Consider the following 167042-nt stretch of genomic DNA (forward strand, 5'->3'; position numbering starts at 1 on the left):
ACGAAAATCTTCGATTTTCGAACCATGAGCGAGAACCGCGTCAATGCGAACGGGGAGGAACGACCCGTGAGCGAACGGAGTGAGCGAGAACCGCGGGAATGCGAACGGGGAACGCAGTGACCCGTGAGCTCGGCGACCGATGTGTACATCGGTTCAGTTGTTACGATAGTAACGACTGTTTCGTCGAAACAGATAACTGCGATCGGAAGGAGGCTCACCGCGCGTCGTCCGAAAGCACCATCACGTACCGCGTCAGCGAGCGGTGGACCCGCCGTTCGAACGTCGACTCGACGTTCCAGCCCGCGGCTCGAGCCGCCTCGGCCCACGACCGATCCGCGACGACGACGGCTCGCGAGGCGACCCGGCGAGCCTCACCGAGCGCGCCGGAGACCAGATCCTCGAGGCGGTGGCGTTCGATCTTCGACTGGCGGCCGTAGGGTGCATCGAAGACGACGCCGTCGACCGCGTCGTCGGGGAGGGGGAGCCGGGTCGCGTCGCCGCGTGCGACGGTCCAGCGACCCCGGTCGACGCCCGTCGGCGAGGGAGCGTCCGCCTCGAGGAAGTGTGTCAGATTCTCCCGGCTCCCCTCGACCATCTTCCGCTGGGCGTCGGTGCCGATCACGTCGGCGCCGACGAGGCCGGCCTCGACGAGTACGCCCCCGGTTCCACACATCGGGTCCAGAATCGTGTTCCCGGCTCGCGCGCCCGCCAGGTTCGCGACGGCCCGCGCGAGAAGCGGATCCATGCTCCCCGGCTGGAAGAAGGGCTTGTCCGTCGGCGCGCGGCTCCCGAAGTCGCGAACGCTCTCGGCCACGAGCCAGCCCAGCGAACAAACTGAGACGTCGTCCTCGGACGCGTCGCTGTCACGGGCCACACTCGAGTCGGCGCGATTCTCGCTCGTCGCGTCCGCGCCGGGGATCGCCCCTGTCGAAAAAACGGCACGCAAGAGGTGATCCGGCTCCTCGAGGTCGACCGAGAAGCCACGATCGACGAGCACCCGGCCCAGCTCGCGCTCGGCGCGGGCGGTGTCGACGCCGCTCGAGCCGTGGACGTCCGTCGCCCGCACGGCGACGGATCCCTCACGGTCGATCGATGCGGCCTCGAGCAACGCGGCCGCACTCTCGAGGTCGGCGTCGGTTCGGCCGACGAGTTCACTCGCCCGGTGGGTGTACGCCAACCCGCGGACGCGTTCGGGAACGACGCCGCGCGCGACGGCGAGACCGGGTGCGATCGGACGGACGCCGGTCGCCCCACTCGCCGCCTCGCAGGCCGCGAACGCGTCGTCCTCGCCGCCGAGTTCGAGGAGGTACACAGCGAACTGTCGCCGCGGGATGGCTATCAGCCTACCGTTTCGCGTGACAGATCGAGCGTCCAGTGACGACGGTGGCATACCGAACGAAGCGATGGAAGATGACAAATATTGGATCAAGCTGGGGAAGACATCGCGTCGGGAGTCGACACCGCTTTTCACGACGTATTGTCTCCGGCATAGATGTAGTTAAATATATTGCACCACAATATATCTGAAAACTATGGGATATCGACGGACGTTCGTTGCAACCCTCCCGCTCGTGACCATTGCCGGCTGTCTGTCGGACAGCGATAGCGGCAGTGGTGTCGGAGACGGGACGGACGAGACCGTGCCAGACGACCAACACGAGGATGGCGACGAGACGGATGGTGGAACCGATTCGAACTGGGAGGACGACCTCGAGCGGCCGGACGAAACCGTGGAGCTTTCGGACGGTATCGAAACGGACGAAACGCTCACTTCCGACGTTCTCTACCGCGTAACGGATCAGCTTACGGTCGACGCGACGGTGAGTATCGAGCCGGGGACCATCCTCGAGTTCGAGGAGGGGGCCGGGCTTCGCGTGCGTGGGCTCCAGGGCGGGCAGATCGTCGCCACAGGAACTCCGGACGAGCCGATCGTGTTCACCGGCACGCAGAAGACGCCCGGCTGGTGGAACGGCATCTACGTCTGGGGATCCGAGAGCCACGACAACCGACTCGAGCACGTCGTCGTCGAGTACGGTGGCCGTGAGAGCGACGGAACCGTACACCTCCGTGGCTCTCGCCTCCCGATCACCAACAGCACGCTCGCCCACGGCGATGGCTACGGACTGTACGTCGACGAGGAGTCGTCGATCGAGGGATCCGAGAACAACCAGTACAGCGACAACGAAGCCGGTGGCGTACGCCTGAGTGCGAACAGCGTGCATTCGCTCGATGCCGCGTCCACGTACGCAGACAACGGCGTCGACGCGGTCACCGTCGGCGGCGAGGACGTCGAAGGCGAAGACGTGACGTGGAACTCACTCGACGTCCCGTACCGACTGCGAGATCGAACGGCAGTACGCGAGGCGACGCTTACGATCGAACCGGGAACCACCCTCGAGTTCGAAGAGGGTGGGGAGTTCCGAGTTCGTGATGGTGGCGGACTCATCGCGGACGGAACCGAAGATGACGAGATCGTGTTCACCGGCACGCAGAAGACGCCCGGCTGGTGGAACGGTATCTACGTCTGGGGTTCCGACGCTCGCAACAATGCGCTGAATCACGTCGTCGTCGAGTACGGCGGCCGTGAGAGCGATGGTAACGTACACGTCCGCCACGGCCGACTACCGATTACGAACGCCACGCTTCGCCACAGCGACCGCTACGGGCTGTTTCTCGACCCGAATTCGACGATACCCGAATCGAAGGCGAACACGTACACCGAAAACGCCGCTGGCGCGGTGAAGTTAGACGCACACACGGCCCACTATCTCGATAGCAACTCCACGTACACGGGTAACGGAGAGGATGCCGTCGTCGTCGACGGGACGGACGTCGAACACGAGGACGTGACGTGGAGCGCCCTCGACGTCCCGTACCGACTCCGGGGCCGAACGCAGGTTCGCGACGTCGACCTCACGATCGAACCGGCTTCGACCGTACTGTTCGAAGAAGGGGGAGAGTTCCGTCTTCGCGACGGCAGTGGGCTCATCGCGAGAGGAACCGAAGACGAGAAGATCGTCTTTTCCGCCACCGAGGAGATTCCTGGCTGGTGGAGCGGCATCTACGTCTGGGGCTCAGAAAGCCACGACAACCGTCTCGAGCACGTCATCGTCGAGTACGGCGGCCGCGAGAGCAACGGGTCCGTTCACCTTCGAACCGGTCGGTTTACAATCACCGATTGCACGCTCCGTCACAGCGACGCGTGGGGGCTCTGGGCTGAGTCAGATGTCGCCGTCAACGACGACGTCTGTGCGGTCAATGAGTTCAGTGACAACGGCGTCGGTGACTGTACAATAGACGGATAACGCGACGAGACCACCGGAGTAGTCGGCCGTCCGTTCAGTTGATAATCGATAAACCGGATATATCAGGTGGCGGTACCAACCTTTATAAAGGTTAAATACGTCTTTTTAAGCGACTTATGACGGATCCCAAGGACACCATCAACATCGAAAACGTGGTGGCGTCGACCGGCATCGGCCAGGAACTCGACCTCCAGAGTGTCGCGATGGACCTCGAGGGGGCCGACTACGACCCCGAGCAGTTTCCCGGCCTCGTGTACCGCACCCAGAACCCAAAATCCGCCGCACTCATCTTCCGGTCGGGGAAGATCGTCTGTACCGGCGCGAAGAGTACCGACGACGTTCACGAGAGCCTGCGTATCGTCTTCGATAAGCTCCGTGAACTCCAGATTCAGGTGAACGAGGACCCCGAGATCGTCGTCCAGAACATCGTCACCTCCGCCGACCTCGGGCGTAACCTCAACCTGAACGCGATCGCGATCGGACTGGGCTTAGAGAACATCGAGTACGAACCCGAGCAGTTCCCCGGACTGGTCTACCGACTCGACGAACCCGAAGTCGTCGCCCTGCTGTTTGGCTCCGGGAAACTCGTCATTACCGGCGGCAAAAAGCCCGAAGACGCCGAACACGCCGTCGACAAGATCGTCTCCCGCCTCGAGGATCTCGGCCTGCTCGAGTAACCGCCCACCCGGTGGGTCGAACGCGAACTCGAGTGTCGACGCCAGCCCGATCGTCTCTCACCGTAACTGGGCCGGCAACATCACGTTCGTACTCTCGATTCGCCGGGATGTCGTTGACGGATTTCCGGAACGTAGGATGGAGGTATGCAACCGCTGTTTCTCGTCACCGGTATCGTGATCCTCGTGGCGGTCGTGGTGGACCTGATCTGGACGACGTTGTGGGTCGACGGCGGATCTGGGCCGCTCTCGTCCCGTCTGACGACAGCCGTCTGGAACGGACTTCGTCTCGCCAGCGACGACAATTCGCGAGTTCTCAGCCTCGCGGGCCCACTCATCCTCGTGTTCACGCTCGCGATGTGGATCGGATTGCTCTGGCTCGGCTGGACACTGCTGTTCGCCGGCGGCTCGGTCGCACTCGTTAGCGCCCACACCGGCGACCCCGCAGACTGGACAGGTCGGTTCTACTACGTCGCCTACACGATGTTCACCAACGGCAACGGCGACTACACCCCGACGGCCGGACGCTGGGAGATCGCCAGCGCGCTCACGACGGCGACCGGGATGGCGTTCGTCACGCTCGCCGTCTCGTACGTCCTCTCCGTCCTCGGTGCGGTCTCGGAGAAACGCTCGTTCGCCAGCGACGTCACCGGCCTCGGCGACCGAGGCGAGACGTTCGTTCGAACCGGCTGGACCGACCGCGACGGGGAGTCGTTCGCTGGCGGCCCCGAACTGTCCCTCGAGTCGCTCTCCTCGCAACTGTCTTTGCTCGCTGATCAACACAAGTCGTATCCGATCTTGCACTACTACCACAGCGAACAGGGGAAACGTGCCTCCGCGGTCGCCGTCCCCATTCTGGACGAAGCGTTGACGATCTACCGTCACGGTCTTCCGGATGAGGAAGGACCGAATTCCGTCGTCGTCGAGGACGCGCGCTCGAGCGCACAGAGCTACCTCGACACCCTCGACACGGCGTTCATCGAGCCGGCAGACGAGGTGCCGCCCGATCCCAACCTCGAGTTGCTTCGTGAGGACGGAATCCCGACGGTCTCCGACGAGGAGTTCGACGCGGCACTCGAGGGGTTGACCGAGCGCCGACGAAAGCTCCTCGGGGTCGTCGAGGCCGACGCCTGGCACTGGCCGCCGCTCGAGGAGTGATCGCAACGGACGCCGGTACGCCCGCTCACTCGATTGCTCAGACGGGTTCCGCGACCGGTGAGTCGTCCAGCCAGTCGTAGATAACTCCCGTCGCGAGCGAGAGATTCCCGACCTGACAGTGTTCGCCGGCACCCTCGGCGGTTTCGAACACCCGAATCGTCGTCGGACACGACAGTTTGTCGATGAACTCACCCGCCAACTCGAGTGGGACGAAGTGGTCGTCCTCGCCGGCCAACACGAGCGTCGGCGCGTCGATCTCCTCGGCGACGCCGGAGAGCGAGTACCGGCGAAGCGTCCGCTGGTAGGCGGCGGCCGAGTCGACGCCGAACACCCACTTCCCGTTCTCGAGCAACCATCGCGATTCGACGCTGAACCGTACGCCGGCCGATGCGAGTCCGTTGACGAGCGCGTCAGGTGCGACCAACAGGAGTCGAGCAAGTCGAGGCGTCTCGTACGCGGCCGCCCGCCAGAGATCGTGCATGTGATCGAACGCGACGCAGGCGCCGACGCGGTCCTCGAACGCCGCCGCTCGCGGCGCGTAGTAGCCGCCGAAACTCACCCCGATCAGCCCGACGCCTTCGGTCTCGAGTCGGCCGTCGTCCCCCAGATGGTCGAGGACTGGCCCGACGACGCGCTCCCAGTCCGGTCTCGCGGTCAGCCCCTGATATCTGAGCGGCGCGCCCTGGCCGGGACCCTCGAAGAGTACCACGGCGTATCCTCGCGCCAGTGCCTCCGGAACCCCACAGAGGAAATACAGCTCCTCGGCGAGCGAATCGAAACCGCCGAGACAGACGACCGTCGGATATGGCTCCCGGGCGCCCGCGCTGTCTGGTGGCAAAAGCAGGTAGCCGGGAAGGGTCGTCCCCTCGTACGGAATCTCGAGTGTCGTCGTCGGGCTGTCGAGCAACGCGAGACCGGCCCGAAACGCCTCCCGGCTTCGGTCGTAAGTCGAGAGTCGGCGCGGATCGGCCGGTGGGAGAAAGAATTCCGCGGTCCGGTAGTACGTGTGGGCTCTGAAGTACGCCCCGCGAGCGGTTCGTTCGTTTCCGGCCTCGGCCGCGTCGTCGGCCAGCCGTTCGACCCGGCGGGCGGTCTCGAGCCACCGGGCGTGCCAGGCATCGGTATCGCCTTCGTCGATTCGCTCGACCGTCGCGAGCACTTCGCCCGGTTCGGCGCCGCCGAAGGTCGTGTACGCCATCGCCCGAATCGTCTGGTAGTCGAAGGCGCGACTCGAGAAGTGTACGCGCATGGCCGACCAACAACGGAAGGCGACTTAACTTATCACTCGACCAGACGTTCGATCTCGGTCACCAAGATGTCACTCGCTCCGGCCTTTTTGACCTCGGTGATCGTCTCGAAGACGTCGCGTTCGTCGACGACGACGTGGACGGCGACCTTCTCTCCCCCGCCGTTCGCGATGTCCATCACCGTCGGCCCACCCATCCCCGGAATCACGTCACGAACCGCCTCGAGTCGATCCTCGGGGACGTTCATCATCAGGTAGCGCTTGCCTTCGGCCTGCTTGACCGAAGAGAGCGCCGTCCGGACCTCCTGGACTTTCGGGTCGTCGGCGACGTCCGCGCGAGCGAACAGCCGGACGGAACTCGAGAGCACCTCACAGACGACGGCCAAACGATTCATCTTTAGCGTCGTCCCCGTGCTCGTGATATCGACGATGGCGTCGGCCATCTCGACGTGGGGAGTAAGTTCCGTCGCGCCAGACACCTCGACGATGTCGGGGTCGATGGCCGTCTCGGCGAAGAAATCGCGCGTGATATTGGGAAACTCCGTCGCGATCGTCTTGCCCGCTAGATCCGAGATGGCCTCGATGTCGCCGTCCTCGGGTGCGGCGAGGACGAGTCGACAGCGGCCGAACTCGAGGTCCAGCAACTCCTCGACGTCGTCGACGCGGGCTTCTTTCACCTGGTCGAACCCCGTGATGCCCAGATCGGCCGCGCCGTCGGCGACGTACTCGGGGATGTCGGCCGCACGGGCGAACAGCACGGAGACGTCCGAATCGACGGTGTCGGCGTACAGCTTGCGGTCGGCACCGTTCTCGAGATGGAGCCCCGCCCGCTCTAAGAGGTCGATCGTCGGCTCGTGCAGGCGGCCCTTGTTGGGAACGGCGATTCGCATTTATCGCCCGTTCGTGGCCGGCAGGGAACTGTCTTTTCATCCGGGGGAGCGCTCGGTACAGAGCTCGTTCGTGCGCGGCACTCGTTTCGGATGAGCGAGTCGAAGCGACGCCCCCCTCACGGTTTCGGAGGTTTCGGTGAGACAGGTGAGTTCCCGTTCTCGAGTTCGCCTCACGTCGAGAGCTCCGCCCGGCGCAATAGTTGTGCGTTTACCGCCACGATCACGGTGCTCGCGGACATGAGCACCGCGCCGACGGCCGGCGAGAGCAGAATGCCGATCGGTGCGAGGATGCCGGCCGCCAGCGGCAGGGCGAAGACGTTGTAGCCGGCCGCCCAGGCGATGTTCTCGGCCATCTTTCGGTAGCTCTTCGCGCTCAGTCGGACGAGCCGAGCGACGTCTCGAGGGTCGTTCTCCACGAGCACCACGTCCGCCGACTCGACGGCGACGTCCGTTCCCGAGCCGATCGCGATCCCCACGTCGGCTCGCGTGAGCGCAGGCGCGTCGTTGACGCCGTCGCCGACCATGCCGACGAGGTGGCCGCGCTCTTGCAACTCGAGGATCTTCTCGTCTTTGTCCTCCGGGAGCACCTCGGCGAAGACGGTATCGATCTCGAGTTCGTCCGCGACGGCATGAGCCACGTCGGCGTCGTCGCCGGTGAGCATCGCCACGTCGACGCCCATCCCGTGGAGCGCGTCGATCGCCTCGAAACTCTCCTCGCGGATTACGTCCGCAAGCGCGATCGCACCGACGGCCGTCTCGTCCCGAAGCACGTAGACGACGCCATCGCCCCGATCGCCAGCCTCGGACGCGAAGCGCTCGAGCGCCGGGTCGGGATCGACCTCGAGGTGGCGCAACAAGTTGGGTCCGCCGACCGAGACGGTGTGGCCGTCCCGGTCGTTCCCAGCGTCGGACGGCGGTGTGTCGACGCCCGCGGACTCGTCCGCACTGGATACAGCGGACGGGGGCGCCTCTCGCTCGATCGTCGCGCGGACGCCCCGCCCCTCGAGTGCTTCGAACCCCCGAACGTCGGGGATCGGGAGGTTTCGGTCCGTCGCGGTGTCGCGAATCGCCTGGGCGATGACGTGCTCGGAGTCGCCCTCGACGGCGGCCGCGAGCGTCAGGACGTCGTCTTCGCTCCAGTCGTCGATCGTCGCGACGTCGACGACGCCCTGCTCGCCCTCCGTGAGCGTCCCCGTCTTGTCGAAGACGACGGTGTCGAGGTTCCGCGCCGATTCCATCGCGATCCGGTCGCGAATCAACATCCCGTTGCGGGCGGCCATCGAGGTGTTGATCGCGACGACGAGGGGGACGGCGAGTCCCAGCGCGTGCGGGCAGGCGATGACGAGGACGGTGACGACCCGCTCGACGACCGGCAAGCCGAAGCCGACGGCGGCCGACCACGCCACGGCGGTGACGGCCGCGACACCGAGGGCCGCGTAGAACAGCCAGCCGGCGGCGCGGTCCGCGAGCACCTGCGTTCGCGAGCGACTCTCCTGGGCATCCTCGACGAGGCGCATGATCCCCGAGAGCGTCGTCTCCTCGCCCGTCGCCGCGACGCGGACGCGCAAACTCCCGTCGCGAACCGTCGTCCCGCCGACGACGCCGTCGCCCGGTTCCTTCGAAACCGGCTTCGATTCGCCCGTAATCATCGACTCGTCGACGTTCGACTCGCCCCCCTCGACGACGCCATCGGCAGGGACGTTCGATCCGGGCCGGACGAGCACGAGGTCTCCTTCCTCGAGGTCGTCGATCGGAACCTCCTCGGGTCCGCCGTCCGTGATTCGCTCCGCGGTGGCGGGCAACAGTTCGGCGAGTTCGTCTAGCGCGCCCGACGCCCGCCGGACCGAGCGCATCTCGATCCAGTGGCCCAGCAGGAAGATGACGATCAGCGTCACGAGTTCCCAGAAGAACGGCTCGCCGATACCGAAGACGACGGCTGCGAGGCTGTAGACGAACGCAACGGAGATGGCGAGCGAGATCAACAACATCATTCCGGGCTCTCGATTGCGAGCCTCGACCGCACCCATCTGGAGGAACGGAACGCCGCCGTAAACGAAGACGACGACGCCAAGAACCGGACCGGCGAACTGGCTTCCCGGGAACGTCACCGCGGCGTACCCGAACCACTCCTGGAGCATCGGGCTGTAGTACAACACCGGAAGCGAGAGGACGAGACAGACGAAAAAGCGTCGTTTGAACAGCTCCTCGTGGTCCGAGTGGTCGACGTGTGCGCCGTGGTCGTCTCGCGCGTGCTGGTCGGGAGCACCCTCTTCGCGTGAGTCGTGGTCACCTTCGTCGGGAGCGTCGTGGGTGCCGGCCGGTTTCTCGTCGGATTCGGGTTCGTCGCGGTAGCAATCGCAAACGCGACAACACGAACAGTATTCGTCCGTCGGTTTTTCCCCGACATCACGGCTCTCGCGTTCCGACGGGGCGTGGGATCGAGACACGTCGTGATCGGCTGACGAGTCAGTCATTCGTTCGGGTTACCTCGATCGTTCGTTTGGATTACCGCGAGAGGATCGCTGGCACCCCATTTCGGGTTCCTCGTCCGAGTGGTTGTGTGGGCCTCCTGTCGGTCGCCGGAGTCGGCTGTGCATCGTCACGTGCTAGTCTGTGACGCACAATCATAATTCACCGACACTGTTGGACTGCCGTGTCACCGGGCACTGGCGGTCGTATCGGGTCTTTTCGTCGACACACCGGTTCGGCCAGCGCGGAGTGGTCTGATACGGATTCCTGCAACGATTTACTGGCCCAACCGCGATCCGAGCGGCGGTTGCGCCGGAACTGACGTACAGTAAACCGGATGGCTCGACGAAGATCCGTCAACCCTGGCACTTTATTGATCGAACGACGTTGGTCCGGGTATGACAGTGACCCACGACGGCCTCGAGATCTCCTGGCTCGGCTACGCGACGGCACGCATCGAAGCGGACGACGGAACCGTCGTCTACACCGATCCCGGCCGGTACGGCACGCTCGATGGAACCTGGGCGGAGCAGTACGGCGATGCCCCACACCCGAGCGGCGACGCCTACGACGCCCGCGACGGTGACCTCGTGGTCGTCACCCACGATCACCACTACGACAGCGACGGAGTCGAACGGGTCGCAAGCGAGGACGCGACAGTCGTCGTCTACGAAGAGGTCTCGGCAGAGAGCGTCGTCGACGGCGGGCGAGACGTCGTCGAACCCGAATCCCTTCCGTACGACGTTCGTCGGATCGGCTACGGCGACGAACTGACGGTCGACGGCGTGGGCGTGCGAGCGGTGCCGGCGTACAACCACCCCGACGGACCGAACGCCACAGACGGCGAACCGCTCCACCCCAAGGGACTGGGCTGTGGGTTCGTCCTGACCGTCGACGACGTCCCCTGCTTCTGGACGGGCGACTCCGACGTCGTAGAGGAACACGCCGACCTCGACGTCTCGCTCTTTCTGCCATCGATCTCACAGAACTACACGATGGATCGCCACGGCGCGGCCGACCTCGCCGAGGACCTCGAACCCGACCTCGTGGTTCCGATCCACTACAACACGTTCCCGAACCTCGAGGCCGACTCGAAGGCGTTCGCCGGCGACGTGGCGAGTCGCGGGATTCCGGTCGTGTTGGACGAACGGTTCCAGTGAGGGCAACTGCGGAGCCGGTCCGGGTGAGAATCGGCCGTCGAGGTCGTGACGAAGCCGGCAGGCTGGAGCGGTCACCATTATACGATAGGACGATGACGGTCGTCGTATGACGACGCCGTTACAGGTCCTGGGCGGCCCAGAACTGCTCGTCATCCTGTTCATCTTCCTGATTCCCGTCGCGATCGTCGTCGGGGTCGCCTATCTCCTTCAGCGGCGGTCGAATGCCGCCGCCGCGGACGAGCGACGGATCGACGAACTCGAGCACCAGGTCGAGGAGCTACAGTCGGAAGCAGAATCCAGAGATCACCGGGAACAGTCGGACAAGATCGACGGCGAGAGCGATTAACCGACGATCCGATCGCGCACCCAGACGAACGGCCGGAACGGCGCGAAGACGTAGTCCTCGTGGGGGTCCCACCCCACGAACGCCAGGCTGTTCGAGACGACCGAGACGCTCGAGGCGGCCATCGCGATCCCGGCGAGTGCGGGGTTGAGAAGGCCGATTGAGGCGATCGGGAGCAAGGTCGCGTTGTAGGCGAATGCCCAGAAGAGGTTCTGACGGACCTTCGAGATCGTGGCATCGGCGATCCGCATCGCCTTCAACACGTCCGCGGGATCGTCGCGCATCAGCGTCACGTCGGCGCTCTCGATGGCGACGTCCGTTCCGGAGCCGATCGCGACGCCGACGTGGGCCGACGTCAGCGCTGGCGCGTCGTTGACGCCGTCACCGACCATGATCGCGCGGCGTCCGTCACGCTGAATTTCGTCGATTTCGTTGGCTTTGTCCTCCGGCAGCACCTCGGCGTGGACGTTCCCCGGGTCGATTCCGAGTTGCTCGCCGACCGCACGGCCGGTTCGTTCGTTGTCCCCGGTGAGCATCATCACCTCGAGTCCGCGGACGTGCAACTCGTCGATCGTCTCTTTCGCGCTCTCACGAACCGTATCCGCGTTGGCGACGACACCGAGCAACTCGTAGTCGCCGTCTTCGTCGCCGCTCTCGAGTGCGACCAACATCGCCGTCTTCCCCTCGCGCTCGAGGCGTTCCATCGTCGCCTCGACGGGCGAGGGATCAACGCCGTGTTCACGCATCAGTCTACGGTTGCCCACCAGCACTTCTCCGCGCGGAATCGTCGCACGAATCCCGTGGCCGGGGACGTTCTCGAACGCCGTCGGCGCCTCCAGGTCGAAGCCGCGTTCCTCGGCGCCCTCGACGATCGCCCGGGCGAGCGGGTGCTCGGAGCCGGACTCGGCGCTCGCGGCGACCGAGAGGAGCGTTCGTTCGTCGGCCTCGAGATCCGCACCCGAATCCACGGGCGACTCGAGGACGCCGCCGTCCGGCGCGGAGGTCGGCCCGCCGTCCGTGACGGGGCCGCCGTTCGTCTCCGCGTCGCTCCCGCCGTCAGTCTCGACGGCGGCGTCGACGGGAACGACGTCGGTCAGGCGCATATCGCCGTGAGTGAGCGTCCCCGTCTTGTCGAAGACGACGACGTCGATGCCGCGGGCCTTCTCGAGGACGTCCGCGCCCTTGTAGAGGACGCCGTTTTTCGCGCTGATCGTCGAGCCGACCATGGTAGCCATCGGCGTCGCGAGCCCGAGCGCACAGGGACAAGCGATCAAGATTGCCGAGGCGAGAACGACGACGGAGAACTCGAGGACCGGAATGCCGACGTCGGTGGCCGGGACCGCGACCTCGGGGCCGCCACCGACGGGCTCGAGCAGGGGGATCCACGAGCCGAGCGTCGAGGAGACGGTGTACAGTTCGGTCGGGAACGCCGCCCACAGGATCGACCAGAGAACGGCGTTGACGATCACCGCGGGGACGAAGTAGGCGCTGACCTGGTCGACCAGCCGCTGGACGTCGGGCTGGCGCGCCTGGGCCTCCTTGACCCGCTCGACGATCTGCTGGATCGCCGTCTCCTCGCCGACGTTGGTCGCCTCGACGAGGAGCACGCCGTTCTCGTTGATCGTCGAGCCGACGACCTCGTCATCTTCGCGCTTCTCGACGGGCACCGACTCGCCGGTTACCATCGACTCGTCGACCGCGCTCTCGCCGTCGACGACGACGCCGTCGGTCGGGATCTGCTCGCCCGGCCTGACTTTCATCACGTCGCCGGGTTCGACCGCCTCGAGCGGGACGACGACCTCCTCGCCGTCTTCGAGTATCGTGGCCTCGTCGGCCTGCATTTCGAGCAGTTCCCGGAGCGCGGCGCTCGCACGAGCCTTGGATCGGGCCTCGAGCCAGACGCCGAGGTAGATAAACCAGAGGATGAACGCGACGGCCTCGAAGTAGAGCCCGCCGGTGACGACGCCGAACAGGACGGCCGTACTGTATAGGTAGCCGGCGCTGGTACCGACGGCGACCAGCGTGTCCATGTTCGCCTGCCGATTGTTCGCGAGCGCGGTGTACGCGCCGCTGATAAAGTGCCAGCCGAGCGTCCCCATCAGCGCCGTCGCGAAGACGAACTCGACCCAGTCGAACCAACCGGGGAGGAACGCGACGTCGTACAGCCACTCGGCCCCCATCTGGGCCATGACGAGGACGAACGGCGACGCCAGGAGACCGCCGACGATCGTCCACGTGCGTTTCGTCCGGAGTTCCCGCTCGACGGCGCTCTCGCGTTCTTCGGTCAGCGCTTTGCCCTCCTCGTCGACGGCGCGGTCGGGCTCGTACCCCGCTTTCTCGATCGCGTCGTAGATCGTCGGGAGCGACACGTCGTCGGGATTGAACGCAACGGTTGCCTCGTCGGTCGCGTAGTTGGCCGACGCCGAGACGACGCCGTGGACCCCCTCGAGGGCCTCCTCGACGGTCCCGGAACACGTCGCACACGACATCCCCGCGATTTCGACCGTCGCCGTCGACCGGTCGGGTTCGTAGCCCGCGCTCTCGATCGCCGCGTAAATCTCGGCGAGCGAGACGGCCTCGGGGTCGTACTCGACGGTTCCCTCGTCCGTCGCGAAGTTGACGTCGACGGACTCGACCCCCTCGAGGTCGGAGACGACGTCCTCGACGGTCCCGGAACACGTCGCACACGACATCCCCGAGATAGACAGGGTAGATTTCACGATGTGGTCACCTCGTACGATCGTAGGGGATCCTCCTTGAAGCGGTTTGTCCTTAACGAACTTCGAGTCCCACCGACTTCCTGGTTTGCTTTCGAAAGTCCATTCGAGTTGATCCCGAAGAACCCGGAGTTTACCAGTGGCTCGGAGTGCACCAGTGCAGACGAGACCAGCGCTGGATAGACAGAAAATCGGTGACCGGATCGCCGACCGATCAGTCGTCGCTCGCCGCCGCGGCCTGCTGATCTTCGACGTGGTCGACGATCTTCGCCGTCTCGTCGACGAACTCGTCGTAGTCGACCTCCGCTCCGTGGAGAACCGTCGAGAAGTACCGAACGTCACTCGAGACGCCGATCGCTTCGGATAACTCCTCTTCGGTTACCTCCTCGAGTTTGGCCTCCTCGGTGTGGAAGTGAACGCAGTACGGACACTGGATCGCCGCCGCCGCGCCGAGGCCGACCAGTGCCTTCTCGCGGCCGGTAAGTTCGGTCTCACCGAACTGCAGGTCGCGAACGATCGCCCAGCTGTGATCGGCGGACGGCTCCGGTAGCGCCTCGATCCAGCTCGGAACCATTCCCATATACTCCTCCATCTCGGATTCCATTTCTGTAGATACCATCGTGGACACGCTCCCGTGGATTTCTCGAGCGATATCGGCTCCACACCTCGGTTCCGCCCCGGCGATACCGCACGGAAATCCACGAGATCGTACGATACGACGTGACGTGAAACTAACACACAAGTATCCGACACGCACGTACAAACGATTGGGACGAAACGACGTGAACGACTCCCCGTGTGCTGTCCCCCTTGTGACCAGACATCGGGCGATAGTCGCCGCCGAAGGGCGATCCCGCCCGTTTACGAGTGCTCGGACAGAGTCGACATACTGTGCCGGCTCTGCCCCCACAGTGTGGATGCGTAACTCGTTACGGTCGGTCGGTTACGACACCGCAGGCGCGATCGAACCCGCAACGGCGTTCAGTCGTCGACGTCGGCGTCGAGTTCGGTCCGAGCCTGCCGGCGCTGTGCGCGTTCGATAAACTCCTGTGGGAGTTCGTCGATCTCGCCCGCCTGGACGCCCCAGAGATGCGAGTAGAGCCCGCCGTTCTCGAGCAGTTGTCCGTGGGTGCCGCGTTCGACGATGGAGCCGTCCTCGAGTACCAGGATCTGGTCGGCGTCTTTGATCGTCGAGAGTCGGTGGGCGATGGCGAACGTCGTCCGTTCCTCGGTCAGGTGGTCGATCGATCGCTGAATGAGCATCTCGGTTTCCGTGTCGACGTCGCTGGTCGCCTCGTCCAAAACGAGGACGTCCGGATCCTTGAGCACCGCGCGGGCGATAGCGACTCGCTGGCGCTGGCCACCCGAAAGCTTGACACCACGTTCGCCGACCATGGTATCGTATCCCTCCGGCAGGTTCTGGATGAACTCGTGGGCCTCGGCGGCTTTCGCCGCCTCGACGATCGCCTCGCGATCAGCATCGAACGTCCCGTAGGTGATGTTCTCCTCGACGGTGCCGTAGAAGAGGTACGACTCCTGGCCGACGTAGCCCATCGACCGTCGCAGACTCGACAGCGAGACGTCACGAACGTCATGGCCGTCGATCCGAATCCCCCCATCGTCGACGTCGTAGAGCCGGAGCAGAAGTTTGAGGATCGTCGACTTGCCGGCACCGGTCGGCCCGACCAGCGCGACGGTGTCGCCGCCGTCGACCTCGAAAGAGACGTCGTCGATGATCCGATCGGTCGGATGGGGCTCGTCCCGACCCCACGCCGTCGACGCTCCGTCGTCGTCAATCGGTTTCTCGTCACGGGGGCTCACCTCGGTTCCGTCGGTAGGCTCGTCCCTCGCGCTCGCTTCGTCGTCGTAGCTGAAACTCACGTGATCGTACTCGACACGGCCCTCGCCGATCTCGAGGTCGTCGGCGTCCTCGTCGCGTTCGATCCGGCCGGTCTCGTCCATCAGCCCGAAGATGCGCTCGCTCGAGGCTTCCGCGCGCTGGTACATGTTGATAACCTGACCGAACTGGGCCATGGGCCAGACGAGTTGCTGGGTGTACATGATGAAGACGACGAACGTCCCGATGGCGAGTTCGCCCGTGATCGGTCCTGGGCCGCTCCCCGTGAACACCCAGTAACCGCCGACGAGGAACGTGAGGACGAAGCCGATCCCCGAGATCAGTTGCAACCCGGGGAAGAACTTGATCCGCAGCCAGATGGCCTCCCAGTTCGTGTCGTAGTACTTTCGGGAGACGTCCTCGACGCGGCCCGACTCGAACCCCTCGGTGTTCGAGGACTTGATGACGTTGATCCCACCCAGATTGTTCTCGAGTCGCGAGTTTACCTTCCCGACCGACGAGCGGACGGCGGCGTACTTCGGCTGGATTTTCTTGACGAAGAGGTAGGTGAACATCGCGATCAACGGCACGGGTGCCAGCGAGACCAGCGCCAACTGGGGTTCGAGCCAGAACAGCAGGAACGTGATCCCGACGACCATCACGATCAGCCGCGTCGCGGAGTTCATTCCCTCGTTGAGAAACCGCTCGAGCTGGTTGACGTCGTTTGAGAGGACCGACATCATCTCGCCGGTCTGCTTGTTCGCGAAGAACTCCATGTCGAGTCGCTGCATCTTGTCGTAGGTGGCGGTTCGGACGTCGTGTTGAACGCTCTGGGAGAACGCGTTGAACCCCCAGTTGCGGATCCAGTGGAAGATCGCTCCAAAGGCGAACGAGGCCGCGATCGCGGTGACGACGAACCAGAACTGGCCGTCCTGCGTCGTCGGCAGCCACGCCGCCGGCAGCGCCGAGAGCGGCACCTGTTCGGCGAACGCGGCGTCGTAGAAGATCGCGTCGATCGCAACCGCGAGCAACAGCGCCGGCAGCAGATCCAGCGCGCGGGCGAGGACGCTCCCGACGAGCCCGACGGTCACCGCGAACCAGTAGGGACGGCCGTACTCGAAGATCAACCGCCGCATGGGACTTTCGACCTGTTCGCGTTGCTCCTCGAACGGGTCGTCTTCGTCCCAGTCGACGCCGCTCATTACGTTCGGCTCCGGGAGCGTCGCCAATAAGGGTTTGCTACGAATCGAAATATATCGCCGCCGTCGTCGGTCGACGCCGCGCTCGTCACCCGGTTTCGATCACGATTTGGTCGCCGACGTCGATCCCCGTCTCGTTCGTGTAGCCCCGGGGCACCTCGAGCACCCACTTCGCCCGCCCGGAGTGGCGCAACTCCTCGCCGTCCTCGTCGGCCTCGGGCGCGCGAGCGTGTTCGATCGCCGTGATCTCGCGATCGGCACCGACGAAGACGATATCGATGTCGAAGTCCATTTCGCGCATCACGTACGTCCGGTCGCCCTCGGTCGCGTGGACGAACAACATCCCCTCGCCGTCCTCGAGGGAATCGTGGTCGCTCAGCCCGGTGTACCGTTCGTCGACGGTGTCGGCGACCTCGACGTCGACGGTGGCTTTCGGCTCGCCGTCGTCGTCAAGGACGTGGACGACCGCCCGATCCTGAGCCCAGGGGGCGGAGACGACCCCGGCCTGGACGAGCACGAATCCGACGATCGCGAGCGCGGCGACGGCGAGAAGTCCCTTCCAGATGCGCTCGGCGGCCATGCCGGGTCATGCGATACGAGAAAGTAAAGGTTATTCGGACGGGGCGTTTCCGTTCGGGTACGGGCTCGTGGTCTAGCTGGTTATGACGCGGCCTTTACAAGGCCGAGGTCGGTGGTTCGAACCCGCCCGAGCCCATTTCTGAAACGAACGATAGTGAGTTACAGAAATGTATGCGAGGGCGGTTCAAACTACGGAACGAGCGACCGATAGCGAGCGAAGTTCAGGTGGTTCGAACCCGCCCGAGCCCATTTCTGGAACGAACGATAGTGAGTTCCAGAAATGTATGTGAGGGCGGGTTCGAAGTAGACGAGTCGCGCGCAGCGAAGCGAGCACGTCTCGGCGTAGTTCGAACCCGCCCGAGCCCCCGTATACATTCGAGCCCCTCATCCACACTCGAGCCCCCCTCGTACACACCGAGTCCACGATCATCGAACTCGAGCGAACCGCCGCCGGCTGGTCGATCGCTCGAGCACCGGACCAGACGTCGACCGACCCGGGCACCGATCTACCCCACATCGCCGAACCAGACACCTACCCCACATCGCCGAACCAGACACCTACCCCACATCGCCGAACCAGACACCTACCCCACATCGCCGAACCAGACACCTACCCCACATCGACCGAACCGGACACCGACCAACGACACACCGAGAGGGCACAGTCCGACGGGTATGCCGGCCCGTCACGTCTCAGGGCGAGGCGTATCGGTCGGCCGCTCGAGCGGCCAGCTGGGCGACCCGGATCGGTTCGGGTCGGCCGCCGGATTGGGTGAACGCCTCGACGACGTCTCGGGCCGTCGCGAACTCGCAGCCGACGGCCCTGACGTAGACGGTTTCGTCGTCGACCGAGACCGCTCGCCGATCAGGGAGTCGTCGGTACGCCTCGAGTCGGCCCTCGAGGGCCGCGCCGTCGAACGCCTCTCGGAGACCGTCCTCGAGGCCGTCGCTCGCCTCGAACGTGACGGCGATTACGGGACACTCGGTAGACTGGTGAACGCTCGAGAGATCGAGAACGTTGTACCAGGCGGGGGCAACGGCGCCGACCAGAACGTACTGGACGTCGGGTCGCTCGAGGTCGGCGACGAGCGACGTGACTGCGTCGGTCGCGTCGGTCCCGCCGACGGTACACGATTCGTAGGCGAGTCCGTCGACGATCCCGTCGGCGCGGACGACCGCTCCGGCGAGCGTGCTTCGATCCCGATCGCTCCGGTACGATTCGGCGACGCCGAGTGCCCGCGTTCCTGGCTTGATCACTCCTCGTCGTCTTTGATTTCTTTCAACCGGTCGAGTAGCTCGTCGCTGGACGCGCCGTTTTCGAACTCGATCGTTCCGTCGTGGTTGTTCTCTCCGGATTTGACTCCGTCATCTTCGTCAAAATCAGCGTCTACGTCCTGTTGCTCGGATTCGTCGTAGCTCCCGAATCCCATACGAGTTATGGTACGGGCCACTGGTTGAAAAGTTCCGCGGTGATATCTGTAGGCTCCGATATCGTGGAATAAACGCTAACGAACTGGTCGGATGATAGGCGGGGACGCCACCGTTTTAGCGCCGGCGCTCGAGCGTTCGGCCATGGAAGTCCACCACGTCACCGACGGCGCGGAGACGTTCACCTGCAACGCGTTCCTGGCGGTCGGCGAGGAGACGACGCTCGTCGACGCTGGCGCGTGGGCTGGCGTCGTCGAGGAGATCCGATCACACACAGCTGACGTCGATGCGGTCGTCCTGACGCACCAACACGGCGATCACGTCTCCGAACTAGAGACGGTCGTCGACGCGTTCGACCCCGACGTCTACGCCTACGCCGACCACCCGGCGCGGACGCACGAACTCGCAGACGGCGACGAGGTGACGATCGGCGACGAGACGTTCGACGTCGTCTACACGCCGGGCCACGCCGACGATCACGTCTCGTTCGTCTCCGAACGCTCGCTGTTTTCCGGCGACGTCGTCGTCCACGACGACGGCGCGTTCGACTACGGGAGCTTCGGTCGGACCGACATGGCCGGCCAATCTCGAGAACGGCTCATCGAGAGCATCGAGGAGCTGTTAGCACGGATGCCTGACGGCGTCACCAATATGTACGCCGGCCACGGCGACGCCTTCGAGGGCGACGTCCGCGACGTCGTGGAGACGGCTCTCGAGCGCGCGGAGAAACGCGAACCGAAGTATCCCGACGAGTAGGGCGAGCCGAAGTATTCCGGCGAACAGGCGCCGAACAAGTCGTCACTCATCATATCGACGACCACTGTGTCGAGACCGATCACCTGAACGGCGAAAGACACATCAGCTCGTCACGCCGACCGATTTCGGTGAGTAGCTCGGTCACTTCGTGACCGGTTGCTATCGACCTCGAATACGCGGAAGAAACCGGGCCGCAGGCGACCGATTACGCCGCTCGAGCTTCCTTCGCCTTCGGGCGGAGGTTCCCGTAGCCGCACTTGCGGCAGTTGTCGGCGTCTTTCGGGTTGCGTGCGTTACAGCGCATACAGATCATCTTCTCGAGCGTCCGTTTCTCTGCGGCGTCGAAGCTGGCCATATCGGGCCGTTGGGCCGACGTCCATTTAACCGCTGTGATCGTCCCGTTCGCTCCCCTCGTCGTGGTCGTCCCCGTCGTCGGCGAGATAATCGTCCTGAACGGCGACGACATCACTCGAGTCCCCACACTCGCGGTACCGGCGAAGCGGCTCCTCGTTGAGCGTCAGGAAGGTCTCGCCCCACCGGAACGGCTCGAGGATTTCGGCGGCGCGGTCGGGTTCGCCGAGGATGGAGAGCGCGCCGGCGAGCGCCTCGACGGTGGTCAACTGAAACGGACGACCGTAGTTGACCGGGTTCGCGGCGACGAGGAACGGAAGGGCGCGGTGGACGCCGTTCATCCGAAACGAGGCCGCCTCCGCGGACTCCCAGGAGCAATCGAGCGCGACGAGCGTACCGAGTCCGTCCTCGAGATCGGCCGGCGAGAGGGCTTGCTCCGCGTGCGGGTTGAGGACGATTCCGTACGGCACCTGGTCCATCCGCCGATAGAGGATCGCCTCGTCGAACTGCTCGAGGCGGCGGGCGGTGCACTTGTCGGGGTCGTCGTCGCCCTCGTAGTAGACGTGACACTCCACGGTCGAGAGAGGATCGCCGGCGAGAAAAACGGGTCGGTACTCACCGGTCAGTTCGGCGCCGTGGCACGCTTCGATCGCCGCCGCATCCGCAGGAACTCGAGACCCCCGACGACGAGCGCGAGCCCGAAGGGGACGAACCAGAACACCGCGTAGACGATCATCGGCGACGGGGAGGCACCCAGGAACGTGGTCTCCTGTACGTAGTACCACGTCCGGGCGGTCGCGAGCGCGAAGCAGAGCGCGACGACCAGCGCCGGCAAGCGCAGCCGCAAGCGGGCGAACAGTAGCGTCGGAATCGAACCGAGCGCGACGAGTCCGACGACCACGAGCACGAGCATACCGTACTCGACCGGCTGGCCCTCGGGCAGTTCGGTCGCGATGCTCAGGACGGCGTCGCCGGCGGCTTCGGCGACGAGGACCACCGCGAAGAGGTGACCGAGCCCGACCGCGAGGCTCGCGAGGAGCGCCGCTCTCGGAACCGATTCGGTCAGCCGCCGCCGGTTTCGAATCGCGTGCTCGAGTGCGATTAGCACGACGCCGCCGACGGCCGCGAACAGGAGCGCGTCGACGACCGCGGCGAACGAGACGAAGTGTGGGCCGAGCCCGAGGTCGCCGAGCCAGGGGACGAGCGCGAACACGGCGAGCGAGAGCGCCACGGCGATCCGGACGCCGGCACGGACCGCGAGCGCGGCGGCGAGGGCGAATCCGCCCGTCGAGACGACGAACGCACTCGCGGTCGACGTCGCGAACGCGGGGTCGTATCCGATCGCGACGAGGTACGCCAGGGTCGCCGGCGGAAGGAGACCGAACCCGAGAGCGAGTCGCATGTGACAGGCGTACAACCTGTGTCAGGAAAATGGCACCGGTCGCACCTCGCAGTGTCGGTCGGTTCCCCCGTGAATTGCCGACGGCTGACGATTCACGTCTTTCCGTTCACCCCTCGTGAATCGCCTCGCCGCGGTTGAGTCGCGCGGCGATCGTGAACGTCTGCTCGGCCTCGCGGCGAGTCGGGAAGTGCGCCGCCATGTAGCGGGCGCTCGCGATCAGCGCCACGCGACGACGGCGCTCGAGGTCGCCCGCTGCGTCGTCTGCACTCGCGTCGGCGAGGTCGAACTGTCGGAACGCCGCCTCGAGGTTCTGGAGCGTGTGGAAGCCGGCGTCCTCGCGAAGCAATCCGTGCCCCAGCGTCCGTTTCAGCGCCTCCGGTTCGCCGCCACAGTCGAAGAACTCGGCGACGAGTCGGCCGGCCTCGTTCACCTCGCCGTCGACGTCGAACGTCTCGAGTAGGGCCTCGAGAATGGCCTCCGGATCGCGCCCGCTGTCCTCGTCGCCGGGGTCGGGAATCGGCGCGGGCGGCGTGTTGAGAAACCGATCGAGATACACCGAGAGTGCGGCGTCGAAGACGCCCCGGTAGAGTTCGATGGCGTCGGTCCGTCGCGTCGCCACGTGGACTGCGTTGGCGTAGGTGAACGTGTGGTGGACGGTGTTCCAGTCGCTGAACTCGTTGGCGGTCCCGAACTGGGCGACCCGCGTCGCGGCGGCGTGGGCCACCTCGGCCGCGAGTTCCTCGCTCGTCGCTCCCTCACCAACCGCATCCGCGAGCGCATCGACGATGGCTTCGGGGTCGTCCTCGAGCAGGGTCGATCGGAATCCGTCGGGGCGAGACCACGACGTCCCCGCCCCTTCTTCGACTAGCTCCTCGAGCCCGCTCGTCTCGGAGACGTCGCCGCCGTAGACGTCCTCGAGCAGGGCGATCAGGTCGACCGGCTGGCGCCACGCCGAGCGCTCGTCGCTTCGCGCCGCGGTCCTGAGCGGTTCGACGACCGCGGCGAGGGCGTCGCCAGCGATCGGCTCGTTCCCTCGGCCGCTCACATCACCGGTCTCGTCGAAGCCGTCGACGTGCTCGAGCGCCTCGAAGGCCGTGTTCGCGAAGTCGAGGACGTGTCCGTCCGAGAGGTAGGGGTGATCGGTCGCCGCGGAAAAGACGAGTTCGGCGAGTTCCGCCTCGGAGCGGCCCGTCGCGACGGCGGTGCGAAGACAGCGTTCGGCGCCGTCGCGGTCCCGTACTTCGACGCAGTCGCGAAACCAAGATTTCAACCGAGTGAACGGGACCTCATCGGTCGAAAACGACGGCTGATCGAAGTTCACCGGCTCGCCCGCGCAGCCGTCGGCGACGTGGCGCACGCCGGTGTACAGCGCCCGCTTTCGATCCTCGGGCTCGAGGTCGTCGATCACGTTCGCCATGCAACCGAGGATCGTCAGGCCGGAGCCCCAGCCGGATTCGTTGTACCGGGTGCCAAACGAAAGCGCCGTCTCGACGGGGTCGCGATAGTCGACGCCCGCGTCGAGCAGTCCGATCGTCGACTTCGCGACGACCAGCCGGAGGTTCTCCTCGAGGCCGCTCTCGAGGCGGTCGGCCCAGTGCTCGTCGGGTGGCAACTCCCGAGGCGGGTTCGGGTTCACGTAGACGGTGCCGTCCCGGATCTCGACGGGGTACGTCGGCACGTCGTCGGCCCACGGGTCGAACGTATCGCCACAGGAGAGTTCGAACCGCGCGTGATGCCAGTGACAGGTGAGGATGCCGTCGTCGACGGTGCCCTCGACCAGCGGGAACCCCATGTGCGGACAGCGGTTGTTCACGGCCCTGATCTCGCCCTCGTGGGCGAAGAGCGCGATCGGCGTTCCGTCGACGCTCGTCAGTTCCCGGCCGGCCTCTTCGACGTCCTCGAGCGACGCGACCGCGTGGAAATCGTCTGCCGTTGCCATGGGTCGTCGAACGCCGCCGGGCCGTGTAAGCGTTTGCTGAATTTAGTTTGTGTTGGAAAACTGAAGGGTGTCTGAACGCCCCGAGCGCGTCGACGGAGTCGGTCGAATCCGAACTGCCACCTCGAGGGATACGGCTCATCGAGTAGCATGCTTTTCACGATCCCGACGAAACGTCCCCAGCATGGACTCGAGAACGCTCGTTCGGCGCTACTACGACGCACTCGACGACCACGAGTACGACGCCCTGGAGGATCTCCTCGCACCCGGATTCGTCCAGCGTCGCCCCGACCGGTCGTTTCCCGACCGCGAGTCGTTCGTCCGGTTCATGCGTGAGGACCGCCCGAACCCGAACACGACTCACGAACTGGTCGCCATCGTCGACGGAAACGAAACGGTCGCGGCTCGCGGTCGCGTCCTCGACGCGGACGACTCGCTGTTCGAGTTCGCCGACTTCTTCGAACTCGAGGACGAGCGAATCATCGAACTCGAGACCTACTCGCGGTGAACGTCTCGACGGTCTCACCCCTATTCTCGCGTTCCGATCCGACCCGTTCGAAACTATATCGGTTCACTGAGTAACACACCCAAACAAACCGCGCCCCACGGTAACATTCCTCTTTGAATTTGGGACACACACGCCCGCTAAGGCCGAATATCAACACACAAGTACCCGGGATACCGTAGTAGTGTAAATGAATGTGAACAGAGACGTTTTCCTCTTCGTCGCGCTCGCGGTCGCCTGGGGAACGGCGTTTACGGCGATCGAGGTCGGCCTCGAATCGCTCCCGCCGATCCTCTTTGCCGCGTTGCGCTTCGACGTCGCCGCGGTCGTCTTCGCCGCGATCGTCCTCGCGACGGGCCTCGAGTGGCGACCACGAACGAACGCGGACTGGATCGCGATCGGTGTCGGCGGCGGCTTGCTCGTCGGTGCACACTTTGCCTTCCTCTTTCTCGGCCAGTCGTACGTCTCGAGTGCCGTGTCGGCCATCGTGATGAGCCTGATCCCCATCCTGACGCCGCCGCTCGCACTCGCAGTGTTACCACGGGCCCGGGTTCGCGCGCCGGCCGTCTTCGGAGTGCTCGTCGGACTCGCGGGAATCGTCGTCATCGCCACCGCGGGTGGCTCCCTGGACGGACAAGCACTCGGCATCGGACTGTTGCTCGCGGCCGCGCTCTCGTTTGCGATCGGCTCCGTGATCATAGAGCGCACGGGGGGAACGCTCCCGATCGTCTCGCTACAGGCGTGGGCGATGGCCGTCGGTGCCGGTCTCTTGCACGCGCTGAGCCACGTCCACCCCGGCGAGCGTCTCGCGAACGTTTCGGCCGCGACGCCGGCGACGATCGGCGCGATCGCGTACCTCGGGATCGTCTCGACCGGCGGCGGCTTCCTGCTTTATTTCCTCTTACTCGAGCGGGTGGGGGCGACCGAAGTCAGCCTGATCAACTACGCGACGCCGATCGTCGCCGCCGTGGTCGGCTGGGCGGTTCTCGGGGAAGCGATCACGTTCGCGACGATCGCCGGCTTCGCGCTGATTCTCGTCGGATTCGCGCTCTGTAAGATCGACGCCCTCTGGAAAACGGCCGGACCGGTCGTCGGCTACGGCCCCTCGAGACCACCGGTCTCGGGCGTCGTAAACGGGGACCCGTGTGCCGACCACGGAGTTGCCGTCGACGGCGACGGCAACGTGTTCGTCGCGTCGACAGCCACCGAGCGTCGCTGTGGGACGCCGACCGCCGACTGACCGCAGTTCCCGCCACCGAGTTCAGTTCGGCGGCGAACGGAACGTTCACCGGCGCTCGAGTGCCGGCCATCCGAACCGGCCAAATCGGCTCGTCCGTTCTCCGGCGGGCATCAAAACTACCATACCGCCTCGCAACCCAGTACGCTGTACTCAGGTGAGCCACGTGACCGAGAAACGCGAATACAGAGACGACTATCCCGACAAGACGCTGTACATTCCGGGCCCGACGGAGGTCCGCGAGGACGTCATCGCGGAGATGAGCCAGCCGATGTTCGGCCACCGAATGGACCGGATGACCGACCTCTATACGACCATCGTCGAGGACACGAAAGAGTTCCTCGGCACCGACAACGACGTCATCGTCCTCACCGGCTCCGGCACGGAGTTCATGGAGAGTTCGATCCTGAATCTCGTCGACGAGAACCTCCTCGTGACGACCTGTGGGAGCTTCAGCGAACGCCAAGCCAATGTCGCCGAACGCCTCGGGAAGGACGTCGACACCCTCGAGTACGAGTGGGGCCAGGCGGTCAAACCCGGCGACGTCCGCGAGGTGCTCGAGCGAAGTGACACCGACTACGACGTCGTCACCTGCGTGATGAACGAGTCCTCGACCGGCGTCCGCAATCCCGTCGAGGAAATCGGCGACGTCGTCGCCGAGTATCCGGACACCTACTTCGTCGTCGACGCCGTCTCCGCGCTCGGCGGTGACTACGTCGACATCGACGAGCACAACATCGACGTCATCTTCACTTCCGTCCAGAAGGCCTTCGCGATGCCGCCGGGACTGGCGGTCTGCGTCGTCAGCGAGGACGCCTACGAACGCGAACTCGAGTCCGAGTCGGCCTCGTGGTACGGCGGTTTCCAGCGCACGCTCGACTACTACGATCGGAAGGGCCAGACCCACTCGACGCCCGCCATTCCGGTCATGCTCGCCTACCGCAAGCAGATGAAGTACATGCTCTCCGAGGGCCACGACGCCCGAAACGAACGCCACCGCGAGATGGCCGAGTACACCCGCGAGTGGGCTCGCGAGCACTTCGATATGTTCCCCGAGGAAGGGTACGAATCCCAGACCGTGAGCTGTATCGAGAACACGCAGGGGATCGACGTCGCCGAAACCATCGACGCCGTCAGCGAGGAGTACGAGATGGTCTTCTCCAATGGCTACGGCTCCGCACTCGGCGAGAAGACGTTCCGTATCGGACACATGGGCGAACACGACCTCGAGTCGATCGAGGAATTGACCGACGCCATCGAGGACGTCGCCGACCTGTAGTCACTATCGAGGACGTCACCGAATTATAGTCTCTGTCGAGGGCGTTCGGCCGCGAACGAACGAAAGTGAGTGAGCGGGCCGACGACTGATGTGGAGGGTTCACAGCACCCGAAACGGAAAGAGGAGTGCTTTTGGTCCAGATTTTGCCGAGGGGCGCCGCAGGCGGTCCGCAGCGCAAAAGGTGGGCCGACATGGGCGAACACGACCTCGAGTCGATCGAGAAACTGACCGACGCCATCGAGGACGTCGCCGGGCTATAGCCGCCGGAAACGTTCGACCATGACCGTTGCTCACGCGGTGGGTCGTTCGGCGGGGAGGTTGTGGATCTCGACCGCGCCATCGGGGAGCACGTAGAGACCGAGCGCGAGGTCGAGCGTGGTCGTCTCCGCGAGGACGATCGGATCGCGAGCCGCCTCGGAGACGTTCCACGCCGCTTGCGTTTCCGTATCGCCAATCCGTACGGTCACGTCGTAGCTGTCGGGGGTCGTTACGACGCGATTTTCACCGACTCCCGTCCGTGTCTCGACGTCGTAGGTTTCCTCGAAGACGGACGAGCCGTCGGTGGCGACGTCGATCGTGGCCCGCACCGGTTCGTCCGTGAAGTTGACGAGGAGGAATCCGCGAGTCGAGTAAGGAGCCTCGGCGCCCTCGAGACGGTCGTCGCGGTCGATCCCGGCTCGAACCACGCCGGTTTCGTCCGCGAGGAGTGCGCTCGTCGTCACCACGCCGTGGCTCGCGACTGAGTTCTGGAACGGACCGGGGTCGACGGTCGAACTGGAGACGCACTCGGACAACACGACGTGCCCGTCGCCGGTCTCGGCCTCGTAGACGCTCGAACAACCGTAGTGGAGTTCCTCGAGCGTGCCGTCGGTCTCCTCGAGCGACCGGTTGTGTTCGGCCACCTCGTGATCGCGAGCGGCGTAGGCGGCGATCGCTTCGGACGTCGGCTCCTCGGGCCAGCGCGGTCGGTCCATGGGCTCGACACCGGATCCGGGCAATATCGCAGTACAACCGGCGAGAGAGGCCCCCACAGCAGGGCCGCACGCGGCGAGGAGTCGCCTCCGAAGCATACGACATAGCACACACGGAGGCTGATAATGATTCGGACCCTCAGCTACCGCCCCAGTCCGCGAATCCACTCGAGAACGCTCGTGATCGCGTCCGAAACCCACTCGAGCGCCGATCCGGCCCGGCCGATGAGTCCATCGTCCCGTCCGCCATCCGTGAGCCCGCCGTCTTGGCCGTCGGACGCGAGTGAGTCGTCGTCCGTGGGTGAGCCGTCGCCGTCCGTCTCCGCCTCGAGCGCCGCTCGGGCGTCGACGAGCCCGTGGCCTTCCTCGCAGGTCTCGAGGACCGGCTCCGCCGTCTCGGTGAGCGTTCGCCGAACTGCCTCGTTCGGCCCGGGTCCGTCCTCGTCATGGCGCTCCCAGACCAGCGCGGCGACGCCGGCGACGAACGGACAGGCCATGCTCGTCCCGCTGGCTTCGGCGTACTCGTTGCCGACGAACGTCGAATTGACGTCCGTCCCCGGGGCCAGGAGGTCGACGGCGTCGCCGACGCTGCTGTAGGACGCCAGCCGGTCGTCTTCGTTCATCGCCGCGACCGCGAGAACGTTCTCGTGGGTCGCCGGATAGGTCATCGTCTCCGCCTCACAGGAGCCGTCTCCCGGGTTCCCCTCGTTTCCGGCCGCCGAGAGCAGCAAGTGGCCGGCGGCGTGAGCTTCCTCGATCGCTTCGGCTAGCGTCGCGCTCTCTTCGGTGCCGCCAAGGCTCATCGAGATGATCTCGATGTCGTTGGACAGACACCAGTCGATGCCGGCGATGAGTTCACTGTATCGACCCTGGCCGTCGTCGTCGAGTACTTTCACCGCGTGGAGATTCGCGTTCGGTGCCGTTCCGACCACGCCGAGGTCGTTGTCCACCGCGGCGGCGATGCCGGCGACGTGAGTCCCGTGTCCGTGGCCGTCCTCGTAATCGTCGGGCAACCCGGACGTCGTGACGTTCCGGCCGCCAGCAACCTCGAGGCTACAGTGGTCGGTCTGGATCCCCGTATCGAGAACCCCGATATTCACGCCGGCGCCGTCCGCGTCGACCTCGTCGGCACCGATCCGCTCGAGGCCCCAGGACGCCCGCTGGTCGGGATGGGTCGAACAGTCCGACCGGTCCGGCGGCAACAAGATGTCGAGAAGCGAGGGCGACCAGCCGTCGGGAATCCCCGTCTCGTCGTCGTCCTCGACGAACGCGACGGCCGGCGCGTCGACGAGGTCCTCGAGTCGGTTCGACGGCACCTCCACGACGACGAACTCGAAGTTATCGTACTCGAGGAGTGTCCGGCCGCCGGCGGCCTCGACGACACCGAGGAGGTCACCGAGCAGTCCGTTTTGCGGGTGGACGAACACCCTGCGAGTGTCCGTCGTCGACGTCGATGCCGGTGGCGACGCCGACACCGAGTTCCCGACCACACCCACCGAAACTCCGGCGCCGACACACTGGAGCAGTTGACGACGGCTGAGAGTCATGGGATCTGGACTGTAAAGCTGAGGGATAAGCCTTCTGTCTGGGCGGATTTCGTGTCGGAGACCGATCAAATACGCGTACTGGCCCGGGTGCGAACGAACGGGATACCCAGGGGAGACGCCAATCGGAAGAACACCACGGGTTCGCCGCGGGACGGTCGCGGGCGGTCACGACGCCCCGATCGCGTTCCGGGTCGAATCCCGTTCGCATCCCGCCCTCGAGAACTCGAGCGCGTCGGTGTCAGGTACTCACCCAGATCTGGTAAGCGAAGACGAGAAAGACGATTGCGGCGGCCAGTTTGAACTCGAGCGAGTGTGCGTTCGCTCACCGCTCGAAGCGCGGCGAGGCGGCCGACCAGAGCCCGATGAGTCCGAGACCGCAGGTGAGTCCACCGCCGACAACGGTCGCCCCGCTTCCCCTCGAGAGCCCGTGGAGAACCACGAACGGTCCGATCACGAGCGACAGGATCCAGGCCCGCTCGAGTGTCGATTTGCGCTCGTCGGTTCTCGGTTTGGATTCGGCGTTCGAGTGCATGTCTGTCGTAACTCCGAGAGTGACGCTGAAGGAAAGCCGTCAGTCGGCCGCCCCGGTACGGTTCGCGTACACCAGTCCCGTGAGACAGCCGATCGGAACGGTCGCCCACCACGTGAGAACGAACCCGACGACGACGGACAGGAACGCGACCTCGAGAGCGTCCCAGAGGACGATGCCGGTCGACGCCCCTTCGGCAGACGCGGCGAACGGCGCGTAGAACGCCACGGCGAGCGCCAGCAGGACGAACACTACGACGTACGTGGCGATCGTTCCGAACGCGCCGAGTGCTGCGCCGGTGAGCGTCGTCCGCGAGGGCAACACGTTCCATCCGGCGAACCCGACGAGAAACGCCGCCGGCACGACGAACACCAGACCGACTGCCACGGAGTGTACGACCCAGTGGAACTCGAGTTCGGCGAAGTAGACCGTTCGGTCGAGACCGATCGCGTCGGATCTGATAGCGGCGACCGACGCGACGTACAGCGCCGTTGCGACGACGGCCGCGAGCACCGCCGCGTAGCCCGCACCGACGTCGCGTCGATTCGTGCCGGGTCCGTATCGATCGTACGCGGTTCGGAGGACCCGCGAGTGCGAGGACTGCATACGTCGACTCGTCGGATAGCCAGCATAAAATGGTTGCGGTGTTGTTAGTTTCGGCCGGCGTCCGGCGGCGAGTTGGTCTCCGCTACGAACGCGAGCATGCCGATCGCGGCGACACAATCGGGACAGTCGATACCAGTGATCGGCCGGCACCGATCGGTGATAGTACGAAAGATCGAGGAAAAGCGCCGTCGTTGCGTGTTCGCTAGACGTAATTTAAGTGTGACTGGAAGATCCGTTTCAGCGACGACGATAACTCGGCGACATCCGATCCGAAAGCACGGAATTCGAAGGCCGACGCCTCACTATCGCTTCGATCGGCTGGATTCTGGGTCGTTCGACTCACCTGTCGACTCCGTACGGGCGCTCGAGAGGAGGGGGACGAGGAGTATCGCGACGAATGCGGCGAATAACAGCAGCGAAATCGGCCGGGCTACGAATATCGCGAACGACCCCTCAGAGATCTGTAACGACCGGACGAGGTTTTCCTCCGCGATCGGCCCGAGAATGATTCCGAGAACGAACGCGATGACGGAGTAATCGTTCCGGATCATCACGTATCCGAGCAGACCGAGGACGACGATCGTGATCACGTCGATCCAGTTGTTCCGAAAGGAGATGCCGCCGAGCATCGCGAGGACGATTACCATCGGAATTATCGTCTCGCTCGAGAGCTTCGTGATCAGGCTCGCGCGGGTGACGATCACCAGGCCGACGAAGAGAATGACCAGGTTGCCGACGAGAACCGACAGCAACATCGCGTACGTGATGTGTGCGTCCGCCCCGAACAGGCTCGGACCGGGTCTGAGACCGTGGAGCAACAAGCCTGCGAGCAAGACGGCGGTGGCCGAACTCCCGGGGATTCCGAACGCGATGGTCGGGAGAATCGACCCACCGATACTACCGTTGTTGGACGCCTCGGTCGCGACCACGCCGGTCGGGTTACCCTCACCGAACTCCGGTCCGTCCCCGTCTTTCGACGCGCGGACAGCCTCGCTGTACGCGACGAAGTTCGCGATCGTCGATCCGCCGCCGGGGATCGCACCGACGGCCATCCCGATGTACGCCGATTTGATCACCGTCACCGGTTTCGAGACGGCCGTACGAATTCCATCGAGAACGCTCCCCGACCGGGCGTCGATTCCTTCCCGTGCGATCCCGCCCGATTCCTTCGAGAGGGTTATCATCTCGGCGATGGCAAACAGTCCGATCAGCGCCGCGATGTAGCTGATCCCGTTGTCGAGCGCGAGCGTGTCGAACGTGTACCGAGACTGAAACTGCATCGGCGCGATGCCAACGGTGGCGATGAGAAGTCCGAGTGCGCCGGAGAGTAGCCCCTTGAACAACGAACCCTGCGCGACGATCGGAATCAACGCCAGTCCGACGACGGCGACCATGAAGTATTCCGGCGACTGAAACGCGAGAATTACCTCGACGAGGACAGGAAGTAACACTAAGAGCGTGAGCAATCCGACCGAGCCGCCGAGAACCGAGGCGGTCACCGAAATCGCGGTCGCATTTTTCGCGAGCCCGGCCCTGGACATCGGATAGCCGTCGAGCGTCGTCGCCGCGGACCCACCCGTCCCCGGAGTGTTGATCAAGATCGCGGAGATACTCCCACCGTACATCGCGCCGCTGTAGACGCCGATCAGAAACACGAGCCCCGAAGTTCCGTCGAGCGGTAACGTCAACGGAAGAATAATGGCCATTCCGAGACCCGCTCCGATCCCGGGGAGTGCACCGGCGACGATACCGACCAGGACACCGACGATCATCCACCAGAAAACCGGCCAGGTAAACAGCGTCGCGAGCCCCTCGAGGGCTGCGGCGAGCTGGCTCACGGAACGATCCCTTCCGTGAGTACGCCCTCGTGGATGGGGACGCCGAGAACGAGCGAAAACCCGTACGCGATTGCGAATCCAACGATCGCGAGGACGGCCGATTTCGACCAGTCGATTCGGTTCCAGTAGCCGTACGCGAGTACGAACGCCGGCGTCGCCCACAGGAACCCGACGAGATAGCCCAGTACGGCGAACCCGACGGTGAACAGTGCCGTCGTGACGGCCGGCGAAATTGGTTCGTCGTCAGCATCGGCCGGTTCGTCGTGGTCGGTGGACGGAGTGTCGTCACCGACTGCCTCCTTCTGCCGTCGACTGAACATCGTGTCGCCGTCGGATATCAGCGATCGGATGGACCGGGGGAGAACGTCCTGTAACAGGACGAGAGCCGACAGAACGATCACGACACCGGAAGTGAGTCGAGGCCACGTTCCGGCGGCAAATCCCCACGACCGAGCGTCGATGTACGCATAACAGCCGACGACGAAGAAGAGTCCGGCGAGGACGTATTCCTCGAACTGTTTCAACGCGACGAGAGCGGCAGTAAATCTACGTAGTAGCGCCATACGATGTCGTTATTCGAACCAGGTATCTCGTTCGAGGTCAGTCGAGTGCCTGTTCCCGGATCGCATCCATATCGAGGTTCGCCGGGACCTCCTCGACGACGTTGTCCAGCACGTCGTTTGCGAACTCCCTCCCCTCGTACTGGAGGTTGACACCGTTTTCCTCGGCGTACTGTTGCATTTCGTCGCTCTGGACCATTCCTTCGACTGCGGCGGTCAGTTCATCGAGGACGTCGTCCGGCGTCCCCGGCGGCGCCCAGAGACACCGCGTCAGTCCGGTCAGGAAATCGACGTTGTCGTAGCCGAGATCCGTAATCGCCGGAACGTCGGGGTACGCCGGGTCGCCGAAACTCGCAAGCGTTGCGAGCACGTCCAGGCGGTCGTCGTCGGTGAAACTCACCGTCGCCGCAGCCGAGGAGACTCCGGCCGGATTCTCGTCGGAGACCACGGACTCGGTGGCTGGACCGTTGCCGTCGTATCCGACGTACGTCTCCCACGGGACGTCCATGTTTTCGCGGAGGAACAGCGAAACGACGTGATAGAAGCTTCCTTCGACCTGTCCCGCCCACTGGCTCATCTCCCCGGCTTCGTACCGACTGATGAGATCTTCTACACCCGGTTCGACGCCGTAGTCCGGATTCGCGACCAACAGGAGCGAGGCGACTGCATACGTCCCGACTCCTTCCAGTTCCTGAATGTCGAAATCCGGTTCGTTGATCAGATACGAAGTCGGTGTGGATGGCGGATTGAACATCAACAGCGTATGACCGTCCGGATCGGCGTTGATCGCCTCCTGTGTCCCTCGGAGAGAAGCCGAACCGGGAACGTTCCGGACGCCGGCATCGACGCCCAACTGCTCGCCGATCAGCGGGACGATCTGTCTCGCGAGTACGTCCGTGCTGCTTCCTTCCCCGAACGGAACGATAACCTCGATCGACTCGTTCGGGAATTCGCCATCACTCGCGCCAGTGATACAGCCCGCGAGACCCGCGGTCGCCGCAACGCCCGTCGAGACCAAATAGTTCCGCCGACTGTACGTCCCATGCCCACCGCCATCGTTTCGGATCACGTATTTCGGCAACTCGAGAGATCGATATAGTATATTTATAATATCTGAACGGCCGTCACCGTAGCTCTCTATCCGAGTACGTTCGAATAGATACCACCATATCGTGAAAGACGGTGATCGGATGCCATCGGCCCCACCCCTGTCCGGAGACGGAACACTGGCTTCCGAACCCGAGCGACCGACGAACAACGGGACACTCCCGTCCCGGCGACTCGAGTCCGTTCGTCAGGGCGAACTCGAGTCGGCGACGTACTCACCGGGTTCCCTGACGAGACACCTCCGTCCCTGGCGGCGAGTTGGTATCCACCACGAACGCGAGCATGCCGATCGCGGCGACACAATCGGGACAGTACGTCTCGGTGGTCGGCCGGTACCGATCGGCGAGTTCGGCACACGGCTCGCTCGAGATGTGGATTACCCGATCCTCGCGAATCGGGTCGTCACACCGGTCACAGATCGCCGGCCTCGCGTGATCGGAATCCGTCGGTGCGTGATCGGAGTCCGCTGATGTGTGATCGGAATCCGTCGGTGCGTGATCGGAGTCCGTCCGTGCGTGAGTGGAATCCGTCGCGTTCGGCTGATCGCGACTCGAGGCGTCGCGCTGGAAACTCATCGAGGCTCCCCCTCGAGCGACGGCTGTCGGTCGGTGGTGATACGATTCGGTCGTGCGAGAGCTTTTTGTCTCGGTGGCAGTAATGGAAACATGGCACCCAAGTTCGCGCTTGGAAGCCACACGTCTCGGGTGTCCTACCACCCGGGGCATTTCGTACGCATGCCCCCGCGTCCAATAATTGGAGCGCGTGGCTTCCATCGTGACAGTCTCCCTGTAGAATAATATAATTACTGGTGATTGTCGGAAAAATGGCCATCGCCGAGACCGACCGAACGACGGCGACTCGAGGGAGTCGATCGATCACCCGACCGACGAGGCCCCACGCGGTTCGGAACCGGCCGAAGACGCGTCCGCCGCCCGGACTTTCGTCGTATCCGACGGGACAGATCCGTAATAAAGAGTTTTAGTCCGGTCTTCCGTAGCGACTCGCATGACGGAGTACACCATCGAGTTCGTCGGGACGGGGGAGACGATCACCTGTTCCGAAAAGGAGACGATCTTAAGCCGGTGTCTCGAGGAGGGTATCGCCCAAGAATACTCCTGTCGGGTCGGGATGTGTCTGGCCTGTTCGGCCGAGATTCTCGAGGGAGAGGTCACCCAGCCCGCCGCTCGCGGGCTCACCGAGGAGGAAGCCGAGAACTACGCGCTGACCTGCATGGCCCGCCCGCTTTCGGATCTGAAACTCGAGCGCGGCGTCTACCCGCCGAGCATCGAGGGCGACCTCGAGGCCGAAGGCGGCGAGACGGCGGCAGCCGACGACTGAGGCGCTCTGCTGTTGACTTCGAGTATCAACTTCGTCTCGAGTCTATACCAGCGTACAACCGAGATTGCTTCAAGACATATGTAATGTGATTTGTATTTTGGGATAAATGAAGGTTACTAGAGTAGTCCAAGAGACAGAACTTTAACGGCATCGGGGTGTATCCCTTCAACTCGAGGGAAGAACTTGAAAAATGAAACTACTCCACTCGATGTGACCATTCGGGGTCCGGGAGAGCCGGAGATCGTGGTTGTCAGTGGCATCCACGGCGACGAGACCGGCGGCGTCCGTGCTGTACGCCGTTTGCGGGAGGCAGACCTCGACCTCGAGCGGGGAGTCGCGTTTGTCGTCGCCAATCCAGCCGCAGTCAACGCCGGTGAACGGTATCTGGATTCGGACCTCAATCGCGCATTCCCTGGCAACCCAGCCGGAGATCGCGAGGAGCAACTTGCTGTGCACCTTCGTGAGTTGATTCAGGACCGCACAACACTCTCACTACACGGTACTCACTCACAGCCAACGCCGTTTGCACTCATCCATCGTTCTCAGCCCCGTCAGTTCGATCTTGCAGCGCAGATGCCCGTCCCACACGTCGTCGACCATTGGGGAGTAAACGAGGGAGCGATCACTTCCTGCGGGCTCTCCATCGAGATCGAGGTCGGCCCCCAGGGCACAGAGGAAGCGGCTGTAGCTGCTGAAAACCAAGCCTGTGCATTTCTCAAGCTGGTGGATGCCCTGCCTGGTGAGCCACCCACTGCAGATCCGGATTTCTTCCATATGGCCGACCCGATTCGAAAGCCTCCCGGGATATCCTACGAGATTTACGTCACGAATTTCGAATCGGTCCCAGCGGGAACGGCCTATGCAAGCGTCGACGAACAGGAACTGATCGCAGATGACCCGTTCCATCCGATCTTGATGTCAGCCGACGGGTACTCGGACATCTTCGGCTACAGGGGTGGCAAAATAGCGGAGTCACTCGAAAGAGTCCAAGAAATCTTGCTCAATTAGGAACAAAGTGAAACCACCATGAGTAATAGCCAGAAGGATAATAAATCAATGCAAAAGAGCATAGAAGTAGAATATTGGGTCGTCGATGAGGACGGCGCGCTCACGGACCCAGGGGAACTCACGGAGTATTCGGAGTACGTAGAGGAGGAGTTCGTTTATCCGCTACTCGAGGTGAAAACTCCCCCATGTGAGACGTATTCGGCACTTAGATCGACGTTCGTCGAACTACTAGATGATCTCCTCGTCAAAGCCGACGAACTCGACAAAATGCTCGTGCCGCTCGGGACTCCGATCAACAGTGGGCCAATCGAGGTTCGACCCAGCGAGCGAAGCCGGATACAAAAGCGTGTACTCGGCGACAACTTTGCCTACGCGAAGTATTGTGCCGGGACCCATCTACATTTCGAGAAGCGAAACGTCACAGACCAACTCAACGTACTTGCCAGCCTCGATCCGGCACTGTGTCTGCTCAATTCCTCTCCGTACTTCCAGGGGGACCGAGTTGCAAACAGTGCTCGTGCATATATTTACCGGAAGAAGTGTTATGAATATTTTCCCCTACACGGTCAACTTTGGGATTACGTCAATACCGTCGGACAGTGGGAGAGACAACTCGATCGGCTCTTTGACTCGTTCAAACAGGCGTCCATGAAAGAGGGCGTCACCGAAAACGATATCGATGCCAGTTTCTCCCCACAAGATATCGTTTGGACACCAGTCAGATTACGTGACGAGATGCCAACCGTCGAGTGGCGTGCACCCGACACGTCGCTTCCAAGTCAGATTCTCCGTCTGGGCGAGGAAGTCGGTGACATAATGGAGTTGCTCCATCACACGGAAGTTCGTATTGAAGGCAACACCGGTGAAGTGACAGATGAGAGAATCACGATCCCCGAGTTCGATGCCGTGCTTAACTACGTCGAGGAAGCGATACACGATGGTAGAGAATCAGCAGAGCTCTCTGCCTACCTCGAGCGAATGGGATTCGACGTTCGGGAATACGAGCCACTCACACAGAAAATTGACGGACGTGAGCACGTCACTCTGGACGAAGCCCGCGAGATTCGGCTTCAATACGGTGAACTACTGAGACGAGATGTGGACAACTTGGCTGGAAGTTGACACACTCCCCGCCCTAAACAGTAGACGCCGAACCTACTTTGCGCTGTTGCTGGTAGGGTGGCTATGGTCAAGACGACCGAAGCAAAACAAGTCTGTCGCGCCGCATCTACTGTGAAGTTGGGGGTTTAGCCTTGTAACTTCCATAACCTTCCACCAGTACAGACAAATCCCTCTCGTCTGCCCCCAGTATGGCTGATATCCAAGAAACACGAGCGACGCTGTATCCCTCCCTGCTCGCGCCTCTGGCGCTCGCTGAGGAAGGGGGCTTAGCGTCTCGATTCAGCTAAAGGTACTGGGGATCAATTTCCGTTCGAGAACAGACGGGTGTTAACGGCTTCCGGAGACATCATAAAATATAGCCGACATGGATCCGAACAATCCGCTCTCACCAGACTATCCGTCTGAGACCCCCGATCATTCAGGGAACATCCCAGATGGATAGCCGGTGTGAGAGCGATGTATCGGGAAAACTGTCCGAGATGGCTGGTACACCGAGACGACGCCACCACTCGCTGTACTCGTAGGTGGTGCTGTTCGTCTCGGCAGAAACGCCGATCCCGTAGCGGGATAATGGACTCTAAACGCGAATCTCAGTCGACGAAGTCGATGTCGTCGCCCATCTCCGGCTGGACGGCCTCGCCGTCCGGCCGGCCGTAGATCTGGGGCGACTGGACGCCGGTGACGACGATCATCGTGCGCATGCTTCCCTCGAGGGTCTCGTCGATCGAGGTCCCCCAGATGATGCGGGCGTCGGGGTCGATCCGATCGTAGATCTCCTCGACGACGCCTTCCGCCTCTTCGATGGACATGTCGTTGCCGCCGGTGACGTTGACGAGCGCGGAACTCGCACCGGAGATGTCGACGTCCAGAAGCGGCGAGCGAAGCGCGGTCTTCACCGAATCCTCGGCTTTCGCCTCGGAGTCGGATTCGCCGAGACCGATCATGGCGACGCCGCCCCGTTCCATCACGGTGCGGACGTCGGCGAAGTCTAAGTTGACGAGACCGGGTTTCGTGATGAGTTCGGTGATACCTTTCACCGACCGCATGAGCACCTCGTCGCTCACTTTGAACGCCTGGCGGACCGGCAGTTTGCCGACCGAATCGAGCAGGCGGTCGTTCGGGACGACGATCACCGTATCGGAGACGTCGCGCAAGCGCTCTAGGCCCGCTTCGGCGTTCGTCCGGCGAACCTCGCCTTCCGCCGTAAAGGGTGTGGTGACGATCGAAATCGTCAGCGCACCGGCCTCGCGGGCGGCCTTGGCGACGACGGGAGCCGAACCGGTGCCGGTTCCCCCGCCCAGCCCCGCCGTGACGAACACCATATCGGAGCCGTCGATCGCGTCGTAGATGTCCTGTTGGCTCTCGAGGGCGGCTTCCTCGCCCACTTGGGGCAGGGAGCCGGCGCCGCGGCCGCCGGTTTTCTCCTCGCCCATGAGGATCTTCGTGTCGGCCTCGATCTCGACTAAGTGCTGGACGTCGGTGTTCGCGGCGACGAGTTTCGCGCCGTGGATGCCCTCCTCGTCCATCCGATCGATCGTGTTGCCACCGGCGCCGCCACAGCCGACGACCGTGATGTCGGTCTGGAGGTCCTGGAGAACGTCCTCGAGTTCCTCGTCGGTCATCGTCCCCGATTCTCGGCCGCTCGCTGACTCGTCCGCCGACTGGCCGCCCTCGAGAGCCTCCGCCGGCTCTCCGTCCTCGGCCTCGTCGATGGCGTCGTCGATGAGTGAGTCCATTCTTGAGACCTTCTAAAAGGCGAAGCATAATTACCTTTCCCCTACACGTCAGCCACGTGTCTGACACATTATTGTACGATTACGTATTTGAAATATATCTATTCAATATCTCACTACCCCCACCCGGTATCTGACGGTTACCACCAGGTTCGTGTCATTTCACAGCTGGAAGCGACGCGTTCGATCGACGTGAACGCTCTCGGGCGTGATACGTTCGCCGTCGACGGTGACCGCCTCGCCGTTCGCGAGTTTGCCGAACGCCGGGCCCTCCGAAACGCCCGCCTCCCTGGCCAGTTTCGGATCGAACGCCGTCTCCGCTGTGACGACAGCACCGTCCTCGACAGTAACGGAATCGAACGTCGAAGCGAGGACGTCCGCGAGGGCCTCTCCGATGGCGACCCGCGAGTCGGTGTCGTCCTCGGGAACCGCCACGCGGGAGCCGACGCGACTGCCGCCGTTTTCGGTCGCAAAAGCGACGACGCGGGACGCAACGATCTCACGCACCTGTTCGGCGTCGATCCCCTCCGCAACGTCGACGAGGTCGGTCGGGAGATCGATCACCGCGATCGAGGACGCGGTTCGCTCGCCAAAGCGGGTCCCGTCCTCGATGGCGCCCAGGTGGGTTTCGACCGCCTCGACGAGCGTGAGCGGTCGATCGCCGACCTCGCGAAGCCAGGTCTCGCTGACGAGCCGGTATCCCATCCCCTCGATCGTCTCCGCGAGGACGGGTCGGTCGTCGTCGATCACCGCGAGTTCCGTCTCGCTCGCCGCGAAGACCGCCTCGAGGACGTCGACGTGTGCCGACGGGTGGCCCAGTTCCTTGAGCGCCCAGTCGGGAACGACGTGGCCAACGGCCCACGGCGTCTCGCGGACGATCCGTTCGAACCGGGGTGCGTAGTGGTTGCCGCCGAAGCCGACGACCTGCCGGCGCGAAATCGTGTCGCCATTCCCGCGGCCCGTCGGCCCGACCCCGATCGGTTCGGCGTGGGGCGAGACGCCCCGAAGCTCGAGGATCGCACGGGCGACTGCCTCCGCGCCCTCGGGGTCGTCCCACTGCTCGTCGTCGCTCCCCAGTTCGGCGAACAGCGACGGACAGCCGACGTCGGTCGGGCCGTGGTGGGTACACTCCATCCCGACCCCGTAGCCGTCGGGAGCGTGATCGTCGAACGCCTCGAGCAGGCGGACGAGGGCGTTCGGGCAGGCTTCGGCGACGGCGAAATCGTCGCCGCCGTACTCCGCCGGGCCGACGTTGCCCGTGAAGTGGCCCGTCAGGAGCGGGCCGGTGTCGCCGGCGTGGCGCGAGGCGAAGACGAGCACGTCGGGATCGCAGTCGAACGCCTCGACCGGTCGCTCGAGGTCGAGATGGCGGTCCGCAAACGAGCGAAGTTCGAACCCGTCCGTTCGGTAGTAGGTCCCACCTCCGTCGTCGTCCGGGCGGCTCTCGTCGGTTAGCTCCGTCCAGGACTCGAGGTCGCGAAGCCGATCGCATATGTGCGTCGACGCCCGATCGGCCCTGCTCTCGACGATCGCGATGGCGCTCATATCCGGTCTCCGGGGCCGACCGCGTTAAATAGCCGGATTTTCGCTGAGATGGTCCAGCGCGATTTCAACGGCGTCTCGAGGCCGCTGGATCAGGGCAATAGGAGGAAGACGAAGACGCCATAGCCGGCGAGGAGGATCGCCCCGTCGATCCGCGAAAGGCGCCGACCGTAGCCCATCATCGCGACGAGGACGAGCGTGAAGACGAGCAGGAAGGGGAATTCGAACCGGAGCGTCTCGGGCGCGATCGAAATCGGGGTGATGATCGCGACGATACCGAGGACCGCGAGGACGTTGTAGATGTTCGAGCCGACCACGTTGCCGATCGCAAACGCCGTCTCGCCGCGGGCGGCGCCGACGACGGAGGCCGCGAGTTCGGGAAGTGAGGTACCGAGCGCCAACACGGTGAGCCCGATAAACAGCTCCGAAAACCCGAGCGCCGAGAGCAGATCCGTCCCGCCGACGACGAGCCATCGCGAGCCGAGGACGAGCGCGAGTAACCCGCCGAGGACGAGCGCAACGTCCCGACTCCGGATCCCCTCCCCGCCGGCGGGTTCGTCGGTGATCGGCGCCGAGTCCGTACCGACGGAGTACACCAGATACGCCGTGAATCCGGCCAGGACGAGCAGGAAGATCACTCCCTCGAGACGGCCGATGACGCCGTCGGCGCCGAGGACGACGAGCAAGACGGCAGCGAACACCATGAACGGGACGTGGCGTCGCATGACCCGTTCGGTCACCGAGAGCGGTTTGACGAGCGCCGCGGCGCCGAGGACGAGTCCGATGTTCGCCACGTTCGAGCCCAGGACGGCACCGAGTCCGACGTCCGTCGAGACGTCGAGCGCGCCGATGGTCGCGACGAACAGCTCGGGCGCAGTCGTCGCGAACGCGATCACCGTCACGCCGACGGTCGCCGCGCGGAGCCCGATCCCCAGTGCGAGCCGCCCTGCGCCGGCGACGAGCAACTCCGCGCCCGCATAGAGGGCGATCGCTCCGACAGCGAGGAGGACGACGGCGCCGCTCGTCCCCGAGAGCATGGCGGCGACTACTCGAGAGGGACCTAAAAGCGGTCCGAAACAAGTGCCGTGGAGGGGAGCAGATCACGGCTGAGTTGCTGACTGGCGGCCAAGCCGGTAACCGGCGGCTGAGCGGACTACTGGTAGCAGAGCGGACTACTGGTAGCAGAGCGGACTACTGATTGCCAAGCCAATTTCCGGCGGCTGAACCGATTACGGGCGACTACGAGAACGAATCACGCGCTCAGATCCCGTTCGACGTCGTCATCCGGTTCGAAAAGATCTCGAGAATCGACCGTGCTCCCGCCGTATATACTCCTTGTGACCAGAAGTACTTAAAGAAAGGATCGGATCTTCGGTCGAAGACGACCGCGCACCGTCGACGGTGACCGTTTGTGTGTTCCGAGTGATGTATCCGGGACGTCTCGACACTCGAGAACGGTATCGAGAGCATCAGGTGCACCGGTGGTATCCATTATTTTCCGATAGGAACCAACCACATATATCGGTCGAGTACTCAATCAAATGGTATGGATGTCGACAGGGGTACGAAACCGGAGATACTCGATGCCGCCTACTGCGTACTCGTCGATGCAGGCTACGCCGAGTTCACGACGCAAGCCGTCGCGGACGCCGCGGGTGTGAGCCAGTCGCTGGTCCACTACTATTTCGACACGAAACAGGGACTGGTTTGCGAGCTGTGGAGGTACGGACTGGATCAGTTGACGGACAAGGTCGAACGCCGCGCAGAGGCCGACGACCCCCGCGATTGGGTGCTCGAGACGTGATCACGTACGATCACCAGGTTCGCCACGAGTACTTTGCGAACGCGATCGACGACGGGATCGAGGCGGGCCCGTTTCGATCGGTCGATTCCAACGCGTTCGCCGGGTTGATCCTCGCGGCGATCGCGTCGGTACAGGCCCAGATCGCCATCTTCGGCGAAGGCGCCGAAACCGAACCGATCGTCGCCGCCATCGAGACGGTGATAACCGAGTATCTCGTACTCGAGGACGAGTCGTCGTGAGGCGAGACGACGACGTGTTTTACGGCCGCGCCGGATCCCGTCACGACCGGGTCGCAGAACTCGCTCCCGAGCCGGGGATCGTCGTGGGCCGTGTTACTGGAAGACACACCACCAGTAACGGGATAACCCACCCGCGAGCACACGGTTGTATGTTCACGTACGATCCCCGATCGTCGGCGAGGTCAGTTCCGGTCCAGTCGACGACCGCGGGCGTATCACATCGGCCCTCCCGCGTGTTCGAGGCCGCCTCCGAACGCGAGTGATCTCGCGTGTCGGAGGGAACAACATTCGATCCGCCGGATCACGTCGACACCCCCCTGTGGTTGTTGATCCGGCGCTACGCCCGCCCCCACGCGCTCCGGTACAGCCTCGCGGCCGTCGGGACGTTCATCGCTCAGATCCCCCAGCAACTCCCGGCGCTCGTGATCGGCGTCGCACTCGACGCGATTCTCCTCCGGGAGACGCCGTACGCGATCCCGCTCGTTCCGGACGCCTGGATTCCGACGACCACGTCCGGACAGGTCCAGTTCACCGTCGCCATACTCGTCGCCGCCTACGCCGTCGACGGCGTCGTGAGCTGGCTCGCCGGCCGACTCGAGGGAACGGCTCGACTCCGGACGCTCCACGAGATCCGGGTCGACACCTTCGAGGCCGTCGCGGGTCACGAGATGGCGTTTTTCGACCGCCACCAGACGGGCGACGTCATGAGCGTGCTCAACAACGACGTCTCCAACATGAACGGGTTCGGGAGCGACGTCTATCAGGGAATTCGGCTCTCGATGCAGGTGCTGGTCGCGTTCGCGTTCATGATGACGATTCACGTCCCGCTTGCGGCGCTGCTGGCGGTCATGCCGCTTCTGTTCGTCGGCCTCTGTCGCTGGTACATGATCCGCGTCGAGCCCCGATACGAGCGGGTCCGCGAGAGCGTCGGCCGGGTAAACGCGCGCCTCGAGGACAGCATCGAGGGCATCGCGACGGTCAAAGCCTTCGCGCGTGAAGACACGGAACGGGATCGACTCCAAGCCGCCTCGCGGTCGTACCTCGATCGAAACTGGTCGGTGATCCGGCTTCGGCTCGTCTTCAGCGTCGCGAGCTGGATCGTCGCCTCGTTCGCGTTCGTCGGCCTGTTCGCGGTCGGCGCCACCCTGATCGTCGCCGGCACGCCGTCGTGGTTCGGCGGCTCGCTGACTGCGGGGGCCCTCCTCACGTTCCTGATGTACAGCAAGTCGTTCTACCAGCCGATCAGACAGCTCATGCTGGACGTCATAGACAGCTACGAGGACGCGTTGGCCTCGAGCAAGCGCATCGTCTCGGTGCTGGAGGGGGACCATCCCGAGCGGGACGAGGGCCGAGAACTGACGGTCCCCGAGGGCCGCGTCGAGTACGACGACGTCTCCTTTACCTACGCGGGGGCCGACGAAGAAACGCTGACCAACGTGAGCGTCACGGCCGAACCCGGATCACTGGTCGGCATCGTCGGCCCCACGGGAGCAGGAAAGTCGACGCTGACGAAGCTGCTCTTTCGGTTCTACGAGCCGGACCGGGGTGCGATCCGGATCGACGGCACCGACGTCCGAGACGTCTCCCGACGAAGCCTGCGCGAACATCTCGGCTACGTCTCCCAGGATCCGTTCCTCTTCTACGGGACGGTGCGGAAGAACATTTCGTATGGGGTTCACGAGGTCGACCGAAGGGAGACCTCGGATAGAGTGAGCGGAGAGGAACGATCCGCGAGCCGCGAGACCGACTATCAGGAGGTCTCGGATAGCGCGAGCGGGGAGCGCGAGGCACAGCGTGCCTCGAGACCTGTCGACCACGCAGACGTCGTCGCCGCCGCGAAACTCGCGGGCGCCCACGAGTTCATCACCGACCTCACCGAGGGCTACGATACCCAGGTCGGTGAGCGCGGCGCGAGCCTCTCGGGTGGCCAGCGCCAGCGGATCGCCATCGCGCGGGCGATTCTGAAAGAGCCCGACGTCCTCGTTCTCGACGAGGCGACGAGCCACGTCGACAACGAGACCGAACGTCAGATCCAGCAAAGTATCGACGCGACGGCGGGCGAACAGACGACGATCGCGATCGCTCACCGATTGTCGACGGTTCGCAACGCCGATCTGATCCTCGTCGTCGACGACGGCGAGATCGTCGAGCGCGGCACCCGCGACGAACTCGTCGCCCAGGACGGCCTCTACGCCGATCTCTGGCGGGTGCAGGTCGGCGACCTCGAGGCCGTCTCCGAGGCGTTCCTCGAGCGCGCCCGTGCCCGCGTGGGCGAACCCGATCGGCGGCGCGTCGCGGGAGAGGCCGAGACGACCGAGGAGGTGTCACGATGAGCGACGACTCGAGTCGTGAGGGCGAAGGCGAGATCGCGGCCGCCGCCGACGAGCGGTGGCCGCTTGCCGCCCTGGTCCGCGAACACGGCCGCGGCGACCTGAAGTGGCTCGGCCTTGGTACCGCCACCTCCGTCGGCTCGCAGTTTCTCTCGAACATCGACATGTTGATCATCGGGCTGGCGTTCGACGCGATGTTCAACGACGAGCCGTACGCACTGTTCCTGGTGCCCGACGCCTGTATTCCGGCCGATCCGGCGGGACAGCTCCTGTTCACGGTCGCGCTGCTGGCAGGGGTGAAGGTGATCGACATCGGCCTGTCCATCTTCTCGCTATGGGCCCTGTTTCTGTTCGGCCAGCGCACCTTGTACCGCATCCGGGTCGCCGCCTACGACCACGTCCAGCGCTTGGACGCCGGCTTCTTCGACGACCAGCGGACCGGCGAGGTGATGAGCGTGCTCAACAACGACGTCAACTCCGTAGAGGAGTCGCTGACCCACGGCCCGAACCTGGCCGTCTTCGCGACGACGGTCTTCGTCAGTTCGATGCTGTACATGCTGATCCTGAACTGGCGGCTGGCGTTGCTCTCGCTCGCGCTTGCACCGATCATCGCCGTCGTCAACCGCTGGTTCAGCCGTCGCCACGAGCAGCGAAACGACGAAGTGCGCGAGGAGACCGGCATCCTGAACGCCGTACTCGAGACGAACGTCAGCGGAGCCGGGACGGTCAAGGCCTTCGGCGGCGAGCGCTACGAGACCGATCGGGTCACCACCGCCTCCGATGCCCAGCGCGAGGCGTCCTGGAACGCCCACCTCGTCGGCGTCCTCCACCAGCCGTCGATGCGGTTGCTCGCGGGCGCGGCGTTCGTCCTCACGCTGTTCGTCGGCACGGAGTGGGTCCTCGACGGCCGGTTCTGGATCTTCGCCGGAACGATCACCGCCGGCGAACTCATTCCGTTTCTCTTCTACACCCAGCGGCTCAGCCAACCGATGCGAATGGTGGCGTGGGTGGTCGGCCTCTACAAGGGCGGGAAAGCGGCCGCAAAGCGCGTCCTCGGCCTCCAGCGACTCGACCCGCCCCGCGAGGACGGCGACGTCGACCTCGAGAACCCACGCGGCGCGGTCAGCTACGAGAACGTCACGTTCGCGTACGGCGAGAGTACTGACGGGACAGATGGCGAGACGGGTGGAGTGGACGGCGAGAGCGGCGAGGCGGATGGCGACGAGGCGGACAGCGGCGAGGGAGAGAGCGACGAGCCGGTCCTCGAGGACGTCTCGTTCGACGTCGAGCCCGGCGAGACGATCGGCCTGGTCGGCCAGACCGGCGCCGGCAAGTCGACGCTGCTGAAGCTCCTGCTTGCGTACTACGATCCCACCGAGGGCCGGGTTACGGTCGACGGCCACGACCTCCGGGAGTGCTCGCGGTCGTCGCTTCGCGAGTCGATCGGGTACGTCCGACAGGATCCGTTCCTGTTTTCGGGGACGGTCCGGGAGAACATCGCGTACGGTGTGAGCGAGGCCGACAAACGGTCGACCGCCGATGGCGGTTCGAACCGCGACGTCTCGGACGAGGCGATCGAGGCCGCCGCCCGCGAGGCCGGTGCCCACGAGTTCATCACCGAACTGGACGACGGCTACGACACCGAAGTCGGCCAGCGCGGCGTTCGGCTCTCGGGCGGCCAGCGCCAGCGGATTGCCATCGCGCGCGTCCTGCTGACGAATCCCTCGATGTTCGTCTTCGACGAGGCGACGAGCCACGTCGACAACCGCACCGAAGTGCTAATCCAGCGCAGTCTCGAGCGACTCACCGCCGACAAGACGACGTTCGTGGTCGCCCACCGCCTCTCGACGGTGCGAAACGCCGACCGCATCCTCGTCCTCGAGGATGGCGAGATCGTCGAACGCGGAAGTCACGACGAGTTGCTCGAGCGCGACGGCGTCTACGCCGACCTCTGGCGGGTGCAGGTCGGCGAAATTGACGTCGGGACGCGGTGATCGCGTCGATAATCGGCCGATCTTCGGGAGGGAGGACGAACGAAAACGTCGGTCGTCGGCGACTACACCGAGTGCCGCGGCTCGAGAATCGAAGACGCGAGAGAAACCGACTTCCCGTCGTATCTTCACCTTGTAACCAGAGGCACTTAAAGGAATTCGGAAACATCCACAGCAATCTCCGCCGCGGAAATATAGTGAAATACGATGTGTTGAGGTACCTTTAACTCGTTGGCTAGCAAACCAACGAGTAGAGGATGGGTCCAGATGCAGACGAGTTCGATGGATACGAGCGAGCCAATGTGTACGACGACGGGACAGTCGTCCGGATCTCGATTCGACGATCCTCGGATGATGCCTACCCGTCCGGTTGGCGCTACACGTTCCATTACGGATCGCTCGTTCCAAACGAAGAGACCCTGGAGGATGGGACTATCCGCCGGTACGACAACTCCCACGAGGACACAAAGGGACACGAACTTCATGCTGCCCCAGATCCTGATCCAGAAATTATCGAGTTTCCTGGGATCGAACCACTGTACGAACGCTTCTGGAACGAAATTCCGAAACCAAAATTCGGCCCTACCACAGAGGACTGATACCCATGACTGCAACTAACGTGCTCCTGGTGACGATCGACGGTGGCACAGACATCTACAAAGAAGGCTTCGAGGCAATCCAGTCGCTGAAAGAGGATGAACCCATCGACAAACCCGCCACGCTCACCGTTCCCGACGAGAAAGTGCTGGGAGAGATCTTTAACGAGCGTACGTACGCACTGCTTCGAGTGATCCGCGAAGAAGAACCCTCGAGTATCCGTGAAACTGCCGATCTCGTCGATCGGGATAAAAAGAACGTCCACGAAGAACTGACTCGTCTGGAAGCACTCGGCGTTATTCGATTTGATGACGATGGTTACGCCAAGCGGCCCGTCTTCCCCTATGACAATCTCTTTATCACTCCATTCCGGAAAAACTCCTCGTCGTCTGCAGTGGCGTAATTCCATTGTCAGTGTCGCGTCGCTAGCAGTAGATGGGAGCGCGATTCTTTATCCAGGATCATATCTGAAACTAAAACGCAGTAACTACGTGCGCTTACTGACCGCCCTTCAACGTGTACGTGTCCGCGAGCGAAGCGAGCGGTTCACCGCCGGAGCGGGGTGAAACCCCGCGACGGCGGCCTTTTGGCATCAACGGGTTTTGCCGGAGGTTGAGGCTGGCGTCGAAGACGCCAGCCGATTCCCCCGGTAAAAGAGGTTGCTGTGCGTATCGTTCGTCGGAACGTCGCGAAGAAGGTATTAAACCGTTCGACGACACCTCAACAGCCCCTGAAATGATTCGGAAGCCGCGTTCGCGGACGCCCGCGCCACCCCCGGCAGTCGAGACATCCGCGGGTCGACGCCGGGCGCGGCGTCGAGGTGATCGGACGGCCGAAGCCACGACGCGGCCCCTTGAGCGAACGCGACAAGGCATCCATCGACGACCGGCCGCCACGAACCGGTTTCACCCGACGGCTGGCCGCCGAACGTGTCGACGGTCTCCGGCGGAGTCACCCCTCGGAGAGACGGCTCTCCCGTGACAGATCCGTAGAACAGCGCCTCGAGACGCGCAGTTACTCGACGCACTCGGGCGGTTTCTCGTGCGGGACGTCTACACTACCCGTGACACTACACGTGACAATTCGGTCAGCCCGGAAACTCCTTATCAGAGTGTAATCGTAGCGCGATACCATTGATTAGGGCCAGTAGGAGGATCATCACCGACAGCGCTACTACTATGAATACCAGTACTTCGACGACGTGCGCCGGGTTGATCAAAATCGTAGTAGCCACAACACCGAAGAAGATCCCTGGAAGGAGTGCGGTAAGAGCGATCGATATATTGACTATGAAGCTATCCCAACTGTGGAATGCGACGGATAGTATCTTCGTCATTTTGGACTAATTAGTTCGTGTGCAGCGAATGTTCCCGCCACTCAGACTACTACCCGGACCACACCTGACGGACTCTTCACCAGTTATTCCTGCGTCTGCTGGATGATCTGGTGCAGCATCAGAGGCAACTAACTGTCTGAGTTGGTAGAGTATCGTATGGAACCTGCTTTGGAGGGACATGTGCTCACGTCAATATATAAGAAAATAGACATTTAAGGGTTTGGACACACTATCCATTTCTGCTCAGTACACCAGCTGTACGTATCGAATTAGAGAACCTGCGTGGTTGGTGCGAGGGCTGCTCTATGATCCCTGGTGGTGCAGTAGTGGTCGACACGTTGCACTCGAGAACCCACTCGTCCAGCTCGGAGCGATCACTCGAGAGTCGAACCCCGTCCTCGAGTGCGGTGGCTCGAGGATCGAAGACGTGTTAGAAGCCGACTTCCCGTCGTATCTTCACCTTGTGACCAGAAGCACGTAAAAAAACTCGAGTGGTGGTCGGTGGACCCCGCGTCTTCAGCCGAGGTTCGCCTTGAGCGCCGAACCGCGATCTCTCTGCGCGCTTCGTCGTGTTGTCCCGGTGTGGTAGTGGCGATTCGAGAACCGATCGTCGTCGGTCACTCCGAAAGCTCGTTCTTCTCGACTTCCGTGACGATCACGTCCCAGTCGGGATGTTCGGCTCCATTCCGACACTCGAATCCGCCTTCCACGTCGATTCCACCCTCGTAGGCCCTGCGAAGGAGGGTTTTCAGCTCCGCGTTCAATTCCTCCTTCGACGTAACCGAGGGCTCCTCGGAAGTCATCGTCCCGTGCCCCGTTCGTTTTTCTCCGCTGTGAGTTCGTGTTCCGGTGAGATGGAGATCACGCCGTAGCTGTGTACGGTTATCGCGTGCCCCTCGTGCGTGAATGCGACGTGAGAATCTCCGTTCGCTCCGTTTCGAACGCGGACGAGTGCATCTAATTCGTCGGGATCGAGCGTAGAATAGAGTGGGTCCAGTTCTACCGGACCAGTGTCCATTGCATCCGCCAGCGTTGCGATAACAGCCACGCTCGCGGGCGTCTTCTCCTGATCGAATTGTGTGCGAACAGTCCCAGATTCCTGAACGTACTCGACCGCTTCGACTCCAACCCCAGATACCGTTGTGTCCATTCTGCCTGATTCTAGCCGTCTGTGTCGGTTCAACGAGTGTACTGATTATACAGAGGGTTTAAATAGAACATCTGCTCGAGCGGTCACAACGAACTGGTAAGCGTCGCTCCAATGAGGCGTCGGTGGCCGCGTCGAAGACGTGACGATAGTGATTGCTGGGTGATGCCGAGTTCGTCAGCGACCTCCTCGAGTGACGTCTCGCGTGGGGTGTCGAAGTAGCCCCGTTCGTAGGCCAATATCAGCGCCTCGCGTTGGGTCTCGGTCAACTCGTAGCCCTCCCCCCGGATCGGGAGCATGGCGTGGACGGCGGTGATCGCGATCTCGATATCGGTTTCCTGACAATAATCTCGAAACTCGGCGATTTCCTCCTGACCCTCGGCGCGCACCTCGAATCGCCACTCGTCTTTCGTCCCGATTCCGGAGAGCACGACGACGTTGGCCTTGGCAAGCGCACTCAGGATACCGAAGTATTCTTGGTCCCACTCGGCACGCATGAGATACTCGTCTTCGACGCTATCGACCAGTCGGATATTGCTCACGCCAGCGTGTCGTTCGAACGATGCTTCGATGTCCTCCGCTTTCGCACCGCGGACCCAAAAATACGGGACAATCAGCGTCTCGTGTGGAATGAGTCGTTCCAGTTCGACGGTCACTCCCGGCAAGTTCTCGAAAATACTCCCCAGCGGAAACTCCTCCGTCGGACTCGTAAACTCCATTACAGTCGCCATACGAAAGCCTTCGTCTGACGGACGAATAACCGACGTGGGTGATATGCCATGGCTTCGAGACGCGCCAACCCACCGGTGATCGCCGGAATATATAGTACACGTCGAAAGTCATTGCCCACCCCGTCACGAACATCGGCGGCCAGCCTCGGTAATGAGGCCGAGGCTGGCTGCCTGGCTGTGACGGGGTGTACATCGTTTCAACGAGTACTATAGTAACAACTGAAACGATGTACACACCGCTCGCAGTCATTGCCCGGAGACCGACCCGATTGGGTAGTCTCCGGGCGGATTATCGCGAGCGGGTGTGCGATGACGTTCAGTGGCGACTATAGTGTGCGCTGCGAGCGGGGTGTACGTCTGGTATCACAGCCCCATGGTACACCAAGTCACCTCCTTTTGTACGACCGAGCAATCTAGTTTTACAAGCGAGTATGAGTGTGATAACGGAGGTTCGCATCCCATCCGATGATTTCGAACTCGGCCAAATCCTCAGTCTCGAGCAGGCGTCGGCCGTCGAACTCGAAACGCTCGTCCCGAGTGGGGACGCTACCGTGCCGCTCTTCTGGGTCTACGAACCGGTCGGAAACGGTTTTCTCGAGACCGTCGAACGCTATCCAACTGTCAACAACGTCACGGAGGTGGACGCCTTCGACGACCAGACGCTGTTCAGGATCGACTGGGATGCGACCCAGGACCACCTTTTTCAGTGTATCTTGGAACACGACGGGCAAATACTGAGTGCGACTGGGGCACCCGAAGGGTGGAATTTCGAGATCCGATTCTCAGACCGCGAGGCGTTGAGTCAGTGCCAGGACTGTTGTGAGGACGCACACATCTCCCTGAAGATAACCCGAATATACAATCCAACGACCCCCGAGGCTGGACCGTGGTACGGCTTGAGCCAGCCCCAACGAGAGGCGCTGACGCTTGCCGTCCAAATGGGATACTACGACATACCACGAGGCTGTACGACCGCGGAGCTAGCCGACGAGCTCGGGATTTCAGATCAGGCAGTGACGGAACGACTGCGTCGTGCCATTGGTACGTTCGGGAGGTACGCACTTCTCACTCCCGAGTCAGCGACGAAAGTGGACTGATCGATCCCATGACACACAATGGAGCAGAACCAGACAGTTGGGCCGACGCTAGGTGAGTATGGACGAGAATAGAGAGCTGGGGACACGTGATATGCAGTCAATTGGGGGGGTTTCCGACTCTTCAGGGCACGAGAGACCGATCTCTCCCGATACGATTCTGCCGGCAGTAGCGAACGAACACCGACGCGCCATCCTCGACGCGTTGGACAACGCATCCGAGAAGACACTGGAATACGACGTGCTCGTCGATCGCGTTGCAGACCGGGTTCGAGACGAAAACGCGAAACGGGAGTCGGACGAACACCGGCGACGTATCCGGATCGCACTCCACCATACCCACCTTCCAAAACTGAAAGACGCTCGGATAATCGACGATGAGGCTGAAACGGATACGATCCGGTTCGTTGGCGGTGAACTGGAACGAAATCTCCTGACGCTGGTCGAAGCGTACGACGGCCACGAGTGATACGGATTACTGTAACGGTTTACCGGCGCAACCGCCGCATGGATCGTGGTTGCGCCGGAAATGACTGACAGTGAACCGTATGAGGTGTGATCGAGTAGCTCCAGTTTCGAACCACTCTCCAACCCGGCGCGATCGCTCGAGAGTCGAACCCACCCTCGAGCGCCGCGACTCGAGAATCGAAGACACGAGAGAAAACTCCCCGTCGTATCTTCAGCTTGTGACCAGAGACACGTAAAGGAACCCGGCGCTCGAGGGTGTGTTACTCGTTCGCGAGGAAAGAAGACGACGGCTCTCGAGCATCCGCGCGCGAGTACCCCCGGCTCGAGTCAGCCGTCGGCGTGCGATTCGGACGATGCGAGATTCGGAAGCCGCGTTCGCGGACACCCGCGCCACCCCCGGCGGTCGAGGCGTCCGCGGGTCGACGCCGGTCGGGCGTCGCGGCGAACCGGACGGCCGGGGGCCACGACGCGGCCGCTCGAGCGAACGCGGCGAGGCGTCCGTCGACCGACCGCCGAACGCGTCGGCGGCCGCCGGCGGGTCGCCCCTCGGAGAGACGTCTCCCCCGTGACGGATCCGTAGAACGGGGCCTCGAGACGCGTCGCTCCCCGACGCAGTCGGGCGGTTTGTCGTGCGGGACGTTTATGTCCCGCGAGCGGATACGCAATCATGGCTTCGGCCGCACGGTGGAAGCCACGTCTCGGGTGCCCTTATCACCCGGGGCATTTCGGCGCATGCCCCTCGCGGCGGTTAGAGACGGTGACTTCCAGAGTTGAGTATCACGCATAGAGGCTTATATCTACTGGTGATTTCCTCGAGAAAAAGAGCGTCTCGAGCGAAACGTGGCGCGAGGGAGTCACGGAGCGCTTCCTCCGGTGTTAATTCATTCACTTCGATGGCGAATTGGTCGATTCGTAGGTATGCTGATTGAACGGTTCACTCACCGGAGTCGATGTGGCGATGAGCCGTTCTGCTATCGTGGCAACGGGGAGTAGCCACGTCCTCCCCAACCGATTCGCTCCCGCTGGTCGCTCATCCCTCACACGGGTTCGGTCGAGCATCCTCCCGTTCGGTCGGCCGCTCGACAGCGCGCGCCACCGCACGTGGTTAGCCAGGTGCGGAACGGTAACTACACAGCCTGTACTGACTGCTGTGACCGTTCGACTGTGGGAAGAACTGGACAATCGTCGCGGTTACTACAGCGTTCAAATCATAGAGATAGTCTAAGTAATTATTATCCTATTTTAAGGATATCTTTACCTACGACCTACCTAATATATCGACATGAAACGGCGAACGGCCCTTATTGGTACCGGGCTTGCAGCGACAACTGCACTCGCTGGCTGTCTCGATAGCGTTCCAGGAATCGCGCGTGATACCGAGTTCGAAGAGGTAGATGCGGAGTTGGCCATCGAGGACCCACCGAACGTGACCGTCGATGATGGGACCGTCATCGTCGAAGGCACCATCCAGTACGGTTCGAGCAGTTGCGGAACAGTCGAACTGGCTCATACAGAATATGGAGAGCGAGAACGCCGGCTCGATCTCCTTATCGTCGCTGAGACTGAACCGAGTTGGTTGCCTCGTGGCTGTACGGACGACCTCGTCGAGACAGGATACCGCGTCGAGGTTCCGGCCAGCGATAGCCTCCATTTCGTCGCCGTCACCGAACATCACGTCTTCGGTGAGGCGTACTCGACGACCCTCGATGTTACCGAGTGATGGGCAGTACACGTACTGTGATAGTTCAACTGATCTCGCCGATACGCTACGCTCACGGACTCGCTCGTCTCGTCCAGCCCGGCGCGATCGCTCGAGAGTCGAACCCACCCTCGAGTGCCGTGGCTCGAGGATCGAAGACACGAGAGAAGCCGGCTTCCCGTCGTATCTTCACCTTGTGACCAGAGATACTTAAACGAACGCGGCGCTCGAGTCCACGTCGCGAGACTCCCGTTCAGCTGAAACCCGAAAACAGGTATTTACGACTCGAGACGCATCGGCTGACGTTGGCGGTACGTAAGCGTCCGCCATACCCATTCGACCGGGCCGAACCGGAAGCGGCCCAACCACCACACCGACAGTGGAATCTGAATCGCCCAGATCAGCACGACCACTCCCAGTAACTCCAGGTATCCCAACTGACCGAACAACCCGAGTCCGTACCCGTAGAAGATCGACGTTGCGATGACGGTTTGGAGCAGATAGTTCGAGAACGCGGTCCGACCAACCGCGGCCAACGCGTGGACGGCGAGTCCGTCGCGGAGCCACCGGCAGAGCAACATAATCCCCGCGAGGTAGCCGGTTGCAAGGAACAGTGCACCCCAGTAATTGAACTGGAACGCGAGCGTAAGGACCGGGATCGTCTCCCAGGCAAACGCCTCTCGGAGCCACACCCCGACGAGGACGAGTGCAAGTCCGAAGCCACCCGCGACAACGAGGAGGTGTTTGTAAAAGCGTGTGCTCCGCTGATTGGAGATGACACCCCACTTGTAGAGTGCCATTCCGATGATCATCATTCCACCGAGCATCCAGAACGCCTCGAAGACGAACCCGAGCGTGTGAAACTCGAGGATGACGGGGATGCGATGAGCGACCTGATCGAGCCAGCCGCCTCGATAGATCTCGAGTTCCCGTTCGGGCGAGAATCCCGCGCCGAACGCAGCGAGGAGCTCTCCCTCGAGCTCGGCCCGCCCATCCTCCGAGAAGGAGAGATATCCCACTCCCGTCAAGAGGTACAGCATGGATGGAATCGAGAACATAGCGGTGCCGAGTATGAGCTGACGGCTGGGCCGCCATCGCCACACCCAGACCACGAGGAACCCACAGAGAGCGTAGAAGACGAGGATATCGCCGTACCACAGCAGGTACGCGTGGCCCAGCCCGATGACGAGCAACCAGAACGTCCTGGAGAAGTGTAACCTCCGGCCGGGCTGGCCCTTCCGCTCTTTCGATTCCAGAAAGAGGACCATCCCGGCACCGAACAGGAACGTAAACAGGGTCACGAACTTCTGTTCGAAGAACACGTGGCTGACCGCCCACGCGAGGTAGTTGGCGCCGGTAAAGTCGCCGTAGAGGGTTGGATTGAACTGCGCGATCGTCGGCATCCCGAACAACCAGATGTTGATGACCAGAATCCCGAGCAAGGCAAACCCACGGAGGGCGTCGAGGGCGACGATCCTGTCAGCGGGGGCCGTTGGACCAGATTCGTCTGAGCCCGGTGTCGTCTCCGGATTACTGGACGTATTCCTCGGCATGAAAACAGTCTATTTTCACGATAGTAAAACCCGTTTGATCTGCACCAGCGACTCTCTGGGTGTTGTACGTCGTTTTTGCCTCGCCAGTTGACGTATGGGTCAGACGGTACTGCGATAGATCGCTCACCTGCAAATATCGAAAGGGAGGGGCTTCGTAGTCGGTGTGAGGGGCGTTCTATGACTCCTTGGTGGTGCGATAGCTATGGTCCGATCGTCGTGTTGCGCTCGAAAACCCACCCGTCCAGCCCGGAGCGATCGCTCGCGGGACGAACCCCACCCTCGAGCGCTGTGGCTCGAGGATCGAAGACACGAGAGAAGCCGGCTTCCCGTCGTATCTTCACCTTGTGACCAGAAGTACTTAAAGAGGCTCGAACGACCGGGTGAAGGAGCCAGCGGTGTGCGCGGAGGGGTCGCCGCGAGCGCGAACCACGACTCCCCTCTCCGTCGAGGTGCCCCTTCCGAAAGGCCTAATCGCCCGCTGGCCCGAGTACGGCCAATGAGTCACCAGCTTCCGGACGTGCAGGCGACGTCACCCGACGTCACCGTCGGTCTGAGTCAGGTCGGCGTCACCGGCGTCGAAAAGCTCGTCAAGATCGCCCGCGAGGACAAGCGCCCGCTCGTCTTTACGGCGGAGTTCGAGGTCTTCGTCGACCTCCCCGCCTGGCGAAAGGGCGCGGACATGAGCCGCAACATGGAGGTTATCGACGAGATTTTAGAGGACGCGACCCGCGAAGAGGCCTACCGCGTCGAGGAGGTCTGTGGCGACGCCGCCGAACGCTTACTCGAGAAACACGACTACACCTCGAAGGCCCAGGTCTCGATGGAGGCGGAGTTCATGCGCCGCGAGCAGACGCCGGCAACCGACCGCGAGACTCAACACACCGTCGACATCGTCGCCGCCGCGACGGCGACCGACGCGGGTACCCGCGAGGAGATCGGCGCGAAAGTGACGGGAATGACCGTCTGTCCGTGCTCACAGGGGATGTCCGCCGCGCGGGCGAAACAGACGCTCGAGGATCTCGACGTCGACGAAGAGACGATCACCCAGTTCTTAGAGGAAGTCCCACAGCCGGGCCACTCCCAGCGTGGACACGCGACACTGACCGTCGAGGCCACCGGCGACCCGAACGTCGACTTGAACGACGTCATCGATATCGCCCGCGACGCGATGAGCGCGCGCATCTACAACCTCGCGAAACGCCCCGACGAGGATCACATGACCTTCGCGGCCCACTCGGACGCGAAATTCGTCGAAGACTGCGTGCGATCGATGGCCGAAGGCGTCGTCGACGAGTTCGACCACCTCGCGGACGACGCCGTCATCACGATGAAACAGTCGAACGACGAGTCGATCCACCAGCACAACGCCCACGCCGAGCGCGTCGTCGAGATGACGACGCTTCGCGAAGAGGTCAACGGCGACGAGTAACACGATCGTCGCCCTCTCGAGTCTCCGTCTCTGGTGATAGAATCCGACGCTCGCCGGCTACGCGCCGTGACCGTTGCCAGCACCGGGGTTCGAATTCGATCGGCAATACTCGAGTCCGGCCGCGATCAGCGCTGACAGCGCGGACAGCCAGACCGCGCTCAACGCCAGTCCAACGACCACGACGGGATAGGAGTGGATCGCAAGCGGCGCCAACAGGAGCAACGGAACGACCGCGAGATAGAACACCGGATCGAGGGCCGTCGCGAGCCACCCGGGACCGATCCCCGCCATCTCGGCCAGCGCCCAGCCGATCAGACCGACAGTCAGAACGGCGAAGACGGCGAGCGTTCGTCGATCCGGAAGGAACACCCGACCGAGCCACGAGTCCGCCGCGTTACGGTCGTGAAATCGAACCGAGACGACGACGGAAGCGAGGGCCGCAAACGCCGCCGCACCGACGAGCGCCGCGCCGAAACCGAGCGCGATCACCAGCGGCGAGGGGTCGAACGGCGGATGGTGGACGCTTGCGACGTCCCTATTGAGGTACCAAACTGCCGGAAACAACACCCCAACGAACGGAACGACCGCGCCACGAACGGAGGGTTTCATAGATACGAGTTGTTTGATGAATACAATAAACCCGACGACGAGACAGTCCGTTTCAGAACTCGAGGGGCTCCGCCGCCTCCCACCGCGGAACGAACTCCTCGCGGACGCTCGCGGCGAACTCCGGATCTTTGAGGTCGATCATCCCGAACGCGTCGCCCGACGAGAGCGGGTTCGGCACCTGGATGCAGACCTCGACGTCGTCGATGAGATTGAACGCGCCGGTCACGTCGTCGTTCGTCCGAACGTCGAAATCAACACGGTTCTGGAGGACGTTCCGATACCGCTCGCCGACCTTCTCTGAGAGCGACGACACCATCTCTCGAGTCATCAAGACGTCGATCGAGACGCCGCGATCCAGCGCGTCCTCGAGTTCCGCGGCAACGTCCTCGCTGACCGCCTGGATGTCGCGTTCTGGAACCGGATCGGCGGCGACCATTACGATCTGATTGTCGGCCGCCGCCAGCCGCTCTAACAGGAGATCGGTCGTCTCCTCCGGACCGACCGCGGCCGTCCAGAACTGGTCTTCGATCGGCTCGGCCGCGTCGAGTTCACTCGAGAGATCGTCGACGATCGACTCGTACTGGTCGGCCTTTTCGTCGAGCGCTCGTTTCTTGTCCTCGAGCAGGCGGTCGAGCGCGGTCTGTGGCTCGACGGCGACGTACTTCTTCGGTCGGCTCGCCGTCTGGCTCCGGACGAGATTGTACTGTTCGATGCTGTTTAACACGTCGTAGATGCGTCCCATCGGGACGTCGCTCGCACGGGACAACTCCTTGGCCGTTGTGGGTCCGGTCTGTAACAACGACCGATACGCCCGCGCTTCGTACTCCGAGAGTCCGAGGTCCCTGAGGCTGGCCATGTCGTGAGAGAACCCACCGAAGAAATATAAACACTGTGGTAGTTTTGTACGACCGTAAACAACTGCGAACCAGGGGCGCTATCAGTCGAGAACGTCACGGACGCGTTCACTCAACTGCTCGGGAGTTTCGACAGTCGCCGACACGCGTTCGTTCAACTCGACGCGAGCCGTCTCCGACTCGAGGTCGTCGGTCGCCCCCGGAACGACGACCTTCTCGTGATCGGCCATGCGCAACGCCGCCCGGTGGAGATCCGATCCGGGCGCGTCGCCGACGCGGATCACCAGCGGCCCCTCGAGCAGTCTCGAGACCGCCGTCGCGTAACGAGCGATCTGGACGCCGAATCGGTCGCTCGCGCCGGCGAACGACTCGAGGGCCTCTCTCGCGACGACCCGGTAGCGATCCTCACCGGTGAGGACGGCGAGATCGACCAGCGCGTCCGCGAGCGCGACGTTCGAGTCCAGCGGGCGCAGCGGACGCTCGAGCAACCCGACGCCCGCCGCCGGCGCGTCGAGAAACGAATCGCCGTCCCGAAGTCGGTCGATCGTCGCGTCCGCGACCGCCGTCGCGTCGGTGATCGAATCCGTCTCGAGGACGCTCCCGGCGGTCGTCAGGGCGGACAGCGCCCGCGCCTGGTTCGTGAGCAGACACGTCGGATCGGCGTCGACCGGAGCGCCGACGTCCGCCGCGGGTCTGCCGTGGACGTGTCGAACGGCGCCGTCGGAGAGGAGGTCGGTTCGAAGCGTCTCGAGGGCACGTTCCGCGTACCGGCGGGCGCGGTCGTCGTCGGTGTAAGCGTAATACGTCAGGAGCCCCTCGATCGCGAGCGCGTTCGAGCCGGCGAAAACGCTCTCGTCGACCGGCGGCTCGGGGGCCGCCGCGCGCTCGGTGGCGTCGAGTCCGTGGGCGGCGTCCTCGCCGGGCGCTTGGCTGTTGGCGAAGGCGTCGACCTCGTCGTTCCACAGCGTCGTCGTCAGGAACTCGATGGTGCGCTCGGCGGGGTCGCGATACTCGTCGGCCCCGGTGTGGAGGTAGGCGTTCGCGAACGCGCGGACCAACGCGGCGTTGGAGTCGAGGAGTTTCTCGTACTGGAGTCCCGACCAGTCGCGCTCGGTCGCAAAGCGATAGAAGCCGCCGTCGTACTCGTCGAGTACGTTCGCGCTCACGGCGTCGAACGACCGAAGCGCCATCTCCCGGTCGCGCTTGAGCGCGAACTCGAGCGCGTCGGGCAGGGGAAACTTCGGGCTCCCACCCCAGCCGCCGGCGACCTCGTCGTAGGTCTCGGTGAGTTGGCCGAGCATTGTGGCTTCGACGTCGGCCGTGAGGTCGCCGCCGGGCGGGTCGTCCTCGCGAAGCGACCGCGGGACGCGGGCGGCGCCGTCGCCTTTGGTTTGCCACATCGTCCGGACGCTATCCAGCACCTGACGCATGCCGTCGGGGCCGAGGTAACCCGCGCCCGTCAGCACCCGCCCGTCGGGGGCGAGAAAGACCGTCGACGGAAAGCCGCCCATGTTGTACCGATCCCGAACGCGGGGTCGGCGGTCGACGTCGACGCGGATCGGAACGAAGCTGTCGTTGACGTTCGCCGCGATCCGCGGCTCCGCGTACGTCTCCGCGTCCATCTCGTGACAGTGATCACACCACGTCGCGGTGAGCGAGAGCAAGACGGGAACGTCGGCCTCGGCCGCCTCGTCGAACGCCGCCTGGCCCCACTCGCGCCACTCGACGCGCGTCTCGTCGTTCATACCGGATCGTCCGGGCGTCCCGGGCGTAAGCCCTTCGCTCGCGTTCCGGCGACGGAGTCGCCCCTCTGCGTTCCGGTGGCGAGATCGGATCCTGACTCGAGAGTAAAGGGTTTTCACCCTCGGTCGGCTATATCGGGGCATGCTCCGGTGGATCTTCGCGCTGTTGCTCATCCCGTTTTTCGACGCGGTGATCCTCGCGATCGTCGTCAGCCAGACCGACTGGTTCGGCTGGATCGGGATGGTCCTGCTCGTCGTCCTCACTGGATTGATCGGGATGTTGCTCGTTCGTGCCGAGGGTCGACGGACGCTCCGGAAGATGCAACGAACGCTCGCCCAGGGCGAGCCGCCGACGAACGAACTACTCGACGGCGGGCTCCTGATCGCCTCCGGGGCGTTCTTGCTCACGCCCGGGCTGGTGACCGACCTCATCGGCTTCCTGCTCGTGCTTCCGCTCACCCGAATTCCCATCCGGGCGGCCCTCAAGCGGTTCGTGATCGTGCCCTACGCGGACAAGAAGACCGACGGGCTGATCAGCGGCACCGTCTGGACCTACGGCTTCCCCGAGGGCGAGGGAGTCGGACAGGCAGGCTCGAGCGCAAGCGCGAACACCGGCTCGAGCGACGCCAACACGTACGACCTCGGCGACGACGCCTACAGCGTCGACGACGGCGATTCGTACACGATCGACTTCGGCGACGACGCCTCGAGTTCCGAAGACGACCGCGACCCCCGCGCTCGCTAGCGGTTCTCACGGCATCCGCGGAAAGAAACGCTTAAACGTACCACCCAGCAACTATCCATTGCAAGCGGGCCAATAGCTCAATCAGGTTGAGCGCCACTCTGATAAGGTGGAGGCTCTCGGTTCAAATCCGAGTTGGCCCACTACTTTTGCGACGAACGGACGTACGGAGCAAATAGTGGATCCAACTCGGATTTGAATTACGCGAGTCGTACGCCCGGGAGCGAACGACGTGAGCGACCCGGAACGTCTCGAGGTGGTTCAAATCCGAGTTGACCCATATTCTGGTGGCGAGCACATTCGCGAGCCACCAGTATGGAACCCAACTCGATAGACCAGTAACAATCGACTCCCCTCTGGCGGATTAGGTAATCTCGTCAATCAGCTCGAATCCATTTTTGAACTGGACGCGATTTTCGAGTCCGTTCGCCGCAAGAGCAGCTACGACACCCTCACCCGCATCAACGTCAGTGGTCACGAGACAAATATGGCTGGCACCCTCCTCAAGGAGTTGGACTGCGACCGCTGCAAGTGCGGTATCTGCCTTCTCGATTTGGTCTTCGGTCCGGTTTGACGAGCGAGCGATGAACGTTCGGACGTCATCCATCACTCGTGAAACCGTCCCCTTCGTGTAGTCGGGTTCATCAGCGATCCGGACCCACTCGGCGTCGATCGCGCTGTTGATCGGCGTCTGTCCTGGAGTGCTACGGTCCGGTGCTCCGCCCAGTTCGTCGTAGACGCGCTGTGGAATTACGAATGTGAGATCGTTCTGTGTCGCGAATCGTTCGAGTGCCGCGTACTTGTTGTTCTGCTGTCGGCCGCAGGCAATAAACAGACCCGAATCCGCTATCCAGGCTACAGACCCCTGAAACGGGTCGAAAGACTCACTCATCGTTTCCGCCTCTCATTCATCTACAACCGGTTGATCACGTGCGTTCCGGATGTCTTCGAAGTAGGGATCTACCGCCTTCATATCCAACACGACATCTCGCAACGCATGGAGAACGGCAATAGCAAACGCATATTGGAGATCGAGTTCCCGGGCGGCGATTCGTTCAGACATTTCCCCCTCGGCGTACGGTATCGCGTATGTGAGAGCAGCTGCGAGCTTTCCGAGCCCGTGTTTTTCGATGAGGAGGTCAAGGTCCTGATCTTGGGGTGAGCGCCCGAACGCTTCAACGAGCGTTGGGGTGACCGTATATTCGTCTCCATCGAGGTTCGCGGTGAGTGTAACTGGAATCGCCGAATACGTGTGCGTTTTCTGCTCCTCATCTCGGGTCAGAACTCCGAGTTCGACGAGCGTCCCCGTGTCCGAGTACGCCGTCGTTCGTGGCATCCCTAGTTTGTCGACGATATCGTCGATAGTTACCTCTCCCTCTCGAAGGACAAACGTATAGAGGCGAGCCAGCCGCGGCTCTTCCAGAAGCTGTGCGACTGACATGAGGCCATTGATCGCTCGTTCGGGGTCACCGGCGGCCTTCGACATACAATTCATGATTTGTGTGTTGAGTAATAACGCTTGGGGGATGGGGAACCTTCTGATTGATTCACTTCAACACCAAGTGGCGCTCCGTGAGTCGACGATACAGACCCGGATCTCGAGAATGGTGACGTTGTAAGATTCGGCGGATATGAGTATCCAAGCGATGTTGATCCAACAGAAGCACACCCGTCCGAACGGGAGCCAATTTACTATTCGATTTCCCGTGAACACTGGGTAGCTGTGGAAAGTGCAAAGGATGCTCGAAGGAAAATAAACAACGAATTAGCCACAGTACGTACGCACCTCGCTGATTCAATTGATGGTATAGATACCAAAGTGGCCAGTGCCGGCATTTCACCGACGGGAAAGGAACGCTCTATTGTTGTAGAGGTGTATGACGAGGCGGTACCAAGTGGTGTATCACCGTCTCGAGTGAAAAGCGAATCGAGGATTCGCTACCTACGACAGCTACCGGTGTGGCCGGGGAAGGAATCGAAAAAGAAGAATCAGTCGAAAAGATCCGAGTTGACGTAGAATTGGTCAATGAGTCCCCGCAGTCATATTATAATCATAAATATCGTCCGGTGCCAGGCGGTTGTCGAATAGAACGCGAGCGTGAAGCTGCGTGTACGGTGGGAGCACCGGCGACAGATTCAAGTGGCAATTCATACCTGCTATCAGCAGCCCATTGTTGGGAAGGCGAAGATGCAGGCGAATCAGAAGGATATCAACCATCCTCTGGAAGAAGTAGTGTAATTGCCACACGCAACTCCTCGAAGTGGAAACTCGATAGCTCTTCAGGTGATGAATGGGATGCCTGTGCGTTAGATGTCACAGGTGTCAACACATCGCATCAGTTCGCCTCGAATAGTGGAGATAATAGCTATGAGAGAGGTATCGCAGGAGTACTATCGAAAGAATGGATCGAAGATAATGACGAATCCGACGAGATTCACAAACGAGGACGTACAACCGGTTCGAGTTCTGGAAATATCACATTAACTGGGGACGTAACTTATCGCACCGACGCAGATAGTGATGATGGCGATTCGGGTGGGCCGCATTACTACATAAATCGCCGAGGGAACGCCTTAATCACCGGAATACACAAAAGTGGAAGCAACACTGGTGCACGAGCTTGTTATGCGGAGCTCATAGAAAACGAATTCGACGTATACATCTAGCAAATCACATTCTATTCCGCTATTTTTGTTACGCTCTTAGTGTAGCTTCAACCGCTGACCTGCTAGCTTAAGCTCTCTGTGCGCGTATCTACAGGAATGGGAGCGAAGAAACACGTTCTTGCGGCTTCCCTTCGTCTATCTGCTCTTTGAACTCGTAGAGTTCCTCAAGCGTAATCTCGTCAAGCCGACCCATCACAAACTCTACCACGTCTATCGGTAAATTACCTCCTTAATCACTCTGAGCTTTTTCCCATTCTTTGTAGCATACGACCGGAAGTATCGCTGTATATTCATTTTCTTCAAAATTCAGTTGTATCTCAGCTGAACGAGGAACGGCATCGAGTAGCTCGTCGAACGTGATCTCGGGTTTGGATAGCAGCTCACCCTCTTTGGAATAGTGATACAAATAGAATACCATCACACCGAGGTCAAGGTCCCGGTTGAATTCCGACGAACGTGGTTGATCATCCATTTCGAAGTCTGGATCATCAAGGTCCACTGTCCCATTGCCAACTTCAATATTCCCTTGGAGATACCCGTTGTCATCCAATATGTTCTGAACACGTTCAGCTGCTATGCTAACGCTTTTTCTTGCTGCCCGTTCGGTATCGAAGTGAGTTTCCGATGTGGTTTCAGCTGAAATTGGCGAGGCATCACCGAGTCGTACCTGACGCTCGATGTCGGGTTCAAAATCGTCGGTAGTATCATCTTCCATGTGTTGATCGTTCCTGTCTCGATCTGGCCTGCGAATGGCTTCTGTACAACCAGATACGAAGGGGACAACGAACGCTGCTGAAACGAACCGCCGTCTATCCATGAGTCGGTCTTCGACACCGGATAATATATGTCTTATACGTGTGTGAATTTATCGACCCTCCGCGCTAGGATTTTCAACAAGAGTATCATGGAACTCTTCTCACACCGTGATTCGACGACGTTTGTGTCTACCATCATCGGTCCCTTATAGCCGTGCTTCTCCCCACAGACCGAGCATCGATCCTTCGGGCAGTGCCGTCGCGAGCCGATCGGTTCGCACCAGTGGGAGGCTTCTATCCCGTGTGAGCCGGCCTGCATGATAGGCGCGTGCTGGCCGCCATCGGTCTAGCCGACTGGTTCATGGCTGTTCATCGGGGACGGACCCCCTCATCGAAAGCGTCACACAACCCTTCGTGAATCGCATCGACGGCATCCTCGGGTTCGTGGTCGGACTCACGAACGCGCTCGGGGTCGATCGCACGTTGCGAGTATCTCTGTACCCCGTCATCGCCCTCGCGGATACCGACAAGCGCGAAGGCGATTAGATCGTACGCCTTCGTACCGTCGACGGCTGGAATCGAACGACGTCAGCTCCCGCCGCTCGAGTCAGCCTCGACCTCGATTCGGTCGTGAATGTGGCCTTTTCGCTCGCGCAGGTGGCCGGGATCGCGGTCGTTGGAGACCGCGAGGAGTTCCGCGACGATGCTGTGGGCGATCTGATACGGCGAGCCGCCACCGAGGTCGAGCCCGGTCGGGGTATACAGCGTCGAGAGGTCGTCTTCGTCGAGCCGGCGGTCGCCCTCGTCGAACGCCTCGAGCATCTCCTCGAAGCGCTCGGTGGGCCCCATCAGGCCGACGTACGGGACTGAAGCGTCGAGAAGGGTCTCGACGGTCAGCTGGTCGTCGACGAAGTTGTGGGTCATGACGACGGCGTAAGTGCGCTCGTCGAGCGTGAGATCGTCGGCGAGCGATCCCGGCGACGTGGTGAGCGTCCGGTCTGCGTCGGGGAACTGATCGGCGAGGTCGACCGCGCCGCGAAAGCCGACGACGGTCACCCGAAAGTCGTTCAGCGAGGCGAGTTCGGTCACGGGACCGACGTCGTGGCCGCTTCCGAAGACGACCAGTTCCTCCGGCGCGGCGATGCCGTCGACGAACACCTCGAGGTCGGACGACTCGAGGGAGAGGGCGTCCGCACGTCCCCGAACGGCGAGTTCGGCGGCCGGGTCGGCGAGTGCGTCCGTCGGCCACGCACCCGAGCCCACCCCATCCGCTTCCGACCGGTCGTCGTCCTCACTTTCAGGGACCGAGAATCGACCGTTTTCGGGGTCGTAGTACGCACGGTCACCGAACGCGAGCGATTCGTCGTCACGTTCGGCCGTCCCATCCTCGACGTCTCGGCCGCCGACGACCGTCAGGACGGCGACGTCGCGGCCGGCCTCGAAGGCCTCGACGGCCGGTCGGTAGCGTTCGGAGAGCGGCTCGAGCAGGACGTCGATGACGCCGTTGCAGCCGACGCCGAGCCCCCAGACGGAGTCGTCGTCGTCTTCCATCAGGTCGTAGGTGACGAGCTTCGGGCGTCCCGTCTCCCGGACGTCCTCGGCCGTCCGAAGGAGTTCGTCCTCGAGACAGCCGGCGGTGATGCTGCCGACGCCCTCGCCGCCCGCGTCGAGGAGCATCTTCGCCCCCGGCCGGCGGTAGGCGTTGCCCTCGACGTCGACGATGGTGGCGAGAACGTCCGTCTCGTCGCCGTTGCTCGCCTCGAGTCGGCGGTGAACGCGCTGTACGATTTCAGTTTCGGGTACGCTCCAGTTTCGCTGTGTCTCTGTCATGGGTTATCTGTCGATCGGAGTCGAGTTCGCACCGGTGCCGAGGTCGAGTCGGAGCCCGGACGGGTGGTCGGTCGCGGCGTACACCTTCCGGACGCCGCTGTCGTGGAGGTCGGTGCCACAGGCGTCGTCGCGGATCGCCTCGCGAACGCGTCTCGGGTCGTCCACTGCGCTACCGGCGACGACGTCGGCGCCGGCGACGACCACGGTCGCCGACGCGGGGGCGAGCTCGAGGTAGCGGCTCGCACCGCCGTAGACGAACGCCGATCCCGTCACGAAGACGACCGCTGCGCCGGCCATCGCACGCTCGGCATCGTCGGGGTCGAACGTCGAGAGCCGGACGCCAGGAGGCGTCGACACCGCGCCGACGTCGGTTCGCTCGATCACGCGAACGTCGACGTCGTCGAACTTCCGGAACGCCGGGCGAAAGAGGCCAACGGTCGCAATCGTCTCGACTGACGGCTCGAGTAGCGCCATCGGATCGCCGTCTCGCCACTCGAGAAACGGGGTCGATAGCGCGTTTAGCGTCGCGACGGCTCGGGCGAGCGACTCGGTCGCCCCGGGCCCGCCAGAGCCACTCCCGTCCAGGGGTTCGAGAAGCTCCTCGAGCGTCACGGTCGGCGCATCCGACGAACGGAGTCGGTCGCCGCCTCGCGGACGGTGAGCGAGTCCGGCGAGTTCTAGCGCCCGCGAGTCGGCCTCGTCTTCGACGCCCTCACTCCCGAACGGCGCCGATTCCGACCGCGTCGGCGCGGTCAACTCGACGAGGATCGTTCGCTCTCCCGCGGTAATCCGATCCGGCGCCACCCCACGGAGCGCGCCGGCGGCCTCGAGTCGGTCGCGAACCGTCCGGAGAATCGAATCTGTCACTGAGTCTCACCCGTCGAGTTCGATCTAGCGCCTCGGCCGGTATCACCGCTTCGGCTCGCCCCCACCCCCTCATCAGACTGGACGGCGAGCAACTGCTTGGTGTCGTTACACTCGTACAGCGCGTCCTCACCAGTCATGACGCCGACGTTCCGTTCGGGTGCTCGAGGTACGAACCCGGATTTTCCCGAAATGAGTCCGCACAGCCGGGACAACAGAAGTGGTACGTCTCCCCGTCGTGGTCGACGCTCGCCGGTGCTTCCGTCGGATCCACCGTCATGCCACAGACGGGGTCGACCGCCGACTCGGCTCCCGACGAACCGCCGTGGTCGGGAGTGTCGGGGCCGTTGGCGTGGTCGGCGTTGGCGTGGTCGTCGGAGGGGCCGTCGGCGTTGGCGTGGCCGCCGGAGGCACCGTCGGCCGTCGTGCCATCTGCGTCGATCGCCGGATCACGGGCATCGCTCGCCGATTCCTCCGTCGCTTCACAGTCGGTCGGCGTGTAGCTCCCGCTCGTAGCGCCGGCGGTTCCGCGAACGTCGACGACCTCCGCGAGCAGGCTCGCGGCAATCTCCGCCGGCGTGGAAGCGGCGACGTCGACGCCGGCGGGGTTCGTCACCGCCGTTCGGACGTCCTCGGGATCGATCTCGAGTCGCCCTGCGGCGCGGTCGAACACCGCCTCGGCGCGCGTATCGCTCGCGACGAGGCCGACGTAAAGCCCGTCCGCGAGGATGCCGGCCGCGACGCCGCGAGCGTCGAACGATCCCATCGACGCGACGACGACGATCGGCTCCCGGTCGACGGCCGCCGCGACCGTCTCGGGGTCGGTTTCACCGAGCACGGTCGTCCCTGCCGGGATCGAACCCTCGAGCCCGTCGCTCCCGCCGGCGACGAGCGTGACGTCGAACGTCAACTCGCTCGCGAGGCGGGCGAGCGAGCGGGCGACCGGCGAGTCGCCGACGATCAGCAAGTCGGGAGCGGTGTTCACCGGCTCGAGGAACACTTCGAGGACGCCCTCGCTGTGACAGCGCATCGGAAACGCCTCGAGGCCGGCGCGGTCGATCCGGTCGGGGTCGGGCGCGATCCCGATGAGTCGGGCGTCGCCGTCTTCGATCGCCGACCGGGCCTCGGCGGTGACGATCGACTGGGCGCAGGCGGCGCCGCCGATCCACCCGTGGAGTTCGCCATCGGCGGTGACGACGGCTCGGTCGCCCACGGTAGCCGAAACCGGCGGCTCCCGGCGGACGACCGTCGCCCGCGCGTACGGCTCACGGCGCCTCGAGAGCCGCCGTTCGATCGCCGAGACGGCGTCGGCGTCCGTCGGTTCGCCGCCCTCCTCGGATCGTCCCGGATCGCGCTCGTCCGACTGGGCCGAATCGCTCTCGTTGGACCGTGTCGGATTCCCCTCGTCGGACCGGGCCGCGTCGCCGTCCGCCGCGTCGTCGGGTGGTGTCGTGTCCCTGGTCATTCGTGATCGGTCAGTCGTCCGCCGCCTCCTCGCCGGAATCTGCGAGTTCGAACTCGAGGTTCGCGGCGGGCTGTTGTGCGAGTCCGGCCTCGTCGAGGGCCTCCCAGACGACGTCCGACGTCATCGGCATCTCGACGTGGGAGACGCCCGCGTGGGTCATCGCGTCGACGACGGCGTTGACGATCGCCGGCGGCGAACCCACGGTCGGCGACTCGCCGACGCCTTTCGCGCCGATCGGATGGTGGGGCGAGGGCGTGACGGTGTGGCCCGTCTCGAACTCCGGGATCTCCATCGCCGTCGGGAGCAGGTAGTTCATGAAGTCCCCGCCGGTGACGTTGCCGTTGTCGTCGTAGGTGACGTGTTCCATCATCGCGGTGCCGATCCCCTGGGCGAGGCCGCCGTGGATCTGGCCCTCGATTATCATCGGGTTGATCCGATTCCCGCAGTCGTCGACGGCCACGAACTTCTCGAACCCGACCTCACCGGTCTCGCGGTCGACCTCGACGATCACGACGTACGAACCGAACGGGTAGGTCATCTCCGGCGGGTCGTAGTAGTTGACCGCCTCGAGGCCGGGCTCCTCGCCGGCCGGGTTGTTCATGTACGCGCCCGCGGCGATCTCGGTGATCGTGATCGAGCGATCCGGGGCGCCGGCGACGTGAAACTCGCCGCTCTCACGGTCCCACTCGACGTCCGCCTCGTCGGCCTCGAGTTCGTTCGCGGCGATCGTTTTGGCCTTGTCGCGGACCTTGCGGGAGGCGACGGCGGCCGCCGCGCCGGCGACCGGCGTACTCCGGGAGCCGTACGTCCCCAGCCCGTAGGGGTCGGTGTCCGTGTCGCCGTGTTCGACGACGATGTCGTCGACGTCCATTCCCAGCTCTTCGGCGACGATCTGGGCGAACGTCGTCTCGTGGCCCTGGCCCTGGGTCTGGACGCCGACCCGGACCGTCGCTTTCCCGGTCGGGTGGACCCGGATCTCCGCGGAGTCGAACATCTCGACGCCCGCGATGTCACAGGTCTTTCCGGGGCCGGCCCCGACGACCTCCGTGAACGAGGAGATGCCAATGCCGAGCAGTTTGTCGGCGTCGTCCTCGATTCGCCGTTGTTGTTCCTCGCGGTACTCCTCGTACTCAGCCATCTCGAGGGCGAGGTCCAGCGCCGATTCGTAGTCGCCTGAATCGTAGTTCCATCCCGTCGGACTCTCGTAGGGGAACTGCTCGGGCTGGATGAAGTTCTTCCGACGGATCTCCGCTGGATCGACCTCGAGTTCGTCGGCGAGTACCTTCACCATCCGTTCGATGAGGTAGACCGCCTCGGTGACCCGGAACGAACAGCGGTAGGCGATGCCACCCGGCGCGGTGTTGGTGTACGCCGCCGACAGCGAGGCGTAGGCCGTTTCGATATCGTATGAGCCGGTGAAGATATTGAAGAACCCTGCCGGGAACTTCGAGGGTTGGGCCGCCGCGTTGTACGCGCCGTGGTTCGCGAGCACGTCGGTCCTGACCGCGAGGATCTCGCCGTCCTCGGTGGCGGCGATCTCGCCCGTCATGTCGTAGTCGCGGGCGAACCCCGTCGTCTGGATGTTCTCCGAGCGCTCCTCGACCCACTTGACGGGCCGTTCCAGGACGTACGACGCGGCCGCGGCGACGACGTAGCCGGGGTAGATCGGCACCTTGTTGCCGAAGCCGCCGCCGACGTCCGGACTCACGATCCGGATCTTGTGTTCGGGAATGCCCGAAACCATCGAGAACAGCGTTCGATGGATGTGAGGCGCCTGCGAGGTCATGTGAACCGTCAGCTTGTCCTTCCCCGGATCGTAGTCGCCGACGGCACCACAGGTCTCGATCGGCGCGGGGTGAAGACGCTGGTAGAGCATCTGCTCTTCGACCGTGACGTCGGCCTCCTCGAACGCCCGCCGGGTCGCCTCCTCGTCGCCGGTCTCCCAGTCGAAGATGTGGTTGTCCTCCTTGTCCTCGATGTCCTCGCGGATGACCGGGGCGTCCGCCTCGAGGGCCTCCTCGGCGTCGACGACCGGATCCAGAACGTCGTAGGTGACGTCGACTTTCTCCGCGCCGTCTTTCGCCGTATACCGATCCTCGGCGATCACCGCCGCGACCTCCTGGGACTGGAATTTGACCTTGTCGTTGACGAGGACGTCCTGGGTGTCGTCCATCAGCGTCGGCATCGTCGCCAGGTCGTACTCGAGGAGGTCCTCTGCGGTGAGAACGGCGACGACGCCGTCCATATCCATCGCCCGCGAGACGTCGATCTCCTCGAGGCGGGCGTGGGCGTGGGGGCTCCGGACGAGTTCGCAGTGGAGCATCCCCGATTTCTTCACGTCGTCGACGTAGTTGCCCCGGCCCGTGATGAACCGCTTATCCTCCTTGCGTTTGACCTCCTCGCCCATCCCGCCGCGGCCGTGGCCACAGTGTTTCTCCGGCTGTGGACCGCCGTCCTCGGCGTGTTGGAACTCCGTGTCGGCCGAGTTCTCGTGGTCGCTACTCATCGGCTGTCACCCCCGTCGCCGCCGGCCGCGTCGTGGCCGTTCGCTCTCCCACCGTCGGTCGGTCGCTCGCCCTCGTCGGCCTCGAGTGACGGCCCACCACAGCAGTTCTCGACGCCGCAGTCGAACGCCGAGTCGTCGGAATCACCGGCGGCCGAAGGCGTGGATTCGGCGGGCGAAGCGACGTCCATCCCGCCGTCGGCGGCCGCACGCGCCTCGAGTTCCTCGGCGGCGTACTCGATCGAGCGCACGATGTTCTGGTAGCCGGTACACCGACAGAGGTTGCCGCTGATCGCCTCGCGGATTTCGTCCTCGTCGGGATCGGGATTCTCCTCGAGCAACGCCTTCCCGGCCACGATCATCCCCGGCGTGCAGTATCCACACTGCAGGCCGTGTTCCTCGCGAAAACCTTCCTGGATGGGGTGGAGATCGCCGGTCGATTCCGGAAGCGCCGCCATCCCTTCGACGGTGAGCAGGTCGCTCCCGTCGGCCTGGACCGCGAACATGAGACAGGACTTGAGCGGCTCCCCGTCGACGAGGACGGTACAGGCGCCGCAGTTACCGGTGTCACAGCCGATGTGGGTGCCCGTCAGATCGAGATCTTCGCGAATCGCGTGGACGAGCAGTTGCCTCGGCTCGGCGTCGATCGTTCGTTCCGTTCCGTTGACCGTCAGCGTGATTTCTCGCGTCTCCGTCATTGTGGAACCCTCCGTTCGACGACGCCGGCGCGTTCGGCGGCGTCCGCAAGCGCCCGCTGGGTCAGGACGTCGACCATCCGTGCCTTGTAGGACGCGTCGCCGTGTTCGTCCGATTCGGGATTCGACTCCTCGGCGGCCAGTTCGCCGGCCGCCTCGAGGAGATCCGGACTCGGCCGCTCGCCCTCGAGGTGGGCCTCAGCGTCTTTCGCCCGGGCGTTCGTGATGTCGACCGCGGTCATCCCGATCCCGGCGTCCGCGACGCGTCCGTCGTCGTCGAAGACGAGCCGCGTGGCGACGCCGACCATCGCGTAGTCGCCGGTCTTGCGTTTTAACTTGTGATAGGCACTGCCCTCCCGCGGCTCGGGCGTCGGAACCCGCAGTTCGGTCGCGAGTTCGTCCTCCGCGAGCGTCGTGTCGTAGGGCAACAGGAAGAAGTCGTCCGCGGGGATCACCCGCTCGCCGTCGGGACCGTGGGCGACGACCTCCCCGTCGTGGGCGAGCAGGACGCTCCCCCAGTCGCCTTTCGGATCCGCCTGCGCGACGGAGCCGACGACCGTCCCGCGATTGCGGATCTGCGGATCAGCCACGAGCGGCGCGGCGTCGGCGAAACTTCCGTACCTTCGTGAGATATTCACCGAGTTCTCGACGTCGGCGTGGCGTGCGAGCGCGCCGAGTTTCAGGAATCCGTCCTCCTCACGGAGGTAGTCGAGCGAATCGATGCCGTTTATGTCGACGACCGTCTCGGGGCGAGCCAGCCGAAATCGGAGCATCGGGACGAGACTCTGGCCGCCAGCAAGGATCGTCGGCTCGTCTAAGCTCTCGAGAAGGCTGACCGCCTCGTCGACCGTCGACGGTTCGTGGTGTTCGAACTGTGCGGCTTTCATAGCATGTTCCTGAGTCTATCGGTGACGCTTTCGTCGGTCTCCGCGTCGACGTCGGTCATCTGTTGCTCGATACTCCCGAAGAAGTTGGTCACGATCTTGTTGGCGACCGGCTCGATGACCCGGGAGCCCAGTTGGGCGATCCGCCCGGTGACGTCGGCTTCCGTCCACCACTCGATGCGCGAGCCCTCCCCGTCCTCGAGGTCGTGAATCCGCATGCCGGAAGTCATGCTGAAACTGCTGGAACTCGCGTCGCCGCCGCCGGAGGCGATCATCTCGAGGTCTTCGTCGTCGCGTTCGTCGATCGTGACCGTCGTCTCGAAGCGCGGTTTCACGCTGCCGACACCGACCTGCATCAACGCGGCGTAGCGCTCCCCCTCCCGAAACGCGCGAGCGGCGACGACCTCGGGGTCTGCCTCCGGGAGCGTCTCCGCGTCCTCGTCAGGTTCGTACTCGTCGAAGCTGAAGTCGTCGTCCATCGGCGCGATATACCGACACCCTTTCAGGGAGTTCCGGACCGCGATCGGATCCGAGAGGACGATCCACGCCTTCTCAGGCGGAACCTCCTCGAGTTCGAACTCGCCGTCGAACTCCACTACGATCGACCTCCGTGCGGACGGATCGAACTGGCGTGTTGGCGCGTCATCTTTTATAACCCCTCACTATGGGCATACTATTACCACGATCGATGATGACGGTCACAACTGTGTTAAAGATTGCCCCGGGTATTGATGTCACCCCACAATCCGTCGAGTTCGACTCGTAGGGCGTTGCGATCGGTCTCTCGGCCGAGAACGTGACGGGAAGAAAAGAGGCCTACGACGGGTCGTCGGCTTGTTTCTCGACGATGATCCGCCCGTCCTCGACGTGCCACTCGACGCGATCACCGGCGCCGACGTCGAGGAAGTTGCGGACGGGTTTCGGCACTGTCGTCAGATTCTTTTCGGAGACCTTCGTGTCCGTGAGACGGCCCATATACGCTACGTTCTCCCGTAGTTATCACATAGTTTTCGCCATACGCTGGCGGACGACCGTTCGACCGTCCGACCGATCATCCGGTCGATCGCCAGCGGTGTGCGCCGCCGTTGGACGCGTTCTCGAAATCCAGATCGTACCGGTCGGACTCGAGGAGTACGGGACCGGGAACGTAGGCGCCGTCGGTGTCGGTCTCCTCGAGGACGCCCCGCTGTGCCATCGTCTCGAGGACGTCGCGGACGGTCCGCTCCTTGCCGGGGATCAGGTTCGCCTCGCAGACGACGCTCTCGACGTCGACTCGTCCGCGGAGGAAAGCGAGGCGGATGGCCGCTACCCACGACGGTTCCCGCCTCAGTTCCCGACACATGGCCTAGCGGAGGACGAAGGGGCTCTTATACGTTCTGGCAGTTACGTTTCGGCTGATTTGCAATTGGGACCGGTTACGTCCGCGAAACGAGTGCGCGATGTCAGAACGCGCGAAGCTCCTCGAGCACCGACTCGGCGCTCCCATCGTCGAGAACCTCGCGTGCGCGCTCGAGGCCTTCCGCGACGCTGGCGACGTCCTGGCGGGCGTAGATACGGAACGCGCCGTTTACCGCGATGGCGTCGGCGAACTGGTCGGCGCGCTCGCCGGCCAGCACCTCCTCGGTAATCGTCGCCGAGTCGGCGGTGACATCGTCGACGGCGAGGTCGTCGCCCTCCATCTCCATACCGTACTCCGCGGTCTCGATCTCGTAGTCGTCGAGTCCCTCGTCGTCGGCACCCGCCGTGTCGTCCCACTCGGCGACTTTCGTGTATCCGGGGCGGATATCGTCGTATCCCTCCATTCCCTGGAAGAAAATGGCCCGCGAGAACGCGAGTTCCTCGCTTCCTTTGATCAGGTCGGTCATCTTCTTTGCGAACGCGAGGTGGTAGAACGAGCCGAGGTGGACGTCGGCGTTTGCGGGGTTGGCTACCGTCTCGATCGTGTTGACGAACGTACGAACCCCCATCTCGTCGCGTCGGTCGTAGAGGTCGTGAACGCCGGGGTTGAACGCGGGCTGGTAGTAGAAACCAAAGCCGGTCTCGTCGACCATCTCGGCGCTTTCTTCCGGCTCGAGTTCCGTCCGGACGCCGAGTTCGTCGAGGACGTGTTTGTACGCCGTCGCCTTCTGGGTGGGGACGCGGTCGCCGGAGTGGACGACGACGGGCGTCCCCGCGGCCGCGGCGACGACGCCGGCGCCGACGCCGAGGACGGCCGAGGTGTGCTTGCCGTCGTAGTTCGCCCCGCAGTCGACGGGATCGCAGTCGGGCTCGGCCGTAACGACCGACTCCTCGCGCATGACGTCGGTGTACGCCGCGAGTTCCGCCGGCGTGTTGCGCTTCCACCGGTTGGCCAGCCAGAACGCACCCAGCGTCGTCTCGTCGGGTTCGCCGGCGAGGATTCGCTGGAGGGCCTCTCGAGCCTGCTCGCGGGTCATGTCGTCGGCCGATTTGTGTCCCGAGCCGACGACTTCGGTCATCAGCCGCTTCAGCGGCCACTCGCCGAACTCCTGGGTTGCCTGAGCCATGACCGGGTGTTGGGCGGGACGACGCAAAAACGTCCCGTTTTCGGAACTGACCGATCGCGCGGGATAGTAAGGAGTGACGGACAAATCGTCATCCAACGAGGCCAAATCTATCGACGGATGCGACCATATTCGGGCAGTTACAACGAAATCGCCATCATCACCTCGTCGATGTACTCGTCGTCGAGCTTGTAGTGGTCCTCGCGGACCGCCTCGGTCGTCCACCCGCGGTCCTCGAAGAACGCGATGGCCTCCTCGTTGGTCGAGGGAACGCTCTGGTAGACCTTCTCCTGGCCGTTCTCGTGCACCCACTCGAGTGCGCGGTCGAGTAACCCGCTACCGACGCCGATCCCGCGGTACTCCTCCAGGACGCCGACGGTGAGTTCGGCGGTGTGGCTCAGCTTCTCGAGTTTCGGGACGTGGAGGTGGGCCCAGCCGACGACGTCGCCGTCGACGGTCGCCACGAAGAACATCCGGGACTCGAGGTCGTTGTGTCGTAACAGGACGTCCTCGTGGTCGAGTTCGTCGGCGACCGACTCCGCTTCGATGTAGATCATCTCCTCTGCGACCCGGCGGATCGCGCCGACGATTCCCGTCAAATCCTCCTGTCTGGCCGGTCGGATCGTGACGTCGACGTCGTCGGCCGAAAACTCCTCGCGTTCGTCCGCGAGGTCGACGGCGATCCGCAACGTGCCGTCCTCGCTCTCCGCGACGTAGCCGTCGCGTTTGAGGATCGCTACGTTGTGGCGAAACGCCCGATCGTACTGCGGGTCGCCGTGTGGATCCTGGGGGAACAGCTCCCGTCGCACCTGTCGTGCATCGACCGCGCCGTGGGCCTCGACGTAGCCGTAGATCCGCTCGCGTTCGTCCCCGTCGATCGAGATCGGTTCAGTGAGAACCATGATTGGTGGTAACGAGCGCCACAGTAATAATCGTTACAGTTACAACTCGAGACGGTAGTGCGGTCGGTCGTCCCATCGAACGACAACGTTAAACAGACAGGTTTCGAATGTATTTGTTTGATTTTATAATAACTCAAGCGACACTTCACCAATAGGATACATCATATGCTAATTCGGTACGCTCGTTTCGCCTGTTCCGCTCCGGAGAACGCCGCCCCCCGAGCGGCGACGAGACACGGGTTTCGGTCGTGACCGGACGCAGTGCAATCGCACTGAATATGCCGAAACAAACGCCGGCGAAGGAGCTGGAGGTACCGTCTATTACACTAGGTTATCCTCTGGACCGTCCCCCGCTTTGCGCCGAAAGTCTACTCCGCCAGTTCACGCGTCAAGACGTCGGTGGGGCTACGAACCGATCGACGGCTATTCTGTTTCGTCCGGCGCCGTCAACCGGTATTCCAGCCACGATCCTCGTGTCCGTCTGCTGGCCGGGCCCCCGGACAGCATCAGCAGTTACCGCAGTGTTCGACTTTCGACTAACAGATAACTGTCATCTGCTTATTCATGAAGATTAGTTGTCGATCGGTGCAGAATGCCAGATCCAGCAAACGTTCCAAACCGGGGCCGCGCAAGGCGATGTTCACGTATCGGAATCGTCCGCGCCGACGCGTCGAACGGTAGGACCGAATCGGCGCCTCGCTCAGAGATCACGCCAGCTGCGTTCGGGCGTCCAACCGAGCAGTTCGCGCGACCTGGCGAGGTCGACGATCGTCTCGTACCCGTCGAACGCGGTCCGTATTTCGGCGTTCGGGAAGTACTCGGCTATCACGTCCTTGGTTGGCACCCCCATCGTCGTGTCACCGGCCACCGCCCAGAAGACCTCGTGACCGGAAAAATCGGCTTCGATCGATTTTCTCGCGATCGCGGCGGCGTCCTCGACGTGGAGGTACGAGAAGAGAACGTCACGCGTCGTCGCCGGATGGGCTGTGGCCACCCCGTCGATCGACCGGTCGGACTCGACGAAGTGTTCGCGCATCTCCGGCTCCGTCATCACCCACGGATACCGAAGCGAGGCGATCGTAAGATCGGTCGACGGCCGCCGACCGAAGCCGTCAGCAGTGACTTCCATCGCGTGTTTGGCAATTCCGTACGAATCGTCCGGCGTCCGCGGATGCTCCTCGTCGACGGGAAGATACTGCACGTCGGCCGGACGCTCCTGATGTTCGCTCCCGATCGCGTTGATGCTGGACGGCAGACAGACCGCCTCGAGTCCGAGCGCGTCGCTCGCTTCCAGGACGTGCATCGCCGACATGACGTTGCTCTCGTAGACGCGGTAGGTCGGATTGCTGTACGGATCCGGGATCGTTCCCATGTGGACCACTGCATCCGCGCCCGTTTTCGCGAGAGCGCCGTACGTCTCGCCCGCATCGAGAAGGTCGGTTCGGACGTACGTATCCGACACCTCCTCGCGACGCGAGCCACGGGAAATATTCGCCGTGTCGTACCCGCTCTCGGCGAGGTGTTCGAGGATGGCCGTTCCGATCTTTCCGTTACCGCCGGTTACTGCGACAGTTGATATCGTCATTAGCGTGTTCGTTGATTCGTAATCGTTCGTCGATAGCTATTCGAGTAGCCCCTTGAGGTAGCCGATGGCGAAGAGACGACCCATGTCGGTGTATCCCGACATCGCCTCGTCGCGATCCGTTTCACCGACCATCCGTGGCACGTGATCCGGTCGAATCGGACCGTCGAAACCGACGTCCCGGTACGCCTCGATGGCGGCTTTCATGTCCGTCGGCCCGTCGTCGTGCCACGTTTCGACGAACGAGTCGGCGTCGCCCTCAACGTCCCGGAAGTGAACGAAGTGGATGCGGTCGCCGAACTCGCGGATCGTTTCGGGGACGTCCCCGCCCATCGCGGCGAAGTTCCCCTGACAGAACGTCACGCCGTGACGAGGGCTGTCGGACAGTTCGAGGATGCGTCGGTACTCGTCGGCCGACGTGACGATCCGTGGCACGCCTCGAACCGGCGACCGTGGCGGATCGTCGGGGTGTAACGCCAGGTTGACGCCGGCCTCCTCCGCGACGGGAACGACCTCCTCGAGGAAGTACTGGAGATTCTCCCAGAGGTCCTCCTCGGTGACGTCGGCGGCCGGATGATCCGGGGCGGACTCCATCCACCTGTGATCGTAGCCGATTCGCTCGGAACCGCCGCGACCCGGCAGTGAGTCGGATGTCCGGATGACGCCGAGCGGATTCTCCGTCCACACCCAGCAGTAGGTGTCGATGCCGAGTCGACCCATGTTTCGCAGGAGTTGCTTGACGGTCGCGATCTCCTCGTCGCGGCCGTCCCTGCCCAGAACGGTGTCGTCCATCGGTGGTCGGTCCTCGACGACGTCGAGGGAGAAACCGTGGTCGTCGAATCGTGCGGCGGTAGCCTGCAACGATTCGTACTCCCACCAGTTTTCCATTCCCCAGAACCGGACGACTGCGGTATCGAGGCCGAGTTGTTTGGCGATCGTCCAGCGCCGATCCGGCTGGGGCGGAAGCATGACTGTCGGATCCATCACGTCCGACGATCCGCGCCCCGACTCATTGACGTTTGCGGTTCCCGCCGATCCCACGGTACCCCTACGCACGCGCGATCAGCGGCGCGCTCGAGCGGATCGCCACGATTCGTACCACGCGCTGACGGGATGATAATCCGGCTCGACGCCGGGCGGGTCGGGCGCGACTGGTTCGGTGCCGTCCGCCGTTGGCACCCGTTTTTCGTACCAGAGCCCGGCGGGGCCCCGGTATCGGTCGGATCGGGCGATAAACCGGCGTTCCCACGATCGAAACCGGTCGGCGTCGTCGTCGTCACACCGGGCATTCGCCCGCTCGGCCAGCGCCGACGCCGCGCCGATCCCCTCGGCGAGCGCCCAGCCGTACCGATCCGAAACGAGACGCTCGCCGTCCGCATCGACGGTGTAGGCGAACCCGTTGTCGGTCCATCCCAGGTCGACGGCGGCGTCGAAGAGTTCGACGGCCCGCGCGTACCAGCCGTCGGACGGTCCGCCGGTGTCGTCGTACCGATCGAGCAGGGCGAGAAGCTTCGCCCACTCCACGTGATGGCCCGGCTGGTATCCGGGCGGACGAAACTGGTCTCGGAGTTGTCCCTGGTTGTACGCGAAGTCGTGGTCCCAGTCGTCGGTGTAGTGTTCCCAGAGCAACCCGTCCGTCTCGGTCGCGAGGTCGACGGTGATTCGAGTCGCGATTCGGCGTGCGCTCTCGAGGTAGCGACGCTCGGCCGTCGCCTCGTACGCGGCGAGATACGCTTCGCACGCGTGCATGTTCGCGTTCTGGCCGCGGTACGGTTCCAGTTCCGTCCAATCGGGACCGCAATCGCTCCGGAGCAATCCCGTCTCGTCTCGAAGCCGGTCGTCGATCACGGCCGCGGTCGCGGCGAGGTCCTCCCCGGCACCGTCGAGTCCCGCTTCGGTAGCCCGTGCGTACGCAAGCAAGACGAACGCGTGGCCGTACGCGGACCGCGTGTCGTCGATCGGAGCGCCCGTCTCGTCGACGACGAGGTCGTATCCGTCGCCGTCGGTCCCACGGTGTTCGTCGCGAAGAAACGCCAGCCCGTGTGCTGCCGCATCGAGACACCAATCCGGGCCGTCGACGAGGGCGCCGACCGAGAAGTTCGCGACCGATCGACACGTTGCGACGAGGTGTCGCCGATCGTCGGTGTACGGCTCACCCGTCCGCGGGTGGAGCAAGCGATACCCGCTTTCCGACACTGCATCGGGGTACTGGAGTCGAAGCGTCGTGAGTAGCCGTCCGCGTCTCGAACGTAGACACTGTTCGTCCATACCGATCGTCTCTACTGGCGGAGTATAACGGTATTGGTACACGTTTCGTCGCACCGCCGGGAGGAATGCCTCCGTCGGCGATCGACCACTACACCGCACCCGTCGCGTTCGCCGACGAAGACGGGACGAGACGGGAATCGTGTCGGCCGGCTGAAAGCGTCGGGAAAGCTTACTCCTTCAGAGCGACCCCGAAGCTTAGCCCGGCCGCGAGGTACTTGTTCACCAAGACGAGAAACAGGACGATCGGCATGACCAACACCGTCGACGCCGCGGCGAGCATTCCCCAGTCGATCGAACGGGAGCCGATGAACTGGTACATGTAGATCGGCGCGGTCCGGGTTTCGGTCCCCGTGAGAACGAGCGAGAACACGAGTTCGATCCACCCGAAGATGAAGCTGATGATCGCGACGGCGATGATCCCGGGGATTGCGGTGGGAAGTACCACGCGACGGAACGCTTGAAACCGCGTCGCCCCGTCGACCATCGCCGCCTCCTCGAGCGCCGGTGGAATGCCGTCGAAGAACGCCTTCATCACCCAGACGACGATCGCGATGTTGATCGTGGTCAGGATGAAGGTGAGTCCGATCCGCGTATCCAGCAGATCGAGTCGGCCGTAGAGGATGAAAAACGGGACGATGACGGCCACCGGTGGGAGCATCCGCGAGGAGAGAATCCAGATCATCACGTCGCGTTCTGCGGGGACCTCGTACCTCGAGAGGGCGTACGCGCCGGGAACGCCGATCAATAGCACTAACAGCACGGAGCCGCCGACGACGAGGAAGCTGTTCGCGAGTGCAACGGCGAAGTCGGGGTCCCGCATGAGTTCGAGGTAGTTGTCGAATATCGGGACGAAGATCCACTCCGGCGGGATCGCCAACGCGTCGACCGTCTCCTTCAGCGACATGGTCACGATCCAGTAGAAGGGGAACAGTGCGATCGCCAGCCAGGTGAGCAATATCCCGTGTCGACCGACTTCCTTGAGCTGTCGTTTGCGATCGACGCTGAGTCCCGACATCAGTCCATCACCCCCTCGAAGCCGACCGAAATGATCGCAATAGTACACAACGCGATGACGAAGATCAGGTAGACGATCGAAACCGCGGCTGCCGTTCCGAGATTACTGCCGATGAACCCCATCTCGAACACCTGGATGCTGAGCAATCGGCTCGCCGTTCCGGGTCCGCCGCCGGTCAACGAGTACACCAGCCCGAACTCGCGGAACAGGTCGATCGTCCGAATCAATACGGCGACGAAGATGAGTGGTTTCATGTAGGGAATAATGACGTGCGCGTAGATTCTCCACAGCGGTGCGCCATCCACTTTTGCCGCTTCCTTGAGGTCGGCCGGCACGGACGTCAATCCGGCGTAAAACACGATAAACATGAACGGAACCCAGTTCCACGTATCGACGAGGATGACCGTCAAGAGCGCGTACTGACCGGAGAGAAACGCCGGCGAACTCACCGGAAGCGCGGTCTCGATCAGGTGTGGGATGACGCCGATTTCCTGGTTGAGCATGATCCGGCCCATCGTCGCCAGCGCGACCGGTGCGGCGGCCATCGGCAGGATGAACCCGATCCGATAGATCGTCCGCATCCTATTCGTGACGCCGGCGACCAACGCGGCGAGCGTGAAACCGATCGTCGTCTGCAACGCGAGGCTACCGACGACGAACACCAGCGTATTCCGAACCGAGACCCACGTCGATCCACGTCCCCAGGCGTCGACGAAATTCTCGAGTCCGACGAACGTCCCGGTCAGCTCCGGGTTCGTGAGATCCCAGTACGTGACGCTCAGGTACACGTTGTACAGACCGGGGAAGAACGTCACGACGACGAGGAAAAGCGTCATCGGGAGCACGAACCACACCGGGAGATACGCCTCCCAGAGCTCTCGGAGTCGTCCGCGATCGGTTGGCACGTCCGCGTTGCGTGTGTTTTCAGTTGACATTATGTGCGTTCCGTCTCACGCGTTTAGTTGACGATATCCTCGGCGGTCCGGGCGGCGTCGGTCATCGCCTCCTCGACCGACTTGCCGCCGTCGATGGCGGCCTGCAACTCCGTCGAGTACTCCTCGCCCCACTCCGGATAGTTGACGTCGAACTCGTCGCCGATCGCGCCATTCAGCGAATTCATCGAGACCTCGGCGAACTCCTCGCCGACCTGCTCGCGGTAGGCGTCCGTCTCCCACGCGGATTGGCGAGTGAGGAACGACGCACCCTGCTCGCCCATCCATTCTTGGGTCTCCTGGCACGTCGCAAACAGCATGAACAGCCAGGCGGCTTCCGGGTTATCGGCCGCTCGCTGGGTCGAAATCTGCCACGTAAACGCGTTCGGTGCGAACCGACCGCCGTCGGGAACAGGCATCTCGGCGATCCCCAGGTCGTCGGCGACGACCGATTCGTCCGGATCGGTGAGGTCGGGATAGAACAGGTTCGCGTCCGTTGCGATGTGGCCTGCCTGCCCCTGTTGCATGGCCGCCAGCACGTCCGACCACTCGTAACTCGCCGCGTCCGCTGGACCGTACTCCTGTAACATATCGACGTAGAACTCGGCCGCGGCGATCGCTTCGTCGCTGTCGAGTCCGGACCGTTCGGGGTACTCCGCCCAGAGGTCGCCGCCCCACGAGCGAATGTAGGAGTTGAGAATGAAGATGTTCATGCCGAATCCGCGTTCCCCGCGTGCGACGACGCCCGGCATGTCCTCGTTTTCGGAGATCGTTTCGACGTTGTCGAGCAGTTCGTCCATCGTTTCCGGCTCCTCGAGATCGTACTCCTCGTAGAGGTCCGTTCGGTAGAACAGCGTCAGCGCCTCGACCGTAATCGGCAGTCCGGTCCACTCGTCGGCCGTCCCCGCCGCGTGACACGCGTCGACCGAGGCGTCGAAGATGTCCTCGGTTCGGTACCAGTTCTCGTCGTACAGATCGTCGTCGTCGAAGTAGTCGTCCAACGGCTGGAGCCACCCCGACTCGTAGTACTGGGTGACGACCTGATCGGTCATGAATACGTCCCAGTTTCCGCCCTCGGTCGTGAGGTCGGTATCACGCTGTGTTCGAAACTCCGATTCGGGGAGGACGTCCCAGTTGAGCGAGATTCCGGTCAACTCCTCGAACGCCCCCTCGAGTGGTTCGAAATTATCGACGAACGGGTGTTCGACGAACCCGAGCGTGAGTTCCTCACCCTCGTGTTTCCGCCAGTCGATGTCAGCGTCCGCGATCGACGATTGGTCGAACCCCTCGACTTCGACCTCCTCCTCGCTGAGGCATCCCGACACGCCGACGGCGACACCCAGGCTTCCCGTACTAACGGCTTTCATGAAGTCGCGCCTCTTGCGCTGCATAGCTGTGACAAAAGATATCAACCCATATTATTTATGCTTTTCTTCTCGAATCGTTCAAATTCTCGGTTCGAGACTGACTCGGTCGCACTCGAGGGCAGTTCGCCAGCGCCGATCGGCAGGGTGACCCACCGGTTATCCTTCGGCTGGAGACCCCTCGAGGCGCGCCGAAAGATCGAGTTCGGCGTCGTCGGTGACCTCCCGGTGATGGAGCGCGGTCCCCGTCGACCGATCGAAGAGGTACACCGTCTCCTCGGGGACGTGTGCGTACGCGGAGTCACCGACGGCGAGTGGCTGCTGGCCGTCTACCTCGGCGATGAACTCGGCGTCCATCTCGTCGGTGTGCAAGTAGACGTACTTTACGCTCCCCATCGGTTCGATCACGTCGACGGTACACTCGATGTCGTTGTCCGACTGCGGGTCGTCGACGACGGCGATATCCTCCGGTCTGACGCCGAGGGTCAACTCGGTGTGGCCGTCGGTAGCGCGTTCGATCCCGGCTGGGAGTTCGTAGGCGATTCCCTCGCCGCGAAGCGTCGCCCCGTCGGCGTCGACCGGGAAGAAGTTCATCGATGGACTGCCGATGAAGCCAGCGACGAATCTGTTCGCCGGCCTGTAGAAACACTCGAGAGGCGTGCCGACCTGCTGGATTTCACCCCCGTCCAGAATCACGAGTCGATCGCTCATCGTCATCGCCTCGGTCTGATCGTGGGTGACGTAGATCGTCGTCACGCCGAGTTGGTCCTGAAGCCGGTTAATTTCGGTTCGCATCGTCGTTCGAAGCTTGGCATCGAGATTCGAGAGCGGTTCGTCCATGAGGAAGACGTTCGGATCGCGGACGATCGCTCGACCGAGCGCGACGCGTTGTTTCTGACCGCCGGAGAGTTGCCCCGGATTGTTATCGAGCAACTCTCCGATCCCCATCATCTCCGCGGTTTCCGTGACCTTCGCGTCGATCTCCTCCGCCGAGAGGTCGGTCGACATCTTGAGTCCGAAGCTCATGTTTCCGCGGACGGTCATATTCGGGTACAGGGCGTAGCTCTGAAACGCCATCGCGATGTCGCGCCTGCGCGGTTTGTAGTCGTTGACCACCTCGCCACCGATACTGATGTCCCCGTCCGTCTGCCGTTCGAGTCCGGCGATCATCCGCAACAGCGTCGATTTACCGCTGCCCGACGGGCCGACCAACACGAGAAACTCGCCATCCCGGATCTCGAGGTCGACGTCGTTGACGGCGACGATTTCGTCGCCACCGCTTTCGAACACTTTTCGAACGGACTCCAATCTAACACCGGCCATGGTAGAGCAAGCCAGATACAGCGTAATAAACATTTACATGAGTGTTTCGGGTGGGGCCCGCAAGCGTCGTCCGACGGGCGGTGACCTGTTCGAACTCGCTCCGCGGTATCGTCGCCACTGCACGTCTCGTACACCTGATCGCCAGCGGATCGGCGATGGGCGTGTGATACGGTTTACTGTAGATCATTTCCGGTGAGACCGCGATCCGGGCGGCGGTCTCACCGGTAAATCGCTACAGTAATCCGTATGAACCGGTGCCGTTGGTACGATATTTCGAGTGACCGGACGTTGGGACCGCGCTTCGGTCACGGGCGGGACGCCCCGGCGTCCGACGGGCTACTCGGAAACCGTTATCATGCCTTTGACCACGTCGGGTTCCATCGCACGCTGAAACGCGTCCTCGATCCCCTCGAGCGACGACCGGAAATCGACGATCCCCTCGACGTCGACGGCGTCGTCCGCGAGCAGTTCGATGGCGTCGTCGTAGGTGTTCCGGTATCGAAACGAACCGCGAGCGTCGATCTCGTTGTCGATGATCTCGAGGACGTCGAGCGAAACCGTCGCTTCGGCGGCGAGTCCGACGAACACGACGGTGCCACCGCGGCGGACCGCGTCAGTCGTCGATTCGATCGAGGACCGCGCTCCGGAGGCCTCCACGACGACGTCGACGCCGAGGCCGTCGGTATACTCCAGAACGGCCTCGGCGAGATCGATCTCCGAGACGTCGACGGTCAGGTCGGCGCCACGGTCGGCGGCCAGCGCGAGTTTTTCCGGGACGACGTCGGTGACGATGACGTCGGTCGCACCCGCGGCCCTCGCAGCCTCCATCGTCACCAGACCGATCGGGCCAGCGCCGGTGATCAACACGGTATCCCCGACGCCGACGTCGCCTCGCCGACAGGCGTGGATCCCAACGGAAAGCGGCTCACAGAGCGCGCCGGCCGTCGTCGAAACGGAGTCGGGAAGTTCGTAGACGAAGTCGGCCGGCCAGGCGACGTACTCCCTGAAGGCGCCGTCGTGGGGCGGCGTTGCCATGAACGTGACGTCCTCACACAGGTGATACTCGCCGCGCTTGCAGTGTGGACACCGCCGACACGGTACGCCCGGTTCGACGGCGACCCGGCTCCCGACGATGCGCCGGTCGACGTTCGAACCGGCATCGACGACGACGCCGGCACACTCGTGACCGAGAACGAGCGGGTTTTCGACCACGTAGTCGCCGATGCGACCGTGTTCGTAGTAGTGAACGTCGGAGCCACAGATGCCGACGTCGCGAACGGCGACGAGAACGTCACGAGGGCCGGGTGACGGTTGCTCTCGTCGCTCGAGTTCGAATCGCTGCGGTTCGGCTAAGACGGCGGTGTGCATAGATCGACCGAGGCGGATGTTCTATAAAAAAGTTCGGAGAACGAAGGATAAACCCGGCCTACCACTCGGCGAGACTCCCGTCCTCGTGGTGCCAGACGGGGTTGTGCCAGTTTACCTCCCCACGAGATTGCTCGCGAACGTAGCCTTCGTCGACCGTGATTCCGAGTCCAGGCCCCTCGAGGCGTTCGACGTAGCCGTCCTCGAACTGAAACGCCGTCGGCTCTTCGATGCACTCGAGTCGACGACTCGATTCCGGCGCGTGCAATCCCAGGCTCTGTTCCTGAACGATCACGTTCTGCGTCGCAAAACCGACCTGCAGACAGGCCGCGAGCGCGATGGGGCCCAGCGGACAGTGCGGAATAACGGAGACGTCGAACGCTTCGGCGAACGTCGCAACTTTTCGGAGTTCGCTGATTCCACCGACGTTCGTGATATCCGGCTGGACGATCGAAACGGCATCGTCCACCAGGAGCGGCTTGAAATCGTAGCGTGAATACAAGCGTTCGCCGGTGGCGATCGGAACGGCGGTTCGATCGGCGATTCGCCCGAAGGAGTCGGCGTGTTCGGGGAGCAACGGTTGGTCGATAAACATCGGATCGTACGGCTCGAGTCGGTCGATGAGCTCGGCGGCCATGGGTTTCGAAACGCGCCCGTGGAAGTCCACGCCGACGAACGCGTCGTCGCCAACGGCCTCTCGAACCGCTCTGAAGCGTTCGACGGCGTGATCGACGGCTGCGGGCGTCTCGAGCGGTCTGAACTCGCCGACGAGGTTGATCTTGAACGCCTGGTATCCGTGCTCGGCGGCTTCACGGGCCGATGCGGCGATCGTCTCGGGGTCGTCGTGAACGACTCCGAGCCAGTGATAGACGAGCATCCGATCGCGGACGTGCCCGCCGAGCAGCTCGTGTATCGGCACATCGTAGTGGCGACCCTTGATGTCCCACAGGGCCTGGTCGATACCGGAGAGCGCACTCATCAGGATCGGCCCGCCCCTGAAGTAGCCACTCTGGTAGAGCTTCCGCCAGTGGTACTCGATGCGACGCGGATCGGCCCCCAGGAGATAGCCCTCGACGAGTTCGCTGACCGCCGTTCTGACCGTCTCGAGTCGCCCCTGAATGATCGGTTCACCCCAGCCGACCGTTCCGTCGCTGGTCTCCAGTTTCAGGAGCAACCACCGCGGTGGCACGGCGAACAGTTCGTAGTTGGTGATTCGCATGAGGGGATAATCGAAGAGATTCCATATAATGGTGTGGCTCCCGCCGGCCGTCGAAGCTCGGATCTCCACGGCGTGGCAGACCGTCCTACGGCACTGCGTCGTGGAGATTCGGGTGTCAGCGAGTGGATCGGGACGGATTCCATCACAATAAATATACCATCGCCGCTGAAACTCCTATAGCGTACGATCATGAGTGTACTGGAGAGCTTTTCGCTGGACGGAGAGACGGCGATCGTCACCGGCGGCGCGCAGGGACTGGGAAAACGGATGGCAAGCGGGCTCGCGGAGATGGGTGCAGACGTCGCGATCGTCGATCTGAACCTCGAAATCGCACAAGCGACGGCCGAAGAACTCCGCGGAGAGACCGAGGTGGTCGCCGTCGAAGTCGACGTGACCGACGAAGCGTCGGTCAAAGGAATGGTCGACGAAGTCACCGATCGGCTCGGACCGGTCGACGTTCTCGTCAACAACGCCGGGATCGTCGAGAACTCCCCAGCGGAGGAGACGCTACTCGATTCGTGGAAGCGCGTGCTCGCTGTCAACCTCGACGGCGTCTTCCTCTGTACGAAACACGTCGGTCGCCAGATGCTAGATCGCGGCGAGGGTCGGATCGTCAACATCGCCTCGATGTCGGCCATCGACGTCAACGTCCCCCAGAAACAAGCGAGCTACAACACGTCGAAAGCCGGCGTCTCCATGCTGACGAAATCCCTCGCCGTGGAGTGGGCCGATCGCGGCGTCAGGGTCAACGCGATCGCACCGGGCTACATGCGAACGGAACTGACCGAGGACGTCCTCGAAGAAAACCCCGACGTGGCGGACACGTGGCTCGAGAACACCCCACTGGGTCGACTAGGCCGCCCGGAGGAGCTTCAGGAACTCGTCGTCTACCTCGCGTCGGACGCGTCCTCGTATATGACCGGAACGACGGTCGTCATCGACGGCGGATACACCGCACGATAGCGACGTGCGGCGCAAAATCGACCAAATTGAACACCCGACTGACCTGGTCGTGTCGAGCGAACGGACCGAGAACGAGGCGTTAGTCGTCCGCAATCAGATTCGCCAGCCGACGTTTGGCCGACCCCCACCCGTCGTCGGTCGACGGTTCGTAGGCTCGAATCGGAAACGCGTCGGCCACGAGTCCTCGGCCGGTTTCGACGTCCGGAACGGTTCCCGCGGCGAGCGCCTGCGTCAACACGTTCCCGATCGCGGTGGCCTCGACTGGGCCCGCATCGACCCGCCGACCGGTCGCATCCGCCAGTAACTGACAGAAGAGATCGTTTCGAACGCCACCCCCGCCGAGGGCGATCCGATTCGGCGACGGGGTCACAATCGCGGACAGTTCGTCGAGGACGATCGCCGTCTTCGTCGCCAGGCTCTCGAGGAGACAGCGAACGACCTCGCCCCGGTCGGACGGAACGGGCTGGTCGGTACGGCGGCAGTACGCCCTGATCTGTGCCGGCATCGAGCCATCGATTCCGAACGAGTCGTCGTCGGGATCGACCAGCGCGGTTCGCGACGGGACGTCCCGCGCCTCCGCCAGCAGCCGATCGTAGCCGACGGGCTTTCCGGCGTCGCGCCAGGCGTTCCGACACGCCTCGAGCAGGAAGAATCCGTTGACGTTTTTCAACAGTCGAACGGTATCGTCGACCCCCAGTTCGTTCGAGACACCCGACTCGAAGGCGTCGTCGGAGAGGACAGGGTCGGATCGTTCGACGCCGACGACGAACCACGAGCCGGTGCTCAGAAACGCCGCGTCGTCGGTCAACGGAAGGCCGGCGACGGCGGACGCCGTGTCGTGACTCGCGGGGGCCACCAGATCCGGCGACGACGAGAGGGCGCTCGCAACGTCCGAACCGACCGCCCCGAGCGTCGTTCCGGGCCCCTCGAGGTCGGGCAAGACGTCGGTCGGAATAGAAAGCTCCGCCAGCAGGTCCGTAGCCCAGTCACGATCGACGGGATCGACCATCTGCGTCGTCGATGCGATCGTTACCTCTCCGGTCGGTCGACCGCCGAGACGCGCCGACAGGAGTTGGGGCATCAGTAGCAGACGGTCGGCCCGGTCCAGAAGCGACGGGTCGTTGCGCGCGATCGTGTGAAGTTGCCACAGGGTGTTCGGCGTTCGCCAGTTCGTGATGCCGGTCGCCTCGAAGAGACGCCGCTTGCCGACCGTCTCGAGCACCGTGTCTTTCGTCGCCGTCGCTTCGGGATCGCGGTACGACGTCGGGTTTCGCAGGAGCGATCCGTCGGTTACGAGCCCGAAGTCCAGCCCCCAGGTATCGATCGCGATGGTGTCGAGGCCGTTGGCGCGCTCGTCGGCGATCGCGACCCCGTCGACGATCCGTCGTTCGAGGGTTTCGACGTCCCAGACGTACCGTCCGTTCTCCTCGACCGGGAAGTTCTCGAATCGGTCGACCGCTTCGACCGCGAACGTCTCGCTCGTTACGCGGCCGAGGTAGACGGTCCCGCCGCTCGCACCGATGTCGATCGCGACGTGGTTCATGTGTACCTCGCTGAAATCATTCGACGTAGCTTTCGAGTTTTCCGCGGACGCGCTCGATTTCGTCGGCCGGGAGAATCTCCGGCTCGCCGATCGCGCGGGCCTGGTAGTGGATACGAGCGCAGAATTCGACCATCTGTGCGACCGTGTAGGCGAACTCGAGCGAGTCGGCGGCGGTCAAGACGCCGTGATTTTCCATGAGGGCGGCCCGTGAGGACTCACCGAGCGCCTCGACGACCGTCGCTCCGAGGTCTCGAGTCGCGTGGGTTTCGTACTCCGCGACCGGAACCTCCGTCCCGGCGAACGCCAGCAGGTAGTGTGAGGCCGGAATCGGCTCGGCGAGCGACGCGAACGTGGTCGCGTACGGCGAGTGCGTGTGAACGACGCCGGCGACGTCGGGTCGGTCGTCGTAGACCGCCAGGTGCATCGGTAACTCGGACGACGGGTCCCCGCTCCCGGTGACGACGGTGCCATCCAGCGTGACGACCGGAACGTCACTCGCCGACATTTGCTCGTACGGTATCCCCGACGGGCTGATCGCGATGCGATCCTCCCCGAGGCGAACGCTGAGGTTGCCGCCCGTCCCGGTCGTCAACTCGTCTTCGATCAGTCGACGTCCGTAGTCGCAGATCGACTGCCGCGCTTCCAAGAATCGTGGCTCTTCGTCTGCCATGGAGGACGTATCAGGAAAGACGTATAAATAAATAACGATCGCGACGGTCGATCACGTCTCTGGTCTGTCCATCGGACGCCCGCGAGAACGCCGGGTTCGGACGCGTCGTTCGCGATTACCGCAAACGGTAGTCGACAACAAGCTTTTAATCACGGCCCCGCGTGGTCCAGCCTGTACGACGTGTATGGATCGTGTACAGTCAGGACCAGCGATTCGACCGACTTCGACGGTCGCATCTACCGACGCCATGAAGCTCAGGCCCAACGACGTTTCCGAGCACGCGGTATCGCCAACCGAACGACAGAAGCGAGACCTTCCTTGAATATGCGCGCAGCGACACTCACCGACATCGGCAAGATAGACGTACAGAATCGAACGCGACCCACACCGAGAAACGGCGAGTTACTCGTCGAGATCGGAGCCTGTGGCGTCTGCATGACCGATTATCACATGTATCACGGTTCGTTCGAGGTCGAAACGCCGCTGGTTCTCGGCCACGAGAGCGCCGGAACGGTGATCGCGGGAGAGACGGAACAGTTGGACCTCGAAATCGGCGATCGAGTTGCGATCAACCCGACGGTCCCGTGTACCACCTGTCAGTACTGCAAGCGAGGAGAGACCCACCTCTGTGAGAACAACACGTCGATCGGCGGGGCGGCCGAAACCGTCATCGATGGTGCCTTTGCGGAGTATACTCGCGTACCCGCTACGAACGTCGAACGGATCGACGACCTCTCGTTCGAGCGAGCCACGCTCGCCGAACCCCTGGCGTGTTGTGTCCACGGGGTCGATCAGGTGGACCTCGAGCAAGGAGACAGCGTCGCGATCATCGGGGCCGGTCCGATCGGCCTCTTGCTGTTGCAAACGTTTCGTAACCGCGGTGCGGCCCCGATCGTCGTCTCCGAACTCGACGACGACCGTCGAGCGCTTGCGGCCGAACTCGGTGCGGATGCCGTCGTTGATCCCGCCGAAGGCGACACCGTGTCGGCGATTCGAAACGCCGCGGGCGGACCGGTCGACGTCGGTGTCGAAGCGATCGGCCGCGTGCCGACGATCGAGCAGGCGAACGACGTGACCGCGAAGGGCGGAACGACGCTCATCTTCGGTGTTCCCGATCGGGACGAAACGATGGAAATCAGTCCCTTCGACGTCTTCTTCGACGAGATCGGCTACCGCGGTTCGTACTCGCTGACGACCGAGGACTTCCAGCGCGCAGTGACGATGCTCGAGTGCGGTCGGATCGACGCCGACGCGGTAATTTCGGATCGGATCGGGTTAGCGGATCTCCCCGACGCATTCGACCGAATGGCGAACTCCGAGGGACTCAAGCACGTCGTCGCCCCCGGCGCGAGCGACCATAGTTGCCACTGAACGTCAGTGCAGACGTCGATCGTACGCTCATCGGTTCTCACTCGCGTCGTTCGTTTGGAACCGGCGGCCGTCGTACGATTGGCGTGCAAACAGTTCGGTTGTTGGGTAGCGTGTCCGGTCGCTCGCATATCGACCAGTAAAACTACTCGGCGATGGCGAACGGAACCGATCGTCCGATAGTCGGCAACAGCGAGTCCAACCGCACTTCAGGACGCGACTCTTTCTCATCAGCCGTGGAAGTCGCTGAACTGATGTACTCACCGTTTCGCGTAGGCGGCCGGTACGACCGATGCTGACCGTTGATTCGCGAGTGAAACCCCAAGACGTTCGACGAAATCGTTTTGCTCTACAGAACGCTGGGGCGGCGAACATCGAAACGGGCCGCGAACATCATTATCAAACATGTTGGATAGAGGGGCGAACGAACCCACGGGACGTGAGAGCAGAAATCGTTCTTCAGAGTAGAACAACCTATATGGTGGTGGGGGCTGTCCTCTCTGGTAGAATGACGGACAAGCCGCGGTATACGGTCGACGCAACGGAAACGTCGTTAGCCATCCTAACACGGCTCGTCGAATCGCCCGAACCGCTCGGCGTAACGGCGCTGGCCGACGAAGTCGGCGTGTCCAAGGGAGTCACTCACAACCACCTCGCGACGCTTCAACACCACGAATACGTGATCAATCGGAACGGAACGTACGAACCATCGCTTCGATTACTTTCGATCGGAACTCGTGTACGGGATCGACGACAGATCTACGCAACCGCCAGGGAAAAAATCGCCAACCTTGCCGCGGTGACGGGTGAAACGGCGACGCTCTTCGTTGCCGAGGACGATTCCGGCGTTCCACTCCACGTCGCGGAAACGCCAAACAGCTGGTCACCGCCGTACGTGGAAGGCGAGCGAATCCCGCTCCACGTAAACGCCCCTGGGAAGGCGATCCTCGCCGCCCTCCCCAACGATCGTGCCGACGCGATACTGACTCGAACGGAACTCGCCGCCCCGACCGACGAAACCATCACCAACCCGACAGAGCTCGCCGATCAGCTTCGTCGGATCCGCGACGACAGAGCTTCGTTCTGCAGGGAAGAACATTACGACGGGATCGTCGGCGTGGCGGCATCGATCCCGAATCCAACCGGCACGCGCCCGGCCGCTATCGGGGTTTGCGGGCCTGCAAGCCGAATGAACGGTCGCTACCTCGAGGAGGATATCACGGGACAGGTCCTCAGCACGACGAAAGCCGTTCAAGCCGAACGGGCGGGCGAGTAACGACTCGCGCCGTCCGGTTACAGCGCAGTCGGCCCGTTTCCATGGCTCGAAAAGCACCATAAATTACGGCCATACGTCTGTAAAAGACAGAAACTGAGATACCGGTTTCGGGAGTCAGCCCGAAAACCCGTCGAACCACGACCAGAACACGATGGTAGTGGTATCCCGGACAGTGTGTTCCTCCGTTCGACCGTCCCGATTTCGCCGACCAACGAAAAGCGTCGACTGAAATCGTAGACCAGCCACATGGAAATCACATATGTAACATGGGTATTTAGAAAAATAGTCGATAGACAGATACCTCATGCCGGAGACGACCGACGTCGATTGACGACGAGCAGGTGGACCCGAACGGTGAGAGAATCAACGATAACGCTACCAAAACACACACCCAGCCGAATCGGGCTCGAGACGCAGGATACTGTCGTCTCGAGTAGCGACGGAAGATCGATAGCGCGATTACGCGACCGGTGACGATCGTACACCAATATCCACCTAAAAGCCACCTACCGCCACTGTGCGGCGACATAGCGTACTAGCGAGTAGGTGGCCGGATCGTAGCCGGTTCGATTTTCCCGCCACGCTACCGAGCGGAAACGATGATCGATCCGGAACCAATTATACCAATTCTCAAATACACTATTTTACTTTATACTATCTATAGTATGTGAGAGAGTTGTTATGATTTTGAAGGGGTAGGTATCGACGGAATTGTCGACGTCAAGAAGGAGGGCGGTGGCGGGTAGCCGCGACCGCCGACCCGAAAGCGATACCTTTCGAACCTCCCTAGGCCCGCCAATGAACAGCCGCGTGGGGGAATGGCGCGAGGCGATCGACGACGTCGACGCCGCCATCGTCGACGGCTATCAGAGCGGGCTCCCAGTCGAGACGCGCCCGTTCGACCGGATCGGCGAGCAACTGGGGATCGACGGTGACGACGCGCTCGAGCGCGTGAGTCGCCTCGCCGACCTCGGCATCGTCCGACGGTTCGGCGCGGTGCTCAACCCGCCAGTGATCGGCTCCTCGACGCTCGCCGCCGTCAAAGCACCCGAGGAACGGTTCGAGGAGATTGCAACGGTCATCAACGGCTACCGGCAGGTCAACCACAACTACGCCCGCGATCACGAGTGGAACATGTGGTTCGTCGTCACGGCCGGTTCGCGCGAGACCCGCGACGAAATCCTCGCGGAGATCGAAGCGCGGACCGGTTGTCGCGTACTCGACCTACCGATGCTGACCGACTACTACATCGACCTCGAGTTCCCGGTCGTCAACGCCGATCGGTTCGCCCGCGAGTCGCTCGTGGACCGAACGGACGCATCGGCTACCCGGATCAGCGAGGAGGCAACGGGCGATCTCTCGACGTTCGATGCCGATCTCCTGCTGGCTATTCAGGACGGCTTTCCGCTCTCGGCGACGCCCTACGCCGAGATCGCCGCCGATCTCGATGCCGGCGTCGACGACGTGCTCGAGGCGATTTCCCGTCTGCAGGAAAACGGCTGTATCAAGCGCATCGGCTGTGTGATCAACCACGTCGTTACGGGATTCGACGAAAACTGCATGGTCGTCTGGGACGTCCCCGACGCCGAACTCGACGAGCGCGGCCAGCAGGCGGGCGGATTGCCGTACGTCACGCTCTGTTATCACCGCCCCCGACGGCCCGGCCTCGAGTGGCCGTACAACCTGTTTACGATGATCCACGGGCGAGACGCCGCGGCCGTCGACGCGAAAATCGACGAACTCGCCTCGGAGCACCTGCCGGTCGAACACGAACGGCTCTACTCGACGGAGACGCTGAAACAGACCGGCGCCCGCTACGACGAGATCCTGTCGTCGTGACCGCGCCCAATCGACTCGAGCGGGATGTCGACAGATTGATGTGATGAGGGAATCGACACGGCGGTATGGTCCCGCTGTTCATTCCCGGCGTTCCCGGTGGTCCAGAACTGCTCGTCATCCTCGTAATGTTACTCTTTTACATCGCGATTCCGATCATCATCATCGTCGCGATCTTCAACTTCCTCGACGGGAAACGCGGCTACGAGCAACGGATCGAGGCACTCGAACAACGCGTCGAGCAACTCGAGAACGAGCGACGGTAAGCACCGGTTCCCCGTTATCCGTATGGACGGTGTCCGACTCGCGGAAACCTCTTACTCGTGGACGGTGACTGACTCGAGCAGGACGTCGTCCGTTGGACGGTCGTTCCCGTCGGTCTCGACCGAGCCGATCTCGCGGACGACGTCCATCCCGTCGGTAACTCTCCCGAAGACGGCGTGACGGTCGTCGAGGTGTGGCGTCTCCTCGAGCGTGATGAAAAACTGCGAGCCGTTCGTATCGGGCCCGGAGTTGGCCATACTGAGGATTCCCTCGTCGTCGTGGCGAAGTTCCTCGTGGAACTCGTCGTCGAACTGGTAGCCCGGACCGCCGCGGCCGGTTCCGGTCGGGTCGCCGGTTTGGATCATGAAGCCGTCGATGACCCGGTGAAAGAGCACGTCGTCGTACAGCGGTTCGCCCTCGACATCTTCGCCCGTCTCGGGGTCGACCCAGACCTGTTCGCCGGTGGCGAGGCCGACGAAGTTGGCGACCGTCCGCGGCGCGCGCTCGCCGTAGAGTTCGACCTCGATATCGCCCTTGCTGGTGTGTACGGTCCCAGTGGTCGCGTCGACGGTCGGTTCGTCGTCCGTGTCGGCGTCCGTTTCCGGGCCGTCCTCGTCCGTGGCGTCCGCATCGGTGTCGTCGGCGCCGGCTCCGCCGGCCGCGCCACCGTCATCGGGGTCAGCGTCCGCATCGGTCTCGCCGTCGCCCGAACTCGAGCAACCGGCGACGATACTGCCAAATCCTGTGGCGGTCACCGCCATGAGGGTACGTCGGTAGATGTCGGTGGTGTGGCGGGCGGGAAAATAACGGTGCTGGTTCGGCGCCGGTGACGAGCTGGTGTCGTCCCCCACGGAGATTCCGTGAGCGCACCGGAAAACTGGTATCGCGATCCGACTCTCCCGGAGCGGCGCGCTACTCGTAGTCGACGGAGACCGACTCGAGCAGGATATCCTCTTTCGGTCGGTCGTCGCGGTCGGTCGGCGCGCCCCCGATGTCGCGAACGACGTCCATCCCGTCGGTAACTTTCCCGAAGACGGCGTGGCGGTCGTCGAGGTGAGGCGTCTCGCCGAGCGTGATGAAAAACTGCGAGCCGTTGGTGTCGGGGCCCGAGTTCGCCATACTGAGGATGCCTGCGTCGTCGTGGCGAAGTTCGTCGTGGAACTCGTCGTCGAACTGGTAGCCCGGGCCGCCGCGCCCGGTGCCGGTCGGGTCGCCGCCTTGGATCATGAAGCCGTCGATGATCCGGTGGAAGAGGACGTCGTCGTACAGCGGTTCGCCCTCGATTTCCTCGCCCGTCTCGGGGTCGGTCCAGGTCGTTCCGCCGGTGGCGAGGCCGACGAAGTTGTCGACCGTCCGCGGCGCGCGCTCGTCGTAGAGTTCGACCTCGATGTCTCCCTCGCTCGTGTGCAGGGTCGCAGTAACGTTGCCCATACCTCGGCGACGACGGGGCGCCTCAAAACGGTGGTGGTCTCGAGTCGACGAGCAGTCGACGGCATCGATGATCGTTCCGGCCGACAGTATATACCGCCGGCTGGCAAACGGACGCGTATGAACGCCGGATCGCACTCGGCCGAGTCGGTCACGCTCGCCCGAATACCCTCGGGGGTCGAACTCGCGACGACGATCCACACCTACCGCGGCGGGGCGGACGGTCCGACCGTCTACGTCCAGGCCGCCCAGCACGGCCGGGAGATCAACGGAACCGAGGCGCTCCGTCGGTTTCACGACAGACTGGCCCTCGAGTCGCTCTCGGGAACCGTCGTCGCCGTCCCGGTGGCGAACCCGTTGACGTTCGACCGCGTCACCTACACGACGCCGGAAGCCTTCGACAGCGTCAACCCCAACATGAACCGGGTCTGGCCGGGAGACGACGACGGGACCCTCCACGAGCGAATGGCCGCTCGCCTCTGGAAGGCCGCCGCCGACGCGGACGCTATCGTCGACCTCCACACCGGAAGCCCCGATATGCATCCACACGTCGTCTTCCGCCAGGGCGACGAACGCTCACGCCGGTTGGCGAAGGCGTTCGGCACCGATCTCCTGCTCTCGGAACCGGCGGACGACGACGCGCCCGAGGAGTGGCACAGACGCGGGTTCGGCGGAAAGTTCAGGGTCGCCGCGGCCGAGGAGGGCATTCCGTCGATCACGCCCGAACTCGCCTACAACAAGCAGATCGTCGAAGAAGCCGTCGAAGCGGGCGTCGAGGGCCTGCTGAACGTCCTGCGGTCGCTCGAGATGCTCCCCGGAGAGACGACGGAGCGAAACCAGACGGTCGCACGGAACCACCTCGGCAAGATCAGTGCGGACGAATCCGGGCTGTTTCGCCCGGAGCCATCGCTTTCGGTCGGAACGACGGTTGACGAGGGGGACCGCGTCGGAACCGTTTACGATCCGGCCAGCTACGAGCCACTTCAGGACGTCATCGTCAGCCACGATGGAATCCTCTATGCGCTGACTCGCGAGGCGACGGTGACGGCGGGAGATCAACTCGCAAGCGTCGCAGTGGTTCGAGAAGAGCTCGCTCGTAACGACTGATACGAACGCTGTAACTGTTTGCCGGTGCAATCGTAACCCGGACGAAACGGTCCGTACGCTGGTCGCACGATCGACGATTCACACTCTCTTTTTTCGCACGTGGTGGGTCGTAATCGTCGCCGCGGCGATGGCAGCAATCGATCCGTTTTCGAGGAGGAAAGTGATAGATGTTTAACGGTAATAAATACCGCCCATCAATAGTAAGATATGAAATTGTTTTTGGATATACTCGGTTTAGATATATGTGTAATATATTTGGATTGGATAGTCAGACCGGATATTCACCATATCTATCCGCATATGGCTCCGTAATCTGTTCACCAACGAACCTCTTCCAGAGGATTCGGCGGGAAGTGACAAATGTATTTTCTACTAAAATAAAATATTATTAAATGCAATTACTTTTCGGCGACCATCAGTCGTTATTATTTGCTGTCGCGATCCGGACGTCCAGCACCAAAGGTTTATCACTCGGCTGGGAAGTTATTTGAATGATGGCTACGCAGCAACCTGTTGCCCGAGAGGTACAATTACGGGCCGAAAATATCGGTGGTATCGACGAAACCACGGTCGAACTCGAGTCAGGAGTGACCGTCCTCGCAGGACGGAACGCAACCAACCGAACGTCGCTTCTACAGGCGTTCATGGCCGCTCTCGGCGGCGAATCCGCCTCGCTGAAGGCTGACGCCGACGAGGGGTTCGCCGAACTCGAGATCGGCGACGACACCTACCGTCGGACGCTACAGCGAAGCGGCGAAGCGGTCATCATGGGCGGCGAACCGTATCTCGACGATCCCGAACTCGCCGACCTCTTTGCCTTTTTGCTCGAGTCGAACCCGGCCAGGCGGGCGGTGACGACGGGCGACGACCTCCGCGAGATTATCCTTCGGCCGGTCGACACCGACGAGATCGAATCCGAAATTACGCGACTCACCGCCGAGAAAGAGCAGATTTCGGACGAACTCGATCGCCTCGAGGCGCTCAAAAACGAGCTTCCTGCGCTCGAACAGCAACGAACCGACGTTCAGGGCCAGATCGAGGAGAAGCAAACGGAGCTCGAGCGCGTCAAGGAGGCGATCGAGGAGGCCGAAGACGACGCCGAAACCCGTCGCGACGACCAGAACGAACTCGAGGAGAAGCTGAGCGAGCTCCGGGAACGCCGATCGGGCCTGGAGGACGTTCGGTTCGATCTCGATACCGAACGCGAGAGCCTTGCCGCGCTCCGAGAGGAACGCGAGGACTTACAGGAGGAAGCGGACGACCTCCCGGCGGACGGCTCGCTGAATCGAGACGACATCGACGCGGAGATCGATCGCCTCCAGCGTCAGTCACAGTCGATCGACGGCGTCGTCAGCCAGCTTCAGAGTATCGTCCAGTTCAACGAGGAGATGTTGGAGGGCTCTCACCCCGAAATTCGAGAGCTCCTCGCCGACGGCGACGCCGCCGGGGATGGAACGGTTACGGACCAGTTGATCGAGGGAGACGAGGCGGTCCGCTGTTGGACCTGCGGGAGCGAAGTCCAGCGAAGCGAGATCGAGGATACGATCGATCGACTCCGCTCGCTCCAGGAGACGAAGCTGAGCGAGCGCGACGATCTCGAAGAACAGATCAAGTCGCTTCGAACCGAACGGCGTGAGATCGATCAGACGCGCACCCGGCGTGAACGCGTTAAAAACCGGCTAACTGACGTCGATAACGAGATCGAACGCCGCGAGACTCGTCTCGAGGACCTCACCGAACGCCAGGAAGAACTCGAGGCGGAGATCGAGGAGCTCGAGGCCGAAGCGGCCGAACTCGAGGACGAAGCGGACGACGAAAGCGACGACGGAGACGACGAGAACGGACTCCTCGAACTCAACCGCCGTGCGAACGAACTCGAGTTCTCGCTCGGTCGGCTCGAACGCGAACTCGAGACGACGTCCGAGGATATCGACGAGATCGAGTCCGCCCTCGACGAGGAAGAACGGCTCACGAGCCGTCGCGAGGAGATTCGCGACGAACTCGAGGAGCTTCGAACCCGGATCGACCGGATCGAACGCCAGGCCGTCGAATCGTTCAACGAGCACATGGACGCCGTCCTCGAGGTGCTCGAGTACGACAACATCGACCGAATCTGGATCGAACGGGTCGGCGAGACGGTCCGGGAGGGCCGGCGCAAGGTCGAACAGACGAAGTTCGACCTCCACATCGTCCGGAGCACCGAAGACGGACGGACCTACGAGGACACGATCGACCACCTGAGCGAGAGTGAACGCGAGGTCACCGGATTGATCTTCGCACTCGCCGGCTACCTGGTCCACGAGGTGTACGACGTCGTTCCGTTCATGCTCTTGGACTCGCTCGAGGCGCTCGACTCGAACCGAATCGCGGACCTCGTCGAATACTTCGAGGAGTACACCGACTTCCTCGTCGTCGCACTCCTGCCGGAAGACGCCGAAGCGATCGACGAGGGCCACGAACGGATCGCCGAGATCTAGCGACCAGCGAACAGCTACCGAACCCCTAACACCGGTACTATTGTTATACATTTTTCGCCGCTCCCGAACACTGCCGATCGCGTGCGTCCTGGCGGACCGACCGTTCTCTCGAATCGTCTCTTCGTCCGGTACTCGACTATTGGCGTTCTCAACGCGACTACAGCTCTGGTCGAGTGCCACCGCGTCGTTCGACGCCGATCGCATAGGTCGAATACCGAGCGATTTCACGTGAAACGGCTCGGATCCGAACGCGAGAACGCCGGGTGCTACGACTCGAAGCAGTCACACGCACCGGACTCGAGGAGACTCGTGATCTCGTACTGTTTTCCACACTCCTCACAGAGGACCTGAACGTCGACCAGAACGCGGTGTGAGCCGATCCGGAGCCGGTCCGTCTCCTGGAGGCGAGCCAGTTTCCCCTCGGAGACGGTGACGGTTCGTCGTCGGAGACCTTCGATCGTCTGGGCCGTCCGATCCCGGCTCGGGTCGTTCTGTGCCGACGGCGGCGCTACCCCTCGGTAATTGACGAGATAGGACCTGATCGCACCGTAGGAGACGAACTCCTCCCTGAGCGTCGAGACGTCGACGCCCTTTCGCTCGAGTTGTCGTTCGACCTGCGTTCGTTCGCCGCGACTCCCACGTTCGCCCGCGAGCAACGCGTACAGGTTGCCGACGTCCTCGGTGATCGTGTCGATCCCCTCCCGTGCTAACGCCGCACGAAGCAGTCGTTCGTTGAACGACTCCGCGAGGCCGCGAAGGCCGGTCCGATCCTCCGGGGCCGTCCACTGGGCCGCCAGGTCGTCGCCAACCCCCTCGAGATCGTACTTCTCGATGAGACGGGCGACCTTCGGTTTCGGCCCCGGGCCGGCGTTCCGTTCGTCCATCGTCCGGACCGACCGGGGGGAAGGCTAAAAGCGGTTCGGTGTGGTCGTTTCGGCCGTGGATCGGGACGCGGTGGAGGACGTATAGGAGCCACTGTACGTCTCGTACACCTGATCGCCGGACGGATCGGCGATCAGTGTGTGAATCGTTACAGTCGTCACGATAGACCGGCGGCGGTTGGTCACGCCGTGTAAGCGGGAATGCCGGTGAGGTCCTCGCCGAGGATCAGCGTGTGGATGTCGTGGGTTCCCTCGTAGGTGTAGACCGTCTCCATGTTCGCCATGTGACGCATCGGCGAGTAATCAGTCGTAATCCCGTTGCCCCCGAGTATCTCCCGAGCGACTCGCGCTCCGTCGCGGGCCATTCGAACGTTGTTGCGTTTAGCCATCGAGACGTGTTGGGGCCGGAGGTCGCCGCGTTCTTTGAGGTCGGCCAGGCGAAAGGCGAGCAACTGCCCGAGCGTGATTTGGGTCGCGAGTTCGGCGAGTTTCTCCTGTTGAAGCTGGAAGCGCGCGATCGGTCCGCCGAACTGCTCGCGCTCGAGTGCGTACGAGCGGGCCTCCTCGAAGCAGTCTCTGGCCGCCCCGACCGCGCCCCACGCGATGCCGTATCGGGCCTGCGTGAGACACGACAGCGGCCCCTTCATCCCGGAAACGTCAGGGAGAACGCTCTTCTCCGGAACGAAAACGTCGTTCAATCCGATCTCACCCGTACTCGAGGCACGAAGCGAGAGCTTTCCGTCGATTTCGTTGGTCGAGACGCCGTCGCGGTCGGTTTCCACGAGAAACCCTCGGACCGGTTCGGTTTCGCTCGAGCGGTCGCGCGCCCAAACGACCGCGACGTCGGCGATCGGCGCGTTCGTGATCCACGTCTTCGAGCCGTTGATACGGTAACCGTCACCGTCGCGCTCGGCCGCCGTCTCCATCGCCGAGGGGTTCGAGCCGTGTTCCGGTTCGGTGAGTCCGAAACAGCCCACCGCCTCGCCCTCGCCGAGGGCCGGAAGCCACCGTTCTTTCTGTTCGTCGCTCCCGAAAGCGTCGATTGGGTACATCACGAGGGCCCCCTGTACCGACGCCATCGACCGCAATCCCGAGTCACAGGCCTCGAGTTCCTGCATCAACAATCCGTACGCCGTCTCCGAAACGTTCGGAGAGCCGTACCCCTCGAGGTTCGGCGCGAAAAAGCCGAGTTCCCCCATCTCCGAAATCAGGTGAGTCGGTGCCGTTCCGTCCTCGAAGTGATCGCCGATCTCGGGCGCGACGCGATCGGTGACGAACTCCCGGGCCGTATCGCGGATCATCCGCTCTTCACGATCGAGGTCCGCTTCGAGACTGAGGAAATCGAGCATACCGTTTGCTCCACGTTCGACCGCATAGAAGTTCGGGTCGAACCCGTCGGCGACGACGGTCGGGGTTCCGGCATAAACGCCCGCGGGGGAGAAACGGCCGGCTCAAGTGTCGGTTAGTCGGATACTCGAGAACGGGAATCAACTCGGGCGATACCGCGTCATTACGGACCAGTACACGCGGGGGGAATCCGGTTCTGCGCGAAAGACGAGCGGGGGCACGAACTGTACGGTCAGTCTATGAATTGGTGGAGTCGATGGTAACGAGCGGCGAACGGTACGTTCTCGCTACCGCGTCGATAGTGGTCGCCGAACCGATTGACTCACTGTCCATACCCGGGCCACCAACGCCGCTCGTTCCGGCTGCTGATTCGCGAGCGCGCGTGAATGGGAAAACGACTCCGATAGTCACACCCGGTGGCTCGTCGGTCCGAACGCGCACGTGGTCGAACGACCTTTCGGACGGTTGGTTCGGATTCGATTGGTACAATACCCGGAAGTAAAATATTTTATAACAGTATTAATTTCAGATTGTTATGGCGAGATTTTCGATCACCACGCACTCGGTGAAAGTAAACTGAACTATACACTCACCATATTTTGAGTGCGATGTGGTTAAAACCGAGGATTAAACTCGAATTTGTGATGACAAGCACACGTTTTCGAGCGCTCGATCGGAACGCAAGTCGTCAGGCTAAGCTCGGGCCGAATAATTACTACCACAGTAACAAATCCTATTCTGGTCAGTTTTCGAACCGTCTCGACCGAACGAACCCAGACGCCATGATGGACGGCGTCGCTAAACCGGTCGTGGGTTCGCACGTCGGCACGCAACCGACTCACTCACCGGAAACGTCGCGACGGATTTCCGGTGGCAAGCGTCTCGATTTACGGCCATACGTGTGTAATCTATCCGGCGAAACGCGGCAGGCGAACCAAAACCGTCCGGCATGGCCGAACGGATCTACGAGTGAGCCATGTTAACTTCGATTACGTTTGCTGTACTCAGGACGGTCTTGGGCATCGACTTCGTAAAGGTCTCTTCGTCCATTCGACTCGTCGGACCCGAAACGCTGACGGCGCCGAGAACCGTGCCGTTCGACCCTCGAATCGGTGCCGCGACACAGCGCATCCCCTCGACGCGTTCCTCGTCGTCCGTCGCGTATCGTCGTTCACGGACCGTCTCGAGTTGCTCGAACAGGGCCTCTCGATCCGTCACGGTTCGATCGGTCTCCTCCGGCATTCCGTGGCGATCGAGGATGTCGTGGACGCGGTTCTCGGGATAATGTGCGAGGATCGTCTTTCCGAGCGCCGTCGTCTGGAGGTGGACGCGCATACCTGCGTGCGTATCGAGTTGAACGGCGTCCGCCCCCTTTGCCTTGTAGAGGAAGATCCCCCTCCCGTGTTCTTCGATCATGAGATTGGCGTGTTCACCCGTTCGCTCGGCCAGTTTCTCGATCTCCGGCTGAGCGAGTCTGTACAACCGCATCTGGCGGCGCGCGTACCCACCCAGTTCGAGAAACCGAGCGCCGACACGGTACTGTTCGCCGTCGTTGACCAGATATTCCGCGCTCTCGAGCGTCCGAAGGTGGTCGTGAACCGTGCTCTTGGGCATCTCGAGGTACGACGCCAGCTCGGAGACCCCAGCACCGTTCAGTTCGCGAAGCGCCTCGATGACCTCGAACGTCGTCGCGGCCGCCTGCACCGGTTTCGAGTCGCGCTGTCCCATTGTAGACCCGGCTTCGTACCGGACGGTCTTAACCTTGTCCGGTCGTGCCGGACGGTCGGAGAGACGACCGATTCGATCGTCGTATCGGTCGCTATCGCCTCGAAATACCCGTTTTCGAGGAGGACAGACACACCACCACCGTCCGAGCGATCCGCTAGAACTCGTCCGGAGACACCGGACGAGCGATTCACGCGGATCTGCGGCGTCGCTCTCGAGTCGGAGCCGACGAAAACGAAGGTCGTTCGTCGAATCGGAGACTCCCGTGTGCAAGCGGGAGTGTCGGAGCCAACCGGAGATTCCGAGACGGAAAAACGGTAGCCATCGAGCTGGAAACGACGGACAGCAGACCGCCTCGCCCTCAGCAGTCTCTCGCGGTTTTTCGTTGCAAAGCGATGAACGCCGACGAGACTCCGTCAGTGCCGAGACGACGATCCGCCTCAACGCTCGACGAAGCGACGAAACGCCCTGTCGGTGAGCCACTCGCGATCGGTATCGGAGAGAAACGGCACGGACTCGAGCCACGACAGCGTCTCCTCGTAGCGCATCCCGCCGTAGTCGGGGTGGCTGACGTTCGGGAAATCCGAACCCCAGAAGACGCGTTCGCGGCCGAATCGCTCGAGCATCCACCGAACGTGATCGGAGGCGTCCTCGTAGGGATAAGCCTCGTTCGAGGTGTGGGCGACCTCGGAGAGTTTCACCGTCACGGTCTCGTACTCGGCGAGCGACTCGAGGGCGGCGAAGCTCTCGTCGGGATCGTCCGCGGCGTCGGCGTGAGAGAAGTGATCGAGGGTATACCGGAGCGAGGGGTACGCCTCGACGAGTTCTCGAACCTGCTCGAGCTGGCTCGTGTCCGCGAGGATCTGGACGATCGCGTCGGTTTCGAGGGCCGCCTCCCAGAACGCCGTCTCGTCGATCGCGTCCCGAAGCCAGGTTACGTCGGGATCGAACGTCTCCCACATTCGATCGTACGGGCAGACGACGCCGAGCCGGAATCCGAGCATGTCCTCGGAGGACATGATCTCACGCAGTCGGTCGGCGCTACCGTCGGCGAACTGATCGATCATCGCGATACCGGCGAGGCGATCGTACTCCTCGGCGGCGTGGATCGTATACCAGTTGTCGGTCCAGTCGGTGATCGGATAGCCGACGACGACCGCGTCGTCGATTCCCGCCTCGTCCATGTCGGCGAGCAGATGTTCGGCGCGGTAAACGACGTCCGTCGAGAACCGACTCGCGTACTCCTCGAGGAGCGGACCGTTCGTCCAGGGATGGTCCGGCGACGGGGCTCCCCAGGCGTGCGTGTGTGTGTCGTACACCATACGAAAACGGTTCGAACGGTTCGCTCTTTAATGTTGTCGGTCGAGCCGGATCAGACGGTCACTGCCTGTCGTTTCCGGTGAGATTGTGGCCCGAGCGGCGATCCCACCGGTACGTCGGTACAGCAGTCCGCTTCGTCCGGTTTGCTGTCAGTCAGTCCCGGCGCAACCGCCGCCCGGGTCGCGGTTGTGCTGTTAAATCGGCACAGTAATCCATATCAGTCGTGAAACGAGAAGACGGGTTTGCACGTCTCCGACTCGAGGAAGGCCTCGAATGCGGCCGTCGGATCGTCGACGGTATAGGAGGTGTCGATGATCGAATTCGTGTCGATCGCTCCGCTATCGATGAGTCGGATCGCCTGCTCGAAGTTGCGCCAGGTCGATCCATACGAGGTGTTGAGGTCGATCTCGCCGCGGACGACCGGCGTCATGAACACCTCACTGGGCGCGCCGGGGAGGCCGACGACGACGACCTGTCCGCCCTTTCGGACCCGATCGATCGCCATCTCGACGCCGGACTCGTGGCCGGTCGTATCGAAGACGACGTCGAACCCGATGCCGTCGGTGAACTCCTCGGTGACCGACTCGAGGTCGTCCTCCGCGACGTCGACGGTGTCGATACCGAGTTCGCGCACGAGCGGGAGGCGGTACTCGGCGTCTTTTCCGAGCCCCGAGACGAGGACGTTCGCGCCCATCGAATCGGCGACAGCGGCGACGAGGACGCCGATCGGTCCGGGCCCCTCGACGAGAACCGTGTCGCCGGGGACGGTCGTCGACTGATCGAAGACGGCTCGCGTCGCGATGCTCGTCGGCTCGGTGATGCTCGCGTACTCGAGGGGCATCGAGTCGGGAAGCGCGTGGAGGTGGTGGGACTCGACGGTCGTGTACTCGGTGTAGGCGCCGTCGGTGTGCATCCCCGTAATCGAGAAGTTCTGACAGACGTTTGATTGGCCGTTCTTACACTGGAAACACGTCCCGCAGTCGTGGATCGGCTCCTCGACGACGCGGTCCCCGGGTTCGAACTCGGAGACGTCCTCGCCGACGGCGGCGACCTCCCCCGAGTACTCGTGGCCCATGACTCGAGGAATCGGAATCCACTCGTAGCCGTCTTCGTACTTGTAGGCGTGGGCGTCGCTTCCGCAGAGTCCGGCGGTGTGGACGCTGATCAACACCTCGTTGGCGGTCGGCGTCGGTTTCTCGCGTTCTTGCAGTTCGACCGACCGTTGGCCGGTCTGGACGATGGCCTTCATTAATGGGTGCACCTCATACTGGGCAAGTACTACCCACTCTCCCCTTCACCTACAAATAAATTTGGACTGGTGTTCGATCCCCAACCGAATCGTGGGCGGCCCGGAGTCCGCGGCGTAATGGAACAACATTTATTAGCCGGGTTTGCTAATCTCGACAGCGATGACAAACATCGCTCTCGAGAGCGTTACGAAAGAGTTCACGGACCCGAACGGGCAACAGATCGTCGCCGTCGACGACATGTCGTTCGAGATCGCAGACGGCGAGATGCTCGTTCTCGTGGGCCCCTCCGGCTGTGGGAAGACGACGACGCTCCGGATGGTCGCCGGTCTCGAGACGCCGACCGACGGCACGATTACGTACGACGGGGAGATCGTCAACGAGGTCCGCGCCCGAAACCGGGACGTGGCGATGGTGTTTCAGGATTTCGCGCTGTATCCGCACATGAACGTCCGCGGGAACATGTCGTTCGGCCTCAAACGAAGCGACGAGGACTACTCGAGCGGGGAGATCGACCGCCGGGTCGAGGAGGCCGCGGAGTTGCTCGAGATTGCGGATCTGCTCGATCAGAAGCCGTCGAACCTTTCAGGTGGGCAACAACAACGCGTCGCACTGGGGCGGGCGATCGTTCGCGATCCGCGGCTGTTCCTGTTCGACGAGCCGCTTGCGAATTTAGACGAGAAGCTTCAGGGGACGATGCGAACGGAGATCGTCGAACTCCACGACGAGTTCGGCGTCACGTCGGTGTACGTCACGCACAACCAGGAGGAGGCGATGACAGTCGCCGATCGGATCGCGATCTTGAACGACGGAACGCTCCAGCAGATCGGCGAACCGGACGAGGTGTACGCGAAACCGTCGAACCTCTTCGTCGCACAGTTCATCGGCAGTCCGTCGATGAACCTCTTCGAGGGAACGACCGCCGACGCCGAGGGCGGCCTCGTCGTCGACGCGACGGAGTTCGGCGCCGAGATCCCGAGTTCCTCGCTGGTGGCCACCCCGACGGGCGAGACGGTGACGATCGGCATTCGTCCCGAAGACCTCCGAGCGGCAACCGACGACGATACGGTTCGTATCGAGAGTACGATTCGAGTGATCGAGCCGCTGGGTCGTGACGCCCTCGTCTACGTCGACGTCGGCGACCGGCGAGTGACGGCTCGCATCGACGATTACGACGACTTAGAGAAAGGACAGGCGTTCGAACTCGGCGTCGACCGCGAACACCTCTACCTCTTCGACGGTACGGACGACACCCTGGTCAAGGGGAAGCGATGAAGTCGTTCCAAACACTTTTGCTCTCACTGCGGAAAGCTGAAAGCGCGAACGAACGACGGTGAATACGATGGAGATTACGGACATCAACACGACGAAGGTCAGTACAGAATCGTGGGGCGAATTCGTCGAATTCCCCCTCGTGACGGTTATGAGCAAGTACGACGAGTACAACAACGCCGAGGGCGACAATCCACAGGCACGACGCAAGTGGATGGGGCCCGTCGGCGACGTCGTCGTCGAAGTCGAGACCGACGAGGGGATCACCGGCGTCGGCCACGGCAACTGGGCGTCGGGGGCGCTCGCGACGATCATCGACGAGACGCTCTCGAAGCTGATCGTCGGCGAGGACCCGACGAATCGGACCGAACTCTGGGACGTGATGTACCGGGCGACGATCCCCTTCGGGCGGAGGGGGGCGGCGATCGAGGCGATCAGCGCCGTCGACATCGCGCTCTGGGACATCGCGGGGAAAGCCGCCGGAAAGCCGGTGTACGAACTGCTCGGCGGTCCCGTCACCGAGGAAATCCCCTGCTACGCGAGCAACCTCCACCCGGTCGACCACGAGAAACTCGCACAGGAGGCGATCGACTACGCCGAGAAAGGCTTCGACGCGATGAAACTGCGATTCAAACACGGCCCCGAGGCCGGCCGCAAGGGGATGATCGAGAACGAGAAGGTGGTCGAGACAGTCCGCGACGCGGTCGGCGACGAGATCGACATCGCCGGTGACGCCTACATGGGCTGGACGCCTCGCTACGCCAAACGGATGGCGAAACGACTCGAGCGCTACGATCTGGCGTGGCTCGAAGAGCCCGTTATCCCCGACGACATCGACGGCTACGCGGAGATCCGCGAGGCGGCCAACTTCCCGATCTCCGGCGGCGAACACGAGTTCACCCGCTGGGGACACAAGGAACTGCTAGAGCGCGATGCGGTCGACATCCTCCAGCCGGACGTCCACCGTGTCGGCGGGTTGACCGAACTCGTCCGCGTCGCGGATATGGCGGAGGCACACGGCGTTCCAGTTATTCCGCACACGGGGACGAACCCGACGCTTCACTTCATCGCCGCGTCGACGAACGCGCCGATGGCGGAGTACTTCCCGATCCCCGAGTGGTACGAGGAACCCGACAAGGAGTCGACGTACGCCGACGCCATCTACGCCAACCCGCCGTCGCCCGAAAACGGCACGATCCCGGTACCCGACACGCCGGGCGTCGGCGCTGAACTGAACCGCGAGGCGCTCGAGCACTTCAGCGTCGAGTAACCATGGCCGACATCAGTTTCGAGTACAACGTGCCGGTGTTCGCCGGCGCACCGGAGTCCGGATCGGAGCCGACCCACCGGGACACGCCGTGTTACGAGACGCTCGAGTGGGAGACGACGAAGATGGGGATCGAACGCGCCGAGGAACTCGGGTTCGACGCCGCCTGGGCGCCGGATCACTTCATGCTCGGGCGCGATCACGCCGAGTACGAGGCCTGGACCCTGCTGTCGGCGATGACCGGCTTCACCGACGAGATGAATATCGGTTCGCTCGTCCTCTGTAACGACTATCGCAACCCCGCGCTGGTCGCGAAGATGGCGGCGACCCTAGACGTCATCTCCGGGGGACGGCTCGAACTCGGCCTCGGCGCCGGCTGGCACGAACCCGAGTACGAGGCCTACGGTTGGGAGTACCGAGATGGCTTCGAGCGACTGATGCGTCTCGACGAGAGCATCCGGCTAATGAAGGGGATGTGGGAAAGCGACTCCGACGAGGGTGCGTCGTTTTCGGGCGAGCACTACGAGATCGACGGCGCCTACTGCGAACCCGGGCCCGTCCAGGATCCCCACCCGCCGATCCTCGTCGGCGGCCAGGGCGAAGAGGTGACGCTCAAACTCGTCGCAAAACACGCCGACGGCTGGAACACCGACGTCTTCAACGGCGACCTCGAGACCCTCGAGCACAAGATCGGCGTCATCGAGGACCACTGTGAGACGGTCGGACGCGATCCCGACGAGATCGAGTACTCCTGGGACGGCCACGTCATCTGTACCCGCAACGAGGAGAAACTCGAGCGACTGCTGGACCTGATGTTGCCGATCCAATTCGAGGACGAGTACGTCGATCAGGCAGACATCGAGACCGAGGAGGATGCGCGGGACTACTTCGTGATGGGGACGCCGGAGGAGTGTGCCGAAGCGATCGAACGACGGATCGATCTCGGTGTGAGCAAGTTCCAGGGTTGGTTCGTCGACTTCCCCGACACGGCAGGAATGGAGCTGTTCGCGGACGACGTGATGTCTGAATTCGCGTAAACCGTCTCCGCTTTCGTCAGCACCGTCGGCCAATCCGTTCGTCGTATCGTTCTCCTGGAATGGATTATCCAAATGATACTCGGGGCCGCCGGGCTCGTCGCGACCGCCCAGATCGAGGCGGAGGTCGAACAGGACGTCGAAGGGGAGTTTGCAAACGCCGGCCACCAGGAAGCGAGCACGCTCGAGTCCTGGGACGAACAACTTCGGCTGTTGGTGACGATAATCGCCGAGTCGACGGTCGTCACGGAGGGCAACGAGTCGACGATCACCCCCTATCTGGCCGACCAGCAGTCGAGTCTCAACGATCGGACGGCCAACGACTTCATCTACGGAATTCACTACGCCGACGTCGACAGCGGCGAGATTCTCGCGAGTTCCAGAGGCACGGAAGGGGACACGTTCGCCGACCGGTACGTCCCCGCCCAAGACCGCAAGGACATCGACCCCGCCGCGAGCGAACAGCAGGCGGCCTCGACCCAGGAGGCCGTCGCGATGGTCGACGAGGCCGCGAACTCAGCGAGGAGACGACCGCCGAGACCGAAACCGTCGTCTCTGCCGACCGATCGTCCCGCGTGCGACGGGGAACGACCACCATGAACGATATGTGCAATTATACGCCGTGATTTTTCACAGAAAATTTAAGATAGTATCAAGTGGGGTCTGTCCCTTGCCAGGAGTAGACGGCGAGTGATAGAGCATTGGGCACAGTCACTTCGCCGAGTAACCTGGATTAAGTATGACAGACGGTACGAACCAGACACGACGAACCTACCTGATGGCGCTCGGTGCAGGGGCCGCGGCTGGCCTCGCCGGCTGTGTCGGGGGGAATGGTAATGGTAATGGAAACGGTAACGGAAGTGGTAACGGCGGCGACGGTGGTGCGGACGAGATCGACTACTGGCTGTTCGGTGGGACGCCACAGGAACGTGATTTCATCGAGGATCACTACGACAACTTCGACGATTTCGACGTCAACTACACTCACCAGGCGTGGGGTCAGAAGTTCGAGCAGGTCGCATCCGCGGCCGGAACTGACACGCTTCCGCACCTGATTCAGGGACAGGGAATTCTCGTTCCGGACTACGACGCCGTCGGCGCCGTCCAGCCGATCGACCACGATCGGTGGGAGGACGATCTCGAGGAGATTTACGACGGGCTGATCCCCGAGATGGTCGAAGCGATGCAATACGAGGGACGCCAGTACGGGCTACCGGGTCCGTACGCCGACATGGGGCCGTTCATCGACATCAATCCCAATATGATGGAGGAAGCGGGGTTCGACGAACCACCACGTGAGTGGGACGAACTCGTCGAGTACGCCGTCGAGATGCAACAGCTCTCGGGCGTCGATGCCGGCATCGCGCTCCCTGCGACCGACGAAGAGCTAACCGCCAACAACTTCGAGGGCTTCGCCTACCAGAACGGCGGACGATACTTCGACCCCGACACCCTCGAGACCACGGTCAACGGCCCCGGTTTCGTCGGCGCGCTCGAGTTGTGGGAGGAACTCGTCGTCGAAGGTGTCCTCCCCGACGGACAGGTCGAACTCAACTATATCGACGCGGGACGGATGTTCATGGCCGAGAATACCGGGATGTTCGTCACGCTATCACACGCACCGGCGATCCTGGCGACGATCGATCCGCCGGAGATGTTCCAGGACGCACAGAACCAGATCGTGACGCTGGCACCCGAACCGTCGAGTCCGGATGGCCAGTTCGAACCGGTCGACGCGCTGATCCAGAACGCGATGGCCTGGATGTTGGCTGACGGCGCCCAGTCCGAGGCCGAACAGGACGCCGCCTTAGCGTACATGAAGTGGTGGCACGAGATGGACCAGCTCGAGTCCTGGAGCTACCAGGACGGGACCGACGTCGGAATCCGCGGTCGGCTCCCGACCTTCGAAGAGCCCTGGGAGAACCCGAGCGATCTCTTCCGCCAGCAGTACGATGACCTCATCGAACTGCAACAGCAGGGACAGCTGTTCGCGACCACCGAAGTGTTCCCGTCGTTCCCGGGACTGGCGAGCATCCAGAGTGAACTCATCCGGAACGCTATCCAGCCAGTTATCCTCGGCAACGCGACTGCACAGGAAGCGCTCGACGACATTGCACCGAGCGTCCAGGAGACGATCGACGAAAATCTCGGCTAATAAATGTCAACGATCGAACAGTACAGAGAACGGATGATCACCTGGAGACGAACGGCGACGTTCGAGAAACTCGAGCCCTATCTCATCGTTGGACCGGTGATGGCGCTCGTTGGGTTGTTCATCGTCGTCCCGATATTCCAGGCGATCTACTCGAGTTTCTTCGCCCAGTCGTTTCTCAGCCCCGACGAACAGACGTTCATCGGGCTCGAGAACTACGTGACGATCTTCAACGATCCGACGCTACTCGGCGTCATCTGGAATACGGTGATCTGGGTCGTCGCCGGTTCGATCCTGTCAGTACTACTCGGTTTTTTCGTGGGCTGGTTGCTCTACGAGAAGGTGCCCTACACGAGCGTCGCGATGGGGATCACGCTGATTCCGTGGGTCGTCCCGGGGATCGTCGGTGCGACGGTCTGGCGATTTATGTTCAGCAGTAACGTCGGGATCATCAACGAACTCGGCGTTCAGGTTGGCCTCCTCGACTCCTACGTGGTCGTCCTCGGTGATCCGAGTACGTCGCTGTACGGCCCGCTCGTGGCGATGGTGTGGCGGCTCTTCCCGCTGTTCGCGCTGTTGACGCTGACTGGCCTGCAGTCGGTCGACGAACGCCTCTACGAGGCCGCCGAGATAGACGGTGCGACACCGTTCGAGAAGTTCGTCTTCATCACACTCCCCCAGATGAAGTACGTACTGGCGATCGGCGTCCTGTTGATGCTCATCTACGTGATCCGTGACTTCGAGATGATCTGGGTGATGACGACAGGCGGACCCGGCGAGAGCAGTTCGACGTTGCCGATCATGGCGTACCGAACGACGTTTCAGGAGTACCAGATCGGGCTCGGATCCGCGATCTCGACGCTCCTGTTCGGCGCACTTGCCGTGTTCTCGTGGGCGTACATCTACGTCTACAAGCAGATGGAGGATGATTCGACGTGAGTATCGCAAAGAAAAACGAGTCGTGGTTCTACGACTCGGCCGCCGGCGCGTTGCTCCGGCGAGTACTCGTCATCACGAGCGTCCTCGTGATCGCGTTCTTCCTGCTGTTCCCGATCTACTGGATCGTCGTAACGTCACTGAAGACGACCGGCGAGATCCAGGCGATTCCGCCGACGGTCTTCCCCGAGACGTTCTCGTTCGAAGGATACCAGCGATCGTTCGACCGAAAACCGTTCGAACAGTACATCTTCAACAGCCTGGTCATCTCGATCAGCGCGTCGATCCTGGCGATCGCTGTCGGAACGCCCGCGGCGTACGCATTCTCGCGTCGGAAGTTCTCGGCGAAGGGCGTGTTCATGTCACTTCTGCTCGCATCGCTGATGTTCCCCGGTGCCGCCATCATGGTGCCGGTCTGGGAGCTGATGGATGCCATCCACCTGCACAACAACCGATTCGCGCTCGTCCTGCTGTACGCGGCGATGACCGCACCGTTCGTGGTCTGGTTGATGAAAGGCTTCTTCGACGACTTCCCCGAGTCCTTACTCGACGCGGCGAAGATCGATCAGTGTAGCCCCTACGAGCAGTTCCGCTACGTTGTCGCACCGATGGCGAAGTCGCCGATCATCGCGTCGTTTATCTTCTGTTTCCTCCTGGCGTGGAACGAACTCGTCTTCGCACTCGTTCTCCTGGCGAACGAACACAAGTACACGGTCCCTGTCGGACTGTTGTCGTTTCTCACCGGGTTCAACGTCCAGTGGAACCACGCGATGGCCGCTTCGATCGTCGTCAGTATCCCGGTCCTGCTGGGACTGACCTACATCCAGAAGTACATCGCACAGGGAATCACCGGCGGCGCGGTCAAGAAGTAACCCGTCTTCGGGTTTTCGGTTCGTGACACCTCGAGAGGCCCCGGATCGAGCGTCTCTCGAGGAACTGTTTTATCGATGCGCTCGAAACCGTTCGGCGATGAGCGACGACAGACTCACAGGCGACCACGTGGTCGTCACCGGCGGTGTACGGGGAATCGGTCGCGGAATCGCCGTTCGCCTCGCTCGCGCGGGCGCGAGCGTGACTGTTTTCGACATGGACGTCGACGCGGCCGCGGCGACCGCCGACGCGATTCGCGAGGAAGGCGTCGAAGCGCTCGTCCTCGAAGTGGACGTCACCGACCGGGAAGCCGTTTCGACGGCGTTCGACGAGGCCGAAAACGAACTCGGCCCCGTTTCGGGACTCGCGAACAACGCCGGAATCCAGCGGGCGGTTCCGGCACTCGAGACGACCGAGGCCGACCTCGACGATCACTTCGCGGTCAACGTCAAGGGAGCCGTCTTCTGTGCTCAAGAAGCCGCCTCGCGTATGATCGAGCGTGGTACCGAGGGCGGGATCGTCACGATCGCGTCCGTAGCCGCGGTTCGGCCGTTTCCCGGCCAGGGCGCCTACGCCGCCTCGAAGGCCGGCATCCTGGCGTTCTCGAAGGCCCTCGCGAAGGAAGTCGGCGACGACGGGCTCCGGGTGAACGTGATCAACCCTGGCACCGTGGACACGCCGATGGTCCAGCAGTGGCTCGCGGAGAACGCCGAACAGACCGACAAAAGCGAAGAGGAACTGCTCGAGGATGCACTCGAGAACCATACGTTAGACCGGATGGGACGCCCCGAAGAGATCGGGAACGTCGTCGCGATGTTGCTCTCGGCGGAGGGGGCGTGGATTACGGGTGAGGCGATCAACGTCGACGGCGGTTACACGAACGAGTAGCGAGTTCGATCGGTTTCCGCCGGATATTCTATAAAACGATACAGTACACTTATTACCAGTGTTGTGGGAGCCGTTAGTGGCGTCGAACGGTTGACAGCCACCCAATCGGCTGGTGAGCGAGCGCTGAGGAGATCCAATGAGTCTCTCTTCGGGCCATCAGCGGACCGACCGTCTGCGAGTCGTTCGATCGACGAGGCCGATCGGACCGCGAACCGTCGCCGTCATCGGAGAACAGGACCCTGCGGTCGACCGAGACCGCCGCGAGAAAGATCAGTATCAGACACACGACGATGACAAACGATTCGACCGAGAGACGGCAAACGGGAGAAGAGCACGATTCGACCACATTGCTACGACGACGAAACGTCCTGGCTGCGACGGGCGCACTCAGCCTGACGACGCTCGGGACCGTAGCTTCGGCCACGGCGGACAAACGGAAAGTGGCCTCCGACCGATCCGGCCGGAAGGGTCCCGGAAACGATCGATCTCGAGCGACCGGGATCTCGAGGAGCGTACTCACGGAGTATGGGATGGGGAACGCACAGACTGATACGCCACCGTTTATGCCGCGGCTGATTACGCACGCGGGAAGGCAGTACTTTGCGTACTGGACCCACGCCGGCGACCTGGTCATCGCAGTGCGGGCGTTACCGGACGGCGACTGGGAACGAAACGAGATCGGTATCGAGATCGACGTCAGAGACGGACACTGGACGCCCGGCGTCGGTATCGGGCCCAACGGCCACGTATTCATCAACTACAACACTCGCAACTCGCCGATCCGGTGGCGTCGAAGCGAATCTCCCGAGGACATCTCCTCGTTCGGTCCCGAACAGGTCGGCATGACCGGACAAAACGAGTCGAGCGTGACGTACCTCGAGTTTACTCGACTCCGCGACGGGACGTTGCTCGCGGGGTACCGGGAGGGTGCCTCCGGCATCGGGAACTGGATGCTCAATCGATGGGATCCCGATGCCGAGGCGTGGGAACCCCTCCAGCATCCGCTCATCGACGGCGAAGAAGCGTTCAATTCCTACATGTGGAATCTGATCCAGTCCGACGACGGGACCCTCCATTACTTTTTCAACTGGCGCGAGACGTGGGACGTCCAGACGAACGTCGATCTCTCTTACGCTCGCAGCACCGACGGCGGCCAGAGCTGGGAACGAAGCGACGGGACAGGCTACGAGCTTCCGATGACGTTCGGATCGACGGAAGTCGTCGATCCGATCGAGCCGGGAAGCAACTTCATCAACCAGGGCTGGGCGAGTTACGATCCGCGGACGAACGAGCCACACGTCGCCTACTATCGCGACGACGCAGACGGAAACACCCAAGTGTTTCACGCCTATCTCGACGGCGACGAGTGGATCACCGAGGCCACGACTGATCGAACGACAGATATCGATCTCGGCGGCGGCGGCGTGGTCGCGTCGCCAATCGGACGGATGGGGATCGCCGTTGGTGACGATGGCGACGTCCACATACTCACCCGTGACTTCGAGCACGGAAGCTGGCCGTTGCTGATCGAGAAACTCGACGGCGAGTGGCAGACGTCCGTCCTCTACAAGCGCAACGTGACGTGGAGCGACGTTCACATCGATCCGGCCCGCTGGCGCGACGACCGCGTTCTGAGTTTCGTCGATCACCAGCAGAACGTCGGCGACGTTCCCTGGAGTGTGCGGTCGTTGCTCGGAATTACGGATGTCGACCCCGAAACGCTCAACCGCAGTCGACGGTCGATCGACCTCTCGTCGGAAGCCGACGAGATGACAACTGGCCTCTCCACCGAGTTGGTGGAGTCGACGACCACAGCCGCCGATTCGTTCGAAGACACGAACACGGCGCTCGCCTTCACCGAAACGACGGTTCCCGGAACGCCGGCGTACGTCCGTGCGACCCTCGAGGTCGATCCCGACTCGGCGGGGTCACTCGAGGCACGAATCAAACTGCAGGGCGAAGACGGAACGACCACGGGCGAATCGGCCGCAGCCGACGCGAACGGGATTACCACGCCGTGGACGGCCGTTCCTCAGGGGTTCCGCGCCGGGTTCGCTAACGTCCAGATTCGAACAGTCGATGGCGAGGCCGCGACGGCGACCGGGGGTATCCTCGAGGTAGCCTACCCCGATCCGGTCGGATTCGCGGAGACGGTCGCCCCCAGGGGCTCGTCCGGGGCAGCAAACAGGCCGCTCTCGCAGATGTGTCCGGTCGACTCGACGGGATTGCAGGTCGACGCGCCAGTGAGAATCGAGAGCGGGGCGTTCGAGAATACGCCGACGACACTCGATATCGTACGATCGACCCCTGCAACACCGCTTTTCGCCCGAGTGACCGCTCGTATCTCGCCGACGGGCGGGCTCGACCTCGAGGACTCGTCCTGGATCTGGTATCCCAACGACGATCCGGCGTGGGACTGGAACGACCTGGATGCCGAGGGCGACCGGTACTTCCGCACCACCGTCGACCTCGAGGCGGAACCCGACGACGCACGGCTCGTGTTCACGGCGGACAACTTGGCGACGGTATACGTCAACGGAGAGGAGGTGGGCCGATCCGACGACGGCTTCGACGGTGAACCTCGCTACTCGTGGGAGCATGCACCGATCCTCGACGTAACGGCGGCGTTGGAAGCCGGCGAGAACACGATCGCTATCGAGGTCGAGCGGTTCGGTCACTACGCGGGCCTAATCGGACGTCTCGAGGTTGGAACCGCCGATGGAACGGTGACAGTGAACACCGACGAGAACTGGCGCGTCGCCAGCGAGGCTCTCGAGGGGTGGGTTGATCCCGGCTTCGACGACTCGTCGTGGGTCGACGCCGCCGAACTGGGCGAGTACGGAATGGGGCCCTGGGGAACAGACGTCGCGGCGGACGACGATCGAGACGCGGCGATCAGGCTCGCCTTGACCGACGAGTCGGGGGCGACGACGGAGACCGGCGATCCGATCACGGTTTCAACTGAGGCGGACGTGATCCGCACGACGGGGTGGCAACCGATCGATCCGGCGTTCAACGGCGGCACGGCTACGCTCCAGGCGACGAACGCGCGACTGACCGCGGCCACGCTCGAACTGGCGATCCGAAACGAGATCTGAGTCCGGTGACTGCCTCGCCTGGGGCGCTCACGTATCGTTTTTCGGTGTGAGGGGACACCGACGGTCTGCTGAGAACTCACTCGAGCAACGCCCGGAGCGCCGCGCCGACCCGCTCGGGGATCACGCGCACCTCCGAGTGGCGCCCGTCGAACACCGCCTAGATCATCCGATACACTTCGTCCATCCAGATGTCGGCGTCGTCCTCGAGGATGGGATCCATCACCTCACCCCAGTCTGCCTGGGCCTGACTGTTCTCCATGACGTCCTCGATGACGTCCTGATCGGCGAGTTCCATGTAGCCGAAGACGTGGCCGTCGTCTTCGAAGACGCTGTAGGTCTCGAGGCCGGCGCCGGAGTCGAGGTAGGCCTCCTCGAGTGCCTCGGGGACGTTCTCGTGTTCCTCGCGGTACTCCTCTCGTTTGCCCTCCTGGATCCGGAGGTGAAAGGCGATTCGCGCCATACGAATCAGTCGTGGTGTGGCGTTCCCATAGCTGTTTGGGCTCTCGATGTCGCTTTCGTTTGGGCGCTCGAGGGCCCTATTCGGTGCTCGAGGCCGATTTCGGAATTCGCGGGCGCGCCACGGTCGTGAAACTGCCAGTACACTTATCACGAGCACGGAACAACCCGACTACTCATGAGAACGGGACACAGCCGCCGACCGGGCGGGCTACCGATCCCGTCGGTGCCACCGGTCGTGGATCCGGCGAGCACGGACGGCGACTCGGCCCGGAACGGATCGCTCGAGAGATCGGATTTCGACGGAGAAGCCCATGGACGTTAGGGCGGAAAACGCGAGCGTCCGCGGCGACGTCGGCGTCCTCCATCACTTCGTCGGGGACGACAGCGCCGCGATGGACGAACTGATCGCCTCGGCGGAGGGTGCACTGCCGGCCGTCGAAATCGGGACGACCGAGGACCCCCAGACCAGCATGCGAGCGAAGACGGACATCCTGCGCGGATCGCCGCCGGACGTCTGGGACGACTGGCCGGGAGCAAACCTCGTCCCCTACTGGGAGGCCGGCGTCCTCGCCGACATCACGGACGTCTGGGAGATGGCCGGGTTCGAGGACGCGTTCGTCGACGTCGCGCGGGAGGCGGCGAGCATCGACGGACGCTACCACGCGGTGCCGTTGAACGTCCAGCGCCAGAACAACCTCTTTTACAACGTCGACGTCGTCCGTCGAGCCGGCGTCGACCCGGAACGAATCCGCGGGCCGGAGGACTTACTCGAGGCGATGGAACAGGTCGAAGACGCGACCGACAGCGCGGGGTTCATGCTCCCCCAGAATCACCCTTGGCCGGCGTTCGACGTCTGGGATACCCTCGTCGCCAGCGTCGGAGGCGCGGAGGTTTACGAGGAGATCTACCGGGGTGGGAGGCCAACGCGCCACCGGCGAGTGATCCGCGATGCGTTCGCGTCTCTCGAGCGCTACCGCGAGTTCGTTCCCGACGACGCGACCTACGACTCCTGGCAACCCGCCCTCGAGCGCTTTGCCGGCGGCGAAGCCGCGTTCTACTGCATGGGCGACTGGGCCGCGGGCGTGCTCAACAACCGGGACGGCTTCGCCTACGGAGAGGACTGGGGCGCCGTGGCGTTTCCCGGAACCCACGACGTCTTCCAGGTCGTGATGGACTCGCTGATGGTGCCGACGACGACCGACCAGCCGGATGCCGCGCGAGCCGTGGTCGCACACGCCGGCTCCAAACGGGCGCTCGAGCGGTTTACGCGGGTTCGCGGGGCGCTTCCGCCGCGAACGGACGTCCCGATGGACGGCTACGACGAGTTCTTCCGACGCCAGATGGCCAACTACCGGAACGCCTCGGCGGAGGTCATGGCGACGCGAGGAACCGGCATTCGGCCGAGCCGTCGCGTGGAACTGATCACGACCATGGCGACGTTCCTCGCCGACGATCGAGGCCCGAAAGCGGCCGCCGACGCGGTCGTCGACGCCTTGAGCGGGTGAGCGACCGTCGAACGGGCCATCGACGCCTCGAGCGGGCGATCGACCGTCGAAGAAGTCGTCGCCGGCGCGGGCGTCCGTAGACGAAAGAACAATGGTCGTCGTCGCGAACACTCGGACGATGACAACTCGTCTCGAGACGTTCGAGGACGCGGTAAAGCGGTCGACGGCGTCGACCGTTCGAACGACGCCTGCGGAGGTTTCACGGACGGTGAGCGACCTCCTCACCGGTCCCGCAGTCGGCGCGGCGCTTCCCTTCGACGACGTATCGCTCGAGGACGTCCCGGTGACGTTCGATCCGACCCGCGAGCAACTGCTCGAGGCGGCGACCGGCGTCACGGGTGCGACGCTCGGAATCGCCGCCTACGGAACGGTCGTGTTGCGATCGACGGCGGGCGTCGACGAACTGGCGGCGCTGTTTCCCGAGCGCCACGTCGTCGTCGTTCGCGAGCGAGACGTCGTCGACGACATGGCGACCGCGTTCGACGAACTCGCGCCGATCTTCGAGGACGAAGCCGCCGACGCGATCCTCGCGACCGGACCGAGCGCGACCGCGGACATGGGCGCGCTCGTCCACGGCGTCCACGGGCCACGGGAGGTTCACGTGGTCATTGTCGAGACGGACGCGCCGGCGGACGACGAGACGGCGGTGGGAGAGGCGAACGACGCGGTAAGCGAAACGACCACGGACGACGAGGCAACCGAACCGGAGGAGGGCGACTGATGGCCGCAGAGCGTGAACGGAAGGCGGCCCACATCAGGCACCTCCTCGAGACCGAAGGGGACAGCGTCGAGCACAACACACTCGGCTTCAACGAGGGGCGCTACGAGACCACCGAGCGCCTCGAGGGCTACGAGGGGCTGAAAGATCGCGCCATGGCGATCAAAGACGACGCGATCGATCGCCTCCCCGAGCTGATCGAACAGCTCACCGAAACCGTCGAAGAAAACGGCGGCACCGTCTACCTCGCAGAGGACGCGACAGACGCGAACGCATACGTCGAGCGAGTCGTCCGCGAGAAGGAAGCCGAGACGGTCGTCAAGTCGAAGTCGATGACGACCGAGGAGATCGAACTCAACGACCGTCTCGAGTCCGCCGGCGCGGAGGTCTGGGAGACCGACCTCGGCGAGTTCGTCCTACAGGTGGCAGAGGAGGCGCCCTCCCACATCGTCGCACCCGCGATCCACAAGTCCCGCGCGGAGATCGCGACCTTGTTCAACGAGTACTACGACCTCGAGGAACCGCTCGAGACGGCCGACGAGTTGACGACGTTCGCTCGCGACGTCCTGGGCGAACACATCGAAGAAGCCGACGTCGGAATCACGGGCGCGAACTTCCTCACGGCGGATACGGGGACGATGGCGCTGGTGACGAGCGAGGGCAACGCGCGGAAGACGGTCGCCGTTCCCGACACTCACGTCGCTGTGGCGGGCGTCGAGAAGATCGTTCCGACGTTCAGAGAGCTCCAACCATTCGTCGAGTTGATCGGGCGGTCGGGGACGGGTCAGGACATCACCTCCTACGTCTCGCTTCTGACGCCGCCGGTCGACACGCCGTCGCTTCCGGCGGAAGGCGACGAGCCGATCGTCGACGGGACCGACGACGACGGGGAGTTCCACCTCGTGTTGCTCGACAACGGTCGGATGGCGATGCGCGACGACGAGCAGTTGCGCGAGACGCTTCGCTGTATCAGGTGTTCGGCCTGTCTCAACTCGTGTGCGAACTTCCAGCAGGTCGGCGGCCACGGCTTCGGTGGCGAGACCTACTCCGGGGGCATCGGGACCGGCTGGGAGGCCGGCGTCCACGGCGAAGACAGCGCCGCCGAGTTCAACGACCTCTGTACCGGCTGTTCGCGCTGTGTGAACCAGTGTCCGGTCAAAATCGACATCCCGTGGATCAATACGGTCGTCAGAAACCGGATCGCCAACGGCGCGGATCGAGGCCGGTTCGACCACCTCGTCGACGGGCTCGTTCCCGACGAGGAAGCCGCGGGCTACCCGCTCCAGAAGCGCTTTTTCGGCAACTTCGAGACGCTCGCCAAAGTCGGGAGCGCGACCGCCCCCGTCTCGAATGTGGCGACGAAGCTTCCGGGTTCGGCGACGGTCATGGAGCGTGTCCTCGGCGTCGATAGCCGGCGCGAACTGCCGGCGTTCCAACGCGAAACGCTCGTCGACTGGTTCCAGGGTCGGGGTGGCGAGGCCGCCTCGAGGCGGCGTGCCGACCGCGCCCGCGTCGACGAACTCGAGGGCGACAGGCGAGCCCTGCTCTATCCCGACGTCTACACGAACCACGTCCAAGTCGACCGCGGGAAGGCCGCAGTTCGCGTCCTCGAGGCCCTCGGCGTCCCGGTGGCGGTCCCGGACGTGCCGGGCTCCGGGCGAGCGCCGCTCTCCCAGGGGATGATTTCGACGGCCGAGGGCAAAGCCGAAGCGGTTTCGGAGGCACTCGGGCCGTACCTCGCCGAGGAGTACGACGTCGTCGTGATCGAGCCGAGCGACCTTGCGATGTTCCGTGGCGAGTACGAGAAACTGCTCGCACCGACCGACTACGAGACAATCTCCGAGGGGAGTTACGAGATCCTCGAGTACGTCTTCGGCCTGCTCGAGAACGGCGCGGACGTCGACGCCCTCCGAACACCGGGGAGCGATCGCCGGCTGGCCTACCACAGCCACTGCCAGCAACGAACGCTCGGCCTCGAGCAGTACACCACGACCGTCCTCGAACGCGCCGGCTTCGACGTGGCGGCCTCGGACGTCGAGTGTTGTGGAATGGCCGGCAGTTTCGGGTACAAACGGGAGTACTACGAGTTGAGTATGGCGGTCGGTGAACGGCTAAAACGGCAGTTCACCGCCCCGGAGACCGCAGATCGGGCCGTCGTCGCCTCCGGTACCTCCTGTCACGAGCAGTTGGGTTCGTTGCTCGAGCGCCGGCCGACCCATCCGGTACAGGTGCTCGATCCAGCCAGGTAGCGTCGCTCGAACTCGGGGCGAAGAGCGGACATTCGGCGAACTCGATTCCTCGAGACGGTCGAAGCGTTTTCCTCGAGACGGCCGAAGCGTTTATTCGTCGTCCTGAAACAGATCAACTATGCAACCCGCTCGAGAGAGGGCACAGCCATGAGCACGCCGGTTCGCCGGCGGGTCGGCCTCGCCCTCGGCGTTCAGTTCGTCCACGGTCTCTTTCAGGCGATCGTCGTCGCGACGCTGGGCGGCCGTGGCCGACTCGCGGCGAGCGTACTCGGAATCGCCGCGGCCGTAATCGCACTCTTGGCTAGCTATCGGTACGTGATGCGAGCAGTAGCCGAGCGACCGACCGACGTGAACGACGTCGCGCGATCGCCTGCACCCACCGCGGTCGAGGCGGCCCCGAGTGAGAGCCACGGATCGGTTCTCGCCGACGGCAGCGGCGCTCGAAACGCCGGATCGGACGACGCGATTCTCGAGGCGTACGACGCGTACGTCGATCGCAGTCGCGAGACCGTCGACGCCGCCCTCGTGGGCGACTTCGACCGGCGTCTCGACGAGGACGCCCCGTCCGAGTCGTTGATAGCCTTCTCGAGGAGACAAAACGAGTTGCTCGACGTCTTCGAGACGACGACTGCGACGGCGTCGCAGTTCAGTTCCGGGCTCGTCGGGTCCGCCGAGCAGGTCGTATCCGCGACGGAGGCCGTACAGAGCGCGAGTGAGAACGTGGCCGAGGCGGTCCAGGGAATGTCCGACGTCTCCCACGAACAACACGACCAGATCCGGACCATCGTCGAGGAGATCGACGACCTGTCGGCGACGATCGAGGAGATCGCCGCCTCGACCGATCAGATCACGGCCCAGGCCAGAGAGACCGAACGTCGGACGGCCGAGGGACTCGAGGCGGGCCGGGACGCCTACGGAGCGATCGAGCGGACCGAAGACCGGATCGACGAGGTCGTCGGGACCGTCGACGAACTCGACGAGCAGATGGTGGAGATCGGGCAGGTCGTCGACACGATCGACGACATCGCCGACCAGACGAACATTCTCGCGCTCAACGCCTCGATCGAGGCCGCGAAGGCGAGCGAAGACGGCGCCGGCTTCGCGGTCGTCGCGAGCGAGGTCAAAGGTCTCGCTGAACAGACACAGGAGGCGACTGACGAGATCGAACGTATGATCGCCGACGCACAGGAACAGACCCGGAAGACGGTGACCGAGATCACGGCGATGCAGGCGGTGATCGAGGACGGAATGGCGGCGTTCGACGACGGGATCGACTCGCTCGAGTCCGTCGAGGAGCACGTCGAGCAGACCGTCGACGGCGTTTCCGAGATCAACGAGGCCACCGATCACCAGGCCTCGAGCACCGAGGAGATCGCATCGATCGCGGAGGACGTGGCGGCGGCAAGCGGTGAGAACGTCGAGGAGGCAGAACGCGTCGCGGCCATCGCCGAAGAACAGACGCTCGCGCTCGGTGAGATGTCCGTCCAGACGAAGATGTTATCGATGCGTTCGACGCAACTCGTGGCGCTGTTCGAGGAGTACGACACGGAAGCGTGATCGGACAGTACCTCCAGACGAACCATTCGGCCCACCTCTCGGACATCTAGAAGGTTCCGAACCCGGGTTCGCGCGAGATTCACTAACGTAACGTTCATACCCTCGGCGCGTAACGGTTCGAGTGATGCGTTTCGTCCGATACACCCGCGGCGGCGGCCCACAGTGGGGAGTTCAGACAGACGAGGAGATCCACTCGCTCTCGAGTTCCCCGTCGGGTAATCCGTCGTACGAAGATCTAGCGAACCCGCAGTATCGCGCGTCGGTCGAGAGCGCCGTCGAACGCGGCGCGTACGCGACCGTCGACGCCGACGAAGTCGACTTCCTGGCCCCCGTTGGGAACCCTGGGAAGATCGTCTGCGTCGGGTTGAACTACTACGATCACGCCGAAGAACAGGACGAGGAACCGCCCGAGAAGCCGATGCTATTCGGCAAAGCCTCGACGAGCGTTACCGATCCGGGGGCGCCAATCGTCCACCCCGAGGACGTCGAACAGGTCGACTACGAGGTCGAACTCGGCGTCGTCATCGGTCGGACCGCGGTCGACGTCGACGCCGAGGACGCCCGCGACTACGTCGCAGGCTACACGGCGATCAACGACGTCAGCGGCCGTGACGCCCAGTTCGAGGACGGACAGTTCTACCGCGGCAAGAGCTACGACACGTTCGGCCCGATGGGGCCGGCGCTCGTCACCGACGAGGAGATCGATCCCAACGCCGTCGACGTCGAGTGTCGCGTCAACGGCGACGTCAAACAGCGCTCGAACACGGAAGAGTTCATTTTCGACGTCGACGACCTCGTCGAGTACATCAGTTCGGCGATGACGCTCCGTCCCGGCGACGTCATCTCGACCGGCACGCCCGGCGGCGTCGGTATCTTCCGCGAACCGCCGGAACTGCTCGAGTCCGGTGACTCCGTCGACGTCGAAGTCGAAGGGATCGGCACGTTGACGAACCCCGTCGTCGAGTGAGAAGTGAGCTAACAGATACCCTACCTTTCTGTCATCTACTAATCGTTTCGTTATATTAACGGCCGGTGGAAGCGATAATTCGGCCAAGGCCGAGACGAACGGGCTTCGACGGGTTCGTCGGTGAAAGACACCGGTCGGATCGGTCGGTGGGTTGCGGTCTCCGAACGCGGCCGATCGAATGGAGAGACGACGAAGCCGGCGCTCGTGATGCGTCTGCGACCAGTTTTCGGAGATCGATCGACGCTCGTCGAAAATCGATCGCCGATCGACGATACCTCCAAGTGTCGATGTCACATGATAGTATATTATCTGATATGTAATCGTTCACTCTCGTCTGACGCTGACCGTAAGCCGGCGACGACGCTCGCTCACGCCAGCGCCAAAGGCCGACGCTTTAAGCCGGCGAGCGGCAAGATGTAGGTATGTCCCTCGAGCCGAGTGTCGATCCGGCGACTGACCGACGCGCAAACTACGATTATCGGAGCGACGACGTCGACCGACCGGCACTGGTCGACGACTTAGAGCGTGTCGTCGGCTGTTCGGTCCGTGCGGATTCGTACTCTCGAGAGCTGTACGCGACGGATGCGAGTCCCTACGAGGTGACACCGATCGCGGTCGCGTTTCCGGAGTCGACGGCCGACGTCGCCGGCATCCTCGAGTACTGTGCCGAGCGGACGATTCCGGTCCTCCCGCGGGGTGGCGGGACGAGTCTCGCGGGTCAGACCGTCAACCGCGCGGTCGTCCTCGATTTCACCAGGCACATGAACGAGATCCTCGAGGTCGACCCCGACGAGCGGCGTGCAACCGTCCAGCCGGGGACGATCCTCGGAACGCTCAACGAGACGCTTGCGGCTCACGACCTCAAGTTCGCACCCGATCCCGCCTGGGGTGACAAAAGCGCCATCGGCGGCGCGATCGGCAACAACTCGACCGGCGCACACTCGCTCAAATACGGGAAGACCGACGCCTACATCGACGCCTGTGAGGTGGTTCTCGCCGACGGCACCGTCACGGAGTTCGGCGAGGTGAGCACAGCGGAGATCACGGAACGCGCCGATCCGGACGGTGATCTCGAGGCGCGGATCTACGCCGAACTCGACCGGATCCTCGCGGAGGACGCCGACCTGATCGAGGAGGCCTATCCGGATCTCAAGCGCAACGTCTCGGGGTACAACCTCGATCGGCTCGTCGCCGAATCGCGGGGGAACACGTTGCCCGGCGGCGAAGAGACCGGCGAAGCGGGAACCGTCAATCTCGCGCGCGTACTCGCGGGAAGCGAGGGCACGCTCGCGATCGTCACCGAGGCGACGGTCTCCCTCGAGCCCGTTCCGGAGACCAAAGCCGTCTCCTTGCTTTGCTATCCCGAACTTCACGACGCCATGCGCGACGTCGCGCCGATCCTCGAACACGAGCCGGCGGCGGTCGAAGTACTCGACGACGTCCTCATCGACCTGGCGCGGGATACCGCCGAGTTCGGCCCCGTGACCGAGATCCTCCCGGACGGCACCAACGCCGTCTTGCTCGTGGAGTTCTACGCCGACGACGTGGCCCACGGCCGCGAACAGGTCGCCGGCCTCCTCGCCGACCGCTGTCCCGACGCGGACGCCGAGGGGGAACCGGCCGACGACGCCCCCAAAACCGACGCGGAGGCGCTCGCACTCGAGGCGATCGAAGCCTACGACGACGCGGAACGCGCGAAGCTCTGGAAGCTCCGCAAATCCGGCCTCCCGATCTTGCTCTCGCGGACGACCGACGAGAAACACATCTCGTTCATCGAGGATACGGGCATCCCGCCCGCGAAGCTTCCGGAGTTCGTCGAGGGGTTCGAGGCGATCCTCGAGGACCACGACACGTACGCCAGCATCTACGCCCACGCGGGTCCGGGAGTGCTCCACGTCCGCCCGCTCGTCAACACGAAAACGGAGATCGGACTCGACCAACTGTACGGCATCGCCGACGACGTGACCGACCTCGTCGTCGAACTCGGCGGCTCCGTCTCTGGCGAACACGGCGACGGCCGCGCACGAACCCAGTGGAACGAGAAGCTCTACGGCGACGACCTCTGGGAGACGTTCCAGGATCTCAAGACCGCGTTCGATCCGGACTGGCTCTTGAACCCTGGACAAGTCGTCTTCCGGGAGGACGATCCGACCGACCTCCGCGAACACCTCCGATTCGACCCCGATTACGCCTTCGAGACCGGCTTCGAACCCGCCCTCGAGTGGGAAAACGACAACGGATTCCAGGGGATGGTCGAGCTCTGTCACGGCTGTGGCGGCTGTCGCGGCGAGCAGTCGACGACCGGGGGCGTGATGTGTCCGACCTACCGCGCGAGCCACGAAGAGATCACCGCGACTCGCGGGCGGGCGAACGCGTTGCGCCAGGCGATGAGCGGCGATCTCGAGCCCGGCGAGGCGTTTACCGACGAGTTCGTCGAGGAGGTGATGGGGCTGTGTATCGGCTGTAAGGGCTGTGCGATCGACTGCCCGAGCGAGGTCGACATGGCGAAGCTCAAAGCCGAAGTGACCCACGAGTATCACGAGCGAAACGGCGCCACGCTACGAGATCGGCTCTTCGCCGAGGTCGCGACGCTCTCCGCGTGGGGCTCCCGGCTCGCACCGCTTTCGAACGCCGCGTCGAAACTCCCCGGCTCCCGTCGCCTGCTCGAGGCCACCGTCGGTATCGATTCGAGTCGCCCCCTGCCGACGTTTCACGCGACGACGTTCCGCGATTGGTTCGAGCGACGCGGCGGCTGTCGCGTCTCGGCGGCCGACGCAGACCAGAAGGCCGTCGTCTACCCCGACACATACACCAACTACAACCACCCCGAGGCCGGCAAGGCCGCGGTTCGGGTGCTGGAGGCCGCCGGCGTCCACGTGCGTCTCCCCGACGACGTCGGCGATACCGGTCGACCCGCCTTCTCGAAGGGCTTTCTCGAGAAGGCTCGCGAAACCGCGGTCGAAAACGTCGAGACGCTCGCGCCGCTTGCCGCCGACGGCTGGGACGTCGTCGTCATCGAACCCTCCGACGCGGTCATGTTCCAGTCCGACTACCTCGATCTGCTTTCGGACGATGCGACCGAGATGCTCGCGAACGCTACCTACGGCGTCTGCGAGTACGTCGACAGCTTCAGACTGGACGAGAAACTCGCGTTCGACCCGGACCTCGCTGGCGAGACGGTAACCTACCACGGCCACTGCCACCAGAAGGCGACGCGGAAAGACCACCACGCCGTCGGCGTCCTCAGACGGGCCGGATACGAGGTCGACCCGCTGGATTCGGGCTGTTGTGGGATGGCCGGCAGTTTCGGCTACGAGGCCGAACACGCCTCGATGAGCGATGCGATCGCGTCGATCCTCTACGACCAGGTCGCCGACAGCGACGGCGACCGCGTCGTCGCTCCCGGTGCGTCCTGTCGAACCCAACTCGGGAATCGCTCTTCGGCGACGTCGGAGCCGCCGACGCCGATCGAACTCCTCGAGGCGGCCCTCGAGTAGTCGTCACTCGCCACCTCATACGGTTTGCTGTGACGATTTACCGGTGCGACCGCGACCCGCCCTGCGGTCACACCGGAAATGACTGACAGCAGACCGTCTCAGCGCAACAACGAGAGAACCCGGAGCCAGCCCCAGACCGCGAGTAAGACCGCGGTGACGGCGACCAGAAAGTAAAGCGGAACGGCGTCCGCCGCCGGCCCGTGGTCCGGCACGAGATACTCGAGGAAGCCGATCCAGTAGAGCAAGAAGACGAGCGCGAGGATCAACACCGATCCGGCGACGATCGAGAACGCGAGCCTGTTCGCGTCGATCCGGGAGTCAGCGTGGTTCGACCGTGCCATCGTCGATCGGCCGGGTTAGAAGCGGCCCGCGTGAAGCGTTTGTACTTGCAGGTTCCGGTCTCGGGTGGGCCGACGGAGACGGAACGTTGAATAACTACGTGCGAGAAGCAGAGGTAATGAACGGCCCTCGCTCTGGAGGATCCGCCGACGGGAGCGACGGGACTCGCGACAACTCCGATTCAGGAGACGAGCCGACACCGAGAAAGCGCCGGAAGAACCGATCGGTGAAGGAGACGCTCCGACGGGCAACGAGCGCCGACAGCGGCGTCGCCTTGCTGGCTCGAGACGCGGTGACCGTCGTCGTGATCGTCTCGATCGTCGGTCTCCTGATGTTCGCCGTAAGCGGTATCTGGCCCCCGCTCGTCGCCATCGAGAGCCCGAGTATGGAGCCCAACGCGAACGTCGGGGACATGGTCTTTCTGGTCGGCGACGATCGGTTCGTGGGTGATGGTGCGGTCGACGAAACCGGGGTCGTTCCGGCGGACCGTGGCGTGGGAACCGACCACGAGACGTTCGGCGAACCCGGCGACGTGATCGTCTTCGAACCTAACGGCGACGAGAGCCAGACCCCGATCATCCATCGGGCCCACTTCTGGGTCGACGAAGGCGACGACTGGGTCGCCATGGGCGATCCGGAGTACGCGCCATCGGCGGCGACTGACTGCGAGTTGGTCTCGTCATGTCCGGCCGCCCACGACGGCTTCATCACGAAAGGCGACAACAACGATCATTACGACCAGTTCAGTCCCGACGGGGTCTCAGACGTCGTCAAATCCGAGTGGGTCGTCGGCAAAGGCGCGCTCCGAATTCCGTGGCTCGGCCACGTTCGACTGACGTTCGAGTCGGCACTCGCCGTCTCCGGAACCGCCGCCTCGCTGTCGGCCATCGTCGGCGCGGCCACGTTCTCGAGTGCCAGCCGCCGAAACACGTGACGTCGATTCTTCGCACAAACGTCGTCGCCCGCAGACGGTGCTACCGCGTCGGATCGACGACCCGTCCGAGAAAGAGCAGTGCACCTGTCTGTCGGTCCCTGATGGCGAACAGAAACGGCCGATCAGCGACGAATCGAAACTCCGTCTGCGGTGCGGACTCGACGCCGACTTCGACGCCAGTCGCGGCGGCCGCCTCCGTTCCCTCTTCGTCGACGGCGATGTACGCGTCCTGTACGACGTCACCGACGTAGAGGTTCCCCTCACGGTCGTCGGGAGCGGCGATTCCGTCGAAGTTCGCCGAACCGGGATCGAACGCGACCGCCATCCCGAGCTCCGAAAGCAGATCGGTCAAACTGAACCCGACGTCGAACTCGAACCTCGGCACGACGACCTCGCCACGTTTCTCCTCGAGTTCGTCGACGAACGTCGAAAGCGTGGCGGCGTCGATGCTCGCCTCGAGCGTCTCGAACTCCCCCTCGGCCGGGAGCACCGCGAGCAATCCGACCTCCTCGCCGACGTACGGCAGTTCCACGATCTGGTGACCGTCGACGTCGGCGTAGGGAAACGCCGCGGTCTGGCGCATCAGTTTCGCCTCGACCGTCCGACCGTCGAGGGTCGTAAACGGCTCCTCGCGTGTCCGTTCCTCGTCGAACTGTTCGAGCCAGTCGGCCAACAGGTAGATCGCGTTGGTCAGGACGAGTCGCGTATCCGAATCGATCGACTGCGGAGGGAACAGTTCGTCGATGAGACCGTCCGTCCGGTCGGCCGCCCATTCGTTGATCTCCTCGCGGGAGCCCTCCGGATCCCTCCGGAAGTCGACAGCGTGGAGGCCGGTCCCGTAGCGGGTCTCGAGCGTCTCGAGATACGGCTCTCGATACGGGTACTCCTCGAGCCCCCACACCGCGTTCGCGACCGCGAGATCGAACTCCCCGTCGGTCACCGCGCCGACGCGTTCGTCGAGGTCGTACTGGAGTTGCTGGTGTACCGGATGGAGGTCGGTCTGGTCGGCTGGAAATCCCAGCGCATCCGCGATCGCAGTCTCCGTCTCGCCTCGAGCGCCAGCGTACAGCATCCCGATCGCGAAGCCGACGCTGGCGGGCGAGACGAGCAGGTTTTCCCCCGGATCGTCGCCGAGTTCGCGAAGCATCGTGACGCCGAACTCGACGTTCGCCTCGACAACCTGTGCCAGGGTCGCCCCGTCGACGTCGGACGGATCCTCGACGCCGGAGACGGCACCCTCGATCGGTTCAGGCTCGTCGACTGGGTCGTCGCTCCGCGAACCGCTATCTGCCGTTTCGACGCGACCCGCCGCGTACCAGAGCGCACCACCCGCGAGTGCACCACTCGAGGCGGCGATCAAACCACGCCGTGATCGATCCATACGTTCGCCTCGACGGCGGGCGTAAAGACACCTTCTCAGAGTGAAACGATCGTTTGAGCTACTCGTGGATGGCACGTTGGGTCGCGTTCGAGGCTGTGGCTCGGCGACCGGCCTCGACGTCTCGAAGGAGATTCCGCCACCGGTTACGTCGATCGTGACGTGACCGACTCGAGGAGGTCGACGACGACCGAGTTCGTTCGAATCGAGGACGGTCGATTCGGTTGCTCGCGACAGGTGAATTTGAACCACGCCCGAGACGATCGCTCACTCCGTTCAACAATGGTCTGTAAGCTTCTCTCGTTCGAATAAACGCAGTTGTCACGGGTGTTCGCGACGACGTGCGAGGGTTGGGATTCGAACCACGCCCGAGAACCTGCTCGCGCCGCTTGCAGAACCTCGGTCTGATTCAAATCCAAGAGCGCAGTTGCCACTCACGCGTGTTCGTGGCAACATGCGAGGGTTGGGATTTGAACCCAAGGACTCCTACGAGAGCGGGTCTTAAGCCCACCGCCGTTGGCCTGCTTGGCTACCCTCGCACAGAAGGCATTCGTCCGTTGTCGGCCGGGGTGGATGTGCGTTTCGGTGTTCGCTCGAGCGATTTCGACTCGAGGACGATTCCCGACCGACCCGTTACCAGTCGACGCTCAACGTCCCGTCGCCGTGGGGATCGGGCGCGATCTCTTCGTCCGTTCGGCGGTCGACGACGTGGATACAGCCGTCGTCTTTTTTCGCCGGGCAGACCTCCGCGGCGCGGACGTTGTGCGCTAAGTCCTCCTCGTCGAAGAAGTAGGCGTTCGGTTTGGCGATTCCGGACGCCAGAGACATCTCCCAGTTGTCACTGACCTCGGCGCACTTGCCCGCGCCGAAACACTTGTTGGCCTCGAAGATGAGTTTGTAGGGCTTTTCCTCGACCGGCGGCGCGTCGGACGAACCGACGTCGCTCGCCCGCTGGATGCCGTCGTCGCTCATACTCGAGAGTTGGACCGGGGAACCTTTCACGTTGCGGTTGGGGAAGTCGACGAATCCCGTTCGAAACCCTCGACGACCGAACAGATGGAGACGTTTACGCCGATGACTGCTTCGGCTCCGGCAGATCGTACTCGACGCCGGTCAGTTCGCTCGAAAGATCCCATAGCCGTCTCGCAGTCTCGCGGTCGTAAGACCGATCCGAGGACGCTTGGCGCTGTGGCGGCCCGCGCATGTTCAGCAGGCCGCCCGGTCCGTAGTATCCGCCGCCCTCGACGTCCGGCGCGGTTGCGGCGTACAGCGTCGGCAACGCACCCATCGACGCTGATTGGGCGAACACCGCATTCGAGAGCCGGCGAACCGCCGTTCGGAGCCACGTCCCGCGGCCCTCGATACCGCGAAACTGGAGTTGCGTGTCCGCGTAACCGGGGTGGACGGCCGTACTCAGGACGTCAGCATCTCCAGTTCGAAGCCTGCGTTCGAGTTCGTACGCGAACAGGACGTTGGCGAGTTTCGACTGGGCGTACGCCCCCCACCGATCGTACTCGCGTTCCCCGTGTACGTCCGAAAAGTCGATCTCGCCGCGTTCGTGAAGCCCGCTCGAGACGGTGACCACCCGTGCGTTTCGGTCGTTCTCGCCGGCACGACGAAGGTTCGCGAGCAACGATCCGGTGAGTGCGAAGTGGCCGAGGTGGTTGACGCCGAACTGGGTTTCGAAGCCGTCTTCGGTCTCCCGGCGAGGGATCGCCATCGTACCCGCGTTGTTGATCAACACGTCGATCGACTCGTCCGCGAGCCGATCTGCAAACGCCCGGATCGACTCGAGACTGGCGAGATCACACGTCTCGACGCGGACGTCGGCAACGGGTATCTGGCCCCTGATCGTGCGGGCCGCCGCGACGCCGCGGCGGTCGTCGCGACACGCCATGACGACCGTCGCACCGTTGCGAGCAAGCTCTCGAGTCGTCTCGAGGCCGATTCCGCTGTTCGCACCGGTGACGACCACGGTCCGACCGGCCTGGTAGGGAACGTGGTCGGCTGTAAATCCCATACCACTCGTCCGGGTCGGCGGGTTAAACGTTCTCGGCCGGGCACGAATCGGCGGGTCTGGACGCCGATGGACCGGGATTAATTCGGGTCGAAGCACGTGAAATACACGCGGAGATGGTGTGTGTGCGTCTTTCGGGATACTGCATTAGAATCGGTTTTAAAATTTCTAGCGGGTTTTGAGGTCGTTTGAAGAGTTCGTGAAACGACGGGAAACGAACAGATTTCGCTGAAAGTCGTGAAAAGATGTGAATCACGACTAATGATACATCCTTTATATGGGGTCGGCGGAACAAGCGATGATCGAGGTGAGACACATGCCGTCGACTTCGAACCCTGATCCCCACGTTCACGCTGGCGCCACTGACGCGTCCAGTGTGAGCGAAACCATCGTTTCGCCACTCCGAGCGAGTGCCTTCTGGGCGACGATCGTGTTGCCGATACTCGCACTCGTTTTGCTCGCAACAGGTGTCGTATCGATTTCGCTACTGACCACGGTCAGCTTCCTCACCGCCTACGGTGCGTGCGCGGTCGCTGGCCACAACCACTCCCCAAACTAAACCCATGAGCACACGAGCTTCACCCTCCGGACAGTACGGTTCCCCGAAAGCACAGCGACTCGTCTCCTATTTCAGGGACGAACTCGAGGAGCGATCCGGCGACCTCTACGTCAAAGGCAAGTTCATCGCGAACGACGTCGACCTCTCGCCGAAAGAAATCGGCGCACTGATGGTCCAGCTCCAGGGGTCCGTCGACGATCTCGAGATCGAAAAGTGGTCGTACACCTCCGCGACGACCTGGCGAATCGCGAAAACCGCATAATCATGACCGCACAGATCACGCAAGAAGAACGAGCCCGCGCCGCGAGCGAGGCGGTCGAACAGGTGACCGCGACGCTCGAGGCCCGCGCTAACCGAACTGACCGCCGGTAACCGCCCACTGCGAGACGTCTGTCCGTCCTCCAGGCCAGTCTAACCGTAATAGCCGTTTCTCGAGTCGTTTCGGACCCAAACCGGTGCCCAGACGATTCGCGAGCGATCGGTCGCGTTCCCCCACAAGGGCCATCACCATCGTCCGTCGACGTTCGGCAACAGCCACGCGAGCACGAAGTAGAGTGCAACCGTGACGACGAACAGCGTAGAGAGGCCGACGGCGAGGTCGTCGTCCGTCATCCGCCAGGCCAGGACCACGACGCTCGCCGTCGCGAGCGAGATCCCCGCCGCGAGCCGGTGGGGATCGCCGAACAGTTGCCCGTCCAGCGTCGCCAGATCGCCGAATCGCTCCTCGAGCAGGCCGACCATCACTGGGGGAACGAACAGGAAGAGTCCGACGCCGGTCCCGAGGCCGATGATCGCGCTCCAGACCGGATCCTGAAACAGCAAGAACGCGGTGATTCCGTTGCCGAGGAGACCGACGACCCCACTGAGTGCGCCGAAGTGATTCGGTGACAGGGGCGTCTCCTCGAACGGATTCGGATCCGATCCGCGGGACGTGTCCATGCGCAACGATTGGACATTTTATACTTATTCCCTTCGGAGGGCGTCGACCACCGGTCACCGCCGTGGGTGTGACCGCCGCGTTACCCGTCCGCGGAGTCAGCCCCCGTATCCGAGAGAGACGTCGGCGGGACCGCGTCCGTCGTGTACGTCTCGCGTCCGCGTTTCGTGATCCGGTGGCCGTCGGCGAGCATCCTCGCCGCGTCGACGACGAGGACAACTGTGTCGGACGCGTGCCGGCGGCCGACTTCCCGAGCCGCCTCCGGACTCGCCGAGAGGTGGACGTGCTGGCGGGACATCGGCCGCAGTCCCTCGGTGCGGATCGACTCGAGATTCCCGGAATCGGTGCCGTGGTAGAGTTCGTCGGGAACCGGCGCGTCGGTCGGCTCGAGGGAGACGTCGACGGAGTGGCCGTAAGCGGCGCGGACGCGGTCGTTGCGTTCCGTTTCCCCGTCAGCGCCGTTGCCCGTCCACTCGAAGCGCCCCTTCGGATCGGTCTCGATGACCGCCTCGAGGTGGCGGGCACTCGCCCAGTCGTACGTGCGGTCGATCGCCGAGACGAGGTCATCGTAGCCGGTCCAGCCGCGTTCGTCCAGTTCGAGCCCCGCGTCGTCGGGGAAGTGTCTGAGCGCGCCGCTCGTGAATTTCGAGAGTCGGCGGCGGCGATCGCTCGAGAGCAGTTGTGTTCCGCGAGCGCCACAGACCGGACAGCCGTCGTCACCGTCGGCTTCGAACGGACCGTGTTCCGGACAGGTTCGAACGGGTGCCGTCACGGTCTGAAATGCAGGCTCCGGGGGAAAAGATCGCTCGGTCCTGTGCGTCGATCGGTTCCGTCGACGACGCAGTTCTCTCCGCGAAACGGACGGCTGCGGGCTACTCCCCGGTCCGAAACGACAGATCCAGCGACGGCGCCGAGTGCGTGAGCGACCCCATCGAGATCACGTCGACGCCCGTCGCGGCGTAGGCGGGGACGTCCTCGAGCGTGATCCCGCCGCTGGCCTCCGCGAGGACGCTTTCGTAGCCCTCGAGCGCCTCGGCGGCCGCCTCGGTCTTCGCGGGGGGCATATTGTCGAGCAGGACGATATCGGCGCCCGCCTCGGCCGCCCGCGGTGCGTCTTCGACCGCCTCGACTTCGACTTCGATCTTGGTCGCAAACGAGACGCGCTCGCGGAAGTGGGTAACCGCCCCCTCGAGACCCATCTCGGCGACGTGGTTGTCCTTTACCATCACCATGTGCGAGAGGTCGAGGCGATGGCTGTCGCCGCCGCCGGCGACGACCGCGCGCTTCTCTATGCCGCGCAAGCCGGGGGTCGTCTTTCGCGTGGCGGCGATCCGGACGTCGTCGCGCTCCGTGCGGGCGGCTTCGAGCGCGGCACGCGTCCGCGTCGCGACGCCGGAGGCGTGGCCCGCGAGGTTGACGGCGACGCGTTCGCCCCGCAAGACCTCGCGTGCGCTCCCCTGGACGCGCAGTACCTCGTCGCCGGGTTCGACGAGGGCGCCGTCCGCGAGCGTCTCGCAGACCGCGACGCCGAGATACTCGAAGACGCTCCTCGCGGCCTCGAGGCCGGCGACGACGCCCGACTCTTTGACGAGGAGTCGGCCGGTCGTCTCGCCGGGGACCTGATTCGTGACGTCGTGGTGGCCGACGTCCTCGCGGAGCCAGCGTTCGACGTCTGCGTCGGTGATCATCGATCAGTCGTCCGCCGTCGGCCCGGTTTCGGGCTCCGGTTCGGTCGACCGGCCGTCGGCCTCGGAGACGAGGAAGTGACAGCCTCTCGATTCCGTGTTCTCACCAGCCGCGCGGGCGATCAACAGCGCGGTGACGCTTGCGTTTCGTAGCTCGTAGAGGTCTCGCGCGGTCCGGGTCCGAGTGTAGGCGTCGACCTCGCCCTTGAGTCGACGGAGCACCGCGCCGGCGCGGGCGATCTCGTCGGGGTCGCGCTCGAGGCCGAGGTAGTCGTCCATCGTCCGGCGGAGGCGAACGAACTTTTCGGCGGCGAACCGATCCGGGAGGTCGGGATCGCTGTCGCGTAACTCCGGCGGTTCGATCACCTCGGGTTCGGTCCCGATGGCGTCCTCACCGGCCCGCAGTCCCCAGACGAGCCCCTCGAGCAGGCTGGTGCTCGCCAGCCGGTTTGCGCCGTGGACGCCCGTACGAGCGCACTCGCCGACGGCGTAGAGTCGATCGAGCGTCGTCCGTCCGCGGTGGTCGACGTCGATTCCGCCACAGAGGAAGTGTTCACAGGGCGCGACGGGAATTTCCTCGCCCTCGAGACCGCGGTCGCGACACGTCTCGGCTAAGTCGGGAAACGCGGTTTCGAACTCGAGAGGGCTCACGTCGAGTACGACCTCGCCGGTCGCCTCACGCTCGGCCGCGACGGCACGCGCGACGACGTCACGGGGTGCGAGTTCGGCGTCGGGATGATAGTCGGGCATGAACCGTACGCCATCGGCGTTTCGGAGCAGGGCTCCCTCTCCCCGAAGCGCCTCGGAGAGCAAAAACGGATCCTCGTCGGCGGAGGCCGTCGGATGGAACTGAACGTACTCGAGGTCGGCGACGTCGGCGCCCGCGAGCGCGGCCATGGCGATCCCGTCGCCGGTCGCGTCGTCGGGGTTGGTCGATCGGCTATAGAGCGCGCCGATGCCGCCGGTCGCGAGAACCGTGGCGCCGGCGAAGATCGGGTGGCCGATGGGCTCGTCGTCCGAGAGGACGCCGTGGACTCGACCCTCGTGGGTGAGCAACTCGAGTGCGGCCGTATCCTCCCTGATCTCGATCCGATCGTGACCGTCGAGGTGGTTCAGAAACGGACGGAGGATGTGAGTCCCCGTCGCGGCGTCGACGTGTAAGATTCTGTCCTCGGAGTGGGCGGCTTCACGCGCGTAGTCGTACTCGCCGTCGCCCGACGCGTCGAACTCGATACCGAGCGTCTCGACGAGGACGTTCTCGACAGCCTCGTCGGCGTCCCCAACGAGGACGTCGACGGCGTCGCCGTCTGCCGTCCCGTCGCTGGCCGCGAGGATGTCGTCTTTGAGCGATTCTGGGTCCCCGCGGGCGACCGAGATGCCGCCCTGGGCCCAATCGGTGCTCGCATCGTCGGGACGCGTCGCCTTCGTCAGAACCAGGACCTCGGCGCCCGCCTCGGCGGCCGCGAGCGCGGCCGAACAGCCCGCGATGCCGCTTCCGACGACGAGAACGTCTGCCGTCTCGTGAGTCCTGGCGTCCGCGGATTCGGCGGATGAGTCGGCCATCGGCGTTAGACCTCGAGCATGCGTTCTAACGCGACGTTCGCGAGTTCTTTCTCCTCGGGGGCGACCTCGATCACGTTGCGTTCCCGGTCACGGACGAGCTCTTCTAACACCCAGGTGAGGTAGTTGGGATCGATCTGGCGCATGGCGTTACAGTCCATACAGGCGTCACCGCAAAGCGGGAGGACGTTCACTTCGGGGTGCCACCGTTGGAGGTGATTGGTGAGGTGAATCTCGGTGCCGATCGCCCACGTCTCGCCGGGGTCAGCCTCCTCGACCGTTCGACAGATTTCGGCCGTACTGCCCGCCTTGTCGGCCGCCTCGACGACCTCGCGGCGACACTCGGGGTGGACGATCACGTTCGCGTCCGGATGCGCCTCGCGGATTTCGTCGATGTGGTGTTCGCTGAACCGCTCGTGAACCTGACAGTAGCCGTCCCAGAGGACGATATCCGCCTCGGCGACCTCTTCGGCGTCTTTTCCCTCGGGATCCCACGGGTCCCACTCGGCGATGTCGTCTTCCATCCCCAGTCGGTGGGCGGTGTTCTCGCCGAGGTGTTTATCAGGCAAGAACAGGACCTTGTCGCCGCGCTCGAGGGCCCACTCGAAGGCGCGGTGGGCGTTCGAGGAGGTACAGACGAGTCCGCCCTGACTCGCACAGAACGCCTTCAGATCGGCGTAGGAGTTCATGTAGGTGATCGGAATGATGTTCGCCTCGGGCGCGGCCGCCGTGATTTCGGCCCACGCGGCGTCGACCTGCAAGGCCTCGGCCATCCCGGCCATCGGACACGAGGCCTCCATGCTCGGGAGAATCACCGTCTGCTCGTCGTCGGTGATGATGTCCGCGCTCTCGGCCATGAACGTCACGCCGCCGAAGATCACGTACTCGGCGTCCGCCTCGGCCGCCTCCTTCGAGAGCTGGTAGGAGTCCCCGATGAAGTCCGCGTGCTCGACGATCTCCCGTCGCTGGTAGTTGTGCCCCAAGATCACGACGTCGTCGCCGAGTTCCGCGCGTGCCGCCTCGATTCGCTCGGTCCGCTCACTCTCTTCGAGGTCGCGATATCTCGGCGGCAACTGCTCGAGATTGTCGTATTTGAACAGACTGAGATCGGTTTCCAACTCTGCTGTTTCCATTTTGACCATATCACGTCACCTGTGAGTGATCGCATATCATTGGGCAGTGTTGAATAACTTTTTCCTTCGAAAGTCGATATCGAGTGGTTTCCGAAGAACCGATCGGGGACTGAATCGGAGTCGTTCTTTGATCCGCGTCAACGAGTTGTCCGGTTCGATGACAGTCAGCACGTCGTGGATTGAGTCCTTTTCCGTCCGAGTCGTACAACGGGTATGAGCCTCGAGAACGCGTTCGTGAACTTCACGCGACGGGACTGGGAACACGAATCCGTCGACGGGACCGTCCGTCTCGCGGTCGTCGGCGTCGGCGGCTTCGCTCGCCAGCGTGCACTCCCCGGGATCGCCAACGGGCAGTACTGCGAGACGACCGTGTTGGTTACCAACTCGCCCGATCGAACGAACGCCGTCGCCGAGGAGTTCGGCGTTCCACACGTCGTCGACTACGACAGCTTCCTCGCGGGCGAGCACACCGACGCCTACGACGCGGTGTACGTGGCGACGCCGAACGCGTTCCACGGCCGGTACGCCGTCGCGGCGGCCGAGTACGGAAAACACGTCATCTGCGAGAAGCCCCTCGAGACCACCGCCGAGCGCTCGCGAGCGGTGGTCGACGTCTGCGAAGGCGCCGGCGTGACGCTCATGACCGCCTACCGGCTACAGACCGAACCGTCGGTTCGCCGAACGCGAGAACTCGTCCGCCGCGGCGTCCTCGGAGAGGTCGTACAGGTCCACGGAAACTTCTCGAATCCGCTTCTCGATCACGCGAGCGCGAGCACGTGGCGCCTGGATGCAGAGTTGGCCGGGGGCGGCGCGATGGTCGATCTCGGCGTCTACCCGCTGAACACGACCCGCTTTATCCTCGGCTGTGATCCCGAAGGAGTGTACGCGACCACGCACTCGAGCGGCGGCCCGTTCGCCGACGTCGACGAACACGTCGCGTTCCAACTCGAGTTTCCGACCGGTGCGACCGCATCGTGTACGGCATCGCTCGACGCCCACGCGGCCAGCCGGCTCGAGCTGGTCGGAACCGACGGCAGGGTCTCGATCGCCTCGCCGTTCGGTGGCGTCGTCCCCCACGAAATGGTCGTCGAGAGCGGCGATATGCGCATGGAGTATACGGGTCCACCGGTCGACGAAGTTCTCGAGGAGTTCGACTACTTCGGGTACTGCGTCCTCACCGGAACCGAACCCGAACCCGACGGAATCGACGGGCTGACCGATCTGTGCGTGACTGAAGCCATCTACGAGTCCGCGAAGACGGACCGGCGGATCGACCTCGCGTGAATGGGGACGGAAACGGAAACGGGAACGGGAACGGGAACGGAGACGCCAACGCCTCGTTTCGCGCCGAGTCGCATCAAAAATACAATATTCCGTCACGTCGGAGCGAACCCTAATGGCACGGATCGAGAACGTCACGGCGTTTACGGACCTCTACCTGCCGACGATCAACGGAGTCACGTACACGGTCGATCTCTGGCGTCGGTACTGGTCACGTCGCCGAGGACGGATGGCCGTCGTCTACCCCGGCGAGGACGGGTACGAACCCTCGAGCGACGAGTTTCCGATCCGAAGCGTCCGCGCACCACTGTTTTCTAACTACCGGTTGGGAACGCCGACGGCCCCCGAGGACCTCGCGGTTCCGGATCTCGTCCACGTCCACACGCCGTTTACCGTTGGCTACGCAGGACGGCGATTTGCCGACCGCCACGACCTCCCCGTCGTCGCGTCCTACCACACGGTTCTCGAGGCGCGGGCGGATCGGGTCGTTCCCCGGCCGTTCGTCCGCGGAATGCAACGCGCGACGCGGGCGTTCGAACGCTGGTTCTTCGAGACCGTCGACTGCGTCGTCGTTCCGACCGCCTACGCCCGGGAACACTTCTTCGAGTCCGTCGGCGCGGACACCGACGTTCGGATCGTCACGAACGGTATCGACACCGACTTCTTCCGGCCGGTCGACGTCGGTGCGTTCCGGAGCCGACACGACCTCCCGACCGATCGGCCGCTGGTCGGCTACACCGGTCGACACGGCTACGAGAAGAACCTCGGAGAGCTGATCGACGCCGTTTCCGGGATGGACGTCACGCTCGTCCTCGCCGGCGACGGCCCCGCCCGCGTGGACCTCGAGGACCGCGCCGCAGGCGCCGACGCCGACGTTCGGTTTCTCGGCTTTCTCGAGCGCGAGGATCTGCCGGCGTTTTACTCGTCGATCGACGTCTTCGGGTTTCCCAGCCCGGTCGAAACCCAGGGGCTGGTCGCGCTCGAGGCGGCGGCTTGCGAGACACCGGTCGTCGCGGTCGACGCCGGTGCGCTCCAGGATTCGGTCATCGAGGGTGAGACCGGGTACCGGTATCCCGAAGGCGACCTCGAGGCGTTTCGGACCGCACTCCGGCTTTCGATCACGGAGAACGATCGGCTCTCGAGTCTCTGTCGTCGACGCCGGTCGATGTTCTCGGTCGATCACGCGATCGACCAGCTCGTGACGGTGTACGACGAACTCGCTTGAATGTATCCGCTCACATCGTATCCGGTGCGAGCGCGTCGATCGTCGCCTCGGTGATCTCGTCGGTCGCGGGTTCCGGGACGACGACGACCGGGTGGTCGACGCGGGATTCGGCGACGACCGTCCGCAGTTGCTCGCGTGCGTCCTCGGGGGCTCCGGCGACGCCGAGATCGGCCAGCATCTCGTCGGTTACCGCGGTTGCGGCCGCCCGTTTTTCCCCGGCGCGCCAGGCGTCGGCGATCCGGTCTGCCTCCTCGGGAAACGCCATCGCAACCGCGCGGCGGTAGCCCTCGCCGCTGCCGACGTAGTAGGCGACGTGACGCCGAAGCGTCTCGCGGGCCTCCGCCGGGTCGTCGCTCACCACCGCCGGAACGTAGGGGGCGACCGTGATCTCGTCCGGATCGCGGTCGCGGTCGCGTGCCGCGGACGCCACCTCCTCGAAGGCGCCCTCGAGGTGGGAAAACGGGATGTTGTGTGGGATCCAGCCGTCACAGAGCCGGCCGACGACCCGACGGTTCGCACGCCCCAATCCGGCGTGGTAGATCGGAACCGGTGCGTCGATCGCGGGAAAGTCCGCGACCTCGAATAGCTCGCCGTCGTACTCGACCCGATCGCCGTCGTCCGCCGTGTACCGTCGGACGAGTTCGATCGTCTCGTGAGCCCGGCGAACGGGGCGATCGAACGCCATCCCGTGGAGGTCTTCGACCGCCTTCGCCGTGCTCGTTCCCAGCCCGAGCGTGAACCGACCGTCGGAGACGCGCTCGAGTGACGCCGCGGTCATCGCGAGGACGGCGGGCGAGCGCGAGTAGACGTTCAAAATCGCGCTTCCGATACCGATCTCGTCGGTGCGGTGGGCCATCTCCGCGAGCTGGACGACGGCGCTTTCGCCCCAGAGCTCGCCGGCCCAGACGGCGTTGTAACCGCGGTTTTCGGCGCGGACGGCGACATCGCCGAGATCCACGTCGCCGAAGGACGTGACCATCAGTCCGACGTTCATACCCGTTCGTCGTTCTCGGGGTAGAAAAGCGACGCCCTCGAAACGCGATCAGATGCCGGCGACCGCGAACTGAACCCCGACGAACAGGGCGAGGACTCCGCCGATCAGCCACCACAGCGCGGGTTTGGCGAGCAACCACACGGCGACCTCCGGGGGCGAGTCCGAGACGACGAACGCCGGCGTCTCCTCGCCGTCTTCGACGACCGCACTAATATCGCGCATCGTCTCGCGTGCCCCCACGTCGTACCGGGAGCGGCCGAGTACGTACGCGTCACCGCCGACATCGAGTCGACGCTCGTGGTAGCGCCGGTCGTTGCCGGTGGCGATTTCGACGAGTCCAAGGTCGAGCGAGGAGTTCTCCGACTCGAGATCAGACGTCGACTCGAGAAACTCCCTGATCGCCGCCGGTTCGGACTCGCCGCCGCCGACTTCGATCGTTCGATCCGTCGAGAGCGCCAGCCGACAGCCTGCCGGGTCGACCCGGACGCTCGCGGTTTCGTCCTCGAGTCGAAACGAAACGGCGGCCGATCCCGAATCGACGGTATTCCAGGACGAGGAGTTACCACTCGACTGGTATTCTTCGACCTCGTACTCGGAGGCCAGACACGGCGTTCCGGAAAGCGGTGCGACGATCGTGTCCTCGAGTTCGGTCGCCGTCCCCTCGAGTTCCACCGGGCCATCGAACCGTTCGACCTCGAGGACGTCCTGTATCTCACCGCGGTAGACGTGGTATGCCGGCCGAATCTTCACGGCTCCGACCGCCAGGAGGAAAAGACCGCCCACGACGAGCAAGATTCCGAACATCGGCGATAATTATCAACTAATCTACAAAAATGTGCCGGTTTCGAGAGCGCGGTTCGAGTGAACGGAGTGAACGAGAACCGCGTTATGCGAACGGGGAACGAACGTGACCCGTGAGCCCCAACATGAACGAGAACCGCGTTATGCGAACGGCGACCAACGGATCCGGGAGCCCCAACGTGAACGAGAATAGCGACTAACGCGGCCATCGCTGTCGATTACGACACCTCGAGGAACGCCCGCTCGGAGATCAGTATCCCTCGGTTACCAACGACGGGCACCTGTTCGTCGGCGGGAACTCGAGGGTCAGCTTCCGGTTCGAGTCGGCGGTGGCGTGGCGAGTGAGACGCGCGAGTCGGATTTCGTCGTCACTCGTGGCGAAGGGCCTCGATCGGATCCACGCGAGCGGCCCGCCAGGCCGGATAGAGCCCGGAGACGACGCCGACGCCGACGCCGACACTGATCGCGATGGCGATCCACTCGAGCGGGTACGCCATCGGCCACTCGAGGAGCGTCACGGCCAGATAGCCCGCGCCGAGACCGACCGCGACCCCGACCAGCGCGCCGATGATTCCCAGGATAACCGACTCGACGAGGAACAGCTGCATGACGTCGCGTCGGCGTGCGCCGACGGCTTTCATGATGCCGATCTCGCGGGTCCGTTCGGTGACGCTGACGATCATGATGTTGGCGATGCCGATCGAGCCGACGACGAGCGCGATTCCGGCGACGGCGCCGATAAACAGCGTGAGTTGGTCGACGATGTCGGTGAACTGCTCGATCGCGTCCTCGACGGTCTGGACTTCGATCTCGTCGCCGTCCTGCTTGAGTTCGGCCGCGTGTGAATCCTCCTCAACGTACTCGGTGACGTCCTCCTGGACCGGATCGACCGCGTCGAGGCTCTCCGCGCCGACCTGGAGGAACGGGTACGCCCGTTCCTCCTCACCGTCGGGCGTTTCGATCGTCGTCGTATAATACGACTCCGCGGGCACGTAGACGTTCGGCGGCGTCTGTCCGCCGAGTTCGGATTCGACGACGCCGGCGACGGTGACGGTCGTCGTCTCGCCGTCCTCGAACGTGAGCGTGAGTTCGTCGCCCGCCGAGAGGTTGCCCTCGAACGCCTGGCTCGCCTGCTCGTTGACGACGGCTTCGTCCTCGCCGTCGAACGTCTCGCCCTCCTCGAACGTGGAAAACTCGAAGGCATCCGCGGTCGTCGCCTGGACGTCGATCACCCCGGTCACCTGCTCGTCGTCGGTCGCAGTCTGGACGACGTCGAGTCCGCCTTCGGGGGCGACGAACTCGACGCCGTCTACCTCCTCGAGTTCCTCGATATCGCTTTCGGTGTATATCGGCGAATCGACCATCATGACCCCAAAGCCGTCCTCCGGAACGGTTTGGGTCTGGACCATCATCACCGGCTCCTGGTCGGCCTCGATGTCGCCGATAATGCTCGCGGTGAAGCCCGACCCCAACACCATGAACGTGATGACGGCGGCGACGCCGATGATCACCCCGAGCGTCGTCAGCGTCGACCGGAGCTTGTGTGAGCCGATCGATCGCCAGCCGATTCGGATGCTCTCGAGGAGGTTCATGGATCACTCGTCACCTCCTCGAGGGTTGGTCGCCGCCCGGTCGTCGACCGTCACGCTCCGCTGGTCGCCGAGATTTCCGACCGTCACGTCTCGGCGCTCGCCGAGGTGTTCGATCTCCTCGATTCGGCCGTCGAGCAGGTGGACGACGTGATCGGCGTACTCGGCGACCTCGCGCTCGTGTGTGACGAGCAGGATCGTCGTCCCCTCGTCGTTTAACTCGACGAAGCGATCCATGATCTCGGCTTCCGTCTCGGAGTCGAGGTTTCCGGTCGGCTCGTCGGCCAGCACGAGCGACGGATCGTTCGCGAGCGCCCGGGCGATCGCGACCCGCTGGCGCTGGCCGCCAGAGAGTTCGGTCGGTTTGTGCTCGAGTCTGTCTCCGAGGCCGACCCGCTCTAAGAGCGTTCGCGCCCGCTCGCGACGGTCGACCTCGACCGCGTCGTGAAAGACCATCGGGAGCGTGACGTTCTCCGCGGCGGTGAGCCGAGCCATCAGGTCGAACGTCTGGAAGACGAATCCGATCTCCGTTCCCCGCAGTCGGGCGCGCTCGTCGGTCGAGAGCGATCCCACCGACTGACCGGCGATCTCGACCCGACCGGCGTCCGGCGTATCCAGACAGCCCACCAGATTCATCAGCGTCGACTTCCCCGACCCACTCGGACCCATCACGGCGGTAAACGATCCCGCTCCCAGCGACAGCGAGACGCCGTCGATCGCGTGGACCGGCTCAGCGAGGTGGTAGGTCCGACGCACGTCCTCGGCGACGACCGCCGTCGCGGTCGAATCCGGTTCGTATGCCATCTCTGCGGCCCGGTACAACGAACCCACAGATAATGTTTGAGAATTTACAAAACCCGTGTATGTCAACGGATGCAACAACTACCCTACCTATCCGTCGTAGACGACGGTGCCGTCGACGACCGTCGTGGCCACGTCGATCGCCGCGATCCGATCCGTCCGCTCCCAGGGCGAATCCTCGAGGACGACGAAATCCGCCCGTTTGCCGACCTCGAGCGTTCCGAGGCGATCCTCGTCGAAGCCGGCGTAGGCGGCGCCAGCGGTGTACGCCCGTAGCGCCTCCGTCACGGAGAGTCGCTGGACTTCGGTCGGTGCGTTGACCGCGTGGTGGACGCCGAGCAGAGGATCGAGCGGCATACAATCCGATCCGAACGCGAGCGGGATGCCGGCCTCGAGCACCCGTCGAAACCGGTTTGTCCGTCGCCGTCGATCCTCCCCGAGTCGGCGGTCGTACAGCCCACCGTCGTCGGCCCAACGGTGGAAGTTGGGTTGCATCGAGGCGACGATCCCCGCGTCGGCCATCCGCTCGAGTTGCTCGTCGGTTGCGAGTTCGAGGTGTTCGATCCTGTGGCGCGCGCCCCCGGGGTCGGCGGTTCGTTCGAGTGCCGACAGCGTCTCCTCGACCGCCTCGTCGCCGATGGCGTGGATCGAGAGCTGATAGCCTGTACCGTCGGCTCGCTCGACGAGCCCCGCGAGTTCGTCGGGATCGACAACCCACTGGCCGGTCGCGTTCTCACGTTCCGTGTGGTTCTCGCTGTCGCTACCATCGCGGTCACCGTCGATATCGCCGTCCCCAGCCGAACCGATGTCCGCGTACGGCTCCCGAAGTTTGGCGGTTCGGCTCCCGATGCTTCCATCCGAGAAGGACTTGATCGCGCCCGTCTCCACGAACGATCCGCCGTCGTTGGTCCCGAGGCCGACGTCGACGAGCGACTCGAGGTGGTCGCTCCAGTAGTCGATACGCACGCGGAGAGGGAGTTCGCCCGCGGCGGCCATCTCGCGGTACACCCGGGGCGCTGTCGAGCCTCGAACCTTGTCGTGGACGCCCGTGACCCCGCGTTCGACCGCGTGAGCCGTCGCCGCCTCGAGCACCTCGGTCATCGCCTCGCGGTCGGCGGTGATCTCCCGGCGCACCGCTTCGGCGGCATCCTCGACGGCGATTCCCGTCGGTTCGCCGCCTTCGAATTCGAGGTCGGCGACGGGAAGGTCGTCGCCCAGTTTCTCGAGGGCGACCGCGTTCAGCGAGACGGTGTGGAGGTCGACGCGGAGCGCGGCGACGGGTCGCGTGTCGCTCACTGCGTCGAGTTGGTCGCGGGTGAGCCGACCCGCCTCGGGGTCGTCCCACGCGCTCTCGTCGTAGCCGAAGCCGAGGATCCACTCCCGGTCGGGGTGGCGTTCCGCCACCCGTTCGAGGCGCTCGAGACAGTCGTCGGCGCTGTCGGCGTCCGAGAGGTCCGCGTGGACCAGGTGCTGGCCGAGTTGCTCGAGGTGGGTGTGAGCGTCGACGAATCCGGGAAGGACGACCCGGCCGCCGCAGTCGATCACGTCGGTCTCGACGCCCTCGAGGAACTCGATCTCGTACGTGTTTCCGAGGCGGACGATCTCGCCGTCGCGGACGGCGAAGGCCTCGCGAACGTCGTCGAGATCCGCCAAAGTGTGTACCTCCGCGTTCGTCACCAGGAGATCCGCGGCCGCTGTCATGGACGGAATCGCGACGGCGAGGTGCAAAACGGTTGTGGAGACGCGAGACCACAGGACCGTCGTCATCGGCGAAGTCGAGGCGCTTCGCTCGCACTCAACCGAGAGTGCAGCGGTCAACGACTACGAGCGACCGTACCGATCGTCCAGCGGGACGAACGTGTCTCCGGGGAAATAGTAATTTTCCTGGACTGAGTGGGCGTACGTATGCTCTCCCGCGAGAACCGCGTCATCGTCGGTTCGTTCGTCCTCCTCGTGATCGCCGTCGCCGCTCTCGCCGTCGTCGAGGTCGCATTCGACGTGCCGATCGGTCAACAACCGCTACTGTCGTACCTCCTCGTCACCGGGCTGGTCGTAGTCACACCCCAGCTGTATCTCGCCGCGACCGACGACGACATCTCGGCGCGAACACGGGTTCGATTCACCGCCCTCGCCATCGGTGCGTTCGCCCTGTGGTTCGCCGGCCACGCGACCTACCAGGTCGAGTGGGGAGCGTTGCTCGAGGCCGAGCCCGCGGTGCTCCAAGAAGTGGCGATCCTGGCGATCGGTACCGCGGCCGTCCTGGGCCTCGTCTGCTACGAGTTCGTCGCCGGCTATCGCTCGAGCGGCGGCAACGAAACGCCGACCGGGTCGTCCTGATGCCCCCAGCGTGGTGAGAATCAGCAATACTTAGGGCGGGCCACCGTCTCGAGTGAGCCATGACCGATCCGGAGTCCCTCGCCGACCGGGTACGCGACGGCGAGTTGCGCGTCCACGAACTCGAGGAACACGCCGACCACGACGTCGCGGCCGCGGCCCGCCGACGACTCGTCGAGCGCGAGACGGGCGCCGACCTCGAGACGGTCGGCGAGTACAGCTTCCCCGCCGAACGTGCAGAGTCGAACATCGAGAACATGATCGGGGCGGCCCAGGTGCCGATGGGCGTCGCCGGTCCGGTTCCCGTCCACGGCGGCGCGGCCGACGGCGAACACTACCTGCCGCTGGCGACCACGGAGGGCGCGTTACTGGCGTCCGTCAACCGAGGCCTCTCGGTGATCCGATCCGCGGGCGGTGCGGACGCCCGCGTGACGAAACACGGCATGACCCGCGCCCCTGTGTTTCGGGTCGAGGGCGTCGCCGAGGCCGCCGAGACCGTCGAGTGGGTCGAAGGCAACCTCGAGGCGCTTCGCGAGGCCGCCGAGTCGACGACGAGCCACGGCGAGTTGCTGGGCGTCGAACCCTACGTCGTCGGCGACTCGGTCTACCTCCGCTTTGCCTACGACACCAAGGACGCGATGGGGATGAACATGGCCACCATCGCGACCGGCGAGGCCTGCGAGGTCGTCGAAGCGGAGACGCCGGCCGATCTCGTCGCCCTCTCGGGTAACCTCTGTTCGGACAAGAAACCCGCCGCGGTCAACGCCGTCGAGGGCCGCGGCCGGTCGGTGACGGCCGACGTCGTCATCCCCGGCGAGATCCTCGAGCAGCGACTCCACACCACGGCGGCGGCGATCGTCGAGGCGAACACCCGAAAGAACCTGATCGGCAGCGCCAAAGCGGGCAGTCTGGGTTTCAACGCCCACGCCGCGAACGTCGTCGCCGCGGCCTTCCTCGCGACCGGCCAGGACGAAGCGCAGGTCGTCGAGGGCGCGAACGCGATCACGACGATGGACGTCCGCGAGCCAGCAACCGAGGACGACCCGGCCGACCTCTACGCCTCGATCTCGCTCGCCTCCCTCGAGGTCGGGACCGTCGGCGGCGGAACCAAGCTCCCGACCCAATCCGAAGCGCTCGAGATCCTCGGCGTGCGAGGCGGGGGCGAACCGGCCGGCTCGAACGCCGACGCACTCGCCGAGATCATCGCGGTGGGGGCACTCGCCGGGGAACTCTCCCTGCTCGCGGCGCTTGCCTCGAGGCACCTCGCGAGCGCACACGAGGACCTCGGTCGATAGCCCGGAGTCGGCGCATTTTCGTAACCGGTAGATCTACTCGAAAGCGATCAGCGACGGACTCGAGTAACGCTATTAGTCATCGGGCACACACGTTCCGTCGAGGACAAAATGGCCCCGAACTCGAGTACGCGGCCGTGGCTGGTCGCGCGCATGGTCGGCGCGTTCGCGATTATTTCGATCGTCGCGTTCACGATTGCACTCGTCGCGGCGGCCGTGACCGGCGGCGCCGTCTACCTCGCGATCACCGTCGCGTTCGCGTTGGTGCGGGGCTACGTGCTGTCGTTCGTCGACCCCGGTCCGACGGAGGAGGTCTGGCGGCTGTGGATCTCGAACGCGGGGGTAATCGCGATGGTGATCGGCACCGCGTCGCTCCCCCTGCTGTACCGCGACCCCATCAGAGCAGAGATTCGGCGGTTTAACGCGGAAATCGGGACCACCGGAACGCCGGCGACCGAACGCCACCCCGAAATCGCGACGACGGTGCGCCGACTGGCCCAGCAGGCGGGCGTCTCCGAACCCGAGGTCCGGATCGTCAACCGTCGTCGTCCGGAATCGTACGCACTCGGCGGCCGGTCGAACGGAACGATCGTCATCACCCGGGGCGTCGTCCGCGCACTCGAGGACGAGGAGATCGAGGCCGTCCTGGCCCACGAGGTGAGCCACCTCGCGAACGGCGACGGGCGGCTCGTGAACCTGCTTTTGGTGCCGATGCTCGTGGCCGAAGATCTCGGTACCCGCGAGCGCCCGGCGTTTCGATTCTTCCACGGACTGGGCGTCTTCGCATACGTCGCGGTCTTTTTCGTCTGGGCGGTGCTTGGGGCCGTGACGACGGTTCAACTGTTTTCGTGTCAACTCGGCGTCGGATTGCTCTCGCGCGGACGCGAGTTCGCGGCCGACAGGGCCGCAGCGGAACTAACGGGCTCACCCGGTGCACTCGCGAGCGCACTCGAGACGCTTTACGACGCCAGGGGTCGGCCCGACGAGGACCTGCGTGATTTCAGGCGATCCGCCGGTGCGCTCGATATCCTTCCACCCGAGAAGGGACGTCGTGGTGGCGATCTCCTCCGGACACATCCGACGACGGAACGGCGTATCGCCGCGCTCAAAGCGATGGCCGCGAGCGACACACGCTGATCGACGAGACGAATCGCGAGAGAGCGCATATCCCGTCCGCAACGAGCCGACGAACGTGGTTACCCCGCGGTGTCGGTGACGTCCCGGCGAGCCCGCAACGTTTTGATCGCCACGTACGCGCCGCCGGCGGCAAGGAGGAGGATTCCAAGAAGCACCTGCGGGCCACTCGAGGAGAGCGCGACCAAACTGAGGCCGACGCCCGCGGCGGCGTGGGCGAGCGCGAAATCCCGTCTGCCGTAAGCGCCGTGTAAGAGTGCGACCGCGAGAAACGTCGCCGCGAACGCGAGTACCGCGAGAGTCGTCGCGTCGACGCCCAGGATCGTCTCGGCAACGAACGATCCGTAGCCGTACAGAACCAACGCGAGCACCGTCCCGACGCCGATCGCGAGTTCCTGAACGTCGACCTCTTCGGTCATCGACTCGAGGTTCCGCACCTCGACCCAAAATCCTGCCGTTCCCGTCTCGGCGTGTGTTGGCCACCATAGACTGCTGCGCTCCCCCACGGTCGGTGGCGAGAGCGTGCGACTACAGCGGGCGGTATCGTCCTCGGCTCTCGCTGACCGCGCCCCGCCGGACGAGTTTCTCGAGAGCGTTCCGGACGTAGGAGGACGAGACGCCACGCTCGTCGGCGTACGCGACGATTTCGTCCTCGGTCGGCCGCTCGAGGTCCTCGATGGCTCGTTCGACGATCTCCTTCTTGCTCCCGGTTCGCGTCGCTCCCCGTGGATCCCGGTCGCCGGCCGCTTCGACCTCGTCGACGTCGAGTCCCGACGCCTCCAGATACTCGGCATCGTCGACCACGCCGTCGGCGACATCGGTCTCGAGGTCGGAAAACGACTCGAGGTTCGCGAAGGCTTCGCCCTCGCCCTGGCGGTTCGCGAGCATCGACGCCCGAACGTCGCGGGCGTGATCGGCGTCGTCCGTCTCGACGAATTTCTTGCGCTTCTCGTAGGCTCGGCGCGAGCCACAGCGAGGACACTGGGTGGTCTCCGAGCGTCCCTCGATGATCCAGAGGTTCGAACACTCGCTACAACCGACGACAGCATACATACCTTCGAGTGGGTCGGGACGACAGTTCAATCTTCGGCGACCGGACCGGACGTCACGGGTTGCGAGCAGGCGAGCAGACCCGATGAATCGGATCGGACAGCCGTCGACGCAGACCGGAACCGACCGATCGATGCCGTTCGATACCGCCCGACACCACTCGACTCGAGCCGAGATCGGTCGCCGAAGGGGAACGTTTTTCTACCGATCACATCAGCTACGGATAATGATGTCCAGTGTCGTTCCACCGACGGGAACGCTGGTGATCTACGCGTTCGCCGCCGCGTTCCTGCTGGTGTTCGTCGGCATCCCGTTTCTCGTCTGCCTGCGCTACGTTCACCTCGGAAACGAGTTGCGGATCGTCAGCCGACGGACTCGAGTGGGGTCCGGTGTGGCATTCGCCGCGTGTACCCTCGTCGTGGCCGTCTTCGCTCTCCTTCGCGTTCTCGGACCGTTTCCCGACTCGGTGTGGTTTTGGCTCGCAGCCGCCTCGTTCGTCGCCGGCGTCGGGATGCTGACGATCGCCGCGTCGAACGCGGACTGGTATCGGGCGCTCGGGATCGAGTCGGATCGAGCGGGGTTCATCCACGACGGGCCGGTTCGAGTCACGGGCGACGTTCGGCCCGTCGACGACGCGCTCGTTGGACCGTTCTCGGACGAACCCTGTCTGGCCTACGCGGCAAGCGTCCAGGAACGACGGTGGATACCCAACTCGGGAAGCTCCGACTCTACGATGGTTCCCATAGCGGTCGACTCAGACGCGACCCAGTTCTACGTGGACGACGGCAGCGGGGAACTCCTGGTCGACCCCGAAGCCGCCGACGTCCTCCCGGCGGATCCGGCGGACGTCTTCGTCCGGGACGTGACGATCGAAGTCGAGGGCGACGAGCACCCGCCCGCCCACGTCGTAGAACAGTTCGACGAACTCGAGATTGGCACGACCTCCCGGGATCGGTCGTACCGCGAAGCCCACATCCAATCCGGTGACGAAGTCACCGTCGTCGGACACTGCGAGTCGGTCGGTCACGGCTACGCGTCGAACCGCGTCGTCGCCGATGCGGGCAAGTCACCGGCGTTCGTAGTCGCCACGGGAAGCCTCGAGGACGTCCGATCGTCGGTCGACATGCTCGTCCGGTGGAACGCGATGGCCGGCAGCGGCCTAGCCGGTGTCGGCCTGTTCGCGATGATCTGGTTATAGTAGCCGCTGAAAGTCAGTGCGTACTCGACGTACAGTCGTCGGACGACCGGTGTCAAACAGTTTCAGTTGTTACTGTAGTACCGTGAGCGGCGACTCTCGGACGGAACGGTATCGGGAACAGTTTAGAGGAAGGTGATCGTAGGCCGTCTATGGAACGCGTTTCCCTCTCCGACCTCGAGTCCGCGGAGGCCGTCGACGGCGTCCATCTGGCATTGATGGCCGGCTCCGAGTCGATGAACGTCCAACACTTCGAGATCGAACCCGGCGCGGTCGTCGACGAACACAGCCACCCACACGAACAGACCGGGTTCGTCTACGAGGGCGAACTCGCGTTCGTAACCGACGGCGACGAGATCGTCTGTGGACCCGGAGACTCCTACGCGATTCCGGGCGACCAACCCCACGCCGCCGAGAATCGCGGGGACGAGACTGTTCGTGGCGTCGACATCTTCAGCCCACCACGGGAGAGCCCGAACTGGCAGGAGTAACGACTCGGCTCGAGAGATCGGATTCGAAGACGATTAGATCCGCGTTCGGTGCTCGACGAACGAGAGAGGATCTCAACCTTCCGCGAGGAAAGCACAGTAAATCCGACAGACGGCCGTCGTGACGATGACGTTAGCCGAAAAACGCCCCGCCCATTCGACCGGGATATCTGTCGTCGTCTTCCTCGTCGTCTTCCGCTTCGTCCTCGAGTTCCTCGAGTTCTTCCAGATAGGAGGCCAACTCGTTGGCGTAGATCGCGACGACGGTCCGCGTCTCCTCGTTTTGAATCGCAAACGCCTGGACGACGTAATCGGGGACGTCCAGCGAACCGTCGAGTGTCTCCGCATACGTCGCGATTTCACGGAGTTCTTCTTTCGAGTGATCGTCAAATCGATCCACGATAAAGTTCGGAACGTCGTCGTACGGAGTTGGGGGGGTAGGCATGGCTGTCCGCTCGAACGCAATATAGAAAAAGATCACTGATGGTTCTTGGTAATGCCATCAATATTTGGCATCGTTTTCGGGACGGACGGGGAGTTGTGAGACGAACCAGTGAACGAAATCCCACGCCGCGGGATCGGGGCGAACTACGTGGGCGAACCCGCTCGAGGCGTGAGCCGGTTTCTGTACTCACTTTCGCATCTCGACGTGTAGAATCCCCGCCTCCTCGAACTCCGAGCCGTATCGTTCGTACCCCAGACGCCGATAGAAGTCGGCGGCTCGGGTCTGTGAGTGTAACGTCAGCGTCCGAACGTCGAGCGACGCGGCTTCGTCCTCGATCGCTTCCATCAACGCTCGTCCGATCCCCTCGCCGCGGCGTGACTCGAGCACTGCGACTCGCTCTACTTTGCCCTTGGCGTCCCCAAGTCGACGGAATCTGGCCGCCCCGATCGGCTCCGCGCCGTCGTAGGCGACGAAGTGGGTCGCGTCGGCGTCGTACTCGTCGTACTCGAGATCCTCGTCGACGCCCTGTTCCTCGACGAATACGCGGTGGCGAACCTCGAACGCGTCCGCCCGTTTTTCCTCGTCGTCGGCGATTCGTACCTCGACCATCGACCAGCCGTTGGCGTTCCGGCGGCGAGAACGTTACGACTAACCGGGCGAGGACGTCCCACGGAGACCGCCGATTCGAGAGTCGGTGGCGAGCTAACGAGCCGTCGCTCCGATGGTCGAATCGCCCCGTCACGACTGTCACACAGTAACGAACAACTTTATATGTCGATGGAGAGTATTTCTAGCAAATGTATAGCGGAGGGAAGAAAGGACACTCGAAGGGAGACGAACGGGCGGTCTCCCCGGTTATCGCCGTCGTGTTGATGATCGCCATTACCGTGGCGGTCGTGACGGTCACCGCGACCGTCTTGCTGGGACTGACCGAGACGCCGGATCCCGCACCGGATACTGGCCTCGAGGTCAGAGAATCCGCCGACGGCGACGGTTACGAACTATCCAACTACGCGGGTGACGACCTCGATCCCGACCGGGTCCGGCTGGTCGGCAACGAAACCGAAGAGGGCTGGAGTGAGGACGCGTTGGGGTCGGGCGAACGCGTCGACCTCGAGCCGACGAATCCGGACGGCGAGATTCGGGTCGTCTGGGAGTCAGAAGACGGCGAAACCCAGCACCTGCTGGCGACGTTGACCGTCGACGAGGGAAGCGCCGGCGGTGGCGCCGACGACGATCCGGATCCCGACCCTGATCCGACTCCAGATCCGGATCCCGATCCGAACCCGGATCCGGAACCGGTAGACTGTGATAGCTACCTCGAGCCGAACGAGGACGGCATTATCGTGATCGACACCGTGATCGAATGTAACGTCGATAAGCCCTTTCCGGTCCACGTCGTAGAGGAGGGTGGCGTCATCGGTGACATCGGGAGCAGTACCACCGTTACCGAACTGATGATCGACGATGGGTTCGTCAACGGAACCGTCAACACGCACGAGGATATCAACGTCACCGACGGCTACATCGTCGGAAGCGCACACGGGACGGGCCAGGCACATCTCGAGAACGCGAAACTATACGACAATCTCGACGTTTCAAACCGAGTCGAAACGAGCGACAGTGAGATTCACGGTCGAATCGACGCAGGTGCACAAGTTACCGTCGAACGCGGGTTCACGGGCGACGTCGTCTATTCAGAACACCACCGTGTGACGTTCGTCGATGCGACTGCTGACGACGATATTATCACGAATCACGACGTCGAGATCATCGACAGCGACGTCGACGGCGACGTCGACGCCGAAGGCGGCGAGGCGACACTGGACAATGCTAACGTCACCGGCAACCTCTGGGCCCAGAGTGGAATCACGGCCAGCGACAGTGAGGTTGGTGGCAATCTCGATGCCCGCGGTGACTCAGTGACCCTAACCGACGTATCGGTCGGCGGTTTCGTCGATGGGGCGGACATGACGATCACGGATAGCGGGATCGAAGGAACGGTCTACTCGGGGTGGCACAACGTTTCACTCGATGGAACCACCGTCGAGAACGACGTCGATATGCACGGGACAGTCAACGTGACCGGCGGGACCATCGTCCATGGCGATGTCGATACCACCGAGGAAGTCAACGTCGAGTGGGGGATCGTCGAAGGCGACGTCAGCGTAGAACAAGAAATCGTCGTCGGCTCCGAGGGGACCGTCGAAGGCGACGTCGAAGTTGGAGAAGAAATCGTCATCGAGTCAGGGGTCGTCAAAGGAGACGTCGATATCACGACGAACCATGGAGAAATTCACCTCGAGGACGGAACGATCGAAGGCCACGCCTATTTCGACAACGACTGGCAACTCGAGTGTGAAGGCAACTCCGAGATCAACGGAGACGACTGCGACGAGTACGCGCCACCGTAAGCGATCGCATTCGCACGATCGAACGTACTGTTCTCTCTTCTCGCCCTGTCCACCTTCTCGTGAAGAAGGCTATTCGACGGGCTACACCGGACACGTGTATTCGAACACTGTTCCGACGAATGGGAGACGAGTCCTGGACGAAACAGAACGAAACGCGTGCGAGAAAACAGCTTGCGACAGCATCTCGAGATCGTCAAAACGCACGAGCGTTCTGATTGCTCGAGAAACGCTCTACGAGAGCTTCTCGATATCGTCAGATGCCGTTGGCATCCGATTGCGTGAAAAGTTGTCTACGACAACTTTTCAATGTTCGCGACAACTTCCTCGGCGTACTCGCTGGTTGCGAGCTTCTCGGCGTCCTCGAGCTGGCGCTCCAGGTCGTAGGTGACGTTGCCCGAGGAAATCGTCTCTTCGACGGCGTCGCGGACGAGGTCGGCGGCGTCGGACCAGCCGATGTACTCGAGCATCATGCGGCCCGAGAGGATCATGGCGGTCGGGTTGACCTTGTCCTGGCCCTCGTACTTTGGCGCGGAGCCGTGGACGGGTTCGGCGAGCAGTCGGCCGTCGCCGAAGTTGGCGCCGGGCGCGATGCCGAGGCCGCCGATCTGGGCGCCTGCGGCGTCGGACATGTAGTCACCGTTTAAGTTCATCGTGGCGATGACGTCGTAGTTGTCCGTTCGCGTAAGGAGCTGCTGGAGCATGTTGTCCGCGATGCGGTCGTTGACGACGACGGCATCGTCGGGCGCTTCGCCGTCGCGTTCCTCCCAGAGGGTGTCCTCGGTGATGACCTCGTCACCGTACTCCTCCTCGGCAACCTCATAACCCCAGTCACGGAACTGGCCCTCGGTGAACTTCATGATGTTACCCTTGTGGACGAGGGTAACGGAGTCGCGGTCGTGCTCTAAGGCGTAATCGATGGCACGGCGGACGAGGCGCTTGGTTCCGAACTCCGTGATCGGCTTGATACCGATGCCGACGGGTCCGTCGTGGATGACGTCGTCCTCACCCATCTCCTCCTCGACGAACTCCTTGACCTGCTCGACTTCGTCGGTACCGGCTTCCCACTCGATGCCGGCGTAGACGTCCTCCGTGTTCTCACGGAAGGTGACCATGTCCATCTTCTCCGGCTCGGAGACCGGCGACGGAACGCCCTCTAAGTGGTAGGTCGGTCGAACGTTGGCATAGAGGTCGAGCAGTTTTCGCAGGCCGACGTTCAGCGACCGGAAACCGGCGCCGACGGGCGTCGTCAGCGGACCCTTGATCGCGACGCGGTGTTCTTTGATCGCCTCGACGGTCTCGTCGGGGAGGTTCTCGTCGTACTTCTCGCGAGCGGACTCGCCGGCGTAGACGCGCATCCAGTTGATCTCGCGGCCGGTCGCGTCCGCGGCGGCGTCGAGTACCTTCTGTGCGGCCGGGCCGACGTCACTTCCGACGCCGTCGCCGTAAATGATCGGGATAATCGGGTTGTCAGGTACCTCGAGTTCGCCCTCGGTACCCTCTTTCAGCGTGATCTTCTCTCCCCCTTCGGGGACCTCGATCTTCTCGTAACTCATCTCGTGTGTACGGTGCTCCGATGGGGGTAAAAGACCTACCATTTCCGTCGAGGAGGGGGCGTCGGTGTCCACGAAACGGACCGTTTCTTGCCACAGATTGTGTGACAATTGGGTAACTCAGTTCGTCACATCCGAAAAACGATAATCCATAATGATCGATCTATCGGTAAACAATCGAGTCGCGTTCACGACCGGACGATCGCCCGAGAATCCGGTCCGTCGAGAGCCGATTGCCCGCTACTCGCCATCGGAGTGGTCGATCTCGAGTTCCGCTCCGTCGTCGGGGACGAACGCGTCTTCGAAAACCGACCGGGCCTCCGCGACGTGATCGGCGACGTTCCCGGCGTACCGAGAGGAGACGTGGGTGAGCGCGAGCCGTTTCGCGTTCGCCCGGCTGGCGATTTCGGCGGCCTGTCGCGCCGTCGAGTGTGCCGTCTTCGTGGCGCGGTCGGCACGATCTTCGGTGAACGTCGCGTCGTGAACGAGCAAGTCTGGCGCCTCTGCGACCTCGATCGTCGCCGTCGTCGGCCGCGTATCACCGGTGTAGACGACCGTTCGTCCAGAACGAGGTTCGCCGACGACCTGCTCGGGTTCGACGACCGTCCCGTCCTCGAGTTCGACCGGCTGTCCCTCGTGGAGCTGTGAGAACTTCGGGCCGACCGGAACGCCGAGTTCCTCCGCACGCTCCCGGTCGAACCGGCCCTTTCGTTCGTCTTCGACGAGCGCGTAACCGACCGAACGGGCGTCGTGGTCGGTCCCGAACGCTCGAACCTCGTACTCGTCGGCGCGATAGGCGACGTCGCCGTCACCGACCTCGGCGATCCGGACCGGAAACGAAGGACGGTTGTCGAGTGCGTAGACGAGCGACTCGAGTTTCCGGCGCGTTCCGCGAGGAGTGTGGATGACGAGTGGATCCTCCCGGTCGTTGAAATCCATCGTCTGGAGCAATCCGGGAATCCCGAGAACGTGATCGCCGTGGAGGTGCGTGACGAACAACTGGGAGATCGAAAACCCCGTCCCGAACCGCATCATCTGGCGTTGGGTCCCCTCGCCGGCGTCGAATAACAACTGCTCCCCTTCGCGGGCGACGAAGATCGCGCTCGGATTCCGCTCGGTCGTCGGAATCGCGCCGGCCGTTCCCAGAAACGTTACGCGCAGAGACATGCGTTGATCCTCCGGGAGCCGCGATTAAACTCGCTTCGGATCGTTCGTAAACGGTTCGAACGAGCTAGCGGCGCTAAGAAGTGGTCGTCACGGCCGGTCGCCGGCGGCGATCGTGACCGGTGAGTCATCCCGAATTATCCGACCGATACTCGAGCGAAGCGTCGAGAACGATCCGAATCCTGCGAACGGAGGGCGCGTTTTACGTCGCTCCAGTCCCTATCAGGAGACGAACGGTACACCCCCACCCCCAAATGAGTTCGAGATCGACGTTCGGAACGGTAAAACGCATCGGTGCGATCCTGATCGCGATCGCCATCGTTCTCGCGGCAGGGATCGTCGTCGGACAGGCGCCGGCGATCTTCGGCGTCGACCAGGATCCCGAGGCGTCGATCGAGTTCGAAGATCAACAGGGCGACGGGACGAACGTGACGATCGACGAAGTCACGCTCTCGGACGGCGGCTTCGTCGTGATCACCGATGGGAGCACCGATCCGATCGTCGTCTCGGAGTACCTTGGGAGTGGCACCCACGAGAACGTCACCGTCGAACTCGAAGAGGACGACGAGCCGGAACTGTTCGGCCAGCTCACCGCGACGGTCCACCAAGACACCACCGGCGACGAGACGTACGCCTACGACGAGACGGATGGCGAAGAGGATCGACCGTATCTCGCAGACGGCTTCCCGGTCAGCGATACCGCCACGGTCACGACGACCGACGACGACGCCCTCACCGACTCGTTCGTGGTCGAATCCCTCGAGATACCCGCCGAAGCCACGACGAACGAAACGATCGACATCGTCGCCGAAGTTCGCAATCCGACGGAGTTCGACACCCAACAGTCCGTCGACTTCCGCGTCGACGGCACGGTCCTCGAACAACAGGCGCTCGAACTGGCCGGCGGCGAGACCCGCGAGGTGATCTTCTCGATCAACACGACCGGATCGCCACCCGGCGAACAGACGTTCGGCGTCTACACCGACGGGGACGGCGCGATCGAAACGATCACGCTCGAGTTCCACACCGATCCTGGAATCGACGTCGTCGACGCAAGCGACGAAAACGTCACGACCAACGTGGCTATCCCCACCGAGGGCTTCGTCGCCGTCGAGGACAACGAGTCCGTACTCGGAACGAGCGACGAACTCGACCCCGGCGAACACGCGAACGTAACGATCGAACTCGAGGAGTCGGTCGACGAGGACGAGGAACTGAACGCCACGCTGTACGAGGGAGATCCCGAAGAACCCGACGACGCAGAGGCGATCGAACACGACAACGAGACCGTCGAAGTCACGTTTACGATCGCGGACGTGACGATGGGATCTGACGACGAGAGTGACGGTGACGAAGCCGACGATCCCGAAGCTGACGAGGAAAACGACGAAAACAGCTGAGACGGGTTGCTGTACCGATTTGCCGACACGACCGCCGGCCAGATCGCTGTTGTGCCGGAACTGACGGACGACAAACCGTATGAGACGGACCGACGAATCGGTGGCTACCCGAACCGTAGACGTCCGACGGTCCCGACGGATCGACCGATTCTTACCCGTGCCTTCCCTACCGGAACCCGATGGACGCGCCGCTGTGGACCGATACCCACGCCCCCGAGCTGGCCGAGTTGCCACAGGACGACGCTCGCGAGTACCTAGAGCGAGCCGTCGAGGAGCCGATCAATCTCCTCCTGTACGGTCCCCCAGGGAGCGGGAAGACGGCCGCAGCACGCGCACTCGCTCGAGCGGCACACACCGATCCGGACAACGACTTGATCGAGATCAACGTCGCCGACTTCTTCGGTCGAACCAAAACCGAGATCAAGAACGATCCCCGCTTCGCACAGTTTCTCGTCGGTCGATCGGCCCTCTCGAAGCGGGACATGATCAACCGCGTGCTAAAAGAGTCCGCGAGCTACGCCGCCGTCTCCGGCGAGTACAAGACGATCCTCCTCGACAACGCAGAGGACGTCCGCGAGGACTTCCAGCAGGCGCTCCGACGGATCATGGAACAACACCACCGGACGACCCAGTTTATCGTCGCCACCCGTCAGCCGACCAAACTGATCCCGCCGATCCGCTCGCGTTGTTTCCCCGTCTCGTTTCGCTCCCCCACCACCGCCGAAACCGTCGACGTCCTCACCCGTATCGTCGAAACCGAGGGCGTCGACTACGACGAGGACGGCCTCGAGTTCGTCGCCGGCTACGCTAGCGGAAACCTTCGTGAGGCGATTCTCGCGGCCCAGACGACCGTCGAATCCGAGGGCGAACTCACGATGACGGCGGCCTACGAGACCATCGGCGAGGTCGGCCTCGACGACGAAATCGGGTCGATGCTCGAGGCCGCCGAAGCCGGCGAGTTCACCGACGCCCGCAAAACCCTCGACGACCTCCTCGTCGACGAAGGGTTAGACGGCGAGGAGGTCGTCGAATCGATCCTCGGCGTCGCCCGCAAGCGCTACCAGGGGCGAAAACTCGCCCGCATTCACCGACTGGCCGCCGACGTCGAATTCGAGATGCACGAAGGCACGAGCGACCGGATCCACGTCGCACACCTGCTCGCCGAACTCGGGCGAGACGCGTAGACGGATCGGTCACCCGTACCGACCGATCGCTCGAATCGATACCGTCCTCGTCAGCACCACAACGTTTTGGGATCCGTTCGTGGTCCGTCACCTATGTCCGTCGTCGGCCTCCGAAGAACCACCGTCGCGGTCTGGTTCGTCGTCGCCACTGGTCTACTGATTCTAATCCTCTTCACCGTCGGCGTTCGAGAGACGGGCGCGGCGATCGTGGCCACGAACCGAACCGTCCTCGTCGCGATGTTCGCCATCGTCGTACTCTGGGCCGGCGCGTGGTCACGAACGCTCTCGATCGTGTTGTCGATTCTCGACGTCGAACACGGACCGATCGACGTCGTTCTCCTGTTTGGAGACGTCCTGTTCGCGAACAGTGTCGCTCCGTCGACGTACCTCGGCGGTGAACCACTGGCGGCGTACCTGCTAACTCGCCACACCGGAACCGACTACGAAACGAGTTTCGCGACGGTCTCGAGCGTCGACCTGCTCAACTACGCACCGATGGTACCACTCGCCGGAATCGGTCTCCTGTACGTCACGGCGACGGCTACGCTCGGCCGACGCTTCGAACTGGCACTCACCGCCGTCTGTACCGCGTTCGGTGTGCTCGTCGTCGGGGTCGTCTACGGCTGGGGGCACCGAAGGCGGATCGTCGACGGCGTCGCAGTAACCGTCGGCCGTATCTCGGTCGGAACAGCTGCGATCACCCCCGGCGTTCGCGCAGTCTCGACGAGAAGGCTCGAGCGTCGCCTCGGACTGTTCGTCGACGAGATCGAGCACGTAAGCACCGACCGCCGCAATCTGAAACGCGGGCTCGCGTATTCGACAGCCGGCTGGCTGTTGCTCTCGGTTGCACTTTGGCTCGCCATCTACGCCGTCGGATACACCGTTCCACCCGAAATCGTTCTGTTCGTCGTTCCTCTGGGTGCGATAACGAACATCCTCCCCCTCCCCGGAGGGTTGGGAAGCGTCGAGTCCGTGTTTATCGTCCTGCTGGTCGCGACGGCAGCCGTTCCCGCCCCGGAGGCGACGGCCGCGACACTTCTCTACCGAGCCGCGACCTACTGGCTTCCCCTCCTGTTCGGCGTCGGAACGGTCACCGTACTACAGCCGATCAGGCGGACGACGAGAACGTAGTCGTCACGTGTTAGTTCAACGAGTGGATAACGCAACTCGACGTCGAAGACGAATATGGCCGTCTATCCACGCTGTTCGAGGCGATCGACGGTAACGAAGTCCACATCGACGCCGCGTACGACCACTACACCAAAGCCTTGCAGTTCGCCCTCGATGGATACGTCGAGTGCGTGCCCGAGGCCGATCCTGACCAAGGAAAGTTCGAGAAGTACATCGGTATGTTATAGTAACAACTGCAACAACCTACACACAGATTGCCGTTACGTCTGGCGATCAGATGTGCAATGACGTGCAGTGGCTACTATAGAAGGCCAAGCGACATCGGAGCATCCGGCTAACACCGAGCAGTTCTACCGAGCGATCGACAACCTCGAAGAGCGACGATAATGGTCGAATTCCCCACCCGAGAAAAGATTCGGTTACTCCGTACTGAACGATCCCTGGAGCAGGGAACCAACTACTGGAATCGAAGTCGGATTTAGGAGTTGACCACCGACTCCCGGCCAGGTCACTTCGTCGTGTCACTACGCTTGTTCAGTCGCAGCCTCGCCGTACATCGCAAACCCTTCGGGTTTGCTCGGCCCCGACGATTTATGCGCCTACCTGCAAACGAACCTCTATGGGCGGAATCGAGCTACGGAACCGAACACTCGTCGTCGAACGAGAACCGAATCAGCTCGACGAGTTGGCAATTGAGTTCTCCAAGATTCTCGGTCACTTTGACATCGAGCACGTCTACATTGCGGGATACGTCTCCATCCTCGCTGGTCGGGCACGCTCTACCGAAGACGTCGACGTCCTCATCGAACATATCGACGAGGAGACCGCAGACGAACTCGCCGACATGCTGGACGAAGAGGAGTTCTGGGGACCGGCAATGCCACTTACGTCGATGTACGAGATGCTCAATAACGGGGATAACATCTGGGTCGCGCCAACGGATCAGGTCACGCCACACCTCGAAGTCAAGTTCGCGCGCGACGGGTTCGACCGCGCGTCCCTCGAAAACGCTATCACGGCCCGAATCGATGGCAAGACAATTCCAATAGGCCCCTTAGAACTCCAGATCGCGTACAAACTCTACCTCGGTGCGCAAAAAGACGTCGAGGATGCAGTCCACCTCTACGCGCTCTTTGAGGAAAGTCTTAGTGTGCCCCGCCTCGAAGAGTGGGTAGCGCGACTCGACGTCGAAGCCGAATATGACCGACTCAAACGCTCGTGAGGAGCTGGATGCGAAGCACGAACGCAACCGTGAGCAGCGCATCGCGGGTATCAAGCGCTGGGTCGAATACATCAAGTCCGAATCCCCCGAGACGTGGGGACCACAGCAGAACGTGGTCGTCAACGACCAACTCGATGCAACCCAAAGCGTCCAGCCGTCGGCTTCTCACCAGCAACACGTAAAAGACGTAGCGGCGGAGATCCTCGAAGTGAACGACGAGTCTGACCCCGATTCGACGTAAACAAGGTCCTCGCAGAGGATTCCTCTCAAGAACCATAGATAGCGTCTCGAAATAGGAGGTGTTGCCAAGACGTAATCGTCACTGGGTTTAGGGGACGTGTGAGACCCAAGGGCCGAATTTGAACCGGAGGAACTTCGCTTCGCTCGTCCCAGAGTTCAGTTCAGGGTTCAGTTCAAATCGACCGAATAGTTGCCGTCGCTTACGGATCTGTTCGTCGCAGGAAGCCAAGGGCCGGATTTGAACCGGCGGTGGGCTGCTCTGCAGGCAGCTGCGTTCGGCCGGACTCTGCCACCTTGGCGCATCCGAGAATTGGCGAGTTGCGCGCATAACGGTTACGGTCCCCGGTGGTGATCGAGACGTCGGCGCTCGGATTCTCCGTCCTCGAACTCGAGCCGACGTCGAACTCCCGGAACAGTTCGGATCCCGAGTGCTTGGGGTAACAAAACTCGGATCGCTCCGCCAACCGTCGCGACAGCGGGCTCTCGAGAGATCAGTACAGCTCGCCGAGGACGTCGTCTCGGTCGCGATCCATGAACACCGCGGCCGCAATCGTGACGTCGTCCCCGGATCCCGCCGAAGACGCCGAAAGGACGAGTTCCAATCCGTCGGTATCAGTCATCGTCGACGACGTTCCACCCTTTCTGAGATGTCGTCCCTCGATCTGATTGGATGCGGCGCCACCCCCATAGACGCCTATCGTACTCCCCTCCCCAGAACTGGAGGAGTTCGAGATCGTCCAGACGCCGTTGTTCCAGTCGTATCTGGACGAAGCCGTCGGCTCGACCAACACGATACCGTCGGCACCTCGTTCGTGGTGTCCGTTCAACTCCTCGTCCTCGAGCGTATACCAGTAATCCCCGTCGCCAACACCATCCGCATCGAATCGGAGAGTAAGCGGGTTGTTCTCCCCGTTCTCGTCGTCCCTGTATCTGACCTCGAGCCGAACGTTCGTCGCGAAGTTCATCGGATACGGCAATTCGAATCTGAGCTCGGCGTCGTCGGTGTAATACGTCCGATCGAAGTCGACGAACGTTTCGAAGCGCTGGCCCTCACGCGGAGGATACCAGACGAAGTTCGTCGGGTCCTCCTCCGGTGCATTCCGGACGATACGATCCTCCCTGATCGATCGCGTCCGCGCGATGATATGGTTCCACGAACCAGTGCCCTCCTCGATCCGCCAGGCACCGTTCTCCGTGGCGTGAAAGTCCCACATCTGACCCGTCCAGATGTTCCGGGAGCCGTTCTCGGTGTGCCAGACGACGTCCGTTCCGTCGATGGGATTGTCGTCGTCGTCCTCTCTGAATATTTCCGGCTGAACGTCGATGTCGAATCGGTTCTGATTCGCTGCCGAGTTGCCGAGGATCTCGACGAAGCGCCGACAGTGTCTGGCCGTCCCACCCCGAAAGCTATTGCTGTTGATGTACGCGAACTCCTCTTCGTCCGAACCACCATTGGTCGACTCGATTCGAATCGCGGTATCGAACCGGGAAATCGCGTGTCCGATGACCTCGAAGAACTCGATCCTCGCTCGGTTGGTCGCGTCGTCGGACAGCGTTTCGTCGGGATCGTACGTGTCGCTGTCCGCGTAGAAGTGAAAACACGTCCCCTCCGGGTCGTAGTAGTCGCCGCCGATCGTCCGACCACCGACGATACGGTTCGCCCGCGTCCCCGAAAAGCCACCGGTTACGTTGGCGTTGATATTCCAGACGTTCGACGTAAACGTATCCTCGATGGCGATCCGCGGTTCGAGAACGGTCGACCCTTCGGAGACGTACACGCAGTCTTCGTCCTCGTGGACGACGTTGGTTGCACCGTTGAAATCGAGGGTAACGTTCTCCAACACGTAGAGATCAGTGAAACTGTAAACCTCGTCCCCGTACAGTTTCACCATTCCACCAATTTCCTCGTACGCCTCACCGTCCTCGTCCTCTTCCCACTCTTTGGCCGCTTCGTAGACGTCGTCGATCGCCGACTGGACGTCACCGGGCGACGCGTAGACGACACCGTTTGACTTCTCGGCACGAACCGACTCGAGGTAGTTCGTCCCGGGTACCGAGTCGGCCGACGTCCCACCGCCAAGCGGCCGCCACGTCTCGGCCAGGTCGTCCCACTGGAAGACGGCGTTCGTATCCGTCGCGTGGTACTTCGCCCCGTCGAACGGCCCCTGATCGGGACGCGCTTCGAGCGGGCCATCCTCGAGAACTTTAGACTGGAGCCGTTTCCACCCTTCCTCGTCCAGAACGCTCCCCCAGCGGTCTTCGAACGCCGACGGATCGTCCGCATCGCTCAACACCGGCAGACCAGCCCACTCCGTGCGTGGCGGGTCCGGATACGGATCGCTCACTGACAGTCACCCCCAACAATCGACGACTCTCCCTCACGAACTCCACCGGAACGACTCGCTCGAGAACACCGCTCATCAAAACTGGTCGATACGTCGTCCGAAACGGCAAGACCGTTACCGGCTCTGATCGATAACGAAGTCGTTTCCCAGACGTCCGTCGACTGACCCGTCGTCACCGCGAGTTCGGTCGTCGTCACCACATCGTGCGTTAATTCCATGTCGACGATGTCTGATCGAACTGTAATAACACCTGTTATTCTTGCTGACGGATACGAACGAAATATTAGGAGAGAGTGTATCGAAACATCCACCGGAAGGGAGACTCGAGGCTCACGATCACCGAAAACCTCACACCACACCCGCGACACACCCCGCCGCAATGTAAACTACCCCACCAGCCACAGCTCT

At 63.2% G+C, this 167042-nt stretch carries 153 protein-coding genes and 4 tRNA genes; 66 read left to right on the top strand and 91 right to left on the bottom strand.

All coding sequences use genetic code 11. The features are described from left to right. Window positions 1-214: 214 nt before the first annotated feature. Window positions 215-1312, bottom strand: a complete 1098-nt coding sequence (locus AB7C87_RS21695; protein WP_369731613.1) for a methyltransferase domain-containing protein — start codon at window positions 1310-1312, stop codon at window positions 215-217. 220 nt (window positions 1313-1532) lie between these two features. On the opposite strand from AB7C87_RS21695, the gene AB7C87_RS21700 reads away from it, so the two are divergent. The 3 genes from AB7C87_RS21700 (at window position 1533) to AB7C87_RS21710 (ending at window position 5137) form a co-directional block, all read left to right on the top strand. After that, the gene (locus AB7C87_RS21700; RefSeq protein ID WP_369731614.1) at window positions 1533-3305 is read left to right on the top strand and encodes a beta-helix domain-containing protein; all 1773 of its coding nucleotides are present in this window, start codon (window positions 1533-1535) and stop codon (window positions 3303-3305) included. A 116-nt stretch (window positions 3306-3421) separates the two neighbouring features. After that, window positions 3422-3982 carry a TATA-box-binding protein gene (locus tag AB7C87_RS21705; protein ID WP_006671604.1) on the top strand — a complete coding sequence of 187 codons (561 nt, stop codon included), beginning with the start codon at window positions 3422-3424 and terminating at the stop codon, window positions 3980-3982. A 144-nt stretch (window positions 3983-4126) separates the two neighbouring features. After that, the gene (locus tag AB7C87_RS21710; protein WP_369731615.1) at window positions 4127-5137 is read left to right on the top strand and encodes an ion channel; all 1011 of its coding nucleotides are present in this window, start codon (window positions 4127-4129) and stop codon (window positions 5135-5137) included. A 37-nt stretch (window positions 5138-5174) separates the two neighbouring features. Here the strand turns inward: AB7C87_RS21710 and AB7C87_RS21715 are convergent, their stop codons facing one another. The 3 genes from AB7C87_RS21715 to AB7C87_RS21725 form a co-directional block, all read right to left on the bottom strand. Beyond that, window positions 5175-6386 (bottom strand): alpha/beta hydrolase family protein, encoded by a 1212-nt coding sequence (locus AB7C87_RS21715; protein WP_369731616.1) that lies wholly within the window; start codon window positions 6384-6386, stop codon window positions 5175-5177. Between the two features lie 32 nt (window positions 6387-6418). Next, complete coding sequence (hisG, locus tag AB7C87_RS21720) at window positions 6419-7273, bottom strand: ATP phosphoribosyltransferase (protein ID WP_369731617.1); 855 nt, start codon at window positions 7271-7273, stop codon at window positions 6419-6421. A gap of 170 nt (window positions 7274-7443) precedes the next feature. Beyond that, the gene (locus AB7C87_RS21725; protein WP_369731618.1) at window positions 7444-9747 is read right to left on the bottom strand and encodes a heavy metal translocating P-type ATPase; all 2304 of its coding nucleotides are present in this window, start codon (window positions 9745-9747) and stop codon (window positions 7444-7446) included. 393 nt (window positions 9748-10140) lie between these two features. Here AB7C87_RS21725 and AB7C87_RS21730 point away from each other — a divergent pair, with 393 nt between their 5' ends. Both AB7C87_RS21730 and AB7C87_RS21735 read left to right on the top strand, forming a co-directional pair. Beyond that, entirely contained in the window at window positions 10141-10902 is a 762-nt protein-coding gene (locus tag AB7C87_RS21730; protein WP_369731619.1) for an MBL fold metallo-hydrolase, read from the top strand. Window positions 10903-11008: 106 nt separating this feature from the next. Further along, a complete protein-coding gene (locus AB7C87_RS21735) occupies window positions 11009-11248 on the top strand; it encodes a preprotein translocase subunit TatA (protein WP_369731620.1) in 240 nt (79 codons plus the stop codon). Here AB7C87_RS21735 and AB7C87_RS21740 read toward each other — a convergent pair. The 4 genes from AB7C87_RS21740 to AB7C87_RS21755 all read right to left on the bottom strand — a co-directional run bounded on the left by AB7C87_RS21740 (window position 11245) and on the right by AB7C87_RS21755 (window position 17578). Further along, on the bottom strand, window positions 11245-13965 hold the full coding sequence (locus AB7C87_RS21740; RefSeq protein WP_369731621.1) for a heavy metal translocating P-type ATPase: 2721 nt from the start codon (window positions 13963-13965) through the stop codon (window positions 11245-11247). The two genes, AB7C87_RS21735 and AB7C87_RS21740, sit on opposite strands and share 4 nt — an antisense overlap. A gap of 211 nt (window positions 13966-14176) precedes the next feature. Continuing rightward, the gene (locus tag AB7C87_RS21745) at window positions 14177-14581 is read right to left on the bottom strand and encodes a carboxymuconolactone decarboxylase family protein (protein WP_369731622.1); all 405 of its coding nucleotides are present in this window, start codon (window positions 14579-14581) and stop codon (window positions 14177-14179) included. A 362-nt stretch (window positions 14582-14943) separates the two neighbouring features. Next, on the bottom strand, window positions 14944-17001 hold the full coding sequence (locus tag AB7C87_RS21750) for an ABC transporter ATP-binding protein (RefSeq protein WP_369731623.1): 2058 nt from the start codon (window positions 16999-17001) through the stop codon (window positions 14944-14946). An 85-nt stretch (window positions 17002-17086) separates the two neighbouring features. Further along, entirely contained in the window at window positions 17087-17578 is a 492-nt protein-coding gene (locus AB7C87_RS21755) for a DUF192 domain-containing protein (protein ID WP_369731624.1), read from the bottom strand. Between the two features lie 61 nt (window positions 17579-17639). Between AB7C87_RS21755 and AB7C87_RS21760 the strand changes: the two genes are divergently transcribed. Continuing rightward, window positions 17640-17713 (top strand) — tRNA-Val (locus AB7C87_RS21760). A gap of 557 nt (window positions 17714-18270) precedes the next feature. Here the strand turns inward: AB7C87_RS21760 and AB7C87_RS21765 are convergent. Further along, a complete protein-coding gene (locus AB7C87_RS21765) occupies window positions 18271-18831 on the bottom strand; it encodes an endonuclease dU (protein ID WP_369731763.1) in 561 nt (186 codons plus the stop codon). Beyond that, window positions 18831-19007, bottom strand: a complete 177-nt coding sequence (locus tag AB7C87_RS21770) for a DUF5786 family protein (protein WP_369731625.1) — start codon at window positions 19005-19007, stop codon at window positions 18831-18833. The genes AB7C87_RS21765 and AB7C87_RS21770 overlap by 1 nt, the downstream gene beginning before the upstream one ends. A 142-nt stretch (window positions 19008-19149) precedes the next feature. Between AB7C87_RS21770 and AB7C87_RS21775 the strand changes: the two genes are divergently transcribed. Further along, window positions 19150-19761 carry an MBL fold metallo-hydrolase gene (locus AB7C87_RS21775; protein WP_369731626.1) on the top strand — a complete coding sequence of 204 codons (612 nt, stop codon included), beginning with the start codon at window positions 19150-19152 and terminating at the stop codon, window positions 19759-19761. Window positions 19762-19966: 205 nt separating this feature from the next. Here AB7C87_RS21775 and AB7C87_RS21780 read toward each other — a convergent pair whose 3' ends face one another. The 4 genes from AB7C87_RS21780 to AB7C87_RS21795 all read right to left on the bottom strand — a co-directional run bounded on the left by AB7C87_RS21780 (window position 19967) and on the right by AB7C87_RS21795 (window position 23453). Then, on the bottom strand, window positions 19967-20116 hold the full coding sequence (locus AB7C87_RS21780) for a 50S ribosomal protein L40e (RefSeq protein WP_124194562.1): 150 nt from the start codon (window positions 20114-20116) through the stop codon (window positions 19967-19969). 25 nt (window positions 20117-20141) lie between these two features. Next, window positions 20142-20687 (bottom strand): DUF367 family protein, encoded by a 546-nt coding sequence (locus tag AB7C87_RS21785; RefSeq protein ID WP_369731627.1) that lies wholly within the window; start codon window positions 20685-20687, stop codon window positions 20142-20144. Window positions 20688-20734: 47 nt separating this feature from the next. Beyond that, window positions 20735-21514: a hypothetical protein gene (locus AB7C87_RS21790; RefSeq protein WP_369731628.1), complete on the bottom strand. Its 780-nt coding sequence runs from the start codon at window positions 21512-21514 to the stop codon at window positions 20735-20737. A 106-nt stretch (window positions 21515-21620) separates the two neighbouring features. After that, window positions 21621-23453 (bottom strand): Rieske (2Fe-2S) protein, encoded by a 1833-nt coding sequence (locus AB7C87_RS21795; RefSeq protein WP_369731629.1) that lies wholly within the window; start codon window positions 23451-23453, stop codon window positions 21621-21623. A 181-nt stretch (window positions 23454-23634) separates the two neighbouring features. Here AB7C87_RS21795 and AB7C87_RS21800 point away from each other — a divergent pair, with 181 nt between their 5' ends. The 3 genes from AB7C87_RS21800 (at window position 23635) to AB7C87_RS21810 (ending at window position 26471) form a co-directional block, all read left to right on the top strand. Further along, complete coding sequence (locus tag AB7C87_RS21800; protein ID WP_369731630.1) at window positions 23635-23958, top strand: nuclear transport factor 2 family protein; 324 nt, start codon at window positions 23635-23637, stop codon at window positions 23956-23958. Between the two features lie 187 nt (window positions 23959-24145). After that, window positions 24146-25195, top strand: a complete 1050-nt coding sequence (locus AB7C87_RS21805) for a DMT family transporter (RefSeq protein ID WP_369731631.1) — start codon at window positions 24146-24148, stop codon at window positions 25193-25195. Window positions 25196-25358: 163 nt separating this feature from the next. Continuing rightward, window positions 25359-26471 (top strand): pyridoxal-phosphate-dependent aminotransferase family protein, encoded by a 1113-nt coding sequence (locus tag AB7C87_RS21810; RefSeq protein ID WP_369731632.1) that lies wholly within the window; start codon window positions 25359-25361, stop codon window positions 26469-26471. 290 nt (window positions 26472-26761) lie between these two features. On the opposite strand, the gene AB7C87_RS21815 is transcribed toward AB7C87_RS21810, so the two are convergent. The 8 genes from AB7C87_RS21815 to AB7C87_RS21850 all read right to left on the bottom strand — a co-directional run bounded on the left by AB7C87_RS21815 (window position 26762) and on the right by AB7C87_RS21850 (window position 34204). Beyond that, window positions 26762-27445, bottom strand: a complete 684-nt coding sequence (locus tag AB7C87_RS21815; protein WP_369731633.1) for an Ig-like domain-containing protein — start codon at window positions 27443-27445, stop codon at window positions 26762-26764. A 140-nt stretch (window positions 27446-27585) separates the two neighbouring features. Then, a complete protein-coding gene (locus AB7C87_RS21820) occupies window positions 27586-28989 on the bottom strand; it encodes a S8 family peptidase (RefSeq protein WP_369731634.1) in 1404 nt (467 codons plus the stop codon). A gap of 322 nt (window positions 28990-29311) precedes the next feature. Then, entirely contained in the window at window positions 29312-29521 is a 210-nt protein-coding gene (locus tag AB7C87_RS21825) for a hypothetical protein (RefSeq protein WP_369731635.1), read from the bottom strand. A gap of 39 nt (window positions 29522-29560) precedes the next feature. Next, on the bottom strand, window positions 29561-30124 hold the full coding sequence (locus AB7C87_RS21830) for a hypothetical protein (protein WP_369731636.1): 564 nt from the start codon (window positions 30122-30124) through the stop codon (window positions 29561-29563). 302 nt (window positions 30125-30426) lie between these two features. Further along, window positions 30427-31962 (bottom strand): tripartite tricarboxylate transporter permease, encoded by a 1536-nt coding sequence (locus tag AB7C87_RS21835; protein ID WP_369731637.1) that lies wholly within the window; start codon window positions 31960-31962, stop codon window positions 30427-30429. Then, entirely contained in the window at window positions 31959-32525 is a 567-nt protein-coding gene (locus AB7C87_RS21840) for a tripartite tricarboxylate transporter TctB family protein (protein ID WP_369731638.1), read from the bottom strand. Before AB7C87_RS21840 ends, AB7C87_RS21835 begins: the two co-directional genes overlap by 4 nt. Window positions 32526-32562: 37 nt before the next feature. Then, on the bottom strand, window positions 32563-33540 hold the full coding sequence (locus tag AB7C87_RS21845) for a Bug family tripartite tricarboxylate transporter substrate binding protein (RefSeq protein WP_369731639.1): 978 nt from the start codon (window positions 33538-33540) through the stop codon (window positions 32563-32565). A gap of 304 nt (window positions 33541-33844) precedes the next feature. After that, the gene (locus AB7C87_RS21850; protein WP_369731640.1) at window positions 33845-34204 is read right to left on the bottom strand and encodes a hypothetical protein; all 360 of its coding nucleotides are present in this window, start codon (window positions 34202-34204) and stop codon (window positions 33845-33847) included. 430 nt (window positions 34205-34634) lie between these two features. Between AB7C87_RS21850 and AB7C87_RS21855 the strand changes: the two genes are divergently transcribed. The 3 genes from AB7C87_RS21855 (at window position 34635) to AB7C87_RS21865 (ending at window position 37097) form a co-directional block, all read left to right on the top strand. After that, window positions 34635-34967 carry a 2Fe-2S iron-sulfur cluster-binding protein gene (locus AB7C87_RS21855; protein WP_369731641.1) on the top strand — a complete coding sequence of 111 codons (333 nt, stop codon included), beginning with the start codon at window positions 34635-34637 and terminating at the stop codon, window positions 34965-34967. 243 nt (window positions 34968-35210) lie between these two features. Then, a complete protein-coding gene (locus tag AB7C87_RS21860) occupies window positions 35211-35975 on the top strand; it encodes a M14 family metallopeptidase (protein WP_369731642.1) in 765 nt (254 codons plus the stop codon). Between the two features lie 48 nt (window positions 35976-36023). Further along, the gene (locus AB7C87_RS21865; RefSeq protein ID WP_369731764.1) at window positions 36024-37097 is read left to right on the top strand and encodes a glutamate-cysteine ligase family protein; all 1074 of its coding nucleotides are present in this window, start codon (window positions 36024-36026) and stop codon (window positions 37095-37097) included. Between the two features lie 590 nt (window positions 37098-37687). Here the strand turns inward: AB7C87_RS21865 and ftsZ are convergent. From ftsZ to AB7C87_RS21880, 3 genes are all read right to left on the bottom strand, one after another. Beyond that, the gene (gene ftsZ / locus AB7C87_RS21870; RefSeq protein WP_369731643.1) at window positions 37688-38833 is read right to left on the bottom strand and encodes a cell division protein FtsZ; all 1146 of its coding nucleotides are present in this window, start codon (window positions 38831-38833) and stop codon (window positions 37688-37690) included. Window positions 38834-38992: 159 nt separating this feature from the next. Continuing rightward, complete coding sequence (locus AB7C87_RS21875) at window positions 38993-40375, bottom strand: D-aminoacyl-tRNA deacylase (protein ID WP_369731644.1); 1383 nt, start codon at window positions 40373-40375, stop codon at window positions 38993-38995. Between the two features lie 89 nt (window positions 40376-40464). Next, window positions 40465-41409, bottom strand: a complete 945-nt coding sequence (locus tag AB7C87_RS21880; protein ID WP_369731645.1) for a calcium/sodium antiporter — start codon at window positions 41407-41409, stop codon at window positions 40465-40467. 509 nt (window positions 41410-41918) lie between these two features. Between AB7C87_RS21880 and AB7C87_RS21885 the strand changes: the two genes are divergently transcribed. The 6 genes from AB7C87_RS21885 to AB7C87_RS21910 all read left to right on the top strand — a co-directional run bounded on the left by AB7C87_RS21885 (window position 41919) and on the right by AB7C87_RS21910 (window position 47736). Further along, a complete protein-coding gene (locus tag AB7C87_RS21885; RefSeq protein ID WP_369731646.1) occupies window positions 41919-42176 on the top strand; it encodes a TetR/AcrR family transcriptional regulator in 258 nt (85 codons plus the stop codon). Further along, complete coding sequence (locus AB7C87_RS21890) at window positions 42173-42415, top strand: hypothetical protein (protein WP_369731647.1); 243 nt, start codon at window positions 42173-42175, stop codon at window positions 42413-42415. Before AB7C87_RS21885 ends, AB7C87_RS21890 begins: the two co-directional genes overlap by 4 nt. Window positions 42416-42684: 269 nt before the next feature. Beyond that, on the top strand, window positions 42685-44748 hold the full coding sequence (locus AB7C87_RS21895) for an ABC transporter ATP-binding protein (protein ID WP_369731648.1): 2064 nt from the start codon (window positions 42685-42687) through the stop codon (window positions 44746-44748). After that, window positions 44745-46739 carry an ABC transporter ATP-binding protein gene (locus AB7C87_RS21900; RefSeq protein ID WP_369731649.1) on the top strand — a complete coding sequence of 665 codons (1995 nt, stop codon included), beginning with the start codon at window positions 44745-44747 and terminating at the stop codon, window positions 46737-46739. Before AB7C87_RS21895 ends, AB7C87_RS21900 begins: the two co-directional genes overlap by 4 nt. A gap of 254 nt (window positions 46740-46993) precedes the next feature. Beyond that, window positions 46994-47335: a toxin-antitoxin system TumE family protein gene (locus AB7C87_RS21905; RefSeq protein WP_369731650.1), complete on the top strand. Its 342-nt coding sequence runs from the start codon at window positions 46994-46996 to the stop codon at window positions 47333-47335. A 5-nt stretch (window positions 47336-47340) separates the two neighbouring features. Further along, window positions 47341-47736, top strand: a complete 396-nt coding sequence (locus AB7C87_RS21910; protein WP_369731651.1) for an HVO_A0114 family putative DNA-binding protein — start codon at window positions 47341-47343, stop codon at window positions 47734-47736. A 297-nt stretch (window positions 47737-48033) separates the two neighbouring features. On the opposite strand, the gene AB7C87_RS21915 is transcribed toward AB7C87_RS21910, so the two are convergent. From AB7C87_RS21915 to AB7C87_RS21935, 5 genes are all read right to left on the bottom strand, one after another. Further along, entirely contained in the window at window positions 48034-48360 is a 327-nt protein-coding gene (locus AB7C87_RS21915; RefSeq protein ID WP_369731652.1) for a hypothetical protein, read from the bottom strand. Between the two features lie 60 nt (window positions 48361-48420). Further along, window positions 48421-48669 carry a hypothetical protein gene (locus AB7C87_RS21920; RefSeq protein ID WP_369731653.1) on the bottom strand — a complete coding sequence of 83 codons (249 nt, stop codon included), beginning with the start codon at window positions 48667-48669 and terminating at the stop codon, window positions 48421-48423. Between the two features lie 617 nt (window positions 48670-49286). Next, the gene (locus AB7C87_RS21925) at window positions 49287-49472 is read right to left on the bottom strand and encodes a hypothetical protein (protein ID WP_369731654.1); all 186 of its coding nucleotides are present in this window, start codon (window positions 49470-49472) and stop codon (window positions 49287-49289) included. Further along, complete coding sequence (locus AB7C87_RS21930; RefSeq protein ID WP_369731655.1) at window positions 49469-49819, bottom strand: HalOD1 output domain-containing protein; 351 nt, start codon at window positions 49817-49819, stop codon at window positions 49469-49471. The genes AB7C87_RS21925 and AB7C87_RS21930 overlap by 4 nt, the downstream gene beginning before the upstream one ends. 83 nt (window positions 49820-49902) lie before the next feature. Beyond that, window positions 49903-50547, bottom strand: a complete 645-nt coding sequence (locus AB7C87_RS21935) for a helix-turn-helix domain-containing protein (RefSeq protein ID WP_369731656.1) — start codon at window positions 50545-50547, stop codon at window positions 49903-49905. A gap of 431 nt (window positions 50548-50978) precedes the next feature. On the opposite strand from AB7C87_RS21935, the gene AB7C87_RS21940 reads away from it, so the two are divergent. From AB7C87_RS21940 to AB7C87_RS21955, 4 genes are all read left to right on the top strand, one after another. Further along, the gene (locus AB7C87_RS21940) at window positions 50979-51644 is read left to right on the top strand and encodes a helix-turn-helix domain-containing protein (protein ID WP_369731657.1); all 666 of its coding nucleotides are present in this window, start codon (window positions 50979-50981) and stop codon (window positions 51642-51644) included. 91 nt (window positions 51645-51735) lie between these two features. Beyond that, window positions 51736-52110, top strand: coding sequence for a DUF7344 domain-containing protein (locus AB7C87_RS21945; RefSeq protein WP_369731658.1), 375 nt, complete (start codon window positions 51736-51738; stop codon window positions 52108-52110). A 352-nt stretch (window positions 52111-52462) separates the two neighbouring features. Beyond that, the gene (locus AB7C87_RS21950) at window positions 52463-52678 is read left to right on the top strand and encodes a hypothetical protein (protein ID WP_369731659.1); all 216 of its coding nucleotides are present in this window, start codon (window positions 52463-52465) and stop codon (window positions 52676-52678) included. A 713-nt stretch (window positions 52679-53391) separates the two neighbouring features. Continuing rightward, window positions 53392-53829 (top strand): hypothetical protein, encoded by a 438-nt coding sequence (locus AB7C87_RS21955; RefSeq protein ID WP_369731660.1) that lies wholly within the window; start codon window positions 53392-53394, stop codon window positions 53827-53829. Between the two features lie 257 nt (window positions 53830-54086). Here AB7C87_RS21955 and AB7C87_RS21960 read toward each other — a convergent pair whose 3' ends face one another. Beyond that, entirely contained in the window at window positions 54087-55361 is a 1275-nt protein-coding gene (locus AB7C87_RS21960) for a DUF418 domain-containing protein (RefSeq protein ID WP_369731661.1), read from the bottom strand. A 496-nt stretch (window positions 55362-55857) separates the two neighbouring features. On the opposite strand from AB7C87_RS21960, the gene mptA reads away from it, so the two are divergent. Further along, window positions 55858-56790, top strand: a complete 933-nt coding sequence (gene mptA, locus AB7C87_RS21965; RefSeq protein ID WP_369731662.1) for a GTP cyclohydrolase MptA — start codon at window positions 55858-55860, stop codon at window positions 56788-56790. Between the two features lie 57 nt (window positions 56791-56847). On the opposite strand, the gene AB7C87_RS21970 is transcribed toward mptA, so the two are convergent. From AB7C87_RS21970 to AB7C87_RS21980, 3 genes are all read right to left on the bottom strand, one after another. Further along, a complete protein-coding gene (locus AB7C87_RS21970) occupies window positions 56848-57399 on the bottom strand; it encodes a hypothetical protein (protein ID WP_369731663.1) in 552 nt (183 codons plus the stop codon). A gap of 52 nt (window positions 57400-57451) precedes the next feature. Next, window positions 57452-58255: a TrmB family transcriptional regulator gene (locus AB7C87_RS21975; protein WP_369731664.1), complete on the bottom strand. Its 804-nt coding sequence runs from the start codon at window positions 58253-58255 to the stop codon at window positions 57452-57454. Between the two features lie 81 nt (window positions 58256-58336). Next, a complete protein-coding gene (locus AB7C87_RS21980; RefSeq protein WP_369731665.1) occupies window positions 58337-59998 on the bottom strand; it encodes a DUF255 domain-containing protein in 1662 nt (553 codons plus the stop codon). 139 nt (window positions 59999-60137) lie between these two features. Here AB7C87_RS21980 and AB7C87_RS21985 point away from each other — a divergent pair, with 139 nt between their 5' ends. After that, on the top strand, window positions 60138-60740 hold the full coding sequence (locus AB7C87_RS21985; protein WP_369731666.1) for an FxsA family protein: 603 nt from the start codon (window positions 60138-60140) through the stop codon (window positions 60738-60740). A 66-nt stretch (window positions 60741-60806) separates the two neighbouring features. After that, window positions 60807-60880 (top strand) — tRNA-Ile (locus AB7C87_RS21990). A gap of 221 nt (window positions 60881-61101) precedes the next feature. Here the strand turns inward: AB7C87_RS21990 and AB7C87_RS21995 are convergent. Continuing rightward, window positions 61102-61629, bottom strand: coding sequence for a PIN domain-containing protein (locus AB7C87_RS21995; RefSeq protein ID WP_369731667.1), 528 nt, complete (start codon window positions 61627-61629; stop codon window positions 61102-61104). A gap of 12 nt (window positions 61630-61641) precedes the next feature. After that, window positions 61642-62223 carry a DUF7437 domain-containing protein gene (locus AB7C87_RS22000; RefSeq protein ID WP_369731668.1) on the bottom strand — a complete coding sequence of 194 codons (582 nt, stop codon included), beginning with the start codon at window positions 62221-62223 and terminating at the stop codon, window positions 61642-61644. A 473-nt stretch (window positions 62224-62696) separates the two neighbouring features. Here AB7C87_RS22000 and AB7C87_RS22005 point away from each other — a divergent pair, with 473 nt between their 5' ends. Continuing rightward, window positions 62697-63404, top strand: a complete 708-nt coding sequence (locus AB7C87_RS22005) for a chymotrypsin family serine protease (RefSeq protein WP_369731669.1) — start codon at window positions 62697-62699, stop codon at window positions 63402-63404. A 229-nt stretch (window positions 63405-63633) separates the two neighbouring features. Here the strand turns inward: AB7C87_RS22005 and AB7C87_RS22010 are convergent, their stop codons facing one another. Continuing rightward, window positions 63634-64119 carry a hypothetical protein gene (locus tag AB7C87_RS22010; RefSeq protein ID WP_369731670.1) on the bottom strand — a complete coding sequence of 162 codons (486 nt, stop codon included), beginning with the start codon at window positions 64117-64119 and terminating at the stop codon, window positions 63634-63636. 454 nt (window positions 64120-64573) lie between these two features. Here AB7C87_RS22010 and AB7C87_RS22015 point away from each other — a divergent pair, with 454 nt between their 5' ends. After that, the gene (locus AB7C87_RS22015) at window positions 64574-64705 is read left to right on the top strand and encodes a hypothetical protein (protein ID WP_369731671.1); all 132 of its coding nucleotides are present in this window, start codon (window positions 64574-64576) and stop codon (window positions 64703-64705) included. A 42-nt stretch (window positions 64706-64747) separates the two neighbouring features. On the opposite strand, the gene AB7C87_RS22020 is transcribed toward AB7C87_RS22015, so the two are convergent. The 21 genes from AB7C87_RS22020 to dgoD all read right to left on the bottom strand — a co-directional run bounded on the left by AB7C87_RS22020 (window position 64748) and on the right by dgoD (window position 86892). Then, window positions 64748-65989 (bottom strand): XdhC family protein, encoded by a 1242-nt coding sequence (locus AB7C87_RS22020; protein WP_369731672.1) that lies wholly within the window; start codon window positions 65987-65989, stop codon window positions 64748-64750. A 3-nt stretch (window positions 65990-65992) separates the two neighbouring features. Continuing rightward, window positions 65993-66856 (bottom strand): Rossmann-like domain-containing protein, encoded by an 864-nt coding sequence (locus AB7C87_RS22025; protein ID WP_369731673.1) that lies wholly within the window; start codon window positions 66854-66856, stop codon window positions 65993-65995. Continuing rightward, window positions 66853-66993, bottom strand: coding sequence for a hypothetical protein (locus AB7C87_RS22030; RefSeq protein ID WP_369731674.1), 141 nt, complete (start codon window positions 66991-66993; stop codon window positions 66853-66855). The genes AB7C87_RS22025 and AB7C87_RS22030 overlap by 4 nt, the downstream gene beginning before the upstream one ends. Further along, entirely contained in the window at window positions 66990-68318 is a 1329-nt protein-coding gene (locus AB7C87_RS22035; RefSeq protein WP_369731675.1) for an XdhC family protein, read from the bottom strand. Before AB7C87_RS22035 ends, AB7C87_RS22030 begins: the two co-directional genes overlap by 4 nt. A gap of 10 nt (window positions 68319-68328) precedes the next feature. After that, window positions 68329-70824 (bottom strand): aerobic carbon-monoxide dehydrogenase large subunit, encoded by a 2496-nt coding sequence (locus tag AB7C87_RS22040; protein ID WP_369731676.1) that lies wholly within the window; start codon window positions 70822-70824, stop codon window positions 68329-68331. Then, window positions 70821-71519 (bottom strand): (2Fe-2S)-binding protein, encoded by a 699-nt coding sequence (locus AB7C87_RS22045; protein WP_369731677.1) that lies wholly within the window; start codon window positions 71517-71519, stop codon window positions 70821-70823. Before AB7C87_RS22045 ends, AB7C87_RS22040 begins: the two co-directional genes overlap by 4 nt. Beyond that, window positions 71516-72403 (bottom strand): FAD binding domain-containing protein, encoded by an 888-nt coding sequence (locus AB7C87_RS22050; RefSeq protein ID WP_369731678.1) that lies wholly within the window; start codon window positions 72401-72403, stop codon window positions 71516-71518. Before AB7C87_RS22050 ends, AB7C87_RS22045 begins: the two co-directional genes overlap by 4 nt. Further along, on the bottom strand, window positions 72400-72996 hold the full coding sequence (locus tag AB7C87_RS22055) for an SRPBCC family protein (RefSeq protein ID WP_369731679.1): 597 nt from the start codon (window positions 72994-72996) through the stop codon (window positions 72400-72402). The genes AB7C87_RS22050 and AB7C87_RS22055 overlap by 4 nt, the downstream gene beginning before the upstream one ends. 220 nt (window positions 72997-73216) lie before the next feature. Beyond that, window positions 73217-73375, bottom strand: coding sequence for an AbrB/MazE/SpoVT family DNA-binding domain-containing protein (locus tag AB7C87_RS22060; RefSeq protein ID WP_369731680.1), 159 nt, complete (start codon window positions 73373-73375; stop codon window positions 73217-73219). Between the two features lie 76 nt (window positions 73376-73451). Further along, window positions 73452-73742: a hypothetical protein gene (locus tag AB7C87_RS22065; protein WP_369731681.1), complete on the bottom strand. Its 291-nt coding sequence runs from the start codon at window positions 73740-73742 to the stop codon at window positions 73452-73454. Window positions 73743-73842: 100 nt separating this feature from the next. Beyond that, window positions 73843-74925: an anthranilate phosphoribosyltransferase gene (locus tag AB7C87_RS22070; protein WP_369731682.1), complete on the bottom strand. Its 1083-nt coding sequence runs from the start codon at window positions 74923-74925 to the stop codon at window positions 73843-73845. A gap of 137 nt (window positions 74926-75062) precedes the next feature. Continuing rightward, on the bottom strand, window positions 75063-75824 hold the full coding sequence (locus AB7C87_RS22075) for a GNAT family N-acetyltransferase (protein WP_369731683.1): 762 nt from the start codon (window positions 75822-75824) through the stop codon (window positions 75063-75065). A 700-nt stretch (window positions 75825-76524) separates the two neighbouring features. Then, window positions 76525-77409: an NAD-dependent epimerase/dehydratase family protein gene (locus AB7C87_RS22080; protein ID WP_369731684.1), complete on the bottom strand. Its 885-nt coding sequence runs from the start codon at window positions 77407-77409 to the stop codon at window positions 76525-76527. A 36-nt stretch (window positions 77410-77445) separates the two neighbouring features. Then, window positions 77446-78390: a mannonate dehydratase gene (locus tag AB7C87_RS22085; RefSeq protein WP_369731685.1), complete on the bottom strand. Its 945-nt coding sequence runs from the start codon at window positions 78388-78390 to the stop codon at window positions 77446-77448. A gap of 78 nt (window positions 78391-78468) precedes the next feature. Further along, entirely contained in the window at window positions 78469-79674 is a 1206-nt protein-coding gene (locus AB7C87_RS22090; protein WP_369731686.1) for an AGE family epimerase/isomerase, read from the bottom strand. Between the two features lie 169 nt (window positions 79675-79843). Next, entirely contained in the window at window positions 79844-80689 is an 846-nt protein-coding gene (locus AB7C87_RS22095) for a carbohydrate ABC transporter permease (RefSeq protein WP_369731687.1), read from the bottom strand. Continuing rightward, on the bottom strand, window positions 80689-81624 hold the full coding sequence (locus AB7C87_RS22100) for a carbohydrate ABC transporter permease (RefSeq protein WP_369731688.1): 936 nt from the start codon (window positions 81622-81624) through the stop codon (window positions 80689-80691). The genes AB7C87_RS22095 and AB7C87_RS22100 overlap by 1 nt, the downstream gene beginning before the upstream one ends. Before the next feature lie 23 nt (window positions 81625-81647). Then, window positions 81648-83012 carry an extracellular solute-binding protein gene (locus AB7C87_RS22105; RefSeq protein WP_369731689.1) on the bottom strand — a complete coding sequence of 455 codons (1365 nt, stop codon included), beginning with the start codon at window positions 83010-83012 and terminating at the stop codon, window positions 81648-81650. 132 nt (window positions 83013-83144) lie between these two features. Continuing rightward, complete coding sequence (locus tag AB7C87_RS22110) at window positions 83145-84308, bottom strand: ABC transporter ATP-binding protein (RefSeq protein WP_369731690.1); 1164 nt, start codon at window positions 84306-84308, stop codon at window positions 83145-83147. 336 nt (window positions 84309-84644) lie between these two features. Further along, window positions 84645-85676: an NAD(P)-dependent alcohol dehydrogenase gene (locus tag AB7C87_RS22115; protein WP_369731691.1), complete on the bottom strand. Its 1032-nt coding sequence runs from the start codon at window positions 85674-85676 to the stop codon at window positions 84645-84647. Window positions 85677-85734: 58 nt separating this feature from the next. Beyond that, a complete protein-coding gene (gene dgoD / locus AB7C87_RS22120) occupies window positions 85735-86892 on the bottom strand; it encodes a galactonate dehydratase (protein WP_369731692.1) in 1158 nt (385 codons plus the stop codon). A 189-nt stretch (window positions 86893-87081) separates the two neighbouring features. Between dgoD and AB7C87_RS22125 the strand changes: the two genes are divergently transcribed. Further along, window positions 87082-87855 carry an SDR family NAD(P)-dependent oxidoreductase gene (locus tag AB7C87_RS22125; RefSeq protein ID WP_369731693.1) on the top strand — a complete coding sequence of 258 codons (774 nt, stop codon included), beginning with the start codon at window positions 87082-87084 and terminating at the stop codon, window positions 87853-87855. Between the two features lie 79 nt (window positions 87856-87934). Here AB7C87_RS22125 and AB7C87_RS22130 read toward each other — a convergent pair whose 3' ends face one another. Further along, window positions 87935-89398, bottom strand: coding sequence for a rhamnulokinase (locus AB7C87_RS22130; RefSeq protein ID WP_369731694.1), 1464 nt, complete (start codon window positions 89396-89398; stop codon window positions 87935-87937). Between the two features lie 16 nt (window positions 89399-89414). Further along, window positions 89415-90068 (bottom strand): class II aldolase/adducin family protein, encoded by a 654-nt coding sequence (locus tag AB7C87_RS22135; RefSeq protein ID WP_369731695.1) that lies wholly within the window; start codon window positions 90066-90068, stop codon window positions 89415-89417. 324 nt (window positions 90069-90392) lie between these two features. Here AB7C87_RS22135 and AB7C87_RS22140 point away from each other — a divergent pair, with 324 nt between their 5' ends. From AB7C87_RS22140 to AB7C87_RS22155, 4 genes are all read left to right on the top strand, one after another. Continuing rightward, window positions 90393-91439, top strand: coding sequence for an alcohol dehydrogenase catalytic domain-containing protein (locus AB7C87_RS22140; protein WP_369731696.1), 1047 nt, complete (start codon window positions 90393-90395; stop codon window positions 91437-91439). Window positions 91440-91944: 505 nt separating this feature from the next. After that, complete coding sequence (locus AB7C87_RS22145; protein ID WP_369731697.1) at window positions 91945-92712, top strand: IclR family transcriptional regulator; 768 nt, start codon at window positions 91945-91947, stop codon at window positions 92710-92712. A 798-nt stretch (window positions 92713-93510) separates the two neighbouring features. After that, the gene (gene ahbB, locus AB7C87_RS22150) at window positions 93511-94551 is read left to right on the top strand and encodes a siroheme decarboxylase subunit beta (RefSeq protein WP_369731698.1); all 1041 of its coding nucleotides are present in this window, start codon (window positions 93511-93513) and stop codon (window positions 94549-94551) included. Window positions 94552-94616: 65 nt separating this feature from the next. After that, complete coding sequence (locus tag AB7C87_RS22155; RefSeq protein ID WP_369731699.1) at window positions 94617-94814, top strand: hypothetical protein; 198 nt, start codon at window positions 94617-94619, stop codon at window positions 94812-94814. A 51-nt stretch (window positions 94815-94865) separates the two neighbouring features. Here the strand turns inward: AB7C87_RS22155 and AB7C87_RS22160 are convergent, their stop codons facing one another. Together AB7C87_RS22160 and AB7C87_RS22165 are read right to left on the bottom strand one after the other, a co-directional pair. Further along, complete coding sequence (locus AB7C87_RS22160; protein ID WP_369731700.1) at window positions 94866-95573, bottom strand: peptidylprolyl isomerase; 708 nt, start codon at window positions 95571-95573, stop codon at window positions 94866-94868. Window positions 95574-95724: 151 nt separating this feature from the next. Then, entirely contained in the window at window positions 95725-96243 is a 519-nt protein-coding gene (locus tag AB7C87_RS22165) for a peptidylprolyl isomerase (protein WP_369731701.1), read from the bottom strand. A gap of 117 nt (window positions 96244-96360) precedes the next feature. Between AB7C87_RS22165 and AB7C87_RS22170 the strand changes: the two genes are divergently transcribed. Continuing rightward, window positions 96361-97347, top strand: coding sequence for a succinylglutamate desuccinylase/aspartoacylase family protein (locus tag AB7C87_RS22170; protein WP_369731702.1), 987 nt, complete (start codon window positions 96361-96363; stop codon window positions 97345-97347). A gap of 494 nt (window positions 97348-97841) precedes the next feature. After that, window positions 97842-99824, top strand: coding sequence for an archaea-specific SMC-related protein (locus tag AB7C87_RS22175; RefSeq protein WP_369731703.1), 1983 nt, complete (start codon window positions 97842-97844; stop codon window positions 99822-99824). Window positions 99825-100090: 266 nt separating this feature from the next. Here AB7C87_RS22175 and rdfA read toward each other — a convergent pair whose 3' ends face one another. The 5 genes from rdfA to AB7C87_RS22200 all read right to left on the bottom strand — a co-directional run bounded on the left by rdfA (window position 100091) and on the right by AB7C87_RS22200 (window position 106346). Beyond that, complete coding sequence (rdfA, locus tag AB7C87_RS22180) at window positions 100091-100708, bottom strand: rod-determining factor RdfA (RefSeq protein ID WP_369731704.1); 618 nt, start codon at window positions 100706-100708, stop codon at window positions 100091-100093. 179 nt (window positions 100709-100887) lie between these two features. After that, window positions 100888-102054 carry an acyl-CoA dehydrogenase family protein gene (locus AB7C87_RS22185; RefSeq protein ID WP_369731705.1) on the bottom strand — a complete coding sequence of 389 codons (1167 nt, stop codon included), beginning with the start codon at window positions 102052-102054 and terminating at the stop codon, window positions 100888-100890. Between the two features lie 961 nt (window positions 102055-103015). After that, window positions 103016-103780 (bottom strand): IclR family transcriptional regulator, encoded by a 765-nt coding sequence (locus AB7C87_RS22190; RefSeq protein ID WP_369731706.1) that lies wholly within the window; start codon window positions 103778-103780, stop codon window positions 103016-103018. Between the two features lie 437 nt (window positions 103781-104217). Beyond that, on the bottom strand, window positions 104218-105096 hold the full coding sequence (locus tag AB7C87_RS22195) for an amidohydrolase family protein (RefSeq protein WP_369731765.1): 879 nt from the start codon (window positions 105094-105096) through the stop codon (window positions 104218-104220). Window positions 105097-105314: 218 nt separating this feature from the next. Then, window positions 105315-106346 (bottom strand): zinc-dependent alcohol dehydrogenase, encoded by a 1032-nt coding sequence (locus AB7C87_RS22200; RefSeq protein ID WP_369731707.1) that lies wholly within the window; start codon window positions 106344-106346, stop codon window positions 105315-105317. 160 nt (window positions 106347-106506) lie between these two features. On the opposite strand from AB7C87_RS22200, the gene AB7C87_RS22205 reads away from it, so the two are divergent. The 9 genes from AB7C87_RS22205 to AB7C87_RS22245 all read left to right on the top strand — a co-directional run bounded on the left by AB7C87_RS22205 (window position 106507) and on the right by AB7C87_RS22245 (window position 117861). Further along, window positions 106507-107619 carry an ABC transporter ATP-binding protein gene (locus AB7C87_RS22205; protein ID WP_369731708.1) on the top strand — a complete coding sequence of 371 codons (1113 nt, stop codon included), beginning with the start codon at window positions 106507-106509 and terminating at the stop codon, window positions 107617-107619. Window positions 107620-107686: 67 nt separating this feature from the next. After that, window positions 107687-108886, top strand: a complete 1200-nt coding sequence (locus AB7C87_RS22210) for an enolase C-terminal domain-like protein (RefSeq protein WP_369731709.1) — start codon at window positions 107687-107689, stop codon at window positions 108884-108886. A gap of 2 nt (window positions 108887-108888) precedes the next feature. Further along, complete coding sequence (locus AB7C87_RS22215) at window positions 108889-109920, top strand: LLM class flavin-dependent oxidoreductase (protein WP_369731710.1); 1032 nt, start codon at window positions 108889-108891, stop codon at window positions 109918-109920. A 72-nt stretch (window positions 109921-109992) separates the two neighbouring features. Continuing rightward, window positions 109993-110517, top strand: coding sequence for a hypothetical protein (locus tag AB7C87_RS22220; RefSeq protein WP_369731711.1), 525 nt, complete (start codon window positions 109993-109995; stop codon window positions 110515-110517). Between the two features lie 139 nt (window positions 110518-110656). Then, entirely contained in the window at window positions 110657-112072 is a 1416-nt protein-coding gene (locus AB7C87_RS22225) for an ABC transporter substrate-binding protein (RefSeq protein ID WP_369731712.1), read from the top strand. A gap of 3 nt (window positions 112073-112075) precedes the next feature. Next, window positions 112076-113008, top strand: coding sequence for a carbohydrate ABC transporter permease (locus AB7C87_RS22230; RefSeq protein WP_369731713.1), 933 nt, complete (start codon window positions 112076-112078; stop codon window positions 113006-113008). Next, window positions 113005-113877, top strand: a complete 873-nt coding sequence (locus AB7C87_RS22235; protein ID WP_369731714.1) for a carbohydrate ABC transporter permease — start codon at window positions 113005-113007, stop codon at window positions 113875-113877. Before AB7C87_RS22230 ends, AB7C87_RS22235 begins: the two co-directional genes overlap by 4 nt. A 97-nt stretch (window positions 113878-113974) precedes the next feature. Beyond that, window positions 113975-114763 (top strand): SDR family NAD(P)-dependent oxidoreductase, encoded by a 789-nt coding sequence (locus tag AB7C87_RS22240; protein ID WP_369731715.1) that lies wholly within the window; start codon window positions 113975-113977, stop codon window positions 114761-114763. 530 nt (window positions 114764-115293) lie between these two features. Then, on the top strand, window positions 115294-117861 hold the full coding sequence (locus AB7C87_RS22245) for a BNR-4 repeat-containing protein (protein ID WP_369731716.1): 2568 nt from the start codon (window positions 115294-115296) through the stop codon (window positions 117859-117861). Between the two features lie 157 nt (window positions 117862-118018). Here AB7C87_RS22245 and AB7C87_RS22250 read toward each other — a convergent pair whose 3' ends face one another. Continuing rightward, window positions 118019-118321, bottom strand: a complete 303-nt coding sequence (locus AB7C87_RS22250) for an L-rhamnose mutarotase (protein ID WP_369731717.1) — start codon at window positions 118319-118321, stop codon at window positions 118019-118021. Window positions 118322-118631: 310 nt separating this feature from the next. On the opposite strand from AB7C87_RS22250, the gene AB7C87_RS22255 reads away from it, so the two are divergent. The 6 genes from AB7C87_RS22255 to AB7C87_RS22280 all read left to right on the top strand — a co-directional run bounded on the left by AB7C87_RS22255 (window position 118632) and on the right by AB7C87_RS22280 (window position 128813). Then, window positions 118632-119825: an ABC transporter substrate-binding protein gene (locus AB7C87_RS22255; protein ID WP_369731718.1), complete on the top strand. Its 1194-nt coding sequence runs from the start codon at window positions 118632-118634 to the stop codon at window positions 119823-119825. A gap of 118 nt (window positions 119826-119943) precedes the next feature. Continuing rightward, complete coding sequence (locus AB7C87_RS22260; RefSeq protein ID WP_369731719.1) at window positions 119944-120546, top strand: LUD domain-containing protein; 603 nt, start codon at window positions 119944-119946, stop codon at window positions 120544-120546. Beyond that, window positions 120546-122792 (top strand): LUD domain-containing protein, encoded by a 2247-nt coding sequence (locus tag AB7C87_RS22265; protein WP_369731720.1) that lies wholly within the window; start codon window positions 120546-120548, stop codon window positions 122790-122792. Before AB7C87_RS22260 ends, AB7C87_RS22265 begins: the two co-directional genes overlap by 1 nt. A gap of 147 nt (window positions 122793-122939) precedes the next feature. Continuing rightward, window positions 122940-124349, top strand: coding sequence for a methyl-accepting chemotaxis protein (locus AB7C87_RS22270; RefSeq protein WP_369731721.1), 1410 nt, complete (start codon window positions 122940-122942; stop codon window positions 124347-124349). Window positions 124350-124473: 124 nt separating this feature from the next. Next, window positions 124474-125316: a fumarylacetoacetate hydrolase family protein gene (locus tag AB7C87_RS22275; RefSeq protein WP_369731722.1), complete on the top strand. Its 843-nt coding sequence runs from the start codon at window positions 124474-124476 to the stop codon at window positions 125314-125316. Between the two features lie 422 nt (window positions 125317-125738). Continuing rightward, entirely contained in the window at window positions 125739-128813 is a 3075-nt protein-coding gene (locus tag AB7C87_RS22280) for an FAD-binding and (Fe-S)-binding domain-containing protein (protein WP_369731723.1), read from the top strand. A 98-nt stretch (window positions 128814-128911) separates the two neighbouring features. Here the strand turns inward: AB7C87_RS22280 and AB7C87_RS22285 are convergent, their stop codons facing one another. After that, window positions 128912-129154 (bottom strand): hypothetical protein, encoded by a 243-nt coding sequence (locus tag AB7C87_RS22285; protein ID WP_369731724.1) that lies wholly within the window; start codon window positions 129152-129154, stop codon window positions 128912-128914. A gap of 116 nt (window positions 129155-129270) precedes the next feature. On the opposite strand from AB7C87_RS22285, the gene AB7C87_RS22290 reads away from it, so the two are divergent. Next, window positions 129271-130086: a S24/S26 family peptidase gene (locus tag AB7C87_RS22290; RefSeq protein WP_369731725.1), complete on the top strand. Its 816-nt coding sequence runs from the start codon at window positions 129271-129273 to the stop codon at window positions 130084-130086. Between the two features lie 40 nt (window positions 130087-130126). Here AB7C87_RS22290 and AB7C87_RS22295 read toward each other — a convergent pair whose 3' ends face one another. The 4 genes from AB7C87_RS22295 to AB7C87_RS22310 form a co-directional block, all read right to left on the bottom strand. Next, the gene (locus AB7C87_RS22295; RefSeq protein ID WP_369731726.1) at window positions 130127-131467 is read right to left on the bottom strand and encodes a serpin family protein; all 1341 of its coding nucleotides are present in this window, start codon (window positions 131465-131467) and stop codon (window positions 130127-130129) included. 452 nt (window positions 131468-131919) lie between these two features. Beyond that, window positions 131920-132003 (bottom strand) — tRNA-Leu (locus tag AB7C87_RS22300). Window positions 132004-132097: 94 nt separating this feature from the next. Continuing rightward, entirely contained in the window at window positions 132098-132436 is a 339-nt protein-coding gene (locus tag AB7C87_RS22305) for a ferredoxin (RefSeq protein WP_369731727.1), read from the bottom strand. 94 nt (window positions 132437-132530) lie between these two features. Then, window positions 132531-133484: an oxidoreductase gene (locus AB7C87_RS22310; RefSeq protein ID WP_369731728.1), complete on the bottom strand. Its 954-nt coding sequence runs from the start codon at window positions 133482-133484 to the stop codon at window positions 132531-132533. A 313-nt stretch (window positions 133485-133797) separates the two neighbouring features. Between AB7C87_RS22310 and AB7C87_RS24280 the strand changes: the two genes are divergently transcribed. After that, entirely contained in the window at window positions 133798-134040 is a 243-nt protein-coding gene (locus AB7C87_RS24280; RefSeq protein WP_502260716.1) for a DUF8028 family protein, read from the top strand. A gap of 4 nt (window positions 134041-134044) precedes the next feature. Then, window positions 134045-134302 (top strand): DUF7123 family protein, encoded by a 258-nt coding sequence (locus AB7C87_RS22315; protein WP_369731729.1) that lies wholly within the window; start codon window positions 134045-134047, stop codon window positions 134300-134302. 242 nt (window positions 134303-134544) lie between these two features. Here the strand turns inward: AB7C87_RS22315 and AB7C87_RS22320 are convergent, their stop codons facing one another. From AB7C87_RS22320 to nadA, 5 genes are all read right to left on the bottom strand, one after another. Then, window positions 134545-134979 carry a hypothetical protein gene (locus tag AB7C87_RS22320; protein ID WP_369731730.1) on the bottom strand — a complete coding sequence of 145 codons (435 nt, stop codon included), beginning with the start codon at window positions 134977-134979 and terminating at the stop codon, window positions 134545-134547. Between the two features lie 80 nt (window positions 134980-135059). After that, window positions 135060-135749 carry an RNA 2'-phosphotransferase gene (locus tag AB7C87_RS22325; protein ID WP_369731731.1) on the bottom strand — a complete coding sequence of 230 codons (690 nt, stop codon included), beginning with the start codon at window positions 135747-135749 and terminating at the stop codon, window positions 135060-135062. 100 nt (window positions 135750-135849) lie between these two features. Then, entirely contained in the window at window positions 135850-136665 is an 816-nt protein-coding gene (gene nadC, locus AB7C87_RS22330) for a carboxylating nicotinate-nucleotide diphosphorylase (RefSeq protein WP_369731732.1), read from the bottom strand. Between the two features lie 3 nt (window positions 136666-136668). Next, window positions 136669-138225, bottom strand: coding sequence for an L-aspartate oxidase (locus tag AB7C87_RS22335; protein WP_369731733.1), 1557 nt, complete (start codon window positions 138223-138225; stop codon window positions 136669-136671). A 5-nt stretch (window positions 138226-138230) separates the two neighbouring features. Continuing rightward, window positions 138231-139364, bottom strand: a complete 1134-nt coding sequence (gene nadA, locus AB7C87_RS22340; protein WP_369731735.1) for a quinolinate synthase NadA — start codon at window positions 139362-139364, stop codon at window positions 138231-138233. Between the two features lie 204 nt (window positions 139365-139568). Here nadA and gfo6 point away from each other — a divergent pair, with 204 nt between their 5' ends. Next, window positions 139569-140639, top strand: coding sequence for a D-xylose 1-dehydrogenase Gfo6 (gene gfo6 / locus AB7C87_RS22345; protein ID WP_369731736.1), 1071 nt, complete (start codon window positions 139569-139571; stop codon window positions 140637-140639). A 112-nt stretch (window positions 140640-140751) separates the two neighbouring features. Continuing rightward, window positions 140752-141861: a glycosyltransferase gene (locus AB7C87_RS22350; protein ID WP_369731737.1), complete on the top strand. Its 1110-nt coding sequence runs from the start codon at window positions 140752-140754 to the stop codon at window positions 141859-141861. Between the two features lie 10 nt (window positions 141862-141871). Here the strand turns inward: AB7C87_RS22350 and AB7C87_RS22355 are convergent, their stop codons facing one another. From AB7C87_RS22355 to AB7C87_RS22375, 5 genes are all read right to left on the bottom strand, one after another. After that, window positions 141872-142855: an LLM class flavin-dependent oxidoreductase gene (locus AB7C87_RS22355; protein ID WP_369731738.1), complete on the bottom strand. Its 984-nt coding sequence runs from the start codon at window positions 142853-142855 to the stop codon at window positions 141872-141874. A 48-nt stretch (window positions 142856-142903) separates the two neighbouring features. Then, the gene (locus AB7C87_RS22360; protein ID WP_369731739.1) at window positions 142904-143659 is read right to left on the bottom strand and encodes an E3 ubiquitin ligase; all 756 of its coding nucleotides are present in this window, start codon (window positions 143657-143659) and stop codon (window positions 142904-142906) included. A 365-nt stretch (window positions 143660-144024) separates the two neighbouring features. Next, entirely contained in the window at window positions 144025-145248 is a 1224-nt protein-coding gene (locus AB7C87_RS22365; protein ID WP_369731740.1) for an ABC transporter permease, read from the bottom strand. A gap of 3 nt (window positions 145249-145251) precedes the next feature. Further along, window positions 145252-146049 carry an ABC transporter ATP-binding protein gene (locus AB7C87_RS22370; protein WP_369731741.1) on the bottom strand — a complete coding sequence of 266 codons (798 nt, stop codon included), beginning with the start codon at window positions 146047-146049 and terminating at the stop codon, window positions 145252-145254. 87 nt (window positions 146050-146136) lie between these two features. After that, window positions 146137-147747, bottom strand: a complete 1611-nt coding sequence (locus AB7C87_RS22375) for an amidohydrolase (RefSeq protein ID WP_369731742.1) — start codon at window positions 147745-147747, stop codon at window positions 146137-146139. A gap of 204 nt (window positions 147748-147951) precedes the next feature. Here AB7C87_RS22375 and AB7C87_RS22380 point away from each other — a divergent pair, with 204 nt between their 5' ends. The 3 genes from AB7C87_RS22380 to AB7C87_RS22390 all read left to right on the top strand — a co-directional run bounded on the left by AB7C87_RS22380 (window position 147952) and on the right by AB7C87_RS22390 (window position 150809). Continuing rightward, on the top strand, window positions 147952-148383 hold the full coding sequence (locus AB7C87_RS22380; protein WP_369731743.1) for a hypothetical protein: 432 nt from the start codon (window positions 147952-147954) through the stop codon (window positions 148381-148383). A 59-nt stretch (window positions 148384-148442) separates the two neighbouring features. Beyond that, entirely contained in the window at window positions 148443-149675 is a 1233-nt protein-coding gene (gene hmgA / locus AB7C87_RS22385; protein ID WP_369731745.1) for a hydroxymethylglutaryl-CoA reductase (NADPH), read from the top strand. A 108-nt stretch (window positions 149676-149783) separates the two neighbouring features. Then, window positions 149784-150809 (top strand): M48 family metallopeptidase, encoded by a 1026-nt coding sequence (locus tag AB7C87_RS22390; RefSeq protein ID WP_369731746.1) that lies wholly within the window; start codon window positions 149784-149786, stop codon window positions 150807-150809. A 59-nt stretch (window positions 150810-150868) separates the two neighbouring features. On the opposite strand, the gene AB7C87_RS22395 is transcribed toward AB7C87_RS22390, so the two are convergent. Both AB7C87_RS22395 and AB7C87_RS22400 read right to left on the bottom strand, forming a co-directional pair. After that, window positions 150869-151225 (bottom strand): hypothetical protein, encoded by a 357-nt coding sequence (locus AB7C87_RS22395; RefSeq protein WP_369731747.1) that lies wholly within the window; start codon window positions 151223-151225, stop codon window positions 150869-150871. 109 nt (window positions 151226-151334) lie between these two features. Beyond that, complete coding sequence (locus AB7C87_RS22400; protein ID WP_369731748.1) at window positions 151335-151859, bottom strand: DUF5817 domain-containing protein; 525 nt, start codon at window positions 151857-151859, stop codon at window positions 151335-151337. Window positions 151860-152082: 223 nt separating this feature from the next. On the opposite strand from AB7C87_RS22400, the gene AB7C87_RS22405 reads away from it, so the two are divergent. Both AB7C87_RS22405 and AB7C87_RS22410 read left to right on the top strand, forming a co-directional pair. After that, window positions 152083-153054: a hypothetical protein gene (locus AB7C87_RS22405; RefSeq protein WP_369731749.1), complete on the top strand. Its 972-nt coding sequence runs from the start codon at window positions 152083-152085 to the stop codon at window positions 153052-153054. 149 nt (window positions 153055-153203) lie between these two features. Beyond that, window positions 153204-153542 carry a cupin domain-containing protein gene (locus AB7C87_RS22410; protein WP_369731750.1) on the top strand — a complete coding sequence of 113 codons (339 nt, stop codon included), beginning with the start codon at window positions 153204-153206 and terminating at the stop codon, window positions 153540-153542. A 130-nt stretch (window positions 153543-153672) separates the two neighbouring features. Here AB7C87_RS22410 and AB7C87_RS22415 read toward each other — a convergent pair whose 3' ends face one another. Beyond that, complete coding sequence (locus tag AB7C87_RS22415) at window positions 153673-153984, bottom strand: hypothetical protein (protein ID WP_369731751.1); 312 nt, start codon at window positions 153982-153984, stop codon at window positions 153673-153675. 186 nt (window positions 153985-154170) lie between these two features. Beyond that, window positions 154171-154593 carry a GNAT family N-acetyltransferase gene (locus AB7C87_RS22420; RefSeq protein ID WP_369731752.1) on the bottom strand — a complete coding sequence of 141 codons (423 nt, stop codon included), beginning with the start codon at window positions 154591-154593 and terminating at the stop codon, window positions 154171-154173. Between the two features lie 188 nt (window positions 154594-154781). Between AB7C87_RS22420 and AB7C87_RS22425 the strand changes: the two genes are divergently transcribed. Further along, entirely contained in the window at window positions 154782-156398 is a 1617-nt protein-coding gene (locus AB7C87_RS22425) for a type IV pilin domain-containing protein (RefSeq protein ID WP_369731753.1), read from the top strand. Between the two features lie 290 nt (window positions 156399-156688). Here the strand turns inward: AB7C87_RS22425 and icd are convergent, their stop codons facing one another. Next, a complete protein-coding gene (gene icd / locus AB7C87_RS22430) occupies window positions 156689-157951 on the bottom strand; it encodes an isocitrate dehydrogenase (NADP(+)) (RefSeq protein WP_369731754.1) in 1263 nt (420 codons plus the stop codon). A gap of 237 nt (window positions 157952-158188) precedes the next feature. After that, a complete protein-coding gene (rnz, locus tag AB7C87_RS22435) occupies window positions 158189-159115 on the bottom strand; it encodes a ribonuclease Z (RefSeq protein ID WP_369731755.1) in 927 nt (308 codons plus the stop codon). Window positions 159116-159366: 251 nt separating this feature from the next. On the opposite strand from rnz, the gene AB7C87_RS22440 reads away from it, so the two are divergent. From AB7C87_RS22440 to AB7C87_RS22460, 5 genes are all read left to right on the top strand, one after another. Then, window positions 159367-160512 (top strand): DUF7282 domain-containing protein, encoded by a 1146-nt coding sequence (locus AB7C87_RS22440; RefSeq protein ID WP_369731757.1) that lies wholly within the window; start codon window positions 159367-159369, stop codon window positions 160510-160512. Window positions 160513-160691: 179 nt separating this feature from the next. Next, window positions 160692-161696: an AAA family ATPase gene (locus AB7C87_RS22445; RefSeq protein ID WP_369731758.1), complete on the top strand. Its 1005-nt coding sequence runs from the start codon at window positions 160692-160694 to the stop codon at window positions 161694-161696. Window positions 161697-161789: 93 nt separating this feature from the next. After that, window positions 161790-162827, top strand: coding sequence for a lysylphosphatidylglycerol synthase transmembrane domain-containing protein (locus AB7C87_RS22450; protein WP_369731759.1), 1038 nt, complete (start codon window positions 161790-161792; stop codon window positions 162825-162827). A 619-nt stretch (window positions 162828-163446) separates the two neighbouring features. Next, on the top strand, window positions 163447-164049 hold the full coding sequence (locus AB7C87_RS22455) for a hypothetical protein (RefSeq protein ID WP_369731760.1): 603 nt from the start codon (window positions 163447-163449) through the stop codon (window positions 164047-164049). Further along, on the top strand, window positions 164027-164290 hold the full coding sequence (locus AB7C87_RS22460) for a DUF8150 family protein (protein WP_369731761.1): 264 nt from the start codon (window positions 164027-164029) through the stop codon (window positions 164288-164290). Before AB7C87_RS22455 ends, AB7C87_RS22460 begins: the two co-directional genes overlap by 23 nt. Before the next feature lie 222 nt (window positions 164291-164512). Here the strand turns inward: AB7C87_RS22460 and AB7C87_RS22465 are convergent. Together AB7C87_RS22465 and AB7C87_RS22470 are read right to left on the bottom strand one after the other, a co-directional pair. After that, a tRNA-Cys gene (locus AB7C87_RS22465) sits at window positions 164513-164588 on the bottom strand. Window positions 164589-164780: 192 nt separating this feature from the next. Continuing rightward, a complete protein-coding gene (locus AB7C87_RS22470) occupies window positions 164781-166634 on the bottom strand; it encodes a hypothetical protein (RefSeq protein ID WP_369731762.1) in 1854 nt (617 codons plus the stop codon). Window positions 166635-167042: the final 408 nt, after the last annotated feature.

It is taken from the genome of Natrarchaeobius versutus (assembly GCF_041205745.1).
Taxonomy (GTDB): Archaea; Halobacteriota; Halobacteria; order Halobacteriales; family Natrialbaceae; genus Natrarchaeobius; species Natrarchaeobius versutus.

What these genes read in the sequence shown, in the direction of transcription:
- AB7C87_RS22355 (WP_369731738.1), bottom strand. Translation starts at nt 142,855, where the DNA reads ATGAACGTCGGACTGATGGTCACGTCCTTCGGCGACGTGGATCTCGGC.
- AB7C87_RS22365 (WP_369731740.1), bottom strand. Translation starts at nt 145,248, where the DNA reads ATGAACCTCCTCGAGAGCATCCGAATCGGCTGGCGATCGATCGGCTCA.
- AB7C87_RS21955 (WP_369731660.1), top strand. Translation starts at nt 53,392, where the DNA reads ATGAAACGGCGAACGGCCCTTATTGGTACCGGGCTTGCAGCGACAACT.
- AB7C87_RS22110 (WP_369731690.1), bottom strand. Translation starts at nt 84,308, where the DNA reads ATGGCCGGTGTTAGATTGGAGTCCGTTCGAAAAGTGTTCGAAAGCGGT.
- AB7C87_RS21875 (WP_369731644.1), bottom strand. Translation starts at nt 40,375, where the DNA reads ATGAGCGCCATCGCGATCGTCGAGAGCAGGGCCGATCGGGCGTCGACG.
- AB7C87_RS21795 (WP_369731629.1), bottom strand. Translation starts at nt 23,453, where the DNA reads ATGGCAACGGCAGACGATTTCCACGCGGTCGCGTCGCTCGAGGACGTC.
- AB7C87_RS21855 (WP_369731641.1), top strand. Translation starts at nt 34,635, where the DNA reads ATGACGGAGTACACCATCGAGTTCGTCGGGACGGGGGAGACGATCACC.
- AB7C87_RS21950 (WP_369731659.1), top strand. Translation starts at nt 52,463, where the DNA reads ATGCGAGATTCGGAAGCCGCGTTCGCGGACACCCGCGCCACCCCCGGC.
- AB7C87_RS22450 (WP_369731759.1), top strand. Translation starts at nt 161,790, where the DNA reads ATGTCCGTCGTCGGCCTCCGAAGAACCACCGTCGCGGTCTGGTTCGTC.
- AB7C87_RS21780 (WP_124194562.1), bottom strand. Translation starts at nt 20,116, where the DNA reads ATGGCCAGCTTCGACGCCGCAGAGAAACGGACGCTCGAGAAGATGATC.
- dgoD (WP_369731692.1), bottom strand. Translation starts at nt 86,892, where the DNA reads ATGCGAATCACCAACTACGAACTGTTCGCCGTGCCACCGCGGTGGTTG.
- AB7C87_RS22065 (WP_369731681.1), bottom strand. Translation starts at nt 73,742, where the DNA reads ATGTGTCGGGAACTGAGGCGGGAACCGTCGTGGGTAGCGGCCATCCGC.
- AB7C87_RS22260 (WP_369731719.1), top strand. Translation starts at nt 119,944, where the DNA reads ATGACAACTCGTCTCGAGACGTTCGAGGACGCGGTAAAGCGGTCGACG.
- AB7C87_RS21790 (WP_369731628.1), bottom strand. Translation starts at nt 21,514, where the DNA reads ATGCGACTCGCTCTCGGGTTCGGTCTCCTTCCGCCGGCGACCCTGGCG.
- AB7C87_RS22460 (WP_369731761.1), top strand. Translation starts at nt 164,027, where the DNA reads ATGACCGACTCAAACGCTCGTGAGGAGCTGGATGCGAAGCACGAACGC.
- AB7C87_RS21770 (WP_369731625.1), bottom strand. Translation starts at nt 19,007, where the DNA reads ATGGGATTCGGGAGCTACGACGAATCCGAGCAACAGGACGTAGACGCT.
- AB7C87_RS22010 (WP_369731670.1), bottom strand. Translation starts at nt 64,119, where the DNA reads ATGGAAGATGATACTACCGACGATTTTGAACCCGACATCGAGCGTCAG.
- AB7C87_RS22190 (WP_369731706.1), bottom strand. Translation starts at nt 103,780, where the DNA reads ATGGGACAGCGCGACTCGAAACCGGTGCAGGCGGCCGCGACGACGTTC.
- AB7C87_RS22240 (WP_369731715.1), top strand. Translation starts at nt 113,975, where the DNA reads ATGAGCGACGACAGACTCACAGGCGACCACGTGGTCGTCACCGGCGGT.
- AB7C87_RS22350 (WP_369731737.1), top strand. Translation starts at nt 140,752, where the DNA reads ATGGCACGGATCGAGAACGTCACGGCGTTTACGGACCTCTACCTGCCG.
- AB7C87_RS21830 (WP_369731636.1), bottom strand. Translation starts at nt 30,124, where the DNA reads ATGCAGTCCTCGCACTCGCGGGTCCTCCGAACCGCGTACGATCGATAC.
- AB7C87_RS22050 (WP_369731678.1), bottom strand. Translation starts at nt 72,403, where the DNA reads ATGAAAGCCGCACAGTTCGAACACCACGAACCGTCGACGGTCGACGAG.
- AB7C87_RS22090 (WP_369731686.1), bottom strand. Translation starts at nt 79,674, where the DNA reads ATGGACGAACAGTGTCTACGTTCGAGACGCGGACGGCTACTCACGACG.
- AB7C87_RS21750 (WP_369731623.1), bottom strand. Translation starts at nt 17,001, where the DNA reads ATGAGCGGCGTCGACTGGGACGAAGACGACCCGTTCGAGGAGCAACGC.
- icd (WP_369731754.1), bottom strand. Translation starts at nt 157,951, where the DNA reads ATGAGTTACGAGAAGATCGAGGTCCCCGAAGGGGGAGAGAAGATCACG.
- AB7C87_RS22155 (WP_369731699.1), top strand. Translation starts at nt 94,617, where the DNA reads ATGGTCCCGCTGTTCATTCCCGGCGTTCCCGGTGGTCCAGAACTGCTC.
- AB7C87_RS22250 (WP_369731717.1), bottom strand. Translation starts at nt 118,321, where the DNA reads ATGGCGCGAATCGCCTTTCACCTCCGGATCCAGGAGGGCAAACGAGAG.
- AB7C87_RS22175 (WP_369731703.1), top strand. Translation starts at nt 97,842, where the DNA reads ATGGCTACGCAGCAACCTGTTGCCCGAGAGGTACAATTACGGGCCGAA.
- AB7C87_RS22275 (WP_369731722.1), top strand. Translation starts at nt 124,474, where the DNA reads ATGCGTTTCGTCCGATACACCCGCGGCGGCGGCCCACAGTGGGGAGTT.
- AB7C87_RS21880 (WP_369731645.1), bottom strand. Translation starts at nt 41,409, where the DNA reads ATGCTCTCGGGGACGAGCGGCGCCGTCGTCCTCCTCGCTGTCGGAGCG.
- AB7C87_RS22295 (WP_369731726.1), bottom strand. Translation starts at nt 131,467, where the DNA reads ATGGATCGATCACGGCGTGGTTTGATCGCCGCCTCGAGTGGTGCACTC.
- AB7C87_RS22360 (WP_369731739.1), bottom strand. Translation starts at nt 143,659, where the DNA reads ATGTTCGGAATCTTGCTCGTCGTGGGCGGTCTTTTCCTCCTGGCGGTC.
- AB7C87_RS21840 (WP_369731638.1), bottom strand. Translation starts at nt 32,525, where the DNA reads ATGGCGCTACTACGTAGATTTACTGCCGCTCTCGTCGCGTTGAAACAG.
- hmgA (WP_369731745.1), top strand. Translation starts at nt 148,443, where the DNA reads ATGACCGATCCGGAGTCCCTCGCCGACCGGGTACGCGACGGCGAGTTG.
- AB7C87_RS21930 (WP_369731655.1), bottom strand. Translation starts at nt 49,819, where the DNA reads ATGGACACAACGGTATCTGGGGTTGGAGTCGAAGCGGTCGAGTACGTT.
- AB7C87_RS22285 (WP_369731724.1), bottom strand. Translation starts at nt 129,154, where the DNA reads ATGGCACGGTCGAACCACGCTGACTCCCGGATCGACGCGAACAGGCTC.
- AB7C87_RS21970 (WP_369731663.1), bottom strand. Translation starts at nt 57,399, where the DNA reads ATGAAACCCTCCGTTCGTGGCGCGGTCGTTCCGTTCGTTGGGGTGTTG.
- nadA (WP_369731735.1), bottom strand. Translation starts at nt 139,364, where the DNA reads ATGGTCAAAATGGAAACAGCAGAGTTGGAAACCGATCTCAGTCTGTTC.
- rdfA (WP_369731704.1), bottom strand. Translation starts at nt 100,708, where the DNA reads ATGGACGAACGGAACGCCGGCCCGGGGCCGAAACCGAAGGTCGCCCGT.
- AB7C87_RS21885 (WP_369731646.1), top strand. Translation starts at nt 41,919, where the DNA reads ATGGATGTCGACAGGGGTACGAAACCGGAGATACTCGATGCCGCCTAC.
- AB7C87_RS22215 (WP_369731710.1), top strand. Translation starts at nt 108,889, where the DNA reads ATGGCCGACATCAGTTTCGAGTACAACGTGCCGGTGTTCGCCGGCGCA.
- AB7C87_RS21985 (WP_369731666.1), top strand. Translation starts at nt 60,138, where the DNA reads ATGCTCCGGTGGATCTTCGCGCTGTTGCTCATCCCGTTTTTCGACGCG.
- AB7C87_RS22245 (WP_369731716.1), top strand. Translation starts at nt 115,294, where the DNA reads ATGGGGAACGCACAGACTGATACGCCACCGTTTATGCCGCGGCTGATT.
- AB7C87_RS21995 (WP_369731667.1), bottom strand. Translation starts at nt 61,629, where the DNA reads ATGAGTGAGTCTTTCGACCCGTTTCAGGGGTCTGTAGCCTGGATAGCG.
- AB7C87_RS22280 (WP_369731723.1), top strand. Translation starts at nt 125,739, where the DNA reads ATGTCCCTCGAGCCGAGTGTCGATCCGGCGACTGACCGACGCGCAAAC.
- AB7C87_RS22455 (WP_369731760.1), top strand. Translation starts at nt 163,447, where the DNA reads ATGGGCGGAATCGAGCTACGGAACCGAACACTCGTCGTCGAACGAGAA.
- AB7C87_RS22410 (WP_369731750.1), top strand. Translation starts at nt 153,204, where the DNA reads ATGGAACGCGTTTCCCTCTCCGACCTCGAGTCCGCGGAGGCCGTCGAC.
- AB7C87_RS21940 (WP_369731657.1), top strand. Translation starts at nt 50,979, where the DNA reads ATGAGTGTGATAACGGAGGTTCGCATCCCATCCGATGATTTCGAACTC.
- AB7C87_RS22220 (WP_369731711.1), top strand. Translation starts at nt 109,993, where the DNA reads ATGATACTCGGGGCCGCCGGGCTCGTCGCGACCGCCCAGATCGAGGCG.
- AB7C87_RS22140 (WP_369731696.1), top strand. Translation starts at nt 90,393, where the DNA reads ATGCGCGCAGCGACACTCACCGACATCGGCAAGATAGACGTACAGAAT.
- AB7C87_RS21730 (WP_369731619.1), top strand. Translation starts at nt 10,141, where the DNA reads ATGACAGTGACCCACGACGGCCTCGAGATCTCCTGGCTCGGCTACGCG.
- AB7C87_RS22420 (WP_369731752.1), bottom strand. Translation starts at nt 154,593, where the DNA reads ATGGTCGAGGTACGAATCGCCGACGACGAGGAAAAACGGGCGGACGCG.
- AB7C87_RS22310 (WP_369731728.1), bottom strand. Translation starts at nt 133,484, where the DNA reads ATGGGATTTACAGCCGACCACGTTCCCTACCAGGCCGGTCGGACCGTG.
- AB7C87_RS21905 (WP_369731650.1), top strand. Translation starts at nt 46,994, where the DNA reads ATGGGTCCAGATGCAGACGAGTTCGATGGATACGAGCGAGCCAATGTG.
- AB7C87_RS22205 (WP_369731708.1), top strand. Translation starts at nt 106,507, where the DNA reads ATGACAAACATCGCTCTCGAGAGCGTTACGAAAGAGTTCACGGACCCG.
- AB7C87_RS22305 (WP_369731727.1), bottom strand. Translation starts at nt 132,436, where the DNA reads ATGAGCGACGACGGCATCCAGCGGGCGAGCGACGTCGGTTCGTCCGAC.
- AB7C87_RS22270 (WP_369731721.1), top strand. Translation starts at nt 122,940, where the DNA reads ATGAGCACGCCGGTTCGCCGGCGGGTCGGCCTCGCCCTCGGCGTTCAG.
- AB7C87_RS22060 (WP_369731680.1), bottom strand. Translation starts at nt 73,375, where the DNA reads ATGGGCCGTCTCACGGACACGAAGGTCTCCGAAAAGAATCTGACGACA.
- nadC (WP_369731732.1), bottom strand. Translation starts at nt 136,665, where the DNA reads ATGATCACCGACGCAGACGTCGAACGCTGGCTCCGCGAGGACGTCGGC.
- gfo6 (WP_369731736.1), top strand. Translation starts at nt 139,569, where the DNA reads ATGAGCCTCGAGAACGCGTTCGTGAACTTCACGCGACGGGACTGGGAA.
- AB7C87_RS22290 (WP_369731725.1), top strand. Translation starts at nt 129,271, where the DNA reads ATGAACGGCCCTCGCTCTGGAGGATCCGCCGACGGGAGCGACGGGACT.
- AB7C87_RS21745 (WP_369731622.1), bottom strand. Translation starts at nt 14,581, where the DNA reads ATGGTATCTACAGAAATGGAATCCGAGATGGAGGAGTATATGGGAATG.
- AB7C87_RS21975 (WP_369731664.1), bottom strand. Translation starts at nt 58,255, where the DNA reads ATGGCCAGCCTCAGGGACCTCGGACTCTCGGAGTACGAAGCGCGGGCG.
- AB7C87_RS22425 (WP_369731753.1), top strand. Translation starts at nt 154,782, where the DNA reads ATGTATAGCGGAGGGAAGAAAGGACACTCGAAGGGAGACGAACGGGCG.
- ftsZ (WP_369731643.1), bottom strand. Translation starts at nt 38,833, where the DNA reads ATGGACTCACTCATCGACGACGCCATCGACGAGGCCGAGGACGGAGAG.
- AB7C87_RS22170 (WP_369731702.1), top strand. Translation starts at nt 96,361, where the DNA reads ATGAACGCCGGATCGCACTCGGCCGAGTCGGTCACGCTCGCCCGAATA.
- AB7C87_RS22380 (WP_369731743.1), top strand. Translation starts at nt 147,952, where the DNA reads ATGCTCTCCCGCGAGAACCGCGTCATCGTCGGTTCGTTCGTCCTCCTC.
- AB7C87_RS22035 (WP_369731675.1), bottom strand. Translation starts at nt 68,318, where the DNA reads ATGACCAGGGACACGACACCACCCGACGACGCGGCGGACGGCGACGCG.
- mptA (WP_369731662.1), top strand. Translation starts at nt 55,858, where the DNA reads ATGAGTCACCAGCTTCCGGACGTGCAGGCGACGTCACCCGACGTCACC.
- AB7C87_RS21980 (WP_369731665.1), bottom strand. Translation starts at nt 59,998, where the DNA reads ATGAACGACGAGACGCGCGTCGAGTGGCGCGAGTGGGGCCAGGCGGCG.
- AB7C87_RS21815 (WP_369731633.1), bottom strand. Translation starts at nt 27,445, where the DNA reads ATGGACCGACCGCGCTGGCCCGAGGAGCCGACGTCCGAAGCGATCGCC.
- AB7C87_RS22395 (WP_369731747.1), bottom strand. Translation starts at nt 151,225, where the DNA reads ATGACCGAAGAGGTCGACGTTCAGGAACTCGCGATCGGCGTCGGGACG.
- AB7C87_RS22400 (WP_369731748.1), bottom strand. Translation starts at nt 151,859, where the DNA reads ATGTATGCTGTCGTCGGTTGTAGCGAGTGTTCGAACCTCTGGATCATC.
- AB7C87_RS22165 (WP_369731701.1), bottom strand. Translation starts at nt 96,243, where the DNA reads ATGGGCAACGTTACTGCGACCCTGCACACGAGCGAGGGAGACATCGAG.
- AB7C87_RS22075 (WP_369731683.1), bottom strand. Translation starts at nt 75,824, where the DNA reads ATGGTTCTCACTGAACCGATCTCGATCGACGGGGACGAACGCGAGCGG.
- AB7C87_RS21820 (WP_369731634.1), bottom strand. Translation starts at nt 28,989, where the DNA reads ATGACTCTCAGCCGTCGTCAACTGCTCCAGTGTGTCGGCGCCGGAGTT.
- AB7C87_RS22085 (WP_369731685.1), bottom strand. Translation starts at nt 78,390, where the DNA reads ATGGATCCGACAGTCATGCTTCCGCCCCAGCCGGATCGGCGCTGGACG.
- AB7C87_RS21725 (WP_369731618.1), bottom strand. Translation starts at nt 9,747, where the DNA reads ATGACTGACTCGTCAGCCGATCACGACGTGTCTCGATCCCACGCCCCG.
- AB7C87_RS22115 (WP_369731691.1), bottom strand. Translation starts at nt 85,676, where the DNA reads ATGCACACCGCCGTCTTAGCCGAACCGCAGCGATTCGAACTCGAGCGA.
- hisG (WP_369731617.1), bottom strand. Translation starts at nt 7,273, where the DNA reads ATGCGAATCGCCGTTCCCAACAAGGGCCGCCTGCACGAGCCGACGATC.
- AB7C87_RS22030 (WP_369731674.1), bottom strand. Translation starts at nt 66,993, where the DNA reads ATGACTGGTGAGGACGCGCTGTACGAGTGTAACGACACCAAGCAGTTG.
- AB7C87_RS22020 (WP_369731672.1), bottom strand. Translation starts at nt 65,989, where the DNA reads ATGACAGAGACACAGCGAAACTGGAGCGTACCCGAAACTGAAATCGTA.
- AB7C87_RS22315 (WP_369731729.1), top strand. Translation starts at nt 134,045, where the DNA reads ATGAGCACACGAGCTTCACCCTCCGGACAGTACGGTTCCCCGAAAGCA.
- AB7C87_RS22160 (WP_369731700.1), bottom strand. Translation starts at nt 95,573, where the DNA reads ATGGCGGTGACCGCCACAGGATTTGGCAGTATCGTCGCCGGTTGCTCG.
- AB7C87_RS21850 (WP_369731640.1), bottom strand. Translation starts at nt 34,204, where the DNA reads ATGAGTTTCCAGCGCGACGCCTCGAGTCGCGATCAGCCGAACGCGACG.
- AB7C87_RS22225 (WP_369731712.1), top strand. Translation starts at nt 110,657, where the DNA reads ATGACAGACGGTACGAACCAGACACGACGAACCTACCTGATGGCGCTC.
- AB7C87_RS22440 (WP_369731757.1), top strand. Translation starts at nt 159,367, where the DNA reads ATGAGTTCGAGATCGACGTTCGGAACGGTAAAACGCATCGGTGCGATC.
- AB7C87_RS21865 (WP_369731764.1), top strand. Translation starts at nt 36,024, where the DNA reads ATGCAAAAGAGCATAGAAGTAGAATATTGGGTCGTCGATGAGGACGGC.
- AB7C87_RS21775 (WP_369731626.1), top strand. Translation starts at nt 19,150, where the DNA reads ATGGAAGTCCACCACGTCACCGACGGCGCGGAGACGTTCACCTGCAAC.
- ahbB (WP_369731698.1), top strand. Translation starts at nt 93,511, where the DNA reads ATGAACAGCCGCGTGGGGGAATGGCGCGAGGCGATCGACGACGTCGAC.
- AB7C87_RS22095 (WP_369731687.1), bottom strand. Translation starts at nt 80,689, where the DNA reads ATGTCGGGACTCAGCGTCGATCGCAAACGACAGCTCAAGGAAGTCGGT.
- AB7C87_RS21705 (WP_006671604.1), top strand. Translation starts at nt 3,422, where the DNA reads ATGACGGATCCCAAGGACACCATCAACATCGAAAACGTGGTGGCGTCG.
- AB7C87_RS22125 (WP_369731693.1), top strand. Translation starts at nt 87,082, where the DNA reads ATGAGTGTACTGGAGAGCTTTTCGCTGGACGGAGAGACGGCGATCGTC.
- AB7C87_RS21800 (WP_369731630.1), top strand. Translation starts at nt 23,635, where the DNA reads ATGGACTCGAGAACGCTCGTTCGGCGCTACTACGACGCACTCGACGAC.
- AB7C87_RS22210 (WP_369731709.1), top strand. Translation starts at nt 107,687, where the DNA reads ATGGAGATTACGGACATCAACACGACGAAGGTCAGTACAGAATCGTGG.
- AB7C87_RS22045 (WP_369731677.1), bottom strand. Translation starts at nt 71,519, where the DNA reads ATGACGGAGACGCGAGAAATCACGCTGACGGTCAACGGAACGGAACGA.
- AB7C87_RS22415 (WP_369731751.1), bottom strand. Translation starts at nt 153,984, where the DNA reads ATGCCTACCCCCCCAACTCCGTACGACGACGTTCCGAACTTTATCGTG.
- AB7C87_RS22405 (WP_369731749.1), top strand. Translation starts at nt 152,083, where the DNA reads ATGATGTCCAGTGTCGTTCCACCGACGGGAACGCTGGTGATCTACGCG.
- AB7C87_RS22000 (WP_369731668.1), bottom strand. Translation starts at nt 62,223, where the DNA reads ATGTCGAAGGCCGCCGGTGACCCCGAACGAGCGATCAATGGCCTCATG.
- AB7C87_RS21700 (WP_369731614.1), top strand. Translation starts at nt 1,533, where the DNA reads ATGGGATATCGACGGACGTTCGTTGCAACCCTCCCGCTCGTGACCATT.
- AB7C87_RS22105 (WP_369731689.1), bottom strand. Translation starts at nt 83,012, where the DNA reads ATGCAGCGCAAGAGGCGCGACTTCATGAAAGCCGTTAGTACGGGAAGC.
- AB7C87_RS21920 (WP_369731653.1), bottom strand. Translation starts at nt 48,669, where the DNA reads ATGACGAAGATACTATCCGTCGCATTCCACAGTTGGGATAGCTTCATA.
- AB7C87_RS21960 (WP_369731661.1), bottom strand. Translation starts at nt 55,361, where the DNA reads ATGCCGAGGAATACGTCCAGTAATCCGGAGACGACACCGGGCTCAGAC.
- AB7C87_RS21710 (WP_369731615.1), top strand. Translation starts at nt 4,127, where the DNA reads ATGCAACCGCTGTTTCTCGTCACCGGTATCGTGATCCTCGTGGCGGTC.
- AB7C87_RS21935 (WP_369731656.1), bottom strand. Translation starts at nt 50,547, where the DNA reads ATGGCGACTGTAATGGAGTTTACGAGTCCGACGGAGGAGTTTCCGCTG.
- AB7C87_RS22185 (WP_369731705.1), bottom strand. Translation starts at nt 102,054, where the DNA reads ATGCTCGATTTCCTCAGTCTCGAAGCGGACCTCGATCGTGAAGAGCGG.
- AB7C87_RS21755 (WP_369731624.1), bottom strand. Translation starts at nt 17,578, where the DNA reads ATGGCCGCCGAGCGCATCTGGAAGGGACTTCTCGCCGTCGCCGCGCTC.
- AB7C87_RS22320 (WP_369731730.1), bottom strand. Translation starts at nt 134,979, where the DNA reads ATGGACACGTCCCGCGGATCGGATCCGAATCCGTTCGAGGAGACGCCC.
- AB7C87_RS22100 (WP_369731688.1), bottom strand. Translation starts at nt 81,624, where the DNA reads ATGTCAACTGAAAACACACGCAACGCGGACGTGCCAACCGATCGCGGA.
- AB7C87_RS22135 (WP_369731695.1), bottom strand. Translation starts at nt 90,068, where the DNA reads ATGGCAGACGAAGAGCCACGATTCTTGGAAGCGCGGCAGTCGATCTGC.
- AB7C87_RS21900 (WP_369731649.1), top strand. Translation starts at nt 44,745, where the DNA reads ATGAGCGACGACTCGAGTCGTGAGGGCGAAGGCGAGATCGCGGCCGCC.
- AB7C87_RS22255 (WP_369731718.1), top strand. Translation starts at nt 118,632, where the DNA reads ATGGACGTTAGGGCGGAAAACGCGAGCGTCCGCGGCGACGTCGGCGTC.
- AB7C87_RS22445 (WP_369731758.1), top strand. Translation starts at nt 160,692, where the DNA reads ATGGACGCGCCGCTGTGGACCGATACCCACGCCCCCGAGCTGGCCGAG.
- AB7C87_RS22390 (WP_369731746.1), top strand. Translation starts at nt 149,784, where the DNA reads ATGGCCCCGAACTCGAGTACGCGGCCGTGGCTGGTCGCGCGCATGGTC.
- AB7C87_RS22200 (WP_369731707.1), bottom strand. Translation starts at nt 106,346, where the DNA reads ATGAAGGCCATCGTCCAGACCGGCCAACGGTCGGTCGAACTGCAAGAA.
- AB7C87_RS22375 (WP_369731742.1), bottom strand. Translation starts at nt 147,747, where the DNA reads ATGACAGCGGCCGCGGATCTCCTGGTGACGAACGCGGAGGTACACACT.
- AB7C87_RS21825 (WP_369731635.1), bottom strand. Translation starts at nt 29,521, where the DNA reads ATGCACTCGAACGCCGAATCCAAACCGAGAACCGACGAGCGCAAATCG.
- AB7C87_RS21910 (WP_369731651.1), top strand. Translation starts at nt 47,341, where the DNA reads ATGACTGCAACTAACGTGCTCCTGGTGACGATCGACGGTGGCACAGAC.
- AB7C87_RS21945 (WP_369731658.1), top strand. Translation starts at nt 51,736, where the DNA reads ATGCAGTCAATTGGGGGGGTTTCCGACTCTTCAGGGCACGAGAGACCG.
- AB7C87_RS22070 (WP_369731682.1), bottom strand. Translation starts at nt 74,925, where the DNA reads ATGGCTCAGGCAACCCAGGAGTTCGGCGAGTGGCCGCTGAAGCGGCTG.
- AB7C87_RS21925 (WP_369731654.1), bottom strand. Translation starts at nt 49,472, where the DNA reads ATGACTTCCGAGGAGCCCTCGGTTACGTCGAAGGAGGAATTGAACGCG.
- AB7C87_RS22265 (WP_369731720.1), top strand. Translation starts at nt 120,546, where the DNA reads ATGGCCGCAGAGCGTGAACGGAAGGCGGCCCACATCAGGCACCTCCTC.
- AB7C87_RS22040 (WP_369731676.1), bottom strand. Translation starts at nt 70,824, where the DNA reads ATGAGTAGCGACCACGAGAACTCGGCCGACACGGAGTTCCAACACGCC.
- AB7C87_RS22370 (WP_369731741.1), bottom strand. Translation starts at nt 146,049, where the DNA reads ATGGCATACGAACCGGATTCGACCGCGACGGCGGTCGTCGCCGAGGAC.
- AB7C87_RS21715 (WP_369731616.1), bottom strand. Translation starts at nt 6,386, where the DNA reads ATGCGCGTACACTTCTCGAGTCGCGCCTTCGACTACCAGACGATTCGG.
- AB7C87_RS21735 (WP_369731620.1), top strand. Translation starts at nt 11,009, where the DNA reads ATGACGACGCCGTTACAGGTCCTGGGCGGCCCAGAACTGCTCGTCATC.
- AB7C87_RS22335 (WP_369731733.1), bottom strand. Translation starts at nt 138,225, where the DNA reads ATGGCCGACTCATCCGCCGAATCCGCGGACGCCAGGACTCACGAGACG.
- AB7C87_RS22130 (WP_369731694.1), bottom strand. Translation starts at nt 89,398, where the DNA reads ATGAACCACGTCGCGATCGACATCGGTGCGAGCGGCGGGACCGTCTAC.
- AB7C87_RS22145 (WP_369731697.1), top strand. Translation starts at nt 91,945, where the DNA reads ATGACGGACAAGCCGCGGTATACGGTCGACGCAACGGAAACGTCGTTA.
- AB7C87_RS24280 (WP_502260716.1), top strand. Translation starts at nt 133,798, where the DNA reads ATGCCGTCGACTTCGAACCCTGATCCCCACGTTCACGCTGGCGCCACT.
- rnz (WP_369731755.1), bottom strand. Translation starts at nt 159,115, where the DNA reads ATGTCTCTGCGCGTAACGTTTCTGGGAACGGCCGGCGCGATTCCGACG.
- AB7C87_RS22230 (WP_369731713.1), top strand. Translation starts at nt 112,076, where the DNA reads ATGTCAACGATCGAACAGTACAGAGAACGGATGATCACCTGGAGACGA.
- AB7C87_RS21805 (WP_369731631.1), top strand. Translation starts at nt 24,146, where the DNA reads ATGAATGTGAACAGAGACGTTTTCCTCTTCGTCGCGCTCGCGGTCGCC.
- AB7C87_RS22080 (WP_369731684.1), bottom strand. Translation starts at nt 77,409, where the DNA reads ATGACGATATCAACTGTCGCAGTAACCGGCGGTAACGGAAAGATCGGA.